186 protein-coding genes and 4 pseudogenes (2 of these 190 only partly in view) are annotated in these 204,573 nt (G+C 64.0%); 106 read left to right on the top strand and 84 right to left on the bottom strand.

Features of this window, described 5'->3' with window-relative positions; translation table 11 throughout:
* The 4 genes from glyA to ABH922_RS04330 form a co-directional block, all read left to right on the top strand.
* A protein-coding gene (gene glyA / locus ABH922_RS04315) for a serine hydroxymethyltransferase (RefSeq protein WP_424805751.1) crosses the window boundary here: on the top strand, positions 1-353 show its final stretch. 955 nt of this gene lie to the left of the window's left edge; the window shows 353 of its 1,308 coding nt (coding positions 956-1,308); the start codon falls outside the window, past its left edge; the stop codon is at positions 351-353.
* 164 nt (positions 354-517) lie between these two features.
* On the top strand, positions 518-1,951 hold the full coding sequence (locus tag ABH922_RS04320) for an amidase (protein WP_424805752.1): 1,434 nt from the start codon (positions 518-520) through the stop codon (positions 1,949-1,951).
* A gap of 101 nt (positions 1,952-2,052) precedes the next feature.
* Positions 2,053-2,766, top strand: coding sequence for a response regulator transcription factor (locus ABH922_RS04325; RefSeq protein WP_424805753.1), 714 nt, complete (start codon positions 2,053-2,055; stop codon positions 2,764-2,766).
* Between the two features lie 257 nt (positions 2,767-3,023).
* Complete coding sequence (locus ABH922_RS04330; RefSeq protein WP_424805754.1) at positions 3,024-4,391, top strand: PhoH family protein; 1,368 nt, start codon at positions 3,024-3,026, stop codon at positions 4,389-4,391.
* Positions 4,392-4,436: 45 nt separating this feature from the next.
* On the opposite strand, the gene ABH922_RS04335 is transcribed toward ABH922_RS04330, so the two are convergent.
* From ABH922_RS04335 to ABH922_RS04345, 3 genes are read right to left on the bottom strand one after another with little or no spacing between them, the layout of a single operon-like run.
* Positions 4,437-4,847 carry a carboxymuconolactone decarboxylase family protein gene (locus ABH922_RS04335; protein ID WP_424805755.1) on the bottom strand — a complete coding sequence of 137 codons (411 nt, stop codon included), beginning with the start codon at positions 4,845-4,847 and terminating at the stop codon, positions 4,437-4,439.
* 23 nt (positions 4,848-4,870) lie between these two features.
* Complete coding sequence (locus ABH922_RS04340) at positions 4,871-5,299, bottom strand: limonene-1,2-epoxide hydrolase family protein (RefSeq protein ID WP_424805756.1); 429 nt, start codon at positions 5,297-5,299, stop codon at positions 4,871-4,873.
* A gap of 36 nt (positions 5,300-5,335) precedes the next feature.
* Positions 5,336-6,610, bottom strand: a complete 1,275-nt coding sequence (locus ABH922_RS04345) for an NAD(P)/FAD-dependent oxidoreductase (RefSeq protein WP_424805757.1) — start codon at positions 6,608-6,610, stop codon at positions 5,336-5,338.
* A gap of 180 nt (positions 6,611-6,790) precedes the next feature.
* Between ABH922_RS04345 and ABH922_RS04350 the strand changes: the two genes are divergently transcribed.
* The gene (locus tag ABH922_RS04350) at positions 6,791-7,402 is read left to right on the top strand and encodes a response regulator (protein WP_424805758.1); all 612 of its coding nucleotides are present in this window, start codon (positions 6,791-6,793) and stop codon (positions 7,400-7,402) included.
* 107 nt (positions 7,403-7,509) lie between these two features.
* Here the strand turns inward: ABH922_RS04350 and ABH922_RS04355 are convergent, their stop codons facing one another.
* Both ABH922_RS04355 and ABH922_RS04360 read right to left on the bottom strand, forming a co-directional pair.
* On the bottom strand, positions 7,510-8,022 hold the full coding sequence (locus ABH922_RS04355) for a RidA family protein (RefSeq protein ID WP_424805759.1): 513 nt from the start codon (positions 8,020-8,022) through the stop codon (positions 7,510-7,512).
* A 148-nt stretch (positions 8,023-8,170) separates the two neighbouring features.
* The gene (locus tag ABH922_RS04360; RefSeq protein WP_424805760.1) at positions 8,171-9,250 is read right to left on the bottom strand and encodes a dipeptidase; all 1,080 of its coding nucleotides are present in this window, start codon (positions 9,248-9,250) and stop codon (positions 8,171-8,173) included.
* Positions 9,251-9,467: 217 nt separating this feature from the next.
* On the opposite strand from ABH922_RS04360, the gene ABH922_RS04365 reads away from it, so the two are divergent.
* Positions 9,468-9,908, top strand: a complete 441-nt coding sequence (locus ABH922_RS04365; RefSeq protein WP_424805761.1) for a VOC family protein — start codon at positions 9,468-9,470, stop codon at positions 9,906-9,908.
* A 5-nt stretch (positions 9,909-9,913) separates the two neighbouring features.
* On the opposite strand, the gene ABH922_RS04370 is transcribed toward ABH922_RS04365, so the two are convergent.
* Together ABH922_RS04370 and ABH922_RS04375 are read right to left on the bottom strand one after the other, a co-directional pair.
* Positions 9,914-11,560 (bottom strand): MFS transporter, encoded by a 1,647-nt coding sequence (locus ABH922_RS04370; protein ID WP_424805762.1) that lies wholly within the window; start codon positions 11,558-11,560, stop codon positions 9,914-9,916.
* A gap of 66 nt (positions 11,561-11,626) precedes the next feature.
* A complete protein-coding gene (locus tag ABH922_RS04375) occupies positions 11,627-12,193 on the bottom strand; it encodes a TetR/AcrR family transcriptional regulator (RefSeq protein ID WP_424805763.1) in 567 nt (188 codons plus the stop codon).
* 381 nt (positions 12,194-12,574) lie between these two features.
* On the opposite strand from ABH922_RS04375, the gene ABH922_RS04380 reads away from it, so the two are divergent.
* Positions 12,575-13,273, top strand: a complete 699-nt coding sequence (locus ABH922_RS04380) for an NADPH-dependent F420 reductase (RefSeq protein WP_424809563.1) — start codon at positions 12,575-12,577, stop codon at positions 13,271-13,273.
* 739 nt (positions 13,274-14,012) lie between these two features.
* Here the strand turns inward: ABH922_RS04380 and ABH922_RS04385 are convergent.
* Together ABH922_RS04385 and glpX are read right to left on the bottom strand one after the other, a co-directional pair.
* Positions 14,013-15,416 (bottom strand): class II fumarate hydratase, encoded by a 1,404-nt coding sequence (locus ABH922_RS04385; protein ID WP_424805764.1) that lies wholly within the window; start codon positions 15,414-15,416, stop codon positions 14,013-14,015.
* Between the two features lie 101 nt (positions 15,417-15,517).
* Positions 15,518-16,552 (bottom strand): class II fructose-bisphosphatase, encoded by a 1,035-nt coding sequence (gene glpX / locus ABH922_RS04390; protein ID WP_424805765.1) that lies wholly within the window; start codon positions 16,550-16,552, stop codon positions 15,518-15,520.
* Positions 16,553-16,739: 187 nt separating this feature from the next.
* On the opposite strand from glpX, the gene ABH922_RS04395 reads away from it, so the two are divergent.
* Positions 16,740-17,309, top strand: a complete 570-nt coding sequence (locus ABH922_RS04395; protein ID WP_424805766.1) for a DUF4245 domain-containing protein — start codon at positions 16,740-16,742, stop codon at positions 17,307-17,309.
* A gap of 42 nt (positions 17,310-17,351) precedes the next feature.
* Here ABH922_RS04395 and ABH922_RS04400 read toward each other — a convergent pair whose 3' ends face one another.
* The 3 genes from ABH922_RS04400 to ABH922_RS04410 are packed head-to-tail and all read right to left on the bottom strand — an operon-like array spanning position 17,352 to position 19,407.
* Positions 17,352-17,567: an exodeoxyribonuclease VII small subunit gene (locus ABH922_RS04400; RefSeq protein WP_424805767.1), complete on the bottom strand. Its 216-nt coding sequence runs from the start codon at positions 17,565-17,567 to the stop codon at positions 17,352-17,354.
* Positions 17,564-18,829: an exodeoxyribonuclease VII large subunit gene (gene xseA / locus ABH922_RS04405; protein WP_424805768.1), complete on the bottom strand. Its 1,266-nt coding sequence runs from the start codon at positions 18,827-18,829 to the stop codon at positions 17,564-17,566. The genes ABH922_RS04400 and xseA overlap by 4 nt, the downstream gene beginning before the upstream one ends.
* A complete protein-coding gene (locus ABH922_RS04410; protein WP_424805769.1) occupies positions 18,826-19,407 on the bottom strand; it encodes a lipid droplet-associated protein in 582 nt (193 codons plus the stop codon). The genes xseA and ABH922_RS04410 overlap by 4 nt, the downstream gene beginning before the upstream one ends.
* Before the next feature lie 92 nt (positions 19,408-19,499).
* Here ABH922_RS04410 and ABH922_RS04415 point away from each other — a divergent pair, with 92 nt between their 5' ends.
* Positions 19,500-20,513: a 4-hydroxy-3-methylbut-2-enyl diphosphate reductase gene (locus ABH922_RS04415; protein WP_424805770.1), complete on the top strand. Its 1,014-nt coding sequence runs from the start codon at positions 19,500-19,502 to the stop codon at positions 20,511-20,513.
* A gap of 66 nt (positions 20,514-20,579) precedes the next feature.
* On the opposite strand, the gene ABH922_RS04420 is transcribed toward ABH922_RS04415, so the two are convergent.
* A complete protein-coding gene (locus tag ABH922_RS04420; protein ID WP_424805771.1) occupies positions 20,580-21,638 on the bottom strand; it encodes a DUF6542 domain-containing protein in 1,059 nt (352 codons plus the stop codon).
* 150 nt (positions 21,639-21,788) lie between these two features.
* Here ABH922_RS04420 and ABH922_RS04425 point away from each other — a divergent pair, with 150 nt between their 5' ends.
* Complete coding sequence (locus tag ABH922_RS04425; RefSeq protein ID WP_424805772.1) at positions 21,789-22,952, top strand: exonuclease SbcCD subunit D; 1,164 nt, start codon at positions 21,789-21,791, stop codon at positions 22,950-22,952.
* A complete protein-coding gene (locus ABH922_RS04430; RefSeq protein WP_424805773.1) occupies positions 22,949-25,924 on the top strand; it encodes an AAA family ATPase in 2,976 nt (991 codons plus the stop codon). The genes ABH922_RS04425 and ABH922_RS04430 overlap by 4 nt, the downstream gene beginning before the upstream one ends.
* On the opposite strand, the gene ABH922_RS04435 is transcribed toward ABH922_RS04430, so the two are convergent.
* Positions 25,925-27,082: an AI-2E family transporter gene (locus ABH922_RS04435; RefSeq protein WP_424809564.1), complete on the bottom strand. Its 1,158-nt coding sequence runs from the start codon at positions 27,080-27,082 to the stop codon at positions 25,925-25,927.
* 223 nt (positions 27,083-27,305) lie between these two features.
* On the opposite strand from ABH922_RS04435, the gene ABH922_RS04440 reads away from it, so the two are divergent.
* Complete coding sequence (locus ABH922_RS04440; protein ID WP_424805774.1) at positions 27,306-27,710, top strand: hypothetical protein; 405 nt, start codon at positions 27,306-27,308, stop codon at positions 27,708-27,710.
* A gap of 12 nt (positions 27,711-27,722) precedes the next feature.
* Here the strand turns inward: ABH922_RS04440 and ABH922_RS04445 are convergent, their stop codons facing one another.
* The 3 genes from ABH922_RS04445 to ABH922_RS04455 form a co-directional block, all read right to left on the bottom strand.
* Positions 27,723-27,917 (bottom strand): YbdD/YjiX family protein, encoded by a 195-nt coding sequence (locus tag ABH922_RS04445; protein WP_424805775.1) that lies wholly within the window; start codon positions 27,915-27,917, stop codon positions 27,723-27,725.
* The gene (locus ABH922_RS04450; RefSeq protein WP_424805776.1) at positions 27,914-30,193 is read right to left on the bottom strand and encodes a carbon starvation CstA family protein; all 2,280 of its coding nucleotides are present in this window, start codon (positions 30,191-30,193) and stop codon (positions 27,914-27,916) included. Before ABH922_RS04450 ends, ABH922_RS04445 begins: the two co-directional genes overlap by 4 nt.
* Positions 30,194-30,297: 104 nt before the next feature.
* Complete coding sequence (locus ABH922_RS04455; protein ID WP_424805777.1) at positions 30,298-31,875, bottom strand: FMN-binding glutamate synthase family protein; 1,578 nt, start codon at positions 31,873-31,875, stop codon at positions 30,298-30,300.
* A 139-nt stretch (positions 31,876-32,014) separates the two neighbouring features.
* Between ABH922_RS04455 and ABH922_RS04460 the strand changes: the two genes are divergently transcribed.
* Positions 32,015-33,559 (top strand): alkaline phosphatase family protein, encoded by a 1,545-nt coding sequence (locus ABH922_RS04460; RefSeq protein ID WP_424805778.1) that lies wholly within the window; start codon positions 32,015-32,017, stop codon positions 33,557-33,559.
* A 3-nt stretch (positions 33,560-33,562) separates the two neighbouring features.
* Here ABH922_RS04460 and ABH922_RS04465 read toward each other — a convergent pair whose 3' ends face one another.
* The 6 genes from ABH922_RS04465 to ABH922_RS04490 all read right to left on the bottom strand — a co-directional run bounded on the left by ABH922_RS04465 (position 33,563) and on the right by ABH922_RS04490 (position 39,839).
* On the bottom strand, positions 33,563-33,925 hold the full coding sequence (locus ABH922_RS04465) for a DUF1937 family protein (protein WP_424805779.1): 363 nt from the start codon (positions 33,923-33,925) through the stop codon (positions 33,563-33,565).
* Between the two features lie 49 nt (positions 33,926-33,974).
* Entirely contained in the window at positions 33,975-35,222 is a 1,248-nt protein-coding gene (locus tag ABH922_RS04470) for an NAD(P)/FAD-dependent oxidoreductase (RefSeq protein ID WP_424805780.1), read from the bottom strand.
* A complete protein-coding gene (locus ABH922_RS04475; RefSeq protein ID WP_424805781.1) occupies positions 35,219-36,673 on the bottom strand; it encodes an NAD(P)/FAD-dependent oxidoreductase in 1,455 nt (484 codons plus the stop codon). Before ABH922_RS04475 ends, ABH922_RS04470 begins: the two co-directional genes overlap by 4 nt.
* A complete protein-coding gene (locus tag ABH922_RS04480; RefSeq protein WP_424805782.1) occupies positions 36,670-38,100 on the bottom strand; it encodes an FGGY family carbohydrate kinase in 1,431 nt (476 codons plus the stop codon). Before ABH922_RS04480 ends, ABH922_RS04475 begins: the two co-directional genes overlap by 4 nt.
* A 61-nt stretch (positions 38,101-38,161) precedes the next feature.
* A complete protein-coding gene (locus ABH922_RS04485) occupies positions 38,162-38,926 on the bottom strand; it encodes a DeoR/GlpR family DNA-binding transcription regulator (RefSeq protein ID WP_424805783.1) in 765 nt (254 codons plus the stop codon).
* 223 nt (positions 38,927-39,149) lie between these two features.
* Positions 39,150-39,839 carry a GntR family transcriptional regulator gene (locus tag ABH922_RS04490; protein ID WP_424805784.1) on the bottom strand — a complete coding sequence of 230 codons (690 nt, stop codon included), beginning with the start codon at positions 39,837-39,839 and terminating at the stop codon, positions 39,150-39,152.
* 160 nt (positions 39,840-39,999) lie between these two features.
* Here ABH922_RS04490 and ABH922_RS04495 point away from each other — a divergent pair, with 160 nt between their 5' ends.
* The 5 genes from ABH922_RS04495 (at position 40,000) to ychF (ending at position 44,591) form a co-directional block, all read left to right on the top strand.
* A complete protein-coding gene (locus ABH922_RS04495) occupies positions 40,000-40,755 on the top strand; it encodes an HpcH/HpaI aldolase family protein (protein WP_424805785.1) in 756 nt (251 codons plus the stop codon).
* Entirely contained in the window at positions 40,755-42,107 is a 1,353-nt protein-coding gene (locus tag ABH922_RS04500) for an MFS transporter (RefSeq protein WP_424805786.1), read from the top strand. Before ABH922_RS04495 ends, ABH922_RS04500 begins: the two co-directional genes overlap by 1 nt.
* 15 nt (positions 42,108-42,122) lie before the next feature.
* Positions 42,123-42,917, top strand: coding sequence for a carbon-nitrogen hydrolase family protein (locus tag ABH922_RS04505; protein WP_424805787.1), 795 nt, complete (start codon positions 42,123-42,125; stop codon positions 42,915-42,917).
* Between the two features lie 80 nt (positions 42,918-42,997).
* The gene (locus ABH922_RS04510; RefSeq protein ID WP_424805788.1) at positions 42,998-43,441 is read left to right on the top strand and encodes a CD225/dispanin family protein; all 444 of its coding nucleotides are present in this window, start codon (positions 42,998-43,000) and stop codon (positions 43,439-43,441) included.
* Between the two features lie 70 nt (positions 43,442-43,511).
* The gene (ychF, locus tag ABH922_RS04515) at positions 43,512-44,591 is read left to right on the top strand and encodes a redox-regulated ATPase YchF (protein WP_424805789.1); all 1,080 of its coding nucleotides are present in this window, start codon (positions 43,512-43,514) and stop codon (positions 44,589-44,591) included.
* A 17-nt stretch (positions 44,592-44,608) separates the two neighbouring features.
* Here ychF and ABH922_RS04520 read toward each other — a convergent pair whose 3' ends face one another.
* Together ABH922_RS04520 and ABH922_RS04525 are read right to left on the bottom strand one after the other, a co-directional pair.
* Positions 44,609-45,853, bottom strand: a complete 1,245-nt coding sequence (locus ABH922_RS04520) for a tyrosine-type recombinase/integrase (protein WP_424805790.1) — start codon at positions 45,851-45,853, stop codon at positions 44,609-44,611.
* A complete protein-coding gene (locus ABH922_RS04525; RefSeq protein ID WP_424805791.1) occupies positions 45,834-46,409 on the bottom strand; it encodes a helix-turn-helix domain-containing protein in 576 nt (191 codons plus the stop codon). Before ABH922_RS04525 ends, ABH922_RS04520 begins: the two co-directional genes overlap by 20 nt.
* Before the next feature lie 94 nt (positions 46,410-46,503).
* On the opposite strand from ABH922_RS04525, the gene ABH922_RS04530 reads away from it, so the two are divergent.
* The 9 genes from ABH922_RS04530 to ABH922_RS04570 all read left to right on the top strand — a co-directional run bounded on the left by ABH922_RS04530 (position 46,504) and on the right by ABH922_RS04570 (position 52,453).
* Positions 46,504-46,710, top strand: a complete 207-nt coding sequence (locus ABH922_RS04530) for a helix-turn-helix transcriptional regulator (protein ID WP_424805792.1) — start codon at positions 46,504-46,506, stop codon at positions 46,708-46,710.
* A 97-nt stretch (positions 46,711-46,807) separates the two neighbouring features.
* Entirely contained in the window at positions 46,808-47,173 is a 366-nt protein-coding gene (locus tag ABH922_RS04535) for a hypothetical protein (protein ID WP_424805793.1), read from the top strand.
* Positions 47,170-47,490 carry a hypothetical protein gene (locus tag ABH922_RS04540; RefSeq protein WP_424805794.1) on the top strand — a complete coding sequence of 107 codons (321 nt, stop codon included), beginning with the start codon at positions 47,170-47,172 and terminating at the stop codon, positions 47,488-47,490. Before ABH922_RS04535 ends, ABH922_RS04540 begins: the two co-directional genes overlap by 4 nt.
* A gap of 96 nt (positions 47,491-47,586) precedes the next feature.
* Positions 47,587-48,327 (top strand): bifunctional DNA primase/polymerase, encoded by a 741-nt coding sequence (locus ABH922_RS04545; protein WP_424805795.1) that lies wholly within the window; start codon positions 47,587-47,589, stop codon positions 48,325-48,327.
* Entirely contained in the window at positions 48,324-50,123 is a 1,800-nt protein-coding gene (locus ABH922_RS04550; protein WP_424805796.1) for a hypothetical protein, read from the top strand. The genes ABH922_RS04545 and ABH922_RS04550 overlap by 4 nt, the downstream gene beginning before the upstream one ends.
* Positions 50,123-50,410, top strand: coding sequence for a WhiB family transcriptional regulator (locus ABH922_RS04555; protein ID WP_424805797.1), 288 nt, complete (start codon positions 50,123-50,125; stop codon positions 50,408-50,410). Before ABH922_RS04550 ends, ABH922_RS04555 begins: the two co-directional genes overlap by 1 nt.
* A 225-nt stretch (positions 50,411-50,635) precedes the next feature.
* Positions 50,636-50,950 (top strand): hypothetical protein, encoded by a 315-nt coding sequence (locus tag ABH922_RS04560; protein WP_424805798.1) that lies wholly within the window; start codon positions 50,636-50,638, stop codon positions 50,948-50,950.
* Complete coding sequence (locus ABH922_RS04565) at positions 50,947-51,435, top strand: hypothetical protein (protein ID WP_424805799.1); 489 nt, start codon at positions 50,947-50,949, stop codon at positions 51,433-51,435. The genes ABH922_RS04560 and ABH922_RS04565 overlap by 4 nt, the downstream gene beginning before the upstream one ends.
* Positions 51,436-51,580: 145 nt before the next feature.
* On the top strand, positions 51,581-52,453 hold the full coding sequence (locus tag ABH922_RS04570; protein ID WP_424805800.1) for a phage major capsid protein: 873 nt from the start codon (positions 51,581-51,583) through the stop codon (positions 52,451-52,453).
* Positions 52,454-52,571: 118 nt separating this feature from the next.
* Here ABH922_RS04570 and ABH922_RS04575 read toward each other — a convergent pair whose 3' ends face one another.
* Positions 52,572-52,913 (bottom strand): hypothetical protein, encoded by a 342-nt coding sequence (locus tag ABH922_RS04575; protein WP_424805801.1) that lies wholly within the window; start codon positions 52,911-52,913, stop codon positions 52,572-52,574.
* A 141-nt stretch (positions 52,914-53,054) separates the two neighbouring features.
* Between ABH922_RS04575 and ABH922_RS04580 the strand changes: the two genes are divergently transcribed.
* The 4 genes from ABH922_RS04580 (at position 53,055) to ABH922_RS04595 (ending at position 56,605) form a co-directional block, all read left to right on the top strand.
* Positions 53,055-53,588: a hypothetical protein gene (locus ABH922_RS04580; RefSeq protein ID WP_424805802.1), complete on the top strand. Its 534-nt coding sequence runs from the start codon at positions 53,055-53,057 to the stop codon at positions 53,586-53,588.
* A 549-nt stretch (positions 53,589-54,137) separates the two neighbouring features.
* Positions 54,138-54,782 carry a dihydrofolate reductase family protein gene (locus ABH922_RS04585; RefSeq protein ID WP_424805803.1) on the top strand — a complete coding sequence of 215 codons (645 nt, stop codon included), beginning with the start codon at positions 54,138-54,140 and terminating at the stop codon, positions 54,780-54,782.
* 116 nt (positions 54,783-54,898) lie between these two features.
* A complete protein-coding gene (locus ABH922_RS04590) occupies positions 54,899-55,528 on the top strand; it encodes a pentapeptide repeat-containing protein (protein ID WP_424805804.1) in 630 nt (209 codons plus the stop codon).
* 75 nt (positions 55,529-55,603) lie between these two features.
* On the top strand, positions 55,604-56,605 hold the full coding sequence (locus tag ABH922_RS04595; protein ID WP_424805805.1) for an LppP/LprE family lipoprotein: 1,002 nt from the start codon (positions 55,604-55,606) through the stop codon (positions 56,603-56,605).
* 3 nt (positions 56,606-56,608) lie between these two features.
* Here ABH922_RS04595 and ABH922_RS04600 read toward each other — a convergent pair whose 3' ends face one another.
* Complete coding sequence (locus ABH922_RS04600) at positions 56,609-57,478, bottom strand: oxidoreductase (protein WP_424805806.1); 870 nt, start codon at positions 57,476-57,478, stop codon at positions 56,609-56,611.
* Positions 57,475-58,518, bottom strand: a complete 1,044-nt coding sequence (locus ABH922_RS04605; RefSeq protein WP_424805807.1) for an LLM class flavin-dependent oxidoreductase — start codon at positions 58,516-58,518, stop codon at positions 57,475-57,477. The genes ABH922_RS04600 and ABH922_RS04605 overlap by 4 nt, the downstream gene beginning before the upstream one ends.
* A 142-nt stretch (positions 58,519-58,660) precedes the next feature.
* Here ABH922_RS04605 and ABH922_RS04610 point away from each other — a divergent pair, with 142 nt between their 5' ends.
* On the top strand, positions 58,661-59,188 hold the full coding sequence (locus tag ABH922_RS04610) for a MarR family winged helix-turn-helix transcriptional regulator (protein WP_424805808.1): 528 nt from the start codon (positions 58,661-58,663) through the stop codon (positions 59,186-59,188).
* On the opposite strand, the gene ABH922_RS04615 is transcribed toward ABH922_RS04610, so the two are convergent.
* Positions 59,160-60,017: a PE-PPE domain-containing protein gene (locus tag ABH922_RS04615; protein WP_424805809.1), complete on the bottom strand. Its 858-nt coding sequence runs from the start codon at positions 60,015-60,017 to the stop codon at positions 59,160-59,162. The genes ABH922_RS04610 and ABH922_RS04615 overlap by 29 nt on opposite strands.
* 127 nt (positions 60,018-60,144) lie before the next feature.
* Between ABH922_RS04615 and ABH922_RS04620 the strand changes: the two genes are divergently transcribed.
* The 5 genes from ABH922_RS04620 to ABH922_RS04640 are packed head-to-tail and all read left to right on the top strand — an operon-like array spanning position 60,145 to position 63,368.
* Positions 60,145-60,531, top strand: a complete 387-nt coding sequence (locus tag ABH922_RS04620; RefSeq protein WP_424805810.1) for a hypothetical protein — start codon at positions 60,145-60,147, stop codon at positions 60,529-60,531.
* Between the two features lie 2 nt (positions 60,532-60,533).
* On the top strand, positions 60,534-60,899 hold the full coding sequence (locus ABH922_RS04625; RefSeq protein ID WP_424805811.1) for a VOC family protein: 366 nt from the start codon (positions 60,534-60,536) through the stop codon (positions 60,897-60,899).
* Between the two features lie 14 nt (positions 60,900-60,913).
* Positions 60,914-61,390, top strand: a complete 477-nt coding sequence (locus tag ABH922_RS04630) for an SRPBCC family protein (protein WP_424805812.1) — start codon at positions 60,914-60,916, stop codon at positions 61,388-61,390.
* Positions 61,391-61,422: 32 nt separating this feature from the next.
* Positions 61,423-62,751, top strand: coding sequence for a wax ester/triacylglycerol synthase domain-containing protein (locus ABH922_RS04635; protein WP_424805813.1), 1,329 nt, complete (start codon positions 61,423-61,425; stop codon positions 62,749-62,751).
* Between the two features lie 53 nt (positions 62,752-62,804).
* The gene (locus ABH922_RS04640; protein ID WP_424805815.1) at positions 62,805-63,368 is read left to right on the top strand and encodes a mismatch-specific DNA-glycosylase; all 564 of its coding nucleotides are present in this window, start codon (positions 62,805-62,807) and stop codon (positions 63,366-63,368) included.
* A 370-nt stretch (positions 63,369-63,738) separates the two neighbouring features.
* Here ABH922_RS04640 and ABH922_RS04645 read toward each other — a convergent pair whose 3' ends face one another.
* Complete coding sequence (locus ABH922_RS04645) at positions 63,739-65,436, bottom strand: fumarate hydratase (protein ID WP_424805816.1); 1,698 nt, start codon at positions 65,434-65,436, stop codon at positions 63,739-63,741.
* Between the two features lie 189 nt (positions 65,437-65,625).
* On the opposite strand from ABH922_RS04645, the gene ABH922_RS04650 reads away from it, so the two are divergent.
* Together ABH922_RS04650 and ABH922_RS04655 are read left to right on the top strand one after the other, a co-directional pair.
* Entirely contained in the window at positions 65,626-66,102 is a 477-nt protein-coding gene (locus tag ABH922_RS04650) for a VOC family protein (RefSeq protein WP_424805817.1), read from the top strand.
* An 85-nt stretch (positions 66,103-66,187) separates the two neighbouring features.
* Positions 66,188-66,952: a lysostaphin resistance A-like protein gene (locus ABH922_RS04655; protein WP_424805818.1), complete on the top strand. Its 765-nt coding sequence runs from the start codon at positions 66,188-66,190 to the stop codon at positions 66,950-66,952.
* A gap of 699 nt (positions 66,953-67,651) precedes the next feature.
* Here ABH922_RS04655 and ABH922_RS04660 read toward each other — a convergent pair.
* Both ABH922_RS04660 and ABH922_RS04665 read right to left on the bottom strand, forming a co-directional pair.
* Complete coding sequence (locus ABH922_RS04660) at positions 67,652-68,008, bottom strand: hypothetical protein (RefSeq protein ID WP_424805819.1); 357 nt, start codon at positions 68,006-68,008, stop codon at positions 67,652-67,654.
* A 316-nt stretch (positions 68,009-68,324) separates the two neighbouring features.
* The gene (locus ABH922_RS04665; RefSeq protein ID WP_424805820.1) at positions 68,325-69,755 is read right to left on the bottom strand and encodes an MFS transporter; all 1,431 of its coding nucleotides are present in this window, start codon (positions 69,753-69,755) and stop codon (positions 68,325-68,327) included.
* 83 nt (positions 69,756-69,838) lie between these two features.
* Between ABH922_RS04665 and ABH922_RS04670 the strand changes: the two genes are divergently transcribed.
* The gene (locus ABH922_RS04670) at positions 69,839-70,339 is read left to right on the top strand and encodes a MarR family winged helix-turn-helix transcriptional regulator (RefSeq protein WP_424805821.1); all 501 of its coding nucleotides are present in this window, start codon (positions 69,839-69,841) and stop codon (positions 70,337-70,339) included.
* Positions 70,340-70,344: 5 nt separating this feature from the next.
* On the opposite strand, the pseudogene ABH922_RS04675 reads toward ABH922_RS04670, so the two are convergent.
* The 3 genes and pseudogenes from ABH922_RS04675 to ABH922_RS04685 all read right to left on the bottom strand — a co-directional run.
* Positions 70,345-70,605 (bottom strand): annotated as a pseudogene (locus tag ABH922_RS04675) (hypothetical protein); the annotation flags it as partial.
* Between the two features lie 109 nt (positions 70,606-70,714).
* The gene (locus ABH922_RS04680; RefSeq protein ID WP_424809565.1) at positions 70,715-71,458 is read right to left on the bottom strand and encodes a hypothetical protein; all 744 of its coding nucleotides are present in this window, start codon (positions 71,456-71,458) and stop codon (positions 70,715-70,717) included.
* 232 nt (positions 71,459-71,690) lie between these two features.
* Entirely contained in the window at positions 71,691-71,984 is a 294-nt protein-coding gene (locus ABH922_RS04685; RefSeq protein WP_424805822.1) for a 4a-hydroxytetrahydrobiopterin dehydratase, read from the bottom strand.
* A 16-nt stretch (positions 71,985-72,000) separates the two neighbouring features.
* On the opposite strand from ABH922_RS04685, the gene ABH922_RS04690 reads away from it, so the two are divergent.
* Entirely contained in the window at positions 72,001-72,420 is a 420-nt protein-coding gene (locus ABH922_RS04690) for a (deoxy)nucleoside triphosphate pyrophosphohydrolase (RefSeq protein WP_424805823.1), read from the top strand.
* Positions 72,421-72,424: 4 nt separating this feature from the next.
* Here the strand turns inward: ABH922_RS04690 and ABH922_RS04695 are convergent, their stop codons facing one another.
* Positions 72,425-72,601 (bottom strand): hypothetical protein, encoded by a 177-nt coding sequence (locus ABH922_RS04695; RefSeq protein ID WP_424805824.1) that lies wholly within the window; start codon positions 72,599-72,601, stop codon positions 72,425-72,427.
* A 325-nt stretch (positions 72,602-72,926) separates the two neighbouring features.
* On the opposite strand from ABH922_RS04695, the gene typA reads away from it, so the two are divergent.
* The 6 genes from typA to ABH922_RS04725 all read left to right on the top strand — a co-directional run bounded on the left by typA (position 72,927) and on the right by ABH922_RS04725 (position 79,264).
* Entirely contained in the window at positions 72,927-74,834 is a 1,908-nt protein-coding gene (typA, locus tag ABH922_RS04700) for a translational GTPase TypA (RefSeq protein ID WP_424805825.1), read from the top strand.
* A gap of 154 nt (positions 74,835-74,988) precedes the next feature.
* Entirely contained in the window at positions 74,989-76,794 is a 1,806-nt protein-coding gene (locus ABH922_RS04705) for an ABC transporter family substrate-binding protein (protein WP_424805826.1), read from the top strand.
* Positions 76,791-77,675, top strand: coding sequence for an N-acetyl-1-D-myo-inositol-2-amino-2-deoxy-alpha-D-glucopyranoside deacetylase (gene mshB, locus ABH922_RS04710; RefSeq protein ID WP_424805827.1), 885 nt, complete (start codon positions 76,791-76,793; stop codon positions 77,673-77,675). Before ABH922_RS04705 ends, mshB begins: the two co-directional genes overlap by 4 nt.
* Before the next feature lie 76 nt (positions 77,676-77,751).
* The gene (locus tag ABH922_RS04715; protein ID WP_424805828.1) at positions 77,752-77,910 is read left to right on the top strand and encodes a hypothetical protein; all 159 of its coding nucleotides are present in this window, start codon (positions 77,752-77,754) and stop codon (positions 77,908-77,910) included.
* A 65-nt stretch (positions 77,911-77,975) separates the two neighbouring features.
* On the top strand, positions 77,976-78,422 hold the full coding sequence (locus ABH922_RS04720; protein ID WP_424805829.1) for a hypothetical protein: 447 nt from the start codon (positions 77,976-77,978) through the stop codon (positions 78,420-78,422).
* 5 nt (positions 78,423-78,427) lie between these two features.
* The gene (locus tag ABH922_RS04725) at positions 78,428-79,264 is read left to right on the top strand and encodes a uroporphyrinogen-III synthase (protein WP_424805830.1); all 837 of its coding nucleotides are present in this window, start codon (positions 78,428-78,430) and stop codon (positions 79,262-79,264) included.
* Here ABH922_RS04725 and ABH922_RS04730 read toward each other — a convergent pair.
* A complete protein-coding gene (locus ABH922_RS04730; RefSeq protein WP_424805831.1) occupies positions 79,233-80,825 on the bottom strand; it encodes a PH domain-containing protein in 1,593 nt (530 codons plus the stop codon). The two genes, ABH922_RS04725 and ABH922_RS04730, sit on opposite strands and share 32 nt — an antisense overlap.
* A complete protein-coding gene (locus ABH922_RS04735) occupies positions 80,822-81,325 on the bottom strand; it encodes a PH domain-containing protein (RefSeq protein WP_424805832.1) in 504 nt (167 codons plus the stop codon). Before ABH922_RS04735 ends, ABH922_RS04730 begins: the two co-directional genes overlap by 4 nt.
* Before the next feature lie 212 nt (positions 81,326-81,537).
* Here ABH922_RS04735 and ABH922_RS04740 point away from each other — a divergent pair, with 212 nt between their 5' ends.
* The 4 genes from ABH922_RS04740 to dapC all read left to right on the top strand — a co-directional run bounded on the left by ABH922_RS04740 (position 81,538) and on the right by dapC (position 86,450).
* Positions 81,538-84,096 carry a bifunctional FO biosynthesis protein CofGH gene (locus ABH922_RS04740; RefSeq protein ID WP_424809566.1) on the top strand — a complete coding sequence of 853 codons (2,559 nt, stop codon included), beginning with the start codon at positions 81,538-81,540 and terminating at the stop codon, positions 84,094-84,096.
* Positions 84,096-84,854 carry a hypothetical protein gene (locus ABH922_RS04745; RefSeq protein ID WP_424805833.1) on the top strand — a complete coding sequence of 253 codons (759 nt, stop codon included), beginning with the start codon at positions 84,096-84,098 and terminating at the stop codon, positions 84,852-84,854. Before ABH922_RS04740 ends, ABH922_RS04745 begins: the two co-directional genes overlap by 1 nt.
* Before the next feature lie 163 nt (positions 84,855-85,017).
* Complete coding sequence (gene fdxA / locus ABH922_RS04750; RefSeq protein WP_003945248.1) at positions 85,018-85,341, top strand: ferredoxin; 324 nt, start codon at positions 85,018-85,020, stop codon at positions 85,339-85,341.
* Positions 85,342-85,346: 5 nt separating this feature from the next.
* Positions 85,347-86,450: a succinyldiaminopimelate transaminase gene (dapC, locus tag ABH922_RS04755; protein WP_424805834.1), complete on the top strand. Its 1,104-nt coding sequence runs from the start codon at positions 85,347-85,349 to the stop codon at positions 86,448-86,450.
* 116 nt (positions 86,451-86,566) lie between these two features.
* Here dapC and ABH922_RS04760 read toward each other — a convergent pair whose 3' ends face one another.
* Positions 86,567-87,622, bottom strand: a complete 1,056-nt coding sequence (locus tag ABH922_RS04760; protein ID WP_424805835.1) for a beta-propeller fold lactonase family protein — start codon at positions 87,620-87,622, stop codon at positions 86,567-86,569.
* Between the two features lie 392 nt (positions 87,623-88,014).
* Here ABH922_RS04760 and ABH922_RS04765 point away from each other — a divergent pair, with 392 nt between their 5' ends.
* The 4 genes and pseudogenes from ABH922_RS04765 to rho all read left to right on the top strand — a co-directional run.
* Entirely contained in the window at positions 88,015-89,406 is a 1,392-nt protein-coding gene (locus ABH922_RS04765) for a bifunctional lysylphosphatidylglycerol flippase/synthetase MprF (RefSeq protein WP_424805836.1), read from the top strand.
* Between the two features lie 49 nt (positions 89,407-89,455).
* Positions 89,456-90,136, top strand: a complete 681-nt coding sequence (locus ABH922_RS04770) for a rhomboid family intramembrane serine protease (protein ID WP_424805837.1) — start codon at positions 89,456-89,458, stop codon at positions 90,134-90,136.
* 84 nt (positions 90,137-90,220) lie between these two features.
* Positions 90,221-91,633 carry an acyl-CoA synthetase gene (locus ABH922_RS04775; protein ID WP_424805838.1) on the top strand — a complete coding sequence of 471 codons (1,413 nt, stop codon included), beginning with the start codon at positions 90,221-90,223 and terminating at the stop codon, positions 91,631-91,633.
* 645 nt (positions 91,634-92,278) lie between these two features.
* A pseudogene (rho, locus tag ABH922_RS04780) lies at positions 92,279-93,418 on the top strand (transcription termination factor Rho); the annotation flags it as partial.
* Here the strand turns inward: rho and ABH922_RS04785 are convergent.
* Positions 93,409-94,782, bottom strand: a complete 1,374-nt coding sequence (locus ABH922_RS04785) for an amino acid permease (protein WP_424805839.1) — start codon at positions 94,780-94,782, stop codon at positions 93,409-93,411. The pseudogene rho and the gene ABH922_RS04785 sit on opposite strands and share 10 nt — an antisense overlap.
* A complete protein-coding gene (gene dapD / locus ABH922_RS04790; RefSeq protein ID WP_424805840.1) occupies positions 94,782-95,735 on the bottom strand; it encodes a 2,3,4,5-tetrahydropyridine-2,6-dicarboxylate N-succinyltransferase in 954 nt (317 codons plus the stop codon). The genes ABH922_RS04785 and dapD overlap by 1 nt, the downstream gene beginning before the upstream one ends.
* 49 nt (positions 95,736-95,784) lie before the next feature.
* On the opposite strand from dapD, the gene dapE reads away from it, so the two are divergent.
* The 10 genes from dapE (at position 95,785) to ABH922_RS04840 (ending at position 104,376) form a co-directional block, all read left to right on the top strand.
* Positions 95,785-96,855: a succinyl-diaminopimelate desuccinylase gene (gene dapE / locus ABH922_RS04795; protein ID WP_424805841.1), complete on the top strand. Its 1,071-nt coding sequence runs from the start codon at positions 95,785-95,787 to the stop codon at positions 96,853-96,855.
* A gap of 16 nt (positions 96,856-96,871) precedes the next feature.
* Complete coding sequence (locus ABH922_RS04800) at positions 96,872-97,675, top strand: TIGR00730 family Rossman fold protein (protein WP_424805842.1); 804 nt, start codon at positions 96,872-96,874, stop codon at positions 97,673-97,675.
* Complete coding sequence (locus ABH922_RS04805) at positions 97,669-98,244, top strand: TIGR00730 family Rossman fold protein (RefSeq protein ID WP_424805843.1); 576 nt, start codon at positions 97,669-97,671, stop codon at positions 98,242-98,244. The genes ABH922_RS04800 and ABH922_RS04805 overlap by 7 nt, the downstream gene beginning before the upstream one ends.
* A 100-nt stretch (positions 98,245-98,344) precedes the next feature.
* Complete coding sequence (locus ABH922_RS04810) at positions 98,345-100,117, top strand: long-chain-acyl-CoA synthetase (RefSeq protein ID WP_424805844.1); 1,773 nt, start codon at positions 98,345-98,347, stop codon at positions 100,115-100,117.
* 76 nt (positions 100,118-100,193) lie between these two features.
* Complete coding sequence (folP, locus tag ABH922_RS04815; protein WP_424805845.1) at positions 100,194-101,093, top strand: dihydropteroate synthase; 900 nt, start codon at positions 100,194-100,196, stop codon at positions 101,091-101,093.
* Entirely contained in the window at positions 101,090-102,043 is a 954-nt protein-coding gene (locus ABH922_RS04820; protein WP_424805846.1) for a glucosyl-3-phosphoglycerate synthase, read from the top strand. Before folP ends, ABH922_RS04820 begins: the two co-directional genes overlap by 4 nt.
* 46 nt (positions 102,044-102,089) lie before the next feature.
* A complete protein-coding gene (locus ABH922_RS04825; RefSeq protein WP_424805847.1) occupies positions 102,090-102,467 on the top strand; it encodes a DivIVA domain-containing protein in 378 nt (125 codons plus the stop codon).
* Between the two features lie 55 nt (positions 102,468-102,522).
* Positions 102,523-103,095: a DNA-3-methyladenine glycosylase I gene (locus ABH922_RS04830; RefSeq protein ID WP_424805848.1), complete on the top strand. Its 573-nt coding sequence runs from the start codon at positions 102,523-102,525 to the stop codon at positions 103,093-103,095.
* Between the two features lie 150 nt (positions 103,096-103,245).
* Positions 103,246-103,413: a DUF3117 domain-containing protein gene (locus ABH922_RS04835; protein WP_424805849.1), complete on the top strand. Its 168-nt coding sequence runs from the start codon at positions 103,246-103,248 to the stop codon at positions 103,411-103,413.
* A gap of 120 nt (positions 103,414-103,533) precedes the next feature.
* A complete protein-coding gene (locus ABH922_RS04840; RefSeq protein WP_424805850.1) occupies positions 103,534-104,376 on the top strand; it encodes a putative RNA methyltransferase in 843 nt (280 codons plus the stop codon).
* Positions 104,377-104,397: 21 nt separating this feature from the next.
* Here ABH922_RS04840 and glgA read toward each other — a convergent pair whose 3' ends face one another.
* Positions 104,398-105,570, bottom strand: a complete 1,173-nt coding sequence (glgA, locus tag ABH922_RS04845; RefSeq protein ID WP_424805851.1) for a glycogen synthase — start codon at positions 105,568-105,570, stop codon at positions 104,398-104,400.
* Positions 105,571-105,702: 132 nt separating this feature from the next.
* Here glgA and glgC point away from each other — a divergent pair, with 132 nt between their 5' ends.
* Positions 105,703-106,917 (top strand): glucose-1-phosphate adenylyltransferase, encoded by a 1,215-nt coding sequence (glgC, locus tag ABH922_RS04850; RefSeq protein ID WP_424805852.1) that lies wholly within the window; start codon positions 105,703-105,705, stop codon positions 106,915-106,917.
* 34 nt (positions 106,918-106,951) lie between these two features.
* Here the strand turns inward: glgC and ABH922_RS04855 are convergent, their stop codons facing one another.
* Positions 106,952-107,587 (bottom strand): O-methyltransferase, encoded by a 636-nt coding sequence (locus tag ABH922_RS04855; RefSeq protein WP_424805853.1) that lies wholly within the window; start codon positions 107,585-107,587, stop codon positions 106,952-106,954.
* A gap of 147 nt (positions 107,588-107,734) precedes the next feature.
* Here ABH922_RS04855 and sigE point away from each other — a divergent pair, with 147 nt between their 5' ends.
* The 4 genes from sigE (at position 107,735) to tatB (ending at position 110,945) form a co-directional block, all read left to right on the top strand.
* On the top strand, positions 107,735-108,481 hold the full coding sequence (sigE, locus tag ABH922_RS04860; RefSeq protein ID WP_424805854.1) for an RNA polymerase sigma factor SigE: 747 nt from the start codon (positions 107,735-107,737) through the stop codon (positions 108,479-108,481).
* 69 nt (positions 108,482-108,550) lie between these two features.
* Positions 108,551-108,877 (top strand): hypothetical protein, encoded by a 327-nt coding sequence (locus ABH922_RS04865; RefSeq protein WP_424805855.1) that lies wholly within the window; start codon positions 108,551-108,553, stop codon positions 108,875-108,877.
* A gap of 66 nt (positions 108,878-108,943) precedes the next feature.
* Positions 108,944-110,479 (top strand): S1C family serine protease, encoded by a 1,536-nt coding sequence (locus ABH922_RS04870; RefSeq protein WP_424805856.1) that lies wholly within the window; start codon positions 108,944-108,946, stop codon positions 110,477-110,479.
* A gap of 73 nt (positions 110,480-110,552) precedes the next feature.
* Positions 110,553-110,945 (top strand): Sec-independent protein translocase protein TatB, encoded by a 393-nt coding sequence (gene tatB, locus ABH922_RS04875; RefSeq protein WP_424805858.1) that lies wholly within the window; start codon positions 110,553-110,555, stop codon positions 110,943-110,945.
* Positions 110,946-111,022: 77 nt separating this feature from the next.
* Here the strand turns inward: tatB and ABH922_RS04880 are convergent, their stop codons facing one another.
* From ABH922_RS04880 to ABH922_RS04900, 5 genes are read right to left on the bottom strand one after another with little or no spacing between them, the layout of a single operon-like run.
* Positions 111,023-111,682, bottom strand: coding sequence for a nucleoside/nucleotide kinase family protein (locus tag ABH922_RS04880; RefSeq protein WP_424805859.1), 660 nt, complete (start codon positions 111,680-111,682; stop codon positions 111,023-111,025).
* Position 111,683: 1 nt separating this feature from the next.
* The gene (locus ABH922_RS04885) at positions 111,684-113,162 is read right to left on the bottom strand and encodes a mannitol dehydrogenase family protein (protein ID WP_424805860.1); all 1,479 of its coding nucleotides are present in this window, start codon (positions 113,160-113,162) and stop codon (positions 111,684-111,686) included.
* A 29-nt stretch (positions 113,163-113,191) separates the two neighbouring features.
* Positions 113,192-113,944, bottom strand: a complete 753-nt coding sequence (locus tag ABH922_RS04890) for an ATP-binding cassette domain-containing protein (RefSeq protein ID WP_424805861.1) — start codon at positions 113,942-113,944, stop codon at positions 113,192-113,194.
* Positions 113,937-115,004 carry an ABC transporter permease gene (locus tag ABH922_RS04895; protein ID WP_424805862.1) on the bottom strand — a complete coding sequence of 356 codons (1,068 nt, stop codon included), beginning with the start codon at positions 115,002-115,004 and terminating at the stop codon, positions 113,937-113,939. Before ABH922_RS04895 ends, ABH922_RS04890 begins: the two co-directional genes overlap by 8 nt.
* On the bottom strand, positions 114,985-115,977 hold the full coding sequence (locus ABH922_RS04900; RefSeq protein ID WP_424805863.1) for a substrate-binding domain-containing protein: 993 nt from the start codon (positions 115,975-115,977) through the stop codon (positions 114,985-114,987). Before ABH922_RS04900 ends, ABH922_RS04895 begins: the two co-directional genes overlap by 20 nt.
* Positions 115,978-116,230: 253 nt before the next feature.
* On the opposite strand from ABH922_RS04900, the gene ABH922_RS04905 reads away from it, so the two are divergent.
* Positions 116,231-117,262, top strand: a complete 1,032-nt coding sequence (locus ABH922_RS04905; RefSeq protein ID WP_424805864.1) for a LacI family DNA-binding transcriptional regulator — start codon at positions 116,231-116,233, stop codon at positions 117,260-117,262.
* Positions 117,263-117,302: 40 nt separating this feature from the next.
* Here the strand turns inward: ABH922_RS04905 and ABH922_RS04910 are convergent, their stop codons facing one another.
* The 5 genes from ABH922_RS04910 to ABH922_RS04930 form a co-directional block, all read right to left on the bottom strand.
* Complete coding sequence (locus ABH922_RS04910) at positions 117,303-118,439, bottom strand: Mrp/NBP35 family ATP-binding protein (RefSeq protein ID WP_424805865.1); 1,137 nt, start codon at positions 118,437-118,439, stop codon at positions 117,303-117,305.
* A 24-nt stretch (positions 118,440-118,463) separates the two neighbouring features.
* The gene (locus ABH922_RS04915; RefSeq protein WP_424805866.1) at positions 118,464-119,324 is read right to left on the bottom strand and encodes a lytic transglycosylase domain-containing protein; all 861 of its coding nucleotides are present in this window, start codon (positions 119,322-119,324) and stop codon (positions 118,464-118,466) included.
* A 144-nt stretch (positions 119,325-119,468) separates the two neighbouring features.
* The gene (locus tag ABH922_RS04920) at positions 119,469-120,824 is read right to left on the bottom strand and encodes a lytic murein transglycosylase (protein ID WP_424805867.1); all 1,356 of its coding nucleotides are present in this window, start codon (positions 120,822-120,824) and stop codon (positions 119,469-119,471) included.
* Between the two features lie 124 nt (positions 120,825-120,948).
* Complete coding sequence (locus ABH922_RS04925; protein WP_424805868.1) at positions 120,949-121,497, bottom strand: DUF1003 domain-containing protein; 549 nt, start codon at positions 121,495-121,497, stop codon at positions 120,949-120,951.
* Positions 121,494-122,780, bottom strand: coding sequence for a magnesium transporter MgtE N-terminal domain-containing protein (locus tag ABH922_RS04930; protein ID WP_424805869.1), 1,287 nt, complete (start codon positions 122,778-122,780; stop codon positions 121,494-121,496). The genes ABH922_RS04925 and ABH922_RS04930 overlap by 4 nt, the downstream gene beginning before the upstream one ends.
* Positions 122,781-122,900: 120 nt before the next feature.
* On the opposite strand from ABH922_RS04930, the pseudogene ABH922_RS04935 reads away from it, so the two are divergent.
* The 6 genes and pseudogenes from ABH922_RS04935 (at position 122,901) to ABH922_RS04960 (ending at position 129,001) form a co-directional block, all read left to right on the top strand.
* Positions 122,901-123,864 (top strand): annotated as a pseudogene (locus ABH922_RS04935) (HpcH/HpaI aldolase/citrate lyase family protein).
* A 124-nt stretch (positions 123,865-123,988) separates the two neighbouring features.
* A complete protein-coding gene (locus ABH922_RS04940) occupies positions 123,989-124,483 on the top strand; it encodes a general stress protein (protein WP_424805870.1) in 495 nt (164 codons plus the stop codon).
* Positions 124,484-124,689: 206 nt separating this feature from the next.
* On the top strand, positions 124,690-126,045 hold the full coding sequence (locus tag ABH922_RS04945; RefSeq protein WP_424809567.1) for an ABC transporter substrate-binding protein: 1,356 nt from the start codon (positions 124,690-124,692) through the stop codon (positions 126,043-126,045).
* Positions 126,046-126,113: 68 nt separating this feature from the next.
* Positions 126,114-126,995, top strand: a complete 882-nt coding sequence (locus tag ABH922_RS04950) for a carbohydrate ABC transporter permease (RefSeq protein WP_424809568.1) — start codon at positions 126,114-126,116, stop codon at positions 126,993-126,995.
* A 1-nt stretch (position 126,996) separates the two neighbouring features.
* Positions 126,997-127,827, top strand: a complete 831-nt coding sequence (locus tag ABH922_RS04955) for a carbohydrate ABC transporter permease (protein WP_424805871.1) — start codon at positions 126,997-126,999, stop codon at positions 127,825-127,827.
* 4 nt (positions 127,828-127,831) lie between these two features.
* Positions 127,832-129,001: an ABC transporter ATP-binding protein gene (locus ABH922_RS04960; protein ID WP_424805872.1), complete on the top strand. Its 1,170-nt coding sequence runs from the start codon at positions 127,832-127,834 to the stop codon at positions 128,999-129,001.
* A gap of 43 nt (positions 129,002-129,044) precedes the next feature.
* Here the strand turns inward: ABH922_RS04960 and ABH922_RS04965 are convergent, their stop codons facing one another.
* The 3 genes from ABH922_RS04965 to ABH922_RS04975 all read right to left on the bottom strand — a co-directional run bounded on the left by ABH922_RS04965 (position 129,045) and on the right by ABH922_RS04975 (position 130,967).
* On the bottom strand, positions 129,045-129,278 hold the full coding sequence (locus tag ABH922_RS04965; RefSeq protein WP_424805873.1) for a hypothetical protein: 234 nt from the start codon (positions 129,276-129,278) through the stop codon (positions 129,045-129,047).
* 137 nt (positions 129,279-129,415) lie between these two features.
* Positions 129,416-130,279: a chromosome partitioning protein ParB gene (locus ABH922_RS04970; RefSeq protein WP_424805874.1), complete on the bottom strand. Its 864-nt coding sequence runs from the start codon at positions 130,277-130,279 to the stop codon at positions 129,416-129,418.
* Positions 130,269-130,967: a metallophosphoesterase family protein gene (locus ABH922_RS04975; protein WP_424805875.1), complete on the bottom strand. Its 699-nt coding sequence runs from the start codon at positions 130,965-130,967 to the stop codon at positions 130,269-130,271. The genes ABH922_RS04970 and ABH922_RS04975 overlap by 11 nt, the downstream gene beginning before the upstream one ends.
* Positions 130,968-131,035: 68 nt before the next feature.
* On the opposite strand from ABH922_RS04975, the gene ABH922_RS04980 reads away from it, so the two are divergent.
* Entirely contained in the window at positions 131,036-131,620 is a 585-nt protein-coding gene (locus ABH922_RS04980; protein WP_424805876.1) for a suppressor of fused domain protein, read from the top strand.
* 49 nt (positions 131,621-131,669) lie between these two features.
* Here the strand turns inward: ABH922_RS04980 and ABH922_RS04985 are convergent, their stop codons facing one another.
* The gene (locus ABH922_RS04985; RefSeq protein ID WP_424809569.1) at positions 131,670-132,746 is read right to left on the bottom strand and encodes a magnesium and cobalt transport protein CorA; all 1,077 of its coding nucleotides are present in this window, start codon (positions 132,744-132,746) and stop codon (positions 131,670-131,672) included.
* A 144-nt stretch (positions 132,747-132,890) separates the two neighbouring features.
* Here ABH922_RS04985 and ABH922_RS04990 point away from each other — a divergent pair, with 144 nt between their 5' ends.
* The 3 genes from ABH922_RS04990 (at position 132,891) to ABH922_RS05000 (ending at position 135,846) form a co-directional block, all read left to right on the top strand.
* On the top strand, positions 132,891-133,745 hold the full coding sequence (locus ABH922_RS04990; protein ID WP_424805877.1) for a PHP domain-containing protein: 855 nt from the start codon (positions 132,891-132,893) through the stop codon (positions 133,743-133,745).
* 41 nt (positions 133,746-133,786) lie between these two features.
* Positions 133,787-134,197 (top strand): hypothetical protein, encoded by a 411-nt coding sequence (locus ABH922_RS04995; protein WP_424805878.1) that lies wholly within the window; start codon positions 133,787-133,789, stop codon positions 134,195-134,197.
* Positions 134,198-134,652: 455 nt separating this feature from the next.
* The gene (locus ABH922_RS05000; protein WP_424805879.1) at positions 134,653-135,846 is read left to right on the top strand and encodes an NAD(P)-dependent malic enzyme; all 1,194 of its coding nucleotides are present in this window, start codon (positions 134,653-134,655) and stop codon (positions 135,844-135,846) included.
* Positions 135,847-135,954: 108 nt separating this feature from the next.
* On the opposite strand, the gene ABH922_RS05005 is transcribed toward ABH922_RS05000, so the two are convergent.
* From ABH922_RS05005 to ABH922_RS05020, 4 genes are read right to left on the bottom strand one after another with little or no spacing between them, the layout of a single operon-like run.
* Entirely contained in the window at positions 135,955-136,644 is a 690-nt protein-coding gene (locus tag ABH922_RS05005; protein WP_424805880.1) for an ABC transporter permease, read from the bottom strand.
* Entirely contained in the window at positions 136,641-137,330 is a 690-nt protein-coding gene (locus tag ABH922_RS05010; protein ID WP_424805881.1) for an ABC transporter permease, read from the bottom strand. The genes ABH922_RS05005 and ABH922_RS05010 overlap by 4 nt, the downstream gene beginning before the upstream one ends.
* Positions 137,331-137,334: 4 nt before the next feature.
* Complete coding sequence (locus ABH922_RS05015) at positions 137,335-138,480, bottom strand: ABC transporter ATP-binding protein (RefSeq protein ID WP_424805882.1); 1,146 nt, start codon at positions 138,478-138,480, stop codon at positions 137,335-137,337.
* Positions 138,481-138,484: 4 nt separating this feature from the next.
* Positions 138,485-139,432: an ABC transporter substrate-binding protein gene (locus ABH922_RS05020; RefSeq protein WP_424805883.1), complete on the bottom strand. Its 948-nt coding sequence runs from the start codon at positions 139,430-139,432 to the stop codon at positions 138,485-138,487.
* 198 nt (positions 139,433-139,630) lie between these two features.
* On the opposite strand from ABH922_RS05020, the gene ABH922_RS05025 reads away from it, so the two are divergent.
* A complete protein-coding gene (locus ABH922_RS05025) occupies positions 139,631-140,515 on the top strand; it encodes an ABC transporter substrate-binding protein (protein WP_424805884.1) in 885 nt (294 codons plus the stop codon).
* On the opposite strand, the gene ABH922_RS05030 is transcribed toward ABH922_RS05025, so the two are convergent.
* From ABH922_RS05030 to ABH922_RS05040, 3 genes are read right to left on the bottom strand one after another with little or no spacing between them, the layout of a single operon-like run.
* Positions 140,509-141,444, bottom strand: coding sequence for an alpha/beta hydrolase (locus tag ABH922_RS05030; RefSeq protein ID WP_424805885.1), 936 nt, complete (start codon positions 141,442-141,444; stop codon positions 140,509-140,511). The two genes, ABH922_RS05025 and ABH922_RS05030, sit on opposite strands and share 7 nt — an antisense overlap.
* 41 nt (positions 141,445-141,485) lie before the next feature.
* Positions 141,486-142,316 (bottom strand): SDR family NAD(P)-dependent oxidoreductase, encoded by an 831-nt coding sequence (locus ABH922_RS05035; RefSeq protein ID WP_424805886.1) that lies wholly within the window; start codon positions 142,314-142,316, stop codon positions 141,486-141,488.
* Positions 142,313-143,884: a flavin-containing monooxygenase gene (locus ABH922_RS05040; RefSeq protein WP_424805887.1), complete on the bottom strand. Its 1,572-nt coding sequence runs from the start codon at positions 143,882-143,884 to the stop codon at positions 142,313-142,315. Before ABH922_RS05040 ends, ABH922_RS05035 begins: the two co-directional genes overlap by 4 nt.
* Before the next feature lie 71 nt (positions 143,885-143,955).
* Here ABH922_RS05040 and ABH922_RS05045 point away from each other — a divergent pair, with 71 nt between their 5' ends.
* On the top strand, positions 143,956-144,570 hold the full coding sequence (locus ABH922_RS05045) for a TetR/AcrR family transcriptional regulator (RefSeq protein WP_424805888.1): 615 nt from the start codon (positions 143,956-143,958) through the stop codon (positions 144,568-144,570).
* A gap of 95 nt (positions 144,571-144,665) precedes the next feature.
* On the opposite strand, the gene ABH922_RS05050 is transcribed toward ABH922_RS05045, so the two are convergent.
* The 6 genes from ABH922_RS05050 to ABH922_RS05075 all read right to left on the bottom strand — a co-directional run bounded on the left by ABH922_RS05050 (position 144,666) and on the right by ABH922_RS05075 (position 155,872).
* Positions 144,666-148,424 carry a multifunctional oxoglutarate decarboxylase/oxoglutarate dehydrogenase thiamine pyrophosphate-binding subunit/dihydrolipoyllysine-residue succinyltransferase subunit gene (locus tag ABH922_RS05050; RefSeq protein WP_424805889.1) on the bottom strand — a complete coding sequence of 1,253 codons (3,759 nt, stop codon included), beginning with the start codon at positions 148,422-148,424 and terminating at the stop codon, positions 144,666-144,668.
* A 167-nt stretch (positions 148,425-148,591) separates the two neighbouring features.
* A complete protein-coding gene (locus ABH922_RS05055) occupies positions 148,592-152,359 on the bottom strand; it encodes an ABC transporter ATP-binding protein (protein ID WP_424805890.1) in 3,768 nt (1,255 codons plus the stop codon).
* A gap of 132 nt (positions 152,360-152,491) precedes the next feature.
* Complete coding sequence (locus tag ABH922_RS05060; protein WP_424805891.1) at positions 152,492-153,265, bottom strand: ABC transporter permease; 774 nt, start codon at positions 153,263-153,265, stop codon at positions 152,492-152,494.
* The gene (locus ABH922_RS05065) at positions 153,262-154,278 is read right to left on the bottom strand and encodes an ABC transporter ATP-binding protein (protein WP_424805892.1); all 1,017 of its coding nucleotides are present in this window, start codon (positions 154,276-154,278) and stop codon (positions 153,262-153,264) included. Before ABH922_RS05065 ends, ABH922_RS05060 begins: the two co-directional genes overlap by 4 nt.
* Before the next feature lie 58 nt (positions 154,279-154,336).
* Positions 154,337-155,086 carry a hypothetical protein gene (locus ABH922_RS05070; RefSeq protein ID WP_424805893.1) on the bottom strand — a complete coding sequence of 250 codons (750 nt, stop codon included), beginning with the start codon at positions 155,084-155,086 and terminating at the stop codon, positions 154,337-154,339.
* A gap of 96 nt (positions 155,087-155,182) precedes the next feature.
* Positions 155,183-155,872, bottom strand: a complete 690-nt coding sequence (locus tag ABH922_RS05075; protein WP_424805894.1) for a GNAT family acetyltransferase — start codon at positions 155,870-155,872, stop codon at positions 155,183-155,185.
* A gap of 100 nt (positions 155,873-155,972) precedes the next feature.
* On the opposite strand from ABH922_RS05075, the gene ABH922_RS05080 reads away from it, so the two are divergent.
* The 6 genes from ABH922_RS05080 (at position 155,973) to ABH922_RS05105 (ending at position 162,044) form a co-directional block, all read left to right on the top strand.
* Positions 155,973-156,596 (top strand): PadR family transcriptional regulator, encoded by a 624-nt coding sequence (locus tag ABH922_RS05080; protein WP_424805895.1) that lies wholly within the window; start codon positions 155,973-155,975, stop codon positions 156,594-156,596.
* A gap of 1 nt (position 156,597) precedes the next feature.
* A complete protein-coding gene (locus ABH922_RS05085) occupies positions 156,598-158,070 on the top strand; it encodes a DHA2 family efflux MFS transporter permease subunit (protein WP_424805896.1) in 1,473 nt (490 codons plus the stop codon).
* An 85-nt stretch (positions 158,071-158,155) separates the two neighbouring features.
* Entirely contained in the window at positions 158,156-158,974 is an 819-nt protein-coding gene (locus tag ABH922_RS05090; RefSeq protein WP_424805897.1) for an enoyl-CoA hydratase/isomerase family protein, read from the top strand.
* An 88-nt stretch (positions 158,975-159,062) separates the two neighbouring features.
* Positions 159,063-160,274, top strand: coding sequence for an AMP-binding protein (locus ABH922_RS05095; RefSeq protein ID WP_424805898.1), 1,212 nt, complete (start codon positions 159,063-159,065; stop codon positions 160,272-160,274).
* 37 nt (positions 160,275-160,311) lie between these two features.
* Positions 160,312-161,073 carry a crotonase/enoyl-CoA hydratase family protein gene (locus ABH922_RS05100; protein WP_424805899.1) on the top strand — a complete coding sequence of 254 codons (762 nt, stop codon included), beginning with the start codon at positions 160,312-160,314 and terminating at the stop codon, positions 161,071-161,073.
* Between the two features lie 8 nt (positions 161,074-161,081).
* A complete protein-coding gene (locus tag ABH922_RS05105; RefSeq protein WP_424805900.1) occupies positions 161,082-162,044 on the top strand; it encodes an adenosine deaminase in 963 nt (320 codons plus the stop codon).
* Here ABH922_RS05105 and ABH922_RS05110 read toward each other — a convergent pair.
* A pseudogene (locus tag ABH922_RS05110) lies at positions 162,045-163,359 on the bottom strand (D-arabinono-1,4-lactone oxidase).
* Positions 163,360-163,448: 89 nt separating this feature from the next.
* Here ABH922_RS05110 and ABH922_RS05115 point away from each other — a divergent pair.
* Positions 163,449-164,096 carry a TetR/AcrR family transcriptional regulator gene (locus ABH922_RS05115; protein ID WP_424805901.1) on the top strand — a complete coding sequence of 216 codons (648 nt, stop codon included), beginning with the start codon at positions 163,449-163,451 and terminating at the stop codon, positions 164,094-164,096.
* Positions 164,097-164,172: 76 nt separating this feature from the next.
* Complete coding sequence (locus ABH922_RS05120) at positions 164,173-165,348, top strand: amino acid deaminase/aldolase (protein WP_424805902.1); 1,176 nt, start codon at positions 164,173-164,175, stop codon at positions 165,346-165,348.
* 11 nt (positions 165,349-165,359) lie between these two features.
* Here ABH922_RS05120 and ABH922_RS05125 read toward each other — a convergent pair whose 3' ends face one another.
* Complete coding sequence (locus ABH922_RS05125) at positions 165,360-168,803, bottom strand: TM0106 family RecB-like putative nuclease (protein WP_424805903.1); 3,444 nt, start codon at positions 168,801-168,803, stop codon at positions 165,360-165,362.
* A 196-nt stretch (positions 168,804-168,999) separates the two neighbouring features.
* Between ABH922_RS05125 and ABH922_RS05130 the strand changes: the two genes are divergently transcribed.
* Positions 169,000-169,653, top strand: a complete 654-nt coding sequence (locus tag ABH922_RS05130; protein ID WP_424805904.1) for an alpha/beta hydrolase — start codon at positions 169,000-169,002, stop codon at positions 169,651-169,653.
* A 2-nt stretch (positions 169,654-169,655) separates the two neighbouring features.
* Here ABH922_RS05130 and ABH922_RS05135 read toward each other — a convergent pair whose 3' ends face one another.
* On the bottom strand, positions 169,656-170,273 hold the full coding sequence (locus ABH922_RS05135) for a cysteine hydrolase family protein (RefSeq protein WP_424805905.1): 618 nt from the start codon (positions 170,271-170,273) through the stop codon (positions 169,656-169,658).
* 91 nt (positions 170,274-170,364) lie between these two features.
* On the opposite strand from ABH922_RS05135, the gene ABH922_RS05140 reads away from it, so the two are divergent.
* A complete protein-coding gene (locus ABH922_RS05140) occupies positions 170,365-171,066 on the top strand; it encodes a FadR/GntR family transcriptional regulator (protein WP_424805906.1) in 702 nt (233 codons plus the stop codon).
* A complete protein-coding gene (locus tag ABH922_RS05145) occupies positions 171,063-172,433 on the top strand; it encodes an FAD-binding oxidoreductase (RefSeq protein ID WP_424805907.1) in 1,371 nt (456 codons plus the stop codon). Before ABH922_RS05140 ends, ABH922_RS05145 begins: the two co-directional genes overlap by 4 nt.
* Positions 172,434-172,518: 85 nt before the next feature.
* Here the strand turns inward: ABH922_RS05145 and ABH922_RS05150 are convergent, their stop codons facing one another.
* From ABH922_RS05150 to ABH922_RS05160, 3 genes are all read right to left on the bottom strand, one after another.
* Positions 172,519-174,306, bottom strand: coding sequence for an AMP-dependent synthetase/ligase (locus ABH922_RS05150; protein ID WP_424805908.1), 1,788 nt, complete (start codon positions 174,304-174,306; stop codon positions 172,519-172,521).
* 141 nt (positions 174,307-174,447) lie between these two features.
* On the bottom strand, positions 174,448-175,143 hold the full coding sequence (locus tag ABH922_RS05155; RefSeq protein WP_424805909.1) for a heme peroxidase: 696 nt from the start codon (positions 175,141-175,143) through the stop codon (positions 174,448-174,450).
* Between the two features lie 126 nt (positions 175,144-175,269).
* Complete coding sequence (locus ABH922_RS05160) at positions 175,270-176,097, bottom strand: carbon-nitrogen hydrolase family protein (RefSeq protein ID WP_424805910.1); 828 nt, start codon at positions 176,095-176,097, stop codon at positions 175,270-175,272.
* A gap of 102 nt (positions 176,098-176,199) precedes the next feature.
* Here ABH922_RS05160 and ABH922_RS05165 point away from each other — a divergent pair, with 102 nt between their 5' ends.
* Positions 176,200-177,966 (top strand): DEAD/DEAH box helicase, encoded by a 1,767-nt coding sequence (locus ABH922_RS05165; protein ID WP_424805911.1) that lies wholly within the window; start codon positions 176,200-176,202, stop codon positions 177,964-177,966.
* Between the two features lie 79 nt (positions 177,967-178,045).
* On the opposite strand, the gene ABH922_RS05170 is transcribed toward ABH922_RS05165, so the two are convergent.
* The 3 genes from ABH922_RS05170 to ABH922_RS05180 form a co-directional block, all read right to left on the bottom strand.
* Positions 178,046-179,929: an ABC transporter ATP-binding protein gene (locus ABH922_RS05170; RefSeq protein WP_424805912.1), complete on the bottom strand. Its 1,884-nt coding sequence runs from the start codon at positions 179,927-179,929 to the stop codon at positions 178,046-178,048.
* A 93-nt stretch (positions 179,930-180,022) separates the two neighbouring features.
* On the bottom strand, positions 180,023-180,613 hold the full coding sequence (locus tag ABH922_RS05175) for an AMIN-like domain-containing (lipo)protein (protein WP_424805913.1): 591 nt from the start codon (positions 180,611-180,613) through the stop codon (positions 180,023-180,025).
* A gap of 57 nt (positions 180,614-180,670) precedes the next feature.
* Complete coding sequence (locus ABH922_RS05180; protein WP_424809570.1) at positions 180,671-180,991, bottom strand: YchJ family protein; 321 nt, start codon at positions 180,989-180,991, stop codon at positions 180,671-180,673.
* Here ABH922_RS05180 and ABH922_RS05185 point away from each other — a divergent pair.
* Complete coding sequence (locus ABH922_RS05185; RefSeq protein ID WP_424809781.1) at positions 180,936-181,067, top strand: hypothetical protein; 132 nt, start codon at positions 180,936-180,938, stop codon at positions 181,065-181,067. The genes ABH922_RS05180 and ABH922_RS05185 overlap by 56 nt on opposite strands.
* A 50-nt stretch (positions 181,068-181,117) precedes the next feature.
* Here ABH922_RS05185 and ABH922_RS05190 read toward each other — a convergent pair whose 3' ends face one another.
* On the bottom strand, positions 181,118-182,680 hold the full coding sequence (locus ABH922_RS05190) for a long-chain-fatty-acid--CoA ligase (protein WP_424805914.1): 1,563 nt from the start codon (positions 182,678-182,680) through the stop codon (positions 181,118-181,120).
* Positions 182,681-182,949: 269 nt separating this feature from the next.
* On the opposite strand from ABH922_RS05190, the gene ABH922_RS05195 reads away from it, so the two are divergent.
* The 5 genes from ABH922_RS05195 to ABH922_RS05215 all read left to right on the top strand — a co-directional run bounded on the left by ABH922_RS05195 (position 182,950) and on the right by ABH922_RS05215 (position 189,269).
* Positions 182,950-183,720 carry an ABC transporter ATP-binding protein gene (locus tag ABH922_RS05195; RefSeq protein ID WP_424805915.1) on the top strand — a complete coding sequence of 257 codons (771 nt, stop codon included), beginning with the start codon at positions 182,950-182,952 and terminating at the stop codon, positions 183,718-183,720.
* 4 nt (positions 183,721-183,724) lie between these two features.
* Complete coding sequence (locus ABH922_RS05200) at positions 183,725-186,259, top strand: ABC transporter permease (protein WP_424805916.1); 2,535 nt, start codon at positions 183,725-183,727, stop codon at positions 186,257-186,259.
* 78 nt (positions 186,260-186,337) lie between these two features.
* Positions 186,338-186,784, top strand: coding sequence for a hypothetical protein (locus ABH922_RS05205; protein WP_424805917.1), 447 nt, complete (start codon positions 186,338-186,340; stop codon positions 186,782-186,784).
* Between the two features lie 170 nt (positions 186,785-186,954).
* Positions 186,955-188,130, top strand: coding sequence for an acyl-CoA dehydrogenase family protein (locus ABH922_RS05210; RefSeq protein ID WP_424805918.1), 1,176 nt, complete (start codon positions 186,955-186,957; stop codon positions 188,128-188,130).
* An 8-nt stretch (positions 188,131-188,138) separates the two neighbouring features.
* A complete protein-coding gene (locus tag ABH922_RS05215) occupies positions 188,139-189,269 on the top strand; it encodes an acyl-CoA dehydrogenase family protein (RefSeq protein ID WP_424805919.1) in 1,131 nt (376 codons plus the stop codon).
* Positions 189,270-189,303: 34 nt separating this feature from the next.
* Here the strand turns inward: ABH922_RS05215 and ABH922_RS05220 are convergent, their stop codons facing one another.
* Positions 189,304-190,647, bottom strand: coding sequence for a DUF5691 domain-containing protein (locus tag ABH922_RS05220; RefSeq protein ID WP_424805920.1), 1,344 nt, complete (start codon positions 190,645-190,647; stop codon positions 189,304-189,306).
* Between the two features lie 103 nt (positions 190,648-190,750).
* Between ABH922_RS05220 and ABH922_RS05225 the strand changes: the two genes are divergently transcribed.
* Both ABH922_RS05225 and ABH922_RS05230 read left to right on the top strand, forming a co-directional pair.
* Positions 190,751-192,019, top strand: coding sequence for a hypothetical protein (locus ABH922_RS05225; RefSeq protein ID WP_424805921.1), 1,269 nt, complete (start codon positions 190,751-190,753; stop codon positions 192,017-192,019).
* 253 nt (positions 192,020-192,272) lie between these two features.
* Positions 192,273-193,043, top strand: a complete 771-nt coding sequence (locus ABH922_RS05230) for a hypothetical protein (RefSeq protein WP_424805922.1) — start codon at positions 192,273-192,275, stop codon at positions 193,041-193,043.
* A gap of 3 nt (positions 193,044-193,046) precedes the next feature.
* Here the strand turns inward: ABH922_RS05230 and ABH922_RS05235 are convergent, their stop codons facing one another.
* From ABH922_RS05235 to ABH922_RS05245, 3 genes are all read right to left on the bottom strand, one after another.
* Positions 193,047-193,994: an aldo/keto reductase gene (locus ABH922_RS05235; RefSeq protein WP_424805923.1), complete on the bottom strand. Its 948-nt coding sequence runs from the start codon at positions 193,992-193,994 to the stop codon at positions 193,047-193,049.
* Between the two features lie 156 nt (positions 193,995-194,150).
* Positions 194,151-199,634 carry a carboxyl transferase domain-containing protein gene (locus ABH922_RS05240; protein ID WP_424805924.1) on the bottom strand — a complete coding sequence of 1,828 codons (5,484 nt, stop codon included), beginning with the start codon at positions 199,632-199,634 and terminating at the stop codon, positions 194,151-194,153.
* 1,001 nt (positions 199,635-200,635) lie between these two features.
* On the bottom strand, positions 200,636-201,394 hold the full coding sequence (locus ABH922_RS05245; protein WP_424805925.1) for a hypothetical protein: 759 nt from the start codon (positions 201,392-201,394) through the stop codon (positions 200,636-200,638).
* 235 nt (positions 201,395-201,629) lie between these two features.
* On the opposite strand from ABH922_RS05245, the gene ABH922_RS05250 reads away from it, so the two are divergent.
* The 3 genes from ABH922_RS05250 to ABH922_RS05260 all read left to right on the top strand — a co-directional run.
* On the top strand, positions 201,630-202,355 hold the full coding sequence (locus tag ABH922_RS05250) for a GNAT family N-acetyltransferase (protein WP_424809571.1): 726 nt from the start codon (positions 201,630-201,632) through the stop codon (positions 202,353-202,355).
* A 250-nt stretch (positions 202,356-202,605) separates the two neighbouring features.
* The gene (locus tag ABH922_RS05255) at positions 202,606-203,982 is read left to right on the top strand and encodes a pyridoxal-phosphate dependent enzyme (protein ID WP_424809572.1); all 1,377 of its coding nucleotides are present in this window, start codon (positions 202,606-202,608) and stop codon (positions 203,980-203,982) included.
* Between the two features lie 131 nt (positions 203,983-204,113).
* Positions 204,114-204,573: the beginning of a sigma-70 family RNA polymerase sigma factor gene (locus ABH922_RS05260; protein WP_424805926.1), read on the top strand. It continues 515 nt past the right edge of the window; only the first 460 of its 975 coding nucleotides appear in the window; it begins with the start codon at positions 204,114-204,116; the stop codon falls past the right edge of the window.

Below are 204,573 nucleotides of genomic sequence, written 5' to 3' on the forward strand. Positions count from 1 at the left end.
TGACCGGCGGCACCGACGTGCATCTCGTCCTTGTAGACCTGCGTAATTCCACACTCGACGGCCAGCAGGGCGAAGACCTTCTGCACGAGGTTGGAATCACCGTGAACCGCAACGCCGTTCCGTTCGACCCGCGTCCGCCGATGACCACCTCCGGCCTGCGGATCGGAACCGCTGCGCTCGCGACTCGCGGTTTCGGCGATGCCGAGTTCACCGAGGTCGCCGACATCATCGGAACCGCCCTTGCCGGTGGCGCAGACCTGGCAGCGCTGCGTGCCCGCGTCGCGAAGCTTGCTCTCGACGTCCCGCTCTACGACGGGCTCGAGGACTGGGGCCTGCTGAGCAAGAACGTCTAGTCGTACATATCGTTCGTCGCCCGGTCTGTCTTCACGACAGGCCGGGCCGATTTGTGTCACGACGGCCCGTCGGCCGATTTGTGGTATCGGTCACATGACCGATGGCGGGCTGGTCGGCGCCTTCCTAGCCTTGGGGCATTACCCCTCGGCGCTAAGGAAGTTCCATGACCGAACAGAATCTGCACTGGCTCTCCGCTACCGAGATGGCGGCAGCGGTGGCCTCGAAAACGCTCTCGCCCAACGATATTGCCGAGGCGATGATCAACCGCGTCGACGCGGTCAACCCGTCGATCAATGCTCTCGTTCAGTTCGACCGCGAGCAGGTCACCCGGGATGCGGCGGAGTTGGCGCGGCGTCAGGAGTCGGGTGAGAAGCTCGGACCGCTGCACGGCGTTCCGTTCACCATCAAGGATCTGACGGCGGTCGACGGTCTGCCCACCACGTTCGGGATGAAACCGATGGCGGGCAACGTCGCTACCGGTAATGCCGTGATCGTCGACCGACTCCGGGCGGCCGGCGGACTTTTCCTGGGAAAGACCAATACGCCCGAAAGCGGCTACTACGGCGGAACCGACAATCACCTGTACGGGCCGACGCACAATCCGTGGAAGCACGGACATAGCGCGGGAGGGTCGAGCGGCGGCGCGTCGGCAGCGGTGGCGGCCGGCATCGGGCCGCTGGCAGAGGGTAGCGACGGTGCCGGATCGGTGCGCATTCCGTCGGCACTGTGCGGCGTCGTCGGACTCAAACCGACCACCGGAGTGATTCCCCAGACCATTATGGCCGGTCGGTTCTACAACTGGGCATATCACGGCCCCATCACCCGCACCGTCGCCGACAACGCACTGATGCTCGACGTCATGGCGGGTCCGGACAACGCCGATCCGCTCTCGATCGAGCGCGTCGAGACGTCGTACGTCGAAGCGGCCAAAGGTGACGTGAAGGGACTGCGGGTGGCATGGTCGCCGAATCTCGGCCTCGGCCACGTCGATCCGGAAGTACTCGCCATCTGCGTCGACGCGGTGTCGGCGTTCGCGGACATGGGAGCGCACGTCACCGAGGCCACACCGGAGTGGGGTAATCCGTCTGAATCCATGTGGAACGGAATCTGGGTGCCGGGCTTCGCATCCGAGTACGACCTGTTCGACTGGGACAACCTGCGCGGTGAGGTCGACGACAACCTCATCGAGATCATGCGCGAGGCCGAGCGGCTCACCGGCGTCGATGTCGGCCGGGCCGATGCGTTCCGCGGCGCCATGTGGGACACGTGGACCACGTTCATGAACGACTACGACGTTCTGGTGTCGCCGACCTTGGCTTCGGCCACGTTCTCGCTCAGTCAATTCGCGCCGTCGTGGCTCGAAGGCGCGTCGCTGCGTGAGCAGTTGCTCGATTGGCTCTTCACCTACCCGTACAACATGCTCAACAATCCGGCGATCACGGTTCCGGCCGGTTTCACCGCCGACGGCCGACCGGTCGGCCTCCAGATTGCCGCTCGTCACCGTCAGGACGGGTTGGTTCTGCGGGCCGCAGCGAACCTGGAAGGCGTACGTCCGTGGGCGGACGAGAAGCCGTTGGAAACCTCGGTAGTGGCGTGAGCCAAATCCTGTGCTGCATTGGTGCGGGCTGCACTGGTGCGGGCTGGATTGGTGCGGGCTGGATTGGTGCGGGCTGGATTGGTGCAGGCTAGATTGGTGCGATGACCGTTGCCCCGTCCGATCGCGGCGACGAACCAGAGAGGTTCGCGTCGCGGTCTCCGGCCGTCGCAGCGTACGGAATCCTCGGAATGTGCGCACAGCGACTTCGGGAACGAGGCTTCGAGTACTCGGCGGCGGCAGTGACGTACCGTGATCCGGGCTCGGGCAGGCACCGGGCGTTGGCCAGTGCCGGATACAGTTCGCGGGTCCTCGACTATCTTCTCGACGACTTCGTCTCCGACCGCTATTTCGCCGTGGTCCGCGAGGCGTCGGGGGTTCCCGTGTTCTGGCAGGACGTTCCGCGTTTCGCACAGGCCGAGATGGTCACCGACGTGCTCCGACCGTCCGGATACGAAGAGGGGACATCGGTCGCACTGGGACATTCCGGTCGTGCGGTGGCCGGGGTGTTGCACATGAGCTTCGCCGACCCGGAGGTAGCCTCGCATGTCCGGGATCTGGTGCGCACATCCGGTGCCGCGTGTGACCGCGTTGTCGGCGATCAGTTGGCCCTCGAACGGGTTCACCTGAGCCCGAGGGAGCTTCAGGTGTTGCAACTGGTGGCCCGCGGCGCCGGCAATGCCGAGATAGCCGAGACGCTGTTCGTGTCCAGGCGCACGGTGGCAACGCACCTCGAGAACATCTTCGTCAAGACGGGAACCAATTCGCGAGTTCACGCCGCCGTCAGAGCCGTGGAGTGGGGCCTGATCGAGTCCTGAGTGACGTGAAATGACACGAGTGGCATTTTGTAACCTGGCGTTCATCCGGTGTCCGGCCCGTTCCGTGGCGAGAGTGCGCGATCCGCAGTAGCGTCGGCTGTAACGAGTAGTCAGAAGCTACTCGTACGGGAGGTTCTGATCGTGGCGCAAGGATTGACTACGAGAGGGCCGGCGCCCGGCCCTCGTGTCCCATGACACCAGAGCCGTCCGGTCCAGCGAGCTGAGTTTGTGCGGTGCCACAAACATAGGAGCCCAACGTGACTGCATCACGCTCCGTCTCTGCCCACTCGACCCGGGCCGATACAACGGCCGGGAAATCTTCGGGAGATGCACTTCGTACTTTTGTCCTGGATACCTCTGTCCTACTGTCCGATCCGTGGGCGGTGACCAGGTTCGCCGAACATCAGGTGGTTCTTCCGCTCGTGGTGGTCGGCGAACTCGAAGGTAAACGGCATCATCACGAATTGGGTTGGTTCGCCCGAGAAGCCCTCCGGATGCTCGACGACCTCCGGGTCGAGTACGGCCGTCTCGATCGTCCGGTTCCGATCGGCACCGAGAACGGTACATTGCAGGTCGAGCTCAATCACACCGATCCTGCGGTTCTACCGGTCGGATTCCGCACCGACAGCAACGATTCGAGAATACTCGCCTGTGCTCTCAACCTTGCGGCCGAAGGCCGGGATGTGGTTCTCGTCAGCAAGGACACGCCCTTGCGGGTCAAGGCAGGTGCCGTCGGGCTACCGGCGGACGAGTACCACGCCCACGACGTCGTACCTTCCGGTTGGACAGGCATGGCCGAACTCGATGTCGCATCGTCAGACATCGACATGCTCTTCGACGACGGATACCTCGATCTCGACGAAGCGCGGGATTTACCGTGCCATACCGGTCTTCGGCTCCTGGGGGGATCGTCCAGCGCTCTCGGGCGGGTGACCCCGGACAAGCGTATTCAACTGGTCCGCGGCGAACGAGAGGCATTCGGGCTGCACGGACGCTCCGCCGAGCAGCGGATTGCACTCGACCTGCTGATGGACGAAAGTATCGGCATCGTCTCCCTCGGCGGCAAAGCCGGAACCGGAAAGTCGGCGCTGGCGCTCACTGCCGGGCTCGAAGCCGTGCTGGAGCGGCGATCGCAACGCAAAGTGGTCGTGTTTCGTCCACTGTATGCCGTTGGCGGACAAGAACTCGGCTACCTTCCCGGTAGTGAGAGCGAAAAAATGGGCCCCTGGGCACAGGCGGTTTTCGATACACTCGACGGTCTCGCGTCGCCGGAGGTACTCGAGGAAGTGCTGGCACGGGGAATGCTGGAAGTGTTGCCGCTGACGCACATTCGGGGTAGATCGCTGCACGATTCGTTCGTCATCGTCGACGAGGCCCAGTCGCTGGAGCGAAATGTCCTGCTGACGGTGCTTTCCAGGCTCGGGACCGGCTCGAGGGTGGTGTTGACTCACGACGTCGCACAGCGGGACAACCTGCGTGTCGGCCGGCACGACGGCGTGGCCGCAGTCATCGAGAAACTGAAGGGCCACCCGCTGTTCGCGCACATCACCCTCACTCGGAGTGAGCGCTCACCGATCGCCGAGTTGGTCACCGAAATGCTCGAGGAGTTCGGGCCGATGTCCTGAAAATGTTCCCTCCCGTGCGGTTCGGACCGCACGGGAGGGAGCCGGTCAGTTTTCTGGTTCCAACGGGCCGAGTTCGGCCACCAGAACCTCTTGCACGACGCGCATTGCCGCCAACCCGGCCGGCGCACCGCAGTAGGCGCTCGCGTGGATCACCGTCTCCACGATCTCGGTGCGGGTCAGTCCGTTCCGAAGTGCGCCGCGCACATGGCCTTTGAGCTCGTTCTCGGCACGCAACGCGATCAGCATGCCCAGATTGATCAGACTGCGGCTTCGCCGGTCCAGCCCGGGCCTCGTCCATACCGATCCCCACACATTCGCCGTGACGAAGTTCTGCAGCTCCTCGCTGTCGGTTCCGCGACTGCGTTCGAATGCCGCATCGACGAAATCCGCGCCCATCACCTCGGTACGAACTTCCACGCCGGCGTCGAAAGGGGTGGGGGAGTTGTTGTCGGTCATCTCACTGCTCTCCGATCGAAGTGTCAGGCCGGAGCCAGCCTACTTCGCGGAACCAGACCGATCACAGCCCGGCCGAGAGCGAGCACTACTCCACGAGCGACGTCCCGCGCGCTGAAGTAGTCCCGCCACAGCGCGATTTTCCCGTCACGAAGTTCGAACGTTCCGCAGACCCAGAACTCGATTCGCAGCGGGCCGACAGTGAGTATGTCGGCTCGTTCGGTGAGGACCGTCCGCTCGTCACCGACGATGTTGCGCATCTCGGCCTCGAACTTCAGAGCCGGCCGCGTCACCAGCGTCAGCGCTCGGGCAATCTGTTTCTTACCGCGCAACGTGGGAAGTGAGACGTTCTCCCACACGATGTCATCGGTCATCAGGGCTGTTGCAGCGGCCACGTCGAAATCGGTGAGCGCGGCGAACATGGCTTCCACGGTGCGGACGGACGGCGTACTCATGGCGCTCCTTCGTCTGACGCTGCTGGTCTGCTCAGGCTAGCGGTTTCCGACCGCAACGGTGAGTTTCTGAGTCCGGAGCTTGCGCCGTGCGAGGGGGCCGAGGAAGCGGTTCGGGCTCAGCGATCGGTCCAGATCGGCTTTTCCTCGGACCTCGTCCAACACCATCCGGGCCGTGACCGGGGCCAGAATGACACCCCACATGCCGTGCCCGGTGGCAGTCACGACGTTACGAATTTTACTGCTGCGTCCGATGATCGGCATGCCGTCCGGGGTGCAGGGGCGAAATCCGGCCCACCGTTCGACCTCGTGATCGATCTTCACGGCCGCGAGCGCGTCGATTCCCGCCTGCTGGACGGCGCCCAGGCGCTTTGCGTTGAGCTGCAAGTCGTCGGCACCGAGTTCGAGTGTCCCGCACAATCGCAGGCGGTCCGAGTAAGGAGTGGCAACCACCCGACGTTCCTTGAACGTGATCGGCATGCTCAAGGATTCGCCGTCGACAGCCTGATCCAGTACGTAGCCCTTGGCCCCCTCGATAGGTAGGTCGAGCCCGGCCATCTTTCCGATCGTGCGCGACGCGAGTCCGGCTGCCAGCACGAACGTTCCCGCCGTCAGATTTCCGGACGACGTGTAGATCTCTACTACACGGCCGGCGTCGGTGCGGACTCCGACCACGCGGGTGTTCCAACGCACCTCGGCGCCGCCTTCGGTGGCACGATCGAGCATGTCCCGCACGTACACCCGACTGTCCACAGTAGCGTCGTCCGGTCGGCGAATCGCGCCCACGGCACCGCTCACCTGGGGCACCAGCTCACGGGTCTGCGCGGGCGAGAGAGTCTCGGCGCCGCGTGCCCGATACAGGGCCAGCGCTTGTTCCGTCTCGAAGATGTCGAGTGAGCCGCTGCGGGTGAAGGAAGTCGACTCCCCGTTCTTGCCGTATTCCGCGTGCATCTCGAGGCTGGTGGCCGCCATCGACTTGAGCAGGACGGACGCGGCCTTCGCCCGGCGCGGGTAGGCGGCGGCGACGAAACGCGCAAGCCACGGTGCGAGACGCAGTCGCGGACGGAGGAGGAACGGGCTGTCCGGGCGCCACATGAAGCGCAGGCCGTCGCGCACGTTCTTGATCGTCGCGAGTGGCTCCACGTGATCCGGCGACAGCAGCCCGGCGTTGGCATACGAGCATCCGGCCCCGACGTCGGATCCGGCGTCGATCACGATGACCGACAAGCCTTCTCGTGCTGCTTCGTTGGCGATCGTCGCCCCGATCACTCCGGCTCCGATGACGACGATGTCCGCCGAGTTATGCTGTACCACGCGTACTCTCCAGTCTTTTTGGGCCTTCGGTCCTTGCGGCCCGCACCGGTAGCGACCACTACCGGTAAGGGCCGCAGGGACGCAGTCTCTCATCACGCTAGGGGAGGCGGCGCACCGAAACATCCTCCCTCAGGGAGGACATTGGGCAGGTATCTACTCGAAGGGTAGGCTCACGAGACCGTGGACCAGACCAGCGTGCTCATCGTCGAAGACCACCCCGTGGTGCGGCTCGGCCTGCGGACACTGATCGACGCCCAGGACGACCTGACAGTGGTCGCCGAGGTGAGTACGTCGGACCAGGCCATCGCGAAGGCCAGGGAGTTTCGTCCGGCAGTAGCCGTCATGCCGATGCGGTTGAGCGGAGACTTCGTCGGCGTCGAGTTGTGCCGAGATCTCAAGTCCTCGCTGGATGTCGGCAGCCCACGGGTGCTGGTCTACACCTCGTACAATTCGTCCTCGGACACCGCCGAAGCGTATCTGTCCGGTGCGGACAGCTTCGTCTACAAGGGCGAATCGGCCGGCCGTCTGCTCGACTCGTTGCGCGCTACTGCTGCGGGGCAACGTGTTTGGCTGGTCGGCACATCACCGGAAGCGAGCGCGTCGTGGCTGAGCAAGGCGACGGAAGGCGGCAGTCTGACGCGGCGCGAACACGAGATACTCGGATTGATGCTGCAACGATCCACCAATGCCGAGATCGCCCACGAACTGTTCATCGAACTGTCCACGGTCAAGAGCCACGTACGAAACGTCCTACGCAAACTGGGGCTGGCCACGCGGCGCGATCTGCATTGAGAAACAGGGCCGTTCCGCGCACCCGTACGTCGTTGGACGGGATGACGGAACGGCCCTGAAGTGAAGTGCCCCTCATCGAGCACTACGTCTGTCGTCGTCGACAGGTGTCAGGCAACTTCCACGATCAGTTCGATCTCCACGGGGGTGTTACGCGGAAGTTCCGCCACACCGACGGCTGAGCGAGCGTGCTGTCCGGCATCGCCGAAGATCTCACCGAGCAGGTTCGATGCACCGTTGATCACCAGCGGTTGGCCGTTGAAATCGTCTGCCGACGCGACGAAGCCGACTACCTTCACCACGCGCACGACGGAGTCGATGCCGACCAGTTGATCGACTGCGGCCAGGGCATTGAGGATGCAGACCTCGGCGGCCAGTGCCGCTTCCTCGACGGATACCGATGCGCCGACCTTGCCTTCGTGGGTGAGTACTCCGTCGACCAGCGGCAATTGGCCGGAGGTGAAAACGAGGTTTCCGGTGCGCAGTGCCGGGATGTAGTTACCCGCCGGGGCGGCGGGGGACGGGAGGGTGCGACCTACCGCGGCCAGGCGTTGTGTCCACGTCTGCTGCGCGGCAGCGGTATTCGGTTCGCTGCTGGTGGTATCTGTCGGCGTTGCGGACATGTGAGTGCTCCCAGGTTGAGGTCGTGTAACCGAGTGGACGAGTTCGGTGACGCCAGTATCGTGCGAGGTGAGGTGATTCGCGTCGTCGGCTCATACGAAAAAGTAGAGTTGTACTCGTCGGAACCGACGAGCCTGTGCATTCCCGACGTCAGAGTCCTGCCGACAGCGCCTCCGGGCTGGTCTCGTCCAGAACTCGAAGTAGGTTCTCACCCATCAATTTTGCCAGATCCCCAGGAGTCCATCCCCGCTCCGCGAGCCGATCGACGAGCGGCGCGAATCCGGAAACGTCTCGAAGGTCGTCCGGGAAGTCGTCGAATCCGTCGTAGTCGCTGCCGAGCCCGATATGATCGACACCGGCGACGTCACGGGCATGCTCGATGTGTTCGACGACGTCGTCGATCGTCACCGCCGGCCTGGTTCCGAGGCGACCGCCGCGTTGCCAGGCGTCGAACTCCTCGCGCAGGAACATCGGAACGAAGGCGATCATGATCACGCCGCCGTTGCGGGGAAGCCGACGTAGCACCTCGTCCGGTACGTTCCGGGGGACATCGCACAGCGCTCTACACGACGAGTGGCTGAAGATGACCGGCGCGGTGGACACGTCGATCGCGTCGCGCATCGTCTCTTCCGAGACATGCGCGAGATCGACGAGCACTCCGAGCCGGTTCATCTCGCGGACCACGTCGCGGCCGAAGTCGCTGAGACCGCCGTGAACCGGTGTGTCCGTTGCGGAATCAGCCCACGAATTGTTCTCGTTGTGGGTCAGGGTCATGTATCGCAGACCGAGCCGGGCCATGGTGCGCAGCACTGCGAGTGAGCTGCCGATACTGTGGCCGCCTTCTGCACCGAGAAGCGAGGCGATTCGCCCGGCGCCCCAGATTCTTCTGACGTCGTCACCGGTGCGCGCCACTTCGAACGTGTCGGGGTACCGCTGGACCATCCGATAGACGAAGTCGATCTGTTCGAGGGTGAACCGGACGGCTTCCGGTTCCGTCATGGTGCCGGGAGAGTAGACCGACCAGAACTGGGCGCCGATACCGCCGCGGCGGAGCCGGTCGATGTCGGTCTGGAAAGCGGAGTCCAATTCGAGACCTTCGACGGAGTAATCGGCGAGGGTCCGAGCGGCCCACGGAAGATCGTTGTGACCGTCGACGAGAGGCGTGAGCGCGAACGCATCGAGCGCGGCCGGATGTTTCACATCGGGAAACGTTGTGGTTCCGATCAACACGTGGGCCTCTTCGCTCGATATCTCGTGGCTCGAAGGGTGTCCGGGCCGGAGGATGTATCGATAGTGTTGTCGAGATCAACGCGATATCGTGAGGCGATTACACCGAAGTTGGCTCCATCTTTGGTGCAATTCGACGAACGAGCTCCGATGTCGCTCATGAACGACGGCAGTTCCGTCCTGGTGTCGACGCGACCCGACGGTATGAAGGACGGATCACATGGCACACGTACAACGTTTCGACCACGTCGGGATCACCGTCGCGGACCTCGACTCGGTCACGGCGTTCTTCGTCGGACTGGGCCTCGAGGTGGAGGGCACCGGATCCGTGGAGGGAGAGTTCGTGGAGACCGTCTGTGGCCTCCCCGGTGCTCACTGCCGGATCGTCATGCTGCGGCCACCGGGCGATGGGGCGAGGCTCGAGCTTTCGTCCTTCGTCACTCCCGGCCACGTACCTGGATCGCCGACGGCGATGGCCAACGAGCTCGGCCTGCGCAATGTCTCCTTCGAGGTCGGCGATCTGCAGGCAGCAGTGGATGCGGTGGCAGCCGACGGGTACGGGCTCGTCGGCGGCATCGGGGAGTACGAGGACAGTGTCCGGATGGCGTATGTGCGTGGACCGGAAGGGATCATCGTGTCCCTGTTCGAGCAGATCGGCTGACGCGACTACCGGGTCGCAGTCGATTCGGGTCGCGGTGAACTTCCCTCTGCTGGTTCGGGTTCCTTGGACGTGAAGGCGTTCAGAAGCGAGCCGTTCTCGCCCGGCCTCCACGGGAGGAACACGGCGATGAGCAGGGCCGTCACCAGCGCGGCCGCCACTGTGAAATACGAGGCGATCGAGAAGCCTTCCAGGCATGCCGTCTTCATCGTGAGGATCAGATTCTCCTTCTGCTGGTCGAACAGTGGATTGATGTCACGATTGCGGATCTCGATGACGCTCAGTACCGACTCGCGTGCGAATCCCTTCTCGGTGGCATTCATGATCGTCTCGGGGATGTTCTCGACTATCGGCGCTATCTTCGACGTGTAATACGACGCGACGATGGAACCGATCACGGCGACACCCAACGTGCCGCCCAGTTCTCTGGTGGTGTCGTTGACTGCCGATCCGGCACCGGCCTCGTCCAGTGGCACCGAGGACATGATGGAGTCGGTGGCGGGTCCCTGCACGATCGCGAGTCCGAGGCCCATCAACACCATCGAGATCACCACCGGACCCAGGTAAGGAGTTTCCACGGTGGTTTGACCGGCCAGGTACATTCCACCGCTCAACACGAGCAGGCCGAGTAGGATCACGGCCGTCGTCCCGAACCTCTGGGCGGCCAGCGTCGCCACCGGGGCGCCGACTGCCACCGCTGCTGCGAAGGGCAGCGAGTGTAATCCGAATTCGAGGGGCGAATACTCCCGGACGCCCTGGAAGTACTGGGTGATCAGGAACAGGAATCCGAACATGCTGAAGTAGCTGACCGCAATGGCCAATGCCGGGAGCGAGAATCGACGTATCCGGAACAGTTCCATGTTCAGGATCGGCGACGGCGTGCGAAGTTCCCAGGCGACGAATCCGGCCAGCAGGGCTACTGACACGACATATCCGATCAGGCTCGTCGCCGACAACCACCCGCGATGTGGTGCGTCGATGATGGTCCACACCAGAATCACGATTCCGGCCAGGGACAGTCCGGTACCGGTGACATCGAATCGGCCGACGTGTGACGCCTTGGACTCCGGAACGACGAGCAGTACACCGATCACGACGAGTACGGCTGCAGGAATGTTCATCCAGAACACCGAATGCCAGGAGAAGTGCTCGAGGAGCCAACCGCCCGCGGTGGGGCCGATGGCAATGGCGAATCCGGCCATGGCAGTCCAGGCGGCGATGGCGATCGCGCGTTCCTTCGTATCGGTGAAGATGTTCGTGATCATCGCCAACGTCGCCGGAAACACCGCAGCGGCAAAGACTCCCATTGCCGCACGGGCGAAGATCACCTGTTCGAGATTGCCGGACAGAGCTCCGACCAACGACATCGCGCCCACACCGAGCAGGCCGACGGTCATTACCTTCCTTCGCCCGAACCGGTCGCCGAGGTGACCGAAAGTGAGGAGGAACCCGGCGAACGTCAGCGTGTAGGCATCGACTATCCACTGCAGGTCGCTGACAGAAGCGAGCAGTTCGACACTCATGGTGGGCAGTGCGACATTGACCACGGTGTTGTCGAGTACGACGAGCAGTTCGGCCAGGCAGATGAAGATCAGTGCGGTGAACCGCCGAGACTTCGAGGCCAACGGTGACGACGGTGTCTGAATTCGAGACATGGTTGTACGCCATCTCTGCCGGTGCACACGTGAGCATCGGCGGGTAGGAGGAGGAAGGTCGAGTGGTCAGCGTGGCGCCGACACGAGCTCTTTCAGATGGGTGCCGACGCGGTCCAGTGGTGCGGTGGTGCGTTGCGCTTTGGCCATCAGGAGGGCTCCCTCGATGGACGCGATGACGACAGTCGCCCATTGGGCCGCCGTCTCGGTGGGTTGTCCCTGCTGCCAGAAGAAAGAGGTGAGAAGAGATTCCCAGGACGTGAACGATTCGCCGGCGGCTGCCAGTGCGGCAGGAGTGGACGCTCCTTCCACTGCCGCCGCAGCGATCGGACACGATGACGTGAAATCGCTCTCCAGCAGTGTGTTTCGGTAGATATCTACTACCGCATCGACGATCTCGGCGGGGGTCGACCGGGCGATCATAGAGCTGATCGCTGCGCTGATGCCGCGACCGAAATACTCGACGGCCTCGCCGGCCAACTGACCTTTGCCCTCGGGGAAGTAGTGATACACCGACCCGCGTGGTGCGCCGGATCGTTCGACGATCTCCGTCAGTGACGTGGTGGCGATCCCGTGTTCGCGGAACGCATTGATGGCGCCGACCAGCATCAGGGTGCGTGAGTCGGGATCTGCCATCTCGCCATCGTATGCAATAGCAATGCCGGTGGCCTCTTTCGAGGGGCCCCACCTGCGTCGAGCGGCGGCGAGGGGGCAGTGCGAGGTCGAACGGCTCATGGTGGTGAGCGTTGCAGTTGCGGTCTCAACGGCATCTCCTCAATATATCGTCCGGTATAGGAACGACGATCACTTTATGTGTAACTGTAGAACACAGTCAAGTGATGTTCACAGTTCAACTACGCCGGAATGCCAATTTCTCTCGAAATTGCGTATATCGTTCGGTATGGCATGTGCCCGATAAAGTGACTCGGCGATTGTCAAGACCTCGAATCGGAGAGATCCGATGTGGCGTTGCGGAATTACGTCGGAGGCGTGGCCGTTGAACGGTGCGGCGACAGCATCGCCGCAACCTCGGCCAAGGAGTGTCACAGAATGCGTATCGGAATCATCGGAGCGGGACAGATCGGCGGAACGCTCACACGGCGACTCACCGCTCTAGGTCACGACGTGCGTGTCGCGAATTCACGCACCCCCGATACCTTGGCGGACCTTGCCGGCGAGACCGGCGCGACCGCCGTGCTCAACACCGAGGCTGCCGACGGTGCCGAACTGGTCATCGTCAGTATTCCGCAGAAGAACGTCGTGGACTTGCCTGCCGGAATCCTGGACGGCGCTGTCGAGGGTGCTCCTGTGATCGAGACCAACAACTACTACCCGCAACAACGCGACGGATTGATCGCCGCGATCGAGGACGGACAGACCGAGAGCGGTTGGGTGCAAGAACATCTCGGTGTTCCGGTCTTCAAGGCATTCAACGGAATCTGGTGGAAGAACCTTCTCGAGAAAGGACTTCCAGCGGGATCGGACGCTCGCATCGCACTTCCCGTCTCCGGTGACGACGTCGAGAACAAGAAGATCGTCTTCGATCTGATCGACCAGCTCGGGTTCGACCCGGTCGACACCGGATCCATCGACGACTCGTGGCGCCAGCAGCCGGGAACTCCGGTCTACGGCAAGGACTACGGCCGCGAAGACACCATCACGGCTCTGGCCGAGGCCACCACCGACCGCACTGACGAATGGCGCGCCGCGAAGTAGTCTTCACGGTCGGTCGGTCGGTCGGTCGGTCGGGCTGCGCAGCGCCGCGGTACACGCGCAACCCGACCGGCGAGGTATGTCATCCGAACGAACGACTACCGGTTGCATCTGGTCGGTGCGAGTCTGGGAGTAACACCCACGAGGGTTGTTCCCGGTGCTCTGCCACATCGAGGTCAACTGTTGCGTAGGTTTTTTCGACGGCCGGATCGGTCGGACGGAGATCTGCATGGATTCGGAGACATTCGTGTGCACTCGGTCGAACAGGTGAAAAGTCGTTCGGATCCCCGAGATCTCTACGGGAAGTGACGATCTCGACGGTGCCCACTGCGCTCAGCGTATCCAGGCGCGTAGTTATCTGCATGCCGGTTACATTCATCCCGAGGCGATCGACGATGACGGCAGGATGTTCGCCGCGCTGGTCAAGATCGTCGGCGCCAAAAACCTGACTCCCCGGCTGGTGTCGTCCGTACTCGAGATCGGAAGATCACTCGGAGGGCTACCGCAGCTGGGAAGCACCGCATCCGCCGGAGACTCATCGGCTACCGTTGCCGCTCGCGAAATATTATCGAGTCGAAAAATGAAGTCGGGCAGCTATGTTCACTCACCCAAGCGTATCCTGGGCCTGCAGAATCAAACCTCGATGCGAGAATCGATGGGCATCGCTGGTCGGTTCCTTCGGGAAATGAAGCCCTGACCGGGGGCGCATGATTCCCCGTGCGCCCCGGTCGGTACTACCGGATCAGTTCTGAACCTTCGCCATGGCCAACACGTCCAGGCGCTTGTCGAGCTCTTCCTCACTCAGCTTCTCCGGGACCAGGCCGCGCTCGATGACGACCTGTCGAATGGTCTTCTTCTCCTTCAACGCCTGCTTCGCCACGGCCGCAGCCTCCTCGTAGCCGATCGCCGAATTGAGCGGAGTCACGATCGACGGCGACGACTCGGCCAGAGTCTTCAGATGCTCCTCGTGGGCGACCAGGCCGCTGACGCACTTGTCGGCGAACAAGCGAGAGACATTGGCCAGCAACGTGAACGATTCCAGAAGGTTACGGGCCATCACCGGAATGTAGACGTTGAGTTCGAAGGCGCCCGCTGCGCCGCCCCACGCGATAGCGGCATCGTTCCCGACGACCTGAGCGGCCACCTGCGTCACGGCCTCAGGCAGGACCGGGTTGACTTTGCCCGGCATGATGGAACTACCCGGTTGCAAGTCCGGAAGCGCTAATTCGCCGAGCCCGGTCAGCGGACCCGATCCCATCCAGCGAATGTCGTTGGCGATCTTCGTCAACGACACGGCAATGGTTCGCAGCGCGCCCGATGCTTCCACCAGCCCGTCCCGAGCAGCCTGGGCCTCGAAACTGTTCTTCGCCGGCGTCAGTGTATCGACTCCAGTCGACTTGACCAGTTCGGCAACAACTTTCGGACCGAAGCCGTCAGGCGCGTTGAGTCCGGTGCCTACTGCGGTTCCGCCGATCGGAAGCTCGCCGAGGCGGGGGAGAACGGCACTGACACGCTCGATACCGGCCTCGATCTGGCGTGCATAGCCACCGAATTCCTGACCGAGCGTCACCGGCACCGCATCCATGAGGTGAGTGCGTCCGGACTTCACGACGGTCTTCCACTCGGCGGCTTTCGCCGCGAGTGCGGCATGAAGGTGCTCGAGCGCCGGAATCAGATCCGTCACGGCGGCTTCGGTTGCTGCGACATGCGTGGCGGTGGGGAACGTGTCGTTGGAGGACTGTGACATGTTCACGTGATCGTTCGGGTGAATCTGCACCCCGGCTGCCTTGGCGATCGACGCGATGACCTCGTTGGCGTTCATGTTCGAGCTCGTACCCGAACCGGTCTGGAACACGTCGATCGGGAACTGGTCGTCGTGCCTGCCGTCCGCGATCTCGGTAGCGGCGGCGATGACGGCGTCGGCCTTGTCTGCATCGAGCAACCCGAGATCCTTGTTGACCTGCGCGCACGCAGCCTTCAACAATCCCATTGCACGAATCTGGGTGCGCTCGAGCGGACGCCCGCTGATCGGGAAGTTCTCGACAGCACGCTGAGTCTGGGCCCGCCACAATGCGTCGATGGGCACCCGAACCTCGCCCATGGTGTCGTGTTCGATTCGGAACTGCTGGTCGTTGCTCTCCGTCATGACTCCAGATTGCCACTTTCCGGGAGCCGGTAGGGGATTACGTTTCCCTGTGCGCCCTCCCGGTAGCGGTGACTACCGGAAAGGCGCACAGGACGGAGCCATCAGAACGTCGGCGGAACCGCGCCCTCTTCGCCGTCGAAGTCCACGGAGCTGTACTCGCGGAGCTTCTCGAGACGGTGGTACGCGTCGATCATGCGGACGGTGCCGGACTTGCTGCGCATCACGATGGACTGCGTGCTGGCACCGCCGCCGTAGTAGCGGACACCGCGCAGCAGGTCACCGTCGGTGACGCCCGTCGCACAGAAGAAGACGTTCTCGCCGGAGACGAGGTCTTCGGTGGTCAGGATGCGATCGAGATCGTGACCGGCGTCGATGGCCTTCTGCCGCTCGGCGTCGTCGGTGGGGGCGAGCTTGCCCTGCAGCGATCCTCCCATGCAGCGCATGGCGGCAGCAGCGATAATTCCCTCGGGGGTGCCGCCGATACCGACGAGCATGTCGGTACCGGACTCCGGGCGGGCTGCGGCGATGGCTCCGGCGACGTCACCGTCGGAGATCAGACGGATCCGGGCGCCGGTGTCGCGGACGTCCTGGATCAGCTGGTTGTGGCGTGGGCGGTCGAGGATACAAATCGTGATGTCGGAGACCGACGCCTTCTTGACCTTCGCGACTCGCTTGATGTTCTCCGCGATCGGTGCGCTGATGTCGATGACGTCCGCAGCCTCGGGACCGACGGCGATCTTCTCCATGTAGAACACGGCAGACGGATCGAACATCGCGCCGCGTTCGGCAACGGCGAGAACCGAGATCGCGTTGGGCATGCCCTTGGACATCAAGGTGGTGCCGTCCACCGGGTCGACGGCGAAATCGCAGTCCGGACCGTCGCCGTTTCCGACTTCTTCGCCGTTGAACAGCATCGGCGCCTCGTCCTTCTCACCCTCACCGATGACGACGACGCCGCGCATCGAGACGGACGAGACGAGCTGACGCATCGCGTCGACGGCGGCTCCGTCGCCGCCTTCCTTGTCGCCGCGGCCTACCCAGCGACCGGCAGCCATGGCACCGGCTTCGGTGACTCGGACCAATTCGAGTGCGAGGTTACGGTCCGGGGTCTCACGATGAGTGCTGCTGGCCGTCATATGCGGTGCCTCCTGGCGCGGTCGCGGTCGACGGGGTGTGTCGACGCTGGGTGTGTTCAGGCGTGATTCTCCCAGATGGGAGCCATTGCGTCCGTCCGCGGGTCGGAGCAGGCCGATTTGCCTCCCCGCACGCCCGGCAAGGGACCGGGAATGCCGCCTGCCGTCGCGTACCTGGATACTGAATGGCGTGGCTTCCGATAAACCCCGCATCCTTCACGACAACAAAGACATGGTCTGGTCGTTGGTACCGCTGGTGCTGTTCTGCATCATCATCGCGGGCATCGCCAGTCAGTGCACGTTCAGTCCCGGCGGCCCCACCCAGGGGCCGATCCCGAGCGTCGACATCGACTCGGCGCTCAAGTACGACTCGCGGGAACTCGGATTTCCGATCCGAAACCCCGGTGTTCCGGACGGATGGACGCCGAACTCCGGGAGTAGGGCCATCATCGCCGGTACCGGTGGAGGCGACTCGAGCACTGTCGGGTTCATCACCACCGCCGGCCGCTACCTCCAGCTGACGCAGAGCAACGCCGAGGAAATGCCGCTGGTGGCGCATGTCGCGGGTGGTCAGCGATTCGCCACCGACGTACAACAGATCGGGAGCCACAGCTGGAACGTGTACGGCGGCGACGGCGTCGAGCCGATCTGGGTCACCGACATCGACGGCGTCCGACTTCTACTGACCGGAGCGGCGTCGGAAGCAGACTTCACGACGCTCGCGACCAACGTCGGGGAAGCCGAACCGCTCACTCGATAGAGGCAGGGCATTCGATCGAGGCCGGGACTGGCGCCTGAGGCGTCAGTCCTCCGCTTCGGCGAGAGCCTTCTCCACGCGCGCCCGCGCGCCGGCCAGATGCTCCTCGCACCGCTTGGCCAGCGCCTCCCCGCGTTCCCAGAGCGAGAGTGACGCGTCGAGGTCGAGTCCGCCCTGTTCCAGGATCTTCACGACCCCGACCAGTTCGTCCCTGGCAGCTTCGTACCCGAGTTCGGCGACGTCGATGTCGGTGGTGCTCATTTTTCTCTCCCCATCACTGCAGCGCGAACAGCGCCGTCGGCCAGTCGGACGCGAATTTGGGTGCCGGGCGGTGCTTCGTCCACCGAGCGCAGAACCTCCGGATCGGAGTCGGCGACAACTCGTTGCACGACGGCGTATCCGCGGGCCAGCGTTGCGGCCGGACCCAAGGTGGTCAGCCGCGCACGCAGATGTTCCACGGTACGAGCTTCCGAGTCGATCAGCCGGGCGACGTCTCGTCGCACCGTGGCCTGCAGTCGTTCCACTTCTTCGGCGCGGCGCTCGACGGCGAGAAGCGGCGACGCCATCACCGGGCGCGAACGCAACTGCTCGACGAGATGCGATTCGCGCTGCACCCAGCTGCGCAGAGCCGCGGCGCTGCGGTCGCGCAGATCGGCAACCAATGCGGCTTCGGCGACCGCATCGGGTACGACGCGCTTGGCGGCATCGGTGGGGGTGGCCGCTCGCACATCGGCGACGTGATCGCTCAGTGGGCTGTCCGGCTCGTGGCCGATGGCACTGACGATCGGTGTCGTCGCAGCGACGATCGCGCGGCACAGTGCCTCGTCGGAGAACGGCAACAAGTCTTCGACGCTACCCCCGCCACGGGCGATGATGATGACGTCCACCTGTGGATCGGCGTCGAGTTCACGGAGCGCTTCGATGATCTGCGGTACCGCAGTGGGTCCCTGGACTGCGGTGTTGCGCACCGCGATGGCAACGGCCGGCCAGCGCCGTTGAGCTACCGAGACGACATCCTTCTCCGCGGCGCCGGCCCGGCCCGTGATCAGCCCGACGGTTCCCGGCAGGAACGGCAGTGGACGCTTCAGACGAGGATCGAAGAGTCCTTCGGCGGCCAGCAAGGCCCGGAGGCGTTCGATGCGGGCCAGGAGTTCGCCGATGCCGACGGCCCGGATCTCGGTCACGCGTAGCGAGACGGTACCGCGTCCGGTGTAGAACGAGAGTTTTCCGAACATCACCACCCGTGAGCCCTCGGTCAAGGGAACGGGCGAATTGTGCAGTAGTTGCGGGGAGCAGGTGATCGACAGGGACATGTCCGCTGACGGATCACGCAACACCAAGAACGCCGTCCGGGTGCCCGGGCGGGCGTTGATCTGAGTGATCTGGCCCTCCACCCAGATGCTGCCGAGGCGATCGATCCAACCGGCAACCTTCGCGGAAACGGTGCGCACAGGCCATGGTTGCTCGGCGGTACTGGCTCCGGTGGAGCGTTGCGAGGTCGACGGGCCGGTCGGGGAAGTCACTTTGCCTTGGCGGTGGTGATGCGGTTGGACAGCATCGTCTGGAACGGTGCGCGGGAGCGTGTTGCGTTCTCGTAGTCCAGCACTGCGGTCAGATCGTCGATCCCGAGAGTTCGAATCCGGGCGCGCAACTGCGCCAACGTGAGGTTCGGGTAGTCCAGAGCGGTGACGATATCGGGTTCGTCCACCGCGACGTCAGCATGCGGTGCAGCCGACTCCGCCTGCGATCGGGCACCGTCGGTCGGATCGACGGAGTACAGCGCGAACCGCCCGGAACCACCGGCTGCCGCGGTATCGGTCGCCGCCGTGTCGGTGTCCTCGTCGAAGACCGCCCACGCCGGCTGCGCCTCCTCGCCCTGCCACGGAAGCAGCGCGAACGCTTGATCGCCTTTGATGGCCAACGAGGTGATCGACTGCTGTAAACGCATACCGGTCTGCAGAACCTGGCTCACCGCGGTCATCGGCAAAGTGACGGCGACGCCAGGTATTTTCCTCGCCTCCTCCAACGCGTTCCTTGCCTCTTCCAACGCGGTGACGGCGAGTCCCGCGGCGACACGCGCCACGAATGGGGGTCGGATCATTGCTCCAGCTTGCCGCAAAGCTCCGACAATCGGTAGCCGGGCGGCTCTGTTGCCGAGGTGTACCACGTCAGCGGGGCAAGTAGGCTGGTCCCATGTCTTCGGCCGTTCCACTCAATCTCGGTATCGCACACTCGGCGGATTTCCCGTCCACCCGCAAGGGTTCGGGTAAGCGCGTTCTTCTGGCCGAGCCTCGCGGCTACTGCGCCGGCGTCGATCGCGCCGTCGAGACCGTCGAGAAGGCGCTCGAAAAGCACGGAGCGCCGATCTACGTTCGTAAGGAAATCGTGCACAACCGGCACGTCGTCGAGACGCTCGAAGAGCAGGGTGTCATCTTCGTCGACGAGACGGACGAGGTCCCCGAAGGTTCACTGCTCGTGTTCTCCGCACACGGCGTTTCGCCTGCCGTTCACGAATCGGCGGCGCAACGGCAGCTGCGCACCATCGATGCGACGTGCCCGCTGGTGACCAAGGTGCACCAGGAAGCGAAGCGATTCGCCCGCGACGACTACGACATCCTGCTGATCGGCCACGAAGGCCACGAGGAGGTCGAAGGCACAGCGGGCGAGGCACCGGATCACGTCACGATCGTCGACGGACCGGACTCCGTGGCCACCGTCACCGTGCGTGACGAATCCAAGGTCATCTGGCTGTCCCAGACCACGTTGAGTGTCGACGAGACCATGCAGACCGTCGCGCGGCTACGCGAGCGTTTCCCCAACTTGCAGGACCCGCCGTCCGACGACATCTGCTACGCCACTCAAAACCGTCAGGTAGCGGTGAAGGCGATGGCCCCGGAATGCGACCTCGTCATCGTGGTCGGTTCGCGGAACTCCTCCAATTCGGTGCGGCTCGTCGAGGTTGCGCTCGGGGCCGGCGCGAAGGCCTCGTACCTCGTCGACTATGCCCGTGAAGTCGATCTCTCCTGGCTCGACGGTGTACAGACGGTCGGTATCACCTCGGGTGCTTCGGTACCGGAGGTACTGGTGCGTGGCGTGATCGAACTTCTCGCCGACCACGGTTTCCAGGATGTTCAACCGGTGACCACGGCCAACGAAACCCTCGTGTTCGCCCTTCCTCGAGAATTGCGATCCGCCCGCACTTCGTGAGTTGTGCAACCGACCGTCGAGACGAGGGGCCTGTTCGGTATCGAACAGGCCCCTCGTCTCCACCGTTCAGTCGCCGCGTGGTTCGTCGCGGTCGCGATACCTGACCCGCGGCGGCGGATAGGCAGGCGCTTGTGCACCTGGCGGGCGGCGACGTAGCGGTGACGGCTTCTCGTCGGCGTCGAAGTACGGGTCCATTCGTTCGGTGGACGGGCGGGACTCTCGCTCGGCGGGTCGACGGCGCCCGTACGAGGGATAGTCGCTCGTTTGGCCGGCGGTCGGCCGACGCTCCGCCCCAGAGTTACCGGTCTCGGGAGCGGCGTAGCGAGGGCGGTTCGCTGCGCGTGGTGCCGGGCGCTCGCCGTCGAGTGGTGGCAGCGAAGGCGCTGCACGTCTGGGCGGCGGGGCCGGTGGATCGTAGGGAACTTGGCTTCCGGCAACGCGGCGGGGCGCTGGTGCCGAGCGAGGGCCGTCGTAGCGTGGAGCAGGCGGTGCCTCGGCGCGGTACGGGCGTCGCACGGTCGGGCCGGTAGACCGGCTCGGAATCGGCTCCGGTATCGGGGGCGTGGACTCCGTGCGATCGTCGACGGCAGCGCGTCGTCTGCGGCTACCGCCACCTCTGCGGGTGTCGTCCCCGACAGGGCGGGCCGTCGAGCGTCGGGTTCGAACCGAGCGCGGCACACCGTTGGGGCGCTGGATCAGCAGGAAATAACGCACGCCGCCGATGACGAGGACGACGACGGTCGCAGCCAACATGACGGGGAATCGGTTCACCAACGGATACGCGATGTTGATGGCGATATCGCGCAAAGCAGTGCTCTTGTCCTTGCCGATCAACGTGTGCGCGATCGGTACCGCGGCGAACAGAATCAGCGGTGGCTGCGCCATCGCCGTGAAGAGGGCCTTGTTCGACGCGGCGACAACCGCGAACAGCACGCCGAGGAAATAGAACGTCGAGAACACCGAGGTGAGTTCACCGCTGCCGCCGGTGGCATCGATCAGAACGCCGACGGCAGTGACGCCGGTGGCGAGCAGGATGACACCCCACCACGGCAGGCCGGGGACGGTCACGACGAGGGATCGCTTGTCCAGCGGCACCCCGGAGCGGGCACGTTGGGTTGCAGACACATACCGACATTAGCGGTTCTCGAGTGTTCGACCGCGTTTGCGCGGTTGACGGGGTAGTCGGTGTCACAGGAGCGCGGGTGTTCGTCGACTCGGAAAGCGGCCCGGTGGGGGTGCGTCGCCGTGTCGGAGTACTCCTCTAAGTTCGTACGCATGAAGATCCTGCACACCAGCGACTGGCATATCGGCCGCACCTTTCACGGGGTGGATTTGTTGGCCGACCAGGCGAGTGTGCTCGGGTCGATCGCGGATGTCGTGCGTGAGCGCGGAGTCGACGTGGTCGTGGTTCCGGGAGACGTCTACGACAGGTCCATTCCCAGCTCGGACGCCGTTGCGGTGTGCAACCGCGCGTTCGAGGCGATCCGTGCGGCCGGTGCAGTCATCGTCGTCACGTCGGGTAATCACGATTCGGCGGTGCGGTTGGGTGCTGGTGCGTCGTTCGCCGCGGCCGGGGGGCTGCATCTGATCACCAAGGTCGACCAGATCGACCGGCCGGTCATCGTGGACGATCGTTTCGGGCAGGTGGCGTTCTACGGCATCCCCTATCTGGAGCCGGAGATCACCCGCGTCGCGCTCGGCGTGCCGCAGGCGCGAACTCATTCGGAGATTCTCGGAGCGGCCATGACGCGTATCCGGGCCGACTTGTCGGCGCGTCCGGGTCTCCGATCGGTATTACTCGCACACGCCTTCGTGGTGGGGGGAGAGGCGAGCGGGTCGGAGCGATCCATCTCGGTCGGCGGAGTGGAGACCGTCGCTGCCGCCGAGTTCGCCGGCGTGGACTACGTGGCTCTCGGCCACCTGCACTCGGCTCAGCGTCTCGAGGACGCAGTTCGCTACTCGGGTTCGCCGTTGCCGTATTCGTTCGGTGAGCGCAGCCACCGAAAATCTGTGCTGCTGATCGAGCTCGACGAGACAGGACTGGCGACGGTCGATCGAATCGACCTACCGCTCGTGCGCGGGTTGAGTCAGCTCCGGGGAACACTCGACCATCTGCTGAGCGGGACGGAGTTCGCCGACGCCGAGGCTCATTACGTCTCGGCTGTGCTCACGGACCCGGTCCGCCCGGTCGACCCGATGCGTCGTTTGCAGGCGCGGTTCCCGTATGCGGTGCACCTCGAATGGCAGCGGCCCGTCAGCGGCGGAGATCTCGGTTACCGGGACGCGGTCAGGGGACGCTCCGACACGGAAATCGCGCACGGTTTCGTCGGTGCGGTTCGCAGCGAGATGTCCGAGCGCGAAATCTTGTTGATGGACGAGGCGTTGAGCGCCGCCGGGCGCAGCACGGAATCCACCGCGGAACTCGGTGAGACCGCATGAGACTTCACACTCTCGAAGTATCGGCGTTCGGACCGTTTGCCGAGACCGTCGACATCGACTTCGATCGTCTGGGGGCCGACGGGCTCTTTCTGTTGCACGGCGACACCGGTGCCGGAAAGACGACGATCCTCGACGCTGTGGCGTTCGCGCTGTACGGGCGAGTTCCCGGGGCACGTAACGACGGCAAACGATTTCTCTCCGACCATGCGCCGGCCGGTTCCGTGCCTCGGGTTTCGTTGGAAGTCACCATCGGGGGTCGACGGATCAAAATTGTTCGCAGCCCGGAGTATTCGCGCCCCAAGAAACGCGGTGAGGGTTTCCTGGTGGAGAACGCGAAGGCGACGTTGACGTGGCTGGACGGCCAGAGCGAGAACCTCTCGCGGATCCCGGACATCGGCGACGAGGTCAAGCGGTTGATGGGAATGAGTGCCGATCAGTTCTTTCAAGTGGTGCTGCTGCCGCAGGGGGAGTTCGCGAGGTTTCTGCGAGCCGAGAACGAGGAGCGCGCAAAGCTGCTGGAGCAGTTGTTCGACACCAAACGCTTCCTCTCCGTCGAGGCATGGTTCGATGCGAAGCGAAAAGCGAGCGGCAAGGCGTTGGCTGCTGCCGAGCAGTCGGTACACGTGCTGCTGGCGAGAATCGAAACCGCCGCCGGGTTGGAGGTCGGCGCCGAGGCGCATCCGCTCGAATGGTGGCGCAAACTACTGGCCGAAGCCCGGGATGTTCGCGACGAATCGGTTGCAGACCTGGTGTTCGCCAAAGATGCTGCAGCGCAGTCGAACAAGGCGCTGAGCGCAGCGGAGCGGTCCGCGGATCTGGTATTACGGCGGGATCGGGCGACACGGGATCTGGCCGACTTGGCGGCGGGAGCGGCGGAACGTGCATCGATCTCCGTGGAGCTGGAGACGGCGGAGAAAGCGCGGCCGATCGCGCTACTTGCCGCGGACGTGGACTCGGCCCGCGCAGCGGCGGGAACTGCTGCCGCGGTGATGGAATCGGCAGTATCGGCGTACTCCGCTGCAGACGGGCCCGATCTCTTCGGCGGAATCTGGCCACCACCGGACTCCGAACGCGAACAGACCTCGATTCGAGTGCGGAACTGGCACGAGGAGATCGCCGGGCTCGATGCGTTGGCAGCGGACGTGCGTGAGGCCGACGCATCGGAATCCGAGGTTACGCGACTGAACGAACGCCGCAGCCGGATCGGTGCACGGATCGAGGCTCTGGCAGGTGAGCGCGCGCAACTGCCCGCGTCGATACGGGCTGTGGGCGCCGAACTCGATTCGGCGCAACGCGCACGGGCCGAGCTACCCGGTCTCGAGGCCGCTCTCGAGCGGGCTGTGGACGCGTCCGATGCCGCCCACGAGATCGGTTCCTCGAGAGCGCAATCGGCTTCCGCGAGAGAGCGTGTGCTCGATGCGCGGGCCCGTCACCTCGACGCGCGCGGTCGATGGCTGGATCTGGTGCAGGCGCGGTTCGCCGGTATGGCGGGTGAGTTGGCCGGGTCTCTCGTCGCCGGTGAGGCGTGCCAGGTATGTGGTTCGCACCAGCATCCGGCACCGGCGGAACCGGGGCCGGGAGCGGTGACGGAGACGGATCTCGAATCTGCCGCCGCTGCCGAGCGCACCGCAGCGGAAGCGCTGGCGGCGGCGTCGGAACGCCACAGTGCTCTGGAACGGGAAGTCGATCTACTGGTCGCGCGCGGAGGTGACGGCGACAACGACGAGCTCGACCGAGCGCGCGCGCAGGCGCAGGCCGCGGTCACCGCTGCCGTGCAGGCAAGCGCACGGATCGACGCGCTGGTCGCTGACGTGGCCCGGCTCAACGGCCGGGACGTCGAACTGCAGAACGAAACATCGTCGCTGGTGGCCGAATCGGCGACCGTCACGGAACGATCGTCCACGCTGCGCGCGAGGGTGGTCCGCATTCGCGCTGCCGTCGCGGCGGCGGTGGGCAGTGGGTCCACCATCGACGTTCGACGGGCGAGGTGCGAGGCGTTGGCGCGTACGGCAAGTGCTGCTGTGGACGCTCGCGTCGAGGCGGCCAGAGCACAGGCACGTCGTGACGCGCTCGCAGCCGAACTCGAGGAAGCGGTGAGGTCTGCGGGGTTCGGTTCCCTCACCCGAGCACTCGCGTCGGTTCGGACGCCGCATCGCACCGATGCCATTCGGTCGGAGCTCGCAGCGGCACGCGATCGAGAGGTCGCCGCACGCGCGGTGCTGAACGATCCGGCGATGGCGGCAGTGGACGGGATCGCCGGTGTGGACGTGGACGGTCCGCGTGAGTGTGCCGCCGAATGCGCCGAGGCTGTCAACACGGCCACTGCGACCGCCACTCTCGCCGAGAACAGGGTTGCCGATCTCGAACGGCTCGGCGGCCTGCTCGAGTCTGCGTACGCGGCGATAGCTCCGCAGCGTGCTCGGCACGACGAGTTGGCGGCGCTGTCGGACGTGGTGGCGGGCAAGGGGCAGAACAGCCGCAAGATGTCATTGCGGTCGTACGTTCTCGCGTCACGGTTGGAGGAGGTGGCGGAGTCGGCATCGGTTCGGTTGCAACGGATGTCGGGTGGTCGCTACGAGTTCGTCCACACCGACGAGGCCGGCTCCCACGGTCGACGCGGCGGGTTGGGGCTCGACATCCGTGACGACTTCACCGGTGTGGTGCGTTCGGCGAAAACTCTGTCCGGCGGCGAATCGTTCCTTGCATCGTTGGCGTTGGCATTGGGCCTGGCGGACGTGGTCGCGGCCGAATCTGGCGGGGTGGTTCTCGACACCATATTCATCGACGAGGGATTCGGAACGCTCGACGCGGACACATTGGATGCGGTGATGGGTGTGCTGGACGAGCTTCGTGCCGGTGGGCGCGTGGTCGGGTTGGTCAGTCACGTCGACGAGATGCGTCAGCGGATTCCGAGTCGCCTGCACGTCGTCCGTGGACGTGCAGGCTCCTCGGTGGAGGTTGTCGCGGGCTGATCAGGCCTTCTGTTGGTCCGACGGCACGGGGTCGTCGGCTGTCTCGGTGTCGGCTTCGTTCGTCGACTTCTCGTCCAGATCTTCGAGGATGTCCCTGATCTCGATGTCGGGGTCGGGGGCCGGCTCGTTGTCGCTCGAGCGGGCGTCGATCTGCTCACCGATGTAGCGGATCACCACGGCGGTGACGGCAGCGACCGGGACGGACAAGAATGCGCCCACGATTCCGTAGAGCGAGCTACCTGCGGCCACCGCGAGTAGCACGATCACGGCATGCAGTTTCATGGACTTGCTCTGCAAGATCGGTTGCAGGACGTTTCCTTCGATCTGCTGTACCGCGAGGATGATGATCAGCACGATGATCGCGGTGGTCAGCCCGTTGGCCACCAGCGCGACCAACACGGCGAGTGCGCCGGCGACGAAGGCGCCGACGATCGGCACGAAACCGCCGATGAAGGTCAAGATGGCCAGTACCGGTGCCAACGGGACGCCGAGTATCAGCAGGCCCGCCCCGATGAAGATCGCGTCGATCAAACTCACCAGGGCTTGAGTGCGGATGAATCCGCCGAGGGTGTCCCACATCCGGGTGAGCACTTCTTCGAGGTGTCGTCCTGCTCGTCCGCCGCCGACGGCGTGGAGCCACGGGATGAACCGGGGACCGTCCTTGATGAAGAAGAACGACAGGATCAGAACGAGGCCGAGCGTGACGAGCAACGAGCCCGCGGTGGTGACACCACTGAACACGCCTGACGCGATAGCGGTTCCGCTTTCCTGGACCTTCGAGACCACGGCATGCACGGCTTCGTCGATCTGATCGTCTTTCAGATTCACCGGTGGACCTTGCAACCAGTCCTGAACCTTGTTGATGCCTTCGGTCGTGCGGTTGGCAAGTTCCGGTGCCTGGCTGACCACCGAAGGCACGATTCCGGCGATCACACCGGCAAAGACTCCCAGTGACAGCACCAAGGTGATGGCTGCTGCGGCGGCGGGTGGGACTCCGCGCTTGACCATTCCTCGGGTGGGCGGCCACATGACGGTGGACACCACGATAGCCAATGCGACGGGCAGAAGGATGACCCACAGTTTTTCGATGACCCAACCGAATATCCACGCACCCAGAGCGATCGAGACCACTACCAGTGACCACTTGGCGAGCCACATGCCCCCTTGCCCGATGACCTCGCCGCGGTCGCGCTTGCGCGCGCCGGCAGGCGTCCCCTTGTCTTGCTCGCTCACTGATCGTCCTTTCGGTCGGCGTAGGTTGTCCTCGCCGCTCTGATAACCCGGTGATCTAGCTGAACTGATCGTAACGACCAGTTCGGTTAGCCGGTGAGTTGCGCTCGGCGGAAATTCGGCGTCAGCGGTGACGACTACGATCTTCGCCATGAGAATTGCAGCAGTAATAGGTGCGGCGGCGGTCGTCGCGCTAGGCCTCGTCTCGTGCAGTGCCGAGGAGAAGGACAACGCCCAGAACCGTGTCGACGCAGCCGTCACCAGTGGGCAGCAGGCCATCGCGTCGGCAACCAGCGCGGCAGGGTCGGCTCTCGAGAGTGGGAAGATCGCCCTGTTTGTCGCGACGTTCCGTGGTGGTTTCTCGTCCTTGGCCGAGGATCGCTCGGACGCCGACATCGAACAGATCCTGACCACCACCTGTGCGGAGGTGGCGAGCGGTTCGGACGCCGATGCGGTTGCGAGCAAGATCGAGGATCTTGCGGCCAACAAGGGGGTTGCGCCCACCGCGGACCAGGCCAAGTACATCTACCAGTTGGCGCGCGGTACCTGCCCCTGATGTCACCGGACCTCAACAGCAGCGGGCGCCAGGGTCGGCGTCCGCTGCGGCGTGACGGCGTCGCCAGTATTCGCGTTCGCTGATCGGTTCGGTCTCGTGATGGTTTCTCCTGGTGTGTTCGACGTATCGCTGATAGTCGAGGTCACCCATCACCGAGCGAATCCACCAGAGAGTGCCACGCATCGCGGTGACGACGGCGCTGCTCATCGGCCACCATGCGCTGCGCCGGGTGCGCGAACTTTACCCGCTTTGATCAGTTCATCCCATTGGGCCTGTACTTCCTTCTCGGCCGGCGTCGGAAGGAAGCCTGCGGGCGCGAAGATCTTCGACGGTTCTTCGGGCGATTCGGTGGTGGGCAGTCCGCCCGAGCGGACGGCTCGCACACACACCACCGCTCCGGCGGCGACGACGATGATCACGAGTGTGACGAAGATGATCGACAGGGTGCCCTGGACGAAGGTGTTGCGGATGACGGCGTCGATCGCTTCGGGTGTCTTGGCCGAACCGTACGTGGATTCACCGGCATCCTTCGCGGATTTGAACGCGTTGTGCTGCGACCAGTAACCGATGGACGGGTTGTCGGAGAAGATCTTCTGCCACGACGCGGTGACGGTGACCGTCAGATCCCACAGCAACGGCAGCCCCGGTATCCAAGCCCACTTGTACAGACCCTTCTTCATCACGATGGTGAAGACGACGGTCAGTGCGATGGCGGCGAGAAGTTGATTGGCGATGCCGAAGAGCGGGAACAGCGTGTTGATGCCGCCCAGCGGATCGGTGACGCCCATGAGGAGGATCGCACCCCAGGCCGCGACCACGACCAGTGAGCACACCCATGCTCCGACGCGCCAGGACGGATCCTTGAATTTCTTGGCAGCGCCGCCGAAGTTGCCCAGCGAATCCGAAAGCATGAACCGTGCGACCCGTGTTCCGGCGTCGATGGTGGTGAGGATGAACAGTGCTTCGAACATGATCGCGAAGTGATACCAGAATGATTTCAGTGAATCGCCGCCGAAGACGTCGGAGAGCACTTGCGACATTCCGAATGCGAGTGTGGGGGCGCCGCCGGTTCGCGAGATGATCGATTCTTCTCCGACCGCCGCCGCGGCGTCGGCGAGGACGTCCGGAGTGATCGGGGCGGTTCCGAGGGGCAGGCTGTTGACGTATTCGGCTGCGGTTTCCGGTGTTCCGCCGGTCAGCGTGGCGGGGGCGTTGAGCGCGAAGTACAGATGCTGGTCGAGAATGCAGGCTGTCACCAGAGCCATGATCGCGACGAATGATTCGGTCAGCATTCCGCCGTATCCGATCATCTTCGTCTGGCCTTCCTTCTCCAGTAGTTTCGGCGTGGTTCCCGATGCGATGAGTGCGTGAAATCCGGACAGCGCACCGCAGGCGATGGTGATGAACAGGAACGGAAAGAGCGAACCGGAGAACGCCGGGCCGTTGCCGTCGGACGCGAAAGGTGTTACGGCAGGCATCTTCAGGACGGGGCGGGCCACCAGGATGCCGATCGCGAGCAGGGCGATGGTGCCGACCTTCATGAACGTCGACAGGTAGTCGCGCGGTGCCAGCAGCAGCCACACCGGAAGGACGGACGCCGCGAAGCCGTAGGCGATCATCAGCCAGGCGATGGTGACCTTGGACAGTGTGAACCAGTCTGTGCCCCAATCGGTATCGGCTACCCAACCACCGGAGACGATTGCGAGCAGAAGCAGGATCACGCCGATGAGCGAGACCTCGGACACCTTGCCCGGGCGCAGGTAACGCAGGTACACACCCATGAACAGGGCGATGGGGATGGTCATCGCGATGGAGAACACACCCCAGGGGCTTTCGGCAAGAGCGTTGACCACCACGAGGCCGAGCACGGCGATGATGATGACCATGATGACGAAGACGCCGATCAGTGCCGCGATGCCGCCGACGAGACCGAGTTCTTCGCGCGCCATCTGTCCCAGGCTGCGCCCGCGACGCTTCGACGAGATCCACAGGACCATGAAATCCTGTACCGCACCGGCGAAGACGACGCCCACGATGATCCACAGGGTGCCGGGGAGGTAGCCCATCTGGGCTGCGAGGACCGGTCCGACGAGGGGCCCGGCACCGGCGATCGCCGCGAAGTGGTGTCCGAAGAGGACCCGGCGATCGGTGGGCATGTAGTCCGCACCGTTTTCCATGATCTCGGCGGGGGTGGCGACGTCGTCGCGTGGTTTGACCAGCTTTCGCTCGATCAGTCGTGCATAGAACCGATACGCGATCAGATAGGTGCAGATCGCGGCGAGGACGAACCAGACTGCGCTGACGTTCTCGCCTCGCACAATCGCGATCATGTACCAGGCGACGCCGCCGATCAGACCGATGACCAGAAACACCACCCGCGCGGTGGGGGAGATGGGGGTTCGGTCGACGACACCGACGGGTGGCAGGTCAGGATCGGTTTTCAGATACTCGACCATCGGTTCAGGCGCTGATTTGAGGCTCATCGGCGTGCTCCGTCCACTCGTTCACGCGTGTTCTGCGTCACTATGAATGTTTGTCACTGTATGACTACGCGGCCGAGTTCGCGCGGTGTTACGGCGTACGCGTGTCAGAACCGGTGGGCGTCGGCGTCGATCCAGTCACTGAGCCACCCTTCGGGAGGCGCGTCGAGGAGTTCTCCCGGCATGAGCCAGTCGTACAGATCGGCGTACGTGCGGGTGCTCTGACCGTCGATCCGGCGGTTGAGCATGGACGGTCGCAGCGACGAGAAGGAATCGAGGCCCATCGAGGCGACCATCTGTTGGGCGCTGGCAACGGTGGCTTTCTGGAATCGATACACTCGTTCGCTCTTGTCAGGAATGTCGAGAGCGCGGGTTCTGGCCGGATCCTGGGTGGCCACACCCACCGGGCAGCGATTGGTGTGGCAGGTCTGCGCTTGGATGCAGCCGACCGCGAACATCATCGCCCGCGCGGACATCGTGAAATCCGCGCCCTGGATCACTCGTTTGACGATGTCGGAACCGCTGGCTATCTTGCCGGATGCGCCGACCTTGACCTGGTCGCGTAAACCCGTGCCCGTCAACGCGTTGTGGACGAGCATCAGGCCCTCGGTCAGTGGCATGCCCATGTGGTCCTCGAACTCGACCGGACCGGCACCGGTGCCGCCTTCGGAGCCGTCGACGATTACGAAATCCGCGGTGATGCCGCGTTCGATCATCGCCTTGCAGATACCCAAGAACTCCTTTCGGGATCCGACGCAGAGTTTCAGTCCCACCGGTTTGCCCCCGGACAGTTCGCGTAGTGTCCCGATGAAGTCGACCAGTTCCACCGGCGTGTCGAACGCGCTGTGCGACGGCGGGGAGATGACGGTCTGTCCGACGGGAACTCCCCGGGTCGAGGCTATCTCGGGAGTGACCTTCGCGCCCGGGAGAACTCCGCCGAGGCCGGGTTTTGCGCCTTGGGACAGTTTGATCGAGATCGCCTTGACCTGGGGCGAGGTTGCCTTTTCGGCGAAGAGGCCGGGATCGAATGTGCCGTGCTCGGTTCGGCATCCGAAGTACCCGGACGCGATTTCCCAGATCAGATCGCCGCCGTGTCTGCGGTGGTACGGGCTGATGGCCCCTTCGCCGGTGTCGTGGGCGAATCCGCCTTTGGCCGCTCCGGCGTTGAGTGCTTCGATCGCGTTGGCGGACAACGAACCGAAGCTCATCGCGGAGACATTGAGCATCGCGATGTCGTAAGGACGGGTGCAGGCACGTCCGCCCAGTCGAACTCGGGGAACGGTGTCGGGTGCGGTGCGCGCACGAAGCGAGTGAGTGGTGAACTCGTAACCGGACGCGTACACGTCGCGTTCGGTGCCGAACGGTTCTTCGGCCACCGTGCCCTTGGCGCGTTCGTACACCAGATCGCGCGTCTCGCGGTCGAACGGCATTCCATCGGTGGATGATTCGATGAAGTACTGCTGGATTTCGGGTCGGATCTTTTCGAGGAGGAACCGGGCGTGCCCCAGGACCGGGTAGTTTCGAAGGATGCTGTGTCGGCGCTGCAACAGGTCGTAGGTGCCGACGACGGCCGATGCGGTCGCGAGTACCGCGATCACCCACCAGGCGCCGCTGCCCACCGATCCGAGCACAACCGTGCCGATACCGAGAATCCACAGGGCGAGAACGATCAGCAATCGAGTCACAACGCGAGCCTAAGCGTCGGCCGGCGGTCCTGTCGGAGGAGCAGCGAGCACCAGTCCGGATTCGTTGTGCCCGCGCGGTCGCCGGACATCGGATTTTCCACCGTTTGCGGGTACCGGGTATCGGTGACACGATCGGCAGATGGTGCACGGAAACCCCTTCGCGGGACTTTCTCGTCGCGAATTTCTGGCCAAGGCAACGGCGGTAGGTTCGGTGGCGGTACTGGGCGCCTGGGCCGAGCCGGTCATTGCCAGGGCGCACGCGCTGTCCGACGGTGTCCACGGCTCGTTGAACGACATCGAGCACTTCGTGCTGTTGATGCAGGAGAACCGCTCCTACGATCACTACTTCGGTACCTTGTCCGGTGGCCGCGGCTTCGACAATCCGTCGCCGGCCTGGGCGCAGTACGGATACTCACCGGGCAGTGGCGTGGATCCAGCCGGATTCATCAACCCGTTCCGCCTCGACACCACCAAGGGCGCTTCGCTGGACGGCGACTGCATCAACGACCCGGACCATTCGTGGGCGGGCATGCACGAGTCGTGGAATGGCGGCGCCAACGACAGGTGGATGCCGATGTCCGTCGCGTCCGTCGGAGTCGGCAACGGGCCGGCCGCGATGGGCTACTACACCCGCGACGACATCCCGATTCACTACCAGCTCGCCGATGCGTTCACGGTCTGCGACAACTACCACTGCTCCGTTCTGGGCCCTACCGATCCCAACCGGTTGTATTGGATGAGCGGCACCATAGATCCGGACGGCCTGGCCGGCGGACCGCTGGTGGAGACGCCGACGTTGATTCCGAAGTTCCGGTATTCGTGGAAGACGTATCCGGAGAGTCTCGAAGAGGCGGGCGTGAGCTGGAAGATATACAACAACAAGGATTTCGGGCCGATCTCTTCGGTAGCGCTCGACGGGATGATGGGCTGTTTCGCGCAAGCGCAGGACCCCAACTCCGCACTGGCACGCAAGGGGATCGATCCCACCTATCCGGACGAGTTCCGTGCCGACGTCGCCAGGGGAACGCTGCCGTCGGTGTCGTGGGTGATCCCGTCCCTGTTCAACTGCGAGCATCCGGCTTTGCCGCCGGCGTTCGGTGCGGCCGGATTCGTGGAACTGCTCGACATCCTCACGGCCAATCCGGACGTGTGGGCGAAGACGGCACTGATCATCTCCTACGACGAGAACGGCGGTTTCTTCGATCACGTCACGCCGCCCACTCCGCCGCCCGGTACGCCCGGCGAGTTCCTGTCCGTGCCGTTGGACACAGTGTCCTCGGCCAAGGGCACAGCCGGACCGATCGGGCTCGGATACCGAGTACCCGCGCTCGTCGTGTCACCGTTGAGCCGGGGCGGTCTCATCGCGTCCGAGACGTTCGATCACACCTCCCAATTACGTTTGCTCGAAACCAGATTCGGGGCACCGGTGCCCAACCTGACGCCCTGGCGGCGCGCCACCGTCGGTGACATGACCTCGGCATTCAACTTTGCCGCACCGCCCGACGCAGGCAGGCCGGCGCTGTTCGATCCGGCTCCGGGGCAGCGTGATGCTCTCTTCCAGTGCGGGCCGAACCTTGCCGCCGGAACACTCGGCAGCGGTGCCCCCTACCCGGTGCCGGCCAATCGGATGCCGACGCAGGAACCAGGTACGCGCTCGGCGCCGTCCGGGGTGATCACACCCTAGGCGTCATTTGGCGGCAAATTCTCCGGATACGTTCGACCACAAGCTGACCCGGCGATCCCGGGATTCGAAGAACTCGATCTCGCGTTTGATCCCGGAACTCTGATCCCACCCGGGCAGGTCCAGGATGATCAGTTCGTCGAGCATGTCCATGAAGATCTCGTCGATCGGGGCCCAGAGGTTTCCGATGGCAGCCTTGTCCTTGTCGACGAAGGTCAGATTGATCGGATGGGACATGGAGACTTGGCTGAAGACGACGTTGCCGGATTCGACGATAGCTGCAGCGGTGCGGTTGGATTCGATGAATCGGCTTTCGACCACACCGGGATCGGCATGGCTGTACGGGCAGGCCAGGAATATCTTTCGCACTGTTGATCCTTTTTCGTTTGTCGGAGTGGATTCGGTGATGCCGAGCTGCTCAGCCCAACGAGACGGTGACGGGTCCGCCGTGGTGATCGACGCCCTTCAACACAGTCGACGGCACTCGGAACACCCGCCCCGGCGATGCCGGCCAGGGCAGGGTTGTGCGGGCCAGGACTCTTCCGTCCTGGCGCACGACGATTTTCGGTACCCGAACGAGGGTGTCGGTCCACAGCAGGAGACGGTTTCGGGCCGGCGCCGCATCGCCTTGACGCGCGATCCCCGGTGCGATCCACCGCAGCGGGGCCTCGCACTCGATGCGCACGCTCGCCGCGCTGGGAACGTGCCCGGCCAGATGGCGTCGGATCGATTCGGCCACGTGACGGCCGTCGAGGGCGGCGATGTCGGCGGTGTCCACCGGGTGCAGGAGATTGCCGGCCGCGAACACGCCGTCGGCGCTCGTTCGCAAGGCGGTGTCCACCAGTGGTCCTTGTGTTTTCGGGTCGAGCTCGATTCCAGCCGAGCGGGCCAGTTCGTGGTCGGGGATCCAGTCTCCGGTCAGCACCAGCGTGTCGCAGTCGACGACCGTCCGTACACCGGTGTCGAGGTTCTCGATTTCGACTCCGGTGATCCTCGGTTTTCCGATGATGCGAGTGACCCGGGTGCGGGTGGCCACGTCGACTCCGAGGATCGGCGATCTTCCGGCGATGTTGAAGACGCCGTACGACTCCGGTGACGGGTACGTGGTGGTCATCAACGCGGTGCGGCATCCGGCGTGTTTGAGGGTGAGAACCGCTGACCAACTGACCAATTCGCCGCCCACCACCACGGCCCGGCGTCCGACCTCGCGGTGATGCAGGTGAACCAGGTTCTGTAGTTGGCCGGTGGTGTAGACCCCGGCCGGTCGGTCGCCGGGGATCAGTCGGGCGGTTCGGGGCCGCTCGCGGGCTCCGGTCGCCAGGACGATCGCTCGGGGTTCCACCCGCACACGTCCCTGGGGAGTCGTGACGTCGAGTGATCGATCGCCCGCCCAACCGGTGACGGTGGCATTGGTTCGGATCTGCGCTCCGGCGGTGGTTGCCTTGTCGACGAGCCGTCGGGCGTAGGTGGGGCCGGAGATGAACGTCTTCATGTCGCGAATGCCGTAGCCGGGATGATCGCAGTGCCGGGGTATGCCACCTGCAACGGATTCGCGGTCCAACACGAGAACATTCAGCGATCGGTCAGCGGCGAGGTCTGCGGCGGCGGTCAAGCCGGCCGGACCGCCGCCGATGATCGCGACATCGGGCGTTACCACGGTGGTCATCGGGTGATCTCCTGCGTGCGGCAGCTCCGGGTGGGTGCGGCGGTGTGGTGGGCACTGGTGTTCTGGTGGGCACTGGTGTGTTGGTCGAGCAGACTCTGGACCTCGGCGCCGCAGAAGAACCCCTGGCAGCGGCCGTTCTGCGCACGGGTGCGCCGTCGTAGACCGTCGAGCCCCGACGGTGGAATGACGGAGCTGCATGCGTCCCGGATTTCTCCGGCCGTCACCCGTTCGCAGAAACACACGACCGTTCCGTAGGCGGGGTCGGTACGGATCAGTTCGTCGTCCTGGTAGGGGCGAGTGAAGGCTTCACCGATGTTCGGCATGCGGGGCGGGACCGGAATTTCCTTCTTGGCGACCAATTCGACTCCGGCACCGGCAAGCTGGTCCCTGACGTACTCGGCCACTGCCATCCCCGACGTCAGCCCGGTCGAGCGGATACCGCCGACCAGCAGATATCTTGTGGCCGAGTCGATGTCGATCAGATAGTCGCCGTGGTCGATGGATGCGCGCAGACCGGCGTACGTCGCTGTGACCTCCTCGTCGAGAAGGCGGGGCATGAGTCGGCGGCCCTTCTCGAGCAGGAAGTCGAAGCCTGCCTGCGAAGTTCCGGTCGCGGAGCTGTCGTCGACGTCTTCGGCGGTGGGCCCGAGCATCACGTTTCCGTAGATGGTGGGGCTGACCAGCACACCCTTGCCGAGCTTCGTCGGCACGGGGAGGACGATCTTGTCGACGAGGGGCCGGGCGAGCTTGTCGTAGACCAGTAGCTCACCACGACGGGGAGTGACGGTGAATCGTTCGAATCCGAACTTGCCGTCGAGGGCGTCCGCGCCGAGTCCGGCGGCGTTGATCACCCACCGCGCCTGCACGTTTCCGGCAGCGGTGCGCAATGTGGTCAGTTCTTTCCCGACGTCGACGCTGTCGACGTCGGCGTTGGTCCGCAGAACTGTTCCGCGGTTCACCGCATCGGTGGCCAATGCGAGGTTTGTGGTCCAGGTGCAGATGATCGACTCGCCGGGAACCGTCAGGCCACCGAGCGCGCCCTCGCCGAGATTCGGCACCTGCGCGTACACCTCGGCGGCGTCGACGATCCGGCATTCGTCGTAGCCGTTGGCTTCTGCCTTGTCCCGCAACGACGGCAGGGCGTCGAGCTGTTCGCTGTCCCAGGCCACCAGCAACGCGCCGGTGTGTTCGACCGGGATGCCGGTCGAGCGTGCGTAGTCCGAGAGCAGCTGATATCCGCGGCTGACCATCGTCGATTCGAGGGTCCCCGGTTTCGCGTCGAATCCGGTGTGCAGAATGGCGGTGTTCGCCTTGCTGGTGCCGTCGCCGATGTCGGATCGTGATTCGATCAAGGCCACGGACAATTCGTAGCCGCTGAGTTCTCGGGCGATCGCCGATCCGACGATTCCGGCCCCGATGACGACTACGTCGTGGATTTGTGGGGTGTTCACACGTTCTCCTGTGGGCTGAAGGTGGTCGCGGCAAGATCACGCCACGTGGTTCGAAATTCTTCGCTACGTTCGGAACTCCATTGCGGCTCGAAGGTCGACGACGGATTCCAGCTGGGAACTACGGCGGCCAGTCCACGGGCCGGGTCGAGACTCAACTCGGCCAGTGCGGCGGCGCCCAGAGCCGTTGCATGGGGGGAGGGGTACACGTCGATCGGGATCTGCACGATGTCCGCCACGGCCTGCATCAGAACCTTCGAGCGAGTGAGGCCGCCGTCGACTCGTAGCCGATCCAGCGGGGCGCCGGTGTCACGTCCGACGGTGGTCACGAGCTCGGCAACCTGGGCGGCGATCCCTTCCAGGACTGCACGTACGAGGTGCCCGCGACCGGTGGACAATGTCATGCCCGCCACGGAGGCGGTGGCATCCGAGCGCCACCACGGAGCGGCGAGCCCGGCAAGCGCCGGCACACAGAGTGTTCCGTTGCTCTCCGGTGCTGCCGTGGTGTCGAGTTCGTCTGCCCCCGCTATGACGCCGAGCGAACACAGCCATCTGACGGCGGACGCGGCCGTGTACACCTGGCCGTCGATGCAGTACGTCGTCTCCCCGCCGGTGGCCCAGGCCACCGACGACGTCAGTCCGGACTTCGAGCGCACTCCAGTCGGACCGGTGTTCGCGAGTAGAAAAGCGCCGGTTCCGAAGGTGCACTTGGCCATCGAGGGTGTGGTGCATCCTTCGGCCAGCAAGGCGGCCTGCTGGTCGACGATGATGCCGCCCACGGGGATCTCGGCGCCGAACGCCGAAGTGGTTCCGATGACGGTGTCGTTCGAGACGATGTCCGGCAACGTCTCGGAGTCGAGACCGAACAGGTTCAAGAGTTCGTCGTCCCACCGTCGGCTGTCGAGGTCGACCGCCAGTGATCGACTGGCCGTCGTGACGTCGGTGACGAAAGCTCCGGTCAATCGGTGTAGCAGCCAGGTGTCGGAAGTGGTTACCACGCCGCCGGTTTCGAGGTTTCGACGGATCCACGCCATCTTCGGTGCGGAGAAGTACGAGTCCAGGACAAGCCCGGTACGTGCTGCGAAAGCCTGTCGGTGCTCGCCGAGTTCGGCGCACACGCTCTCGGCGCGGCGGTCCTGCCACACCAGTGCGGAGGTCAGGGGCCGGCCGGTGTCGGGGTCCCAGGCCAGTACGGTCTCACCCTGATTTGCCAGTGCGACTGCCTGCACCGGGCGACCGGCCTGGTCGAGTGCAGCGCGCCCGACGTGCAGTATCGACTCGAGTAGCTCCTGCGGATCCTGCTCGACACCGCCGCCGGGCAGGTAGTGCGGATGAATCGGAATTTCGGCGACTCCGACGATGCCGTCCTCCGGATCGAGAACAACAGCTTTGGTCCCTGACGTTCCCTGATCGATGGCAAGTACGGTCACTTAGATTGCTCCAAACAGATTTCATTGCTGCATGTCTCGTCGTGTGTGTCGAGTGCGCCCGTCACGCGGACAGGACGATTCCGCCCGCGTCTTCGATCGCAGCGGCCAGGTTCTCCGGCACGGCTGAATCGGTGATCAGTCCGTCCAGAGCGGTGAAGTCACACACTCGATACGGCGCGACTCGACCTAGCTTGGAGGCGTCGGCCAGGACGTAACTGTGGGCGCTGTTGCGGATGATCGTCTTTCGCACGTCCACCTCGTCGAGATGAAAGTCGGTGAGACCGATGATCTCGTCGACTCCGCCCGATCCGACGAAGGCCAGATCCGCGTACAAGTCCTCGAAGAACGCCTTCGCGTGGGCGTTGGCGCACGCAAGGTCGCCGCTGCGGACGCGACCGCCGCTGACGAGGATGTCGATTCCCGGCCGGTCGGCCAGTTCGGCAGCCACGAGAAGCGACGGCGTTGCGACGGTGCCGCGGAACGTGTGCGGGATGGCGCGAGCGACCTCCACGGCGGTGGTGCCGATGTCGATGACGATCGTCTGACCGGTCTCGATCAGACTCACCGCCGCAGCCGCCAGTCGCTCCTTGTTTTCGTGTGCGAGACTTGATCTTTCGGAATACGGCGGTTCTTCGCCTCCCTCGGCCTGGATGCTCGCCGCGCCGCCGTGTACCCGTCGGAGCGATCCCTGTTCTTCGAGTACACCGAGATCGCGCCGCACGGTCTCCGGTGATACCCCGAGTAGCTGGACAAGATGCTCGGTGGTGACGACGCGTGTGGCGTTCACCGCGGCGATGATGGCCTGGTGTCGTTCTACCGGCAGCATCCTTGACCGTCCTTTACCGTTTTTGAATGTTTGTGACCGTTAGTCTGCATTCTCGCCCGAATAGAGTCAAGGCGTGGGAGCCGAATCCTGGCTGGAGCTCGACGGCGAGGGGGTTGCCGGGCATGTAAAAACGAGCCGTCGGCGGATGTGTGCACGCTGACGGCCCGCATCGGACCTGGGAAAAGGGGTGGAGTTCGACTGCTGGTCGGGCGCGGTGGTGAGGCTAGCCGCGCATGCCCGAACGGGAGTTGAATGCCGCTTCGATCTCCGGAGCCGTCCTCAGGTGCTCGGTCAGCACCACCTGTAGTCGATCGTTGTCGGACGCGTCGAGAGCGTCGACGATGGCGCGATGCTGTGCGTTGACGAGCGGGACGCGAGCCGGACTGCTCTGCAGGGCACGCAAGCCGACGCGCTGTTGGCGCGAGCGGAGGGTGTCGTACAGCTCGGCGAGAACGGCATTGCCGTGTGCTCGGACCATGGATCGGTGGAACCGCCAATTCAGGTTCACCACGTCGAACCAGTCGCGCCGCTCCTCGGCCGCTGTCATCTCGTCGAGAAGAGTGTGCATTTCCGGTGGCGCACCGGCACTTTCGGCGCACAACGACCGAGCGGCATGACTTTCGATCAGCAGCCGGCTCGAATTCACCTCGTCGAGCTCCCGCGCGGTGACGACGTGGACCTGAGCGCCTTTTCGAGGAAGCAGGTCGATGAAACGCTCGGCGCTGAGCCGGTGGAATGCCTCGCGGACCGGAGTTCGCGAGGTTCCGACGGAGTCGGCGACCCAGACCTCGTCGAGGAACGTTCCCTCGGCAATCCGTCCCGAGATGATGCCGTCGCGAAGCCAGTCCGAGACTCGTGACGCAGCTGACCTGCGGTGGGAGCGATCCTCGGCGTCCATCGGTGCCTGCGTCATCGTGACTTCGCCTCTCGATTACGTGCTGTTCCGGACAATCTACTGGACACCTCAAGAGTACTTCGTGTATACATGGCGAACACACAGATTTGTGACTGTCGCCACTGGGTGCTCGGCCGGAACTGACCGCCGAGGCCCGTGGATTCCCTGAGGAGCCCCCATGACCCAATCTCGCACCGACGTTCGTTCTGCGGTCTGGTTGTCCGATCCGAATGTCGCTGCAGCGGAGATCGCGTACGACATCGGCTACGGAGCGGTCGTTCTCGACATCGAGCACGGCGCTTTCGGACTTGCCGATCTGGAACGTTTCATTCCGTTCCTGAAAGCCACCGGCTTCGATGTGCTCGCCAAAGTTCTTGCACCCGAGCGAGCGCCGATTCAGCAGGCTCTCGACTTCGGTGCCGACGCCGTGATCATCCCGCACATCGAAAGTGCCGCCCACGCTCGCGAGGTGTGCGCGTTCGCGAAGTTTCCGCCGTCCGGCGACCGAAGTCTGGCGGGAGGCCGCACCATCTCGTACGCTCCGTACACGGACGAATGGGTCACTGCCGAGGATGCGCGCATCCGTTGTTACCCGATGATCGAAGATGCCGGAGCGCTGGCGGACGTCGCCGGTATCCTCGACCTTCCCACCGTCGACGGTGTATTCATCGGGCCGGGTGACCTGTCCGTCCGCCGGGGCCGAGGAACGTACACGCGGGAGAAGGGCGATTTCGAGGACTTCCAGACAATCGTCGACGCTGCACATGCGGCAGGCAAGCACTGGATCATGCCTGCGTGGACCGAGGAAGAGAAGAAGTTCGCGGTGGAGAACAACGCGCATCAACTCGTACTGATCATGCAGCACGGAGCGATCAAGGCCGGATTCGAACAGCCCTACGCCCAGACCACCGCAATCCGTGCGGAGTTGAACTGATGGCCGCCGGCGGCGACGTCACGTTTCTGCCGGAGAAGAAGACGTCCGGGCTCGGTCGAGTTCGATGGCAGATCGCCGGTGTGCTGGGAGTGGGCCAGTTCGTCAACTACATCGATCGGGTGAATCTGTCGGTCGCTACTCCCGAGATCATGAAGCAATTCGACATCTCGGCCGCGCAGATGGGCATCGTCTCGTCCGCGTTCTTGTGGACCTACGCGATGCTACAACTGCCGATCGGCTCGTTGATCGACAAGATCGGTGTCAGATGGGTCAACCGAGTCGGGGTATTCCTCTGGGCCATCGCGTCGTTTCTCTCGGCCGCCGCCGGTGGACTCGGTCTGCTCATCGTCGCGCGCCTCATCCTCGGAATCGGTGAAGCACCCGCTGTGCCTGCGGCGTGGAAGGCGATCGGGCAGTGGTTCCCGAAGCACGAGCGTGGCACGGCCACATCGATATTCGACGGCTCGTCCAAGCTGGCGAATGTTCTCGGTATCCCGATCATGGCATTTCTCGTCTCGACGTTCAGTTGGCATGCTGCGTTCCTGTTCACCGGTGCGATGAGTCTTCTCTTCTTGGCGGTGTGGTGGTTCCTGTACGAGACACCGAAGGACGCTCTCGCGAAAGGCCGACTCACGCAGGCCGAGTTCGACATGATCCGCGAGGGCGGGGCCGAAGACGAAGACGCTCAGACCGGTTCGTCGCTGAGCGGCTTGGGATACCTGCTTCGTCGTCGTAAGACGTGGGGCCTGTCGCTGGGATTCGCCTCGTACGTGTACGCGTACTACGTTCTGCTGACCTGGCTCCCGAGCTTTCTCGAGAAGCAGTTCGGCGTCAACCTCCTCAAAGGCGGGATCTACACGATGATCCCGTGGCTGGTCGCCGTGATCGCGCAGTTCCTGATCGCGGGTCTGCTCATGGACAAGTGGATCGCCCGGACCGGGCAAGGAACGCGGATTCGCCGGATCGTCCTCGTGGTCAGTCTGATGGCCGGAATGGCCGTCATCGGTGCGGGATACGTGGACTCGATCGTGATGGCACTGGTCTTCCTGTCGATCGGTGCCGCCGGACTGGCCGTCTCGGTGCCCGCCGGAACCAGCATCGTCTCACTCATCGCCCCCGAGGGTTACACCGGAACCATGGGCGGCATCGTCAACTTCGTCGGCAACCTGATCGGCATCTCGGCGCCCATCGTCACCGGCGTCATCGTCGACACCACCGGGTCGTTCACCTCTGCCTTCGTCTTCACCGGCGCCGTGCTTGTCGGCGGAATACTCAGCTACACACTACTTCTCGGTAAAATGGATCGGATCGCGCCACCTCCGTCCACCGTTACCGCTTCCGTTTCCCACTGAACAAGGACCGACACCATGACCACCATCGCGGTCGCACAGTTTGCGCCCACCGACAACAAAGAGTCGAACGCCGCCACCATCACCGCACAGGTACGGCGTGCCAGTGCGGACGGCGCCCGCCTCGTCGTATTCCCGGAGTTCTCCATGTACTCGGTGCCGGACATGGACGATCGATTCGTCGAATCCGCCGAACAGATCGACGGGCCGTTCGTCCGGACGATCAAACAGCTCGCAACGCAGTACAAGGTGACGATCGTTCTCGGACTCAACGAGCCGGGCTCGCAAGGCCGTATCCACAACACGCTCGTCGCGGTGAACGAGGACGGCGAGATCGCCGCGACATACCGCAAGATCCACCTCTACGACGCGTTCGGATTCAAGGAATCGGCGCGGGTGACCCCCGGCGATATCGTGGACCCGGAAACCTTCGTCCTGGACGGACTTCGATTCGGGATTCAGACCTGCTACGACCTGCGGTTCCCCGAAGTGACACGCCGAATCGTCGACACCGGAGTCGACGTGGTCCTGCTACCGGCCGCCTGGGTTCCCGGACCACTCAAGGAAGATCACTGGCACACCCTCGTTCGGGCACGCGCGATCGAGAACACGATCTACGTCGCCGCAGCGGGTCAGACACGGCCGGGAGGCATCGCGAACAGCGTGATCGTGGACCCGATGGGTGTAACCCTGGCATCGGCCGGAGAGGAAGAGGGGGTGGCGTCGGCCCGGGTGTCCGCCGAGCGCATTGCCCGCGTCCGAAAGACCAACCCGGCCCTCGAACTCCGACGATTCACCGTCGCACCGCGCTGATCGAAGGACGGTCCGCTGCGCCGGGCCCGGTCGACTAGGTTCTCGGTAGAACTCGCGAACACGATCCCTGGGGGACACCGATGACCGAACCACAAGAACCGAAGCCCGCCTACGACGGCGTCGCCCCGTACGAGCCGTACGGGGCGACGCCGTCGTACCAGACGGAGCAGTACCCGAGCCAGACCCAGTACGGCGGCGGGCAGCAATACCCGGCTGCTCCCTCGTACGCCGCTCCGCAGTACGCGACTGCCCAACCGCCCAAATCCAACGCCGGTTGGGCGGTCGCGTCGATCCTCTTCTTCTGGCCGGTGGCTTTCGCGGCGTTCAATCATCTCCACGACATCTACCCGAAGTGGGCGATGGGCGATCACCACGGCGCCCAGTACGCGTCCGAGCGGGTGAAGAAGCTCGGCCAGATTGCCGTCGCCGTGTTCGTCGTCGGGATGGTCGTGTTCGTCATCGGCTACGCAATCCTGGTCGCATTGTTGATTTCGACAGCCAACGACATCACCTACCGCTACTGATCGGCTGCGGCGACGTGAACCCGGGGCGAGTACCTCGCACGTCGCCGCGAGGCCGTAGAATCCACAGACCGTGAGCCTTACCCTCGGAATCGTCGGACTGCCCAACGTCGGCAAGTCCACCCTGTTCAATGCGCTGACCAACAACGACGTGTTGGCCGCGAACTACCCGTTCGCCACCATCGAACCCAACGTCGGCCTGGTGGAGCTGCCAGATCCGCGGTTGCAGAAGCTCGCCGAGATCTTCGGCTCCGAGCGGATCCTTCCCGCGACGGTGTCGTTCGTCGACATCGCCGGAATCGTCAAGGGCGCGTCCGAGGGCGCAGGTCTGGGCAACAAGTTCCTTGCCAACATCCGAGAAGCCGATGCCATCTGCCAGGTAGTTCGCGTCTTCGCCGACGACGACGTCATCCACGTCGACGGCAAGGTCGACCCGGCGTCCGACATCGAGGTCATCGAAACCGAGCTCGTCATCGCGGACATGCAGACCTTGGAGAAGGCGCTGCCGCGTCTGGACAAGGAAGCCCGCAAGAACAAGGAACTCAAGCCCGCCCACGACGAGGCACTGAAGGCTCAGGCGTTCCTCAACGAGGGCACCACGCTCTTCAGCGTCAAGGACAAGCTCGACTTCTCGCTGCTGCGCGAGCTGAGCCTGCTCACCACCAAGCCCTTCCTCTACGTCTTCAACGCCGACGAAGGTGTGCTCACCGACGAGGCGAAGATCGCCGAACTGCGTGCGTCCGTCGCCCCCGCCGACGCCGTGTTCCTCGACGCGAAGGTCGAGCAGGAACTCCTCGAGCTGGACGAGGAAGACCGTCAGGAAATGCTCGACTCCATCGGTCAGACGGAGCCCGGCCTGCATGCCCTCGCGCGCACCGGCTTCCACACCCTCGGCCTGCAGACCTACCTCACCGCAGGCCCGAAGGAATCGCGGGCCTGGACCATCCACAAGGGTGACACCGCACCCCAGGCCGCCGGCGTCATTCACACCGACTTCGAGCGCGGCTTCATCAAGGCCGAAATCGTCTCCTTCGACGACCTCGTCGCCGCCGGTTCCATGAACGCAGCCAAGGCCGCAGGCAAGGTCCGGATGGAGGGCAAGGAATACGTCATGGTCGACGGTGACGTGGTGGAGTTCCGCTTCAACGTGTAAGGGTGCAGGTCAGCGCTCTATTCGGTGCTCTCGGTACGCAGAGGGTACGCAGTAGATTCCGTAGAGGATTTGAATAGGGCGTCGGCCGCCTTGCGCGTCTTGTCGTCAGCGTCCGGCCACAGGTGGCTGTACGTGTTGAGCGTGACGGTGGCCGAGCTGTGTCCGAGTGCTCGCTGGACTGTCACCACGTCGCATCCGGCAGCGATAAGCCCGGACGCGTAGAAGTGCCGGAGATGATGCAGGTGCAGGTGGTCGGCACCGATCGCCTTGCGGATCCGGCGCCACCGGTAGCCGACAGAGTTCTGATGCATCGGGTGCTTCCCCTCGCCTGGGAACATCCATCGTGTCGGTTCGTCGCTCTCGTGTCGCCAATGTTCGATGTGGAGTGCGAGAAGTTTGAGCAGTCCATCGGGCACCGGGATGGTGCGTTCGCTGCCGTACTTCGGTGCGCGGATCTCGACGGCGTGCCCATTCGACCGCTGCACCTGTCGTTCCACATTGATTTCACGGCGCATAAAATCGATATCACCGACTTGTAGTGCCGCTGCCTCGCCGAGGCGTAGACCCGCGAAAGCACACAGTCCCACAAAAGCGTCGAACTCGATATCCGCCTCGACGACGAGTGCGCCGACTTGCTGCGCTGTGGGGATGACCATCGCCGCGTCTGCCCGCCGCCGGCGGGGGAGTGTGATCCTCTCGGATGGATCCTCACCGAGAACCTTGTCACGCTTCGCAGCCCGCAGCACTGACCGAACATTGTTGAACCGCGTCTTGATCGTGCCGGGCTCTAGCGGCTTGTCTTGCATCGCCTTCACCCAGGTCTCGAGGTGCGACGGACGTAGGTCTGCCATCGCCACAGTCGAGAACGTGACACTGCCCGTTGCCAGGTTCATCGCTTTCACAGTGCCAGGTACCCACACCTGCCGTGATGACCACTCATTGTAGAAGCTGGCGAAGGTGATTTTGCCGCGTACCGGGTCGACGTAGTTGCCGGTGACTTGGCTTGCCACGATGTCATCGAGCCACTTTTGTGCGTCGACTTTGCGCTCGAAGCGTTGGGTTCGTTCGTTGCTATCGTCATCGACATACCTTGCGCGCCAACGCTTCCCCTTGCCGTAGAGCTTCGGTTTCGGTGTTGTTTGTGGCGTGCCGTCATCGTTTAAAAGTTGTGTACCGTCGTCGTCCAGCAGGGGCCGAGGCTTCTTCAGATCTCGCCACAGATCCTCGACGCCGGCGCGACGGTTACGCTTCGGAGTCGACATTGGATTCCACTTCGGATGTCATGGCAGCACCGGACACAATTCTCCCGCGTCGTCCGGGATGTCGGAGCTTTGACCTGAGCAGCAACAACGCGCGATTGCTCGTGTCAACCAATTTCGCAAGATCACTGGCGCACAGTTTGTACTCAATTCTCTGCCGCTCAGCGACGCCTTTATCCCGCTCAATTTCGTCGAGTAGCGTCTTCAACTCTTCTACGAGCTCTTCGCCCACTTCGATCCCTTCGATCTGGGAGTCAACCCAGTACCGGATACGACCGGCAAGGTAGTGCACCTGTGCGGACGGAGAATCAAGCAGCATTACCGCCAGATCCACTCCGAACGCTTCGGCCAGCGATTTTGCTTCGTCGAGCCTTATGGTCCTTGGGCGCTCCACGTCGCGTAGCTCGATCTTCGCAATGGCCGATGGATGGAGTGATATTCCTTGGTCATGAAGGCGAGCCGCTAGCTCCTGCTGAGTCCAGCCGCGAAGCTCCCTTTCCTCCCGGACCCGCCTTCCAAACCAATCCTCGACCGAATTAGATTCCTCTCGATTTCCCATAGGAGAAAACGCTATCAGCGGTTGGAGGTTGCGGCCAGCGTTGGCATCGTGTAATCCTTATGGAGGAAGATTCACTTCCCTTAGGAGGAAATCCATGTCAGGTGTCGAGCAGTACCTCACCACCAAACAAATCAGTGAGATGACAGGAATCCCAGTCGGAACACTCCGCTACTGGCGACACCGCGGAGAAGGCCCCGAATCTTTAGTCCTGGGTCGCAAGCGGGTCGTCTACAAACTGTCCAAGCTCAACGAGTGGCTGGCAGCGCAGGAGGGCAACAGCGTCCGCGGCGGTGTCGCTTGACGGCCACCCCCACCACGAAAATCGCCCCCGACGCCGGCCAGGGCATCGAGGGCAACGAAATCCAGACCAACACGCAAATGAAGGAACAGACCCAGTAATGACCATAGCAATTGACCCCAGCTCGACGCCCGCGATCACCGATGTTCTGCGGTACGAAGATATCGAGATACTCACGAGTGATGCGGTCCTGGCGGATATTGAGCCGGGATGGGGTGTGATGACTGTTGTATCCGAACGGCTCCACGGCAGCGACGTGGAACTTGGGCAGGCGATTGTCAGGCTCGAACGATTCGACAACCGAGATGGGGACGGTAACGCTGAGCCCAATCGCTGGTCCGTGAATTTTCGCGGCATCAACGGCAACTTCAGCGAGGTTCACCCGAGTGAAATCCCGGGAATCATCGACACTCTCACCGAAATGCGCCGGGCCTGGCTGAACCTCGACCCCGAGGCAATGGCATGAACGCAATCGAGGTTGTCCGCTTCGTGATCCTTACGCTCGCCTCTGCGCGCGAACGCTTGTCGCCCGGAACTTTCCGCGAGGACACCATCGCGCAATGGGCGCCGGGTGAGTTCGTTGTGCAAGCTCATCGCATCGTGAACCGCTACCTGAACGGCACGTACCCGCCTCAGGATTACGTCGTGGAGATCACCTCGCCTGGCCGTGACTTCGTCGATGTGCAGCCCGAAGACGTACTGCGACTGTCGGCGGTGCTGACGGAAATGCACGCGGTGATAGAGGCCCAGAAGTTGATCGACGGCACGGTGAGTGCGACATGAGCCCCACGGTATTCGCGCTGACGTTCCTGCTCATCGCCGAGAACATGGTGATCGTTCTGCTCGGCGCACTTCATTTCAAAGAATCGAGGTCACCTCATGGTGCATCCGGAGACGATCAGGATGCTGGTCGAGTTCATGGCCGCGCTGTTTCCGATCGAAGGCAAGAAGGCATTTCTTCCGGGCGGATTCCACAACGCCAGCCGAGACCGGGACGCGCTCAACAGACTCGCCCGAAGGTTTCCAGGATGCAACTGGGGGCTGATCATCGAGGGCGTCATCTGGCTTGACGAGGACCCGCGTAATGGCGGCAACCTCGAAAATCTCTTCACATCGATTGGTATGCAACAACTTCCGGACACGCTCACTATCAGGACAGGGTCAGGGGGTAGGCATATGGCTTTCCGGCACGCTGGGAAGATTCGAGGCAAGGTTGACGGCCACGACGGTATCGACCTCAAATCCTGGCGTACCGGCTACACCGTGGCCCCTGGCTCGGTGCACCCGGAGACCGGGAAGTTGTATCGGATCGAACGTGACCTTCCGATCGCACCGTTGCCGATACAACTGCTCCCGTTTGTGACGCCACCGGTCTACAAGCCGTCACCTGTGAGCGTGAATCCTGAGCGTCGTTCTGATGGTCTGGTCCGCAGGGTGGCCAATGCTGTCGGCGGTGAACGTAATCCGGTGACGTACTGGGGATTCTGCCGAGCACTCGAGCGGGGGAGCAGTGGTCTTGTGCCTGAGATCCGCGACGCCGCACTGTCCACAGGTTTGACTGAGAGAGAGATCGAAACATGCCTGCGCTCGGCTCAGAGAACGACAGGGAGGGCCGCATGACCATTGACGGGTTCTTTGACGCCACACCTGAACTGCAGATTATCCGACAGTGGGCTCGGGCTCGCTACGCCGCAGTGTGGGCGGTGTTCGGTGGTGTCCTTCTCAGGGTTGCCGCGACCACCGGACCCGAAGTCCAGTTGCCGGGTGTCATCGGCGGGCGAGCATCGCTGAACTTGCTGTGCGCGTTCGTCGCTCCTTCCGGTGGCGGTAAGGGGATCTCGGACAAGGTGGCGCGTCTCGCGTGGCGGGCGCCCATTGTCGAGCGGCCGATCGGGTCGGGTGAGGGTATCGCTGCAACGTTCGTGCCGCCGAAGAAGGAGGGAGTAGAACCGATCACCAAGGCGATCATCAATGTGCCGGAGATCGACACTCTCGCCGGTATCGCGTCACGGCAGGGCTCGATCTTGTTGGCTCAATTGAAGTCGGCGGCAATGGGTGAACAACTCGGGCAGGCGAACTCCAGCGAGGCAACGACCCGTATCGTGCCTCCGCACAGCTACAGGCTGTGCATGAGCGTCGGCGCGCAGCCTGCCCACACTGGGGTGCTGTTTGACGATACGACAGGTGGAACACCGCAGCGGTTCCTGTGGTTCCCTACCACCGACCCGGACATGCCCGCCGATGTCACCCCGGATCCCGAGCCACTGAACGCACGCCTGCCGTTCTGGCAACCCGACGCAGATGGTGTCATTGAGATCGTCTACGGCCCACCGGAGATCACCGAGATGATCATTGGGGCGCACATTGCACGCCAGCGAGGCCAGGAAGACGCCCTCGACGGGCACGCCATGCTCACCCGGTTGAAGGTTGCGGCATCTCTCGCGATTCTGCATCACAGGATCGTCGTCTCCGAACTCGATTGGCAACTCTCGGGTGTCGTCATGGAGGTGTCGAACCGCACCCGTGACTGGGTGGTAGCGGAGTCGAAGAAGGTCGCCCGCCAGAAGGTCCGGGACCGCGCTCTTGTGCGCGCTGCGGGGGATGAAGTCTACGACCAACGACTGCTCGATCGTGTCAGGAACAGCGTCACCAAAATGCTCGAGAGAGATGGGGAACAGTCGAGTAGCGAGCTGCGTCGTAGGCTTGGGAAGCGAGACAAGCGTGACCTCTTCGATCAGGCCGTCGCCGAGCTGGAACACGAAGGAATGGTCGAGCGTGTTCCCGGAAAAGACCGCGGTATCAGGTTCCGGATTGTTGGTCACCGTGACCAACCCGGTCACCCCCCGTTTTCGCAGGTCAACGACGGTGACCAATTTGGTCACCGTGACCAAATGCAAGCATCCGATGACCCGATTCATACCGATGAAGCTGCCGACAGCGCGACCTCCAGCGCACCGCTGCATGTCGTTGCTAACCCTGCTCCGCCGACGATGACAGCGCGTCAGTGGATGGACGTGTACGTCTCGACGGTCCTCGATAGCGGCGTGGATACCGTCGAATCGGCGGAGGTTTACGAAGCGGGAAAGGCGGCCGGATACAAGATCGACAATCTTCGGCAGGCCGCCAAGAGTTCCAATCTGATCTCGGTCGCTGCCCGCAAGGGATCGGTCACTGTATGGAATCTCGGTGTCGGCGGTGAGAGCACCATCGTCTCGGCCGAGGAGTGGCTGACCGGGTGGCTGCGATCGACCGGCGGGTGGGTGAAGGCAGCTGACGTTTACACCGCAGGCCTCGCAGTCGGGTATGGGCGAGATACCGTCAAGTCGGCCAGTGTCCGTGCTGCGGTCAACAAGCGGGGGCAATCCGTCTCGACTGAATGGTCCGTCGCTCCCACTGCCGTCGAGCGGGGTGCGTGATGACACCGCGCAATCTGCCCAGTGTCCCGGAACTCCTGAGCGCTCTGGTCGATCCTCGACTGGAAGGTGCGGCGTGTGTCTCGAGGGCGCCGTTGTTCGACAATTTCCTCGACGAGGGCAACGAACCGCCGGAGGAACGCGAAGCCCGCCATCACCACGCCCGCACCATCTGCCGCCGCTGCCCCGTCCGGGCGGCGTGCGATACCGCCGCAGGCGAACACGACTCGGCCGGTATCTGGGCCGGGCGCCTGCACACTCCCGTCACTACACGAAGGAAATCCGCATGAACGAGACCCTGGGGTGAGCCGCAAACGACAGCGGCAACGAACCTGCCGAGAACCGACCTGTTCCCGAAAAACGCGATCAGTTGTCGCGCTCTGTGGCGAACACCGCCCCGAGTGGCCCGTGGCTGCCAGTGAACACTACGTCAGCATCGGCAACCTTTCCCTCTCTCACGCGGAGGCAATCGCCCTCGCAGACAACATCATTGACGCACTGGAAGGAGTGCAAGGATGACCATCGGAAGTCAGCTCCCACAGCCAGATCCGCGTGGCTGGCTGATATTCGAGCACCTACCCCGAGATCTCGCCGACGCCGAGGACTCGACACAGTACGCGGACTACGAAGCCTCGATGCGGGTCCGGGGGCCACGGAAACGGCCCGCGACACTCACCGAGCGAGTGTTACTGACCCACCTCGGGCACGAACCACCCGAGAAGCTCGACACGATCGTGGAGTACCTGACCGCGACCGTCCGGCGAAGGACATGGCCGGTACTCGAACCCAAGAAGACACCGACACCCGAAAACCAAGGAGCCCCACAATGACTGCACCCATCGACCCCACCACCGCCGAAACCGAACAGGCCCCGGTCACCGCAGAGAACCCGACACCCGAAGCAGGCAAGGGTGTCGGCACTACCGACACCACCCCCGAAGCGGACGCCACGCCTGAGGTCGACGCCAAGCCCGATAATGAAGCAGCGAAGTACCGTCGTCGCCTTCGGGAAGCAGAGACCGAACGCGACACCTACGCCACCCGGCTGGATGTGCTGCAACGGCAAGTGATCGAGTCGGTATGTGATGCCGCTGGTTTCAAGGCTGCCGGATTCTGGGCATCGGGCGTGGAGATAAAAGACCTGCTCGACGAAGACGGAGGCATCGACCCGGACAAGATATCCGCCGCGATCGAGATGGCCGTGAGCACACTCGGGTTGGAAGTGAGACCCCGTGTACCGCAGCCGAATCCGCAACAGGGCGGAGGATCCTATACCGGTGGTGGATTGAGCTGGTCCGACGCACTGAACGGATAGTCGATCCCCTGATATGATTGCGGTGCGCAGACATTCGACCCCGTGGGTTGAAACTGCGCACCGCAGCCCCAGGAGGGCAACCGCAGTCCGGCAGTGCCGCAAGCGTGCCCACAACTTTCCCTCCTGACGCAAAGGCGCAGAATCCATGTCTCTCTACACACCCGGCAAGCCCCGCACGTTCCTCCCCGCGGAGATCGCCGAACTGGTCACCCGTCCCGTTGAACGCGAAGCCCTGAGTTTGCAGATCACCACCGTCGTCTCGCTCGGTGACCGCGTCCACGAATACCGCGTACCGATCGTGGCTGCGGACCCCACCGCCGAGTGGACCGCTGAAGGCGCTGAGATCTCGGTGTCCGATCCCGACCTCGACGAAACCTCGGTGATCCCTCGCAAGCTTGCCGGCCTGACCATCATCAGCCGCGAGATGGCCCGCGACTCGAGCCCCGAAGCCACCGATCTGGTCGGTAAGGGTCTTGCCCGCGACCTCGCCCGTAAGCTCGACGCCGCGTTCTTCGGTACCAACATCACCACAGTAGGACCCCCGGTGGTCCGTAACCAGAACCGCCCCCTCGGACTGGAAGACGTGGCGGGGGTATCGGAGGTGGACACCGGCGGCACCATCCCGAACACCGACGTGTTCGCCGAAGCCATCAGCAAAGCCGAAGGAGTCGGCGCAACCATCAACCACTTCGTAGCCAACCCCGCCGACCTGCTCGCACTCGCGAAGGTGAAGAAAGCCACCGGATCGAACGAGCCGCTGCTCGGTACCGACGCCACCTCCCCGTCCAAGCGGGTGGTTCTCGGTGTGCCGATTCTGCCCAGCGCCGCTGTTCGACTGGGAACGATTTGGGGTGTGCCGAAGGATCACATTCACACCGCAGTGCGCGAGAGCGCCGAGCTGGCAGTGGACGAGTCCGCTTACTTCACGTCAGATCGAATCGCTGTTCGCGCGATCCTTCGCGCTGGCTTCGTGTTTCCTCACGAGGAAGCGATTGTGAAGATCTTCAAGAAGAACTGACGACAACACCAGAACGTCCAACGCGATGAACGTGCGGTCACGCGTTGGAGATGGGGAACCACGGATATGGCCCGTGTGACCCCGGTGAGGCCACCTCGGGCGTGCGACTGGGGTGGCCTCACCCATACCCGATAGGAGAGAGCCAATGCCCTGGGTGAGGACACCACACGGCTACGACGACGTACCCCTGCCACTTGCCCGACGGGTGAGGAACCGAGACGGCAACCGCTGCAGCGAATGCGGCGCACCAGGAACCCGAGTGACCCGCACCCACACCACCAGCCACGGACACGACAACCTGGACGCTGTACGCGTCGTGTGCCCCACCCACGACGAACCCACGCCCCGGCACCAACCCGGACGAACCACCCCACAGCGGCCGACTCAGCCCCACCACTGACGCCGCCGCCACCCCAGGGGGGATGCTCCTCCCGCTGCCCCACGGGCCTGCGGTTGGCATACGCGCTCCCTGTGCCTACGGGTCTGGGGATTTTTTGTTGCCGCCCGATCTGACCGGGTTTGAACACCGAACAGGTCCGATATCCACACCATCGACAGCAGATTTGCTGCACCCTCGCAGACCGGACCATCTATCCGGCGAATGCTGACCGGTATTCCTCACCGATCAGGTACGCAGAACTACGCAGACTTGTACGACTGGTATGAATTGCCAATGGGATTGACTCTTGTAATCATCGGCTCGGGTCTCCAATTTTTTGCGCTGGCCTTCACCCTGTCCCAGATCATGGGCGTAATAGGCATCCGCCGCACCTTGATCCAAACAGTCGTCGACGGATATCAACGCATCCGTGGCGTGCGGTCCGCGGAGGTGCATGGTGCGGTAGCACGGTGGAATGGACACGGCACGGCCGATGCGAAAGTCATCGTCGCGGGAGAAACCGAAGTTGACCGGCTGAACCGAGTCGTCGAAGGTCTCGAAAGCAGGATCTCTGATATGGATGCTCGAATCGTTGACCTCGGCATCCGAACAAGGGGGGAACTCGATGATTGTTTGTCCCAACTGCAGATCGACCGGCGCGAACAGGCTGAGAAAGACGCGACATTGGCGTGGTGGGGCGTGGTCTTCGTCGGTTTGGGAATCGTGTTCCAAGTCGTCGGCTCTGTACTTCAGTGATTGACAGAAACCGGACCATATTTCAACTACGGTTAGCTTGAAGTGACGTACCCTATCGGCTCTCCATATCCCGGCGGTGCGAAGTTCGAAACGGGGCTGCACAGTTGCTGCGGCCACAGGCACTCTTCGCGTCTTCGTAGGTACTCGTGATCTTCGCGCGCCCCACTGGCACGCCAGTTCGATACGCAGAAAGTACGCAGTAGGTCTGAAAGAGCCTGAATCACGCCAACGCTGGAAACCAACTCATTCGCTGGTCAGGGCATGTTCTCGGCTCATGCCGGTTTCTGTAAACGACCAGGAACGGATTCCGCTTCAACGTGTAGTCGAGGTTCGGCTGGACCTCAGGGCATCACTTACGCAGTGATCCCTCGCGGCTGCGTTTTCAGGACTCTCGGAGATGCCGGCGATCGTCGGCGTGATCTCGCGCAGTGATCACGAGGGTCCAGCCGTCGCCCAGAATTTCGGCCGCGGCATTGCTTGCGCGCCCTGGAGTTCAATAGGCTGGCGTCCGGATGGATTCATTTCGCAACCGCCTGCATCGGAGCCGTTATGTCCCGTACACGAGTCCACAATCTCTTTGTATCCTCCGATGGGTACGCCGCCGGTGATCACGTGACGTTCGACGCGCCGATCGGCGGAGCGCGGGCGCTCTTCGGCAAGTTCGACGGTCGCGTCATCCACGGCGTTGACGGAATCGACGAACCCGTGACCGTGGACCGCGCCCTGTTCAGTATGTGGGGTCAGGGCATCGGTGCGGAGATCATGGGTCGTCGCAAGTTCGGCCCGCAGACCGGTGAATGGCCAGATGACGGTTGGGCGGGCTGGTGGGGAGACGCGCCCCCGTTCTACACTCCGGTCTTCGTTCTGACGCATCACCCGCATGACACCCTCGAGTTCGACAACGGCACCAGTTTCCACTTTGTGGACGCCTCGCCGCAGGACGCGCTTGACTTGGCGCGTGAGGCCGCAGGCGGGTTGGATGTCCGGATCGGCGGTGGCCCGTCCACCGTGAGTCAGTTCCTGCAGGCCGACCTCATCGATTTTCTGCACCTGTCGATCGTTCCGATCGTGCTCGGTGCCGGCGTTCGGATCTGGGACCACCTCGCCGGACTCGAAGAGCGCTTCAGTGTCGAGTCCATCAGCACGTCCAGCGGTCTGACGCACCAGCTGTGGAACAGGAACCGCAGCCAATAACAGTGGGCACTCGCATCTCGGAGCTTCGCCGGCGCTGGTCCGCTGAGGAGTTCGCAGGTCTGCAGCGGCAACTTCTAGGCCAGTCTCGAATCGTGCAGGGTCCGCATCGTATTCATATGGGATGGCCGGATTCCGGCGATGGATTGGTGGATCTGCGAGGGTTGGCGGTTGGCCGGGAGGGCCTGCAGATCAGGTACCTCACCCTCGCCCGTACCGACTTCAGCCACACCCGAGGCCGGCTGTCCTTCTTCGAGTCCGAGCTCTCCGACTGCCGATTCGACACCGCCACACTGTCGAGCCAGGCCAGATTCGATCGGAGCTTCGAAAGATGCAGCTTTCGTGCCGCCGCCTTACGAGGCTTCTCGATCGGTAGACGCGTTGTCGACTGCGACTTCACCGACGCTGATGCCCGCAAGTGTCGCTCGCTGCCGAACACCCGGTTCGAGCGATGCCACTTCACCGATACCGATCTGTCCTGGGCGACATTCGCCGACACCACCTTCGACTGCTGCATTTTCGACGGCGCCATTGTTTCTGGGACAACGAGTTTCACTCGTTGCACTTTCAGGGCGACGCACCTCGAGTTCGGCCGTGCCCGTGTGAACCGCTGCACCAGCGATGGTCACCCACTGCCTGATCGGTGGACCGGGGAGATGGACGCACAGGCAACCGTCGACGCGCTTGCGGAGCGATACGCTGCAACGGTGGCCGTGGAGGGCGCCGGCGATCTTTCACTCGACCTGTGACCGACCTGGTGCACGGACACGCCACGGTTGTGTCGAACCGGCCGTCGGCGCGCGAGACAATGCTTTGATTGGGTGATGACCGCAACTACCGTGACGTGTCGGATGATCGCCGGGATCGGGGTGCTCCTGCTTGCAGCTGGTTGTGGCAGCACGGCGGGGGACCCGGTTGTGGAATCGACGTCGGAGGTAACTGCGTCCGGGTCGAGCTCGCCGGCACAGATGCCTGCGGCAGATGTAGTCGATGTGAATCCGTCCGATTTCAGTTTCGGTGCTGACAGCGTTCGATTCGAGCCGGCCGGGTCGCCCGGATACGAATGTGTCATCGGGCCCAACCCGGATCTCGGTGGACACGACGTGTCCTGCTTCGTGGCTTTCCCCCCAGATACGCCGGCGGTGACCAATACGCCGTTCTCGGGTGAACCGAACATGATTGTGCTGCGCCCTGACGGCTACGTTGTCACCATCAGCGAAGGCGGCCCACCCGGAGCTCGACCACTCCCGGAGAACACTCGCCTCGGAGTTGGTGATGCGCAGTGCACCGCGTTACCCGGCGGGATGGACTGCGACAACGGGCCTGCCGGATTTCGGTTCGTCGACGGTGAATTGACGGTGCGGGGACCGCAGGCTTCGATTCCGGAACCGGCAGTTGACCCGTGCGGCACGGCATCTGCGAATACGGCGATCGCCAACGCCGTCAACCGGTTGCCGCCCAACACTGCCGGCGGCGCCGGGGGTGCCGAGTGGATATTCGCAGGTGAAACCAATTTCGATCCGTGCGCCGACCTGAGTTATGCGGTCGCCGAAACCGCTCGAGGAACGGGTAGTTCGCCGCAACAGGTGATGTTCTTCCATCGCGGCGTCTACCTCGGAACGGCTACTCGATGTGCGTTCGGGTTCACCAGCGTCGTCGGCTCGAGCGATGACAGCGTGACTGTGCAGTACAGGTGGCCTCGCGGCACCGAATCGAACGCGGAAGCTTCCGGCCGAGCCACAGCGACCTTCGGGTGGAACGGCGACCGCGTGGTGATGCAGAACGATCTGCCCGCACAACTGCTCGAGATCAACGGCTGCAACTGAGAGTCAAGGCTTGCCGACGGCGTCCAGGCGGGAACGCGATTGGGCGTCGAGGACGACGTCGGCGGCCGCGAGATTTTCGACGAGGTGACCGACCGACGAGGTTCCCGGAATCAGGAGCACGTTGGGGGACAAGTGCAGTAGCCAGGCCAGTGCGATCTGGACCGGGGTGGCTCCGATGCCTTCCGCCACCGAGAGAACAGTCGGATCGGTGAGTATCTGCTCGCGTTGTGTCCGAGGGAAACCCAAGGGGCAGAACGGGACAAACGCAACGCCCTTCGCCGCAGTGGCGTCGAGGATGTCGATCGAACCGCGTTCGAGGAGATTGAGAGAGTTCTGCACGCACACTATGTCGGTGCCGGCGGTAGCACGCTCGAAGTGGGCCAGACTGATGTTACTCAGCCCGATTCCTTCGATGAGGCCGTCTGCGCGCGCCTGGATCAGCGACGCCAACTGATCGTCGAACAAGGCGTCGGGTGATGCGGTGCTGTCGGGCATCCGCAGATTGACAGCGGCAAGTCGGTCCACGCCCAATGAGCGCACGTTGTCTTCGATCCCGATCCGCAGTTCGTCGGGTTGGTTGTAGAGGAAGATTTCGCCGCGTGGTCCGCGCTTGGCGCCGACCTTGCTGACGATCGCGAGATCGCCGGAGTACGGGTGCAGCGCTTGACGAATGAGGTCGTTGACCACGTCGGGGCCGTAGTACTGCGCGGTGTCGATGTGGTCGATACCGTGCTCGACGGCGCTGCGGAGCACCCGGACGGCCTCGTCGTGATCGGATGGGGGACCGAATATTCCGGGCCCGGTCAGCTGCATGGCGCCGTAACCTGTACGCGATACTTCGCGGGAGCCGAGGCGGAAACGACGCGGGCTCATGATCGGGCTCCGGCCGTGGTGCCCGCCGATTCCAACTGCGGACGGACCTTTGTTCCGAGGAGCTCGATCGAGTGCATCACGTCGCTGTGCGGAACTCCGGACCAGTCGAATTGGAAGGCATAGCGATCCGGCTGCGTCAGTTCGACGACCGGTGCCAGTCGGTCCACGATTTCGTCGGGGCTGCCGGTGAGGATGCTGCGGGCACCGTTGGTGTAGTGGTCGTACTCGGCCCGCCCGGGCACACTCCATCCTCGAGCCTTCGCGCCGTATTTCATGGTCTGCAGCCAGTAGGGGTAGTACTTGTCCTTGGCATCCTGCGACTTGTCGGCGATCAGCCCTATCCCGGACATCGTGACGTCGGGGGTGGAATCGTGTTCTCGGGCGGTACGACGATAGAGGTCGACGAGAGGAGCGAAGCGTTCGGGCTCGCCGCCGATGATCGCGTACACGATGGGCAGACCCAGTTCGCCGGCGCGAACGCTCGAACCGGGGTTACCGCCGGTGCCGAGACTGATTCGGAGATGGTCGCCGAAGGCGCGTGGGTAGATCTCGGCGTCGTGCAGTGGTGGGCGGAACTTGCCGCTCCAGTTCAAAGGCACGCCGCCGCGGTCGATCTGCAGGAGGAGGTCGAGCTTTTCGGCATACAGTTCGTCGTAGTCGTCCAAGCTGGCACCGAAGAGAGGGAACGATTCGGTGAAGGATCCGCGGCCTGCGATGATTTCGGCGCGACCACCGCTGAGTTGGTCGAGAGTGGCGAATTGTTGATAGACCCGCACCGGATCGTCAGTGCTGAGCACGGTCACGGCGCTCGAGAGGGTGATGCGCGAGGTGATGGCGGCAGCGGCTGCCAACACCGTCGCCGGATTGGAGATGGCGAACTGATCGAGGTGGTGCTCGCCGAGGCCGTAGAACCCGAGGCCTACCTGGTCGGCGAGCCGGATGCGCTCGAGCGTCTCGCTCAGTTGCTGCGCGACAGGCTGGCGAGCTCCCGTCACCGGGTCGAGGCGAAGATCGCCGAAGCTGAGGATTCCGAGCTGCATGATATTTCTCCTCGAAGTGTCGAGTGGTAGGTGCGCCGTCATACTTTTTGCTTGCACGAGCAAGTATGCCATCCATTTGATTGAACTCTCAATTAGTTGTGCGTCACAGTTTGCGTGCGCAAGTAGCTGATACCGTCCAGGGATGTCCGACTCCGCCTTCACCGCACCCGAAGACCGTCTGTGGCGTGCGCTCATGCATGTCAACGCGCTCTTGCCATCGGTGCTCGAAGGTGATCTGCAGCGTGCGTTCCGGATCTCGTTGTCTCAGTTCGCGGCGTTACTGCATCTGTCGGAGGCGGAGGGCGGACGCATGCGGATGAGCGAGTTGGCGAGTGCCGCCACTCTGTCGCCCTCCCGAATTACTCGGGTGATCGCCGAATTGCAGCGATCCGGTCTGGTCGAGAAAGTGACATCCACCGAGGACGGGCGCGGCATGGTCGCCGTGATCACCGAAGCGGGCCGTGAGTTGGCTGCCCTCGGGTATCCGGTACAGGTGGCACGGGCCCGAGCGCTGTTCTTGGAGCACCTCGACGAGTCCGAGATCGATCACATGGGCTCTGTTCTCGAAGCAGTCGCCGCACGCGCGAGCAATCCGGCTCCCCTCGCGCACGTGGACGGCAACTCCGGTACTCGGAGCACTCTCATGCCGCGTGCACCGCTGACGTGGTGATCGGTGTCTGTTCACGAATCCACGCTGCCAGTATCTGGCACCCGGTGGAACCATCCTCGTTCATCGGCTCGGTGGCGTAAGCGACGTGTCGACCACCCCTGGGATTGTGGACTCGAAAGTTGTGCCAGGTCAGTGTGGCCGGCAGGTATCCCAACACTTCGTGGATCGAGGTTCTGATCCGACGCAGATCGGTACGCCACTGCCGCGGACCGAATCCGGTTTTCGCGGCATTCTGGAATCTGTTGTCGCGGAGCAGTTCCCAAATTTCAGAGAGCCAGGTCCGGGTTTGAACGAATGACATCCAGCGAGTGAGGTCCGCGATGTCGCGGACAAAGCTGTCGTCGCTCGCATTGCAGATCATGTCGTCCGGGTGCCCGATCCATCGCACCGGGATCCACGACGGAATATCCGGTCCGTCACCGGCAACGCCTCGGCCCGTGCAGGTGTCGAGTACGCCGACCGGCTGCTGCGGATCGGAGATCAATCCCACCGCGACGACGTCGACTGCGGGAAGTCCGCCGAGTGCGATCCGGCCGAGAACCTCGCGAATGACGGTGCATCCCTGCGAGTAGCCGATCAGGATCACCGGCCGGCGCGTTTGTGACATCGCGCCGGTGAGGGCGTCGGCGCCGAGGCTCGTGCTCATCCGGAAACTGAGTCCGCCGTCGGCAACAGGGCCGTACGACGCCGGATACCCGATCCATCGTGAATCGAAGCGTGCGTCGAGCTCGCGCGTGACGAAGCCGAGCAACCCGACTATGTCGGTACGGGAATCTCCGACATGGGATTCACCGGTACCGCCTACTGCCAGAACCGTTACCGCCGTCATGACGTCATGATCCACGGCGAACCTGAGAAATCTCGGTGGTTGACCCTGAATGAATGCTGTGCGACGGGGAGTCGGGATTGTCAAATAGGTGCCGATAACGGACAAATGGGAAAGTTAAGATACCGCCATGATCACTATCCTGATTCGCGCTGCGATATTCCTGGGCTCGTCGGCCATCGGCATTCTCGCCGCTACCTTGGTGTTTCCCGGCAATTTTTCGGCGCCCGCAGCTGGTTTCGTCACCGCAGTGGTGATCTTCTCGATAGCGCAAACCGTCCTCGCGCCGTTTGTCGCCACGATGACCAAGCGTTACGCACCGGCGTTCCTCGGCGGGATAGGCTTACTCTCGACGTTCGTGGCTCTGCTGATCGCCTCGATCTTCGGCGGCCTCGAGATACGCGGTGCCTCGACCTGGATTCTGTCGACGGTGTTGGTGTGGTTGGTGACGGCGCTCGCTACTGTGCTGCTGCCGATTCTCTTCATCAGAAAAAAGGTAGCCGAGCGAAAAGAGTAGCCATGGAGCGCCCCGACATCGGTATGGACTATCCCGTTCTGGATTGCCCGGAGCCGGCTGCGCTGGCAGGGTTTTACGAGCAACTCCTCGGCTGGAGGACGATTCGTGCCGAGGCCGACTGGCATGTGATCGCCGGTGTCGGCGGGCAGCGACTCGCATTTCAACTCGCCCCCGACTTCCGTCCGATCGACTGGCCGGCCGTCGGAGTCGGGGTGCACCTCGACCTGACAGTCGAGTCCCTTGATCTCGGTGAGGAATGGGCGATCAATCTGGGAGCGGAGCGGATCACGGGAATTGCCGAACACCCCGATTTTCGGGTGTACCGTGACCCCGTCGGCCACTACTTCTGCCTGTGCCGGCAAACCTGAACGGAGCAACGACCATGTCTTCCGAAGGCCCGGCACGATTTCTCGTCGAACGAGCAGTCTCCGTGACAGCCGAACCGGCTTCCGTTTTCACGCTGATCGACGATTTTCGGCACTGGATTCGATGGTCGCCGTGGGAAGGACTCGACCCGGGCATGCAGCGCACGTATTCCGGCGCCGATTCGGGAGTGGGAGCGTCGTACGCGTGGTCCGGGAACAAGAAGGCCGGTTCCGGTTCGATGACGATCACGGAATCGATCCCGAACGAACGTGTGGTTCTCGATCTCGAATTTGTCAAACCGTTCAAATCTCGCAACGTCACGACGTTCCTTCTCACTCCTCGAGAGGACGGACTGCAAGTGACCTGGCAGATGACCGGTCCGAAAAACCTGTTCTTCCGGATCTTCGGGTTCGCTTTCAGCATGGACAAGCTGATCGGTAAGGATTTCGACTCAGGTCTGGCTCAGCTGAAAGCCACAGCCGAAAAGTCCTGAGTTGCCGATGGTACCGTCTCCCGGTGCTACGGATGCGGCCGACCGACGCCCAAACCTTCTGGATTTCGGAGAAGATCCCCAACGATCAATTGCTCCTGTACGGCTTCGGCGATACGAGAGAATCAGTCGACGACATTCGCCGCACGGTGCTCGAGCGGGCCGCACTGATACCCGACCTGCGCATCCGTATCCGCGAATCACCTTGGCACTTGGACTATCCGGTGTGGGAGCCGATGACCGTCGACGAGTCCTTGATCGTCGTCCACGAATTGGCCGAGCCGTCGTGGCGGTCGTGTATCGGCAGCGTCGAAGTGCTGCTCGAATCTCACCTGAACCCGCGAACCACACCGTGGACCTTGCACCTGTTCGACGGGGTGACGGGCACGCCTCGCTCGGACGGCCGGGCGACGATCGCGGTTTTGCAGGTCTCGCATTCCCTGGCGGACGGCAAACGGGCGTCGTCGATCGCGCGGGCGCTGTTCTCCGCCGGTGACCTGGCACCCGCCGAAATCGACGGACGCAGCAGTGGGGCGCTGGAAATTCTGGGGCGCGCCGCATTGCGCTTACCCGGGCAGATGTTCTCGCTCTTTCGCGACGGACGCGCCGGGCATCGAGCGCAACTGCAACTGCAGTCGGACACCGAATCGGGAATTGTTGCGCCACAAGCACCGAATCGGCCGAGGGTTGTTTTCAACACTCCACCGGGTGAGCGCCGTCTGGTCCGCATGGTGGTGCGTGACGGCTCGGATCTGCGGGGCGGAGGAGTGTCGGTCACGGTGGCCGCGATGACTGCGATCTCGGTGGCGATGTCGAATTACCTGACTGTGCACGATGTTCCGGTACCGGCGGAGTTGGGCGCCGAGGTGACCATCGCGAAGCCGGGATCTCCCACCGCGCGTAACCATTTCCGCAATGCGGGTGTCGGACTGTTCCCCGATATCAGTGATCTGCGCGAGCGAGCGGCCCGGATCGAGGAGTCGATGGCCGAGCGTCGCGCCCGAGCAGCCCATCATTCCGGTGCGGCTTCGGACCGTGCGCTCGACGCGGTGCCGGGTCCGCTGGTGCGTTGGGGAGTCCAGCAGTACGACTTCACCGCGGTTCCCGCCGAGGTCACCGGTAATACGGTGGTCTCGAGTGTGGCGCGCGGCGACGCCGACCTGGTGTTGGGCGGCGGAACCGTCCGCTTCACAGCGGGCTTTCCGAGTCTGTCGCCGGTCATGTCTCTTACGCACGGGGTGCACGGCATCGGGGACACGGTCACGATCGGTATCACGGCGAGTCCACTGTCGATTCCCGACGTGGACGTCTACGAGCAGATGATGCACGATGCGGTGGATACCGTGCGGGACGCGCTGGTGTAATCGTGCGGGACGCGCTGGTGTAGTCGTGCGGGACGCACTGGTGTAATGAGTGGATGGGATTCACTCGCGCAGAACTGGAATCGTTTCGAGATACCGAGATAGACGATCTCATCGGCGCGAATTGCCGATTGTTGTTCGTCGGCATCAACCCCGGATTGTGGACGGCGGCGACGGGCGCGCATTTCGCTCGACCCGGCAATCGCTTCTATCCGGCATTGTTGCGTGCAGGCATCATAGAACGGCCCGTCGATCCGTCTGCGGGTATGTCGGCCGCCGACAGACAACACCTGATCGACAGAGGTGTCGGCATCACCAATCTCGCGGTACGGGCAACCGCTCGGGCTGACGAGTTGACCCCGGAAGAGCTCGCGGTCGGTGGGGTTCGGGTGCGGAAGATCGTCTCCGTCACCACGCCTGTTGTGGTGGCATTCGCCGGAATCACCGCTTATCGAACTGCTTTCGGCGTGAAGAAGGCGAAGGCCGGCCGACAGGACGACGACTTCGAAGGTGCCGCGCTGTGGATCGTCCCGAATCCCAGCGGACTCAACGCACACGAGACCGTAGACTCTCTGGCGGTCAAATATCGTGCTGCGGCAGGAGAAGCCGGTGTCGTATGAGGTCCGAGGACAATGTCAATGTCCCCAGGTCGAGGATCGTACGTCACTGCAGATCGGGCAGTAGTCCTCGTTCGTTGCATGCGTCCAGCCGGGTTTGGCGCTGAGTACGTCCGCACTGCTCAATTGTCGTAATTCGACCGGTATTTCGACAACAACTCCGCAAGCGTCGCAACTCAGACTTATCGCCATCGACATATGTCATGTCCCTCCCGCAGCCGGGCTCTCCGGCCTCGTCAAGAGTTATACACCTCTGTCTAACTCTTCCTGTGCAGGGGCCGACTCTATGCAACGGTCCGCAGGCACGAGCGGCACGCAGGCAGACGAAAGCCCCGGCGACACACGTCCGGCCGGGGCTTTCGTCAGAGGCGACCTACAGTCCGGGACGCTTTCCGATCGTGAGCGTGACTTCCCCGGTGTGGGCGAAGAAGTCGTTGCCCTTGTCGTCGACGACGATGAAAGCGGGGAAATCTTCCACGTCGATCTTCCAGACGGCTTCCATGCCCAGTTCTGCATATTCGAGGATGTCGACGTTCTTGATGCAGTCGAGCGCCAGGCGGGCGGCCGGTCCGCCGATGGAACCGAGATAGAAACCGCCGTGCGCGTTGCAGGCGTCGGTGACCTGCTTGGAGCGGTTTCCCTTGGCCAACATGATCATCGAGCCGCCGGCTGCTTGGAACTGTTCGACGTACGAGTCCATCCGGCCCGCGGTGGTCGGGCCGAAGGAGCCGGACGCCATGCCGTCAGGCGTCTTCGCCGGGCCGGCGTAGTAGACCGGGTGGTCCTTGAGGTACTGCGGCATCTCCTCGCCGGCGTCGAGACGTTCCTTGATCTTGGCGTGAGCGATGTCGCGGGCCACCACCAATGGACCGGTCAAGGAAAGACGAGTCTTGACCGGATGCTTCGAGAGTTCGGCGAGAATTTCCGGCATCGGCCTGGTGAGGTCGATCTTGACAGCGGCGCCCTTGCCGGTTCCGGAGATACCGTCGGTGTCCGCGTCGAGCTGCGCGTCGGTGACCTCGGGCAGGAAACGTCCCGGGTTGAACTCGAGCTGTTCGAGGAATATACCTTCGGGGGTGATCTTCGCCTTGGCCTGACGATCCGCCGAGCAGGAGACGGCGATGGCGACGGGCAACGAAGCCCCATGTCGGGGGAGGCGAACGACGCGGACGTCGTGGCAGAAGTACTTGCCGCCGAACTGGGCGCCGATTCCGATCTTCTGGGTGAGCTCGAATACCTTCTTCTCGAGCTCGTGATCACGGAAACCGCGGCCGGTGATGGCACCCTCGGCAGGTAGTTCGTCGAGGTAGTGGGCGGAGGCGTACTTCGCGGTCTTCATGGCGAACTCGGCCGAAGTACCGCCGACGACGATCGCCAGGTGGTACGGGGGGCAGGCGGCCGTGCCGAGCGAGCGGATCTTCGCCTCGAGGAACTGCATCATCGAATCCGGGTTCAGGATCGCCTTGGTCTCCTGGTACAGGTAGGACTTGTTGGCGCTACCACCACCCTTGGCCATGAAGAGGAACTTGTATGAATTCTCATGTCCTGCAGCAGTATCGGCGTAAAGCTCGATCTGGGCAGGCAGGTTGTTGCCGGTGTTCTTCTCGTCCCACATCGTGATGGGGGCATTTTGCGAGTACCGCAGATTGAGTCGGGTGTACGCGTCGTACACGCCGCGGGCGATGGCACGTTCGTCGTCCCCCGGCGTCAGCACGTGCTGTCCGCGCTTGCCCATGACGATGGCGGTTCCGGTGTCCTGGCACATCGGCAGCACTCCGGCCGCGGCGATGTTGGCGTTCTTGAGTAGATCGAGGGCAACGAACTTGTCGTTGTTCGATGCTTCCGGATCGTCGAGGATGCTCGCCAACTGCGTCAGGTGATCGGTGCGCAGGTAGTGCGAGATGTCGTGCAGTGCCGTCTCCGTCAACAAGCGCATCGCCTCCGGCTCCACCTGGAGGAAGGTGCGCCCGTCCGGTCCTTCGACCGTCGACACCCCTTCGGTGGTCAGTAGTCGGTATTCGGTGGTGTCCTCACCGATCGGCAACAGGTCCTCGTAGAGGAAGTCGGCCATCATCTCTCCTGAGCAAGGGTGCGTGCGAAGGTCGCATTCAGGTTATCGTCGAGGGTTGGCCTCACCCAATCTGGGCGGTGCCGAACGAGCAGAATTCCGGCTTGTGTCCTCAGCTGCGATGACTTCCGATGCCGGGTGATGTCAATACGGGTGTGACGTTCCGGTCACCCCACGCGAGAGGACGCGATCATGCCCACCATCACCCCATGCCTGTGGTTCGACGGCCAAGCCGAAGAAGCCGCGAACTTCTACATAGAGGTATTCGGCAGCGGTCGAATACTGAAGATCGAAAGGTACCTCCAGGACTCGCCCTCCGGTAAACCGATCGGCTCGGTGATGACGGTCGAGTTCGAACTCGACGGTCAACGGTTCACCGGACTCAACGGCGGCAGTATGTTCACGTTCTCGGAGGCCGTGTCCTTTCAGATTCCCTGCGTAGATCAGACGGAGGTGGACCACTACTGGTCTCGTCTGACCGAGGGCGGGAAGGAAGGGCCCTGCGGCTGGCTCACCGACAAGTTCGGGCTGTCCTGGCAGGTGGTTCCGAATCGTCTGATCGAACTGATCGGTGATCCGGACCGAGACAAGGCCCGGCGGGTGACCGAGGCGATGATGCGTATGAACAAGATCGATGTGGCCGAACTCGAGCGAACGGCAGCGGAGTAAGCCCGAGCACGCGGGGTGGGCTCACCCGGTGACCAGGCGCATCGACAGTGGCGATTACACAGGTGGGGTCGGTACTGTGGCGGCAGTGAACTTACAGCTGGCGGGCCGCGGTGATGCAATTGCGAACACGAGTGTCCCGCGCTTTCCTCGCGCACACGCGTACGTGGACATTGCCGTCGTCATCGTGGTGCTGGTGGGAACGAACCTGATCGCTCACTTCACCACTGCGTGGGCGAGTATCGCGACGGTACCGATCTCGGCCCTGGTGTTGTTGGCATTGACCAAGCGTCGAGGTCTGGGGTGGGCCGAGTTGGGGCTCTCGCCCCGCCATCTGCGATCCGGATCGAAGTACGCGCTCGCTGCTGTCGCACTGGTGCTGACGGTAGTTGCCGTCGGTGCGCTTTTACCGCTGACGCGGCCGTTTTTCATGGCGGACCGGTACGCGACGATTTCCGGGGCGATCATCGCGTCGATGATCGTGATCCCGCTCCAGACCGTGATCCCGGAGGAACTCGCGTTTCGCGGCGTGCTGCACGGCACGCTGAACCGGGTCAGTGGGGTGCGCGGAGTTGCCGCCGCGGGTTCCTTGATGTTCGGGCTGTGGCATATCGCTTCGTCGATGGGCCTGACCAGCGGTAACGAAGGCCTGTCCGGGTTCCTCGGAACCGGGGTGGCGGGCCAGATCGCCGGTATTGCCGTCGCCGTTCTTGCCACTGCTGCGGCCGGACTGGTGTTCACCTGGCTACGGCACCGCAGCGGAAGCCTCCTGGCGCCTATCGCTTTGCACTGGTCGTTGAACGGGGCGGGCGCTCTGGCCGCTGCATTGGTGTGGCACGCGACGATCCGATGACAGATTTTTCGGAAAGCCGATATAGCCAGTAGATTGCTGCTAATGGAAATAGGATTCGATATCATCGAAGGTGTCGACTTCCCTCGCAGGTGAAGAGCATTCCGGCGGCCGTTACCTGTGCGTATGCCGGCAGGTAATCGGATCTGTTTCGGTGTTTTGCCACAGAAATTAGGTGTCGCCAAATTAGCGGCCGGGCTCTAGTATTGCCTTCGGCGCCATGCCGCCGGCCGTTTCTCATCTCGGCTGGTTCATTATTTCGACAGGAGTAACCATATGATCGGCTCGAGCGACATCTCGGACTTCCTCAGCGCATTCGCAAGCCTCTTCAGCTTCCTCGACTTCATTTCGGGAAGCGTCGAGAAGCTGTCCTGACGCCTGTCGTCCGGAGTTGACGTTGCCGGTGCCCTCGGATCGTAGATCCGGGGGCACCGTGCGTTCGACCGCGAGTTGTTTGAGATAGCTGTTGATTAACTAACCTGGGTCAACGAACCTCGGTGGAGCGAACAGCGGCTACCCATGAGTAGGTAATCATCGGTAAATACTTCGTCAACCTGTGGGTATTGTTCGTTCCGTTGCGTTTCGGGGTTTAACGTGAGTGAAACATTTGATGTCACGGAATTAACGGAGGCGCTCTAGCATTGGTCTCGGCAGCAAGCCGCTGGCTCCGCAACTTGGCCAGTCCATCTTCGACAGGAGTAATCACATGGTCAGCTCGAGCGACATCTCGGACTTCCTCAGCGCGTTCTCGGATCTGTTCAGCTTCCTCAGTTTCGCGTCGGGGAGCATCGACAAGCTGACCGCTCCGCCTGCGTAACTTGTCGGCAGACCTGCAGATGCCCTCGAATCGTCGATTCGAGGGCATCGCTGTATTGCGGCCCCACCTCGTTCGGCCTGATCGCCCCGTACTCCGACAGCCTGCGGCAGCGCCCCGGCCGTACGAGTACGAGCGGCCGGGCACCCGCTACCCACCATCGACAGGAGGTTCATCGGCTCGTATGTGCCTTCCGCGCGGAAGAACAGTCCGTCGCCTGCGTAGTGCGCGATCGTGATACTCACCGTGCGATGGCGCGGGCCGTTTCCGAGATCTTACATCGGATTGTCGATCTCGCAGATGATCCAGCCGCGTTCGACGCCGACGACCGACCACGTCGCCGGGAAACGAGTCGTTCGACATCCCGGAGATGCGGTCACGGTGTCAATGACCTGATTTGCGGATCGGTCTCCCGAATTCGTGCGGTACCGTCACTCCTGGTTCGAGGAACGCCGTACGAGAGGACATTGCGTGGAATTCATCATCGACTTCATCTACACCCTGCTGTCGAAGTTGCAGTCGGGCAGCATCGCCGACTGACAATTGGGACGGTTGGTTCCCTTACGCTGCCTGGCGTTTGGGAATCAGCCAGGCGAATACGACCGTTGTGGCCGCAGCGGCAACCGAGATCAGGAACGTGGCCCGGAATGCGCCGAGCGACGGAATCGTCGCAGTGCCCACGGTAATCGTCATTCCGGCGAGTACGACGCTCACGATCGCAGCCGAGGTGGACGTGCCGATCGATCGCATCAACGAATTCAGTCCGTTGGCCGCCGCGGATTCGGTGACGGGTACGGCACCCATGATGAGTGCGGGCATGGCCGCATACGAGAGCCCGACACCTGCTCCGATCACCATGCCTGCCAGTACGATCTGCAGCACGGACGAGTTGGCGAAATAGACGAACACATATCCGCCGCCGATGACGACGGCGCCGATCATCAGAGTGATGCGGGGTCCGCGCCACGCGGAGATTCGTGCCGACACGGGTGAGAGGGCCATCATCACCAGCCCTCCCGGCGCCAGTGCCAGACCGGCGGTGACCATCGACAGTCCCAGCCCGTAGCCGGTGGAGGTTGGTGCCATCAGTAACTGGGGGAACGTCAAGGCATTGCCGTACATCGCGAATCCGACGGCGACGGAGGCGAGGTTGGTGAACAGAATCTGCGGACGTGCAGAAATTCGAAGGTCGACCAACGGCGCCTTCCGGCGTAACTCCCACCACCCCCACACGAGAAACATCACTGCCGAAAGGATCAGTAGGCCCAGTGTTTTCCGGTCGCCCCACCCCCAAGTGCCGCCCTTGGTGACAGGCAACAGCAACGCCACGAGTGCAATGCCGAGACCGACGGCACCCGCGATGTCGAAACGGCCGGGGCGCAGTACCTTGGATTCGGGTACGACGATCGCCACGAGCATCAGGCAGAGGAGTCCGAGCACTGCCGATGTGACGAACAGGTAGTGCCAGTTCGCATTCTGCGCGATGACGGCAGCGATCGGAAGCCCGACGGCGCCGCCGACGCCGAGTGTGGCACTCATGACGGCCATCGCTCCAGGCACCTTCTTCGGGGGGAGGGTGTCACGAAGGATCGCGATCCCCAAGGGGATGGCACCCATCGAGGCGCCCTGCAAGGCCCGGCCGATCACGAGCAGCACCAGAGACGGGGCCGCGGCACTGATGGCCGAACCGAGTACGACCAAACCGAGGCTGACCAGAAGCATCCGTTTCTTGCCGAACATGTCTCCGAGTCGGCCACTGATCGGAGTGATCACCGCAGCTGCCAGAAGCGTTGCGGTCACCGCCCAGGATGTGTCGGCGGGCGTCGAATTCAGGATGTGCGGGAGTTGGGGAATGATCGGGACGACCAGTGTCTGCATGAGGGCGACCACGATCCCGCACATCCCCAGAACGGTGAGAACGAGCCGCGCAGACACGGTTTCGGAATCGGTCGGTACGGCGTCGGCGTTCGAGGGATCTGTTTCGACGGACATGGGACTCCCTGTGCCTGGGTGAAGCGCTGTAGTCGCGCCGATGGGCGATGTGCACGCTACACAGCATGTGTACGCTGCACAATATGAGCAAGGCGAAGGGGTCTGACATTCGATCGGGCACGACCGACATCGAGTACGAGTTGACCTTGCTCTCGCGGTATCACGCGCTCGCCCAGCGCACAGACCTCGAGCTGGAGCGATCCGCATTTCTGCTACTCGGGCGCCTCGAATTGCAGTCGCCGATGAGCTTGAAGGAATTGGCGCGTGCGTTCTCACTGGACGTCTCGACGGTCAATCGGCAGGTCGCGGCACTATTACGCCAGAACCTCGTGGAGCGGGTATCCGATCCCGAGGGAGGGACGGCACGCAAGATTCGACCTACCGATACGGGTCTGGCAAAACTGCACGCCGATCGTCGGCAGACCGTCGTCGGGCTCGAGAAAGTGCTCGCTCGGTGGACTCCGGACGAGCGAGAATCGTTGGCATACCTGCTGCGACGGTTCAATCAATCAGTCGAACACCTCGAAGGGCGGGATTGGCCACGGCCCGGAGATCGCGTGGACCCGGATCAGTCGGCGCAGTGACCTTGGCCCCGCCATGTGGCTGCGGACCAGCGCGACAGCCCTGATGCTGCCGAGCCGAGGCTGAGGAACGATCCGGCGCTGAACGCGGACAGGGCCGAGCCCGCACTGGCGACCGACAGCACGGATCCAACACTGCCGATGGAGAGCACCGAGTACGACGATCCGATGGAGAGGATCGATCCTTCCGACCGGTACGAGAGGATCGACCTGGTCGATCGAACTGACCGGGTGGAGCGATTGGTCGCGTTCTTGCGCGTCGAAGTCATGTAGGCGGGTCTACCACGAAAGCTGCCTACCAAGAAAGCGAGACCTGCCACCAAAGCGAGAAGAGCCCGCCGGAGTCGGCGGGCTCTTCTCGTTGACGAATTCGGTGTCTCAGCCGACCTGAACCATGCCGATGGTGGGCAGGAAGGTGCAGGTGATGCGATCTGCGCCCTCGGGTTGTGTGGTCAGTCCACCGCTGATCACGGACAGGACGCGTCCCGGGCCGGTGTCGGCGATGGCCGACAGGGTGGCCGGGCCGTCCGGATTGATGCGCGATGCATTGGTGAGGTTTTGGGTAGCGCCGCGCTGGTTGTCGATATTGATCCAGCTCACGGTCAGTGGCACGGGCTGATCGTCGGTGGCCGGAGCGGTACCGAGAGCGGTGAAGACGAAACCGGCTTGTCCGGCTGCGGGACCCGGAGGCGGCAAGTGCGCCGGGCCCGGTACGGCAAGCGCCGTACCGACCGAGTCGGCGGTGGCAGAGATGCAACCCTTACCGAGTGTGGGGTACAGGAACTGGGAGATGACGGGGCCGCTGGGGTCCGGGATGGCCGGGCCACCACCGCCACTGCCGTCGAGGAACGTGATGACGCGGTCGAGTGTCGATCTCAGCTCGGGTGGAACGCCCGGCGAGTTCACGATGGCGCGGGCCTGCTCGAGGAGTGCAGCTTGCGGTCCGCCTGCAACGTCCTGCGGGCCGGCGGCGGCACCGATGATCGCAGGAGCGAAGGAAGCCAGAACGTCGATCGGCACGCCGTCGGGCACCGGCGTCGCTGCCGGGTCGGCCATGGCTTGTGCAGGCAAAGCAAGTCCGGCCGCTGCGGCAATCGCAACGGCGGTGAACGCCTTGCGCATCCCTCGGGTTCGAAGCACTGGTTCCCCATCCTTAGTCATACCGCGCGAGCACCGTGGAGCATCGCGTTGACGGCTCGAGGGGTCACTCTATGTACAGAGTCCCCGGTTGTACAGCTGTTCACATCCGAACAGCTGGGCACGGGGAGGAGTCTATGACACGACCATCCCCGATAGGAGTCCTGGAAAATCCTACCTGTGGCTGGTGGGGATGAAGTGAAAGTTGATGCAACCGTTACCGTGCCCCCGCGACCAGGATGTCGATTCTGTGCGCGAGGTCGACGTCGAGTCGGGTGACACCGCCTGCCGAGTGCGTCGACAGGCAATAGGTCACCCGGCGCCAACGGACGTCGATGTCCGGATGGTGATCGATCTCTTCGGCAACCACCGCTACCTGCCCGAGCAGTGTCATCGCCTCGGGAAAGGTCTCGGATTCCACTGTTCGGACGATCGAGGCGGTATCCCCTCGCCAATGCGGGAGGTCGGCGAGAGCATCACGCAGGGCAGATTCCGACAGCAGTGAGGGCATGCATCATCATGGCGGAATGAGCGAAATATCTGCAACGCCGCGCGAAGTGGTGGCCGGGGCCCTGTTGCGCGACGGCACCCTGCTACTCGCCCAGCGCGCGAGGCCCCCGGAACTGGCGGGCCAGTGGGAACTTCCCGGTGGGAAAGTGGAACCGTCGGAGAATCCCGCCGAGGCGCTGGCCCGGGAACTGCAGGAAGAGCTCGGGGTTCAGGTTCGGGTCGGCGACCGCATCGGTTCGGACGTCCGACTCTCGGAAGACCTCGTTCTACGGGCGTATCGCGTCGAACTCCTCGCGGGCGAGCCCACGGCAATCGAGCACGCACGATTGGACTGGGTGACCGCCGAAGGTCTGCTGGAGATCGATCTGGTGGTCAACGACCGAGCCTGGGTGCCGGAGCTGCTGGCCGCCCTTCGAGAGTCGGCCGAGTCGTCCTGACCGATCAGGCTGCCCGGGCCTTCTTCAGTCCCGACTTCATTTCCTTCTTGGACGCGCCGTCGTTCTCGAGTCGCTTCATGCGCATGATCACGACGGGGCATTTGACGCATCGTGTCTTTTTGCGGCAGCACTTCTTCTTCGGCTTGAGCCGGGGGATCTCGCTTGCCTTGACTTTTCCCATGTGGCGCTGCGGCTTTCCTGAATAGGTGTGTTGGGGAACACTCTAGCAAAGTCAGGTTAGCGTATCCTTAAAAATGGCGTTTTTCCTGGTCGAGTCCGACCGGATAGGGCAGTGTTGCAAATCACTATCTGCAGGTCGCGGCGGTGATAGGGGCCGCACAATGCGAGAGAATTCACTCGGAGCGCGTAGTCTTTACTAGGCCGCGGTGCCTGTTCAGGGCGATTCACGCTTGGATTCGAATGACTCATTCGTACAGCGGCCACCAGAAGTGCCGTGCGATGTGAGTTTCGCGTGGCCGAATCAACTCAGCCAGGAGAGCCATCGCGTGACCATCACCAGCTTCCGTAACGTTGCCATCGTCGCACACGTCGACCACGGCAAGACCACCCTCGTCGACGCCATGCTTCGTCAGTCCGGCGCGTTCGAGGAGCGCGCCGAGCTGGTCGATCGTGTCATGGACTCCGGCGACCTCGAACGCGAGAAGGGCATCACCATTCTCGCGAAGAACACCGCCGTGCATAAGGTCAACGAAGACGGCACCATCACCGTCATCAACGTGATCGACACCCCCGGCCACGCCGACTTCGGTGGCGAGGTCGAGCGCGGCCTTTCCATGGTCGACGGTGTCGTCCTGCTCGTCGATGCTTCCGAAGGCCCGCTGCCGCAGACGCGCTTCGTGCTGCGCAAGGCGCTCGCCGCGTCGCTGCCCGTCATCCTGGTCGTCAACAAGACGGACCGTCCCGACGCTCGTATCGAAGAGGTCGTCACCGAGGCCCAGGACCTGCTCCTCGATCTTGCCTCGGACCTGTCCGACGAGGCCGCCGAGGCCGCCGAGCTGGCCCTCGAGCTGCCGGTTCTCTACGCCTCCGGTCGCGAAGGCAAGGCATCGACCGTGCAGCCCGAGAACGGTCACGCACCCGACGCCGAAGACCTCTCCGCGCTGTTCCAGGTCCTCATGGAGTACGTCCCGGCCCCCAAGGGTTCGGTCGACGCGCCGCTGCAGGCACACGTCACCAACCTCGACGCGTCCGCATTCCTCGGTCGCCTCGCACTGGTTCGCATCCACAACGGCGAGCTGCGCAAGGGCCAGACCGTCTCCTGGTGCCGCGAGGTCGACGGCGAACCCGTCGTCACCAAGACCAAGATCACCGAACTGCTCACCACCGTCGGTGTCGAGCGAGTTCCCGGTGAGGTGGCCGTTGCCGGTGACATCGTCGCCGTCGCCGGTTTCCCGGACATCATGATCGGCGACACCCTCGCCGACCTCGACAACCCGGTGCCGCTGCCCCGCATCACGGTCGATCAGCCCGCGATCTCGGTGACCATCGGAACCAACACCTCGCCGCTGGTCGGCCGGGTCAAGGGCCACAAGTTGACCGCACGCATGGTCAAATCGCGTCTGGACCAGGAGCTGGTCGGTAACGTCTCGCTCAAGGTGCTCGACATCGGTCGTCCCGATGCCTGGGAGGTTCAGGGTCGTGGCGAGCTCGCGCTCGCCATCCTCGTCGAACAGATGCGTCGTGAAGGCTTCGAACTGACCGTCGGTAAGCCGCAGGTGGTCACCCAGGTCGTCGACGGCAAGGTGCACGAGCCGTTCGAAGAGCTGACCATCGACAGCCCCGAGGAGTACCTCGGTGCCATCACGCAGCTCCTCGCCAACCGCAAGGGCAAGATGGTCCAGATGTCGAACCACGGCGCAGGCTGGGTTCGGATGGAGTTCATCGTTCCCTCGCGTGGCCTCATCGGCTTCCGCACGGATTTCCTGACCGAAACCCGCGGCACCGGTATCGCAAACGCCGTGTTCGACGGATACGGCCCGTGGGCCGGCGAGATCCGTGCCCGCCACACGGGCTCGCTCGTGTCGGACCGTTCCGGTTCCGTCACTCCGTTCGCGATGATCCAGCTCGCCGATCGTGGAACGTTCTTCGTCGAGCCGGGCGCGGACACCTACGAAGGCATGGTCGTGGGTATCAATCCGCGTCAGGAAGACCTCGACATCAACGTCACTCGCGAGAAGAAGCTGACCAATATGCGTCAGTCCTCCGCCGACGTGATGGAGACCCTGGCAAAGCCGATCAAGCTCGAGCTCGAAGCCGCCATGGAGTTCTGCTCCGGCGACGAGTGCGTCGAGGTCACCCCGGAGGACGTCCGCGTTCGCAAGGTGCACCTCAACGCGACCGAGCGCGCTCGGGAGCGTTCGCGGAGCAAGGCTCGGGACAAGGCGTCTCTGTAGTCTTTCCCCGGTAGTACCCTGACAGGCGAATGTGCCTTTCATCCGACTTGTTCGGTGGAAAGGTACATTCGCCTTCATGGTTTCCGGGTCGATCGCGTGCCGGTGAACCGTGCACGGAGGGGCAGCGTGTGCCCTGAACGGAAGGGAATTCTCTGTGGTTGGTGGACGACGTCGCTATCTGGCGGTGGCAGTGGCGGTGACGGCGTTGACGCTGACCGCGTGTACGGCGGATCCTCCGCCGCCGGTGGAGAGCACCGAGACGGCCAAGCCGACTCCCACGCCTGCTGTCCCGGCGATGAAGCAGGTCACCGTCGCCATCGACGAGGTGGGCGGCGGATTCAATCCGCACCTGCTCGCCGATCAGTCTCCGGTCAATTCCGCGGTCGGTAATCTGGTGTTACCCAGCGTTTTTCGTCCGGAAAGATCCGCGACGGATCCGGCTGTCACCGATTGGGTGCCGGACGATTCGCTGATCGTTTCGGCTGAGGTGACGTCACAGGAGCCGTTCACCATCCGCTATCAGCTTCGTAACGAGGCGCAGTGGTCCGACGGTGCCCCGATCGCCGCCGAGGATTTTCGTTACCTGTGGCAGCAGATGATTTCCGCGCCGGGAGTGGTGAATCCGGCCGGCTATCAGATGATCGAGGACGTGAGTTCGTCCGGCGGTGGGAAGACTGTCAACGTCACCATGCGGGCTCCGTATCCCGCGTGGCGTGAACTGTTCACCGATCTGTTGCCCTCACATCTGGTCAAGGACACGCCCGGTGGATTCGCCACCGGCCTCGGTGAAGGTATTCCGGTGTCGGGCTCGCACTTTCACGTACGGTCCGTCGATCGCGGCCGGGACGAGATAGTCCTCGAACGTAACGACAGGTTCTGGGGCAAGCCGTCCGACCCCGACCGGATAGTGATGCGCCGCGGCGGCGCCACCGCCCAGCTCGCCGACGCCATGCGTACCGACGACACTCAAGTCGCGCAAGTCAGTTCAGGTAGCGCTGCCGACATCCAGCTCGCGGCGATTCCCGGTGTTCGGACGGCATTCGCGTTCATACCACGTTCGCTCGAGGTGACGGCGAACGGTAGGAGTTCGAACCTCTCGGATGTCCGTGTCCGTAAAGGTGTTCTGGGACTTCTGGATCCGAACCTCCTTGCGGTGGTGGTGGCAGGCGGTGAAACGGCGTCGGCTCCGGCGAAGGCCCAGATCCTCTCGCCGTCCGATCCCGGCTACGTGCCGACCGCCCCGCCGCAGGCGACCCGGGAGCAGTCGCTCGGTGAGTTGACCGCAGCCGGATATCAGGTGGAACCGCCGGCGGTTCCCGTGCCCGGCAAGGTGGCGCTGGGGAAGGTGGTCCGCGACGGTGCGCAGTTGTCGCTCGTCATCGGCGCACCGGAAAACGACGACGTAGCAGTGGCAGTGGCCAACACGGCCGCAGATCAACTGCGGGGTGTGGGAATCGCGGCGACCGTGCAGGCCGTGACGGCCGAGGAACTCTACGGCAGTGAGCTCACGTCCGGGAAGGTGGATCTGGTGGTGGGCTGGACGCGCACCGGCGCCGATCCGGCGACATCCCTCGCGTCGCGGTTCAGCTGCCCGGTAATCGGTTCCGTGACCACATCCGCCCCGCCGACCTCTGTCGGTGCCGGTGAACCCATGCCGACGACGGGTGCGCAGTCGACTCCGGTCCGGACGGTCAGTGCTGATGCGCCGAGCAACATATCCGGGTTGTGCGATCCGTCGCTGCAACCGCGGATAGACCAGGCGCTCAGTGGTATCGGTGATTTCAAGGAGCTGGTGGCGGACGCCGAACCCAAGCTGTGGGATCTGGCTGCGGTGTTGCCGATCGCGCAGTCGCGGGCGCTGGTCGCCGTCGGCAGCGGCGTCGACGGTGTGGTGCTCGACTCGCCGGTACAGGTAGGTATTTTCGGTAATGCGACGGATTGGGTCAGGGAAACCAAATGAGCTCGGCGACAAAGCGTTTGCTGTTGGTGCATGCGCATCCCGATGACGAGGCCATCACCACTGGAGGCACGATAGCGAAATACGCCGCCGAGGGTGTCCAGGTGACCGTACTGACGTGCACGCTCGGCGAGGAGGGGGAGGTGATCGGCGATCGCTGGGCTGGTCTCGTCGCGTCGGAATCCGATCAGCTCGGTGGCTTCCGGATCGGGGAGTTGACCGCGTCCCTCGAGACGCTGGGCGCCGAGCCCGCACGATTCCTGGGCGGCGCCGGACGGTATCGGGACTCCGGAATGGTGGGTACCCCGTCGGCAGCGAACCCGAAAGCCTTCGTCAATGCCGATACCGATGACGCTGTCCGGGCGATCGCCGACGTCATTCGAGAGTTACGCCCGCAGGTGGTGATCACCTACGACCCGGAGGGCGGCTACGGGCACCCCGACCACATCCAGGCGTATCAACTCACGACCACGGCGGTGGCGGCCGCTGCCGATCCGGACTGGTCTGCGCCAGGTTTGCCGTGGCGAACCTCGAAGCTGTACTGGACGGTGACCGAGCATCGCAGTCTCGACGACGGGTTGGCCTCGATCGGCGAATACCCGGATTCCTGGCGGCTGCCGGAACCGGGCGAGTTGCCCAGCGTCGACGATTCGCTGGTCACCACGGCCATCGACGTCGGTGCGGTGATGGCCGTGAAGATCAAGGCTCTGCAGGCACACGCCACTCAGCTGACCATCGCGCCGTCCGGCACCGAATACGCGCTGTCGAACAACGTGGTCCAGCCGATCCTGGCAGTGGAGCATTACGTGCTCGTCGACGGTGAGGTCGGCCTTGTGGATGCGGACGGCCGGGAAGGCGACCTGTTTTCCGGCGTCGACGTCTGATCGGGTTGCCAACCCGGCCGTGATGGTGTGTGATTCGTGTCACTGACGGGTTGTCGCCGAGCAGAGGGGCCGATCGATGTTCAACTGGGACGTGCAGAACCAGATCGTCGCCTTCGTGGACTCTCTGCGACCGATGGCGGGCTTCTACCGTGACGCGTACTACGGATCGCTTTACTCTTTCGCCGATCAGCAGAGCATGTTGTTGACCTTGCTGGGATTTCCGCCGGTGCCGTGACCGGTGCTTCGAGCGGGACTGCCCCGCGCTCGCGTCGCACCGCCCGGTAGTCCACTATCGACATCATGACGATCGTGGACCCGAAGCCGGAAACATCACAGTCGCGATGGGCGTGGCTCGACCCGATCATTCTCGGTGTCCTGATCTTCAACGGATTCACGTGCGCTGTGCTGTCGGTGCTCTTTCTCCCGACATATATCGGATCGACCCCGTTCCCGATCAGCATTCTCGTTGCAGCCGTCGTGAACCTGGCTCTGGTCGTGACTGCTCGTGGTGTCACGAAATCCGGCACAGCGGCCCTGCCTCTGATCGGTTGGGTGGCCGGGTTCGTCCTGTGCATGATCGGCGGGCCGGGCGGCGACGTGCTGGTGCTCTCCTCGCCCCTGACGCTGCTGCTGGTTGCAGGGGCGCTCGTTCCGGCCGGAGTGTTCCTGGTCAGGGTCGTCCTGAACCGACTGGCGGAGCTCACTGCGCCACCTCCCGGACCGCCCGCCCGCAGTAGTGGACACTGATCATCGTGGCCGAACTGGATCTGAGTGGTACGACTGTCGCCCTGACCGCCGAGCGGCGCTCCGAAGAATTCGCGAACCTGCTCGAGCGTCGTGGCGCGAGTACCGTCCGAACCCCGGTCATCCACGTCCTGCCACTCGTCGACGACGCGGAGTTGCGGGTACAGACGGCAGATCTGATTGCCGACCCGCCGGAAATCGTCGTCGTCAGTACCGGTATCGGATTCCGTGGCTGGCTCGAGGCAGTCGCGTCGTGGGATCTGACCGAGGCATTTCTCGACGCGCTCGGACGTACTCGCATCATCGCCAGAGGCCCCAAAGCGATGGGCGCCATCCGAGGCGCCGGATTGCGCGAGGAGTGGTCGCCGGCCGGTGAATCGTCCGAGGAGGTACTCGGGCACCTCTCCCGCGAAGGCGTGACCGGCGTGCGGGTGGCAGTGCAACTGCACGGCACGATCACCGAATGGGAGCCGCTGACAGATCTGAGCGCGGCCCTGACGGCGATCGGCGCCACGGTCACACCGGTATCGGTCTACCGCTGGGTCAGGTCACCCGATCAGAGCGCGGTGCGTGCGTTGGTGGTCGCCGTCCGTTCCGCAAAAGTCGATGCGCTCACGTTCACCAGTGCACCGGCGGTGTCGTCGATGCTCAGTACCGCCAAGGAAATGGGGGAGTTGGAGCGGTTCGTGACCGCGATGCGCGGCCCGGTCCCCACGTACTGTGTCGGCCCGGTGACCGCCGCGCCACTGGAACTACTGGGCGTGTCGACCCTTCAGCCGGAGCGTTCCCGACTCGGCGCGTTGGCGCGGTTGATCATCGACGATCTGCCGACGCGTCGGTGCTGATCGGGCGTGCCCACACGTCGCCGCCGCCGGGTGTGACGGCGTCGACCAGCTGCCACGCGTTCGTGGCCGCAATGTCCACCACCGCGTAACTGCCTGTTCCGGCCGGGGTGGCCGCGATCACCGTTGCCACACCTGCTCGTCGTTGGAAGAAGGTCTGCCGCACCGTCCATCCGATGACTCCGTCCGCTTCGAGGCTGTGGCGTTTGCGGTCCAGCGAGCCGCTGCGGGTGATCAACCAGCCGGGAAGTACGGCATGGCCGAGTCCCCGATATCGGTCGACGGCCAACGCGATCCCACCCAGAGTGAGAACCGCCACCCCGATCCAGACGAACACCGGCACCCGCACTCCGCACCACAGGCACACCAGCGCTGCGATCAGGGCTACCGCGGCTGGGTAGAGGGCACGCGTGAAGCGGCGTCGACGCGCGGCCGGACCGTGCTCGATCAGCGCGGTGGTGGCCTGCCGGGAATCGCCGATGACCGTCGCCATCACCCGTGTCGCTTCCGCGCGCGGTCCCTGCGGCAGCAACAGTGACGATTCCTTCTTCTCGGCGCTGACACCGGTCATGATCGCGTCGAGACGGGCGCCGCCTGCCAAGCGCAACAGGAGAGGTTCCTTGAGCGTCGTTCCGCGTAGACGAGCGCGGTCCAAGGTGGTTTGGCGGGTGCTGAGCAGGCCGTGACTGACGTGGAGGACGCTGCCGTTGTCACGCAGTGTCATGTTGCCGAACGCAATCAGGTACTGGGCGCACGCGAAAGCGCTGGCGAGGACGAGGAGGACGAGGAGCAGCAGAACGACGAGAACCGTGACTCCGAGTCCTTCGAGCCGGTTCACACTGTCGGTGACGGTCGACGAATTCGCCACGGCGCTTCCGATGCCGTACTGAAACGAGATGCCGACGATCGCCGCGATGATGGCGATCCCGGTGACCGAGAAGGGTGCGTAGCGAACCCAGCCGACTCTCCAGTGGCCGATCTCGACGTCGGTAGGAACCGTCGTGACAGCGGTCGATCCGTCGGAGCCGTTCGGCCGGGGTTCGGATCTCGCCCCCGCGAGCAGTGCCGACCTGAGTTCCGAGACCACCGCGGTAGCGAGGGCATTGAGCTCGAACTTGTTGGATTCGTGCCTGCCCCCGGCCTGCTGACCGGTACCGATCCGTACGACGGAGAGCCCCAGAAGGCGGTGCATCACGCCCGCTTCCACGTCGACGGAACGGATTCGGCTCCGCGGTACCGAGAGCAGCTTCTTCTGGAATACGCCGGTGCGGAGCTGTACGTGTACCGGACCGATGCGGTACGTCGTGGTGACCCATCGCAGGACGCCGTAGACCACCAGGACGGTGACCACGCCGAGTCCCCACAGATGGTTGCCGCTCTGGCGCCCGAGGACCACCGAGATGAGCAGTACGGGGAGCAGCTTGACCACTTCGGTGACCGGGTGCACCAGCAGCATGCGGCGATCGAGTCGCAGCCACGGCTGTTCCTGTTCGGCAGCCTCGGCCGCGGCGGTCTCCGATTCGGCGGGAACGTCGACGGCGGACTGGTCGTGATGCTCGTTCATGTCGCGTCTCCGACATTGTCGCCCGCGATCTCGGTGAGCTTGGCGACGGTGCTCTCGGCGACGTCTCGATCCAGAGCCGAGATCTTCACTGCTCCCGCCGAGGACGCCGTGGTGACGGTGACCGTGGCCAAACCCAGCATCCGGTCGAGTGGTCCGCGCTCGGTGTCAACCGTCTGAACTCGCGATATCGGGGCGATCCGGCTTTCCTGGGTGAACCATCCGGTGCGGGTGTAGACGGCGGTCTCGCTGATCTCCCACCGGTGAACCCGAAAACGCCACGCGGGCACGAGCAGCACGTGGGTACCGGCGACGAGAACTGTCAGCGCGAGCACCAGGCCGACCACCCAGGGCGGGATTCCGGGGATCAGGGCCGCACACACGATCTCCACGACGAGGATCGGTGCCCACACGAGAGCGGCGGCGATGGCCCACAGTTTCGGGGCCTTGACACTCGGCCGCCACGACGGATCGGCCATGGTCGGTGTCGGGGGCGCAGTCATGTCCTTTACCTTTGCCGAGTGCAAGCAGTCTGTCGACAACCGACCCCCGATCGGCGTGTGCGGGCTGCTTTGAGAACTGCCGGAGTTCTCGGGAATACGCTTGTCGGTGCGGTGGGGAGCGCCCCACTTCCGGCACCGGGTAGCACTGGCTCGTGAACATGGCGCATGATCGCTAGGTGAACCGAACTGGTGATGACTCCAGCAAACCCACCATGCTTCCGATGCCCGGTATATCCGTGTCCGCTTCGTCCAGCCCCTCGCCGGGACCGTCGGCCTCGGCAATGCGACGGGTCTTGCGTCGAGCGCGTGACGGCGCGACGTTGAATGTGGACGAGGCGACGACGTTGCTGCAGGCGCGTGGGGCGGATCTGACGGATTTGTGTGGCTCCGCCGCGAAGGTTCGTGATGCGGGTCTGTTGGCGGCGGGTAGGCCGAAGACGGTGACCTACTCGCGCAAGGTGTTCATTCCGTTGACGCGGCTGTGTCAGGACAAATGCCACTACTGCACGTTCGTCACGGTGCCGGGAAAGTTGCGTGCCGAGGGGCACGGGATGTTCCTCGAGGTGGACGAGGTGCTCGACATTGCGCGGGCGGGTGCCGAGTTGGGTTGCAAGGAAGCGTTGTTCACGCTCGGCGACCGACCGGAAGCCCGTTGGCCCGAGGCCAAGCAGTGGCTCGACGAACGCGGTTACGATTCGACGTTGGATTATCTGCGGGCCGTATCGATCCGGGTGCTCGAGGAGACGGGGTTGTTGCCGCACCTGAATCCGGGTGTGATGAGTTGGCAGGAAATTTCGAGGCTCAAGCCGGTGGCGCCGTCGATGGGGATGATGCTCGAGACGACGGCCACCCGGTTGTTCACCGACAAGGGTGAAGCACACTACGGGAGTCCGGACAAGGATCCGGCCGTCCGCTTGCGGGTACTGACGGACGCGGGCCGACTCAATGTTCCGTTCACGACGGGGATTCTGGTGGGTATCGGGGAGAATTTCCTCGAGCGGGCCGAGTCGATCATGGCGATCCGTAAGTCGCAGAAAGCGTTCGGTCATATTCAGGAAGTGATCATCCAGAACTTCCTGGCCAAGCCCGATACCGCGATGCGCCACACCCCTGATGCCGGGTTGGAGGAGTTCCTCGCGGCGATCGCGGTGGCGCGGCTGCTGTTGGGGCCGTCGATGCGGATTCAATCGCCGCCGAATCTGGTGTCGAACTCCGAATGTCTGGCTCTGCTCGGCGCCGGCGTCGACGACTGGGGCGGGGTCTCACCGCTGACTCCCGACCACGTGAACCCGGAGCGGCCGTGGCCGAACCTGGACACTCTTGCCGAGATCACTGCCGAGGGCGGGTTCACCCTGACCGAGCGCACCGCCGCGCAGCCGGCGTACGTTCTCGCCGGTGCTCCGTGGATCGATCCGCGGATCAGCGCACACGTTCAGGCACTGGCTGATCCGAAGACCGGGTTGGCCAAGCTCGACACCAAGCCGGTCGGTCGGCCGTGGCAGGAACCGGACGAGTCCTGGGAGTCGAGTGGGCGGGTCGATCTGAACACCGAGATCGACACCGACGGGCGCAACACCGAAACCCGGAGCGATCTGGGGAGTGCGTTCGGAGACTGGGAAACCGTGCGCGAACAGGTTCTCGAGCTCAAGGGCCCGGTGCGTGTCGACACGGACGTGTTGGCGGCGTTGCGGGCCGCCGAGCGTGATCCGGCGGGGTGCTCGGACGACGAGTACCTGGCATTGGCGACGGCCGAGGGGCCCGGTCTGGAAGCGGTGGTCGCGCTGGCGGACGCACTGCGCAAGGATGCGGTCGGCGAAGACGTCACGTATGTGGTGAACCGGAACATCAACTTCACCAACATCTGCTACACCGGGTGCCGGTTCTGTGCTTTCGCGCAGCGCAAGGGTGATGCGGATGCGTTCACCCTCTCGGCCGAGCAGGTCGCGGACCGGGCGTGGGAAGCGCATGTCGCCGGCGCCACCGAGGTCTGCATGCAGGGCGGTATCGACCCGGAGTTGCCGGTCACCGGTTACGCGGATCTGGTGCGGGCGGTCAAGAAACGGGTGCCGAGCATGCACGTGCACGCGTTCTCGCCGATGGAGATCGTCAACGGTGCTTCCCGTAGTGGTGAGAGCATCCGGGACTGGCTCACCGCGCTGCGTGAAGCCGGGTTGGACACCATTCCGGGTACTGCCGCGGAGATCTTGGACGACGAGGTTCGGTGGATCCTGACGAAGGGGAAGTTGCCGACGGCGGAGTGGATCGAAGTGGTCACCACCGCGCACGAGGTGGGTCTGCGATCAAGTTCGACGATGATGTACGGGCACGTCGATCAGCCGCATCACTGGGTGGGGCATTTGAATGTTTTGCGCGGAATCCAGGACCGCACAGGTGGTTTCACGGAATTCGTACTTCTTCCGTTCGTGCATCAGAGTGCGCCGCTGTACTTGGCGGGGGCGTCGCGACCCGGTCCGACGAATCGGGACAACCGGGCGGCGCATGCCTTGGCGCGAATCATGCTGCACGGGCGGATCCCGAACATTCAGACGAGTTGGGTCAAGCTCGGCGTCACGGGTACGCAGATGATGCTCAACGGCGGCGCGAACGATCTGGGCGGGACGTTGATGGAAGAAACCATCTCCCGGATGGCAGGATCGGAGCACGGCAGCGAGAAGACCGTTGCCGAACTGCGGGCCATCGCCGAGGGCATCGGGCGGCCGGCCCGCGAACGCACCACCACTCACGCGAAACGAGAGGCAGCACCAGCCTGATGGCAGATGTACTGGGGGACCGCAAAGTAGTCGACGTTCTCGATCGCGCGGTACGGGGCATCAATCCCGTGCTGGATCTCGCGTACAGCGACCCGTTCGGGATCAAGCGTCGAACGTTCGAGCCCACCGACCCCGATCGGAATGCCGCCGAGGCGGTACTCGACGCGGCGGCGTGGCTGCTCGACGTCGTCAAGTTCCCCGGTACGGCGGCGTGGTCGGTCATGTCCGACACCCAGCGCTCGAAGTGGTGGACGACCAGGCTGGGCGCTCTGAACACGGTCGCTGTTGCCTTCCCTGGCGTGTTCGGAGTTCTGCTCAACCGGTTGCCGATCCAAGACCTGCTGGCGTTCGCCAATCAGGCGCTGGTGCTGGTTGCCGTCGCGCGTGAGCACGGCGTGACCGAGCGTGATCAGCAGGTGGATCTACTTGCATCGGTGCTCTGTCGGCGTGAAACGCGTACTCGTGAACTACTTGTCGGTCAGAATCCGGCCGATCAGCCGCCGGTGCCGACCGACCGGTCGTGGCGACCGTTCGCCCTGATCGGCACCTTGTGGGGAACCGCGAAAACCTTCCGCGCGATCACCGACGAGCTGCACAAGCGGCCGACTCGTGCCAAACCGTACGAGATTGCCGGAAAGATACCGGTGATCGGCGTCGTGGCCGACTACCTGGGGGAGCGCGGAGCCTTGGTGCGGGCTGCAGCCGCGGGTGAGAAGTGGATCGCGATTCGGTCGAGGAACATCACCGCAGTAGGCTGAAATGTGTTACCCCGGCTGCGCGGAGTTGGCTGGGCGGGGCAATAATAGGCTGATCCTGCAGTGCGTGAGAGTCGTATCGGGAGTTCGTGCCCCGAGCAGCTGCGTGTTGTGGGCGTGCACGACCAGGAATGCAGCACGACTTGGAAGGCAGGGAGAAAAGGCAGTGACCTACACGATTGCTGAACCGTGTGTGGATGTGATGGACAAGGCATGCATCGAGGAATGCCCTGTCGATTGCATTTACGAGGGTGGGCGCATGCTCTACATCCACCCCGACGAGTGTGTCGACTGCGGCGCGTGTGAACCTGTCTGTCCCGTCGAGGCAATCTTCTACGAAGACGACGTTCCGGATCAATGGAATGCCTACATCAGCACGAACGTGGATTTCTTCGATGACCTCGGCTCGCCCGGCGGTGCTGCCAAGCTCGGCAAGGTCGACTACGACACTCCGTTCATCAAGGCGCTGCCTCCCATGGGTGAGGAATAGAGATCTTGACCCGCATTCCGGTGGCCGCTGGGCTTCCTGACTTCCCGTGGGATTCGTTGGCTCAGGTCACGGCGACTGCTCGGGCGCATCCAGAGGGCATAGTGAATCTCTCGGTCGGAACGCCGGTCGATCCGGTGGATCCGCTGATCCAGGAGGCGCTGTCCTCCGTGGCCGAGATCCCCGGATATCCGACCACCCACGGAACGCTCGAACTCCGTGAGGCCGTGGTGGAGTCGCTCGATCGTCGGTACAACATCCCGGATATCGATCCGGCAGCGGTGCTGCCCGCCATCGGTACCAAGGAGATGATCGCGTGGCTGCCGACGCTGCTGGGCCTGGGCGCCGACGACCTCGTCGTCATCCCCGAGTTGGCCTACCCGACGTACGAGGTGGCCGCGAAGCTCGCCGGCGCGCGGATTCAGCGAGCTGACGGATTGACCAAGCTCGGCCCGGAATCGGCCACCCTGGTCTTCGTCAATTCGCCGTCCAACCCCACCGGTAAGGTGCTAGGACTCGAGCATCTGCAGAAGGTGGTGGCGTGGGCGCGTGCCCGCGGCGCGATCGTCGTCTCCGACGAGTGCTACCTCGGACTCACCTGGGAAGCCGACGCGCTGTCCATTCTCGATCCGCGAGTCAACGGCGGCGACCTGACCGGCCTGCTGGCCGTGCACTCACTGTCCAAGACATCCAATCTTGCGAGTTATCGCGCCGGGTTCGTCACCGGTGACCCGGCCCTCGTCGCCGAACTGCTCGAAGTGCGCAAGCACTCCGGAATGATTGTGCCTCTTCCGATTCAGGCGGCGATGGCGGCTGCCCTGGTCGACGATCAGCACGAGAACATTCAGCGAGAGCGTTATCGCCGGCGTCGTGATGTTCTCGTCAAGGCTGTTCGGGACGCCGGCTTCACCGTCGACAATTCCGAAGCGGGCTTGTACGTCTGGGCCACGCGCGGAGAAGAGTGCCGCTCCACGGTGAGCTGGTTCGCCGAGCGCGGCATTCTCGTCGCTCCCGGTGAGTTCTACGGTCCCACCGGTGGCCGTCACGTCAGGATTGCACTCACCGCGACCGACGAGCGAATTGCATCGGCAGCGGAGCGGTTGTCTCGCTGACGTTTGCGGTGACCTCGAATACCAACTGACGCTTGCAGTTTCGATGAATGTGGCCGCTCCCGACTGGGGAGCGGCCACATTCGTCGAACGGGTGCTGATGCTTCAGGATGCGGCGATCACGAACCGAATCCTCGGAGTGAGTCCAGAGATCCGGTGGACGGCGGTGTGGGCCCTGGTCCGATCTCGACGACCGTCACCGAGTTGTCGTCCTGATTGGTGACGTAGGCGTGTCGATTGTCCGGGGCGAGGGCTACTCCGAGGGGAGTTCTTCCAACTGGCACGGTGGTGACGGAGTTGTCGGTGATCGAGATGGTCGACAGCGAATTGGTCTCGCCCCGGAAGTTGGGGGCGTAGAGATTCTTGCCGTCCTTGCCCACCGCCAGCGCGTTGGACGGCGCACCCAATGGAATGCTGCCGGTAACGGTGTTGGCGGCGGTGTCGATCACCGTCACCGCGCCGATGTTGACGGTTGCGCCGTAGACATGTGTGCCGTCGGGAGCGATCGCCAGCGCATAGACACCTGTGGCGTTCGGAACGGCGGTGACGGTGTTGTCGGCGGTGTCGATCACCGACACCGCGAGATTACCCGGGTGGGCGACGTAGACGGCCGCTCCGTCAGGCGTGACTGCCACTCCGAGCGGGAAGTCGCCGACCGGCACGGTGGCGCTGACGGTGTTGTCGGCGGTGTCGATCACCGACACGGTCGAGGACGCGTTGTTCGAGACGTAGACACGCGTACCGTCAGGGCTGATCGCCACTGCGCTCGGGGAGTTACCGACCGGGACGGTGGCGCTGACGGTGTGGTTCGCGGTGTCGACCACCGAGACCGTGCTGCTCTGTTGGTTGGTGACGTAGGCATGTCGGCCGTCCGGGGCAATCACCACACCCCAGGGGTAGCTCCCGACCGCGAAGGTGTCGGTGACGGTGTTGTCGGCAGTCTTGATCACCGACACCGTGTTGTCGTTCTGGTTGGTGACGTAGACGGATTCGCCGTCCGGGGTGACGGCCACCCCTCGTGGGGCGGCACCGACCGCGATGATTGCCGTGACGGTCTCGGCAGACGAGACCCCCGCACTACCGAGGGCCAGAGCGATCGCGAGTGTGCCGGCGCCGACGACGGCCGTGGTTCTCGATCGTGCGGAGCGTGAAATCGCTTGTTTGAAAACGGACACGGTGGTGTGCCTTTCGGATGAAATCTCGAATGATCACCTCGGACGCCGGGTCGGCGACAGCCGTGATTTCAGGCAATTTCCGAGTTATTCGATCAAATCAGAGCCGGGCGGATCATGCGCTTCCGCGAAGGGTGGAATGCGATGTGAAATGTCCGGAATTCGACTGATTCCAACCGTGCCTACGTACCGGATGTGGCTGTGCGCGTACACGGCTACGGCTGTGCCGGAATATCGGACCGGCAAAGCAGGTTGGCAACTCGTGTCCGATCGCTGTTGTCGAGTGGTGTTTACGCGAACTGTGATCAGACTGAGTAAGTTCCTCTGAGACGACGCGTTCTCGGTATCGGACGGTCAACCCCGGAGCGCGGCTGTGAAGTGGGGAAGGAGTTCGAATGGGCCGGAATCCCGATCGTGTGGACTCGTTCGACGTTTCGGGGTCGGCCGGCGGCGAAATCAGGCCGCGCCGAGGTACAGCGGCCACCGCCGCGCCCGTTTGCCTGCTACTGCTGGTCGTCGTTGCGCTCTCGATCGGGGCAATCGAGCATTTCAACGAGGATCACCAGTGGATTTTCGCACTGGCCGTCGCCGTGCTGTTCCTTGCCCGTGGAGTGCACCTCGGTAGGCCACTGGTAGCCCCTCACGTTGTGGGATTTTGCCTGTTGGTGGCGACTTCACTCGTGGCGCAGTTCGCCGGATACGGCGGAATCGGGATGCTCTTTCTCGCGCTCAGCGGCCTCGTCCTGATGTGGCCGACAGGAAGTCGACCGCAGCCGGAAATGCTGCCCGGCGTACACGAACTTGTCGATCGCACCGCCTTGGATCCCCTTGCACCGTTTGCGATGCACTCGTTCAAGAGCTATTTCTTCGCCGCGAACGACAATGCTGTTCTCGGCTACCACACCAGACTCGGGGTGGCAGTGGTGAGCGGAGACCCCATCGGAAGTTCGAACGACTTTCCGGCTCTCGTCGCACAATTTCGACACTTCTGCCACAGTCGCGGGTGGCGAATAGCGGTACTGGGTGCAAGCGAGCGTTACCGGAATCTGTGGACGGAATCCGCTACGGCGCCTGCGTTTCGCGCCGTACCGATCGGCCGCGACGTCGTGATCGACGTCGATCGTTTCGACATGTCCACGCCGCCCTTCCGGAACCTCAGACAGGCCGTCAACCGGACCCGCAACGCGGCAATGACCACCGAAGTGATTCTCGAACGGGACCTGCCGTGCGAACTTCGGTCCGAGTTGATCGAGATTGCCGAGCAAAGCCACGGCGCGAAACGCCGGCGGGGATTCTCGATGATTCTCGACCATGCGCTCGACGGCCGGTATCCGGGAATGCTGATCGTGCTCGCTCGTGACAAGGACGGCGTTGTCCAAGGGTTCCAACGCCACGCCGTGGCGGGTGGCGGTACGGAGATCAGCCTGGATATTCCGTGGCGACGAAAGGGTGCACCGAACGGCATCGACGAGAGACTGAGCGTTGCCATGGTCGAATACGCGCGCGAACACGGCGGCAAACGGGTGTCCCTCGCATTCGCGGCTTTCCCCGAACTGTTCGACGACGACAATCGAGGGCGGGTCGGTCAGGTCCTGTTCAGACTGATCCACCTCGGAGATCCGCTACTTTCCCTCGAATCTCTGTACCGGTATCTGAAGAAATTCCATGCACTCGGTGACCGCCGGTACGTACTTGTCGATTTTCGGATGCTTCCGATCGCCGCGACGGCTTTGCTCACCCTCGAATTTCTGCCGCGCCGCACGATGACCGACCGCGCCTCGACCTGAGGTGGCGAGTACGCGCAACCGCAGCGGAACTCGACGGTAAGGTTCGGCTGTGAGCACCTCTGGTACCGGAGCCGTCGACGCGCTGCTGCTTGTGGTGGTACTCGTGGCCTCGGTGGTGCTGACGACGTACTGGCTCGACGCAGACCCGGCGCCCCGCCGAATCCCTGTTGCCGCCGTGTCCGCGTGGATACTCATCGCCGTGCCGTCCGTGGCCCAGTTGGCGGTCCCCGGGTTGTACGAGGCGTTCCGGCGTGATCCGGACCTCATCCGGGACGGCCAGTGGTGGCGCATAATCACCTCGATCCTGGTTCAGGACGGCGGCGTCCTCGGAACCTTCGTGGACCTACTGGCACTCGCGGTCGTCGCGGTGCCGGCCTTCCGGCTCTGGGGCGCACCGCGTGGATGGATCCTGTTCCTCGCCGGGCAAGTCGTGTTCGGTCTGTCGACCACCGCGGTCTTCCCGTCCGTCGGCGCAGGCAGTCTCGCCGCGACATTGACGTTGGCGTCGGCTGCGGCCGGCGTCGGCGTGATGGTGCGGCCACGGGCCGTCGAATGGACACTCGTCGCGATAGTGGTGGTCGGCGGCGCAATTCTCGTGGCGATCGACGACGCGACCGGATTCGCAATACTGTTCGGCGTGCTCTTCGGCGCGGCAACCGTCAGCCTGTCGCCACCGGACTCGATCGCCGGACGTCGAGCAGAACAGAGAATGCGTCCTCCGACGTTGTGATGATGCGCGTCTGCGACGCGGTGACGATGCGCGTCTGCGACGCTGTGACGATGCGCGTCTGCGACGCTGTGAGATGCTGTCCGGGTGCTGCTGAGATCACTGAACCCCCTTGCAGTCGCCCGCGGCGACGACCTCGACGACGCCGTCACCATCGGCGACACGGTCCTCTCTCGCAGCGCGATACTCGGCGCTGCCACCTCGGTCGCCGAGCGCGTCGCCCAGGCGGACCGGGTAGCAGTGCTGGCGACTCCCACGGCGCGAACTGTCCTCGCCGTGGTCGGTGCACTCATCGCCGGTGTCACGGTCGTTCCGGTGCCGCCCGACTCGGGACGGGCAGAGCGCGAACACATCCTGCGTGACTCCGGCGCCCAGGCATGGCTGGGTGAGACGGACGAGCACTGTGCGGGGCTGCCTGTCGTTCCGGTCCGCCTGCATGCCAGATCCTGGCACAGCTACCCGGAGCCGGCAGCGAACTCGACGGCATTCGTGCTGTACACCTCGGGTACCACAGGCCCTCCCAAAGGGGTCCTGCTGAGCCGCTCCGCAATTGCGGCCGGAATCGACGCGGTTGCCGAGGCCTGGGAATGGACGTGGCGGGACACCTTGGTGCAAGGACTACCGCTGTTCCACGTTCACGGCCTGATATTGGGAATCCTCGGGCCGCTGCGGGTAGGCAGCAAGGTGATACACACTGTCAAGCCGACCCCGGATAATTATGCGCGAGCAAAGGGTTCACTCTATTTCGGTGTTCCCACGGTGTGGTCGAGGATCACCGAAGACGAGGAATCGGCGCGAGCCCTGTCGGATGCCAGGCTGCTCGTCTCGGGCAGTGCCCCGTTGCCCGTTCCGGTGTTCGAGAAACTACGAGAACTCACCGGATTGACGCCGATCGAGCGTTACGGCATGAGTGAAACGATGCTCACCCTCAGCACCCGGGTGGACGGTGAGCGTCGACCCGGGTGGGTAGGTGTACCCGTTCGAGGTGTCGAGACCCGGTTGCGAGACGAGCAGGACAACGACGTCCCGCACGACGGCGAGAGCATCGGCAATCTTCAGGTTCGTGGTCCGATGCTCTTCGACGGGTACCTGAACCGACCGGACGCCACCGCCGAATCATGGACTTCGGACGGATATTTCAAGACCGGTGACGTTGCGGTCGTCGACAGCGACGGACTCCACCGAATTGTCGGCCGGGCGTCGATCGACCTGATCAAGACCGGGGGATTCCGTGTCGGTGCCGGTGAGATCGAGACCGTGATCCTGGCGCATCCGTCGGTGGCGGAAGTGGCAGTGGTGGGGGTGCCGGATTCGGATCTGGGTCAACGCATCGTGGCGGTGGTAGTCCTTCGGGACGGTTCGCCCGCCGTGGATGAGCGGGAGCTGGTCGAGTTGGTCGGGGCGGAACTGTCAGCCCACAAGCGACCTCGTGAGGTCCGCTTCGTGGATACCTTGCCGAGAAATGCGATGGGCAAAGTGCAGAAAACCCGACTCCTCTGAGCGCAAGCCTTTCGGTCGTGGGCGGAATGACGGGCGCCGGGTCGTTGCCGTCCGAGGCGTTTCGCTCCTCGACGGCGATAGACCTCTCGTCGGCATCGCCGAGAACGTGCCCGGCCGCGATGTTTCGGATGATCGGCCACTCGAGCGATCCACCGAGATCGAAGCCTCGTACGGTCCCGGCAGGACACTGCATTCGGGCATTCGGGCAGGTCAGCCGGTCCGATAGCCGGCTGAGAGTTCGCCTGCGCCGATTGCGGCCGGCGAACCCTTCCGAAAACGGGTATTGCCCTCGGCGGACGATGTTGATACCTTAGAGCCGAGTGCTGTTCAACTGCATGGTCGCTACAGGCGCCGCACTTCACTCGTACCGCAGAAATCCCCCCTACGTTCCGTGTAGTTACCGGAATCGGTAGTGGCGTGAGACTTCGACGTCGACGACCCTGTTCTCGCTGAGCGTGGCAACGGGCCGACGGGAGCACTCAATGCCCGATTTCCGGGCTAAATCATCTGTCTCCCAATGCAACTGCATGGGACATCGAAAGGATATTCGTGATGACTTCACATCTGATCACCAAGCCCGGCAGCGCCGACGTCGTGAGGGGTCTCCTCACTTCAGGCTCTGCAGATTCGAAAAATGTTTCACAGCAACGTGTTTCGGGAATCATGGACGTAGTGGACGGCTACGGATACATTCGTACGTCCGGCTACGGTCATGGACCGAGTGACGTCTACATCTCGAAAGACGCGCTACGTAAGAACGGATTACGATGCGGCGACGCCGTCAGCGTGGTGATGCGCCCGCCCCGCGACGGTGAGCAGGGCGGTAGAGGGAAGAAGGGCGATCTGCTGGTTCGAGTCGAAACGATCAACGGTATCGACCATGAATCGGTCGGAGTACGCGCCCACTTTGCCGAGCTGACTCCCCGATACCCGGATCAGCGACTGCGATTGGAAACGCGACCGGAGCAGATCGACACCCGAGTGGTGGATCTGCTGATGCCGATCGGCAAGGGCCAGCGCGCCCTGATCCAGTCGCCGCCGAAGGCAGGTAAGACGACCATTCTGAAAGACATCGCACAGGCGATCTCGATCAACAACCCCGAGTGTCATCTGATGGTCGTATTGATCGACGAGCGTCCAGAGGAGGTCACCGACATGCAACGCTCGGTGGACGGCGAGGTGATCGCATCCACATTCGATCGACCCCCGCGAGAACACGTCGCCGTCGCGGAACTCGCGATCGAGCGGGCGAAGCGGCTCGCGGAATCGGGAAGAGATGTTGTGATACTGCTCGATTCGATTACCCGACTGGGCCGCGCGTACAACAATGCCTCGCCGGGTTCAGGCCGGACACTCTCCGGGGGTGTCGATTCGGCCGCGCTGTACCCGCCGAAGCGGTTCCTGGGTGCGGCTCGCAACATCGAAGACGGTGGTTCGCTGACCATCATCGCCACGGCACTGGTGGAAACCGGTTCGCAGGGTGACACCGTCATTTTCGAGGAGTTCAAGGGCACCAGCAATGCCGAACTCAAACTCGACCGCAAGATCGCCGAACGTGGAGTTTTCCCCGCCGTCGAAGTGTCCCCGTCCGGAACCCGCAAAGACGAACTACTCATGTCGTCGGCCGAATTCGCGGCCGTGCGCAAGTTACGTCGCCTGCTGACCGGACTCGATTCCCAGCAGGCCGTCGACCTACTTGTCAGTCAACTCGGAAAGACCGGTAGCAACGCCGAATTCCTGACGCAGGTGCTCGAAAAAGCGCCCGGTTCGACTCGTCAGATCTGACGCTGTCGGCGCGAGTTCACGTACCCGATGGCGGCGATCACGAGGACCAGAACGGTGGTCGAGATCAGTTGGGCCCGAGCATCGGCGTCGAACATCATCAGGACCACGAACACCCCGAGCATGCCGAGAGTGGCATAGCTCAAGTACGGGAACAGCCACATTCGTACGGTGAGTTTGCCGTCGGCCTCCAGTTGCCTGCGTAGTCGCAGATGCGAGACGACGATGAAGATCCAGATCACGAGAAGTGCAGCGCCGACCGCATTGAGCAAGATGCCGAGCAGATCGTCCGGCAGCAGCCAGTTGAGCAGGACGCTGACGAAACCGAAGAACACCGACAGCAGTACCGCTCCGGTCGGTACACCGGACTTCGAGAGTTTAGCCATCACGGCCGGACCGTCACCGCGACGGGAGAGCGAGTAGGCCATCCGTGACGTGCCGTAGATGTTCGCGTTGAATGCGGACAGCAATGCAACGACCACGACTAGTTCCATGAACCCGGCTACACCCGGAATATCGGTTTTGTTCAGGACTGCGACGAAGGGGCCGCTCGCGAGTTCGGGATCGTTCCACGGCAGTACCAACACCATGATCGCGATCGCGCCGATGTAGAACACGCTGATCCGCCACACGACGCTGCGCACGGCCGTGGCGATGGATCGTTCCGGATTCTCGGACTCGGCTGCGGCGATGGTGACGATCTCGATGCCACCGAAAGCGAAGGCCACCACCAGAAGTCCGGCGGCGATGCCGGAGAAACCGTTGGGCATGAAACCGCCCTGGCCGAAGAGGTTGGACGTGCCGACCGGCTCGGTGCCGGGGAGCAGTCCGAAGACCAACAGCACCCCGATGACCAGGAAGGCGACGATGACAGTGACTTTGACGGCGGCGAACCAGAATTCGAACTCACCGAAGTTGCCGACCTTCGACAGGTTGATCACGGCGAAGAACACGACGAAGACCAGCGCGACGACCCATTGCGGAACCGACGGCAACCAGCCGTTGACGATGGCGGACGCCCCGGTGATCTCTGCACCCAGAACCATCACGAGCATGAACCAGTACAGCCACCCCATGACGAATCCGGCCCACTCGCCGATTCCGAGCCTGGCGTAGTGGGAGAAGGATCCGCTGGCGGGTACCGCTGCACCCATCTCGCCGAGCATGCGCATCACGAACACCACCACCGCGCCGGCGAGGATGTAGGAGATCAGTACGGCGGGGCCGGCTTTGGCGATACCGACGCCGGTACCGAGGAACAGGCCCGCCCCGATCGCGGAACCCAGGCCCATCATCGTGAGATGTCGAACTTTGAGGCCGCTACCGAGGGCGGAGCCTGATTCTGCGGTGGTGCCGGTCTCGGACATCAGTCGTTTGCGTGCAGGGCTGCGTTCAGTTCGACGCCCGTGCCCTTCCACGGGACTACCTCGACGGTGCCGGAGACGGAGTTGCGGCGGAAGAGCAGGTTGGATTTGCCGGTGAGTTCCTGGGCCTTGACGACAGTTCCGTCCGGCCCGGTGACCTTGGTTCCGGCGGTGATGTAGAGACCGGCTTCGACGACGCAGTCGTCACCGAGGGAGATACCGAGGCCGGCGTTGGCGCCGAGCAGACAGCGCTTGCCCACCGAGATGGTCTCCTTGCCGCCACCGGAGAGAGTTCCCATGATCGACGCGCCGCCGCCCACGTCCGTGCCGTCGTCGACGACGACGCCGGCCGAGATGCGGCCCTCGACCATGGAGTTTCCGAGAGTTCCGGCATTGAAGTTCACGAAGCCCTCGTGCATGACGGTGGTGCCGGGAGCCAGGTGTGCGCCCAGGCGCACGCGGTCGGCGTCGCCGATACGGATGCCGGCCGGGACGACGTAGTCGACCATGCGCGGGAACTTGTCGACGCTGAACACGGTGACGTGTCCGCGGATACGTAGACGCGAACGTACCTGTTCGAAGCCGTCGACGGCGCAGGGGCCGAAATTGGTCCACACCACATTGGCGAGAATGCCGAACTGGCCGTCGAGGTTGATGCCGTGCGGCTGCACCAGACCGTGCGAGAGCAGATGAAGGCGCAGGTAGACGTCGTGCGCGTCGGCCGGAGCCACTGTGAGGTCGGAAATGGTGGTGCGAACGACGATCTGCGACACTCCGCGGGCCTCGTCGGTGCCTGCCAGCAGCGCGAGGTCGGAGGGAACGTCGGTTCCCTCGAGCTTCTCGGTGCCCGACTTCTGGAAAGTTCCCAACTCCGGTGCGGGGAACCAGGTGTCGAGGACGGTTCCGTCCGCGGTCACGTTGGCGATACCTACTGCTGTTGCTCCCTGTGCGCTCACGGGAGTAGAGATTACCGGGCAACCGGCAGAACGACCTAGGCTGGTACGGGTGAGCACCCTCGATCTTGCCTCTGACCCGATTGACCTCACGGCCGCCCTGGTCGACATTCCGAGCGTTTCACACGACGAATCCGTCATTGCTCACGCTGTGGAAGATGCGTTGCGGACGCAGACCACCGGCTTCGAGGTGATCCGCAACGGCAACGCCGTACTGGCGCGCACGTCGCGGGGGCTGCCCAGTCGTGTCATGCTGGCCGGTCATCTGGACACGGTCCCGATCGCCGACAACGTCCCCTCTCGTCGCGAAGGCGATATTCTGCACGGCTGTGGAACCGTCGACATGAAGTCCGGTGATGCGGTGTTCCTCCATCTGGCCGCCACGATCGAGAATCTCGCGCACGACCTGACGCTGGTGTTCTACGACTGTGAGGAAATCGCCGCCACCTACAACGGACTCGGACGGATCGAACGCGAGATCCCGCAGTGGCTCGAAGCCGACGTCGCGATTCTCGGTGAGCCGACGGCCGGATTCATCGAGGCCGGGTGCCAGGGCACGATGCGGGTGCGGCTGACGGCATCGGGAACCCGCGCGCATTCGGCGCGATCGTGGCTGGGGGACAATGCGATTCACAAGTTCGCCGGCGCTCTGGAGCGGTTGTCTGCCTACGAGCCGCGGTCGGTGGACATCGACGGCTGCGGCTACCGCGAAGGCTTGTCGGCAGTGCGCATTTCCGGTGGTGTCGCCGGAAACGTCGTGCCGGACGAGGCCGAGATGGACGTCAACTTCCGCTTTGCGCCGGACCGCAGTCAGGCCCAGGCCCAGGCCCACGTCCGTGAGGTGTTCGACGGGCTCGGGCTCGGCTTCGAGGTGACGGACTCCTCCCCGGGTGCGCTTCCCGGTTTGGCCAATCCTGCCGCTGCGGCGCTGATCGAGGCGGCCGGTGGGCAGTTCCGGGCCAAGTACGGCTGGACCGACGTCTCTCGCTTCTCCGCGCTCGGCATCCCGGCCGTCAACTACGGCCCAGGTGATCCGAACCTCGCGCACAAGCGTGACGAGCACGTGCCTGTGCAGCAGATCACCGACGTCACCGCGGTCCTGAGGAATTATCTGTCGGCCTGACCGTTAACCTGGCCGCATGGCACCAGAGAAGAATTCGGCTTCCAAGAAGCAGAGCTCGTCGATCCTGCATCGTGGCCCGGTACAGCTGCGGCGTGAACGCAAGGACGAGCAGACCACCACGGATCAGCGACTGCTGGACAAACGCGGACCCACCGACTGGGTGCATACCGACCCGTGGCGAGTCCTGCGGATCCAGAGCGAGTTCATCGAGGGTTTCGGCGCGCTCGCCGAGGTTCCCCGTGCGGTGACGGTCTTCGGTTCCGCTCGTACGCCCATCGATCACCCCGAGTACGAGGCCGGGCGCGCCCTGGGTGCCGAACTCGCGAATGCCGGTTTCGCCGTCATCACCGGTGGCGGGCCCGGCGTGATGGAAGCTGCCAATCGTGGTTGCAGCGAAGCCGGGGGATACTCGATCGGCCTGGGTATCGAGTTGCCTTTCGAGCAGGGGCTCAACGAGTGGGTGGATCTGGGAATCAACTTCCGGTACTTCTTCGCGCGGAAGACGATGTTCGTCAAGTACTCGCAGGCATTCATCTGTCTACCAGGCGGTTTCGGCACCCTGGATGAGTTGTTCGAAGCGTTGACATTGGTCCAGACTCACAAGGTCACCCGCTTCCCGATCATCTTGTTCGGCACCGAGTACTGGTCCGGGCTGGTCGACTGGATTCACGGAACTCTCGAGCGGGACGGCAAGATATCCGAAGGTGACGTCAATTTGCTGCACGTCACCGACAGTGTCGAAGAAGCAGTACGAATCGTCGTCGACTCCACCACCGGAGTGGACGTGGCAGCAGATCTCGGGAAAGAAGAAGAATGGTGAACGACGCGGCGCGGGACACGGACGCAACCTTCTCGGTGTGCGTGTACTGCGCATCGGGTCCGGTGGACGAGTCCTTCCTCGACCTGGCCAGAGCCCTCGGAACAGCGGTGGCGCAGCGCGGTTGGCGACTGGTGTCCGGCGGTGGAAACGTCTCGATGATGGGCGCTGTGGCGCAGTCCGCCCGTGACGCAGGTGGCTTCACCGTTGGCGTCATTCCGAAAGCCTTGGTGCACAGGGAAGTTGCGGACGTCGATGCCGACGAGTTGATCGTCACCGACACCATGCGTGAGCGTAAGAAGCTGATGGAGGACCACGCCGACGCGTTCATCACGCTGCCCGGCGGCATCGGAACGTTGGAAGAGCTGTTCGAGACGTGGACAGCCGGATACCTGGGTATGCACGACAAGCCGGTGGTCATGCTCGACCCCGTCGGTCACTACACCGGGCTTCTCGACTGGATCAACGGGCTCACCGGTACGGGCTTCGTCGGCCGTGCGGCTCTTGATTCGCTGCTGGTCACCACCGACGTCGAAGCCGCTCTCGATGCCTGTCGGACCGGGGCGCTGTGAGCATGTGAGTGAGAACACCGTGACCTTTGTTACCCTCGAGTAGGGTTGGATTGCGCACTGGTGACCACAGCGGCACCGAGTACATGTACGAGGGGGATTCATGAGTTCGGAGGCTCGATCGACCATAGGTGTCGTCGATCTCGCAGTCAGGTTGCCGTCGATGATCACCGAGGTGCCCGCCCTGCTGCACGGGGTGACCGGGCTCATGCGGAAGCCGTCGGCGAAGGAATCGATCGGCTTGATCTTCCAGAAGGCGGCGCACGAGAATCCGGCCCGCCCGTTCCTCCGATTCGAGGGTCGGTCGACGAGCTACGGTGACGCCAACAAGCAGGTGAATCGGTATGCCGACGTGCTGAGCGGGCGCGGCGTCGTGCGCGGCGACGTGGTGGCGGTGCTGGCCAAGAACACGCCCGAAGCGCTGCTGATCGCGTTGGCGGCCGTCAAACTCGGTGCCGCTGCCGGCATGTTGAACTACAACCAACGAGACGACGTGCTCGCCCACAGTCTGACCCTGCTCGGGGCGAGGGTGTTGGTGGTCGCCGAAGACTGCCAGGAGGCACTCGACTCGTTGCCCGACGGTTTCGCCGCACCGGCGACACTGCCCTCAGGCGAGCTCGACGAGCTGGCGAAAGCGGCCAGTACCGCCAACCCGGCGGTGACGGCCGATATCGTCGCGAAGGAGAAGGCTTTCTACATCTTCACCTCGGGCACCACCGGAATGCCCAAAGCGAGCCTGATGACTCACTTTCGGTGGCTCAAGTCCATGTCGGGTCTCGGACAGATGGGCGTGCGGCTTCGTAGTAGCGACACACTGTACTGTTGCCTACCGCTTTATCACAACAACGCCTTGACCGTCTCGCTGTCGTCGGTGCTCGCGTCTCGGGCGACGCTGGCCATCGGCCGCCAGTTCTCGGCGTCACGTTTCTGGGACGACATCGCGATCAACAAGGCAACGGCGTTCACGTACATCGGTGAATTGTGCCGATACCTACTCAACCAGCCCGCCAAGCCCACCGATCGTGACAACACGGTGCACCTGATGGTCGGTAACGGTCTCCGTCCGGAAATCTGGGACGAGTTCACCGAACGTTTCGCGATCGCGAGGGTGGCCGAGTTCTACGGAGCCAGCGAGTGCAACATCGCCTTCGTGAACGCCCTCAACGTGGACAAGACCGCCGGGCTCTGTCCCTTACCGCACGCCGTCGTCGAATTCGACGAGAACACCGGTAAAGCACTACGCGGGGCCGACGGCCGATTGAGCAAGGTGAAAACCGGTGCGGTGGGACTGCTGCTCTCGAAGATCACCGACCGCGCGCCCTTCGACGGGTACACCGACGAGGAAGCAAGCAACAGCAAACTGGTCCGTGACGGGTTCGACGACGGCGACTGCTGGTTCGACACCGGCGACCTGGTGCGTAAACAGGGGTTCGGTCACGTCGCCTTCGTCGACCGACTCGGCGACACTTTCCGGTGGAAGGGCGAGAACGTCGCCACCACGGAGGTCGAGGGCGCACTCGCCTCGTTCCCGGCGGTCGAAGGAGCCGTCGTCTACGGCGTCGAGGTGTCCGGAACCGACGGCCGCGCCGGTATGGCGGCCGTTCAGCTACGAGAGGGATCGTCCTTCGACGGCGCGGCCGCAGCCCAACACCTGTACGGCAAACTTCCCGCGTACGCGGTGCCGCTGTTCGTGCGGGTCGTGGACTCGCTCGAACACACGAGTACCTTCAAGTCGCGCAAGGTCGAACTCCGCAAGGAGGGATACGACGTGGATCCCGAATCGCTGTACGTCCTCGGCGGTCGCGCCGATGGCTACGTCGCCTCGTACGGTGGATACGTCGACGAGGTGGCAGCAGGCACCGTCCCGAAGGGATAGTGGTTACCGTCCCGAAGGGATTGCGGGCGCGGTGCCCGAGGGATGGAGGGTCTGCGGTCATGCCAATATGAACGGCATGTCTTCGCATGACGGATCGTCACCGCAACCTACCTCGGCTCCCACCCTGTGTGGACGCCCGGTAGCGACCGATCGTGCTCTGGTCATGGCCATCGTCAACCGAACACCGGACTCGTTCTACGACCAAGGCGCCACCTTTTCGGACGCCGCGGCCATGGCGGCGGTCGACCGGGCCGTCGCCGAAGGTGCCGACCTGGTGGACATCGGTGGTGTGAAAGCCGGCCCGGGTGACCTGGTCGACACGGAAGAAGAGATTCGTCGGGTGGTCCCCTTCGTGGCGGCGATTCGCACCAAATACCCAGAACTTCTCATCAGTATCGACACCTGGCGAAGTGCGGTGGCACGACTGGCGTGCGCCGAGGGCGCCGATCTGATCAACGACACCTGGGCAGGTGCCGATCCCGAATTGGTGGCCGTCGCGGCCGCGTCCGGTGCCGGAATCGTCTGCTCGCACACCGGCGGTGCGGTTCCACGCACTCGCCCCCATCGTGTTCGATACGCCGACATCGTGGCCGACGTCGTCGAGGAGGTCGTCGCCGCGGCCGAACGTGCCGCGGCGCTCGGTGTGGCGCGGGACGCGATCCTGATCGATCCGACCCACGATTTCGGAAAAAACACCTTTCACGGGCTCGAGTTGTTGCGGCGAGTGGACGTTCTTGTAAATACCGGGTGGCCGGTGCTCATGGCGCTCAGTAACAAGGACTTCATCGGGGAGACTCTTGGTGTGGAACTTTCCGAGCGGTTGGAGGGAACATTGGCAGCGACAGCGATGGCCGCAGCAGGCGGCGCTCGGGTGTTCCGAGTTCACGAAGTGGCGAGCACCCGTCGAGTGGTGGACATGGTTGCGGCGATCACGGGCCGGCGTGCGCCCGTGCGCACGGTTCGGGGGCTGGCATGAGCGCCGGACCGTCGATCAACGTCGATTCCTCGGTGGCCGGGATCAACCATGCGTGGTCCGAGGCGAATACCTTCGATCATCCGATCTGGACGATCGAGGAGCTCGAACGTGCGAAAGCCGGTCGCACGGTGTCGGTCGTTCTTCCGGCGCTGGACGAGGAAGAAACCGTCGCCGCGGTGGTGAACACGATCCATCCACTTCTCGGTGGCCTCGTCGACGAGCTGATCGTGCTGGATTCAGGATCCACCGACCGGACCGGTGAACGTGCGCGGGCGGCGGGGGCGCGGGTGGTGAGCCGGGAACAAGCCGTCCCGTCCCTCGCGCCGGTGCCGGGTAAGGGCGAGGTTCTGTGGCGGTCACTGGCCGCGACTACCGGTGATCTGATTGCGTTCGTCGATTCGGATCTGATCAACCCGGACCCGGCTTTCGTCCCGAAGCTGCTGGGTCCGCTGTTGACAGTGGACGGTATCCACCTAGTGAAGGGCTACTATCGGCGCCCGTTGCGGGTCAGCGGCACCGAGGACGCCAATGGGGGCGGCCGGGTCACGGAACTGGTGGCGCGGCCCATGCTGGCGGCGCTCCGGCCGGAACTGACGTCGATTCTGCAGCCACTCGGCGGCGAATATGCCGGTACTCGGGAACTTCTCTCGGCGGTACCGTTCGCACCGGGGTACGGGGTGGAGATCGGGTTGCTGCTCGATACCTACGACACCCTCGGACTGGGTGCGATAGGTCAGGTCAACCTCGGGGTCCGCAAACACCGCAACCGGCCTCTGGCCGATCTGGGAGTCATGAGTCGGCAGATCATCGGAACGATGCTCCGCCGCTGCGGGATCGAGGATTCCGGAGCCGGGCTGACTCAATTCCTCGTCGACGGCGATTCCTTCGTTCCCGAGACCACCTCGGTCTCGCTCGTCGACCGTCCGGCGATGAACACGATCCGAGAGTGATGCACGGGGGTCTCGGTACCGCGCCGAGATATGGAAGTATCTGGGCATGCTCACGATCCTGCTGTACCTGATTGTCATGGCGCTGGTCGGCGGGACGATATTCCTGGCGGCCGGCGCCGTGTTCGGGCGCTCGGAAGAGCTTCCCGCTTTGCCGCCCGGCACGACGGCCACGGTACTGCCTGCCGAGAACGTCACCGGCGCAGATGTGAGTGCTTTACGTTTCCAGCAGGTGCTGCGGGGATACAAGGCCAGCGAAGTGGACTGGGCTCTGCATCGTCTCGGTATCGAAATCGATTCCCTGCGTGAAGAATTGGCGCGAGTCACGGCAGCAGATGTCGAGTCGGGCGAGGCTGAGTTCGAGTCGCCGGTCGGTCTCTCACCGGCCGAGAGCGCAGGATCGATCCCCGCCACCGACCGGCAGTGAGATCGAGACGACGGTGAGATCGTGACGGCGGTGAAATCGTGACAGCGGTGAGATCGTGACGGCGGTGGAGTTGGTCCGATGCGCGTGGGCGGTGGACACGGCCGGGGGCACCCTCTATCGCGACTACCACGACACCGAATGGGGCAAGCCGGTACACGGGCGCGACGCCCTGTTCGAAAGGCTGGCACTCGAGGCGTTCCAGTCCGGGTTGTCGTGGATCACCATCCTGCGCAAGCGTGAGTCGTTTCGAGCCGCTTTCGGCGGCTTCGACCCGCAGATCGTTGCCGAGTACGGAGAATCCGACATCGATCGACTCCTTGCCGATTCGGGCATAGTGCGCAATAGGTCGAAGATCGAAGCCACCATTTCCAACGCCCGCGTTTTGGTCGACACACCCGAACTCGACCTCGATTCGCTCCTCTGGTCGTTCGCCCCGCCCCGCCGCCCCGCACGACTTGCATCGATCGACGACGTTCCGGCGATCACCGAGCAGTCGACGGCGATGGCCCGCGAGCTCAAGCGACGAGGATTCAGATTTGTGGGCCCTACCACTGCATATGCGCTCATGCAGGCAACCGGAATGGTGGACGATCACGTGTCTGATTGCTGGGTTCCGGCAACACGATGAGCACGACGCGAACACGCGTAAAGCCACGCAAATTCCCGGTTCCCGTGTTGATAGGGAACAATAGGGGGTACGAGCCTCGTCGATAGCTGGCGGGGCGCACCGTTAGTCGAGGCGCAGAGCAGTGCAGCGCAGATCTGGAGGGAGCAGAGGATGGCGGCCATGAAGCCCCGGACCGGGGACGGTCCCCTCGAAGCAACCAAAGAGGGACGAGGAATCGTCATGCGGGTTCCACTCGAGGGTGGCGGGCGCCTTGTCGTCGAGCTCACCCCGGATGAAGCCGCTGCACTCGGTGAAGAACTCAAGAACGTCACCGGCTGATCGGTTCGTTCGACTCGTTCTACAGTTTTCATCATCGACGGTAAATTGCACTCAGGCCCCGTATCGATCAGGTACGGGGCCTGAAGTGTCTGTGCCGCAGCCAGACGTGAGGGGCAGCCGATGCTCGGCGAAGTGATCGACCTGTTGGCCTGTCCGGCCTGCCGCAGCGAGCTCGATGTCGACGACGGTGTGGCGCAATGCCTTCGCGGCCATCGATTCGATGTCGCCCGGCAGGGGTACGTGAGTTTGCTCGACGGCGGTTCCACCAAGTTCGTCGGTGACAGTGCCGAGATGATTGCGGCACGGGCACGGTTTCTCGGCAGCGGACATTTCGATCCGCTGATGCGCACGCTGGCCGCGGCATGTGTGGAATCGGCGCCGGACCCGGAGCCGGCTCGGCTTGTCGAGATCGGGGCAGGCACCGGGCAATATCTGACCTACGTCCTCGACCGATTACCGCACTCGCGGGCCGTGGCCTTGGACGTGTCGAAGTTCGCGGCCCGACGCGCGGCGCGAGCACACGAGAATATCGGTTCGATCGTCGCCGACGCCTGGCAGCCGTGGCCACTGCGCGACTCCTCGTTGTCCCACGTCCTCTGTGTCTTCGCTCCGCGCAACGGTGCACAGTCGCATCGAGTGCTGGACGACGGTGGCGTCCTGGTCGTCCTGACGCCCACCGAGCGGCACCTGCGGGAACTGATCGGCGATCTCGACATGGTTCGCGTCGACGACCGTAAAGTAGAACGCCTCGAATCGTCGATGGCAGGGCTGTTCGACCGCGTCGACAGCAGTGTCGTGGAGTACGTCGCCGTTCTGAGCCGAGCAGACGTCCTCGATCTGGTCGGAATGGGGCCGACAGCGCGTCACCGGTCGGCGGCGGACCTCTCGGCGGCCGTTGCGAACCTGCCGGAGACGATTCGGGTCACCGTCTCGGCGACGGTGACCGTGTACCGGAAGCAGTAGCGCCGAGACCGGTCGCGGCCGTCACCGCCGCCGCGACGCGTCCGCGTAGACCTCGAGGGTCTGACGCGCGATTTCAGCCCAGGAGAACTCACGTATCGCACGTTCTCGTCCGACGCGTCCCATCGCCGCTGCCCTTGCGGGGTCGGCGATCAACGCGTTGACGGTGTCAGCCAACGATTCCTCGAATGCGCCGGGCTCGTATGCGTTGTAGTGCACGAGGAGGCCGGTGACGCCGTCCTCGACCACCTCGGGAATCCCCCCGACGTCCGAAGCGACAACCGCGGTTTCACAGGCCATGGCCTCGAGATTGACGATGCCCAGCGGTTCGTACACCGATGGGCATACGAATAACGTTGCTGCCGAAAGTATTTCCCGAATCTGTTCGGTAGGTCGCATGTCGCGGACCCAGAACACGTTGCCGCGGGCCGCCGCCAGGTCCGCGACCGCCCGTTCGGTCTCGGCGGCAATCTCGGGTGTGTCGGGAGCTCCGGCGCACAGGACGAGCTGAATATCGGAGTCGAAGTGGTGCGCTGCCGCCACCAGGTGCCCGACACCTTTCTGCCGGGTGATCCGCCCGACGAACGCCACGATCGGTTTGGACCGGTCGACACCGATCGCATCCAACGCGGACTCGGTGCCCGGCGCTGCGGGTCCGGGACGCCACACGTCGGTGTCTATTCCGTTGCGTACTACGTGAACACGGCTCGGATCCACCGACGGATACGCGTCGACGACGTCGAGGCGCATACCGGCGCTGACCGCGATCACCGCGTCGGCATGCTCTACCGCGTTGCGCTCGGACCATGACGAAATGCGATACCCACCACCCAACTGCTCGGCCTTCCACGGGCGCCGAGGTTCGAGGGAATGCGCGGTCAGAACGTGCGGCACGTCGTAGAGCGCGGACGCGAGATGCCCGGCCAACCCGGTGTACCAGGTGTGCGAGTGCACGATGTCCACACCCGCGGCCGCATCGGCCATGCGCAACTCGGTGGACAGCGTCGAGAGGGCCGCATTGGACCCGGCCAACGCGGGATCGGGGGAGTGGACGAACACGCCCTCGCGCGGGGCGCCCATGCAGTGGACGTCCACTTCGCACAGTTGCTTCAACTGTGCCACGAGCTCGGTGACGTGCACCCCTGCCCCACCGTAGATCTCGGGCGGGTATTCCTTGGTCATCATTGCGACTCGCACGCGCTAAACCTAACCGGCCGAACCCGATCCGGCCACCGATTCGACCACTGCCGTGTCCTGTCGAAGCTGAGGCACCGGTCACCTCCGGCCGCTTCGCTAGCGGGAGTGATGCGGGCCGGATAGGTTAACGGTGTGAGAAGCCAGCCGCATGTGCTCGGAATCGTGCTCGCCGGAGGCGAGGGCAAACGCCTTTATCCGCTGACGGCGGACAGAGCCAAACCAGCGGTGCCGTTCGGGGGCGCCTATCGACTCATCGACTTCGTGTTGAGTAACCTCGTGAACGCGGGATACCTACGCATTTGTGTGTTGACGCAATACAAGTCGCACTCACTCGACCGACACATTTCCCAGACCTGGCGTTTGTCGGGTTTCGCCGGGGAGTACATCACCCCGGTTCCCGCTCAACAACGTCTGGGTCCACGGTGGTACACCGGCAGCGCCGATGCGATCCTGCAGTCGCTCAACCTCGTCTACGACGAGGACCCCGAATACATCGTGGTGTTCGGCGCCGACCACGTCTACCGTATGGATCCCGAACAGATGGTGGCGCACCACATCGAATCCGGGGCAGGTGTCACCGTTGCCGGTATCCGCGTACCCCGTAGCGAGGCTTTTGCGTTCGGGTGCATCGACAGTGACGAGTCCGGCCGCATCACCCAATTCCTCGAGAAGCCCGCGCATCCCCCCGGCACCCCGGACGACCCCAATTCCACCTTCGCGTCCATGGGTAACTACGTGTTCACCACCAAGGTGCTCGTCGATGCGCTCCGCGCCGACTCGGAGAATTCCGATTCCGATCACGACATGGGCGGTGACATCATCCCTGCACTCGTCGCAGCGGGCGAGGCGTCGGTCTACGACTTCAAGGACAACGTCGTTCCCGGCGCGACGGACCGTGACCGTGGCTACTGGCGCGATGTCGGTACCCTCGACGCGTTCTACGACGCCCATATGGACCTGGTCTCGGTCCACCCGATCTTCAACCTCTACAACCGGCGCTGGCCGATCCGCGGCGCCACCGAAAACCTGGCTCCCGCCAAGTTCGTCAAGGGCGGGCTCGCTCAGGAATCGGTGGTCGGTGCCGGATCGATCCTGTCCGCGGCCACCGTACGGAACTCGGTACTGAGTTCCAACGTCATGATCGAGGACGGCGCGACGGTGGAGGGCAGCGTGTTGATGCCCGGCGTGCGTATCGGCAAGGGCGCGGTGGTGCGGCGGGCGATTCTCGACAAGAACGTCGTGGTCGGTGACGGGGAGATCATCGGTGTCGACCTGGACCGGGATCGGGAACGATTTGCCGTCAGCCAGGGTGGTGTCGTCGCCATCGGCAAGGGCGTCTGGATCTGACGGTCGCCCGAACCAGCGCTTGCCGACGTAGGAGCTACAGCTTGCTGGCGCAGAGCAGACCCTCGCCGATCGGGAGGAGTACCCGAATCAGTCGGATGTCCTCGGCGATGGCCTTCGCGGCTTCGCGCACCGCTACCGTCGCGGCGTCACGAGCAGACGAATCCGCCGCTCGCCCCCCTGCCAGAGCCCCGTGCAGGACGATCACACCGCCCGACCGGAGCAACCTGACGCCCTCGCGCACGTAATGCGGATGATCGATCGGGGTGCAGTCGACGAAAACGAGGTCGTAACCGCCGTCGGCGAGTCGAGGGAGGACGTCCAGTGCCCGCCCGTTGATGAGACGAGTGCGCGCCGGCGCAATCCCGTTCTCCCGGAACGTGAGTTTTGCCACACGTTGGGATTCCGGTTCGTGATCGATGGTCGTCAGAACTCCGTCGTCGCGCATCCCGCGGAGCAACCACAAACTGCTGACCCCGGCGCCGGTACCGACCTCGACGGCCGTCTTCGCGTCGAGCATCCGGGCGAACATCGCCAGGGTCGCACCGACTGCCGGGCTCACCGGGTCGGCGTCGAGATCCAGGGCTCGGTCTCGCGCAGCGGCCGTCATCTCGTCTTCGGAGACGGCCCCTTCGACGTAACGGAGTATCTGTTCGGCGTGGGTCACGTCCATGAGGTTATCGGGCGCGCCGGGTTGTCGGTGCACGGCGCGCAGTCCTCGGCATTCTCAGGAAGGCCTCAGGTTCTTCATAGGACTAGCACACCGCGGTGCGAGATGCTTTCCTCATCGCCGGAGCGCAGGTCGCCGGGGGTGACGGTCATGCCGACCTCGGCAGTCGGGAACAAAACCCGCCAACGGCAGGTTTGTACCAACGCCGGTGCGTCGAAGATCGTGACGCGCGGTCCAGAGCAGGAGGATCCAGTTATCTACCAGGTCAACGACGAGCGTAGCCCTCGAGTGTCGGAAGTGAAGACGACGGAATCGGCTGTGGATTCCGAGCTGGTCGGTACCGCCGTGTTCGACGCGACGGGCGAGAAGTCGACAATGCCGTCATGGGACGAGTTGGTTCGTCAGCACGGCGACCGGGTGTATCGCTTGGCCTACCGGCTCTCCGGTGACGCTCAAGATGCCGAAGACCTGACCCAGGACACGTTCATCCGTGTGTTTCGCTCGCTGTCGGACTACCAGCCCGGCACGTTCGAAGGGTGGCTGCACCGCATCACGACCAACCTGTTCCTGGACATGGTTCGTCGTCGTAACCGCATTCGTATGGAGGCACTTCCCGAGGACTACGACCGGGTTCCCTCACCAGGTCCGGACCCGGAGCAGATCTATCACGATGCTCGCCTCGACGCCGATCTGCAGTCCGCTCTCGACTCGTTGGCTCCGGAGTTTCGCGCTGCCGTGGTTCTCTGCGACATCGAAGGTCTGTCATATGAGGAAATCGGTGCCACACTGGGTGTGAAGCTCGGAACGGTGCGTAGCCGCATCCACCGTGGGCGACAGGCGATTCGTGATCACCTGGCTGCGCAGCGCGCGGCTGAATCCGAACTCGTCGGTTCCTGACGGTCGGATCAGTGGCGAGCACCGCAGTTGTGCTGGTCCGAGACGTGGGTCGATCATCTGGAGGGACGAATGACGGAGGCGCGGGTACATCGCCAGTTCGGTTCAACCGAACATCTGGCCAGTGAGGCCATTGCGGCGTACGTCGACGGAGAGCTCCGGATGCAGGCTTACCTTCGAGCCGCCCAGCACATCGCCGAATGTGGCGAGTGCTCGGCGGCCGTCGAGGCGCAGCAACAGGCCCGTGGCGCACTGCGTGGTAGCGGCGAGATGACGATGCCCCTGTCGCTGCTCGGTCTCCTCAGTCAGATTCCGTCGTGTAACGGCCCGCACGGCGATGCGGATCGGCAATCGCTGTCCGCTCCCGGCCGCAGATTTTCGCTTCGTCGGCGTAAATGACCAACGGACCGGGTTTCGGCGCGGTCAGCGGACGTCCCCGGTCGCGGATCAGTGATACTGGATCACGTGACTGACGGACAGAGGGGGCAATCCGGGGTGAATTCGGTTTCTTCGGACGAGGGAAGTGCGGTCGGCCCCGTTGACCCCACGGTCGTGGGCCGCCCCGGCGATGCCCCCGTTCTGGGGCCTCGCCCGGTGAATCGGCCGGCGATCGATCCGACGACCCGGCAGGTTTTCGGGCGACCCAGCGGCCTCGAAGGATCGTTCTCGCCGGTGGATTCTCGCCGGGTGGCACCTGCTCCGTTGTTCGTCGGCCCGCCCGATCCCGTTCTGGCGGAGGCCTTCGGGCGTCCCGAAGGCGAAACCGACACGATCGGGCGTGATCCCGATGCTTCTACCACCGCTCCTGCATCCGAGGACGTGCCGAGCGATCCCTGGCGCGATCCGCAATCCGAAGTGGCACTGGGTGGGCCGGTGGAGTCCGCCATGACGATCCCGCGGCCACTTGCCGACAAACTCGACGTGCGCGAGGTGCTGTTCGGTCGGAGAGTTGCACCGTCGGCATTGGCAGCCCTGGCCGGAATCGCATTGGTGATCGCACTGGTCGGTGGACTCGTCGCCACCGTGCTCACCGCGGATCGCAGCGCGCTGACCAGTTCACGGGTCACCCTGGTGCAATCCGGCACCGACGACCACCCGCAGTCGCAGGTGGCGAAGGTCGCTGACGCGGTCCTGCCCTCGGTCGTCTCCATTCAGGTGGCCGTGGGTGATCAGGGCAGTACCGGATCGGGTGTCGTCATCGACGGTGCCGGATACATAGTCACCAACAATCACGTGATCTCCTCGGCCGCGCCCCCGGTGCAGGGAGCGACGATTCAGGTGATCTTTTCCGACGGCACCAAGACTGACGCGAAAATCGTCGGGCGGGACGTCAAAACCGATCTGGCCGTGCTCAAGGTTGCCGCGAACAACCTGACCGTTGCCCAACTCGGCCGGTCCGGCGACGTCCAGGTCGGCGACGATGTGGTCGCTGTCGGATCACCCCTCGGCTTGAGTAAGACCGTTACCCGCGGAATCGTCAGTGCGCTGAACCGACCACTGCGTTTGTCCGGCGAGGGCACCGACACCAACGCGGTGATCGACGCCGTCCAGACCGACGCCGCCATCAATCACGGAAATTCGGGTGGCGCGCTGGTCGACGACGAAGGCAGGGTGATCGGAATCAACACGGCGATGCTCAGCGAGTCCGGTGGATCGGTGGGATTGGGTTTCGCAATTCCGATCGACACCGTCACGGCGGTCGCGCAGGCCATCATCCGCGACGGTTCGGTGCGTCACCCCGACATCGGCGTCAATGCCCGGACGGCGGTCAACGACGCCACCAGCGGCGCGGACGTCGCCAACGTCAGGGAAGGCGGTGCCGCCCAACGGGCCGGAATAGTCGAAGGTGACGTGATCGTCAAAGTAGGGGATCGAGCGGTCACGAGCGCCGACGAGCTGGTGGTGGCGTTGAACGCGACCACTATCGGAGCGCCGGTCGCGGTGCAGCTGATCCGGGACGGGCGGCAAGTGGACATCACCGTGACCCCGGATTCGGATTGACGGACGGGGCGCGGCGCAAGCCGGACGAACCGGTCGTGGGCGGACTCGCCGTCGACACAGTAGGCTGACCCTTGTGTTCGGCAACATCGGTTGGGGCGAGTTCATGATCCTGCTCGTAGCTGCTCTGGTCATCTTGGGACCTGAGCGGCTGCCTGGTGCGATCTCCTGGGTGACCAAGTCGCTCCGGCAGGTACGTGAATATGCTTCCGGCGCGTCCAATCAGCTCAAGGAAGAACTGGGCACCGACTTCGAGGATCTGCGTAAGCCGCTTGCCGACTTGAACAAGCTGCGCGGAATGACGCCGCGCGCGGTCATCACTCAGCATCTCCTCGACGGTGACGATTCGATCTTCACGGGAAACTTCGACAAGAAGCCGCAGAGTGGCCCCGCGCAACCGACATCCCTGTCGAAGGACAAGCCACTGGCCGCAGGTGAGCGTCCGCCGGTCGACTACGACGCCACCTGAGCGTCACCCGGCCGCGCACCTCACGAACCGAAACGGGACCGACATCGAAATGTCGGTCCCGTTCCTCGTTGGTGCGATCAGGTGTTCAGGAGCATCAGATCGGCGTTACCACGTTGGAGCGCAACGGATTTCGCATTCACCTCGTCTGGTCCGTTGGCCCAGGCCGCGGCGGCGTCCGGGTCCTTGCCTGCCCGGATGTGCCGCGCTACGAGGCGAGCGAGGCGGAGGTCGTCGGGAGTGTGCAGATACCAGACTTCGTCCATGCACTTCCTGGCCTGTGCCCACGCCCCGGTCGGCGAGAGGAGGTAGTTGCCGTCGGTGAAGACGGTGTCGACCTCGCGCTCGACACCGATCGATCCGGCGACCGGATCTCCGGCGTTGTGATCGAAGTCCGGAGCGTAGACGACGTCCTCGTCGCGGGCGCGGAGTCTGCGGAGCAGGTGGGCGTATCCCCACGCGTCGAAGGTGTCGACGGCACCTTTGCGATCGGAGCGTCCGAGGGTTGCCAGCACCCGATTGCTGAGATGAAATCCGTCCATAGGCACCGCTGCCGTTCTCGACGGCGTACCGAGAGCCTCGACGACCTCACCGATGAGGGTCGTCTTCCCGGTGCCGGGTGGTCCGGTGATGCCGATGATCACCCGGTGACCTGGGCGCTGCAGTCGCCGCACTCGGGACGCCAGGTCGTCCGCTGCGAGGCAGACGGGTTCGGGAAGCGCATTCGCACCGGCGGCCATCTCAGTCGGCTGTCGTCAACGAGTCGAGCAGCGCTCGGGTTCCGGCGGTGTGGAGGGTGCTCAGCGCCGAGCGGTACGGTCCGGCGAAGGCCTCGGTCGCACCGAGGTCACCGAAGATCTCGGTCACGTCGAGGAAGGCCGTAGGATTCTCCCGGTTCAGGCCGGCCGCCGTCATCAGTTGTTCACGACGCGGATCACGCACGTCGATGGCATCGCCGTTCTCGTCGGTGCCTTCGGCGTACCGTGCCCACCCGGCGACCACTGCGGCGCAGACCGCGACCGGGCGTGATGCGGCGAGTTGATCTCGGACACCGGGCAGCACGAACTTCGGGATGCGATCGGAGGTGTCCTCGCAGATCCGGCTCAGGCGATCCTTGATCTGCGGGTTTCCGAAGCGCTGCAACACGGTTCGGCCCCAGCCGTGGAGATCCACTCCCGGGATGGGGCGCAGGGTGGGTACGGCTTCCTCGTCGATGTACCGGAGCAGCATCGCATTGATGCCGGGATCGGCGATGGCCTCGTGTACGTACTCGAGGCCGAGCAGGTGGCCGAAGTAGCACAGGGCCTGATGGGTGCCGTTGGCCAGGCGCAGCTTCATCAGTTCGTACGGTTCGACGTCGGCGACGACGTCCACTCCGACGGTTTCGAGGGCGGGGCGGCCGGCTGCGAAGTTGTCCTCGAGTACCCATTGGGTGAACGGCTCACAGGTGACCGGCCACGCGTCGTCGACGCCGTAGGTCTCGGACAGGAACGCTCGATCGGCGTCCACTGTCCCGGGTGTGACCCGGTCGACCATGGAACTGGGGAACGACATGTTGGCGTCGATCCAGGAGAGAAGTTCGGGGGCAACGGCTTTCGTGAAGCCGATCAGGGCTTCGCGGGCGACGTGCCCGTTTTCCTGAATGTTGTCGCACGACATCAAGGTGACCGCGCCTGCCCCGGACTCCTTGCGGCGGATCAGTGCTTTGACCACCAATCCCAGCCAGGATCGATTCGAGTTCGGATCGGCCAGATCAGCCTCGATCAGCGGATCGCCGGCCCCGGAGAACGCGCCGGTGACCGGGTCGATGCCGTACCCGCCCTCGGTGATGGTGAGGGAGATGATTTTGGTGTTCGGATCGGCCAGACGGCTGATGACGGGTTCGCCGTCGTCGGCGGCGCGGTCGAATCCGACGATCGATCCGATGACCGTGGTGCGCGTGGCGCCGTCCGGGTCCTTCTCGGTGAGGCTGTAGAGACCGTCCTGACCGGCCAGGGCGTCGGCGATGTCTTCGCCCTTGGATTCGATGCTGACGCCCCAGATCGCCCACCCCGCACCGGCTTCGGTGTGCAGCAGACGATCCAGATACATGGCCTGGTGTGAACGGTGGAAGTGGCCGACTCCGATGTGGACGATTCCCGGCGTCAGATCGGAGCGATCGTAGGTCGGGACGACGACGTCGGACGGCAGAGAGTGCAGAGTGGAGTTACTGAGCTTCATGGTGCTCTTTCTGAGTATTGCGGCAGTTGTCAGGTTCCGGCCAGGCCGGTGATCACCTTGAGGAGAGAGTCCGGGGTGAACGACGAGGTCGGTGCGTCGGCGATCACCCGGCCGAGTCGGAGAACCACGATCCGATCGGTGGCCTCGAGGACGTGCGGCAACGTGTGCGAGATGAAGATGACGCCGAGCCCCTGCTCCTTGGCTCGCGCGATCACCTGCAGGACCTCTGCGGCCTGGCGGGCGCCGAGGTGGTTGGTGGGCTCGTCGAGGATGATGAGCTTGCGAGCCCAGGTGATGGCGCGGCCGATGGCCACGGCCTGGCGCTGCCCGCCGGACATGGTGCCCACCGGCCGGCTACCTCCGGCGACACCGATCCCGGCCCGCTCGAGGCCTTCCTTCGCTCTGGTGGCCATCGCCTTGTGATCGAGCAAGCCGAGTTTCCCGGCCAGGCCCGGTCGCAGGATCTCGCGCCCGAGGTAGACGTTGGCACTGATCGACAGGTCGGCGCACAGACCGGAATCCTGGTACAAAGTTTCGATTCCGGCGTCGAGGGCCTCGGCAGGGGAGTTCCAGCGACGCTCCACACCGTCGAGCAGCACGGAGCCGGTGGTCGGCTGGTGCACACCGGAGAGGATCTTGACCAGCGTCGACTTTCCGGCCCCGTTGTCGCCGACGAGACCGACGACCTCGCCGGCGCGGATCTGGAAGCCGGCGTCGGCCAACGCGGTGACCGAGCCGAACGTCTTGCCGACTCCGCGAGCTTCGTAGATGACCTCAGCCATTGGCTCGCCTCTTTCGCAGTCCGGAGAACTTGACCTGTTGCAGCGCGACGGCTCCGGCGATGAGTACACCGACCACCACCTGCTGCCAGTTCGGGGCCACACCGATGAGGATCAGGCCGCTGAGAACAGCGGTGGTGATCAGTGCGCCCAACACGGTGCCGGACAGCTTGCCGCTGCCGCCGGTGAGGGCGAGTCCGCCGATGACGGCTGCGGCGATGGCGTTGAGCTCCTGGCCCTGTCCGGACGTCGGGGACCCCGAGCCCAATCGCATGTAGACGTAGACGCCGGCGAGACCGGCCAGCAGGCCGGAGAGTGCGTACACCTTCACCAGGTGGCGGTTGACCGGGATGCCGGCGCCGCGCGCAGCGAAGGAATTCGATCCGATCGCGTAGGTCCATCGGCCGAAGCGCGCCTGCTCCAACATGATCCAGAAGAATGCCAGCACCAGCAGCACGATGATCAATGGCAATGTGAGGACGCCGAGATAGGTGGTGTTGCCCAGGGTGATCACCTCGGTCGGTCCGCCTGCGATCTGTACGCCGCCGGTGGCCACCAGGGTGAGTCCGGCTCCGGCTCCGAGGGTGGCCAGCGTTGCGATGAACGGGGCGAGCTTCGCCTTGGTGACCAGGAAGCCGTTGACCAGCCCCACCGCGAGCCCCGTGGCGAGCCCGACCAGAAGGCCCACCAGAATGGTTGCGGCGACGGGAGTTCCGTTCGACTCCAACGAACGCATGGCCAGTGCGCAGGTGACTCCACTCAGACCCAGGGCCGATCCGACGGACAGATCGATACCACCGGTGAGGATGACGTAGGTCTGGCCGATCGCGAGCAACATCACCGGCGCGAAGTCCTGCAGGATGTTCGCGAAGGCGAACGAGCTGAAGTACTTCGGATTCATGACGGTGAAGAAGGCGACCATCACGATCAGGACGCCGAGCAGGATCACATCCTGACGGCCCAGTAGCGCGCCGAGTCGTTCGGCCGTCGTCGGCTGCGCGGCCACGACACTACCGGTGACGGGGCGGGTCGGCTTCTCGGATTCAGTTGGCCGGGTAGACATGCGCTGTCATTTCCGCGAGGTTGTCGGCGGTGATCACGACGTTGGGGAGAACCAGCGACTTCTCGATCTCGTCGACGTTGTTACCGCGAATCTTGTCCACCACGTACCCGAGCGCGGCAGCAGCCTCGGCGCCGGGCTGCTGGGCGACGAGAGCGGTGTAGACGCCGGCCTTCAGGTCGTCGATCTGATTCTCGTACGCGTCGTAGCCGATCAGCTTGATCTGGCCGGACTTGCCGGAGTTGCGCAGGGACGCAACTGCTCCGGTGCCGGAGGTGCCGTCGGCAGCAAAGACGCCCTTGAGTTCGGGGTACTTGAGCAAGGTGGTGTTCAGTGCCGAGGTGGCCTTGGCCGGTTGGCTGTTGGCGTACTCGGTTCCGACGACGGTGATACCGGGGAAGTTCTGGGCGATCTCGTCCTTGAAACCCTGCTCGCGAAGCTGATTGGTGGTCGCGGTCGGCGAGCCGGAGAGGATGAACACCTCACCGGAGCCACCGATCTGCTCCGCCATTGTTCGCGCGGCCTGCCGGCCACCGTCGAGGTTGTCGCCGGTGATGAACGAGGTGAGCGCGCTCTCGTCGGCCACCGTCGTGTCCACGGTGACGACCGGGATCTTCATCGCGGCCGCCTTGGTCACGGACGGCTGCAGTGCATTGGGGTCGGTGGGTACCAGGATCAGGCCGTCGACCTGCTGGGTGAGCATCGCGTCGACGAACGGTAGCTGCGACTGCGGGGAGTATTCGTCGGCAGCGCCCTGCCAGAGCAGCTTGATGTCGAGTTCGCGTGCCTTTTCCTCGGCGCCGACCTGCATTGCCTTGAAGAACGGGTCGGATGCGATACCCGGAACGAATCCGATGGTCAGCTTGGTCGAGCCGTCGGCGGCGGTGTCGCCCGACTCGCCTCCGCAGGCGGCCAGTGTGACGGCGATGGTTGCGGCAGCGGACACGCTCACCACGGATCGAAGCAACTTCTTCAAGGCCAAACTCCTTTGTCGGGGCCAGGTCTACGCCTCAGGCAGGTCGCGAGAGATGCGCACGTCGGCCCGGATCAGCGCAGGAGCGTCGATGTCGCGCTGCAGGGGCAAGCGCTTGCGTTGATCGGGCGTCGGCCGAGGTTAGCGTCAGCGCAAGGGCTTGCGCAAGCCCTTGCGCAAGGGCTTGCGTGGACAGGTGGTCTCCACCTAGCCTGGGGGAATCCTCGGCCGGCGAGGCTCTGAACAAGGGAGATCCATGTCGACGATGGCCGACGTTGCCAGGGTTGCCGGCGTGTCCGCCACTACGGTGTCGCACGTGCTCAACGGCACGAGAACGGTCGCGCCGGAAACGGCAGAACTGGTTCGGGCGGCAGTGCGGACCACGCGATACCGGCACAACCTGGCGGCCCGCGCGTTGGCCACCAACTCCACGCACACGATAGGGCTCGCCATGTCGGTCGTGACCAACCCGGGTTTCGCGGAATTGGTGCGCGACATCGAGCGTGAGCTGCGAGCCAAGGGATACACCTTGATCCTCGCCGACACCACCGACGACCCCGACGTCGAGGTCGAGGTGATCAACGATCTTCTCGATCGCCGAGTCACCGGACTGATCGTCAATCCGCTGGAAGGGAATCCGGAACTCAACAACACCCTGACCGAGTTGCTCGAGCTGGGCACACCGGTCGTGTTCCTCGACCGCCGATCGCAATTGCCCGCCGATCAGGTCTACTCCGAGTGCGTCGAATCCGTGAAAGCGCTGACGCTACACCTTGCCGAGCGCGGACACCGGCGCATCGTGTACGTGCAAGGCGCCATGACGACCATGTCGGCGCACGACCGCCTGCAAGGGTTCCGTGAGGCCGTCCGTGAGGCCCATCTCGTTGCCGACAGCGCGATGATTCTCGACGGCAGTTCCGACAAAGACGTTGCCCAGCAGGTGGTGTCGGAGTACTTCACCTCCGTCGACCCGGCGGAGCGGGCGACCGGCCTCGTGGTGTCGAACAACCTGATGACACTCGGGGTGTTGCGGGCGCTGCGTGGCGTCGGGCTGCGAGTGCCAGAAGACGTCGCCGTCGTGTGTTACGACGACTTCGAGTGGGCAGATCTTGCGTCACCGCAGATTTCGGCGACCGCACAGGATCATTCGGCACTGGCGGAACACGTGGTCGCACTGCTTCTGAGCCGGATCGCCGATCCGGCCGTCGACCCTCGAACCGTCGTGGTTCCGACGTCGTTTCAGCATCGACAGTCCTGTGGCTGTGCTCCGATCACGTCGGCCCGCTGACAGCTTCGTCAGGACCGGCTGACGAGTAGCAGCCGGTTCGTCACATGTTGCGGACGGTGTTGATGCCGAGCGACATTCCGGCAAGCCCACGTTGGCGTACTGCCAGTTTGTCCGCGATGCTCTTGAGTGCGATCGCGGCGGCCGACTCGGGGGCGCTCAGAACGATCGGAGTTCCCGCGTCACCGGCTTCGCGAACAGACGGATCGAGCGGGATCTGACCGAGCAGCGGGACCTGTGCACCGACGGCTTTGGTGAGGCGGTCGGAGACCGTCTGGCCCCCACCTTCACCGAAGACATCCATGCGGGTGCCGTCGGCTAGTTCGAGCCAGGACATGTTCTCCACGACCCCGGCGACGCGTTGGCGAGTCTGCAACGCTATGGCTCCTGCACGTTCGGCGACCTCCGCTGCGGCTTGCTGCGGGGTGGTCACGACGAGGATCTCGGCGCTGGGGATGAGCTGGGCCACCGAGATGGCGATGTCGCCGGTGCCGGGCGGCAGATCCAGGAGCAGTACGTCGAGATCGCCCCAGAACACGTCGGCGAGAAACTGTTGCAGCGCCCGGTGCAGCATGGGGCCGCGCCACACGACGGGCGTGTTGCCCTGAGTGAACTGCGCGATCGAAATCATCTTCACGTCATGGGCGATGGGCGGCATGATCATGCGCTCCACCTGTGTCGGTTTTGCGTCGGTGCCGAGCATTCGAGGTATGGAGTGGCCGTAGATGTCGGCGTCGAGCACGCCCACGGACAAGCCGCGAGCGGCCATAGCTGCGGCGAGATTTACTGTGACACTGGATTTTCCGACTCCACCCTTGCCTGAGGCGACTGCATACACGCGGGTGAGGGAACCAGGCTGAGCGAACGGGATGACCGGCTCGGCGGAGTCGCCACGTAGCGACCGCCGCAACTCGGTGCGTTGAGCGTCGTCCATGACATCGAGTTCGACGCGGATGGCACCGACGCCGGGCACGTCCGCAACGGCCTTGGTGACGCGTTCGGTGATCTCGCCGCGCATCGGGCAACCGGCCGTGGTCAGGTAGATGCCGATGTCGACGCTGTTGTCGTCGGCCAGTTCGATGCCCTTGACCATGCCGAGTTCGGTGATGGGTTTACGGATCTCGGGATCGAGAACCTTGGCGAGCGCGGAACGAACATCGGACTCGGTCAGTACAGACATGTCTCCATGGTAGGACCAGGCAGGTCAGTGGATGCGCGGCAGGTCACCCGGAGCGGGGACGATGCCGGTCGAATAGCCGAGCGACCACGCGAGAACGTTCGCCACGTAGGCCGCCGAGTTGTTGTATCGATGGATGGCGGCGGCGGCCTGCGTCACGTCGTTCATGTTCAATCCGCCGTCACAGAGATACTTGCCGGTGGTCAGGGCAGAGTCGAACAGGTTCTGGGGGTCGGCCTTGCCGTCGCCGTTGCCGTCGCTGCCGTAGATCGCCCAGGTGGACGGCAGGAACTGCATGGGGCCCACGGCGCGGTCGTACACCGGATCGCCGTCCAGTGCGCCGCCGTCGGTGTCCATGATGACGGCTTGGCCGGGCAGGCTGCCGTTCAGTGGCAGGCCGATCACCGGTGTGAGGAGGTCACCGTGTGCGTCGGCGTCTCGGCCGTCGTTGGCGTGGCCGGACTCCACGCGGCCGATTCCGGCGATCAACGTCCACCGCATGTTGCAGCCGGGATTGGATACGGCGAGCATGCGCTCGGCGTTCTGGTACGCGGCAAGGCTGACGCCCGGGATGCCGAGTGCACCTTCGGCCATGGAGGCCGGTATCGGCGGCGTGCTCTGGACGGGGGCGGGCGGCTCGGGTTCGGACGATGCCGGCTCGACCACCTCGGGTATCGGCGGGAGGACGTCGTTTTGTGGCACGGCTGTTTCGGTGGCAGTGGCAGCTTCGGTGACAGCTTCGGAGGAGCTGGTGTTCAGGAACGGAATCTTGGAGTCGGCGCCGGCCGAATGGGCCGCGGCGACGATTCCGACAGGGACGAGACCGGCGATCGCAATGACCGAATTTCGACGAATGCTGGAATTTGCCTGTTTGCGGTGCCGACCCACTGTTATTGCCTCCTGAACCTCCGGAGGAGGTTTTCCGTTCAACTGACGGAATCGAGGCTACCCGACTTGTTGCAGTTCCGTTATTCAACCGTGACCAAAACTGGTCGAATTCAGGGTCCTGCACTGCTCAAACGTTATTTCTGGTTATAAATTAGGCATGCCCGGAATGATAGGGGTGAGCGGAATGACCGGTACTGCGGGTGCGGGTGCATTATCGGTGGTGGAGGCCGGAGTGGGTGCGGGTGTGGTGGTGGACGCGACCCCCGGGCGGACGATTTCGCACGGCAGCAGAATGCCGGGCTGCAGGTGATCGAGCGCTTCGGCGGGCAGGATTTGGCACATGTCATCGGGCCAGCGCCATCCGTCGGGAGCCGCTATCGGCCAGGTCAGTCCGCGGCTGGTCAGCACCGGAAGTGGGACGAAGATCCCTGGCGGTGCCGCCGCGCGCTGGGCCTGGGGTGAGCCGGGTACCGCTGTTGTTCCTGGTACCACTGTTGTTCCTGGTACCACTGTTGTTCCTGGTACCACTGCGGGCATTGCCGGGAGGTCGGGAAGCAGTGCGGCGGCGGAACTCGGATCGGAGATCGGGTGCGGGTCCGGATCGGCGGCTGCGGCCAGCATTGCCGGTGTGGACGCCTCCTGACCCGGGATACTTCCGGCTGCCGTACTTTCCGTGTTCGTCCCGGCTGTGTACGGCAACGGGCCGGACGGAACTACTCCCTTGCTGTACGCCGTGGACCACATGATGACGTTTGCCGCATATGTAGCTGAATTATTGTACCGCAGAACAGCTTTGAGTTCATCGGCCGGGTTGCGCAAGACGAGGCCACCGCTGCAGAGATACTTGGCGGCAGCCAGGGACGCATCGAAGACGTTGTTGGGGTCGGCGGCCCCGTCGCCGTTGCCGTCGGCGGCGTACGCCTTCCAGGTGGCCGGAATGAACTGCATGGGACCCACGGCCCGATCGTGGTTCGGGTCGCCGTCGATCGCGCCTTCGTCGGTGTCGGTGATGATTTCGTTTCCGGCTAGTCGGCCGTCGAGCACGGGACCGTAGAGCGGCGTGAGCAGTGTTCCCACGGAATCGGTCCGCCCGCCGCCGGCATGCCCGGATTCGATACGGCCGATCCCGGCGAGGAGGTGCCAGGACACCCCGCAACCCGGCGCCTCCGTCATCATCTGAAGTTCGGCGGATCGGTAGGCGTTGAGCACGATCTCCGGGATGCCCAGAGAGGTCAGGACGATCGAGGACGCCACCGGACTTGTCACCGAGCCGCCCACCGCACTGTCCGCAGGTGGAGCGGAACGTTGAGTGCGGACGGTGCGGGGGGTGGGGAGGAAGTCCACGGAGTTGTCGGCGCCGTGGACTGCGACACCGGCCAGGGCGACGGGGACACGACTCGTCGCGGACGAGGCGCTCGAGGCAGTCGGTGTCGCCGGGCCGGCGGCCACGAGTAGCCCGCCGACCAGTGTGGACGCTGCGATGATTCCTCGTACGCGCACGATTCCCCTTTGGCTGGTTCCCCGCTCCGAAGATGCTCGTTCTGTTCGTCGAGATAGTCCTGATTGCTGTGATTTATGTTACTCGGCAGTCAGGATTCGTGTCGTGGAACGTGGGAATGCCCGGTCACTGCGGTGTGACTTTCGCGGACGCCGATTCGCGCTGTTGTTTTTTCTTCTTGGGCGCCGGCTCGGAGTCGGCAGCGAGGATGGCCTTGATCTCGTCGAGTTCGCGGCGCAAGTAGTCGCGAGTGGCGACCTCGCCGACGGCGATCCGCAACGCGGCGAGCTCCCTCGCCAGGAATTCGGTGTCCGCCTTCGTCTGTTCGGCCCGTGAACGGTCTTCCTCGAGGGAGACCCGGTCGCGATTCTCCTGACGATTCTGTGCCAGCAGAATCAGCGGCGCGGCGTACGCCGCCTGAGTGGAGAAAGCCAGGTTGAGCAGGATGAACGGGTACGGATCCCATTCCAGGCTCACGGCGAACACATTGATCAGGATCCAGACGATGACGATGATCGTCTGGATCGCCAGATAGCGACCCGTCCCGAGGAAGCGCGCTATCCGTTCGCTGACCCGGCCCACCGCCTCGACGTCGAAATCGAGTTGGAACCGCCGATTGCCGCGCGGCGTCTCCAGCCGTTGCCTGGCGTTGCTACTCGACGTTCGATCACTCATCGAATCAGTCCCTCGTTGTCGGAGTCGTCTTCACGCCAGTCCTCGGGCAGAAGGTGATCGAGCACGTCGTCGACCGTCACAGCGCCGAGAAGATGATTCTCGTCGTCCACCACCGGACCGCACACCAGGTTGTAGGTGGCGAAATATCTGGTGACAGCGGCCAACGAGTCGGTCGGGGCCAGTCGAGGCATGTCGCTGTCGAGGATTCCGCCGACCAGACTCGCCGGTGGTTCCCGCAGTAACTTCTGCAGATGAACACAGCCGAGGTAGCGCCCGGTGGGGGTGGCGGTAGGTGGACGTACGACGAACACCATGCTCGACAGCGCGGGCGTCACGTCGTAGTTGCGGGCTCGGGCCAGTGCCTCCGCCACGGTCGTGGAGGCGGTCAGGACAACCGGTTCCGGCGTCATCAGGCCACCGGCGGTGTTCGGCGAGTGCGCGAGGAGTCGTCGGACGGGTTCGGAATCCTGTGGATCCATCAACTGCAGGAGCGATTCTGCTTCCGTCTCGGGCAGCTCGCCCAACAGGTCGGCGGCGTCGTCGGGGTCCATCGCTTCGAGTAGATCGGCGGCGCGCTCGACTTCCAGGTGCATCAACAAGTCGGTCTGATCGTCGGCAGGTAGTTCCTGCACGACGTCGGCCAGGCGTTCGTCGTCGAGCGCCACCGCCAGCTCGTGCCGGCGTTTCTCGGGAAGCTCTCGCATCGCGTTGGCCACGTCGGCAGGGCGCATGCCCTCGTACTGCGCCAACAGGTGGGCAACGCCCTGGCCGGGAAGGGCGAGATCGCTCTGCGTCAGGCCCGTCACGTGTTGCCAGTCGACGACGTGCATCGCGGCGCGGCGGCCGAGCCGGCCTCGATGACCGCGCACGGCGACCTTGGACACCACCCAGTCTCTGGTCCTGGTCGATTCGATTCCCAGGTCCACGACCACGGTGTCCACGCCGTCGAGCTCTTCGAGCTCCGGGTCGTCCACTCGCACATGTGAATCGAGAACCTGAGCCAGTGCCAGTACTTCACCGGCGCGCTGGGTGAACCGGCGGATACTGACGTTGCCGGTTGTCAGTGTGACCGCACCGGGCTCGATTGCGGTCACGCGCAACATGGGAACGAAAATGCGTTTGCGGGTGAACATTTCGATCACCAGGCCCAGCACCCGTGGTTGTTGGCGTCCGATGCGGACGGTGATGACCACGTCACGCACCCGACCGATCGATTCTCCGTCCGGACCGAGGACAACCAGGCCGGCGAGCCTGGCTGCAAAGACCTTTCCTGCTGCTGCCATGATGGCAAGGCTAATTCGTCGAGCGCCGAAATCGGCAACGGCACGACGCGCGCGGCAATGACTTCCGGAGTGGGATCTTTCACTGATCGCCTCCTCGACCACAGCGAAGGACATTCTCCGATGAGTTCACGTCACCGTTCCCGTCGATCAGTTCTGGCAGTTCCGGGGAGCAGCCGCAAGATGATCGACAAGGCCAAGTCCTTGCCTGCGGACGCGATCTTCCTTGATCTCGAAGACGCCGTCGCCCCCGTGGCGAAGCAGGCGGCTCGCGAGAGCGTCGGTGATGCGCTGACCGAGGACGGGTGGGGGAAACCAGCTGAAGGTGGTGCGGGTCAACGACTGGACCACCGAGTGGACCTACGGCGACGTCGCCGAAGTGGTGGCTCGCGCCGGATCCACGCTCGACGCGATCCTGCTGCCCAAGGTTCCGGACGCCTCCCACGTGCAGGCTTTGGATCTACTGCTGACCCAAGTAGAGAAGGCGAACGGGCTCGAGGTCGGCCGGATCGGTATCGAACCGCAGATCGAGAGCGCGCTCGGATTGAAGAACATCGACGCCATCGCGACGGCCAGTCCACGGGTGGACGCGCTCGTGCTCGGCCCGGCGGACATGATGGCTAGCTTGAACATGCGCACGCTCGTGGTGGGGGAGCAGCCGGACGGCTACGACCGCGGCGACGCGTACCACCACGTCCTGATGACGATCTTGGTGGCCGCTCGGGCGCACGGTGTGCAGGCGATCGACGGCCCTTACCTGCAGATTCGTGACGTCGAGGCGTTCACGCGGTCGGCAGCGCGATCGGCGGCGCTCGGTTTCGACGGCAAATGGGTACTGCACCCCACTCAGATCGAGGCGGCCAACGAGGTCTTCAGCCCACGTCAGGCCGACTTCGACCGTGCCGAGCTCATTCTGGACGCCTACGCCTTCCATACGTCCGCGGCCGGCGGCGGGCGCGGGGCGGTCATGTTGGGTGCGGAGATGATCGACGAGGCGAGTCGCAAGATGGCGCTGGTGATCTCGGCGAAGGGACGGGCGGCCGGAATGATTCGGACGTCGGAGTTCACGGCGCCCGGCCACTCGTGATCGTCGACCGGCCGAACTGGTCGCGTCGGTGACGGTCTCGATGGCAGTGGAGGGCACAATGGGGTGGTAAAGAATGCGTCGCCTGTGTCGGGTGACGTATCCGACAAGAGGAGCGTCGTCAGCCATGTCCAATCCGCTCGCACAATCGTCGAATGGGTCGCGCCGTGGAGCGTTGCCGACACCGCCGTCCGGATGGCCGATCGGCTCGTACCCCACCTATGCCGAAGCGCAGCGAGCCGTCGACTATCTGTCCGATCAGCAGTTTCCCGTCCAGGACGTGACGATTGTCGGCGTCAATCTGATGCAGGTCGAGCGCGTGCTCGGTAGGTTGACGTGGGGGAAGGTGATCGGCGGCGGAGTGGTCTCCGGCGCGTGGCTCGGTGTGTTCTTCGGGTTACTGCTCGGACTGTTCACCACGAGTTTTCTCGCGCCACTGATCACCGGCATCGTCGGCGGCATCATCTTCGGCATCATTTCGACGACGATTCCGTACGCGGCCACGCGCGGTCAGCGTGATTTCGCGTCCACGATGCAGTTGGTCGCCGGGCGTTACGACGTGCTGTGTGAGCCCAAGACCGCAGAGTCCGCGCGGGACCTGCTCGCCAAGCTCGCTCTCTAGTTTTTCCTCGCTAGCTCTGCCAAGTTGACCGAACTCCGTTAGGTTGATCCCTTAGGTGATGTGAATCACATTCACTGACGACGGTATGCAGGACGGCGACATCGCCGTCCCGCAACGGAGGCAGATGCGTGGCGTGACGGCTGGGTGACCGGTGCGGCGCCGCCCGACCCGAAGGGGCGGCCGTGGCGAACAAGAAGGCGAATGCGATGGCGACGAGGTCATCGCTGAAGGTGGGGTTGCTGTGCGCGGCGACGCTGTTGGCGGCGCCGCTCCTGACTGCCTGTGGATCCGACGACGGTGGCGGCGTCGTGTTGAGCTTCTACACGGCAGCGGACGGGGCCGAGCAGTACGCACAGGCGGCTGCGGTGTGTACCACCGATTCCGGCGGCCGCTACCGAGTGGAGCAGAAGACGCTGCCCAAAGGTGCGGACGATCAGCGACTTCAGCTGGCGCGCCGACTGACCGGAAACGATTCGTCTCTCGATCTGATGACACTCGACGTGGTGTGGACAGCGGAGTTCGCCGAGGCCGGTTGGGCGGTGCCACTGCCCGAGGACGTCGCGGACGAGGTCAGCGACGGAACCCTGGCCGGTCCGCTGGCGTCCGCGACGTGGCAGGACACCCTCTATGCCGCACCGCTGAACACCAATACCCAACTGCTCTGGTACCGCAAGGATCTGATGCCGGACGGCAAGCCGCCGCAGACCTGGGACCAGATGGTCGACATCTCCGAGAAGTTGGCGTCCGACGGCCGACCGAGCTGGATCGGTGTGCAGGGCAAACAGTACGAGGGCCTGATGGTCTGGTTCAACACCTTGCTGGCGAGTGCGGGTGGCACCGTGGTCGGCCCGGACGGTACGACGGTCACGGTGGCGGACGGCGACGCCGCCGAGAAAGCGCTCGCGGTGATGAAGCGGGTCGCCACGGCGAAGGGCGCCGATCCCTCGATCTCGCAGAGCGACGAGGCGTCATCGCGGCTGGGCATGGAGAGCGGCAAGTCGGCTTTCCAGGTCAACTGGCCGTTCGTCCTGCCCGGAATACTGGAGAACTCCGAGAAACGCGATCTGCCGTACATCGACGACAAGGGAAACGTCACCGGCCGCAACACCGGCAACACCGTTCTCACCGTCAACGGTGAACGCAATTTCCTTGCAGCCCCGTACCCTTCGGTGATCGAGGGTAAGCCGGCCCAGGTCACCATCGGCGGGTTCAACGTCGCGGTGGCCAAGACCAGCACGCATCAGGACCTCGCGTTCGAGGCGCTCACGTGTTTGCGTAACGAGGAGAATCAGCGCAACAACGCGGTGGCCGGCGGCGTCCCCCCGACCCTCGAGCGCCTGTACGACGATCCGGCGTTCCAGGCGGCGTACCCGGCGTGGCGTGAGGTGCGGGACAGTCTCGACACCGCCGCAGTTCGACCGGTTTCTCCGGCATATCAAAGCATTTCGACTCTCATCACTGCCACACTCAATCCTGTTTCGAAGATCGATCCGTCGTCGACGGTGGACAAGCTGGCGGATCAGGTACGTAAGGCAGTCAACTCCGAGGGGCTGATTCCGTGACCATCGAACCCGAAATATCAGGCGGGGCAACGGCAGTTGCCGATCGAGCCGAGCCCGTGAAGACGAAGATGTCCGACGGCAAGTCCGCCGAACGGCGGTTGGGGCTGTGGCTGGTCGCTCCGGCGGCGCTGCTGATGATCGCGGTCACCGCCTACCCGGTGGTGTACGCCGTGTGGCTCAGCATGCAGCGCTACGATCTTCGATTCCCGGACGAGCGAAAGTTCGTGTGGTTCTCCAATTACGGGTCGGTTCTCTCGGACGGATACTGGTGGCAGGCCTTTGCCGTCACCGCATCCGTCACCGTCGTCTCGGTGATCATCGAATTCGTTCTCGGGCTCGCCGTGGCGTTGGTCATGCATCGCACGATCGTCGGCAAGGGATTGGTCCGCACCGTCGTGCTCATCCCGTACGGCATCGTCACCGTCGCGGCGGCGTACAGTTGGTATTACGCCTGGACGCCAGGCACCGGCTATCTGGCCAATCTTCTTCCCGACGGTAGTGCTCCACTGACGCAACAGATTCCGTCGTTGGCGATCATCGTACTCGCCGAGGTCTGGAAGACGACACCGTTCATGGCGCTGTTGTTGTTGGCCGGGCTCGCTCTGGTTCCGGATGATCTCCTCAAAGCGGCCCAGGTCGACGGCGCGGGTGCCTGGACGCGGCTGATCCGGATCATCCTGCCGCTGATGAAGCCTGCCATCTTGGTGGCGTTGCTGTTCCGCACACTCGACGCGTTCCGCATCTTCGACAACATCTACGTGCTCACGAAAGGCGCGAACGACACCGGATCGCTCTCGATTCTCGGGTACGACAATCTCTTCAAGGCCTTCAATCTCGGGATCGGATCGGCGATCAGTGTTCTGATCTTCATCTGTGTGGCATTGATCGCCTTCGTCTTCATCAAACTTTTCGGTGCCTCCGCTCCCGGATCAGACACGGAAGGACGCTGACATGGTCGACACCGTCAGACGCAAGACGAGTTGGTCCGTCGTCAATCTCCTGGTGCTGCTCTACGCACTCGTTCCGGTGCTGTGGATCGCGAGCTTGTCCTTCAAACCGGCAGGCACCATCAAGGACGGCCGCTTCATCCCCCAGAAGTGGACTCTGGACAACTACCGCGGAATCTTCGACACCAACGCGTTCACCAGTGCGCTGATCAACTCGATCGGTATCGGCTTGATCTCCACCGTCATCGCGGTGGTGATCGGAACGATGGCCGCGTACGCCATCGCCCGCCTGGATTTCCCGGGTAAGAAGCTGCTGGTGGGCGTCGCATTGTTGATCGCGATGTTCCCGCAGATCTCGTTGGTGAGCCCACTGTTCGATATCGAACGCAGACTCGGTCTCTTCGACACCTGGGCCGGACTTATCCTGCCGTACATCACATTTGCGCTCCCACTGGCGATCTACACCCTGTCGGCTTTCTTCAAGGAGATCCCATGGGAGTTGGAGAAGGCGGCGCAGATGGACGGCGCCACACCGGGGCAGGCGTTCCGGAAGGTCGTAGCTCCGTTGGCGGCGCCGGGTATCGTCACCGCAGGCATTCTGGTCTTCATCTTCTGCTGGAACGATCTGCTCTTCGCGATCTCACTGACCTCCACCGAACGATCGATCACCGCACCGGCAGCGATCGCCAACTTCACGGGGGCGTCCCAGTTCGAGGAACCCACTGGATCGATTGCGGCGGCCGCCATGGTCATCACCATCCCCATCATCATCTTTGTCCTGTTCTTCCAACGTCGTATCGTGGCCGGGCTGACCTCCGGCGCAGTGAAGGGATAAACCCGTGGCCGAGATAGTGCTGGACAAGGTGACCAAGCTGTACCCCGACGGCGCCAAGGCTGTCAGTGACGTCGACATCACCATCGCCGACGGCGAATTCATCATTCTCGTCGGGCCCTCGGGGTGCGGTAAATCCACCACTCTCAATATGATTGCCGGGCTCGAGGACATCTCCACCGGCGAACTTCGGATTGCGGGCGAGCGGGTCAACGAACGCGCGCCCAAGGATCGTGACATCGCCATGGTCTTCCAGTCGTACGCGTTGTACCCGCACATGACCGTGCGGCAGAACATCGCCTTTCCCCTGACGCTGGCCAAGATGTCCAAGGACGAGATCAACGCGAAGGTCGACGACGCGGCCCGGGTACTCGACCTGACGCAGCACCTCGACCGCAAGCCGGCCAACCTGTCCGGTGGCCAACGCCAGCGGGTGGCGATGGGACGGGCGATCGTACGCAGCCCCAAGGCGTTCCTGATGGACGAACCACTCTCGAACCTCGACGCCAAGCTGCGTGTGCAGATGCGCACCGAAATCGCTCGGTTGCAGAAGCGTCTGGGAACTACCACCGTCTACGTCACCCACGATCAGACCGAGGCGATGACATTGGGGGACCGGGTGGTGGTTCTTCGCGGCGGTGTCGTGCAGCAGATCGGTGCGCCGCAGGAACTGTACGATCACCCCAACAACCTGTTCGTCGCCGGTTTCATCGGATCGCCGTCGATGAACTTCTTCCCCGGCGAACTCGCGGCCGACGGGGTGAGCACACCGATCGGTGACGTTCGGCTACCGGCGTCGGCCCTGTCGACGATTCACGCCGGCAAGGCCGCCAAGGACGTGGTGGTCGGAATCAGGCCCGAACATTTCGAGGATGCCGCGCTGGTCGACGCGTCGCAGAAGGTGACCGGTGGGACGTTCACCGTGGACGTGGACGTGCTCGAGTCGATGGGCTCGGACAAGTACGCGTACTTCCATGCCGGCGGGCCGGCCGTGTCCTCACGCGAACTCGAGGAGTTGGCCGCAGATTCGGGTACCGCAGTTGCGGGCGGTGGACAGTTGGTGGCGCGGTTGTCATCGGAATCCACCGTACGGCAAGGGAAGTCGGTAGAACTGTGGTTCGATCCGGCGAAGCTGTCCGTCTTCGACGGCAACACCGGGGCGAATCTGCTTCTCTGACCGCTCGGACGGTGCGGCCGCTCGGCCCTGCCCGGTCGGTCGGTCAGGAGACGGTGAGCAGGTAGGTGTCGGGCCAGGGCTGAGGAATCTGCTCCGGACCCGGCGCGGTGCTCGTGGCCTCCGGTAGGGCGGCCAACTCGCCGAACTGATCGTGATGGGTAGCCACAGGGGTCGCCTGCGCCTCTGCTGTGGCCAGTGTCACCGGCGCTGCGGCGAGGGCGCCTGCTATGGCGAAACGTGTTGCCATACGGCGCTTTCCCGGTCGTGTCAGGTTCATCGTGGCTCCTCGGGCTGGATCGATTTGCTTGTGTCACCACCGTATGCCTCGATTCGGCCGAAGGGCACTACGCGAAGCGCATTCACAGGGAATCGGGATGAACGGCTCAGCTACGCCTCATGTGCCCGTCCGGCGGGTCAGGTCGTGTGCTTGTACTTGCGCGGCGCCCGATCGCGAAGTTCTGCCACTATCTCGTCGTTCCACATGTGCCGACGCACCAGACGGTAGCGTTCACGCGCGATCCACAGATACGCCTCGGCGTCGGTGTGCTCCGGCAACATGTCGGCAGCGCGCAGCATCCGGACGACGGGAAGGAACTCTTCACCGAACCAGCGGCGCGCCACGGTGTCTCGTGTCACGAACTCGCCCTTCTCCTGCATCAGGCGAAAGCCCCAGGCCTCGACGCATTCACTGAGTTCGGCATACTCCCACGGGTCGGTGACACTGACCGCGTCACGTTGCGCTTCGGCCAGTGGAACCCGCGTCAGGAACAACCGACGGTGATCCTTGATCAGAAGGTCGGCCCGCTGGGTGATGCCTTCCGGTGATATCCGAGTGAGGATTTCGGTGACGTAGGCGTCGATGGTGCCCATGTGCATCGCGCAGGCGATGGAGACGCGATGATGGCCGTCGAGGACGAAATGCATCGACCCGATGCGGTACAGCGACACCGGCGGTACGGATTCGCCGCGCCGTTGAGCCACGGCGAGTCGCTCCCATCTGGCACGCGAATGCGCCGACGTCGGCCGGAAATAGCGGTCGAAATCGCCGGTGCGATCGACACTTCCGACAATCGAACTCACCGCGACCACCTGCAGACCCAACGACTTCTCGCCGACCTTGCCGAGAGCTGCCACCACCTCGTCGAAGGGGAGCACGGCGTTGACGTCGTCGGGTTCACGCCGTAGCCAACTCACCAGACGGGCGACGTCCGCGCGCCGGCGTTGGCGAGCGAAATCGTTTTCCGCGTCGGCCGTCGGAAATCCGGTGTCACGAACCATGTCGGCGCCTCACGATCTTCGGCCGGGTACCAGGAGTGATGTCCATCAGTGTGAAACCGACGGTGTTGAGAACGATGGTACGACCCACTTCGAAGTCGAGTGGCGTCCGTCCGTGGGGATGAATGTGGCCGTGAATCATCACCGAAGGATCGAGGGCGTCGATCAGCGCGTTGAAGCACGAGAACCCCCGGTGCGGACGATCGTCGGCGTCGCCGATCCCGCGGGCCGGACTGTGCGTGAGCAGCACGTCCACATCCGAACGGGCCCGGGGAAGCTTCGATCGCCAGTAGTGACGTATCCGCAGCGATCCCGCCCGGCGACTCTGCTGACGCTCGGACCACTGATTGGGTCCGTCGTTGTAGCGGATGGACCCACCGAGCCCGGCGATCTGCAAACCGGCGACGGTGACCACCCGTCCGTCCGCGTTGACCGAACCGACCGGACCCGGCCAGGTCGCGGGCATTCCGGCCCGGGTGAACCCGACTCGTGTTTCCGAATACCCCGACAGGTCGGCGTCGTGATTGCCGGGGACGAACACACACGGAGCGTTCAACTGGTCGGACAGGTACTCGAGATACGCGAACGGCAGATCTCCCGCACCCAGCACGACGTCGACGTCGAGGTCACGCACGCCGGGACTCCACAGGAAAGCGACGGGCTCGTCGCTGACGGCGAGAACGGACACCATGCGCCGACGCTACCGTCAGTTCGGCGTCGCCGCGCCGTGAACGTACCGCGTGATGTTTAGATGTAGTGATGTCCGAGCCTGTCGTGCCCGCAGTCCGCGCTCATCTCCTGAGCAGCATCGAGGGCCCCGAGCCCGCCACCGCCTCGGTGACGTTCCTCGGCGTCGAACCCCTCGACGTCCTGCGATTCGAGTCCTCGGACGGCCTGATCCGCTACGTCACCCTCGGCTGCTCGCGGCACCCGATGGGTGATCCGGGCGAGTTGATCGCCGATCCCACCCGCGGCCCGCGCGCAGAGTTGGTTCTGGCCCTGCGCGGCGGTGCACCTCTCGCGTCGGGCATCACCCGGACCCTCGCCGTGTTGGCCGCCGCGCCCTCGGTGGAAGGCATCGTCCTGCTCGAGGACGCCCTGTTGGATCTGGGCGAGCCACTGTGGGTGGGTGCGCCGTTCACCGCCGTGCTGCTCGGGGCGAGCGGTATCGACGATCTGACCCTCCCGGAGCCCTTCGATCCGGTCCGCTTCCTGGCTGTGGTCCCGTTGACCGGGACCGAAGCGGCGTGGGTGCGTTTACGTGGAGCACCGGCGCTGCGTGAGGCCTGGGACGAGGCCGGAATCGACACCGCCGACCCCCGAAGGTCGGCTGCCTCGCTGTAGATCGGACGTGCTGTAGATCGGACGTGCTGTAGATCGGACGTGCTGTAGATCAGAGCCAGTTGTTACGGCGAAACAGCGCGAACAGTCCGACACACACCGTGGCGATTGCGCCCAGCACGGTCCAGTACCCGTAATGGAATGACAGCTCGGGCATGTATTCGAAGTTCATGCCGTAGATACCGGCGACCATCGTCGGCACCGCCGCAATGGCCACCCAGGCGGAAATCTTGCGCATGTCGGTGTTCTGCTGCACCGCGATCTTCGCCAGCGCCGCATCGACCAGCGAGCTCAACACCTCGTCGTACTCCGCGATCCGTTCCGCGACGATGGTGTGATGATCGCGCACGTCGCGAAAGTATCGGCGGATCTCCTTGGGAACAAGCCCGCCGGCCGGCTGCGTGAGCTGGAGCAGTGGCAATCCCAGTGGCGTGACGGAACGTCGCAGCTCCACGATTTCCCGCTTGAGGAGATAGATGTGTTCGACGGCGATGGCATGGCGAGGATTGAAGACCAATTCCTCCATCCCGTCCACGTCCTGTTCCACCAGCTGAATCACCGACAGATACGAGTCGACGACGTGGTCGGTGATCGCATGCAGCGCCGCGAAGGGGCCCATCACCAGACGCTCCGGGTTCTGCTCGAGCGAGGTGCGTACGGTGGCAAGCTCGGAATGATCACCGTGTCGGACCGTGATCACGAAATCCGGTCCCACGAAGATCATGATCTCCCCGGTCTCCACGATCTCGTTGGCAGTGGCCACCGAATCGTGGGGAACGTAGACCACAGTCCGCAGAACCAGGAACATCACGTTGTCGTAGCGTTCGAGCTTGGGTCGTTCGTGCGCGTGTACTGCATCCTCGACCATCAGCTCGTGCAGCCCGAAAGTTTCTGCCACGTCCTGCATCTGGCCCTCGTCCGGAGCGTGCATCCCCACCCAGACGAACCCGGTACCGCGCTCGCGAACCTCGGCCAGGGCACTGCGATGGGTGTACCGACCGGGTAGCCGGGCCCCGTCCACGTACACGGCGCAGTCGACTATCGCGCGCGCCGCAGGAAGCGGAATCTTCGGTGTCGGCGCCGACACCGGGGTGGGTCTGACGTTCGTCCAGCTCGGTCGAGACGGCATGGATGGCACGCAGGCTCCTTCGATAGTCGGTGTGCAGTACCACTGCGAACGAATTGCCTTGTTGCTGCGGCGTAATCGTACGTCAGAGCACGGCACCTGCCACCGGTGTGAGATCCACGGCCGTATTGCTGACAGACTGGGACGGTGCGTATAGACCTCCATACCCATTCGTCGGCGTCGGACGGTACCGACAGTCCGGCGGAATTGATGCGTGCAGCAGCAGTCGCCCGCCTCGACGTCGTGGCGATCACCGATCACGACACGACGGCAGGTTGGGGCGAAGCTGCCGACGCGTTGCCTGCCGGTGTCAGTTTGGTGCGCGGAATCGAGATGTCCTGCGAGGGGTTCGGGGAGCGCGGGTGGCCGGTGCCGGTTCACTTGCTGGCATACCTGTTCGATCCCGCGCACGTGCCGTTCGCGCGGGAACGCGAACGACTCCGCGCCGAGCGAGTCGAACGAATCCGAGAGATGGCCACACTCATGGCCCGCGACGGTTTGCCGATCGACCCCGATCAGATCTTGGAGGAGGCCGGGCCTTCGGTCGGACGTCCACACGTGGCAGCGGCGTTGCTGCGTGCCGGGGTGGTCTCGACCATCGGTGAGGCTTTCTCGAATCTGCTGGCCGGCGGTGGCCGTTACGACGTCCCGAAATACGACACCCCGCTGGGTCGCGCCGTGGAACTGGTTGCCGACGCCGGGGGAGTGACCGTCCTCGCACACGGTCGGGCACGATCTCGCGGTGGCCTCCTGTCCCTCGATCACGTCCGGGAGTTGGCCGAGACAGGGCTGGGTGGACTCGAAGTGGACCACCCCGATCACGCCCCGGCCGACCGCGCCACACTGCGGCGGCTGGCAGAAGAACTGGGACTGGTCGTCACCGGTTCCTCGGATTACCACGGCGACAACAAGACGATCGAGCTCGGGGACGAGCTGACAGAACTCGTCGAGTTCGACAAGCTCGTCTCGCGTGCCACCGGTGTAGAGGTGCTGTCCCGGTGAGGCGGGACGGCATTGCCCACGTCATGGCAGGGGTGTCGTAGATGACATACGGCAACGACCGGTACGACGCATCCGGCCACGACGACTATCGGGGCAACGAGTACCAGGTCAACGAGTACCAGGGCAGCGAGTACGGCTACTACGACGATGCCGACCACCACGAGGACGATCGTCAATGGCTGCTGATCCGTGCATTGCGCGCGCTCAGCGGAACTCTCGCCGCCGGGCTGGTCGTCCTGACACTCGTCGTCATCGGATCCGCATACCTGGGCGGTGCCCGCGGTTTTCCGGGGCCCGGTACGCAATCGGTCGCAGTGCACGTCGTCGGGGCGGTGGCGGCGGTGACAGGTCAGATCTGGTGCGACCGTAGACGTGGGCTCGCCGCCGTCGTCGGCTCGCTGGCGGTACTGGTCATCGTCGGAGCGGTACTCGCCACACAGTGGTGGGGATGAAGCACCGGTGGGGATGAAGCACCGGTGGGGATGAAGCACCGGTGGGGACGAAGCGCCGGTGGGGACGAAGCGCCGGTGGGGACGAAGCGCCGGTGGGGACGAAGCGCCGGCCTGGCCGACTCGCCCTCGTGCGGAAGATTTGATTGTGATCCCATACAGGTGGCAAACTGAAGGGGCTTCGCGTCCGGCGCCACCGCCCGGATTCGAACCGTAAGCTCCCCGATACAAATCGTGGACTTCCGATTGCATGGATCTGCCAGAGCTCACCAGCTCGCGACCATGACGCCTCGGATGTGCAGAGGTCAACTTTCCTGTCCATGCCGAACGATCAAGTGCTCTGTGTCGTGTGCGAAGTTCTGAACTCAGGCCGTGCTGAAGTCTCATTCAAAACGGTTCGACGGATTACTTCCCAGTAACCCAACCCGGAATGGGCTGGACAAATCAGGAGTGTCATCGTGTCCCCCGTGACTGAAGCAGTGAACGCCCCCAAAGTAGAGCTCACCGACGAAGAAATCTTCGCCGCGCATGTCGGCGGAAAGCTCTCGGTAGAGACCACCGCTCCGCTGGACACCCAGCGGGCACTGTCCATCGCGTACACCCCCGGGGTAGCACAGGTCAGCCGGGCAATCGCCGCCGACGAGACCCTCGCCGACCGGTACACCTGGACCAACCGCCTGGTAGTCGTCGTCAGCGACGGAACCGCGGTCCTCGGCCTCGGCGACATCGGGCCGCGCGCTTCCCTTCCCGTCATGGAAGGAAAGTCGGCGCTGTTCAAGAACTTCGCCGGTCTGAACTCCATCCCGCTCGTGCTCGACACCACTGACCCCGACGAGATCGTCGAGACCCTCGTTCGGCTGCGTCCGAGCTTCGGAGCCGTCAACCTCGAGGACATCTCGGCGCCGCGGTGCTTCGAGATCGAGAAGCGCGTCATCGAAGCGCTCGACTGCCCCGTCATGCACGACGATCAGCACGGCACCGCAATCGTGGTTCTCGCCGCGCTCAAGGGTGCCGTCAAAGTTCAAGGTCGCGACATCACCACCTTGCGCGTCGTCATCTCGGGTGCGGGTGCAGCCGGCGTCGCCTGTGCGAACATCCTGCTCGCTGCCGGTGTGACCGACGTCGTCGTGCTCGATTCCAAAGGTGTCATCTCGTCCGAGCGCACCGATCTCAACGACGTCAAAGCCGAACTGGCGGCGCGGACCAACCCGCGCTCGGTGCACGGTGGCGCGATCGCGGCCCTCGACGGAGCCGACGTGTTCCTCGGTGTGTCGGCCGGTACCGTTCCGGAAGAGCTCATCGCGACCATGGCCCCCGAGTCGATCGTGTTCGCACTCTCCAACCCCGACCCGGAAATCCACCCCGACGTGGCCGCCAAGTATGCAGCCATCGTCGCCACCGGGCGTAGCGATTTCCCGAACCAGATCAACAATGTTCTCGCCTTCCCCGGAGTGTTCAAGGGCGCGCTCGACGCCGGTGCCCGCCGGATCACCGAAGGTATGAAGCTCGCCGCCGCCGAAGCAATCCTCTCGGTGGTCGGTGACGAGTTGGCAGCGGACAAGATCGTCCCGAGTCCACTCGACCCTCGCGTGGCGCCCGCCGTAGCGGACGCCGTCGCGGCCGCAGCACATGCTGAGGGCGTGACCAGCTAAGAGGGAGACCGACAAGACCCCGGCCGCATCCCGATCAGGATGGGGCCGGGGTCTTTCGTGTTCCACTGCGGCCGTTCCGCGCCACCCGGACCGGTTCCGCCGCCGCTGTCACAGCCGAGACAGGTCCGGGGTGCGCCGTAGACGCCCGGTACCCGGTACCGATGCCCAGACCAGAAGCGCGAGTAGGCCGTCGACGATCAGGGCGAGCAAAGCCACGAGCACGGCGCCGACGATCACCCGGTCGTATTTGTACAGTGCCAGTCCGTCGAAGATATAGCGCCCGAGACCGCCCAGGTTGACGTATGCGGCCACCGTCGCGGTCGCGATGACCTGCAGTGTCGCGTTGCGCAACCCGCCGAGAATCAGTGGCAGAGCATTGGGGATCTCCACTCGCAGCAGCACCTGCAACTCGGTCATTCCCATCGCCCGCGCAGCCTCGACCACGCCCTGGTCGACGTTGGCGATTCCGGCGTACGTGCCCGCCAGCAGCGGAGGAATGCCCAAGATCACCAGCGCCAGAATCGGCGGCATCACACCGAGGCCCATCAGCAGGACCAGGAACGTCAACAGACCGAGGGTAGGCAGCGAGCGCAAGGCGTTGACCAAGCTCACCACCACGATCTGGCCGCGCCGCAGATGGCCGATCAACAAGCCGATCGGGACTGCGATGGCCGCGGCCACCACGACGGCGAGGAAGCTGTACCACAGGTGCTCGACGATTCGGTTGCCGATTCCGGTGTCACCACTCCAATTGGCCGGGTCCGCAATGTAATCCCAGGCTCCGGTGAAGATGTTCATACCGGTTCCCCTTCGGCGGCAACGGCAGCGAGGACGGCCGACGACTTCTTAGACGACGTCCTCGTCCAGGGTGTCAGCAGGCGTCCGATCAGGTAGAGGATCAGATCGATGACAAGAGCCAACGCGACGATCATGATGATGCCGGCGAGGATCTGATCCGGATAATCACGATCGTAACCCTGCTTGAACAACACACCCAGCCCGCCGATTCCGATCAACGACCCGACCGACACCATCGAAATATTGGTCACCGCAACCACTCTGATATTGGCGATCAACACGGGAAGTGCCAGCGGTAACTCGACCGTCAACGCGCGGCGCAGCGGTGTGAACCCGATCGCGGTGGATGCGTCCACGACACTGCTCGGCACCGAGTCGAGGGCCTCCGGAACGGCACGAACGAGAAGTGCGGTGGCGTACACACTGAGCGCTATCACGACATTGATCGGGTCGAGCGTCTTGAGTCCGAAGATCTGAGGAATGGTGACGAACAGGGCCAACGAGGGGATGGTGAAGGCGATACTGGCCAGCGTCAACGTGATTCGGCGGAGCCATCTGACGTTCCTGATTGCCGTCCCCACCGGAATGGCGATCAGTAAACCGATCGCCAACGGTACCAACGCGAGATACAGATGGGTTTGCGTGTAGCCGAGGACCGTCGAGAAATTGTCGATGAGCCACCGCATGCCGTTACGTCCCGAATCCCTCGGTGAATGCCACCCGGTTGCGTTCCTCGTCTTCGCGTCGCCGCTGCTCGGCGAGTTTGGCCACCACTTCCGCGCCGAGAATCCCACCGGTGACGACGCCGTCAGCGTCGACGGCAACCCCGATACCGGACGGCGACGAGATGGCCGAGTCCAGCGCTTGTCGCAGATCGCCGTCCGGGGAGAACAGCGAGCCGCCCGCCGACGTGGACTGATCCAGGGTCCGACCTGCCCGCAACCCTTCGACGCCGGTCACGTCGATCCAGCCTCTGGGAGTGCCGGTCTCACTCACCACGAGAACCCACTCACCCAGTTCGAGGCGCAACGAAGGCAGTTCGCCCTCGGCCGCCGTTCGGATCGGATGTACCGGCACCTCGTCCGCCGCCCGGAAGGACAAACCGCGATAGCCCCGATCGCGTCCGACGAAACCCGCCACGAAATCGGTTGCCGGGGAGGCAAGCACATCGCGCGGGGCGGCCACCTGTTGAAGGCGGCCGCCCGGGCCGAACACGGCAATGTGGTCACCGAGTTTCACGGCCTCGTCGATGTCGTGCGTGACGAAGACGATGGTCTTGCGTAATTCGCTCTGCAGACGCAGCATCTCGGTCTGCAGGTCCTCGCGGACCACCGGATCGACAGCACTGAACGGCTCGTCCATCAGCAGAATCGGCGGATCGGCCGCCAACGCGCGGGCGACACCGACACGCTGCTGCTGACCACCGGAAAGCTGGCCTGGGTATCGAGTGGCCAGTGCCGGATCCAGGCCTACCCGTTCGAGCACACCCAAGGCTGCCTTACGGGCGGCGCGACGTGATGCACCCCGAAGCACCGGGACCGTCGCGACGTTGTCGATCACGGTTCGGTGCGGAAGCAGACCGGCGTTCTGGATCACGTAACCGATACCGAGCCGCAGCTTCACCGCGTCGGTCTGCGCGATGTCACGCCCGTCGACGGTGATCGTTCCCGACGTCGGAGTGATCATGCGGTTGATCATCCGCATCGACGTGGTCTTCCCGCACCCGGACGGGCCGACGAAGACGGTGAACGACTCCGACTCGATGGTGAGGTCGAGTCGGTCCACCGCCGTGGTGCCGTCCGGGTACTGCTTGGTGACACCCTCGAAGGTGATCACGAGGTTACGAAACCGGCTTGTCGAGACCCTGCGTGGCAATCCACGACTTGGCTGCGGCCGCGGGTTCGGTCTTGGACTCGCCGGACACCTGGTCGTTGAGGGCGATCAACCCATCGGTGGTCAGCTTTGCCGACACCGCGTCGAGCACTGCGGTGAGCTTGTCCGAGGACTTCGACGCGCGAAGGACCGGCACCACGTTCTGGGCGGGGAAGTTGTTCTTCGGATCCTCGAGGACCACGAAGTTGTTGGCCGAAATCGCCGGCGACGTGGTGAAGATGTTCGCGGCGGTGACGTCGCCGGACGACAACGCCTTGACCGTGGCAGGTCCGCCGCCGTCGCCGATCGGAACGAAATTGGACGCCGCGATGTCGAGGCCGTAGTTGGCCTTCAACCCGGGCAGCCCGACGGGGCGTTCCTGGAACTCGGCAGGCGCACCGAACTTGACCTCGGCCGAATGCGGTGCCAGATCGGCGATCGTCTTCAGATTCCACTTGTCGGCGGTTTCCTTGGTGACGACCACGGCATCCTTGTCCTCGGCCGAGGCAGGCGTGGAGATGGCCAGATCGGAACCCAGTGCGGCGGGCAAAGCCGCCAGGACGTCGGCGGAGGAGGTTGCGGTCGCCTTCGGATCGAGATATTGCAGCAAATTGCCCGTGTAGTCCGGAATCACGTCGATGGAGCCGTCTTTCAGCGCCGGGATGTAAGCCTCGCGACTACCGACGTTGAACGTGGTGGAGACGTCGAAACCGTTGACGCGGAGCGCCTCGGCATAGATGTTCGCAATGGTCTCCGATTCCGGGAAATTCGCCGAACCGACGATGACGGCGTTGCTGTCTCCACTCGAACTCGACGGTGTGTTGTCACTGCTACCGCAGGCAGTGAGTGCGGTGAGGGAAACTACTGCTGCCGCTGCGACGAGCCAGCGGCTGGAACGAAATCGTGAGGTGCGCATGAGCGTCCTTCCGTGTTTCGGGCGTCGGCGACCATGCCCCTTCACGACGAGACCCACCGAGTGGCCGCCAGGACTGGTTACCGCGCATCGCTCGACAAGTGTAACGATAGGTGCCGACAAGGCACGGTTTTCGATCCGGCCAAGTGGAAATGCGCGGCTGCGGAAGATGCGCGTGATACAGAAAATGCGAGGGTTGCGGTGACGGGCAGGCAGGCGAAGTGGTCATCGGTGCTCGCGGCTCTCGCGGTACTTCCGGTCCTGGGTGCCTGCAGTACCGCAATCTCCGCGACCGACCGCGACCGATCAGATGAGGCCGATACTGTCGTCGTCGCTTCGGACTCGACTCCCCGTGGTGCCGTGCTCGCCGAAATCTACGCCGCAGTGTTGCAGACGTCGGGCACTCGGGTATCCGTTCATGTCGTAGCCGACGGCCGAACTGCGCGACTGGCCGCCCTCGACTCCGCCGAAGTGACGCTCGTCCCGGAATTCACAGGATCCCTTCTGGCTCACTATGATCCGTCGAGCCGAGCGCGCACCGGTGACGACGTCTTCGAGGCGTTGAGTCGATCACTGCCCGAAGGACTTGCAGTGTCGGATTACGCGACCGCCGAGGACAGGGCCGTGCTGGCGATCGACAGCGCGTATGCCGAAACGATGAAATCGACGACACTGTCCGACTTCGCGCCGTCCTGCGCCACCGCCACCGCCGTGGTGACGGAAGAGTTCGAGAACAACCGGGGGATAGCGCAACTGGAAGACGGCGGGGATTGCCGTTTCGCGCGTGTACGCACTGGCGCCACTGCCGGCCCGGACTCGAGGACCGTCTTCGGTACCACCACACTGTCCGAACACGCTCAATCCGGGTCCGTCACGGTCCTCGCCGATACCGAGCACGTGCTCGCGGCCCAGAACGTGGTACCGCTCTTTCGTGTCGGCGCTCTGGGCGACTCCCAGATCAAGGCTTTGAGTGTCGTGGCGGGCGAATTGTCCACCACGGACTTGGCAACCATGATTTCTCAGGTCGAAACAGGTTCGGCGACCGCGGCTTCCGTGGCCCGTCAGTGGTGGGACACCCGTCAGTAGTGTTGCGTCTCGGACGAAACGTTCTCGGGAGTGCGGGCCAGGACCGTCGCCAGGAAGTGACCGAGATCCGCCACCGCTTCGGCAGCTTCGCGAACCAGGGACGCCTGTGCATGCGCGACGTGCCACAGTTTCGCGTATTCGACGAGCGAGACCTCGACGCCGACCGCGGCAAGTTTGTCGGTGAAATCCATGACCTGCGGATAGAGGACTTCGTCGGTGCCGACGTGAATTCGGGTACGCGGCAGCACTTCCAGATTGCCGAAGATCGGCGCGTACCCGCTCTCGCGCGGATCGGCGCCGCCCAGATAAGCGTCCGCGGCGTCGAACGACCAGGCCGTGTTGACCACCAGATCAGCCTTCCTCGACGGATTGCGATCTCCGGGATTCACCCACGGCGAGATCAACGCGAGCGCTCCTGGCGTGATGCCGTGCCGCTCCACCAGTCTCAACGCGGTAGCCACGGCCAACCCGCCGCCGGCCGAATCCCCGGCGATGGCGAGTTGTTCCGGGGCGTAGCCGAACTCGGTGGTCAACTGCATGTATGCGGCCACCGCATCGTCGAGGGCGGCCGGGTACGGATTCTCCGGGGCGAGCCGGTAGTCCAGAGTGAACACCGCGGCCGACGATTCTCGCGCCAGATGCGCGGCCAGAGAGCGGTGCGTGCGCGGCGAACCCAGGGTGTACGCGCCGCCGTGCAAGTAGAGAACTGCCGTCGGGCGTTCGGTCGCACCCACGGTCACCTTCTCCGCCGGGCGACAGGCGAGTTCCAACGGGCGCACCACGGCGCCTGCCGGAATTCGCTGCAGCGGCGCCCCGGCCTCGAGCAAGAGACGCTGGAGGCGATACGGCAGGTGCACGTCGAAGGCCAACCGGAAGTACGGTCTCAACAAGAATCCGACCACAGGTAGCGGCAGCGTGAACGTACTCACCGGCAGGGCTCCTTAACGCTCGAACTTCAGGGACGGGGTTCTCAGCGAGATTTGGGTAGAATCCGACCGGCGACGATCGCGGTGATCCGTTGGTAACCCGATCCTACGAGACGAACCCAGAGATCGAGTGCTTTGGCGTCCAATCCGATCAGAACCCTGCCCCTGTTCTTGGCGACGCCGCCGACGATGGTTTTCGCCGCTTCCTCTGCAGTGGTGCGGGCCAGCCGGCGATCGAAGAACTCGGAGAAGACCGCAAGATCTTCCCCCGGCCCGGCGGTGGCGTTGCGGGCGATCGCGGTTTTGATTCCGCCGGGGTGCACGCACGTCACGTTGACCGGCTGCTTGTCGATCAACATCTCCTGGCGAAGAGACTCCGTGAAGCCGCGCACCGCGAACTTCGCCGAGTTGTATGCGCTCTGGCCCGGCATCGAAAGAAGTCCGAACAGGCTCGACACGTTGATCACGTGTCCGTCCCCCGACGCGATCAGATGCGGCAGGAATGCCTTGGTGCCGTTGACCACGCCCCAGAAGTCGACGTCCATCACTCGTTCGAAGCTCTTGAACTCCGACTTCTCGAACGTGCCGTGATATGCGATACCCGCGTTGTTGTAGATCTGGTTGACCTTGCCGAAGTGTGCGACGACGGCGTCGGCGTACTCCATGACGGCTTCACGCTGAGTGACGTCGAGGTGGTCGGACTTGACCTCGGCACCGAGCGCTTCCGCCTGCCGTGCGGTCTCGGCGAGTCCGACCGTGTCGACGTCGGAGATCGCCAACTTCGATCCCTTCGCGGCCAGATTGAGCGCGAGAGCGCGCCCGATTCCGGAACCGGCGCCGGTGACGACCGCGACTCTGCCTGCGAATTCACTCATTGTGCAACTACTTTCGTGTTGTCGAGATCGGACCGGGCTGACGCGATCGAGGACGAGCGGAGATCGGACGTTGCGACGCTTCGATAGGCGGCGAGGTCGAAATGCTTTGTTGCCTGCCGGAATTGGAAGGTGAACCCCGGCCAGAGGGTGGTGTTGTTCCCGTGCTTGTCCATGTACCAGCTGGCGCAGCCGCCGTTGCTCCACACGCTGCTGGACATAGCGGCCTGTAGGTCGGCGTTGTACTTGTCCTGCTTGTCTTTCCGAACTTCGATGGTGCCGATGTCGTACTTGTCGATGGTGGCGATGGCATCGACGAGGTAGTTGATCTGCGATTCGATCATGAAGACCATCGACGAATGGCCGAGGCCGGTGTTGGGCCCGACGAGGAAGAACATGTTGGGGAAGTTCGCCACCGCGGCGCCCTTGTAGCCCTGCATGCCGCCGTCGTCGAAGACCTCGGCGAGCGAGCGGCCGTCCTTGCCGAAGATTCCGGCGAAGGTGGGGGAATCGGTGACGTGGAAGCCGGTGGCGACGACGATCGCGTCGATCTCGCGCGTCGTACCGTTCTTCGACACGATTCCGTTCGCCGTGACCTCCTCGATGCCTTCGGTCACGAGATCCACGTTGTCCTGCGCGAGAGTGGGGAAGTAGTTGTTCGAGATCAACATGCGCTTGCAGCCGATCTGGAAGTCGGGTGTGACCTTCTTGCGTAGATCCTTGTCCTTGATCTGCGCTTTCAGATGGCGTTCGGCAGCGAACTGCAGCGGTTTCATGAAGATCGGTGCCTTGGCCAGGCCGACCACCTGGGTTTCACGCATCCAGTAGATACCGGTGCGGCACAGCTTCTGGAAGCCCGGAACGTACTTGAACGCGAGGTGCTCGATCTTGGTGTACTCGCGGTCTGCGCGGGGCAGAATCCACGGCGCGGTGCGCTGGTACACGTCCAGATGGGCGACCTTCTTGCCGATGGCGGGCACGATCTGGATTGCCGATGCGCCGGTACCGATGACTGCGACGCGCTTGCCGGTCAGATCGGCGTCGTGGTTCCAGCGTGACGAGTGGAAGATCTCGCCCTCGAATCCGTCGATACCCTTGATGTCCGGCAGGGACGGTTCGCACAGTGCGCCGACTGCGGAGACCACGATCTTGGCGATGAACTCGCCCTTGTTGGTACTGACATGCCATTTGGACGTCTCGTCGTCCCAGCGTGCCGAGAGCACGTCGCAGCCGAAGACGTGCTTGCTCAGCACCTTGTGGCGGTTCGCCACGGATTGGATGTACTTGTAGATCTCCGGTTGAGTGGAGAACGAGCGGGTCCATTCCGGGTTGAGTGCGAACGAGTACGAATACAGGTGTGAGGGAACATCGCAGGCGGCGCCGGGGTAACTGTTGTCCCGCCAGGTGCCGCCGACATCGTTGCCGCGCTCGAGGACGACGTAGTCGGAAACGCCGGCCTGTGCCAGTTTGATCGCCGCGCCGAGGCCGGCGAAACCGCTGCCGATGATCAGGGTGCCGACATGGCGGGTGTCCGCCGTGCTCGTCGAAGTATCTGTTACTGGGAGACTCATGTATGGAACAATATGCCCTCGTCGAAGAACGGTCAATAGCTTATTGACAATTATTCAGTAGTCTGTCGAGTATGGACGCCGCAAAGCGAACACGACTCAGCCCGGCCGAACGCCGGGCTCAACTCATCGATCTCGGTGCTCGCATGCTGTCCGAACGCCCCCTCGAACAGGTGTCGGTCGAGGACATTGCCGACCGGGCCGGAGTCTCACGCGGGCTCCTCTTCCATTACTTCGCGTCGAAGAGCGACTTCCATCTCGAAATCATCCGCCACACCAGCGCGCAACTACTCGAACGCACGGAACCGGTGGAAGTCGACAGCGACGACCCGATGCTGACATTGCGGTCGGTCATCGCATCGTATGTCGACTACGTGACCGAAAACAGCACTACGTACGTTTCTCTGCTTCGCGGGAGTGCCAGCGGCGACCCGCAGATGCGCGCCGTGTTCGAACAAACTCGCGACACGATGGCAAACCGCACACTCGATCAACTCCCACGGATCGGGATGGTGAGAACACCGCGCGCCGAACTGGCGGTGCGAGGCTGGATCGCCTTCGTCGAAGAGGCCACTATCAGTTGGCTCCGCGCTCCGTCCATCACGAGAGACGAGTTGGTCGAACTCAATGTCGCCGCGCTGCCTGCCCTTGCCTTCGCGTCGGCCGCATCGGACGGCTCGCTGAACTGATCGACACCGTGGTTGGTCAGGGCAAGACAAAAGGCCGGACCGCACTCCGTAGGGAGCACGACCCGGCCTTTTATCTTGCCCGAAGGTCAGGACGATCAGTCGATGGGCAAGAACGCCTCGTCGAGGATTTCCTGCTGCTCGACGGCGTGCACCTTGCTCGATCCCGAAGACGGAGCAGACATCGGACGCCGCGAAATGCGCTTGATGCCGGCCAGCGTCCGGGGGAGTAGCTCGGGCAACGCGAGTCCGAGGAACGGCCAGGCACCCTGGTTCGCCGGTTCTTCCTGAACCCAACGGAACTCGGTCGCATTCGGGTACCGGTCGAGTGTCTCCTGCAGGCGACGCTTCGGCACCGGATACAGCTGCTCGACACGAACGATCGCGATGTCGCTGCGGTTGTCCTTGTGCTTCTTCGCCAGGAGCTCCCAGTAGAGCTTGCCGCTCACCAACAACACCCGCTTGACCGGATCGCGCGATTCCTCGCCGCTCTCGATTGCCGGCTCCTCGAACACCGAACGGAACTTGCCGGTGGTGAAGTCCGCGACATCGGAGACCGCAGCCTTGTTACGCAGCATCGACTTCGGAGTGAAGACCACCAGCGGGCGACGGATGCCGTCCAGATGATGGCGACGCAGCAGGTGGAAGTAGCTCGCAGGCGTCGACGGAACGGCGACGGTCATCGACCCTTCGGCGCACAGCTGCAGGAACCGCTCGATGCGGCCGGACGTGTGGTCCGGACCCTGACCTTCGTGACCGTGCGGCAGGAGCAGCACCACGTCGGAGAGCTGGCCCCACTTGGCTTCACCCGAGCTGATGAACTCGTCGATGATGGTCTGCGCGCCGTTGACGAAGTCACCGAACTGCGCTTCCCACAACACCAGAGCATCCGGGTTGCCGACCGAGTAGCCGTACTCGAAGCCCAAGCCCGCGTACTCGGTGAGAGCCGAGTCGTAGATCATGAACTTGCCGCCGTTACCGGCGTCTGCGGCGATCTTCGCGAGCGGGCTGTATTCGCTGCTGGTCTTACGGTCGATCAGAACCGAATGACGCTGCGTGAACGTGCCGCGCTTGGAATCTTGGCCCGCGAGACGAATCAAGGCGCCTTGCTCGGCGAGAGAACCGAACGCGAGCAGCTCGGCGAACGCCCAGTCGATGTGACCGTCGCGAGCCATTTCGCGACGCTTCTCCGCCACCGGCTTTACTCGCGGGTGCGTGGTGAAACCGTCGGGAACGTTGACGAACGCGTCACCGATACGTTCGAGGACCTCGGGCGCAACTGCCGTCGTCAGGCGAGCAGGCGGAGTCTGGTCCAGTTCGACCGACTCCGAAGGCTCCGGCTGGAACTTCTCGAGCTCACGGACCTCGTTGAAGACCCGCTCGAGCTGACCCTGGTAGTCGCGAAGAGCGTCCTCGGCTTCCTTGAGCGAGATGTCACCGCGGCCGATGAGGGACTCGGTGTAGCTCTTGCGAACGCTGCGCTTGGTGTCGATCACGTCGTACATCGCCGGCTGGGTCATCGACGGGTCGTCGCCCTCGTTGTGGCCGCGACGGCGGTAGCAGATGAGGTCGATGACGACGTCCTTGCCGAACTTCTCGCGGAAGTCGACGGCCAGCTGAGCAACCCAGACACATGCCTCGGGGTCGTCGCCGTTGACGTGGAAGACCGGTGCGGCAATCATCTTCGCAACGTCCGTGCAGTACTCGGACGAGCGTGAATGCTCAGGAGCAGTGGTGAAGCCGACCTGGTTGTTGACGACGATATGCACGGTGCCACCGGTGCGGTAGCCGCGCAGGAGCGAGAGGTTCAACGTCTCGGCCACGACGCCCTGACCGGCGAATGCAGCGTCGCCGTGCAGCATCAGCGGGAGGACGGTGAAGCCCTCTTCACCCTTGTCGAGAATGTCCTGCTTGGCGCGTACCAGGCCTTCGAGTACCGGGTCGACAGCTTCGAGGTGCGACGGATTCGCCGTGAGCGAGACCGCGATGTCGTTGTCGCCGAACATCTGGATGTACGTGCCGCTGGCACCGAGGTGGTACTTCACGTCACCGGAGCCGTGCGCCGCCGCCGGGTTCATGTTGCCCTCGAACTCGGTGAAGATCTTCGAGTACGGCTTGCCGACGATGTTGGCCAGCACGTTCAGCCTGCCACGGTGCGGCATGCCGATCACGACCTCGTCGAGCTTGTGCTCGGCGGCCTGGTCGATGACGGCGTCCATCATCGGGATGACGGCCTCGGCGCCCTCGAGCGAGAACCGCTTCTGTCCGACGTACTTGGTCTGCAGGAACGTTTCGAACGCCTCGGCCGCGTTGAGCTTGCTCAGGATGTACTTCTGCTGAGCAACCGACGGCTTCGGGTGATGTGCTTCGACGCGGTCCTGGATCCACTGACGCTGATCGGTCTCGAGGATGTGCGTGTACTCGACACCGATATGGCGGCAGTACGCGTCGCGCAGCACACTGAGCACGTCGCGAAGTTTCATCTTCTCTTCGCCGTGGAAACCGCCGACCTTGAATTCGCGATCGAGATCCCACAGCGTCAGGCCGTGGCTGATCACGTCGAGGTCGGGGTGGCTGCGGAACTTGTCCTTGACGAACTGCAGCGGATCGGTGTCGGCCATGAGATGACCGCGGTCGCGGTACGCGGCGATCAGCTCGAGAACGCGCGTGCTCTTGTCGACGGATCCCTGGGGCACGTCCTTGCGCCAGCGGACCGGCTCGTACGGATTGCCGAGCGCGTGAAAGATCGAGTCGTAGAACTCGTCGCTGATCAGCAGGTTGTGGATCGTGCGAAGGAAATCGCCCGACTCGGCGCCCTGGATGATGCGGTGATCGTAGGTCGAGGTCAGCGTCATGAGCTTGCCGACGCCCATCTCGGCCAGCTTTTCGTCGCTGGCGCCCTGGAACTCGGCGGGGTACTCCATCGCGCCGGCGCCGATGATGGCGCCCTGGCCTTTCATCAGGCGTGGAACCGAGTGAACGGTGCCGATTCCACCCGGGTTCGTCAGGGAGATGGTGACACCGGTGAAGTCCTCACCGGTGAGCTTCCCTTCACGGGCGCGGCGGACGACGTCCTCGTACGCGGCGTGGAACTGGACGAAGTTCATCGACTCGGTGTTCCGGATGGCTGCGACTACCAGCGAGCGGCTGCCGTCCTTTCCGGGGAGGTCGATCGCGAGCCCGAGATTGGTGTGCTCGGGGGTGACCGCGTTCGGCTTGCCGTCGATCTCGGCGAAATGCCGGTTCATGTTCGGGAAGGCGTTGACGGCCTGAACTATCGCGTAGCCGAGCAGGTGGGTGAACGAGATCTTGCCGCCACGGGTACGGGCGAGGTGATTGTTGATGACGACGCGGTTGTCGAACATCAGCTTCGCCGGGATCGCGCGAACGCTCGTGGCGGTCGGGATCTCGAGGGAGAGCGACATGTTCTTCACGACGGCGGCGGCAGCACCGCGGAGCACCTTGGTCTCCTCGCCTGCAGCGGCGGGAGCCGCCTTGGCCGGAGCGGCCTTGGCGGGAGCCTTCGCCGGGGCGGGAGTCTTGGCCGGAGCGGCGGCCTCGGCCGGCGCCTTGGCAGGTGCAGTCGTTTTCGTGGGTGCGGCGGGCGCAGGCGGGGCGCTCTTGGTGGGTACCGGGGGCGCGCTCTTCGGAGCAACCGGAGGAGCTGTAGTAGCGGCTCCGTTGCCGTTCGAGCTGTTCCCGTTCACACCTCCCGAATTCGCCGACTCCGGGGAGTAATCGGTCAAGAATTCGTGCCAACTAGGATCCACAGACGACGGATCGTCCTGGAAGCGTTGGTACATTTCGTCAACCAGCCACTGGTTCTGTCCGAATTGGGATGTAGAACTGCTGCTCACGGCAGAGTTTCGCCTCGTTTCTATTTCGGTACCCGATCAGAGCGCCTGTATATGTGAGATTAGCTCGCGCGTGTGACGAGCATTTATGAGGCGGTAGATTTGTGATCTGCCTCACGTTTGCGCATCCTCTGGCGATTATGCACGTGCGCGGCGGGCCACAACCTTGCCTACTGCGACATGACACTCTCGCCATCGTCGACAGTTCTCACCGCCAGATTATTCCCCTCACGGGCCTGCGACGCATCCCATAGCCCCGAGTAGTGACCACCGGCATACCGCAGCGCGTCGTGCGAGCCGATTTCCACGATACGTCCGTCGTCGACCACGACTACCAGATCCGCTCGCGCCGCCGTGGCGAGGCGGTGCGCGACCACTACCGAGGTCCGTGTCCGCGTCACCGATCGGCTGGCATCGAGGACCATCCGTTCGGTCGCCGGATCGAGCGTCGCGGTCGCTTCGTCGAGGAGCAGCAGATCCGGATCGACCAGCTCGGCACGCGCGAGCGCGATGAGCTGGCGCTGACCGGCGGACAACCCTTGGCCACGTTCACCGACGGGATGATTCATTCCCCCGCTCATCGCGGCCACGGATCGGAGGGCACCTACGGCGCGTGCTGCGTTCTCGATCTCGTCCCGTGACGCTTCCGGACGGCCGAACGCGATGTTCTCGGCTACCGTTCCGCTGAACAGGTGCGCCTCCTGCGGCACGACACCCAGGCGCCTGCGGTACTGGGCGAGCGGATAACTCCTGATGTCGACGGAGTCCACGTCCACCGAACCCGAGGTCGGGTCGTAGAACCGGGCCAGGAGCTTGACCACCGTCGACTTGCCTGCGCCGGTGCGACCCACCAGAGCGACCGTCGTCCCGGCCGGAATGTGGAGGTCGAAATCGGTGAGGGCATCGGACTCGGCCCCGCTGTAGCGGAACCCGACGTCGTCGAGGTGTACATCGCCGCGCAACCGACCGGCGATCTCGACGGTCGAGGATTCGGGCGCGGTTTCGATGGAGCTGCGGGTGCGCAGTAGATCACCGATACGGACGAGGCCGACGCTCGCCTGTTGATAACCGTCGAACACCTGGGAGAGTTGTTGGATCGGTCCGAACAGCAACCCGAGGTAGAGGACGAACGCGATCAACACGCCGGACGACGTGGACCCGGTAGCCACCTGGTGAGCTCCCACGAACACGACGGCCGCCAGTGCGATGTCCGAGAGGAACGAGATGAACGGAAAGTACAACGAAATGGCGCGCTGCGAGCGCAACCGCGATCGGCGGTAGCTTTCGGCGCGCTCGGCGAACTTGCGGGCGGCGCTCGCCTCGCGTCGATACGCCTGCGCGGCCCGCAGGCCGGCGATGTTCTCCTGGAAATCGGCGTTCACGATCGAGATCCGCTCACGGGACTGGCTGTAGGCCACCGACGAGATCTTCCGGAACACCACCGTGGCGACGATCAGCGGCGGGATCACGGCAAGAACCACCAGGCCGAGCGTCAGGTCGGTCGCAACGAGCGCGACGGAGATGCCGACAACGGTCAACACGCTCACGATCGCCGTGGACATTCCCGTCTGGATGAACGTCGACAAGGCATCGACGTCCGTGGTCATCCGGGTCATGATGCGGCCGGACAACTCGCGTTCGTAGTAATCCAGACCCAGCCGCTGCAGGTGGGAATAGCTGCGCACTCGGAGGCCGAACAACACCCGTTCGCCGGCTCGCGCCGTCAGCACGGTCATGTACGCGACGATCAGCCAGTCGGCGACCACCAGTGCGACACCCAAGGCGGTGGCGAGCCACAACGTGCCGGAATCCGCGGTGGTCACTCCGTGGTCGATGGCGAAGCGAACGAGAGACGGGAACGCGATGGTGGCCGCGGAGTCCAAGGCCAATGCCGCGACGACGGCGAGTAGTAGCCAACGAACGGGTCGCAGGATTCCGCGAAGCGAGAAGGATGTGTCGAACGTCCGCAGGGCGGCCCCGTCGACACCGGGGCTTTCGTCGGCCGGGGGTAGAGCGTCGACCGCTGCCCGCAAGGTGGGTGTCACTGCCAGTCCGCCGACGGCACCGGCGCCGGACGGGGAGTTCGCGTTGCCGATCGACTTCGTCCGGACATCGGTGTCGGCGACGGACGGCCACAACTGTTCGCTCTCGGGTTCGTCGCCGACGTCGAGCGGATCGAGCGCCTCGTCCGATTCGGTACCCGCGACGTCGAACAGTGCGCGAAAGAGCGGACATCGCTCGTCCAACTCCTCCACCGTGCCGGTGTCGATGATCCGGCCGGCGTCCAGCACCGCCACTCGATCGGCCAGTGTCAACGTCGAGCGCCGATGCGCGAGGATGAGGGTGCTCTGTCGGCGTCTGGCCCGGAAGGCATCGAAGATCGCGGCCTCGGTGGCAGCGTCGACGGCCGAGGTCGCGTCGTCGAGCACCAGGATTCGCGGATCGACGAGGAGTGCGCGGGCCAGTGCGATGCGTTGTCGTTGACCACCGGAGAGCGTCAGCCCGCGTTCACCGACGACGGTGTCGTAGCCGTCGGGCAGGTCGGCGATGAACCTGTCGGCCTGGGCCGAAGTGGCGGCTGCTCGGATGTCGTCCTCGGTGGCGTCCTCGCGCCCGAGTGCGATGTTCGCGGCGATCGTGTCCGAGAACAGGAACGGTTCGTCGAACACCAGACTGACGGCGTCGCGCAGATCCTCACTCCGTAGACGGTCGACCGGATAGCGGGCGTCGGCGGAGTCTACGGTCACCGTTCCGGCTGTGGGGGCGTAGAACCGGGGGATCAGCAGCGAGAGAGCGGTCTTGCCCGACGCGGCGGGTCCCACCACGGCCACGGTCTCGCCGGGTTCGATCCTCAGGTCGAGCCCGTCGAGCACCGGTCGTTCGGATTCGAATCCGAAGGTCACGTTCTCGAACGTGATGCCGAGTGGGCCGTCGGGGAGGTCGATCGGGTCTGTCGGCTCGTCGATCTCGGGCCGGGTGTCGACGACGTCGTAGACGCGTTCGACGGCGGCTCGCGCGAGCTGTCCCATCACGACCACCGAGGCCAGGGTTCTGGTCACGCCGGTCATGGTGACGATGTAGGTGGCGAAGGCCAGGAACGTTCCGATACTGATGCGGTCGTGCAGCGCGAGATAGCCGCCGACGGCGATCACCCCGACCTGCCCGAGTTGCGGTAGCGCAGCCATCGTCGGCGTGAAACGGGAGTTGATCCAGGCGGCTCGCAGACGTTCTGCGTAGAGCGTCCGGCTGTGGGTTTCGAGCCGGTCGACGGCCCGGTCCTCCTGCCCGAAGCCCTTCACGACGCGGACGCCTGTCACGGTTTCCTCGACGTGCTGAGCGAGGTCGGCGGCACGTTGCTGCGCCGACCAGGTGGCCGCGAACAGTTTGGGCCGCATCACGTACACGAGCAACCCCACGGCGGGGATGACGGTCAGGGCGACCAGTGTCAGAAGTGGTGAGAGCCAGGCCATGACGACGACCGCCAGAACGAATTGCAGTAGCGCCCCGGCGGAGAGCGGTGCCATCGCCAACAGGCCTTGGACGAGTTGGAGGTCCGAGATGGAGCGGGAGACGACCTGGCCGGTGCGGATCTGGTCCTGGCCGCGGCCGTCGAGTCGTTGAAGTGACGCGAGCAGCGCGAGCCGCAGGTCGTGTTGCACGTGCAGTGACAGACGCCCGGCGAGCATTCGGCGGCCGTACTGGCAGGCGAAGCGGACCACGGCCAGGGCGGCGATCGCCGATGCGACGACGGTGATGACCTGGCCGGGGTTCTCCTGGCCCGCGGCGTCGAGCGCATAGCGCGTCAGAAGCGGGAACGAGATGTCGATGATCGCGGCGATCGCGGTCACCGTGAGCGCGCCGACGGCGATTCGTCGGTGCTGCCAGCAGGCGCGTAGCAGACGGCGGATCCACCCGGGTGTGGAGTTGATCGTATTCATCGCGATCCACGGTAGACCTGGGTGCGGACACGGCCGGGTCGGCCTGGGTTGGTGGGCCGGGTCGGCCTGGGTTGGCGGGCCGGGTCGGCCTGGGCTGGTGGGCCGGGTCGGCCTGGGTTGGCGGGCCGCAGTTCAGCGGATGTCGCGAGTGCGGGTGCGCAGCCATCCCGATCCGCAGACAGCCACGGCCCAGACGACGAGGATCATCGGTGCGGCCGGCCATGGCGCGAATCCGCCGAGGTCGATCGACGGGGCCGCGTTGACGACCGTCCCGACGGCAGCCGACACGGGGAGGGCGGTGCCGAGCTGATTCTGGTCGACGACCGACAAGACGGCGCGGATCAACCACTCGCCGAGCGTGAACCACAAGACGACCGCCAGGGATCCGGCCGTCGGCGAACCGGTGAGCAAACCCGCGCCTGCTCCCAGCAGTGCCCAGGCCACGCAGGCCAGGATTCCGGCACCGCTGATCGCGAACAGGTCTGCGGTGAAGGTGAAGTCCTTGCTGAACAGCATCATCGAACCGATACCGGCGATTTCGACGACGAGGGCGTATCCGACGGCGAAGACGGCGATGGTGCCCAGTTTCGCCGCGAGTACCGCGTCCCGACTGCGCGCGGTGACGAAGGTTGTCGGGAGAGTTCGATGCGCGAACTCCGATCCGGCTGTCACGGCACCGAAGACGGCGGCGAAGATCGACACGAGGGCGTTCGAGACCCCGAGACCGATTCCGGCGGAAGCGAGGGTCACGTCGAATGTGGCGCCGGAGCCGTCCGCGACTGCGCCGACGATCGGGCGAGTGAGTGCAGCAGCGATCAGCGCGACGGCGACGGGGGCGATCCCGAGTGCCCACCAGTAACGCAAGGTGAGTACTTTCTCGATTTCGGCGCGGACGAGTGTCGTCATCGTCGGCCACCTGACGGTCCGTAGGCGGCCGGTCCGAAGTATCCGGTGTCGGGGGTCCGCGGACGTTCCGGTACTCGCGAATGCTGTCCGGTGGTCATCGTCAGGAACAGGTGTTCGAGATCGGCTTTCTCGTCGGTGATTTCGAAGATCGTGACGCCGGCCGCGGCCGCTACCGGGAGCAGTCCGTTCACGTCGGTTCCGCCGATCGCCAGGCGTCCGTCGGGTGTGGCGACCGCGTCGACGATGCCACGGGCTGCCAATGCTGTCGCGAGGAGAGGCGGGTTGGAGCATGCGACGAGGAGGCGACTGTGCCTGGAGCGCCGAAGGTCGTTCATCGACCCCTGATAGACGAGGGTGCCTGCACTGATCATGACGACGTTGTCGACGATAGTGTCCACCTCACGCGGTGCTCGACTCGAGATCAGCACGGTACGTCCGGAATCTGCGAAGGTGCGCAGGAACCGGCGGAGCCACGTCAGCTCCACGTGATCCAGTCCGTGGGTAGGTTCGTCGAGGACGAGGATGTCTGGATCGCCCAACATTGCCGTGGCCAGCGCGAGACGTCGATGCATACCCGGCGAGAAGGTTGCGCTCCTGTGGGCTCCGGCCGACGCCAGACCGACCATCGCGAGAACGTGTCGGGCGCGTCCGGGCGGCATTCCGATGGCGGTGGCATAGATCTGGAGATGATCGAGTGCCGTTCGGCGGGGGTGGGTTCCGGCGCTGTCGAGTACTGCTCCGACGGTGCGGGCGGGCGAGCGCAGTGCGCGGATCGAACTTCCTGCCACGGTGGCCGAACCGGAGGTGGGAGTGGTCAAACCGAGCACGATCTCGAGTATCGTGGTCTTGCCTGCGCCGACGGGGCCCAGTAGGACCGTGACAGATCCGGCCGGGACGTCGAAGCTGAGGTCGTCGACGACGTCGGTTGTGCCGAACGTTTTGCTCAACCCGCGAACCTCGATCGGCGCGGCGGGAGTGGGCACCGAGAACTGGCCGGATACGGACGGTGTCAAGTGTGCTCCCGATTCGTCAGGCCCGTGCTTCGGAAGGGCCGTGCGTTGGTGATCGAGCCTACTTCGGGCCGGCGATCCGGCGCCGCGCCGCCTCGATCTCGGGGTCGGCCTGCGCCTGGGTGACGACGAGGTGGTCGGTCCAGCGTTGCGGCGGCGGGCCGAAGGCGTCGCGAGCGTTACGGATGACGCCTTTGCCGATCGCTCGGTTTCCGGCGCCGCCGATCACTGCCCCGATTCCGGCCGGAACCAGTTTGCCGAGAATCAAGGCGCTGCGTCTGGCTGCGTACTTGGTGACGAATTTGCGGACCAGCGAGCTGTTCATTCCGCGCAGGGTGGGTCCGGGAATTTTACTGGTGATCGCTCGGCCCCAGTTCTTCGCGGTGATGCCGGTGGCTTTCTGCACTATTTCCATTCCGGATTCACCGAGGGCGACCGAGAGCACGAGGGCGCGTCGTTGCTGGTGATCGTCGACGGAAATGCCGTGTACCGAGGCAATCGCCAGCGTCAGAAGGGCAGACGCTTCGAGGAAGAAGGCCGATTCGGCTCCCACTGCGGCGATCGAGGCGAACGTTCCGACTCCGGGAACAGCGGCGGTGGCCCCCACCGCGCCGCCGCTGCCGGTCACGACGGTGATGAACCTGTTCTCCATTCGCGCGATGATCTGTGCCGGTGACTCTTCCGGATGCGCCTTGCGGACGCGGCTCACGTACTTCGCCACAGCGGGCGCTTGGAGCCGACTGCCGTTGTCGAGTACGGACACCAAGATGTTCTCGATCCGCCCGCCGTTGTCTTTCGTCAACTCACCCATTGCCGCCCCTCCACCGGTGCCCACCTCCGAGGGGAGTTGGGCCGTGAGCACAGAATAGGTGAATCGAGGTCGACGGGTACCGATCCGTCGGTCCGATCACCAGGACGGGGCGACGTGAACTCGGAGTCGGATGCCGAGTGTGTCCACATTCTCGTGTCGTGCCAGTGTTGCTGCGGCGGCGGTGCCGCGGTTCACGCGTAGCTGCGGGACGAGTCCGGCGTCGAGTGCGTCCTCGGCGGCGAGAAGTGTTACCTGACCGCCGATTCCGCGGTGTCGCTCGGCTGGTGCGGTGAGAGTTCTGAGGTCGGCGAGAAGTCCGCGGAACTCGGTGTATCCAGCGCTGCTGATCGGTTGACGGTCGTCGGTGAGTGCGGTGAACCACCGGTCCCGATGTTCGATGTCCGCTTCGGCCCGGTCGTCAGGCGGGCAGAGTGTCGCCAGTGACATCGCGTCGTCTCGTTCGTGGGAGATCAGGAGACGTTCGGCGGGTGTGGTGTCGGTGTAGTCGGAGAGAAACGCCAGGTCGACGTGGCTGATGATTCGGCCGCCGTGATCGTGGGTGTGCTCGAGCACGGTCGCCGGAAGCTGTAGATCTTTCGCGTCGAGGTGAGCCGTTCTTTCCAGGAACCACTGTGGGCCGACGACTGCTCGAGCTCCGGCGATGTCGATCACTTCGATGACGTCGGCGACTGCGCGGGTGATCTGTGCGGGCTGAAGTGCGAGGTCGTCGAGGCCGAGTTCTCGCGCCCAGGCCAGTCGGATGATGTCGATGTGATGGTCGTCCACTCGGCACACGGTAGTCGGCGTCCGGGTTGCGGCGGATGACGGGCAGTCGTATATTCCGTGTGGACTATTTCAGTTGGACTATTGAAAAAAGGGGGGTTGGATGTCCGGGATTTCTCTGACGCCCCTCGCGATCACGATCCTGGGTCTGCTGTCCGAGCGGCCCATGCATCCGTACGAGATGTATCAGCTCGCCTCGGTCCGGCGAAACGATCAACTGGCGAAGATCAAACCCGGATCCCTCTATCACACGGTTTCCCGCCTCGAGAAACAGGAATTGCTGATCTCGATCGGTACCGACCGGGAGGGTAACCGGCCGGAGCGTACGACGTACGAGATCACGTCGGCCGGTCGTGCGGCACTCGAACATCAGATTCGGGAGATGTTGGCGGTTCCGGTACGCGAATACCCTCGACTTCCCTTGGCGCTCGCCGAGATGCACAATCTGACGGCGGCGACCGCGTGTGCGATGTTGCGCACCCGAATCGAACTGCTCGGGAAGGCGATCGCGGAGTTGGAAGCCGATCGTGGGTCCATGACTGCAGAAGAAAAACCGCGCATATTCACGGTGGGCACCGACTACGTCCACGCGATCACCGTCGCCGAGCGAGATTGGCTCGAGGCCTTGGTCCACGATATCGAGGGTGGCGAAATGCCCTGGCTCTCACAAGAACTCCTCGACCGGATGGCATCTACTGCCATGCCGGTTACACAGACTAAGGACTGAGATGGACAAGCAAGTCAATCCCTGGCATGCGCTCTGGGCGCTGTGCGTGGGGTTCTTCATGATCTTGGTGGACAGCACCATCGTCGCGGTGGCCAATCCCGCGATCATGGAGGACCTGGGCACCGATATCAACAAGGTCGTCTGGGTCACCAGCGCCTATCTACTCGCGTATGCGGTTCCGCTGTTGGTAACCGGCAGGCTCGGTGACCGGTTCGGCCCCAAGAACGTCTACATGATCGGTTTGGTCCTCTTCACCGCGGCGTCGTTGTGGTGCGGCTTGTCCGGCAACATCGAGATTCTCATCGTCGCCCGCGTCCTGCAAGGATTCGGTGCCGCTTTGATGACGCCGCAGACGATGGCGGTCATCACGCGGACGTTCGCCCCCGACAAGCGCGGTGCCGCAATGGGTCTGTGGGGCGCGGTCGCCGGCGTCGCCACGCTGGTCGGCCCGCTCGCCGGTGGTGTTCTGGTCGACTCCCTCGGTTGGCAGTGGATCTTCATCGTCAACGTCCCGGTGGGCGTCGTCGCGTTCGTTCTCGCGTGGCGGCTGGTGCCGTCGTTGCCGACAAGTGAGCATCGATTCGACATCCCCGGTGTTCTCCTGAGCGCTGTCGGTATGTTCCTGTTGGTCTTCGGAATTCAGGAGGGCAGCACCTACGATTGGAACGGATTCGTCTGGGGCTTGATCGTCGCGGGTATCGTGGTCTTGGCGGTGTTCGCTTTCTACCAGTCGCGCAACAAGAACGAACCGCTGTTGCCGTTGGGATTGTTCAAGGACCGCAACTTCTCTCTCGCCAACATCGCGATCACGGCCATGGGCTTCGGTATCACCGCGATGGTTCTGCCGTTGATGTTCTACGCCCAGGCAGTACGCGGGCTCTCGCCGACCGGTGCAGCTCTTCTCATGGTGCCGATGGCGGTGTTCACCGGTATCTTCGCGCCGATCATCGGCAGGCAGGTCGACACGACACACCCGCGGTACATCGCAGGCAGTGGATTCCTTCTCTACGCCGTCGCTCTCGGCTGGCTTTCGCTGATCATGACCCCGGACGTGGCAATCTGGAAACTCCTGTTGCCGATCGCGTTGATCGGCTTCGCGAACGCGTGCATCTGGTCTCCGCTCGCGGCGACCGCAACGCACAATCTCCCGCCTCGTCAGGCCGGCGCCGGCGCCGGCGTCTACAACACGACCCGTCAGATCGGCGCGGTTCTCGGTAGTGCGGCGATGGGCGCGTTCATCACGTCCCGGTTGACGGCTCAGGGTCTCAGTGCCGGTGGGGCGGAAAGTCAGTTGGGGGATCTGCCCGAAGTCGTTCGCGAGCCGTTCAGCACTGCCATGGCGGAGACGATCTGGCTGCCCGCGGTGGTCCTGCTGATCGGGTTCGTGGCCTCTGCGTGCTTCAAGCAGCCCAACCGCGCCGGCGCCGGCGCGCCCGCCGAAGCTGCAGAAGTGGATGCGTCAGTACGTTCGTGAGGGCACGACGACGATGACGACGGGGGCCGCGATCGACGTCGTGGCCTCCGTTCGGCGGCTGACAGTGTGTGGCAGTGTGATTTCCATGACTTCACCGGATTCGCAGACTTCACCGCAACCGCATCCCACTCGACTCGAACGTGTCGTCACGGCAGGCGGTGCGGAGGTGGCGGTATTGACCTTCGAGCATGGGCCGCTGAATCTCTTCGACCAGTCCATGTTCGACGCCGTGACCGCTGACGTGGATGCGCTGACCCTCGATCCGCCCCGTGCGGTGCTGCTGAGAGCCGAGGGCAAGGTCAACTCGGCCGGGGTGGATGTGCACGTGTTCGACGGGCTCGATCCGGAACAGGCCGCGCAGTTGTGGCGCGAGTTGTTCGCACGAATCTGCCACCCGCTCGAGGCACTCCCGTGCCCGGTGATCTATGCCGCCCACGGACTGACCCTGACCGCGGCGTTCGAGATCTCGTTGGCCTGCGACATCATTCTCGCCTCGCCCAGGGCGAAATTCGGTCTGGTCGAGACGGTGGTCGGGTTGACGCCGTCGATGGGTGGGCCGCAGCGGCTCGCCGAGCGAGCTGGTTCGGGTCGAGCGCGTGAGCTGGTCATGACAGGGGATCTGTACGACGCCGCGACGCTGACGTCGTGGGGTGTGGTCAACGCCGTCCACGACGACGTCGACGCTGCGGCACGGGCGCTCGCCGAGCGGTTGGCCGACGGACCCACACGGGCCCATCATGCAACCAAGCAGATCATCCAGGCGTGGCGGTCGGGTGGGATCGCGCATGCCGATTCGGTGACGCCCGAGGTCTCCGGTGCCCTGTTCGATACCGACGATCTACGCGCTGCGGTGCGTAGTTTTCTCGATGTGGGACCGGGAAAAGCGGTCTACTCGGGGAAGTAGGTCGACAGATCTCCCGATCGCATACGTATTTGTGACCCACGTCATATAGTCGAGGGGTGGGGCGGCGATCGACGACGTGGAGGCACTGATGCAGCCGAGACTGGTGCAGTATCACTGTTCGCCGGAGCTACTCGGCTGTCGTGAGCTGCTCACCGATGCCGCCGTCACCCGAGCAGGTGACGGCGTCCTGCATTTTCGGCACCTCGAACCGTCGCTGTCGGAGCTACTCGACGTCGCGGTGCACCGCTTTTCCGGGCGTGTCGCGGTCGACGAGGTGAACGGCGATCAGGCCACCTTCGCGCAGCTGTGGGCGGAGGCGTCCAGGGTGGCGGGTGGATTGAAATCGCGGGGCATCGAGATCGGCGACCGGGTGGTCGTGCGGAGCCCCGCCGGGGTGCGCTGGCTCGAAGCCTGCCTCGGCGTCGTGCTGGCCGGAGGAGTCCCGGTACCGGTCGGGGTGGACGTGGACGATTCGTTTGCGGATTTCGTCATCACCGACAGTGGTTCGGTGCTGGTCCTCGACGGCGAACTTCCGCACGGAGTTCCGTTCATCGACGACGGGGCGTCGCCGGACGAGATGGCGGTGCTGGCGTATACCGTCGACCGGTCGGGGGAGGTGCTGGGTGTGGAACTCAGCAACGAGAACGTGCTTTCTGCGGTGGCGGCGTTGCTGGACTCGCGAGACTACGGATTCGACGGTGTGCGCAATCTGGTGGTGGACCACGAGTTCAGTTCGGTCCGGCATCTGGTGCACATTCTGGCCACGATGGTAGTCGGTGGAACCGTCGTCGTCGCCGGTGACTACTGGCGTGAGTACGTGCACACGGTCGACGTGGTGACGGGGCGACCGGAAGATCTCTTGGCGCCGCGGCTACTGAGTCTGGGTCCGGCGGCGCGCGCTGCCGCGCGCTCGGTGCGGTGGGTCGATTGCAGCGGTTCGCCGATGAGCGCCGAGCAGGAGTCGAAGCTCCTGGCGGTGTTCCCGGCAGCCAGGCAGGTGATCGGTTGGGGAAAGACCGAGACCTGCGGTGCGGGCCTGGTGTTACCGACCGAATCGGCGGCCACGCATCTGGGGAGCGTCGGAATTGCTTACGGCGGTATGGAAGTCGCGCTGTTCGGGCCGGATGCCCCGGACGGCTTCGGCGAGTTGTGGTGCCGAGGTCCCAGCGTTGCACGTCGGTACTGGAACCTGCCGGAGGTGAGTCGATCGCGGTTCACACAGGGATGGTTCTGCACTCACGACACCGCCAGGATCGACGCCGATGGCTTCGTCCGTATTGTCGAGCGCAACGCCGCGTAGCCGCGCGGCCCGGCGTCGACAAGCGAGAGGGACATTCATGGCAGACGAGGTTCTCACCGACAGGCGTGGGCGAACACTGATCATCACGATCAATCGTCCACAGGCACGCAATGCGATCAATTCGGCGGTCAGTCACGGACTGGCTGCGGCGGTCGACGAACTCGACAACTCCGACGATCTGTCGGTTGCGGTTCTCACCGGAGCGGGTGGAACATTCTGTGCCGGCATGGATCTCAAGGCATTCGTTGCCGGTGAGAACGTCATGGTGCCGGGACGAGGCCTCGGATTCACCGAGGCGCCGCCGCGGAAGCCGATCATCTCCGCGGTGGAGGGGTTTGCGCTGGCAGGAGGAACGGAACTGGTGTTGGCCACCGATCTGGTGGTGGCGTCGAGCGAGGCGAAGTTCGGTATCCCCGAAGTCAAGCGTGGCCTGGTGGCAGGGGCCGGTGGACTGCTCCGGCTCCCCAAGCGGATTCCGTACCAGAAGGCACTCGAACTGGCTTTGACCGGTGAGCATTTCACGGCGCAGGAGGCGCACGGCTACGGTTTCGTCAATACTTTGACCGAACCGGGCAAAGCGCTCGAGGGTGCGCTCGATCTGGCCGACCGCATCACCGCCAACGGTCCGCTGGCGGTGGCAGCCACCAAGGAGATCATCGTCAAGGGTGGTCAGTGGTCTGCAGACGAGGCCTTCGCCAAGCAGTTGGAGGTGATGGGCCCGATCTTCGTCTCGGAGGATGCGCGCGAGGGTGCCACGGCGTTCGCCGAAAAGCGGGCTCCGGTCTGGAAGGGACGGTAACAGCAGCAATGGTTGTCCCAGTTGCCGAGCTGCACATGCACATCGAAGGTTCTCTCGAGCCCGAACAGATCTACCAGCTCGCCGAGCGGAATCGGATCGACCTGCCGTACCGGGACATCGACGATCTCAGGTCACGGTACGAGTTCACCGATCTGCAGTCGTTCCTGGACCTGTACTTCGCCAACATGGCGGTGCTTCGAACGGCCGAGGATTTCGCGGACCTGACGCGGGCGTATTTCCGACGCGCTGCCGCTGCGGGTGTCGCGCATGCGGAGTTCTTCTTCAATCCGCAGGCGCATGTCGCTCGTGGTGTGCCGCTGTCCGCGGTGCTCGAGGGCATCATGGACGCGGTCTCCACCAGTGAGCGGGAGTTCTCGATCAGCAGTGCGGCCATCGCGGCGGTTCTGCGTGATCAACCTGTTCGCGGCGCTGAGGAGATGCTGGCGGAGATCATCCGGTTGCAGGCCCCGATCGTCGGACTCGGTCTGGACTCGGCCGAGGTCGGTAATCCCCCTTCGTTGTTCGAGGACGTGTTCGCGCGGGCGCGGGCCGAGGGACTGCACGTGGTTGCACATGCGGGGGAGGAGGGTCCACCCGAATACATCTGGCAGGCACTCGATCTCCTCGGTGCCGAGCGGATCGACCACGGTGTCCGGGCACTCGAGGACCCCGCGCTGGTCCAGCGCCTCGTCGACGAGGAGATCCCACTGACGGTGTGCCCGTTGTCGAATGTCCGTCTGCGGGTGTTCGACACGTTGTCCGAGCACCCGTTGCGGTCGATGTTGGAGCTCGGCTTGATCGTGACGGTCAACTCTGACGATCCGGCGTACTTCGGTGGGTATGTCGACGACAACTTCGCCGGACTCGAGAAAGAGCTCGGCCTGACCGAGTCGGAGCGGGACGTACTTGCCCGGAACTCGATCAAGGCCTCGTTCGCCAGTTCGGCGCGCAAGGCGGAGCTGTTGCGGTGATCAGGCTCCGAGGACCTGTGTGAGGTAGTCGTTGCCGAACGTGCGGTTTGCATCGTATGTGTCTCGGACGGAGATGAATTCGTCGAGTGCGGGATAGGCGGGACGAAGGTCGTCGACGGTACGGTTGTGCATCTTCCCCCAGTGCGGCCTACCGTCGACGGCTTTGGCGATGGATTCGAATGCGGCGAAGTACGCGGCCTCTGGACGCCGGTGGTACTGGTGTACCGCGATGTAGGCGGTGTCGCGGCCGTACGCTGTGGACAGCCAGACGTCGTCGGCGGCGGCGAACCGCACTTCGACGGGGAATCCGATGGTCGTCTCGGATGTGCTCAGCCAGCGGCCGATCTCGTGAAGGATGTCCGTCACGTGTTCGGCGGGGACGGCGTACTCCATCTCCTTGAACTTGACTCGGCGGGGCGAGGCGAAGACGCGGTAGCTGCGGTCGGTGAATTCGCGTGCACCCAGAAGCCTGGCCGAGATCCGGTTGAAGAGAGGAATGGTGGTCGGTGCGAGGGTGGTGACGCGATTGACGCCTTCGAACAGTGTGTTGGAGAGAAGTTCGTCGTCGACGAATGCCCGAACCTTGCCGATCGGGGCGACGGCGGCATCACCGGGCAGGCGCGTGTTGCGTTTGGTGAGTACACGATCAGTGTGAGGGAACCAGAAGAATTCGAAGTGGTCGATTGCCCGACGGTCGTCTTCGATGGTCTCGAGCACGTTGGTCAGCGTGTCGGGTGCTTCGCAGGCTCGCAGGGTGAATCGCGGAACACAGTCGACGGTGATGGCGGCGATGACTCCGAGCGCGCCGAGACCGAGCCGCCCGGCCTCGAAGAGTTCGGGGTTCTTCTCGGGTGAACAGTGCGCGAGCGTCCCGTCGGCCAGGACGATGTCGAAGCCGCGGATTTGGGCGGCGATGCCGGGGAAGTGGGATCCGGTGCCATGAGTGCCGGTGGCGGTGGCGCCGGCCAGGGACTGCACGTCGATGTCACCGAGGTTCGCCAGTGCATAGCCCTGCTCCCACAGGGCTTCGTTGAGGGCGTTCAAACCGGGTGCCGGCCAGGACGGTGACGAGCGCGCCGTTCGGGTGCGGGTCGACGGCGACGATGCCGCTCAGATTGTCGAGGCTGATCATGACTCCGTCGGTGGCGGCGACTGCGGTGAAGGAGTGTCCGGCCCCGACCGCTTTGACGCGTTGTCCGCGCGCGCTTGCCTTGGCGACGACGGCAGCCAGTTCAGGTGTGTCCCTGGGCGTCGCGAAGTAGCGCGGCGCGGCGCTGTAGGTGCCTGCCCAGTTCTGCCAAGTGTCCGACGCCATGATGCAATCATGTACTTGGACGTACGTCCAAGCAAGTGTTCAGGCAAGTATTGCGCAAATATCGTCGGTCCGCGCTCTACGATCATTGGATGCTGAACAGGCTTCCGGCGGACGAGCGCCGAACACAATTGGTGGAGTCCGCGTTGTCGATAGCCGAACAGCGGGGCGTCAGTTCGGTCACGGTCCGTGCCGTTGCGGAGGAGGCCGGTGTGTCGCTCGGCGTCGTCCACTACTGCTTCGAGAGCAAGGAAGCGTTGATCGCGGCGATGGGGGAGACACTCATCCTCCAATTGAGCGAATCGATGCAATTTGCATTCTCCCAGGTCAGGAGTGCCCCTGATCTGAGCGGGCCGCAGGGACTCAAGGAATTGCTCCACATCGGTCTGACCGGAATGTGGCCGACGATCGAGGCGACCCCCGACCGTCAACTGCTGACGTACGAGATCACCGCACAAGCCCTGCGCAGCCGCAACCTCGGTGCCGAGCGGGCCGGGGCCGTTGCGTTCGACCAGTACCGCATCATGGACGAGCTGGCAAAATCCTTCCTGTCCGAATGTGCCGAGATTTCCGGAATGGTGTGGTCGGAATCGCTGGAATCGTTGGCGCGGTTGAGTTTGGCTCTCATCGACGGACTGGTGCTCCGGTGGCTGGTCGATCGCGATTCGGACGCCACCATCGCGGAATTCGGCGAGATGGTGCAGATCATCGCGGCCAAAGCGGTCGTAGCCCCGGTGTAGTGGCGGACCGTCTCTGGACAATCGTCCAGTTCTGATGTTTGACTTGCGGCACGCCTCGACGACAGGACGATACGACGTGCTGGACACTCTGGACCGACTCAACGCGGCTACCGAGGGGATCGACCCGCCGCTTGCTGTCGTCGATCTCACCACCCTCCGAAAGAACGCGACGGATTTGCTGCGACGCGCTGGTGGAACCCCGATACGAGTGGCCAGCAAATCCGTTCGGTGCCGAGCAGTTCTGGCCGAAACCCTCGGCGACACGCTCACGGAGTCGGACGGCTTTCGCGGCATCATGGCATATTCCCTCCGTGAAGCGCTGTGGTTGGTCGGGCTCGGAGCCCGCGACATCCTGATGGGCTATCCCACGGTCGATCGAGAAGCACTCGCCCAGCTCGCAGTCGACGAGGTGGCTCTCGCGTCGATCACGTTGATGATCGACGACCAAGCGCAGCTCGACTTCGTGCGGGCCGCCACGTCGGGCGCTGCGCCCTTCCGCATCTGTCTCGACGTGGATGCCTCCCTGCGAATCGGCCCGATCCATCTCGGGGTCAGGCGCTCGCCGCTGCGCGATCCTGCCGCAGTGGCCGCGCTGGCCGCCACCGCGCGTCGTCGAGGCTTCGCGGTAGTGGGGGTGATGTTCTACGAGGCGCAGATTGCCGGGCTTCCCGACACCAGCGTCCCGGTCGGGTGGGTCAAGCGTGCATCGACCCGTGACCTGGCGGGCAGGCGCGGCGCGGTGGTCGCGGCAGTCGGCGATGCCGTCGGCCCCCTGCAGATAGTCAACAGCGGTGGAACCGGATCTCTGGAAATCAGTTCTGCTGATCCCGTCGTCACCGAGGTGACTGCCGGATCTGGGCTCTACGTTCCCACGCTTTTCGACCGGTATCGCGCATTCCGACCCGATCCGGCACTGTTTTTCGCACTGCCGGCAGTACGTAAACCGGCGCCGAAGATCACCACACTCTTCGGCGGCGGCTACATCGCGTCGGGTCCGGCGGGCAGCAGCAGAGTGCCGCTGCCGGTCCGGCCGCGTGGACTGGGTCTGTTGCGCAACGAGGGCGCGGGCGAAGTCCAGACCCCGGTGACCGGTCGCGCTGCCGGAGATATCGCCGTCGGCGACCGGGTGTGGTTTCGCCACGCGAAAGCCGGTGAGCTGTGTGAGCGTTTCGACCGTGTCCACCTGGTCGGGGCCGACGGGTCCGGCACCGCGGTGCCTACCTACCGCGGTGAAGGTCAGTGCTTCGGTTGAGGCGGGCCCGGTCAGCCTGTCAGCCGCATGAAGGCGCCCAATTCCACCAGTCCGGCCGGTGTGGTGGGCATGTACTGGGTGAGGGCGTAGGAGCGGACCACGATCGCACACCATTTGCCACGAGAGAGGGCGACGTTGAGACGGTTGCGTGAGAGCAGGAAAGACATGCCGCGCGGCACGTCTTCGACGGCGGAGGCAGCCATCGACACGATCGCCACTGCCGCCTCGCGTCCCTGGAACTTGTCGACGGTACCCACCTCCACCTCGCCGAATCCGGCTTCGCGGAGATCGCGCTCGACGGTCCCCACCTGGGCGTTGTAGGCCGCGACCACGAGAATGTCGGATTGCCCGAGTGGGCGTTGCCCCTCGAATTCGCTGGGATCGGTCCATGTGGTGCCCAGAAGGCCGCGTACCTGCCGGACGATCTCCTCGGACTCTTCGACGGAGTAGGTGGAGTTCCCTCGATGTTCGACTTTCACCGTGTGTACCCCGGCGGCGAGGGCGTCGAGATTCCTTGCTGCCGTGACATTTTCCTGAGAATGGAGTTTCCCTTCATAGGACAGCGCAGACACTGGTGCGCATAGATCCGGGTGCATGCGCCACGTCTTCTCGAGGAAGTACCCCAGCTCGGGCGGCAGCGCGCCGTGACCTTCGGCGAGCCACCCCAGTGCGGATTCGTCCACGGGTTCGGGGTGAGTGCCTTGGCTGACCTGCGGCAGCTGTTGCGGGTCACCGAGGAGTAGCAGGTTGCGGGTGGCGATCGCGACAGCGATCGTGTTGGCGAGTGCGAACTGGCCGGCCTCGTCCACCACGAGGAGATCCAGGCTTCCCGGCGGAATCCGTTTGGTGTTCGAGAAGTCCCAGGCCGTACCGCCGACGACGCAGCCGGTACCTTCGGCGTCGGCGAGGAAGCCGGCGACCTCCGTCGCCCCCAGATCGGTCCACTGCGCGGATTTGTTGCGGCTGTCCTTCTTGCCGACCAGCGCGGGGTCGACTCCGGCCTTGAGAATGCCGCCGAGCATGTTCTCCACCACCGAGTGTGACTGCGCCACCACCCCGATCCGCCAATGGTGTTGTTCGACCAAAGCTTTGATCACTCGCGCGCCGGTGTACGTCTTGCCGGTGCCGGGCGGCCCCTGTACGGCCACATAGGAATCGTCGAGGTCGAGTAGTGCCGCGGTGATCGCGGCGGCATAGTCGTTGCCGGGACCGACCGGCGGCAGCGAGGCACCGGATCGAGTGCGCGGACTACGCCTGCTCAGAATGTCCACCGCAGCGGTGCGCGGCAGTTCGGGTAGCGACTGGCTGGCCTGGGACGACGAGGCGGTGATGGAATCCTCGAGGCTGTCGGTGGGAACGGGCCTGCCGGGAGCCAAAGCGACCGGGGTGTCGACGTATTCGTCGCCGCCGAGGAGTTCGACGATCGTGACCACGTCGTGCCCGCCGGTGTTCGTCACGGCGGTGACTTCGACGTTGCTCGTTCCACGCTGGGCCGGATTGTCACCGGCGACGGCGTCGGGGGACGGAGTGGCGTACAGCGCGAAGAACTTGCTTCCCGGCCCGACCGTGGTGCCGGTGCCGAAGTTGCCCGTCAACTGGACGTGGCGACGCAGTTTCCGTTGACGCGGTGTGCTCTTGTGCCAGTCCTCCTCGATCTCGGAGGAGTCCACCACCATCACGTCGCGAATGTCGACCAGGTCTTCGAGTGGGGTCACCAGGCGATCGAAGTGGGCCCACCAGTGCGGCTTTCGTTCACGGTTGTGGTAGCTGACGGCGGCAGCGAGCAGAGCGGCCGCCTGCTGCTCGGCGGTGCGATGCCCGTCGGCCTTGTGACCGGCGAACTCGATCAGTGCCAGCTCGGCCTCGGTATGTTCCTCGGCGGGTATCGCGATCTGACCGGTGGCCTCGCGCAGCGTCACTCCGTGTTCGGCGGCGCGCAGGACGAGCCAGTCGCGCAGACGCAGCGTCGATTCGCAGTCGTATTCGTTGTAGTCCGAGATGCCCTGCAGCAGTGCGTCCGCCTCGTCGCCGCGACCGGTGTCGCGCAGTTCGCAGTAGTCGGCGTACGCGACGACGGACGCGGCGGCATTGGTGACGTCGCCGCCGCGGCCGTGCTCACCCATGTACAGCGGCTCGAGCTTCTTGATGCTGTACGAGCGCTGCCCGATCCGAAGGCACTGACGCACCAGCGGATACAGGTCGACCAGGACGTTCTCGCTGAGCAGCGTGTCGACCGTCTGTTCGCCGACGCCGTGCCGAGCGGCGAGCCGCAGCAACGCCGACTTCTCGTACGCCGCATAGTGATAGATGTGCATACCGGGGTGCGCGTCGCGGCGTTCGGTGACGTAGGCGAGGAAGTCGAGAAGTGCCTGCCGTTCACCGGCGCGGTCGTGCGCCCAGAACGGTGTGAACACGTGGCTTCCGGCTGGGCCTTCGACCACACCGAAGAGGTATTCGAGTCCCCAGTCTGTGGAGCCGTCCTCGGCCCACAGCGGATCACCTTCGAAGTCGAAGAAGATGTCGCCGTCGTTCGGTGTCGGCAATCCGCCGAGGACGGCGGCGTCGTAGATCTCGAACTCGGCTTCTCCCGAGAGTTCCTGCCGCAGCTGGACGGCAGCTTGGGCACGGAGTTTTTCGAGAGTTTCCCGTCGGATCCCGTCCACCGGGCCGGACGATGCGGCCAGTTCGTCGATGGTGGTGACGCCGGAGTGGATCAGTTGCGCACGTTGACTGCCGCGTACACCGGCCACCAGCAGCAGGTCGCGATGCTGCTCCACCTCGACGGCGCAGGTATCACACCGTCCGCATCGCGCGATGCGGTCGTCGAGCCAGGCGGCAGGTGAATGCGAGGCAAGATGTTCGTCGAGGGTTCGTTCCAGTTCGGTTCGGCGGGCGGCGAACACGGGGGCGATGTCGCCGATGTCGTGGCTGGACGTGCTCCCGTCGCCGAGGAGCAGATGCACGTGCTTCGACGATCGAATCCCGTTGCGTTCGAGGGCGTCTGCGTATGCGGCCAACTGCAGGAGGGCGGACACCTTGGCGTGGCGGGAGAGTTTGCTGTCGTAGACGGCGTAGGTGTCGCCCTCACGGACGAGGAAATCGCAGAAGCCGAGGAACCGTCCGTCGAAGAAGGTGCCCTGATAGATGACGGCGGCCCCGGCCGTGGCTGCGTCGACCGTCGCCTGGTTGGCTGCGATCAGCGCCTCCCGGGTGTGTTCGGGACGTTCCATGACGACGACGCCGTCGCCGTGTAGGGCGCGAAAACGCGCGAGCTGTTCGAGTTCGTGCGAGGTCCCGAGGGCCGACGTGCGTTCGAGCATGGGGTCGGCGTCGTCGGGGCCGGTGGAGATCAGTCCACGGCGGGCGTCGAGTCGACGCAGCAGCGCAAATTCGCAGGTGGCGGCGGCCGAGAGGTCACTGGCGCTGTAGACGATCTGCTCGTCGAGGATGAACACCCCGCGATTGTGCCATCAGCCTCGGACACCGCAGGTCCGACTCTTCTCGCGCGCCGACCCGATCGGGCGATGTCACCCTCGATTCCTTCCGGCGGGTGACGCCGTCGGACGGATGTGCGCTGGGCTCGGTTCTCGCCGCGCACTCTCGGGCCCGCCACCGCAGATCGCCCGCACCGGATCCGCACCAGCGGGCACAATGACGTCCATGCCCTTTTTCGACGGACGACTCGGTCAGGTTCACTTCCGGCGGTGGCAGGCAGTGGCCACCGATCCGGATTCTCCGTTGCCGGCGCTCTCGCTCGTGTTTCTGCACGGTTCGCGGCAACACAGCGGGCAGTATCACCGATTCGCGGGGGCCTTGACCGCTGCCGGAATCGACGTGTGGGCCCTCGACCACGCCGGGCACGGGCTGTCCGAGGGCGATCCGGATGTCCCTGCGTTGCTCTCGGACCTCGCGGCGGACACGAGAACTCTCGCCGATATCGCCCGCACTGAACTGGTGGGGGTGCCGATGGCTTTGATGGGGCATTCGTTGGGGGCGGTCACGGCACTGACGGTCCTGGCGCACAGCGATCACGACTTCGAAGCGGCCATCCTGTGCGGCATCCCGCGCAGCGCTGTTGCGCAGCATGGTTGGGCTGAGCTCTCGGTCACCGGTACACCGGTGTTGGCCGTGCACGGTGTCGACGACCGGATCGCTCCGGTGGAGCCGATCCGCGACTGGGCGCAGACGCTACGCACGGTCGAGTTGCGGGAGTTCGAGGACGCCGGGCACGACCTCCTGCACGAGAAGGTGCACGGCACGGTTACCGCGGTGTGCCGTGATTTCCTCCTCGCGCAGTGTCGGTGAGATCAGATCAGGGCGTCGAGTACGTCTGTGGAGGTGACCGGGTGGGAGAACATCGGGTAGTCGTAGGTGATGGCGTTGTCGTGTTCGGCGGCTGAGGTCCCGGCTACGCAGTCGGTGAGAGTGATGACGCGGTAACCGTTTTCGTAACCGGTGCGCATGGTCGACTCGACGCAGCAGTTGGTGAGGAAGCCGCCGAGGACGATGGTCTTGATACCTTTGCTGCGGAGAATGAAGTCGAGATTGGTGCTCGCGAAAGTGTCGAGTCCGCGCTTGCCTTCGATCACGATGTCGTCGTCCTTCGGGGTGAGCTCGTCGACGATGGCCGCGCCCCACGACCCTTTGACGAATGCCTTGCCGTCGACGACGCCCTTGAGGATGCCGTAGGGATGCGAGGTGATCTCGTTGTATCCCTCGGCGAAGGTGATAGGGGCATGCATCACCGTCACGCCTGCAGTACGCGCCGCGTCGACGACGGCGGCGGTGTTCTTCAGTAGGCCGGTCGATTCCATGACCGGTGCCACGGCGTCGTGGAGTACACCGCCGGCTGTGGTGAAGTCGTTCTGATACTCGATGAGGACGAGTGCGGTGGTTGCGGGATCCAGTTCGAGCTTGTCGGTCATGACTGACACCTGTCTGTGTGGTCCGGGTCACTAGTTCCTCTCTATTAAACAGTTTGTCTGACAAGCAGGCAAGAGGTGGTAGCGTCGCGGTATGGATACGACCCCGCTGTCACGAATGCCGTTGAGTCTGGCGGTATCGGGACGGTTGCGCGCGGCAATTCTGGATGGGTCCTTGCCGGTCGGGGCCGCCTTGCCGACGGAACAGGAACTGGCGCAGACGTTCTCGGTGGGCCGCTCCACCGTTCGTGAAGCGCTCCGGGTGTTGCAATCGCAAGGTTTGGTCACCGGCGCGGACACGGTCTCCACTGCTCGACCTCGCGTGACCCATGATCGAACAGCGGATTCCGCTGCGGCGGCGTTGAGTACGGCGTTGCAGGTCGGTGCAGTTCCACTCGGCGATCTCGTGGAGTTACGGGTGCTGCTCGAGGCGGCAGCGCTGCGCACGCTCACGCGGGTGCCGGACGAGGCGCGCGAGGCGATCGGGCGAATGCGCCAAGCGGTGGACGATCTGGATGCAGTCGCCTTCCACGATGCCGACGTCGATTTCCATGTCGCCCTGGCCGGGGCGGGCGGAAACAAGGCGTTCGGGCTGGTGATGACCGTGCTGCGCAGCAGCATTGCCGGATACCTCGCCGGTGAACTCGACGCGAGGCGGGATCTGGGCGCGACGTTACGGGGACTGCTCGCCGAGCACGAGGCCATCGCCGATGCCGTGACGTGTGGTCGCAGCGAGGCGGCGGCAGTGCTGGTCGAACAGCATGTACGAGGATTCTACGAAGGGCAGTCGAGATGATCACCGACACCGTGATTCTGGGATCGAGGTTGAGGGAGGTTCTGGGCGACAGGGCAACTACCGACCCGGACCGCATGGGTGCCTATGTACGCGATCAGTCGCTGCTCACCGCGGCCGGCCGGCCGGCCGCTCTGGTCAAGGCCACCTCCACAGCGGATGTAGTGGCCACGCTGACCGTCGCCCACGAATTGGGGGTACCGGTGGTGACGCGTGGGGCGGGTACCGGATTGGCGGGGGCCGCGAACGCCCTCGACGGTTGTGTCGTTCTCAGTGTGGCCGCGATGGATCGTATTCTGGCAGTGGATCCGGCGGCGCGAACCGCGCGGGTGGAACCCGGCGTGATCAACGGCGATCTCGCGGAAGCCGTGCGGCGACAAGGCCTCTGGTACGTTCCGGATCCGGGCAGCCGGGCCATTTCGAGTATCGGCGGAAATCTCGCCACCAATGCCGGCGGAATCTGCTGCGCCAAGTACGGCGTGACCGGTGACCACGTCGCGGCGCTCACTGCGGTGCTCGCGGACGGCCGGGTCATTCGTACCGGCGCCGCGACGCGAAAGAACGTGGCAGGTTTGGACTTGACGCATCTGCTCGTCGGATCGGAGGGCACTCTCGCGGTGATCGTGGAAGCGACCATGCGATTGCGGACCGCTCCCACGGCGGCCACCACCGTGGTGGCGTTCTTCGATTCCGCCGAGCGCGCGATCGACGCTGTTCTCGCGGTGTCGGCGGTGGCCGAACCGTCTCTGATGGAGTTGATGGACGACGTCACCATCGCGTCGGTCAACAGGTTGACGAAAATGGGGTTGGACGAATCGGCCGGCGCGATGCTCCTGATCCAGTGCGACGGACGGTCGGCGGCGGCCGAGGCGGCAGATTGCGCCGCTGCGTGCGAAAAGATCGGTGCCAGTGAAGTGTTCCACACCGACGACCCCGACGAGGGGGAGGCGTTCACCGCGGCCAGGCGGATGGCACTACCGGCGCTCGAAGCCATGGGAACCGTGCTGCTCGACGACGTCGCGGTTCCGGTTCCGGCATTGCCGGCCATGCTCGCCCGGATCAGGAGCGCCGCGGCCAGGCATGATGTCACCATTGGAACGTTCGGTCATGCGGCGGACGGAAATCTGCACCCGACCATAGTCTTCGACGCTGCGCAGGACGGTGCGCTCGAGCGGGCGAAGGACGCTTTCGACGACATCGTCGCCGGCGCTCTGGAATTGGACGGAACCATCAGTGGTGAGCACGGCATCGGTGTTCTCAAGGCGCCGTACATGGGTGCGATGGTCGGAACGGTGGAGCGCGAGTTGATGTTGTCGGTGAAGGCTGCGTTCGATCCGAGGAACATCCTCAATCCGGGCCGCGGTATCTGACGTTTTCGGGCGTAGCGGCGGCCCGGTCCGTATCGGGTGCGAAGGCGGCCCGCTTCACTGAGGAACCGGGCCGCCGCAGGCTCGATCAGGCGTACAGGCCGCTGATTTCCGCCTTGTGCGCCTCGTGGATGATGTTGCGCTTGAGCTTGAGCGTCGGTGTCAGTTCGCCGGTCTCCTGAGTGAAGTCGACGTCGAGGATCTTGTACTTCTTGATCTGTTCCGGGTTGGAGACCTTTTTGTTGGCCTGCGCTACGGCCGAATCGATTTCGGCAATCAGATCGGCGTTTTTGACCAGATCGGCGATGGACGTTCCGGCCGGGAGTCCGTTGCGCTCGACCCATCCGGGCAGGGTCTCCTGGTCGAGGGTGATGAGCGCACCGATGAACGGTTGTGCGTCGCCGACCACGAGGCACTGGCTGATCAGCACGTGGGCGCGCAGGGAATCCTCGAGTCCGGCGGGTGCGACGTTCTTGCCGCCTGCCGTGACGATGATTTCCTTTTTGCGCCCGGTGATCGAGACGAATCCCTCGTTGTCGATGGAGCCGAGGTCGCCGGTGTGGAACCAGCCGTCGATGATCGATTCGGCGGTCGCCTTCTCGTTGTGCCAGTAGCCTCCGAAGACCACCGGTCCGCGCAGGAGCAGCTCGCCGTCTTCGGCGATGCGTGCTGCGTGCCCGTCGATCGGCTTTCCGACGGTACCCACTCGCTGAGCGTTCTTGGTGTTGACGGTGATGGCCGCGCTGGTCTCGGTGAGTCCGTAGCCTTCGTAGATCGGGATGCCGATTCCGCGGAAGAAGTGCCCCAGGCGGGCGCCGAGTGCAGCGCCACCGGAGACGGCGCGTTCGCAGTCTCCGCCGAGTGCGGCCCGCAGCTTGGAGTAGACGAGTTTGTCGAACACGGCGTGCTTGAGCTTGAGACCCAGCCCGGGGCCGCCCTTTTCGATGGCCTCGCTGTATTCGATGGCGGTGGCGGCAGCTTTGTCGAAGATATTGCCTTTGCCGCCGTCGACGGCCTTTTGGCGGGCGGAGTTGTAGACCTTCTCGAACACGCGCGGTACGGAGAGGATGAAGTTCGGTTTGAAGACGGCGAACTGGTCGACCAGGGTGGTCAGGTCGGAGGTGTGGGCGACGGTGACCTTGGCATCGAAGGCGCAGAACGAGACAGCGCGGGCGAAGACGTGAGCCAACGGCAGGAACATCAGGGTCTTCTTGCCCGGAATCATGGACTCGGGCATGGCCAGGCGCGTGGCAGCTGCCTCGGCGTAGAAATTGGAGTGGGTGAGCTGGACGCCCTTGGGGCGTCCGGTGGTCCCGGAGGTGTAGATCAGGGTGGCGGGAGAGGATGCCGTGACCTGGTGGCGTCGGGCTTCGAGATCGTCGTCGGTGACGGCCGCGCCGCGAGTGGAGAGTTCCGCGACGGCGTCGGACTCGATGACGAGGACCTCGCGCAGTGCTTCGGCCGCGGTGGTGACTTCCTTCAGCGCGGCGTCGTGGGCGGTGGTCTCGACGAAGAGGATGGTGCTCGCGGAATCCTCGAGGATCCACTTCGCCTGATCGGGCGCGGACGTTTCGTAGATGGCGACGGTGCAGCCGCCAGCGGTCCAGATGGCGTAGTCGAGAACTACCCATTCGTAGCGTGTGGAGGAGAGGATGGCGATGCGTTCGCCGAGTTCGATGCCGGAGGCGATCAGCCCCTTGGCGACGGCACGCACCTGCGCGGCGAATTCGGCAGCGGTGACGTCGACCCAGTTGCCCGCGACGTTGCGCTTGAACGGTACGAAGTTGGGGTCCTCGTCCGCGTGTCGGAACACTGAATCTGCCATGGACGCGTTCTCCGGAATCGGGAACGACTGTGGAACTGAATACTCTTGCACTTTGTGACCCCTCCAGTGGCAATCGATATTTCTGATGTGCATTGCATCACACGGAAGGCGGTTTTGCACTGTCATTACTATTGATCAGAACCGCAGGTGGGGCTGACCTGCGGTTTGATGTAACTAGTAATGAACAGATACTCAGGCGGCGAGGTCGGTCGCGCGTCCGTGAACCGACAGCCAGCGGCGGATGGCGTAGTCCAGATGTTCGGTTTCCACGCCGAGCCGAGCGGCCGTCGCGGCCAGAATTTCGGAACTGTCGACAGGGGCGTCGGCGCCGACGGTCGCCCCGATGAAGGTCTCGGTTGCCGTGCCCGGATCGACCGCCGGAATCCCGGCCAGCATCAGCAGATGCGACCAGGTGACTTCGGCGTCGGCTCCGCACGCATCGGACCATGCGTCGTGAACGGCATCGAGGGCGTGCGCTGAATCCGCTGCGGAGAGGAGGTCCTCGACACTGTCTATCCGCAGTTGATGCAGCCGTTCTGCGACCTTCTGGATATGACGTGCCTCGATCGGTTCACCGGTGGCGGAGTATCGGCGTTTGTACGAGCCGACCTTTCCGGCCCACTGATCGGAACTGCCTGCCTCTTCGAACGTCCGAAGCAGCGCCCGTGCCCCGTCGGTGACCGGCTTGTCCTCGCGCGCGCGACGGTAGGCGAGGTACCGATCGACGACGGTTACTTCGCTGTGACCTGCGCTCGACTGCACCGATTCGATGATGCACAGGGCGAGGCTGCGACGGTACGCGTCGGACGCGATCCACGCCGAGGGGTCTCCAAGGCGGTCGCGGCACGCGGTGGTCACGGCATCGACGGTGTCGGCGGAGATGGTCACGGTTCCTCCAGGGCGCTGGTTTCGTTCGGGTTTCCATCAGGCCTATCGGCCGTGCCGTCCGAAATGTTGCACACATCACAGAAATATCTCGAAAATCTTTTTCCGCCGCGCAGAAGCGGTCTGTGATCAGCGTTCCGCGACGGTGAACCGGCGTAGCGCCAAGGCGGGGTTCTTGGCCCGGACCTCGGTGATTCGTTGCGCGGTCACCTCGGCGGTCGCGACACCGACCTGTTCGCCCAGCGAGCACAGAACGACTCCCATCGGGTCGACGATCAGGCTGGCACCGGCTCCGGTTCGTGCACTCTGATCGGCAGCGACGACATACATGGTGTTCTCGATGGCTCTGGCCCGTACGAGGGTCGTCCAGTGGTCTTCCTTCAAAGGGCCGGGTACCCATTGGGCAGGCAGCAGGAGGACCTCGGCGCCGGCATCGACTATTCGTCGAGTCACTTCGGGAAATCTCAGGTCGTAGCAGGTTTGTAGGCCGAAGTTGAGACCGTCGCAGGAGAAGGTCTGAGGCTCTTCCACCGCGCCGGCGAGGATGACTGCCGATTCCTGATATCCGAAGGCGTCGTAGAGATGCATTTTCCGGTAGACGGCGACGCGTTCGCCGTCGGGAGCCACGGCGATCAGGGTGTTGAAGATCTTGTCCGGATCTGCTGATCGCTCGTTCATCCCCGCGACCAGGTACACCCCCGACTGCACGGCGATGTCCGCGAGAGTGGTCGCGAATTCGCCGTCGAGGTCTTCCGCCGACTCGACCAGTCGTCCGTCGGTGCGAGGCGCGGTGAACATCGCGTATTCGGGGGCCACCACTACCCGGGCGCCACGCGCGGCTGCGTCGGCGGTCAGTGATCGCAGTGAATCGAGGTTGGCGTTCTTGTCCGTCCCCGGGGCGAATTGGGCGACGGCGACAACGGTCCGGGCGGTGGTATCAGGATCGGCTTCGGTCATAGCTCATACGCTAGGCGAATGACCGTGTAAGAGTTGTCCTGTCACGGTTGCCGACCGGGCAGATCGTCATGTCTATACTCGATCCGCTAAACTGCTGGTCAAATGAGTGATATTGAGCGTGACCCCGAACCCCCAACATTTGCCGACCTCGACATCGATGATCGGGTACTGAAGGCACTGTCAGACGTGGGCTACGAGTCGCCCTCGCCCATCCAGGCAGCCACCATTCCGCCACTGCTCGACGGCAAGGACGTCGTCGGTCTGGCTCAGACCGGCACCGGCAAGACAGCAGCATTCGCAGTCCCTGTGCTCTCGCGGATCGACACCTCGATCAAGCAGACGCAGGCACTCGTTCTCGCGCCGACGCGCGAGTTGGCGCTCCAGGTTGCCGAGGCGTTCGGCAAGTACTCGGCTCACATCCCCGGCCTCAACGTCCTGCCCATCTACGGCGGACAGAGCTACGGTGTCCAGCTTTCCGGTCTGCGGCGCGGCGCGCATGTGGTGGTCGGTACGCCCGGCCGTGTGATCGACCATCTCGAGAAGGGCACTCTCGATCTGACCAATCTTGCCTATCTCGTCCTGGACGAGGCCGACGAGATGCTCAAGATGGGCTTCCAGGAGGACGTCGAGCGGATTCTGCGGGACACGCCGAGCAACAAGCAGGTTGCCCTGTTCTCGGCGACGATGCCCGGTTCCATTCGGCGTATCTCCAAGCAGTACCTCAACAATCCGGTCGAGATCACCGTCAAGTCGAAGACGTCGACGGCCTCGAACATCACGCAGCGCTACATCCAGGTTGCGCATCAGCGCAAGCTCGATGCGCTGACGCGTGTTCTCGAGGTCGAGGCGTTCGAGGCGATGATCATCTTCGTCCGCACCAAGCAGGCGACGGAAGATCTGGCCGAGAAGCTGCGTGCCCGTGGGCATTCCGCAGCAGCGATCAACGGTGATATCGTGCAGGCGCAGCGTGAGCGGACCATCGGGCAGCTCAAGAACGGTGCCCTCGACATTCTCGTCGCCACCGACGTCGCCGCCCGTGGTCTGGACGTCGACCGTATCTCGCACGTCGTCAACTACGACATCCCGCACGACACCGAGTCGTACGTGCACCGCATCGGACGTACGGGTCGCGCCGGCCGTCAAGGTGATGCACTGCTGTTCGTCGCCCCGCGGGAGCGTCACCTGCTCAAGTCCATCGAGAAGGCGACCAGACAGCCGCTCGCCGAGATGCAGCTGCCCAGTGTCGACGACGTCAACGCGCAGCGGGTGGCCAAGTTCGGTGATTCCATCACCGACAGCCTGGCCTCGGAGAATCTGGCCTTGTTCCGCAAGATGATCGAGGACTACGACCAGGAGCACGACGTCCCGCTGATCGACATCGCGGCGGCCCTGGCTGTTCAGTCGCGCGACGGTGCGGCCTTCCTGCTCGCTCCCGAGCCCCCGGCGCCGCCGCGCCGTGAACGGGAACCGCGTGAGCCGCGCCCGCCGCGCAAATTCGACGACGGACCTGCGCCGCGTTCGCGCGGACCGGAGGGCCAGGAACTGGCGGCGTATCGCATCGCGGTCGGCAAGCGTCACCGCGTGGTGCCGGGCGCTATCGTCGGCGCCATCGCCAACGAGGGCGGTCTGCGTCGAAGCGATTTCGGGCACATCAGTATTCGCCCCGATCACAGCATCGTGGAATTGCCTGCGGATCTGTCCGACGAAACTCTCGAGGCGCTGCGTCGTACCCGAATTTCCGGAGTGCTGATTCAGCTGCAGCCCGATTTCGGCCCGCCGCAGGGACGCCCCAGTGGTGGACGCGGTCGCGATTCTCGTGGTGGTGGTCGTGACTCGCGTGGCGGTGGACGCGAGAGATACGAAGACTGACCTTCGACGGTATCGGCCCCGGCGGTGCTTCTCTTTCGAGAGGCGCCGCCGGTGTCGTATCGGTGGCCGCTCCGATGTCTCAGTGGCCGTTCCGGTGTAACGCGCCGGTGTCGAATTGGGTGTGGTACAGCTGCGCGTACCGGCCACCGCAGGCGAGGAGTTCCTCGTGGTCACCGCGTTCGACGATGCATCCGGCCTCGACCACCAGGATCTGATCGGCTGCACGAATGGTGGACAGCCGGTGCGCGATCACCACAGCGGTTCGGCCGGCGAGGGCTTCGCCGAGCGCTGCCTGTACCGCGGCTTCCGACGTGGAATCCAGGTGTGCTGTCGCCTCGTCCAGTATCACCAGCCGCGGTCTGGCGAGTAGGAGCCGGGCGATGGTCAGGCGCTGGCGTTCGCCACCGGAGAGCCGGTATCCGCGTTCGCCGACGACTGTCTCGAGTCCGTCGGGCAACGCGGCTACGAGGTCGGTGAGTCGAGCGCGTTCCAACGCTTCGGCGATGTCGGAGTCGGTGGCATCGGGCCGGGCGAGCAGCAGGTTCGAGCGCAGGCTTTCGTGGAACAGGTGCCCGTCCTGCGTGACCATGCCGACCGTCTCGCGGATCGAGTCCGAACTCAGGTCACGTACGTCTACCCCGCTCAGCCGCACAGTGCCGGAGTCGGCGTCGTAGAGGCGTGGAATCAGCTGCGCAACAGTCGATTTTCCGGCTCCCGACGTTCCGACCAAGGCGATCATCTGTCCGGGTTCGGCGCGGAAGGAGAGCCCGTGCAGGACCTCCTCTCCGCCGCGCTCGTCGAGGACCGCCACCTCTTCGAGGGAGGCGAGGGAGACCTTGTCTGCTGCCGGGTAGGCGAAGCTCACATCGGTGAACTCCACCGATACCGGTCCGTCGGGAACGGCGGTCGCAGCGGGCCGGTCGGTGATCAGTGGTGCAAGATCGAGGATCTCGAAGACGCGCTCGAAGCTGACGAGGGCACTCATCACGTCCATCCTGGCGCCGGCCAATGCTGTCAGCGGCGAGTACAGGCGGGTGAGCAGCAATGCCATGGCGACGACGGCCCCGGCATCGAGTTGTCCACGGAGCGCGTAGAACCCGCCCAGTCCGTAGACCAGTGCCAGGGCCAGAGCCGAGACCAGTGTCAACGCGGTGACGAACACCGATTGCAGCATGGCGGTGCGAACCCCGATGTTGCGGACTCGTCGGGCCCGGACGGCGAATTCCGCGGATTCCTGTGCGGGTCTGCCGAACAGTTTGACCAAGGTGGCACCCGGCGCGGAGAAGCGCTCGGTCATCTGGGTGCTCATCACCGAATCATGATTGGCTGCTTCACGATTGAGTGCGGCGAGACGGGCTCCCATGCGCCGGGCGGGAAGGACGAAGATCGGCAGCAACACCAACGCCAGGAGCGTGATCTGCCACGAGATCCCCATCATGACGATCAAGGTGATGATCAGGGTGACCAGATTGCTGACGACGCCGGAGAGCGTGTCACTGAACGCGCGCTGAGCACCGATGACGTCGTTGTTGAGTCTGCTGACCAGGGCGCCGGTTCGGGTTCTGGTGAAGAACGCGACGGGCATCCGCTGAACGTGATCGAACACCGTCGTGCGCAGCTGCAGGATCAGGTCCTCGCCGATACTCGCCGACAACCATCTCGTCGCCAGGCCGAGTCCGGCTTCGAGCAGTGCAACCAGTGCGATGAGGGCGGCGAGCCCGACCACCACGTCGCCGGCGTCGCCGCCGACTATCGCGTTGACCACTCGTCCGGCGAGTATCGGAGTGGCGACGGCGAGTGCTGCGGTGGTCACGCTCAGCAGCAGGTACCAGAGCAGGTTTCGCTTCTGTGGGACGGCGAAGCTCGCAATACGCCGCAATATCGCCTTGGAGAACGGTCGGCGGTCGTCCTGGGCGTGCATCGCGTTGTACATCGCATTCCATGCGGTGACTTCCATACTCATGGCACGTACCTCCGGTAGCCGATGACGAAGAGTACGTCGCCGGTTCGAGCTGAAGGTAGAACCTCGAGTGAACTGGAGGTCAAGCCGCGCGGATCACCGTGCCACGTCGACCACCACGCGCGCCGGGTCGGTCAGAGCGGTGACCGTGTACGGACGTTTGTCCGTGAGCCCGATGAACGACTGGGTGACGCCCTCGAAGACGGACCACCCGCGAACCTCGGTGACAACGCCACCTGCTGGTCCGGCGACCGGATCGGGGCCGGGGAACTGCTCGACACCACTGTCGAACGGGTAGGCGGAGCCGTCGATCAGAACTTGAATCACCGCGCCGCCGTTCACGTTCACCGCGGTGCCACTACCTTCCTGGGTGGGGGCGTCGACGTACTTGACCCGCCACCCGGGGGTGCCGCTGCCGCCCAGCTCGTAGACGACGCGGTCGAATCCTTCGTGTGTGCCGACGCGAACGTCGGTGACGGTGAGCTTCGATTCGGTGCCGGCGGCGGCGGTCTTGTCGGAGCTGTCGGTCGGAACTGGTTCGGTGGTGGTCGTCTCCACTGCGCTCGTCGGGGCGGCGGAGGAGGCTGCGGCCGGCGTGGGCTCGCTGTCCTGAGAGCAGGCGGTCAGGCTCACGCCCACCGCGATGGCAGCGACGGCGGCAAAGGTTCTCGTCCGATTCGTTGTCATGGTCTCGATCGTAGGCCGCTCGGATTCGAGCGCTGCGGCGGCGGTGCCGGGAGTTACCTAACCGATATCGCCGTCGACATAGAGCCAGTCACCGCCGACGCGGACGAATCTGCTGCGTTCGTGGAGGGTGTCACTGACCCGCCGGTGGGAGTAGTGAGCCCGGAACTCGACGATCCCGTCGGTGTCGAAGAGGCTGCCGCGTTCGGTGTCGAGGATGTCGAGGCCGGTCCAGCGCCGTGTCGGATCCAGATCGAGGTCGGTCGGTCGATGGTCCGAATGCCAAGTGCGGAGCAGGTATTGGGTATCAAGGAGAGCGAAGGCCGTGAAGCGAGAGCGCATCAAGGTCTCCGCTGTCGGTGCCGAGGAGGCGCCGTCGATGTACTTTCCGCAGCACGAGATCAAGTCCTGCCCGGTGCCACACGGGCAGGGATCGGCGGGGCCGGGTGTGGCGTGACGGTGTGTAACGGGGCGGCGTGAGATCACCGCCCCATTACACACGACGCCTCAGATCAAATTGTTCTCGCGGCTCTCCCAATACGGTTTACGCAGATCCCGCTTGAGAATCTTCCCGGTGGGGTTGCGCGGTAGGGCCGCCACGATGTCGATGGTGGTCGGGCACTTGAACTTCGCCAATCGCCCCTGTGTGTACGTGATCAACTCCCCTTCGGTGATCTGTACGTCCGCCTCGAGAACCACGACGGCCTTGACTGTTTCGCCCCAGCGAGCATGGGGTACGCCGATGACCGCAACCTCCGCGACGGACGGATGTTCGACGAGGACGCGTTCGATCTCGGGGGAGTAGACGTTCTCGCCACCGGTGATGATCATGTCCTTGAGTCGGTCCTCGATGAAGACGAATCCGCCGTCGTCCGCTCTTCCCATGTCGCCGCTGCGCAGCCAGCCGTCGGCGGTGATCGTGTCGGCGGTGGCTTCGGCCTTGTTGAGGTACCCGGGTGTGCACTGCTGTGATCGCCACCACAACTCGCCGGTGGTTCCGGCCGGGACGTCCTCGAGTGTCACCGGGTCCACCACGCGCAGTTCTACGCCGGGAATGGTGGTTCCTGCCGACGCCATCCGTTCGACCTGCGATTCGTCGCGATGGACGTCGGGCATGAGCGCGGTGACGACGCCCGCCATTTCGGTCATGCCGTACACCTGGACGAATTCGGTGTCCGGCCAGGCCGCGAGTGCGGCTCGCAGGAGAGGCAGCGGCATGGGGGCGGCGCCGTAGGTGATGCGCTTGAAGGCGCGGAATGCGCCGACGGCCTGCTCGCCTGCGGCGAGAACCCCGGCGATGACCGGCGGAACCAGGAACGCGATGTTGGCCCCGGCGCCCAACCCCGCAAAGATCGACGGGCCGTCGGCTTCGCGGGTGAAGTAGCACTTCCCGCCGGCGTGAATGGCCATGATCGCGTAGCACGTTCCACCGACGTGGAACATCGGCATTGCGATCAGGAACTTGTGATCATCCTGTGCCGGAAGGATTTCCAGGACGTGGTCGCTGTGTGCGAACAGATTTCGGTGGGTGAGTTGAACGCCCTTCGGTCGGCCGGTGGTGCCGGAGCTGTACAGGATGAGGGCGGTGGTGTCCGGGCTGACGTCCGGGCGATCGACCAGTGGTTCGACGCCGTCGAGCCACGGCTCGAATTCGTCGTCTTCGCTGCCCACCGAAATGATCGATTCGACCAGGGTGAGACGATCGCGCATGGCGACGATCTGGGGGAGTAGCTCGCTGCCGACGAAGAGTATTCGAGCCCCGCAGTCGGAGAGGACGTAGTCGAGTTCTTCGCCGGCGAGTCGCCAGTTGGGGATGACGTTGGCGGCTCCGAGTAATGAGGCGGCGTAGGTGACTTCGAGACAGGAGAGGTGGTTCCTGTCGACGAACGCGACGGTGTCCCCCGGACCGATCCCGGCTTCTGCGAGCGCGCCGGCAATACGCAGAATGCGATCGTGCCACTGTGCCCACGTGTAGTCGGTTTCCTGAAAGGTCATCGCAGCCTCGTCGGGCTTGATCGACGCCCAGTGTGCTAGTCGATCGAAGATGATTCCAGCGGCGACTTCGGTCATTCGACCACCTTTCGCTTGTGAGTGGTGTCACAAGGCTAGTGGTCAGTTGGGGTTCGCATCAGTGTTTCTGGCGAAGCCAGAACGGGTTCCGCCCCGTTTGGGCAGATTGTGAGATGTCGGGAGCAGGGGGTGCCGCGATATCAGGGTGGTCCCCGATGGCGCCGGTCCGCCGTACCGGACAGGATGGACGAGAGCCACCGGTGGTTTCGCTCGTCGCCGCGTGTCCATGCCAGCAGTCAGATTCATCGAAGTGAACACGAAAGGCGATCATGAGTTCGCACGCTCAGGACATTGCGGCACGCGCAGTCGACCTGTCCAAGAAATACGGCACCGGAGACACCCAGGTGCATGCACTCAGTTCCGTGTCGGCAGATTTCGCCAAGGGTGAATTCACGGCGATCATGGGTCCGTCGGGCTCGGGAAAGTCGACCTTGATGCACTGCCTGGCCGGTCTGGACTCGGCCAGTTCGGGTTCGGTCCTGATCGGCGACACCGAGTTGACGACGCTGTCGGACAAGCAGATGACGCAACTTCGACGCGACCGGATCGGGTTCGTGTTCCAGGCGTTCAACCTCGTTCCGACGTTGACCGCGCTCGAGAACATCACGCTGCCGCTCGACATCGCCGGCCGTAAGGCCGATCCGGCGTGGTTGGACAGTGTGCTGACCCGGCTGGGTCTGAGCGATCGGCTCGACCATCGTCCGGGCGAGCTCTCCGGTGGGCAGCAGCAGCGGGTGGCCTGCGCCAGGGCGTTGGCGGGTCAGCCCGAGATCATCTTCGGTGACGAGCCGACCGGCAACCTCGATTCCAAGTCGTCCGGCGAGGTGCTCTCGATCTTGCGGGCAGCGGTGGACGATTTCGATCAGACCGTTGTGATCGTGACGCACGATCCTCGGGCAGCGGCCTATGCCGACCGAGTCGTATTTCTCGCGGACGGTCGGATTGTCGACGAATTACGTTCGCCGACAGCCGAATCTGTCCTCGACCGGATGAAGCGTCTGGACGTGCCCCGCGTCGCCGCCGAAGAAACCGGAGTCTGACCACATGGCTTCGGTATCCAATTCGCCGATGCGCAAGGTGTCCTTGCGTAATCTTGCCGCGCACAAAGTGCGTTTGGCGCTGACCGTTCTGTCGGTGGTGCTCGGTACGGCGTTCGTCGCCGGATCCTTCGTGTTCACGGACACTCTGCAGAAGACCTTCGATTCGATATTCGAGGGCACGGCGGAGGGCGTCGACGTCCGGGTTTCGATGGAGGAACGAGGAAGTGGCGGCGTGCCGGTCGACGACGTCGACAAGCTGGCCGCGATCGACGGGGTTCGCGCGGTTGCCCCGGCCGTGACCGGGCAGGTGGTGCTCATCAACTCCGGCGGCGGCGCGGTCCAGACCGGCGGCGCTCCGAGCCTGGGCATGTCCTACCTGCCTCCCGGCCAGGCGATCACCGAGCCGGATCCGATCGTCGAGGGCAGCCCGCCGACGCAGAGCGGGCAGATCGCACTCAACGTCAGTGCTGCCGAACGCGCCGGCTTGAAGGTCGGCGACAGCGCTCGGGTCCTGGCACCCGCTCGCGGCATCGTCGAGGTGACCCTGACCGGTATATACCAGGGATCCGGCAGTGACACCGGCGGATTCATCGGTGTCGTCTTCACCGACGAGCAAGCCCGCCAGCTGTTCACCGACGGTAGACATGTCGACTACATCGACGTCGCGGGAACCGGTGAATCGCCGACCGCGTTGCAGCAACGCATCGAACAGGTGTTTCCCGATCTGAAAGTGCAGACCGGCGATCAGGTTCGGGAAGAGACCAAGGAGCAGGTGGATACCGCTCTGAGTTTCGTCAACTACTTCCTGCTGGCCTTCGGGGCCATCGCCCTACTGGTGGGCACGTTCATCATCTACAACACCTTCTCCATGATCGTCGCGCAGCGACTTCGCGAGTTGGCGCTGCTGCGCGCCATCGGCGCCAGTCGCGCGCAGGTCGGCCGGTCGGTGGTCACCGAAGCGCTGGTCGTCGGGATCATCGGCAGCGTGATCGGTCTTCTCGGCGGCATCGGGTTGGCGTACGGTCTGCGTAATCTCCTCAACGCGTTCGACGTCGGATTGCCGGAGGGGCCACTGCAAGTCGGGCCACGTACGATCGTGATCGCTCTGGTGGTCGGCATCGTCGTGACGACGATCAGTGCATACGCCCCGGCGCGTCGAGCGTCGAAAGTCCCGCCGGTCGCGGCGATGCGCGAGGAGTTCGCTTCCACCGGCGATTCGTTGCGAGTGCGCACACTCGTCGGTGCGGCTCTCGGCGTCGTCGGTGCAGTTCTTCTCGTCGTGGGTTCTCAGGGCACCGGAAACAGAGCTGCGGCCACTGTCGGACTCGGAGCGTTCGCGTTGATTCTCGCGGTTCTTCTCGGGGCCCCGGCGCTGTCTCGGCCGATCGTGGGTGCACTCGGCGCGGTGTTCGCCAAACCGTTCGGGCCCATCGGTCGATTGGCACGTACCAACGCGGTGCGAAACCCTCGTCGCACGGCGGCAACAGCTTTCGCATTGACGCTGGGCCTGATGCTGGTGACGGTGATCGGGGTGTTCGGTTCGTCCGCCAAGACGAGCATCAACGCACTTGTCGACGTGGGCTTCTCGGCTGACTACATCCTCACCGGCCCCAACGCCATCGGGGTGCCGCCCGGCGCCGCCGGTGCGGTGCGCAAGGTTCCGGACGTGCAGAGCGCAACTTCACTGCACGGTGTCCGAGCGACGGTGAACGGCGAGAGCGAGCAGGGGGTGTCCTTCGACGGCCCCATCGAGGGAGTGGTGGACTACACCATCGTCGACGGGACGGCGGATCTGAGCGGCAACAACATGCTCGTGTCCCAGACGACGGCCGAGGACAAAGGGTGGACGGTGGGTTCCACCGAAACCTTGACCGGGCCCAACGGTGTGGAATATCAGGCGGTGGTGTCCGGGGTGTTCGAGAACAATCAGCTGATCGGTTCGTGGATCGTTTCCGACGAGGCGTATCGCAAGCTGATGCCGGCGGACAGTCTGCCGGATTTCGTAGTCCTGGTGAAGGCGAAGCCGGGTACCGATCTGACGACGCTGCGATCGGAACTCGAATCCGCCACCGAAAGTTACGTGGTGGTGCAGGTGCAGGATCGCGACGAGTTCAAGGGTGCTCAGGGGGAACAGATCAACACACTACTGGCCATCCTGTACGGGCTCCTGGCATTGGCCGTGGTGATCGCGATTCTGGGAATCGTGAACACGTTGGCGCTGTCGGTGGTGGAGCGTCGTCGCGAGATCGGGATGCTTCGGGCAGTCGGGATGCAGCGCGCGCAGATGCGTCGAACCATCTACCTGGAGTCGGTGCTGATCGCGGTGTACGGCGCGGCGGTCGGCGTCGTACTGGGCATCGCGTTCGGATGGGCATTTGTGAGTACCCTCGCCGATCAGGGCCTGGACAAGATCACCATTCCGTGGGGTCAGGTGGTGGGAATGCTGATCGGCTCGGGTGTCGTCGGTGTTCTCGCGGCGCTGTGGCCGGCCAATCGGGCGGCGAAGACGAAGCCGCTCGACGCGATCGCCGACATGTAGGGTCCTCCGCCCCGGTGCGCTTTTCCGGTAGTTCCCACTACCGGAAAAGCGCACCGGGGGTCCGGTAGCGTTCCCCACATGAGCACCCTCGAAGAAGTCGGGCAACGCGAGTCGTGGCGTTGCTGGTTGTGTGACGAACCGGTGGATCCGGATATGTCCGTCAACGACCCTCGCGGCCCCAGTATCGACAGCATCAATACCGCCAAGAAGGGCGGAAAGTCCAAGGGTGGGGTGGAGCGCCTTGCTCACCGCGCCTGCAACACGAAGAAGGGCGCGGTCAAGCCTGTCGTCGCGTGGCCGGACCGTTTGTTCGTCGTCGATCCGGCCCCGATCATCGGTGTGGTCGAGCAGCTCGAGCGTAAGGGCGGACGGGTAGCGGTTGCTCGGTGCCCGGCGCGCGAGGACGCGGTCGAGGCGTCGGACTGGTTGTTGGACCGATTGTCGCGGCTGTCGCCGACGCTCGCCGTCGAGACGAGTATCGACGGAGCAGGCGGCGCTTTCCTGTTGGTGGTCAAAACCCTCTAGCAAAGATTTCGGCAGAGCACCTCGCGGCACTCGAAAACTGGATATCTTCGGATTCGGGTTCGATCGGTACCCGCCGCGACCGTGTTGTCGGGTTCTCGTTGCCCGGCCGGTGGAACGCCGGGTACGGTCGAACCGAACATGAATCCGGTTTCGAGTGCGAAGGAATCCTGATGAATCTGGCATTGACCGACGAGGAACGTGCGTTCCGGGACGAGATGCGGACGTTTTTCCGTACGCAGATTCCTGCCGAGATCCGCGATGCGTACGCCCACGGGGAGGAGCTGGGTCGTGATCGGATGGTCGAGTCCCACCGAATCCTGAACGCTCACGGGCTGGCAGTTCCGCATTGGCCGGTCGAGTGGGGCGGTAAGGACTGGACCCCGGTCCAGCACAATATCTGGTTGGACGAATTGCAGTTGGCCTCGGTCCCGGAGCCGTTGGCGTTCAACGCCAACATGGTCGGTCCGGTCATTGCGGCGTTCGGTTCGCAGGAACAGAAGCAGAAGTTCCTGCCCGCTACCGCCAATCTCGATATCTGGTGGTGTCAAGGCTTTTCCGAGCCGGAGGCCGGTTCGGACCTGGCGTCGCTCAAGACGCGCGCAGTGCGCGACGGGGACGACTGGGTGATCAACGGTCAGAAGACCTGGACGACGCTGGGGCAACACGCCGACTGGATCTTCTGCCTGGTTCGCACCAACCCGGACGCGCCCAAGCGTCAGGCCGGGATCTCGTTCATCCTGGTCGATCTGAACACTCCGGGCGTCACCGTCCGACCGATCAAGTTGATCGACGGCGGGCACGAGGTCAACGAGGTGTTCTTCGAGGACGTTCGGGTGCCGGCGGAGAATCTGGTCGGTGAGGAGAATCAGGGCTGGAGTTATGCCAAGTTCCTCCTCGGGAACGAGCGCACCGGTGTCACTCGCGTCGGTTTCTCGAAGGTCCGCCTGGCGCAGGCCAAAGCGCGTGCCGCCGAGGTCAAGCTCGGCTCCGGGACACTGCTCGACGATCCGCTGTTCGCGGCTCGTCTGGCCGAACTCGAGAACGACCTACTCGCGCTCGAACTCACCCAGCTGCGGGTTGTGGCGGGTTCAGCTGACGGACAACCGAATCCGGCGTCGTCGTTGCTGAAGTTGCGCGGCTCCGAATTGCAACAGGCCAGCCTCGAGCTTCTCATGGACGTGGCCGGCCCGGATTCGTTACCTTTCGCTGCGGGCGACGACATCGCGTCTGCGGGGTGGGCGCAGCGCTCCGCTCCGACGTACCTGAACTACCGCAAGGTTTCCATCTACAGCGGATCGAGCGAAGTGCAGCGCAGCATCATCGCTTCCTCGATCCTCGGATTGTGAGGCGTGGCATGGATTTCGAACTCAACGACGAGCAGAAACTTCTTCGCGACACCACCAGGGATCTGTTGGCGCGAAGCTACGACGCCGAGAAGCGTAACGCGACCACCGATTCCGATCCGGGGTGGAGCTCGCAGGTGTGGAAGCAGCTCGCCGAGGTGGGCTTGTTGGGTCTGACGTTCTCCGAGGCCGACGGTGGAATGGATGCCGGGCCGGTGGAGATCGGCGCGGTCATGACGGAGATCGGGCGGCGGCTGGCGCCGGAACCGGTTCTGGACGCCGTGGTCACCCCTGGCGGGTTGATCTCCGACGGTGGTAGTGCCGAGCAGCGTTCGTCGATCCTTCCGGCAGTCGCCGAGGGCACCACGCTCCTGGCGTTCGCCGATCAGGAGCCGGGACTACGTTGGCCGGCAACCGAACGTGCGACGACGGCGCAGGAGTCCGGCGGTTCCTGGACGATCAGCGGCGTCAAGAATCCGGTCGGTCACGGCGGCAGCGCGGACGTCCTGGTGGTCAGTGCGAGGCTTCCGGTCGGCGGAGTCGGCCTGTTCCTGGTCAAGTCCGATGCCGCCGGAGTGGTGCGTAAGTCATTCGCCACCCACGACGGTTTACGCGGCGCCCAGATCGAGTTCACCGATGCGGCGGCGGAGGTACTCGGCGACGGCGGTGACGCGTCGACGTTGATCGAGGCCGCGCAGATCCGCGAGCAGGCCGCGTTGTGTGCCGAGGCGGTCGGGGCGATGGAGGAGGCGCTGCGTCTGACCACGGAGTACCTCAAGGCCCGCAAGCAGTTCGGTGTTCCATTGGCGAAGTTTCAAACCCTGACGCATCGCGCTGCGGATCTGTACGTGTCGTTGGAGTTGGCGCGCAGTATGAGTCTGTACGCAACGATGTCGTTGGCAGACGGTGTGGTCGATCCGGTGATCGCGTCTCGGGTGAAGTTGCAGATCGGGCGCTCGGCGCGGCTCATCGGTCAGGAGGCGATCCAGATGCACGGCGGTATCGGGATGACCGCGGAGTATCCGGTGGGGCACTACGTGAGTCGGCTGGTTGCCATCGAGCACACCCTCGGTAGCGCCGACGATCATCTGCGGGTGTTGGCGTCCGGAGTTGGAGACCACGAGATGGTCTCTGCTGTCTGATCTTTCGAATCTAAACCGAACCGGCCGTGTTGCATCATCGATGATGCAACGCGGCCAGTCGTATTCTGCGCTGTTCGATGTTGACTGCACTTTCGGTGAATGCCCGCTGCCAGCCTGGATCCCCGGACCGGGAGGCGGCTTCGAGGAGCAGCGCCGTCGCATCGAAAGGGAATCGGGCCTGGGCGCTGCGTAACGTCGAGTAGTGGCTGTGACGTGAATGGATGCCGAGGTCCTCGCCGGTGGCGGCGTGCAGCTGCGCCTCGGATTCCAGTGCGGCAACCAGTTTCTCGGCGATCGGTAGCGGCCAGGGGCGATCGATGCCGTCGAGCAGGGCGATGCCGTCCACGCCGAGCAGGTAGTTGTCGGCGTGGCCGGCGACAATGTAGTCGACACGCTCTCGTGGATCGGCGATGGCGACGATTCGACGGTCCGTGTTGCGGCCGTCGCGGTCGAGAAATGCCGATGCCCATGCCGTGTTCTGTTGGAGAACTGTTGCCGCAGTCCATGATTCCATGATCACGTCGCGCCACTGCGTCTCTACGGGAATGGCGAGAGCTGCGCGCGGTGAGCCGGTCATGGATTCCCACAAGCCGAGGGGAGAGGCTGTCACCACCTGGCGCAACCACCAGCGTCTGATGCCCTTGTTCTTGTAGTGGACGTCCTCGATTCCGTCGCGCAACGCGTGTTCGTCGAGTGATCCGGGTAGTCGTACGGCGAGCCGTGGTCGCAGGGGTTTGGTTTCCAGACGAATCCACGCTTGCGCGCGATCTCGCATGCGGAGGGCGAACGGGGAGCCGGGAAGTTGACGCAGGAGCTGGATGGCGCGTTCGCGGACGGTGACGGACTGATCGTCGAGGGCGCGTTCGAGCAGGCCGTGGTCGTGTTCGCCGAGTCCGATGTCCAGATGATCGAGGAACTCGAGTCTCGACGCGGTGTCCGCGGTGTCCCAGGCAATGTCCAGTTCTTCACCGGCGAGTTCGGGGTCCACGGTGCGAATGTAGTCGAACCAGGCCATACGGTCGTTCGTATCGGCGGAGAGCCACAGCTCGTCCCGGCGTGATCCGACGCGGCGAAGGTGCGCCCAGTCAGGGTTGTGAGCGGCGAGATACTGTCCGCGTGGCCCGGCCAGGTACAGCAGTGATTCCCGATGTTCGAGGTGCGTCACCGCGGCGTCCATCAGGTCCGGGACCAGTACGGCCGGCGCCAGATACTCGCTGTCCACTGCCGCCGAGAGCCATTCCGTCAAGGTCCAGGAGCGCGTGCGCAACATCATCCGGAGGTGTTCGATCGCCGTCGGTGAGAGTTCCGGGCGCGGGATCGTATCTGCACGGTGTGCCCGCAACCGGCCTGCAGGCGTATCCGATCGCAGGGAGGTCACCGTCCCTACGGTAGGGCAGAGATCGTCGGCTTTCAGGGTTAGGGGGCGTAACTGCGCGAAACTCCGCACACACTCGGCCGCTGTTTCTGGAACAGTGGAGCAGGTGAACGGGGAGGTGAGCGACCGGATGCCGGACATCGACGGAGTCGGTGGCGCGAGTGTGCCGCCAGGGGATGATTCCCAGTGGATCAGCGGCGACGCGGTGAGCTCGCGCCGTTCGGAAATCTCTGCTCGTGTGCGGGCGTGGTGCGAAGTCGGGGTCATCGAGCGGACTCGACCACCACTGTCGGGGGAGGCAGCGCTGCTCCTGGCCGGTGCTTTTGCCGACGAGGCGACCCGCGAGGTCATGCGGGAGCGCCGTCGAGTCGGACGCGGATTTCCCCTGCCGGAGCCGGTGGCGGAACTTCGGCAGGTGACCGACGAGCGCGACCGGATCAGCCGCAGGCTGGCAGCTACTCGGATCGGCCCGGTACAGGTGGTACTGGAGCGTCGAATCCAGGTGCTCGAGCGCAAGCTGCAGGCGCACTCGTCAGCGGTGGTTCGATCGCAGCGTCACTTCGCCGGTAGCGTCCGGGCGATACGAAAGGATCGGCGCGACGGCTTGCACCTCGAGATCGAGCAGCGAGAAGCGCTGTTCGCGGGGCTCTGCGCCACCCCGATACCGTTGATTGTGTCGGTGGGCGTGGGTGCGGTGGCCGCCGGCACGCAGACGGTTGCGGCCCGGATCGCCGAGCAACTGGCCGAGGGGAAGGTCAGCGGACGGCTGGCCGGAACCGGGCGCCGGATCACCGAGATTCTCGACGGCCTCACCGATACCGGACCGCGCCGATCAGGTCCGTACGACGCGCTTCGCTACCTCGCCGGCAATCTGTACGACCGGGTGAACGGCTCGCCCGCGTGGCATTCCGACCATTTCGTGGTGCAACGCAATCAACTCGACCTCGCCGACGAGATCACCCAGATCTCGGTGGACACGGTGGCTCTTCGCTCGATCCTGGTGGAGTTGAGTCACGCATCGTCACTGGCCAGGGACGAATCGACGAGGCTTTCGATCGATGCGCGCCGCGGGGCACTCGAGGTCGTGTGGGACCAGTTGGTCGAGCGCGTGGCGGCACTTGCACGAATCGCGGATCTGGTGACACGGGCCGACGCCCAGCTCAGTTCCGGACGTGCCGCGGCGCATGCGGCGAGTCTGGACAGCCGGATCGACGACCTCCTGGCCCGCTCGGGTTCTCGTGAACTGTCCGCGGCCAATACGCACCACGTCGGCGATCAATTCGACGGCGTCGAGGAATTGATGTTCGCGCACCGGGCGGCGCTCTACGGGGATATCGCCGTACTGACCTCAGGTAACGACCACCGGTCACCGTAGGAGCCTGGTGTCCGGCGCGGTAAGGTCGAGCTACTTACCGGCATGGACGCCGGTGTGCCACGTGGTGAACGGTTCGATGCCACTGGCCGTCGGTGCAGAGACGAAAGCTCGGTCGAACTGGTACGGTGCGCCCGCCGCCGCTGTGCTGGTTCCTTCGATCGATCGGTTCCGAGAGCCTACCGGCAGTCGACCCGTGCGAAGGTCGAAACATTCATCAGACGACGCGGGCGCGACAGCTTGAAGACAGGCAACCATGGAAGACACCGCCAGCCGCGGCATCAATGCGTTCATCGGCGAAGTGACCCAGCGCGGTGGAAAAGCCGTGCGACTCACCCATTCTCGGCGCAATCCGGTGCAGGTGACAGGCGACGACGGATCGGTCCGAATCGTCCGGGTTCGTTCCAAGCTCGACGGCGACTGGCAGGCGCGCCGTCAGGACGAATCACTCGACAGTGACGACACACGTTCGGAGTTCTGGGTCTTCGTCGATCTGGCGGTCGAGCCTCACGAGTTCTTCGTGTTGCCGTCCGTCGAGGTGGCGGACGACATCCGGGCCGAGGTCGATCTGTGGATCATGGACAGCCCGGGCCGAACGCGTACGGGACACCATGCGATTCCTCGTGGACGCGTCGTGCACGGCCGTGATCGATGGGATGTTCTCGCGTTGGCTGCGGTGAAGGATCCGAGTATCCACGTCGAGCCACCGAAGGCGACCAAACGAGCGTCGCTCCCGGCCGCCGCCAAGAAGCGACGATCCGGGGGCGTGGAGGAGGTGGAGGTCGTCGACGTCCGCATCGAGGTGACGGCGGATTGCCACGGCTACCGGTGGGTGGGACGTTTCGACGAGGTCACCGAGGTCATGGAGATCGTGCAGGGCCCGATGCAGGGTCGACGGTTCCCGAGTCCTACGGCAGCGGCCAACGCTGTCACCGGCCACATTTCCGGTGACACCGAGAGCCACGACGGTTGGTCGTTCTGGGCCATCGGTCGTACAGCTCTCGGTTCGCGTCGGCGTTCGGCCTGAATGTCAGGCCTGTACTGCCGCCGAGACGTGGTCGAGCCGATCGAGCTCGTCGGAGGACAGTACGAGATTGGGTGCGTCCAACACCGCGGGTAGTTGTTCCGCCCGGCTGACGCTCGCGATGGGTGCGGTGACACCGGGGCGGGTCAGTAGCCATGCCAACGCCACGGTGGCGGGCTCGCTGTCGTGCGCGTCGGCGATCTTCGACAGTTCGGTGACGACGGCGAGACCGGCGTCGTTGAAGTAGCCCCCGGTCAGGCGCGCACGCGGACTGCCCTCGAGATCGGCACGGGTACGGTATTTACCGGTCAGGAAGCCCGAAGCGAGCGCGAAGTACGGGAACACGCCGAGGTTGTTCTCGGTCGCGATGGATGCCAATTCGGGTTCGTACGAGTTTCGGTGTACGAGATTGTAGTGAGGTTGAAGCGCGACCGGTCTGGCGTAGCCGTTGTCGTCGACGATCCGCAGCCATTCGCGGATCCGGTCCGGGGTGTAGTTGGAGATCCCGAGGTAGCGGACCTTGCCCGCGGTCACCAAGGAGTCGAATGCTCCAAGGGTCTCTTCGAGCGGTGTGTCGGGGTCGTCGAAGTGTGCGTAGTACAGATCGATGTGATCGGTCTGCAAGCGGCGCAGCGACGCTTCGGCGGCGGCCGCGATGTTCTCGGCCTTCAATCCTGGGAAGTCGGGGTGACGGCTCACTTTGGTGGCGACGACGATGTCCTCGTGCAGGCCGCGATCGGTGAGCCACTTGCCGATGATGGTCTCGGATTCACCACCGGAGTTCCCTGGTGCCGACGCCGTGTAGGAGTCGGAGGTGTCGACGAAGTTGGCACCGGCTTCGGCGAACGTGTCGAGGATCGCGAACGACGTCTGTTCGTCGGCGGTCCACCCGAAGGGGTTTCCGCCCAGGTTCAGCCGAAAGACGTCCAGGTCCGAGTTGCCGATCAATGCCATCAGGGATGCTCCTTTTGTCGCATGTCTGCTCGAATGGTGTGTTCAGAACCGTACCGCGCCGCTGACGTTCGGGTCTTCGCGGCACGAGGGCGCAGACGAGAAAGCGGGGCCGGGCAATCGAATTCGATCGCCCGGCCCCGCTCGGAGGTGCAGAACTCAGTGGGACTGTGCCCTGGCCATTCCGCGTTCGACGGCGGCGACGATCTGCGGGCGCAGTTCGGCGGCGGGCACGATGTGGTCGACGGAGCCGACGTCGCGGGCGCGCTGAATGTTGTGGATCGCCTCGAACTCGGCGGCCACCTCGCCGAGTTTTTCGTTGCGGACGGCGATGCGTTGGGCGTTCAGTTCCACGCGCAGGTGCGCTTTCTCGGTGTCGGCCTCGGCTGCTGCGAGGTCGGCTTCGAGTTGTTGGATCTTGGGATCGTTGTTGGTGCGGGTGTTGACGTCGCGGGTGAAGACGACGGCGGCGGCGGGGGCACCGCCGAGGACGGACGCGAACGATCCTTCCACGGCGAGAACTTCCATGTTGTCGTTGAGTGCTCCGGAGAACACGACGAACGCGCCGCCGTGGTAGCGGGAGACGACACAGAACACGACGGGGCCGTCGAAGTTGACGATGGCGCGGCCGATTTCGGCGCCGTATTCGAGCTGGATGTTGCGCAGCGACTCGGGCGATCCGTCGAAGCCGGACAGATTCGCCAGCACCACGACGGGCCGGTTTCCGCTGGCGGCGTTGATGGCTCGGGCGGTCTTCTTCGAAGAGTTCGGGAACAGGGTTCCTGCGGTCCAGGTGTCCGGACCGTCGGCGGGGTAATGGCCCTTACGCGCAATCGCGCGGGATTCGATGCCGATGACGGTGACGGGGTAACCGGCAAGGTGGGCGTCGATGACCACGGAGGTGTCGGCGCCTGCCATGTCGGCCCAGCGCTCGAGGACGGTGTGGTCCTGGTCGACCACCGAACGCATGACGGTCCGAATGTCGAAGGGCTTCTTACGGTCCGGGTTGGTGGCGATGGAGAAGATGTCACCGACGGTGGTGAAGTCGCTCGACGGATGGGTGTGCGGGAAGCTGCGCACGTCGCGGTCGACGGGGTCGGTGGTGGCGGCGCGGCGCGGGAACCGTTCGCCCACGGCCAGATAGGAGTGGTCGTAGTGGCGGAACAGGATCTCGCAGGCGACGGTCAGGTCGGGTGCCCAGTACTGGCCCTGGCCGTTGGGGCCCATGACGCGGTCGTAGCCGCCGATGCCGAAGTTGTCCTCGGCCGAGACACCACCGGAGTAGTCGAGCGACTGCTTGCCGGTCAGGACCATGGCGCTGTCCGGGGTCATCACCAGGATGCCCTTGGTGTGCATGAGCATCGTGGCTTCGGCATTCCAGTACGGCTGGGCGCCGACGTTGATGCCGGTCACGACGATGTTGATCTCGCCGCCCGCCTGAGTGAAGGTGATGATGCGGCGCAGGGCTCGCGATACCCAGTCCATGTTCTCGGTACCGGAGGCCATGGAGATGGTCGCACCGGAAGACAGGGTGAACCACTCGACGGGGACGCCGAGCTTTTCGGCGAGGTCGATAGCGGCCACGACGCGGGCGCATTCGGCCTCGGCGACGGTGCCGAGTGCTTTGGTGGGGTCACCGAAGAGCGCGATACGAGTCATGCCCTCGGGGTAGCGGGCGGTGGGGGTGGTGACGAGGCCGACGACGATACCGGCCTTGTTGAGGCCATGCGGACGATCGACGGGCACCAGCTCGCCCGCGTCGTCGATGTCGTGTTCGGTGAACGTTCCCGTGGCTCCGGTGAGCAGTGGGACGAGTTCGTACGGGTAGACGGTGCCGCGGGCCCGTGAGCTGAGCACCTTCTGGTTGTAGGCGTCCAGCGGCAACAGTGGCTCGGTGGGCGGGGCCGTCTTGTTGATGACCACCCCGGCGCCGGCGCGGTACGAGAAGCGCAGCGCGACTTCCTCCGACGTTCCACCGGATGCGTCCTTGAGCCGGGTGATGAGAGTGATTTCCTCGAGACCGGCGCCGACGGTGAGCCGGGCGGCGTTCTGCGCGATCACGGAGAACCGGTCGGCGGGAACGTCGGCCACCGGCCAGACGTAGAGCACTACCCGGTTGGCGGCGAGTCGACGCTTGTCTCCGCGCCGGGACTGGGCGCGGCGGATGCCGTCGAGGCACGCGGCGAGGGTGCGCTCGATGGCGGGCAGTGCCACCATCTGTCCGTGCTCGTCCAGTTGCGGTGTGACGTCCCGGATTTCGGCGAGTGCGATCAGGCGCTCGTCGGCCGGGTTCTCCTTGGCGGTCAGATGGAACAGGTAGGTGTTCTCCGGTGCAGGTAGGCGCTTTCCGTCGAAGTTCTTCAGCCGCCACATGTCCAGGCGCTGCCCCGTCAAGGGGTGCATGTCGCGGATGATGTGGTCTTCGACCAGTTCTCCGTCGATCTGACGGAACGTCACCCAGCGGACACGGCCGCCGTTGGGGTTGCACACGATGACGGTGACACGGCGAGCACCGGTGACGGTCTCGTTGTGGGCCAGTGCGGTGCGCAGTGTCTCGACGAGTGCGTCGCCGTCGCTCGGCTGGTTCGGCCAGTCGAGGTAGATGTCCACGACGAGTCCGCGTCCGGCGGGCGCGTCCTGGGCGATCGCGGTGACGTCCTCGAGCGCAGTGGCGAGAGCATCGAATTCGCCGACGGTGGAGATCAGGTGCAGGCCGTCGCCGACGAGGTCGAAGTTTCCGGTCACGAATCGGCGATCGACGTGCTCGAATACCTTGACGTCCTCGAAGGAGTGAATCTTGTAGTAGCGGCGGGTGATGACCTCGAGCAACGGACCGGCGTCACGGCTGCCGAGACCGATCTTGCGGCCCAACAGATCGAGCAGCGGCTCCGGGGTGGCCACAAGATTCGCGATGCGCTGCTGGTAGTCGGCGGCATCGGGCTGCTCTTCGAGGTACGCGAGGTTGCCGCGGACACCGTCGTAGACGTCTTCGCGGACCTTGCGGATGCGCGGCTCGTCGAACACGCGGAATCGCAGGTTGCGCGCGACATCGCCGATGACGGGGTAGCGGACCTGGGTGGCTCCGATGAGTCGGTCGAGGACTTCGCCGAGTTCCTGGGTGGAGCAGCCGGGTGCCTTGTCGTCGCTGAGCCAGCCTTCGAGAAGCGCAGCGATGACCGGGATCTGGGAGTCCATCCGTTGGAGCGCGAGGAACAGGCGGTACACGGCCTCCTCGACGGCCGGACGGTCGTCGAGGTCGGTGACGTCGTAATGCCGCAGTGCGCGTTCGAGTTTGACCCGGAAGGTGGCGGGGACACCTTCGCGTTCGACGTCGAGGGAATGCAGGAACGTGTGGAAATGCTCGCGCGGGCTGTGGACCGATTCATCGCGCGCCGACTCGCCCGACGTGGGCTTGTTGCGGGAGAGTTCACAGATGTCGGCGAAGGTGGTGAGCACGGCGAGCTCGGCCTGGATCAGGACGCGATCGTGTGCGTCGAGGGAGCTGCGCAAGGCGTCGTACTCGGCGAGGACGGAGTTGGCCTGTGCGCCGCTGACGTCGTAGCCGCTGATCATCGCCGTCAGTGCCTCGAGCTGAGCCTGTGCGTCGTCGCGGGCGTCGGTGCCTGAAACCGCCGTCGGCAACGCGAATTCGACTCGGGGCGCCTTCTCGGTGACGGTGTCTTCACCTGCCTGGTCGACGCGCAGCAGTGGGGCTCCCGCATCGACCTGGGAGTTGACCGTTGCCAGGACTTCTCGAACCTTGCCCGCGTACGGTGCGCGCACTGCGGTCTCCATCTTCATGGATTCGAGAACCAGCAGAATGGAGCCTGCTTCGACGTCGTCGCCGACGGCGACGGGTACCGCGACCACTACGGCGGGCGCGGGTGCGCGGACGACACCGGCGTCGTCCTGGCTGATCTGGTGGCTGATGCCGTCCACCTCGACGAGGTAGCGGGCGGGGCTCGCGACGGTGACGACGTGGAAGCGTCGGTCACCGATCACCAGACGGGATTCGAAATCGCCGAGACGGTCGACGTCGACCTCGATGTCACCGGCATCACCGGCGACGCGGTAGCGATGCGGGCCGATCCGGCCGACGGTCAGCTTGTAGGCCTGGCCTTGGTAGTTCAGTTCGACGGCGCGGCCGATCGCGTGGTTGGCGCGGGGGCGACCACCGCGGGCCGAGGCGAGGAACGCGGCCCGCTCGAGGGATTCCTCGGCGTCGTAGGCGTCGATCGCGGTGGCGATCAGGGCGACGTCGGCGCGGCGGGTGGTGGCGTCGAGGGCACCGGTGCGGTCGAGCCACCCGGTGTCCGCGGATGCGGAGATGACTTCGTCTCGATCGAGGAGGTCGAGCAGGAACGACTTGGTGGTGGTGCCGCCGTCGAGTACGACCGTGGTTTCGCGGAGCGCGGTGCGCAGTCGGGCGAGAGCCTCGGGACGGGTGCGGCCCCACGCGATGACCTTGGCGACCATGGAGTCGTAGTCCGGCGGGATGACGTCGCCGGCCGCAATGCCGGTGTCGACGCGGATGCCGGAGCCGAGGGGGAACTTGAGTAGCTGCACGGTTCCGGGGGCCGGAGCGAAGTCGTTGTCGGCGTCTTCGGCGTTGAGACGCGCCTCGACGGCGTGACCGAACGCGGGCGGGCAGTCGCCGATCAGTTCTTCGCCGCTGGCGACGAGGATCTGCAGCTTGACCAGGTCGATGCCGGTGGTGACCTCGGTGATGGGGTGCTCCACCTGAAGGCGCGTGTTGACCTCGAGGAACGTGAACAGCTGGTTCTGCGGTTGGTAGAGGTATTCGACGGTGCCTGCACCTTGGTAGCCGGCTGCCTTGACCAGTTCTGCGGACACGGCCTTGAGGTGATCGGACTGCTCTTCGGTCAGGACCGGTGAGGCGGACTCTTCGATGACCTTCTGGTTACGACGCTGGATGGAGCAGTCACGGACGCCCGGAGCCCAGACGTTGCCGTGGTTGTCGGCGATGACCTGAACCTCGACGTGACGGGCATCGGTGACGAGGCGTTCGAGGAAGACGACAGGGTCGCCGAAGGATCGCTCGGCTTCACCCTGGGTGCGTTCGAGGGCGACTTCGAGTTCGTCCTCGGCCCACACCTTGCGGATTCCGCGGCCACCGCCGCCGCTGCGGGCCTTGATGATCAGCGGATAGCCGATCGCTTGTGCGTGACGACGGGCGTCGGCGCGGGTTTCGACCGGGCCGCCGCTCCACGGTGCGACGGGAACGCCGACCTTCTCGGCGAGGATCTTCGCGGCTACCTTGTCGCCGAGCAAGCGCATCGCGTCGGCGCTTGGCCCGATGAACGTGATGCCCAGTTTCGCGACGACCTCCGCGAACGCGGGATCTTCGGCGACGAATCCCCAGCCGACCCATACGGCGTCGGCTTTCGCGGCGAGTAGCGCCCGTTCGAGTTCGACGTAGTCGAGGTAGGGGCTGCCGGTGCCGGTGGCCCGGAGAGTGACGCCTTCGTCGGCCTGGCGGACGAACATGGCGCGGCGCTCGGCCTCGGTGTGCAGTGCAATGACGCGAATGCCGTAGTCGTGTTCGGCGTTGAGTTCGCGTACGGCCCGGATCAGGCGTACCGCGGCTTCACCTCGATTGACCACTGCGATTCGTTTGAACATTGTCACTGCCACCGTCCTCTATCAGATTCGTTGTCGTTTACGTTGTTGATGTGCTTACCGGATTCAACACCCCGGTTGGTCCGGTTTGTGAACTACGCCGCGATGCGCTGTACTTTCACCGTGGTGCGTCGTTCAGTGATCGTCGTGTTCGATTTGTCGAGCCCGTGATGCCCGATGTGGCCGTCATGCCTTTGGATGCAGCGTGTGCATCGCGCCGGCGGTGCAAACTCAGAACCACTCCGATCACAAATCGGCAACTCATTATGTCTACTTCCAGGAAGCCCCGGTTTATCTAAGGATGCATTATTGCGTCGCCTCTGTCACCTGGGCGAATTCGATGTCATTAGTCAATGTGAACTACGGTTACGTTAAACGCCTTGTCCATTTGCGGCGCAATGCTTTTCATGCCCTGTGACACGTATCACGACCGCTGGAAATGAGCGGATAAATCGAATACCGACTGGTAACCGAAATGAATGTTCAATGAATTGTTCGAGATTGGCAATTATTACTCATCGGTACTACTGGCGGGTATTTATCGGAGATCATTTCTTCGGGCGTCCGGACGAGATGTTGCATTGGACAATTGTCCTGGAGTCGTTTCGGTTCGGGTGGGATCAATCGTGGCGCGCCGGTTGTGCATCTGCGTCGAACGGCCCGGAAGGGTCGTGATCTGTCTCGAGCTGTGAAGAAGTGCGGGTCGCCGACGTCGATCTGGTGCCATTCGACGAGCCTTCGGGTGTGTGAAATCCCTCTCTGCTGCTCAGGGAAGCGATTGCCCTGCAAGGAGTTCGTATCGCCGATGCCCGGACTGGTTCTGTAACTCGTTGCCCCGTAACGTTCCTGACCGAAAGGATTCGAGACCGCTACGTCGGAGGGGCCGCTGGACAGGGCGGCCCCGGCATCGGGCCTGTGGTCGTGGTCGAGTCGGGCTCGCGTGGGCGGTGCCGAGAGTGAACCCCGACTGCGCGCATTGATCCGAACGAAGGACAGCGGCCGGCTTACTCCTCCGAATGCAACGTCAGGAAGTCTTTCTCGATGAGCGTGATGCGTTCGGCGATGGCCTCGAGGCCCGATGTCGGCAACCCAAGCGTGTCGCCGAAGGAGAGCGCCGCCTGCCGGAAGGAATCTACGAGTGGCTCGTATTTTCCGAGCAGCCTCGCTTGCGAACCCTTCTCCAAGTATTTGACACTGCCTGCGTTGTCCACGTAGTCACTGAACTTGACCAGAAAGACCGACGGGTCCGTAATTGCCGCGATCACGTGCGACTGATAACTGCGCGGTCCGTCACCGCTGGTGTCCATGTCGACCGGATTTGTCACTGCCGCAACGATATGTGCGATACGTTCACCGAAATCCCGCGCGATGAGTCGGTCGGCGTCTCGCCGAAGTTTCAATGGGTCCGCATGCGCGGGTGATTCTCCGGACAGAAGGCGGATGACTGATGCCGGCTGATCCTCCACCGTATCGTGGAGCGCGGTAGCTGCCAGTACTTCGATGTCGGTGCAGCCGTATCGGATGAGCCGCAGGACATTCCTCAACGGATGAACGATGTAGGGATCCCTGTTCGCGGTGATTCCGTTCTTGCGAAACTGGTCCACGTGGGCGAGCGCGGCTACCTCCATGGCCGACCTCAGAATTCGGTCGGCCGACGCTTTCTCGTCGAGCGCGTCTTCGATCGCAAAAACCAGTGTCGCAGAATCCATTTCCTTCAAGGCGAGTTTGTCGAACGCCGGTCGGAACGAAATTCGAGGGCTCATGGAGATCCTTTCGTCGAGGCTGCGCCGGCAACCGAGAGTGGCCGAGTCGTCGAGGTTCGAACGCACACCGATCCGTATGCGCGCGTGCTCTGCGTACGAGCACTTGCTGCCCTGCGGTCAGGATCAGCGTGATTCTATCCGGCGCTTGTGCCACGGGTTCTTCGTATCGTTGAGGTTCAGAGTGACTACCGCCGTCCGGTTCGACGGTGTAGCGACAGGATGAGGTGTGAGTACGATGAAGACGGCTGTGGAGTCGCTTGCAGGACCTTCCGATCAACAGTTGGAGATCCATCCACTCGACGATCCGGTCCGGCAGAGTCTTCGAGGGCATCACGCGCGATTCGCGCACTGGGTCGGAAGAGTTGCACGGTACGACTCGACTGTTGCGCCGTTCGTCGGACACCCACCCGAACTGGACGATCAGGACTGGGACGATCTGCATACTCTGATCGGGCCCGGGGGGATCACCGGGTTGCGCGGATTCGGGCATCAGCTGCCCACCGGTTGGACAGCGCTCGATCATTTCGGATCCGTACAGATGGACGGCTCCGCGCTCGAGGTTGCCGTCGATCCGCAGGCTCGCGTCCTGGGTACCGAGGACGTCCCGGAGATCTTGGCTTTGATCGAGCGGGCCAAACCCGGTCCCTTCTTGCCGCGGACGATCGAAATGGGAACGTACTACGGGATCCACGTCGACGGTGCGCTCGTGGCTATGGCGGGGGAGAGGATGCATCCGCCGGGATGGACCGAGATCAGTGCCGTGTGCACGGATTCGGCTTTCCGTGGTCGCGGTCTGGGCACCAGGCTCGTCCGGACGGTGGCGGCCGGAATCCGCGACCGCGGTGAACGCCCGTTCCTGCATGCCGTGCAGTCCAACACGAACGCGATCAGGCTCTACGAATCTCTCGGCTTCACGCTACGAAAGTCCTCTCAGCTGACCCGCGTGCAAGCTCCACGGTGAGTTCACGCCCCCGTATTTCCTTCGTGATGAGTTCAACGGTTGCCGACAGCTCCGTCGTGGAGGATTCTCGAATCAGGGTACGAAGGTCGGCCTTGCCGCAGTCGGCTACCAGATACGGGTGGACAATGATGATTCGTCGAATAGTATTCGGCAGCATCGGTTTTCGAATTGAATCACGTTACGACGTACCGGGGAACGCATGAGTGCCGGCGTGGCTGTCGAGTCCACGGCGTTGCCGTCGGCTCCGGGATTGAACGTTTACGAAACCGTCGCGGCAGCAATCGGAAATACTGCGTTGGTTCGCTTGAACGCCGTGACCGAAGGGATCGAGGCCGCGGTGTACGCGAAACTCGAGTTCCTCAATCCGGGTGGCAGCGTCAAGGATCGGGCCGCGCGTTCGATGATCGAGGCTGCCGAGAGTTCGGGCGAGCTGGCCCCGGGCGGTACCGTGGTCGAGGGAACCTCGGGTAACACGGGAATCGGCCTCGCGATGGTGGCGGCCTCTCGTGGCTACCGCACGATCGTCGTCGTTCCGGACAAGACGAGTGCCGAAAAGGTCGCGTTCCTGCGCGCCCACGGCGCCGAGGTGCGGGTGACCGAGGGAGCGCGGCCCACCGACCATCCCGATCACGTCCGAAACATCGCACGCCGAATCGCCGACGAGACACCGGGTGGCTGGTTGGCCGGACAGTACGACAACCCTGCCAACATCGGTGCTCACTATGCGAGCACCGGGCCCGAACTCTGGCAGCAGACCGGAGGACGAATCACTCATTTCGTGGCGGGGATCGGCACCGGTGGCACGATCAGCGGTACCGGGAGGTATCTGAAGGAGGTGTCCGACGGATTCGTGACGGTTGTCGGGGCCGATCCGCTGAACTCCACGTACAACGGTGGGGACGGGCGTGCCTACTACATCGAGTCGATCGGGCACTTTCTTCACCCGGATTCGCCGGAGGACATCTGGCCGGAATGCTATGACCGCAGCGTCGTCGACTCGATCCTGACGGTCACCGATCGTGAAGCGATCACCACCGTCAGGGCACTGGCGCGTCGCGAGGGGCTGCTCGTCGGAGGGTCCGGCGGTGCAGCGGTCGCGGCGGCGCTGCGGTTGGCCCGGACGTTGCCGGCCGATGCGACAGTTGTCGTGTTGATCCCGGATTCCGGGCGCGCCTACCTGTCCAAGTACTTCGACGACGACTGGGTCGCCCGTCTCGGGTTCGACGATCGAACCGGTGACGTGGCGGTCACCGACCTACTCGGTGACACACTCGATCCGCTGACCGTTCCCTCCGATGCCACCGTCGCCGAGGCGCTCGAGGTGCTCGGTGATCGCCCGGAACTGCCGGTCGTTTTGAGGAGAACGCCGAGCTCGTTGGTGGTCGCGGAGATCGTCGGATCGGTTACGCGCAACGACCTGATTGCGGCGAATCCCACAAGCGTTGTGACGGAACATCTCTCGGTTCCGTTGTCGGTGGTCGGCGCGTTCGAGTCCCTCGGGGCGGCGGTGAAGCGGATCGGCGCCGATACTCGGACGGTGGTGGTGGCCGAGTCGGGGATCGTGAGTGGACTTCTGAGTGCGGGGCAGCTGACCGATCGATCGAGCGGTGAAAGGTCCGGCCGGTAGCGAAGACATTCCGACCAGCCGGAGTCGGGGAGGTTCGTGCGGGCAGTTCCAAGCGGTCGGTCTCGTGAATGTGATTCCAGGGGCCGACGCGTGCCGTGCGTGGGTGCGGATGGGCGACTAGCCTCGACGAGATGACGGTCACTGTCTCGGCGGACGACCAATTCGTCGCCTTGTTCGGCAAGCATCGACGCGAGCTTCTGGCTCACTGTTACCGGATGACCGGCTCGATCCACGACGCCGAAGATCTGGTCCAAGAGACTTACATCCGTGCTTGGCGGAGCTACGCCAAGTTCGAAGGTCGATCGTCCGTGCGGACGTGGTTGTACCGGATAGCGACCAACACGACGTTGACGGCACTCGACGGAAGAGCCAAGCGGCCGCTTCCGACGGGGCTGGGCGCGCCGAGTTCCGATCCGGCCGACGACCTCGTCGAAAGGCAGGAAATCGCGTGGCTCGAACCCATCGCCGATTCGTCCTTGGTGGAAGGCAACGATCCGGCGACTTTGGTGGTCAACCGGGATTCGGTCCGGTTGGCGCTGATCGCTGCACTTCAACACCTGTCCGCGCGGCAGCGAGCGGTATTGATACTTC

The organism is Rhodococcus sp. 27YEA15, from assembly GCF_049739425.1.
Classification (GTDB): domain Bacteria; phylum Actinomycetota; class Actinomycetes; order Mycobacteriales; family Mycobacteriaceae; genus Rhodococcus_F.

What these genes read in the sequence shown, in the direction of transcription:
- ABH922_RS04320 (WP_424805752.1), top strand. Translation starts at nt 518, where the DNA reads ATGACCGAACAGAATCTGCACTGGCTCTCCGCTACCGAGATGGCGGCA.
- ABH922_RS04325 (WP_424805753.1), top strand. Translation starts at nt 2,053, where the DNA reads ATGACCGTTGCCCCGTCCGATCGCGGCGACGAACCAGAGAGGTTCGCG.
- ABH922_RS04335 (WP_424805755.1), bottom strand. Translation starts at nt 4,847, where the DNA reads ATGACCGACAACAACTCCCCCACCCCTTTCGACGCCGGCGTGGAAGTT.
- ABH922_RS04340 (WP_424805756.1), bottom strand. Translation starts at nt 5,299, where the DNA reads ATGAGTACGCCGTCCGTCCGCACCGTGGAAGCCATGTTCGCCGCGCTC.
- ABH922_RS04355 (WP_424805759.1), bottom strand. Translation starts at nt 8,022, where the DNA reads ATGTCCGCAACGCCGACAGATACCACCAGCAGCGAACCGAATACCGCT.
- ABH922_RS04365 (WP_424805761.1), top strand. Translation starts at nt 9,468, where the DNA reads ATGGCACACGTACAACGTTTCGACCACGTCGGGATCACCGTCGCGGAC.
- ABH922_RS04370 (WP_424805762.1), bottom strand. Translation starts at nt 11,560, where the DNA reads ATGTCTCGAATTCAGACACCGTCGTCACCGTTGGCCTCGAAGTCTCGG.
- ABH922_RS04375 (WP_424805763.1), bottom strand. Translation starts at nt 12,193, where the DNA reads ATGGCAGATCCCGACTCACGCACCCTGATGCTGGTCGGCGCCATCAAT.
- ABH922_RS04385 (WP_424805764.1), bottom strand. Translation starts at nt 15,416, where the DNA reads ATGACGGAGAGCAACGACCAGCAGTTCCGAATCGAACACGACACCATG.
- glpX (WP_424805765.1), bottom strand. Translation starts at nt 16,552, where the DNA reads ATGACGGCCAGCAGCACTCATCGTGAGACCCCGGACCGTAACCTCGCA.
- ABH922_RS04400 (WP_424805767.1), bottom strand. Translation starts at nt 17,567, where the DNA reads ATGAGCACCACCGACATCGACGTCGCCGAACTCGGGTACGAAGCTGCC.
- ABH922_RS04410 (WP_424805769.1), bottom strand. Translation starts at nt 19,407, where the DNA reads ATGATCCGACCCCCATTCGTGGCGCGTGTCGCCGCGGGACTCGCCGTC.
- ABH922_RS04415 (WP_424805770.1), top strand. Translation starts at nt 19,500, where the DNA reads ATGTCTTCGGCCGTTCCACTCAATCTCGGTATCGCACACTCGGCGGAT.
- ABH922_RS04425 (WP_424805772.1), top strand. Translation starts at nt 21,789, where the DNA reads ATGAAGATCCTGCACACCAGCGACTGGCATATCGGCCGCACCTTTCAC.
- ABH922_RS04430 (WP_424805773.1), top strand. Translation starts at nt 22,949, where the DNA reads ATGAGACTTCACACTCTCGAAGTATCGGCGTTCGGACCGTTTGCCGAG.
- ABH922_RS04435 (WP_424809564.1), bottom strand. Translation starts at nt 27,082, where the DNA reads ATGTGGCTCGCCAAGTGGTCACTGGTAGTGGTCTCGATCGCTCTGGGT.
- ABH922_RS04440 (WP_424805774.1), top strand. Translation starts at nt 27,306, where the DNA reads ATGAGAATTGCAGCAGTAATAGGTGCGGCGGCGGTCGTCGCGCTAGGC.
- ABH922_RS04445 (WP_424805775.1), bottom strand. Translation starts at nt 27,917, where the DNA reads ATGAGCAGCGCCGTCGTCACCGCGATGCGTGGCACTCTCTGGTGGATT.
- ABH922_RS04450 (WP_424805776.1), bottom strand. Translation starts at nt 30,193, where the DNA reads ATGAGCCTCAAATCAGCGCCTGAACCGATGGTCGAGTATCTGAAAACC.
- ABH922_RS04460 (WP_424805778.1), top strand. Translation starts at nt 32,015, where the DNA reads ATGGTGCACGGAAACCCCTTCGCGGGACTTTCTCGTCGCGAATTTCTG.
- ABH922_RS04470 (WP_424805780.1), bottom strand. Translation starts at nt 35,222, where the DNA reads ATGACCACCGTGGTAACGCCCGATGTCGCGATCATCGGCGGCGGTCCG.
- ABH922_RS04485 (WP_424805783.1), bottom strand. Translation starts at nt 38,926, where the DNA reads ATGCTGCCGGTAGAACGACACCAGGCCATCATCGCCGCGGTGAACGCC.
- ABH922_RS04490 (WP_424805784.1), bottom strand. Translation starts at nt 39,839, where the DNA reads ATGACGCAGGCACCGATGGACGCCGAGGATCGCTCCCACCGCAGGTCA.
- ABH922_RS04495 (WP_424805785.1), top strand. Translation starts at nt 40,000, where the DNA reads ATGACCCAATCTCGCACCGACGTTCGTTCTGCGGTCTGGTTGTCCGAT.
- ABH922_RS04500 (WP_424805786.1), top strand. Translation starts at nt 40,755, where the DNA reads ATGGCCGCCGGCGGCGACGTCACGTTTCTGCCGGAGAAGAAGACGTCC.
- ABH922_RS04505 (WP_424805787.1), top strand. Translation starts at nt 42,123, where the DNA reads ATGACCACCATCGCGGTCGCACAGTTTGCGCCCACCGACAACAAAGAG.
- ABH922_RS04510 (WP_424805788.1), top strand. Translation starts at nt 42,998, where the DNA reads ATGACCGAACCACAAGAACCGAAGCCCGCCTACGACGGCGTCGCCCCG.
- ABH922_RS04520 (WP_424805790.1), bottom strand. Translation starts at nt 45,853, where the DNA reads ATGTCGACTCCGAAGCGTAACCGTCGCGCCGGCGTCGAGGATCTGTGG.
- ABH922_RS04525 (WP_424805791.1), bottom strand. Translation starts at nt 46,409, where the DNA reads ATGGGAAATCGAGAGGAATCTAATTCGGTCGAGGATTGGTTTGGAAGG.
- ABH922_RS04530 (WP_424805792.1), top strand. Translation starts at nt 46,504, where the DNA reads ATGTCAGGTGTCGAGCAGTACCTCACCACCAAACAAATCAGTGAGATG.
- ABH922_RS04535 (WP_424805793.1), top strand. Translation starts at nt 46,808, where the DNA reads ATGACCATAGCAATTGACCCCAGCTCGACGCCCGCGATCACCGATGTT.
- ABH922_RS04540 (WP_424805794.1), top strand. Translation starts at nt 47,170, where the DNA reads ATGAACGCAATCGAGGTTGTCCGCTTCGTGATCCTTACGCTCGCCTCT.
- ABH922_RS04545 (WP_424805795.1), top strand. Translation starts at nt 47,587, where the DNA reads ATGGTGCATCCGGAGACGATCAGGATGCTGGTCGAGTTCATGGCCGCG.
- ABH922_RS04550 (WP_424805796.1), top strand. Translation starts at nt 48,324, where the DNA reads ATGACCATTGACGGGTTCTTTGACGCCACACCTGAACTGCAGATTATC.
- ABH922_RS04555 (WP_424805797.1), top strand. Translation starts at nt 50,123, where the DNA reads ATGACACCGCGCAATCTGCCCAGTGTCCCGGAACTCCTGAGCGCTCTG.
- ABH922_RS04560 (WP_424805798.1), top strand. Translation starts at nt 50,636, where the DNA reads ATGACCATCGGAAGTCAGCTCCCACAGCCAGATCCGCGTGGCTGGCTG.
- ABH922_RS04565 (WP_424805799.1), top strand. Translation starts at nt 50,947, where the DNA reads ATGACTGCACCCATCGACCCCACCACCGCCGAAACCGAACAGGCCCCG.
- ABH922_RS04570 (WP_424805800.1), top strand. Translation starts at nt 51,581, where the DNA reads ATGTCTCTCTACACACCCGGCAAGCCCCGCACGTTCCTCCCCGCGGAG.
- ABH922_RS04575 (WP_424805801.1), bottom strand. Translation starts at nt 52,913, where the DNA reads ATGCCAACCGCAGGCCCGTGGGGCAGCGGGAGGAGCATCCCCCCTGGG.
- ABH922_RS04580 (WP_424805802.1), top strand. Translation starts at nt 53,055, where the DNA reads ATGCTGACCGGTATTCCTCACCGATCAGGTACGCAGAACTACGCAGAC.
- ABH922_RS04585 (WP_424805803.1), top strand. Translation starts at nt 54,138, where the DNA reads ATGTCCCGTACACGAGTCCACAATCTCTTTGTATCCTCCGATGGGTAC.
- ABH922_RS04590 (WP_424805804.1), top strand. Translation starts at nt 54,899, where the DNA reads ATGGGATGGCCGGATTCCGGCGATGGATTGGTGGATCTGCGAGGGTTG.
- ABH922_RS04595 (WP_424805805.1), top strand. Translation starts at nt 55,604, where the DNA reads ATGACCGCAACTACCGTGACGTGTCGGATGATCGCCGGGATCGGGGTG.
- ABH922_RS04600 (WP_424805806.1), bottom strand. Translation starts at nt 57,478, where the DNA reads ATGAGCCCGCGTCGTTTCCGCCTCGGCTCCCGCGAAGTATCGCGTACA.
- ABH922_RS04605 (WP_424805807.1), bottom strand. Translation starts at nt 58,518, where the DNA reads ATGCAGCTCGGAATCCTCAGCTTCGGCGATCTTCGCCTCGACCCGGTG.
- ABH922_RS04610 (WP_424805808.1), top strand. Translation starts at nt 58,661, where the DNA reads ATGTCCGACTCCGCCTTCACCGCACCCGAAGACCGTCTGTGGCGTGCG.
- ABH922_RS04615 (WP_424805809.1), bottom strand. Translation starts at nt 60,017, where the DNA reads ATGACGGCGGTAACGGTTCTGGCAGTAGGCGGTACCGGTGAATCCCAT.
- ABH922_RS04620 (WP_424805810.1), top strand. Translation starts at nt 60,145, where the DNA reads ATGATCACTATCCTGATTCGCGCTGCGATATTCCTGGGCTCGTCGGCC.
- ABH922_RS04625 (WP_424805811.1), top strand. Translation starts at nt 60,534, where the DNA reads ATGGAGCGCCCCGACATCGGTATGGACTATCCCGTTCTGGATTGCCCG.
- ABH922_RS04630 (WP_424805812.1), top strand. Translation starts at nt 60,914, where the DNA reads ATGTCTTCCGAAGGCCCGGCACGATTTCTCGTCGAACGAGCAGTCTCC.
- ABH922_RS04635 (WP_424805813.1), top strand. Translation starts at nt 61,423, where the DNA reads ATGCGGCCGACCGACGCCCAAACCTTCTGGATTTCGGAGAAGATCCCC.
- ABH922_RS04640 (WP_424805815.1), top strand. Translation starts at nt 62,805, where the DNA reads ATGGGATTCACTCGCGCAGAACTGGAATCGTTTCGAGATACCGAGATA.
- ABH922_RS04645 (WP_424805816.1), bottom strand. Translation starts at nt 65,436, where the DNA reads ATGGCCGACTTCCTCTACGAGGACCTGTTGCCGATCGGTGAGGACACC.
- ABH922_RS04650 (WP_424805817.1), top strand. Translation starts at nt 65,626, where the DNA reads ATGCCCACCATCACCCCATGCCTGTGGTTCGACGGCCAAGCCGAAGAA.
- ABH922_RS04665 (WP_424805820.1), bottom strand. Translation starts at nt 69,755, where the DNA reads ATGTCCGTCGAAACAGATCCCTCGAACGCCGACGCCGTACCGACCGAT.
- ABH922_RS04670 (WP_424805821.1), top strand. Translation starts at nt 69,839, where the DNA reads ATGAGCAAGGCGAAGGGGTCTGACATTCGATCGGGCACGACCGACATC.
- ABH922_RS04680 (WP_424809565.1), bottom strand. Translation starts at nt 71,458, where the DNA reads ATGCGCAAGGCGTTCACCGCCGTTGCGATTGCCGCAGCGGCCGGACTT.
- ABH922_RS04685 (WP_424805822.1), bottom strand. Translation starts at nt 71,984, where the DNA reads ATGCCCTCACTGCTGTCGGAATCTGCCCTGCGTGATGCTCTCGCCGAC.
- ABH922_RS04690 (WP_424805823.1), top strand. Translation starts at nt 72,001, where the DNA reads ATGAGCGAAATATCTGCAACGCCGCGCGAAGTGGTGGCCGGGGCCCTG.
- ABH922_RS04695 (WP_424805824.1), bottom strand. Translation starts at nt 72,601, where the DNA reads ATGGGAAAAGTCAAGGCAAGCGAGATCCCCCGGCTCAAGCCGAAGAAG.
- mshB (WP_424805827.1), top strand. Translation starts at nt 76,791, where the DNA reads ATGAGCTCGGCGACAAAGCGTTTGCTGTTGGTGCATGCGCATCCCGAT.
- ABH922_RS04715 (WP_424805828.1), top strand. Translation starts at nt 77,752, where the DNA reads ATGTTCAACTGGGACGTGCAGAACCAGATCGTCGCCTTCGTGGACTCT.
- ABH922_RS04720 (WP_424805829.1), top strand. Translation starts at nt 77,976, where the DNA reads ATGACGATCGTGGACCCGAAGCCGGAAACATCACAGTCGCGATGGGCG.
- ABH922_RS04730 (WP_424805831.1), bottom strand. Translation starts at nt 80,825, where the DNA reads ATGAACGAGCATCACGACCAGTCCGCCGTCGACGTTCCCGCCGAATCG.
- ABH922_RS04735 (WP_424805832.1), bottom strand. Translation starts at nt 81,325, where the DNA reads ATGACTGCGCCCCCGACACCGACCATGGCCGATCCGTCGTGGCGGCCG.
- ABH922_RS04740 (WP_424809566.1), top strand. Translation starts at nt 81,538, where the DNA reads ATGCTTCCGATGCCCGGTATATCCGTGTCCGCTTCGTCCAGCCCCTCG.
- ABH922_RS04745 (WP_424805833.1), top strand. Translation starts at nt 84,096, where the DNA reads ATGGCAGATGTACTGGGGGACCGCAAAGTAGTCGACGTTCTCGATCGC.
- ABH922_RS04765 (WP_424805836.1), top strand. Translation starts at nt 88,015, where the DNA reads ATGGGCCGGAATCCCGATCGTGTGGACTCGTTCGACGTTTCGGGGTCG.
- ABH922_RS04785 (WP_424805839.1), bottom strand. Translation starts at nt 94,782, where the DNA reads ATGTCCGAGACCGGCACCACCGCAGAATCAGGCTCCGCCCTCGGTAGC.
- ABH922_RS04800 (WP_424805842.1), top strand. Translation starts at nt 96,872, where the DNA reads ATGGCACCAGAGAAGAATTCGGCTTCCAAGAAGCAGAGCTCGTCGATC.
- ABH922_RS04805 (WP_424805843.1), top strand. Translation starts at nt 97,669, where the DNA reads ATGGTGAACGACGCGGCGCGGGACACGGACGCAACCTTCTCGGTGTGC.
- ABH922_RS04810 (WP_424805844.1), top strand. Translation starts at nt 98,345, where the DNA reads ATGAGTTCGGAGGCTCGATCGACCATAGGTGTCGTCGATCTCGCAGTC.
- folP (WP_424805845.1), top strand. Translation starts at nt 100,194, where the DNA reads ATGTCTTCGCATGACGGATCGTCACCGCAACCTACCTCGGCTCCCACC.
- ABH922_RS04820 (WP_424805846.1), top strand. Translation starts at nt 101,090, where the DNA reads ATGAGCGCCGGACCGTCGATCAACGTCGATTCCTCGGTGGCCGGGATC.
- ABH922_RS04825 (WP_424805847.1), top strand. Translation starts at nt 102,090, where the DNA reads ATGCTCACGATCCTGCTGTACCTGATTGTCATGGCGCTGGTCGGCGGG.
- ABH922_RS04835 (WP_424805849.1), top strand. Translation starts at nt 103,246, where the DNA reads ATGGCGGCCATGAAGCCCCGGACCGGGGACGGTCCCCTCGAAGCAACC.
- ABH922_RS04840 (WP_424805850.1), top strand. Translation starts at nt 103,534, where the DNA reads ATGCTCGGCGAAGTGATCGACCTGTTGGCCTGTCCGGCCTGCCGCAGC.
- ABH922_RS04855 (WP_424805853.1), bottom strand. Translation starts at nt 107,587, where the DNA reads ATGGACGTGACCCACGCCGAACAGATACTCCGTTACGTCGAAGGGGCC.
- sigE (WP_424805854.1), top strand. Translation starts at nt 107,735, where the DNA reads ATGCCGACCTCGGCAGTCGGGAACAAAACCCGCCAACGGCAGGTTTGT.
- ABH922_RS04865 (WP_424805855.1), top strand. Translation starts at nt 108,551, where the DNA reads ATGACGGAGGCGCGGGTACATCGCCAGTTCGGTTCAACCGAACATCTG.
- ABH922_RS04880 (WP_424805859.1), bottom strand. Translation starts at nt 111,682, where the DNA reads ATGGCCGCCGGTGCGAATGCGCTTCCCGAACCCGTCTGCCTCGCAGCG.
- ABH922_RS04885 (WP_424805860.1), bottom strand. Translation starts at nt 113,162, where the DNA reads ATGAAGCTCAGTAACTCCACTCTGCACTCTCTGCCGTCCGACGTCGTC.
- ABH922_RS04890 (WP_424805861.1), bottom strand. Translation starts at nt 113,944, where the DNA reads ATGGCTGAGGTCATCTACGAAGCTCGCGGAGTCGGCAAGACGTTCGGC.
- ABH922_RS04895 (WP_424805862.1), bottom strand. Translation starts at nt 115,004, where the DNA reads ATGTCTACCCGGCCAACTGAATCCGAGAAGCCGACCCGCCCCGTCACC.
- ABH922_RS04905 (WP_424805864.1), top strand. Translation starts at nt 116,231, where the DNA reads ATGTCGACGATGGCCGACGTTGCCAGGGTTGCCGGCGTGTCCGCCACT.
- ABH922_RS04910 (WP_424805865.1), bottom strand. Translation starts at nt 118,439, where the DNA reads ATGTCTGTACTGACCGAGTCCGATGTTCGTTCCGCGCTCGCCAAGGTT.
- ABH922_RS04925 (WP_424805868.1), bottom strand. Translation starts at nt 121,497, where the DNA reads ATGAGTGATCGAACGTCGAGTAGCAACGCCAGGCAACGGCTGGAGACG.
- ABH922_RS04930 (WP_424805869.1), bottom strand. Translation starts at nt 122,780, where the DNA reads ATGGCAGCAGCAGGAAAGGTCTTTGCAGCCAGGCTCGCCGGCCTGGTT.
- ABH922_RS04940 (WP_424805870.1), top strand. Translation starts at nt 123,989, where the DNA reads ATGTCCAATCCGCTCGCACAATCGTCGAATGGGTCGCGCCGTGGAGCG.
- ABH922_RS04945 (WP_424809567.1), top strand. Translation starts at nt 124,690, where the DNA reads ATGGCGACGAGGTCATCGCTGAAGGTGGGGTTGCTGTGCGCGGCGACG.
- ABH922_RS04950 (WP_424809568.1), top strand. Translation starts at nt 126,114, where the DNA reads ATGTCCGACGGCAAGTCCGCCGAACGGCGGTTGGGGCTGTGGCTGGTC.
- ABH922_RS04955 (WP_424805871.1), top strand. Translation starts at nt 126,997, where the DNA reads ATGGTCGACACCGTCAGACGCAAGACGAGTTGGTCCGTCGTCAATCTC.
- ABH922_RS04965 (WP_424805873.1), bottom strand. Translation starts at nt 129,278, where the DNA reads ATGAACCTGACACGACCGGGAAAGCGCCGTATGGCAACACGTTTCGCC.
- ABH922_RS04970 (WP_424805874.1), bottom strand. Translation starts at nt 130,279, where the DNA reads ATGGTTCGTGACACCGGATTTCCGACGGCCGACGCGGAAAACGATTTC.
- ABH922_RS04975 (WP_424805875.1), bottom strand. Translation starts at nt 130,967, where the DNA reads ATGGTGTCCGTTCTCGCCGTCAGCGACGAGCCCGTCGCTTTCCTGTGG.
- ABH922_RS04980 (WP_424805876.1), top strand. Translation starts at nt 131,036, where the DNA reads ATGTCCGAGCCTGTCGTGCCCGCAGTCCGCGCTCATCTCCTGAGCAGC.
- ABH922_RS04985 (WP_424809569.1), bottom strand. Translation starts at nt 132,746, where the DNA reads ATGCCGTCTCGACCGAGCTGGACGAACGTCAGACCCACCCCGGTGTCG.
- ABH922_RS04995 (WP_424805878.1), top strand. Translation starts at nt 133,787, where the DNA reads ATGACATACGGCAACGACCGGTACGACGCATCCGGCCACGACGACTAT.
- ABH922_RS05005 (WP_424805880.1), bottom strand. Translation starts at nt 136,644, where the DNA reads ATGAACATCTTCACCGGAGCCTGGGATTACATTGCGGACCCGGCCAAT.
- ABH922_RS05010 (WP_424805881.1), bottom strand. Translation starts at nt 137,330, where the DNA reads ATGCGGTGGCTCATCGACAATTTCTCGACGGTCCTCGGCTACACGCAA.
- ABH922_RS05020 (WP_424805883.1), bottom strand. Translation starts at nt 139,432, where the DNA reads ATGCGCACCTCACGATTTCGTTCCAGCCGCTGGCTCGTCGCAGCGGCA.
- ABH922_RS05035 (WP_424805886.1), bottom strand. Translation starts at nt 142,316, where the DNA reads ATGAGTGAATTCGCAGGCAGAGTCGCGGTCGTCACCGGCGCCGGTTCC.
- ABH922_RS05040 (WP_424805887.1), bottom strand. Translation starts at nt 143,884, where the DNA reads ATGAGTCTCCCAGTAACAGATACTTCGACGAGCACGGCGGACACCCGC.
- ABH922_RS05045 (WP_424805888.1), top strand. Translation starts at nt 143,956, where the DNA reads ATGGACGCCGCAAAGCGAACACGACTCAGCCCGGCCGAACGCCGGGCT.
- ABH922_RS05055 (WP_424805890.1), bottom strand. Translation starts at nt 152,359, where the DNA reads ATGAATACGATCAACTCCACACCCGGGTGGATCCGCCGTCTGCTACGC.
- ABH922_RS05060 (WP_424805891.1), bottom strand. Translation starts at nt 153,265, where the DNA reads ATGACGACACTCGTCCGCGCCGAAATCGAGAAAGTACTCACCTTGCGT.
- ABH922_RS05070 (WP_424805893.1), bottom strand. Translation starts at nt 155,086, where the DNA reads ATGGGTGAGTTGACGAAAGACAACGGCGGGCGGATCGAGAACATCTTG.
- ABH922_RS05080 (WP_424805895.1), top strand. Translation starts at nt 155,973, where the DNA reads ATGTCCGGGATTTCTCTGACGCCCCTCGCGATCACGATCCTGGGTCTG.
- ABH922_RS05085 (WP_424805896.1), top strand. Translation starts at nt 156,598, where the DNA reads ATGGACAAGCAAGTCAATCCCTGGCATGCGCTCTGGGCGCTGTGCGTG.
- ABH922_RS05090 (WP_424805897.1), top strand. Translation starts at nt 158,156, where the DNA reads ATGACTTCACCGGATTCGCAGACTTCACCGCAACCGCATCCCACTCGA.
- ABH922_RS05095 (WP_424805898.1), top strand. Translation starts at nt 159,063, where the DNA reads ATGCAGCCGAGACTGGTGCAGTATCACTGTTCGCCGGAGCTACTCGGC.
- ABH922_RS05100 (WP_424805899.1), top strand. Translation starts at nt 160,312, where the DNA reads ATGGCAGACGAGGTTCTCACCGACAGGCGTGGGCGAACACTGATCATC.
- ABH922_RS05105 (WP_424805900.1), top strand. Translation starts at nt 161,082, where the DNA reads ATGGTTGTCCCAGTTGCCGAGCTGCACATGCACATCGAAGGTTCTCTC.
- ABH922_RS05115 (WP_424805901.1), top strand. Translation starts at nt 163,449, where the DNA reads ATGCTGAACAGGCTTCCGGCGGACGAGCGCCGAACACAATTGGTGGAG.
- ABH922_RS05130 (WP_424805904.1), top strand. Translation starts at nt 169,000, where the DNA reads ATGACGTCCATGCCCTTTTTCGACGGACGACTCGGTCAGGTTCACTTC.
- ABH922_RS05135 (WP_424805905.1), bottom strand. Translation starts at nt 170,273, where the DNA reads ATGACCGACAAGCTCGAACTGGATCCCGCAACCACCGCACTCGTCCTC.
- ABH922_RS05140 (WP_424805906.1), top strand. Translation starts at nt 170,365, where the DNA reads ATGGATACGACCCCGCTGTCACGAATGCCGTTGAGTCTGGCGGTATCG.
- ABH922_RS05145 (WP_424805907.1), top strand. Translation starts at nt 171,063, where the DNA reads ATGATCACCGACACCGTGATTCTGGGATCGAGGTTGAGGGAGGTTCTG.
- ABH922_RS05160 (WP_424805910.1), bottom strand. Translation starts at nt 176,097, where the DNA reads ATGACCGAAGCCGATCCTGATACCACCGCCCGGACCGTTGTCGCCGTC.
- ABH922_RS05165 (WP_424805911.1), top strand. Translation starts at nt 176,200, where the DNA reads ATGAGTGATATTGAGCGTGACCCCGAACCCCCAACATTTGCCGACCTC.
- ABH922_RS05170 (WP_424805912.1), bottom strand. Translation starts at nt 179,929, where the DNA reads ATGAGTATGGAAGTCACCGCATGGAATGCGATGTACAACGCGATGCAC.
- ABH922_RS05175 (WP_424805913.1), bottom strand. Translation starts at nt 180,613, where the DNA reads ATGACAACGAATCGGACGAGAACCTTTGCCGCCGTCGCTGCCATCGCG.
- ABH922_RS05190 (WP_424805914.1), bottom strand. Translation starts at nt 182,680, where the DNA reads ATGACCGAAGTCGCCGCTGGAATCATCTTCGATCGACTAGCACACTGG.
- ABH922_RS05195 (WP_424805915.1), top strand. Translation starts at nt 182,950, where the DNA reads ATGAGTTCGCACGCTCAGGACATTGCGGCACGCGCAGTCGACCTGTCC.
- ABH922_RS05200 (WP_424805916.1), top strand. Translation starts at nt 183,725, where the DNA reads ATGGCTTCGGTATCCAATTCGCCGATGCGCAAGGTGTCCTTGCGTAAT.
- ABH922_RS05205 (WP_424805917.1), top strand. Translation starts at nt 186,338, where the DNA reads ATGAGCACCCTCGAAGAAGTCGGGCAACGCGAGTCGTGGCGTTGCTGG.
- ABH922_RS05210 (WP_424805918.1), top strand. Translation starts at nt 186,955, where the DNA reads ATGAATCTGGCATTGACCGACGAGGAACGTGCGTTCCGGGACGAGATG.
- ABH922_RS05215 (WP_424805919.1), top strand. Translation starts at nt 188,139, where the DNA reads ATGGATTTCGAACTCAACGACGAGCAGAAACTTCTTCGCGACACCACC.
- ABH922_RS05230 (WP_424805922.1), top strand. Translation starts at nt 192,273, where the DNA reads ATGGAAGACACCGCCAGCCGCGGCATCAATGCGTTCATCGGCGAAGTG.
- ABH922_RS05235 (WP_424805923.1), bottom strand. Translation starts at nt 193,994, where the DNA reads ATGGCATTGATCGGCAACTCGGACCTGGACGTCTTTCGGCTGAACCTG.
- ABH922_RS05240 (WP_424805924.1), bottom strand. Translation starts at nt 199,634, where the DNA reads ATGTTCAAACGAATCGCAGTGGTCAATCGAGGTGAAGCCGCGGTACGC.
- ABH922_RS05245 (WP_424805925.1), bottom strand. Translation starts at nt 201,394, where the DNA reads ATGAGCCCTCGAATTTCGTTCCGACCGGCGTTCGACAAACTCGCCTTG.
- ABH922_RS05250 (WP_424809571.1), top strand. Translation starts at nt 201,630, where the DNA reads ATGAAGACGGCTGTGGAGTCGCTTGCAGGACCTTCCGATCAACAGTTG.